At 53.6% G+C, this 230,686-nt stretch carries 205 protein-coding genes, 1 tRNA gene, 1 pseudogene and 1 riboswitch (2 of these 208 cut by a window edge); of the genes and pseudogenes, 108 read left to right on the forward strand and 99 right to left on the reverse strand.

Annotated features, from left to right (window positions below; translation table 11 throughout):
• A protein-coding gene (locus ABD931_RS01695) for a DUF1080 domain-containing protein (RefSeq protein WP_345263297.1) crosses the window boundary here: on the forward strand, positions 1-638 show its end. Its footprint begins 2,740 nt before the window's first position; only the last 638 of its 3,378 coding nucleotides appear in the window; its start codon lies beyond the left edge, outside the window; it ends in the stop codon at positions 636-638.
• A 104-nt stretch (positions 639-742) separates the two neighbouring features.
• Here ABD931_RS01695 and ABD931_RS01700 read toward each other — a convergent pair whose 3' ends face one another.
• The 3 genes from ABD931_RS01700 to ABD931_RS01710 all read right to left on the reverse strand — a co-directional run bounded on the left by ABD931_RS01700 (position 743) and on the right by ABD931_RS01710 (position 3,090).
• Positions 743-1,375, reverse strand: coding sequence for a toll/interleukin-1 receptor domain-containing protein (locus ABD931_RS01700; protein ID WP_345263299.1), 633 nt, complete (start codon positions 1,373-1,375; stop codon positions 743-745).
• An 11-nt stretch (positions 1,376-1,386) separates the two neighbouring features.
• Positions 1,387-2,358: a tetratricopeptide repeat protein gene (locus tag ABD931_RS01705; RefSeq protein ID WP_345263301.1), complete on the reverse strand. Its 972-nt coding sequence runs from the start codon at positions 2,356-2,358 to the stop codon at positions 1,387-1,389.
• A gap of 99 nt (positions 2,359-2,457) precedes the next feature.
• Positions 2,458-3,090: an AAA family ATPase gene (locus tag ABD931_RS01710; RefSeq protein ID WP_345263303.1), complete on the reverse strand. Its 633-nt coding sequence runs from the start codon at positions 3,088-3,090 to the stop codon at positions 2,458-2,460.
• Between the two features lie 438 nt (positions 3,091-3,528).
• Between ABD931_RS01710 and ABD931_RS01715 the strand changes: the two genes are divergently transcribed.
• Positions 3,529-3,996 carry a protein-tyrosine phosphatase family protein gene (locus ABD931_RS01715; RefSeq protein ID WP_345263305.1) on the forward strand — a complete coding sequence of 156 codons (468 nt, stop codon included), beginning with the start codon at positions 3,529-3,531 and terminating at the stop codon, positions 3,994-3,996.
• A 337-nt stretch (positions 3,997-4,333) separates the two neighbouring features.
• Here the strand turns inward: ABD931_RS01715 and ABD931_RS01720 are convergent, their stop codons facing one another.
• Both ABD931_RS01720 and ABD931_RS01725 read right to left on the reverse strand, forming a co-directional pair.
• Positions 4,334-5,953: a RagB/SusD family nutrient uptake outer membrane protein gene (locus tag ABD931_RS01720; protein WP_345263307.1), complete on the reverse strand. Its 1,620-nt coding sequence runs from the start codon at positions 5,951-5,953 to the stop codon at positions 4,334-4,336.
• A gap of 29 nt (positions 5,954-5,982) precedes the next feature.
• Positions 5,983-9,165, reverse strand: coding sequence for a SusC/RagA family TonB-linked outer membrane protein (locus tag ABD931_RS01725; protein ID WP_345263309.1), 3,183 nt, complete (start codon positions 9,163-9,165; stop codon positions 5,983-5,985).
• 149 nt (positions 9,166-9,314) lie between these two features.
• Between ABD931_RS01725 and ABD931_RS01730 the strand changes: the two genes are divergently transcribed.
• Positions 9,315-13,436, forward strand: coding sequence for a hybrid sensor histidine kinase/response regulator transcription factor (locus tag ABD931_RS01730; RefSeq protein ID WP_345263311.1), 4,122 nt, complete (start codon positions 9,315-9,317; stop codon positions 13,434-13,436).
• A 149-nt stretch (positions 13,437-13,585) separates the two neighbouring features.
• Here ABD931_RS01730 and ABD931_RS01735 read toward each other — a convergent pair whose 3' ends face one another.
• Positions 13,586-14,062: a DUF3592 domain-containing protein gene (locus ABD931_RS01735; RefSeq protein ID WP_345263313.1), complete on the reverse strand. Its 477-nt coding sequence runs from the start codon at positions 14,060-14,062 to the stop codon at positions 13,586-13,588.
• Between the two features lie 95 nt (positions 14,063-14,157).
• Between ABD931_RS01735 and ABD931_RS01740 the strand changes: the two genes are divergently transcribed.
• Positions 14,158-15,249, forward strand: coding sequence for an FAD-binding domain-containing protein (locus tag ABD931_RS01740; protein ID WP_345263315.1), 1,092 nt, complete (start codon positions 14,158-14,160; stop codon positions 15,247-15,249).
• Positions 15,250-15,323: 74 nt separating this feature from the next.
• Here the strand turns inward: ABD931_RS01740 and ABD931_RS01745 are convergent, their stop codons facing one another.
• The 3 genes from ABD931_RS01745 to ABD931_RS01755 form a co-directional block, all read right to left on the reverse strand.
• On the reverse strand, positions 15,324-16,853 hold the full coding sequence (locus tag ABD931_RS01745; protein WP_345263317.1) for a M28 family peptidase: 1,530 nt from the start codon (positions 16,851-16,853) through the stop codon (positions 15,324-15,326).
• Positions 16,854-16,923: 70 nt separating this feature from the next.
• The gene (locus ABD931_RS01750) at positions 16,924-17,658 is read right to left on the reverse strand and encodes a DUF72 domain-containing protein (protein WP_345263319.1); all 735 of its coding nucleotides are present in this window, start codon (positions 17,656-17,658) and stop codon (positions 16,924-16,926) included.
• 64 nt (positions 17,659-17,722) lie between these two features.
• A complete protein-coding gene (locus ABD931_RS01755) occupies positions 17,723-18,103 on the reverse strand; it encodes a hypothetical protein (RefSeq protein WP_345263321.1) in 381 nt (126 codons plus the stop codon).
• Between the two features lie 147 nt (positions 18,104-18,250).
• On the opposite strand from ABD931_RS01755, the gene ABD931_RS01760 reads away from it, so the two are divergent.
• On the forward strand, positions 18,251-19,285 hold the full coding sequence (locus tag ABD931_RS01760) for an alkaline phosphatase D family protein (protein WP_345263324.1): 1,035 nt from the start codon (positions 18,251-18,253) through the stop codon (positions 19,283-19,285).
• Positions 19,286-19,366: 81 nt separating this feature from the next.
• On the forward strand, positions 19,367-20,545 hold the full coding sequence (locus tag ABD931_RS01765) for a BamA/TamA family outer membrane protein (RefSeq protein WP_345263326.1): 1,179 nt from the start codon (positions 19,367-19,369) through the stop codon (positions 20,543-20,545).
• Between the two features lie 3 nt (positions 20,546-20,548).
• On the opposite strand, the gene ABD931_RS01770 is transcribed toward ABD931_RS01765, so the two are convergent.
• The 3 genes from ABD931_RS01770 to ABD931_RS01780 all read right to left on the reverse strand — a co-directional run bounded on the left by ABD931_RS01770 (position 20,549) and on the right by ABD931_RS01780 (position 23,847).
• Positions 20,549-20,776 carry a hypothetical protein gene (locus tag ABD931_RS01770; protein ID WP_345263328.1) on the reverse strand — a complete coding sequence of 76 codons (228 nt, stop codon included), beginning with the start codon at positions 20,774-20,776 and terminating at the stop codon, positions 20,549-20,551.
• 30 nt (positions 20,777-20,806) lie between these two features.
• Positions 20,807-21,046 carry a hypothetical protein gene (locus ABD931_RS01775; protein WP_345263330.1) on the reverse strand — a complete coding sequence of 80 codons (240 nt, stop codon included), beginning with the start codon at positions 21,044-21,046 and terminating at the stop codon, positions 20,807-20,809.
• A 554-nt stretch (positions 21,047-21,600) separates the two neighbouring features.
• A complete protein-coding gene (locus ABD931_RS01780) occupies positions 21,601-23,847 on the reverse strand; it encodes a sensor histidine kinase (protein WP_345263332.1) in 2,247 nt (748 codons plus the stop codon).
• 238 nt (positions 23,848-24,085) lie between these two features.
• Between ABD931_RS01780 and ABD931_RS01785 the strand changes: the two genes are divergently transcribed.
• The gene (locus ABD931_RS01785; protein WP_345263334.1) at positions 24,086-24,652 is read left to right on the forward strand and encodes a Pycsar system effector family protein; all 567 of its coding nucleotides are present in this window, start codon (positions 24,086-24,088) and stop codon (positions 24,650-24,652) included.
• 9 nt (positions 24,653-24,661) lie between these two features.
• Here the strand turns inward: ABD931_RS01785 and ABD931_RS01790 are convergent, their stop codons facing one another.
• The 3 genes from ABD931_RS01790 to ABD931_RS01800 all read right to left on the reverse strand — a co-directional run bounded on the left by ABD931_RS01790 (position 24,662) and on the right by ABD931_RS01800 (position 28,178).
• Positions 24,662-25,798: a hypothetical protein gene (locus ABD931_RS01790; protein ID WP_345263336.1), complete on the reverse strand. Its 1,137-nt coding sequence runs from the start codon at positions 25,796-25,798 to the stop codon at positions 24,662-24,664.
• Positions 25,799-25,884: 86 nt separating this feature from the next.
• Positions 25,885-27,231 carry a Gfo/Idh/MocA family protein gene (locus tag ABD931_RS01795; RefSeq protein WP_345263338.1) on the reverse strand — a complete coding sequence of 449 codons (1,347 nt, stop codon included), beginning with the start codon at positions 27,229-27,231 and terminating at the stop codon, positions 25,885-25,887.
• Positions 27,228-28,178 carry a sensor histidine kinase gene (locus tag ABD931_RS01800; RefSeq protein WP_345263340.1) on the reverse strand — a complete coding sequence of 317 codons (951 nt, stop codon included), beginning with the start codon at positions 28,176-28,178 and terminating at the stop codon, positions 27,228-27,230. The genes ABD931_RS01795 and ABD931_RS01800 overlap by 4 nt, the downstream gene beginning before the upstream one ends.
• 323 nt (positions 28,179-28,501) lie before the next feature.
• Between ABD931_RS01800 and ABD931_RS01805 the strand changes: the two genes are divergently transcribed.
• The 5 genes from ABD931_RS01805 (at position 28,502) to ABD931_RS01825 (ending at position 33,741) form a co-directional block, all read left to right on the forward strand.
• Positions 28,502-30,127, forward strand: coding sequence for an NADP-dependent glyceraldehyde-3-phosphate dehydrogenase (locus ABD931_RS01805; RefSeq protein WP_345263342.1), 1,626 nt, complete (start codon positions 28,502-28,504; stop codon positions 30,125-30,127).
• Between the two features lie 201 nt (positions 30,128-30,328).
• Positions 30,329-31,315, forward strand: coding sequence for an SPFH domain-containing protein (locus ABD931_RS01810; protein ID WP_345263344.1), 987 nt, complete (start codon positions 30,329-30,331; stop codon positions 31,313-31,315).
• A gap of 16 nt (positions 31,316-31,331) precedes the next feature.
• A complete protein-coding gene (locus tag ABD931_RS01815; RefSeq protein ID WP_345263346.1) occupies positions 31,332-32,426 on the forward strand; it encodes a TFIIB-type zinc ribbon-containing protein in 1,095 nt (364 codons plus the stop codon).
• A 50-nt stretch (positions 32,427-32,476) separates the two neighbouring features.
• Positions 32,477-33,463 (forward strand): ABC transporter ATP-binding protein, encoded by a 987-nt coding sequence (locus tag ABD931_RS01820; protein WP_345263348.1) that lies wholly within the window; start codon positions 32,477-32,479, stop codon positions 33,461-33,463.
• Between the two features lie 89 nt (positions 33,464-33,552).
• A complete protein-coding gene (locus ABD931_RS01825) occupies positions 33,553-33,741 on the forward strand; it encodes a hypothetical protein (protein ID WP_345263350.1) in 189 nt (62 codons plus the stop codon).
• A gap of 77 nt (positions 33,742-33,818) precedes the next feature.
• On the opposite strand, the gene ABD931_RS01830 is transcribed toward ABD931_RS01825, so the two are convergent.
• The 3 genes from ABD931_RS01830 to mscL form a co-directional block, all read right to left on the reverse strand.
• Positions 33,819-35,021 carry a DUF5686 family C-terminal domain-containing protein gene (locus ABD931_RS01830; RefSeq protein WP_345264452.1) on the reverse strand — a complete coding sequence of 401 codons (1,203 nt, stop codon included), beginning with the start codon at positions 35,019-35,021 and terminating at the stop codon, positions 33,819-33,821.
• A complete protein-coding gene (locus tag ABD931_RS01835) occupies positions 34,930-36,081 on the reverse strand; it encodes a DUF5686 and carboxypeptidase-like regulatory domain-containing protein (protein WP_345263352.1) in 1,152 nt (383 codons plus the stop codon). The genes ABD931_RS01830 and ABD931_RS01835 overlap by 92 nt, the downstream gene beginning before the upstream one ends.
• Positions 36,082-36,314: 233 nt before the next feature.
• Positions 36,315-36,650 carry a large-conductance mechanosensitive channel protein MscL gene (gene mscL, locus ABD931_RS01840; RefSeq protein ID WP_345263354.1) on the reverse strand — a complete coding sequence of 112 codons (336 nt, stop codon included), beginning with the start codon at positions 36,648-36,650 and terminating at the stop codon, positions 36,315-36,317.
• Between the two features lie 194 nt (positions 36,651-36,844).
• Between mscL and ABD931_RS01845 the strand changes: the two genes are divergently transcribed.
• Positions 36,845-37,744, forward strand: a complete 900-nt coding sequence (locus tag ABD931_RS01845; RefSeq protein ID WP_345263356.1) for a DnaJ C-terminal domain-containing protein — start codon at positions 36,845-36,847, stop codon at positions 37,742-37,744.
• Between the two features lie 13 nt (positions 37,745-37,757).
• Positions 37,758-38,051: a chaperone modulator CbpM gene (locus tag ABD931_RS01850; protein WP_345263358.1), complete on the forward strand. Its 294-nt coding sequence runs from the start codon at positions 37,758-37,760 to the stop codon at positions 38,049-38,051.
• Positions 38,052-38,115: 64 nt separating this feature from the next.
• On the opposite strand, the gene ABD931_RS01855 is transcribed toward ABD931_RS01850, so the two are convergent.
• Both ABD931_RS01855 and ABD931_RS01860 read right to left on the reverse strand, forming a co-directional pair.
• Entirely contained in the window at positions 38,116-38,865 is a 750-nt protein-coding gene (locus tag ABD931_RS01855; RefSeq protein ID WP_345263360.1) for an acyl-CoA desaturase, read from the reverse strand.
• 116 nt (positions 38,866-38,981) lie between these two features.
• On the reverse strand, positions 38,982-39,260 hold the full coding sequence (locus ABD931_RS01860) for a hypothetical protein (protein WP_345263362.1): 279 nt from the start codon (positions 39,258-39,260) through the stop codon (positions 38,982-38,984).
• Positions 39,261-39,456: 196 nt separating this feature from the next.
• On the opposite strand from ABD931_RS01860, the gene ABD931_RS01865 reads away from it, so the two are divergent.
• A complete protein-coding gene (locus ABD931_RS01865; RefSeq protein WP_345263364.1) occupies positions 39,457-39,858 on the forward strand; it encodes a hypothetical protein in 402 nt (133 codons plus the stop codon).
• 124 nt (positions 39,859-39,982) lie between these two features.
• Here ABD931_RS01865 and ABD931_RS01870 read toward each other — a convergent pair whose 3' ends face one another.
• Positions 39,983-40,648 (reverse strand): hypothetical protein, encoded by a 666-nt coding sequence (locus ABD931_RS01870; RefSeq protein ID WP_345263366.1) that lies wholly within the window; start codon positions 40,646-40,648, stop codon positions 39,983-39,985.
• Positions 40,649-40,981: 333 nt separating this feature from the next.
• On the opposite strand from ABD931_RS01870, the gene ABD931_RS01875 reads away from it, so the two are divergent.
• Positions 40,982-41,146 (forward strand): lmo0937 family membrane protein, encoded by a 165-nt coding sequence (locus tag ABD931_RS01875; protein ID WP_345249722.1) that lies wholly within the window; start codon positions 40,982-40,984, stop codon positions 41,144-41,146.
• Between the two features lie 92 nt (positions 41,147-41,238).
• Here the strand turns inward: ABD931_RS01875 and ABD931_RS01880 are convergent, their stop codons facing one another.
• From ABD931_RS01880 to ABD931_RS01890, 3 genes are all read right to left on the reverse strand, one after another.
• On the reverse strand, positions 41,239-42,132 hold the full coding sequence (locus ABD931_RS01880; RefSeq protein ID WP_345263369.1) for an NAD(P)-dependent oxidoreductase: 894 nt from the start codon (positions 42,130-42,132) through the stop codon (positions 41,239-41,241).
• A gap of 142 nt (positions 42,133-42,274) precedes the next feature.
• A complete protein-coding gene (locus ABD931_RS01885) occupies positions 42,275-43,672 on the reverse strand; it encodes a S8 family peptidase (protein WP_345263371.1) in 1,398 nt (465 codons plus the stop codon).
• Positions 43,673-43,838: 166 nt separating this feature from the next.
• Positions 43,839-45,329: a Gfo/Idh/MocA family protein gene (locus ABD931_RS01890; RefSeq protein ID WP_345263373.1), complete on the reverse strand. Its 1,491-nt coding sequence runs from the start codon at positions 45,327-45,329 to the stop codon at positions 43,839-43,841.
• Positions 45,330-45,494: 165 nt separating this feature from the next.
• Here ABD931_RS01890 and ABD931_RS01895 point away from each other — a divergent pair, with 165 nt between their 5' ends.
• Genes ABD931_RS01895 through ABD931_RS01910 form a run of 4 tightly spaced genes read left to right on the forward strand, consistent with a single transcriptional unit; the run spans position 45,495 to position 49,588 of the window.
• Complete coding sequence (locus tag ABD931_RS01895) at positions 45,495-46,622, forward strand: hypothetical protein (RefSeq protein WP_345263374.1); 1,128 nt, start codon at positions 45,495-45,497, stop codon at positions 46,620-46,622.
• A 36-nt stretch (positions 46,623-46,658) separates the two neighbouring features.
• Positions 46,659-46,934 carry a hypothetical protein gene (locus tag ABD931_RS01900; protein WP_345263376.1) on the forward strand — a complete coding sequence of 92 codons (276 nt, stop codon included), beginning with the start codon at positions 46,659-46,661 and terminating at the stop codon, positions 46,932-46,934.
• A complete protein-coding gene (locus ABD931_RS01905) occupies positions 46,900-47,367 on the forward strand; it encodes a (2Fe-2S)-binding protein (RefSeq protein ID WP_345263378.1) in 468 nt (155 codons plus the stop codon). The genes ABD931_RS01900 and ABD931_RS01905 overlap by 35 nt, the downstream gene beginning before the upstream one ends.
• 19 nt (positions 47,368-47,386) lie before the next feature.
• Complete coding sequence (locus tag ABD931_RS01910; RefSeq protein WP_345263380.1) at positions 47,387-49,588, forward strand: xanthine dehydrogenase family protein molybdopterin-binding subunit; 2,202 nt, start codon at positions 47,387-47,389, stop codon at positions 49,586-49,588.
• A gap of 65 nt (positions 49,589-49,653) precedes the next feature.
• Here the strand turns inward: ABD931_RS01910 and ABD931_RS01915 are convergent, their stop codons facing one another.
• Positions 49,654-50,394 (reverse strand): SDR family oxidoreductase, encoded by a 741-nt coding sequence (locus ABD931_RS01915; protein WP_345263382.1) that lies wholly within the window; start codon positions 50,392-50,394, stop codon positions 49,654-49,656.
• Between the two features lie 138 nt (positions 50,395-50,532).
• On the opposite strand from ABD931_RS01915, the gene ABD931_RS01920 reads away from it, so the two are divergent.
• The 13 genes from ABD931_RS01920 to ABD931_RS01980 all read left to right on the forward strand — a co-directional run bounded on the left by ABD931_RS01920 (position 50,533) and on the right by ABD931_RS01980 (position 67,672).
• On the forward strand, positions 50,533-50,697 hold the full coding sequence (locus ABD931_RS01920) for a hypothetical protein (protein ID WP_345263384.1): 165 nt from the start codon (positions 50,533-50,535) through the stop codon (positions 50,695-50,697).
• Entirely contained in the window at positions 50,697-51,074 is a 378-nt protein-coding gene (locus tag ABD931_RS01925; RefSeq protein ID WP_345263385.1) for a PIN domain-containing protein, read from the forward strand. Before ABD931_RS01920 ends, ABD931_RS01925 begins: the two co-directional genes overlap by 1 nt.
• 190 nt (positions 51,075-51,264) lie before the next feature.
• Positions 51,265-52,305 (forward strand): LacI family DNA-binding transcriptional regulator, encoded by a 1,041-nt coding sequence (locus tag ABD931_RS01930; RefSeq protein WP_345263387.1) that lies wholly within the window; start codon positions 51,265-51,267, stop codon positions 52,303-52,305.
• 125 nt (positions 52,306-52,430) lie between these two features.
• Positions 52,431-53,675 (forward strand): mandelate racemase/muconate lactonizing enzyme family protein, encoded by a 1,245-nt coding sequence (locus ABD931_RS01935; RefSeq protein ID WP_345263391.1) that lies wholly within the window; start codon positions 52,431-52,433, stop codon positions 53,673-53,675.
• Positions 53,676-53,746: 71 nt separating this feature from the next.
• Positions 53,747-56,881: a SusC/RagA family TonB-linked outer membrane protein gene (locus ABD931_RS01940; RefSeq protein ID WP_345263393.1), complete on the forward strand. Its 3,135-nt coding sequence runs from the start codon at positions 53,747-53,749 to the stop codon at positions 56,879-56,881.
• 98 nt (positions 56,882-56,979) lie between these two features.
• Positions 56,980-58,521 (forward strand): SusD/RagB family nutrient-binding outer membrane lipoprotein, encoded by a 1,542-nt coding sequence (locus tag ABD931_RS01945; RefSeq protein WP_345263395.1) that lies wholly within the window; start codon positions 56,980-56,982, stop codon positions 58,519-58,521.
• Between the two features lie 56 nt (positions 58,522-58,577).
• Entirely contained in the window at positions 58,578-59,930 is a 1,353-nt protein-coding gene (locus ABD931_RS01950; protein ID WP_345263397.1) for an enolase C-terminal domain-like protein, read from the forward strand.
• A gap of 115 nt (positions 59,931-60,045) precedes the next feature.
• The gene (gene dgoD, locus ABD931_RS01955) at positions 60,046-61,227 is read left to right on the forward strand and encodes a galactonate dehydratase (protein WP_370469306.1); all 1,182 of its coding nucleotides are present in this window, start codon (positions 60,046-60,048) and stop codon (positions 61,225-61,227) included.
• Positions 61,228-61,236: 9 nt separating this feature from the next.
• Positions 61,237-63,462 carry an outer membrane protein assembly factor BamB family protein gene (locus ABD931_RS01960; RefSeq protein ID WP_345263401.1) on the forward strand — a complete coding sequence of 742 codons (2,226 nt, stop codon included), beginning with the start codon at positions 61,237-61,239 and terminating at the stop codon, positions 63,460-63,462.
• Positions 63,463-63,510: 48 nt separating this feature from the next.
• Positions 63,511-64,527 carry a 2-dehydro-3-deoxygalactonokinase gene (locus ABD931_RS01965; RefSeq protein ID WP_345263403.1) on the forward strand — a complete coding sequence of 339 codons (1,017 nt, stop codon included), beginning with the start codon at positions 63,511-63,513 and terminating at the stop codon, positions 64,525-64,527.
• Positions 64,524-65,174: a bifunctional 4-hydroxy-2-oxoglutarate aldolase/2-dehydro-3-deoxy-phosphogluconate aldolase gene (locus ABD931_RS01970; RefSeq protein ID WP_345263405.1), complete on the forward strand. Its 651-nt coding sequence runs from the start codon at positions 64,524-64,526 to the stop codon at positions 65,172-65,174. Before ABD931_RS01965 ends, ABD931_RS01970 begins: the two co-directional genes overlap by 4 nt.
• Positions 65,175-65,200: 26 nt before the next feature.
• Positions 65,201-66,511, forward strand: coding sequence for an MFS transporter (locus tag ABD931_RS01975; RefSeq protein ID WP_345263407.1), 1,311 nt, complete (start codon positions 65,201-65,203; stop codon positions 66,509-66,511).
• A 72-nt stretch (positions 66,512-66,583) separates the two neighbouring features.
• The gene (locus ABD931_RS01980) at positions 66,584-67,672 is read left to right on the forward strand and encodes a hypothetical protein (protein WP_345263409.1); all 1,089 of its coding nucleotides are present in this window, start codon (positions 66,584-66,586) and stop codon (positions 67,670-67,672) included.
• A gap of 82 nt (positions 67,673-67,754) precedes the next feature.
• On the opposite strand, the gene ABD931_RS01985 is transcribed toward ABD931_RS01980, so the two are convergent.
• Positions 67,755-67,898 (reverse strand): DUF433 domain-containing protein, encoded by a 144-nt coding sequence (locus ABD931_RS01985; protein WP_345264454.1) that lies wholly within the window; start codon positions 67,896-67,898, stop codon positions 67,755-67,757.
• Between the two features lie 195 nt (positions 67,899-68,093).
• On the opposite strand from ABD931_RS01985, the gene ABD931_RS01990 reads away from it, so the two are divergent.
• A complete protein-coding gene (locus tag ABD931_RS01990; RefSeq protein WP_345263411.1) occupies positions 68,094-69,983 on the forward strand; it encodes an SWIM zinc finger family protein in 1,890 nt (629 codons plus the stop codon).
• A gap of 55 nt (positions 69,984-70,038) precedes the next feature.
• Here the strand turns inward: ABD931_RS01990 and clpB are convergent, their stop codons facing one another.
• The 3 genes from clpB to nudK form a co-directional block, all read right to left on the reverse strand.
• Positions 70,039-72,651, reverse strand: a complete 2,613-nt coding sequence (gene clpB, locus ABD931_RS01995; RefSeq protein ID WP_345263413.1) for an ATP-dependent chaperone ClpB — start codon at positions 72,649-72,651, stop codon at positions 70,039-70,041.
• A gap of 190 nt (positions 72,652-72,841) precedes the next feature.
• Positions 72,842-73,228 carry a DUF4406 domain-containing protein gene (locus ABD931_RS02000; RefSeq protein ID WP_345263415.1) on the reverse strand — a complete coding sequence of 129 codons (387 nt, stop codon included), beginning with the start codon at positions 73,226-73,228 and terminating at the stop codon, positions 72,842-72,844.
• The gene (gene nudK / locus ABD931_RS02005) at positions 73,225-73,803 is read right to left on the reverse strand and encodes a GDP-mannose pyrophosphatase NudK (RefSeq protein ID WP_345263417.1); all 579 of its coding nucleotides are present in this window, start codon (positions 73,801-73,803) and stop codon (positions 73,225-73,227) included. Before nudK ends, ABD931_RS02000 begins: the two co-directional genes overlap by 4 nt.
• A gap of 139 nt (positions 73,804-73,942) precedes the next feature.
• Between nudK and ABD931_RS02010 the strand changes: the two genes are divergently transcribed.
• Complete coding sequence (locus ABD931_RS02010; RefSeq protein WP_345263419.1) at positions 73,943-74,593, forward strand: SDR family NAD(P)-dependent oxidoreductase; 651 nt, start codon at positions 73,943-73,945, stop codon at positions 74,591-74,593.
• 70 nt (positions 74,594-74,663) lie between these two features.
• On the opposite strand, the gene ABD931_RS02015 is transcribed toward ABD931_RS02010, so the two are convergent.
• Positions 74,664-75,575, reverse strand: coding sequence for a TspO/MBR family protein (locus tag ABD931_RS02015; RefSeq protein WP_345263421.1), 912 nt, complete (start codon positions 75,573-75,575; stop codon positions 74,664-74,666).
• 135 nt (positions 75,576-75,710) lie between these two features.
• Here ABD931_RS02015 and ABD931_RS02020 point away from each other — a divergent pair, with 135 nt between their 5' ends.
• Both ABD931_RS02020 and ABD931_RS02025 read left to right on the forward strand, forming a co-directional pair.
• Positions 75,711-76,247, forward strand: coding sequence for a DUF4136 domain-containing protein (locus ABD931_RS02020; protein ID WP_345263423.1), 537 nt, complete (start codon positions 75,711-75,713; stop codon positions 76,245-76,247).
• Between the two features lie 122 nt (positions 76,248-76,369).
• Positions 76,370-79,033: a PAS domain-containing protein gene (locus ABD931_RS02025; RefSeq protein ID WP_345263425.1), complete on the forward strand. Its 2,664-nt coding sequence runs from the start codon at positions 76,370-76,372 to the stop codon at positions 79,031-79,033.
• A gap of 150 nt (positions 79,034-79,183) precedes the next feature.
• Here the strand turns inward: ABD931_RS02025 and ABD931_RS02030 are convergent, their stop codons facing one another.
• From ABD931_RS02030 to pheS, 7 genes and pseudogenes are all read right to left on the reverse strand, one after another.
• Positions 79,184-79,339 (reverse strand): DUF418 domain-containing protein, encoded by a 156-nt coding sequence (locus ABD931_RS02030; protein ID WP_345263427.1) that lies wholly within the window; start codon positions 79,337-79,339, stop codon positions 79,184-79,186.
• 58 nt (positions 79,340-79,397) lie between these two features.
• A pseudogene (locus ABD931_RS29215) lies at positions 79,398-79,466 on the reverse strand (hypothetical protein); the annotation flags it as partial.
• 145 nt (positions 79,467-79,611) lie between these two features.
• On the reverse strand, positions 79,612-80,595 hold the full coding sequence (locus ABD931_RS02035) for an SDR family NAD(P)-dependent oxidoreductase (protein WP_345263428.1): 984 nt from the start codon (positions 80,593-80,595) through the stop codon (positions 79,612-79,614).
• A gap of 193 nt (positions 80,596-80,788) precedes the next feature.
• Entirely contained in the window at positions 80,789-82,144 is a 1,356-nt protein-coding gene (locus tag ABD931_RS02040; RefSeq protein WP_345263430.1) for a DUF937 domain-containing protein, read from the reverse strand.
• A 165-nt stretch (positions 82,145-82,309) separates the two neighbouring features.
• The gene (xseB, locus tag ABD931_RS02045) at positions 82,310-82,501 is read right to left on the reverse strand and encodes an exodeoxyribonuclease VII small subunit (RefSeq protein ID WP_345263432.1); all 192 of its coding nucleotides are present in this window, start codon (positions 82,499-82,501) and stop codon (positions 82,310-82,312) included.
• Positions 82,498-83,706 (reverse strand): exodeoxyribonuclease VII large subunit, encoded by a 1,209-nt coding sequence (locus ABD931_RS02050; RefSeq protein WP_345263434.1) that lies wholly within the window; start codon positions 83,704-83,706, stop codon positions 82,498-82,500. The genes xseB and ABD931_RS02050 overlap by 4 nt, the downstream gene beginning before the upstream one ends.
• A gap of 94 nt (positions 83,707-83,800) precedes the next feature.
• Entirely contained in the window at positions 83,801-84,841 is a 1,041-nt protein-coding gene (gene pheS, locus ABD931_RS02055) for a phenylalanine--tRNA ligase subunit alpha (protein WP_345263436.1), read from the reverse strand.
• Positions 84,842-85,161: 320 nt separating this feature from the next.
• On the opposite strand from pheS, the gene ABD931_RS02060 reads away from it, so the two are divergent.
• Together ABD931_RS02060 and ABD931_RS02065 are read left to right on the forward strand one after the other, a co-directional pair.
• Positions 85,162-85,593 (forward strand): LytR/AlgR family response regulator transcription factor, encoded by a 432-nt coding sequence (locus tag ABD931_RS02060; protein ID WP_345263438.1) that lies wholly within the window; start codon positions 85,162-85,164, stop codon positions 85,591-85,593.
• Between the two features lie 253 nt (positions 85,594-85,846).
• Complete coding sequence (locus ABD931_RS02065; RefSeq protein WP_345263440.1) at positions 85,847-86,260, forward strand: LytR/AlgR family response regulator transcription factor; 414 nt, start codon at positions 85,847-85,849, stop codon at positions 86,258-86,260.
• Positions 86,261-86,407: 147 nt separating this feature from the next.
• Here ABD931_RS02065 and ABD931_RS02070 read toward each other — a convergent pair whose 3' ends face one another.
• A complete protein-coding gene (locus ABD931_RS02070; protein WP_345263442.1) occupies positions 86,408-87,109 on the reverse strand; it encodes a porin family protein in 702 nt (233 codons plus the stop codon).
• 231 nt (positions 87,110-87,340) lie between these two features.
• On the opposite strand from ABD931_RS02070, the gene radA reads away from it, so the two are divergent.
• On the forward strand, positions 87,341-88,714 hold the full coding sequence (gene radA / locus ABD931_RS02075; RefSeq protein WP_345263444.1) for a DNA repair protein RadA: 1,374 nt from the start codon (positions 87,341-87,343) through the stop codon (positions 88,712-88,714).
• Between the two features lie 45 nt (positions 88,715-88,759).
• On the opposite strand, the gene ABD931_RS02080 is transcribed toward radA, so the two are convergent.
• From ABD931_RS02080 to ABD931_RS02090, 3 genes are all read right to left on the reverse strand, one after another.
• Positions 88,760-89,632, reverse strand: coding sequence for an AraC family transcriptional regulator (locus ABD931_RS02080; RefSeq protein WP_345263446.1), 873 nt, complete (start codon positions 89,630-89,632; stop codon positions 88,760-88,762).
• Positions 89,633-90,120: 488 nt separating this feature from the next.
• Positions 90,121-90,747, reverse strand: a complete 627-nt coding sequence (locus ABD931_RS02085; protein ID WP_345263448.1) for a hypothetical protein — start codon at positions 90,745-90,747, stop codon at positions 90,121-90,123.
• Positions 90,701-91,243 carry an RNA methyltransferase gene (locus tag ABD931_RS02090; protein WP_345263450.1) on the reverse strand — a complete coding sequence of 181 codons (543 nt, stop codon included), beginning with the start codon at positions 91,241-91,243 and terminating at the stop codon, positions 90,701-90,703. The genes ABD931_RS02085 and ABD931_RS02090 overlap by 47 nt, the downstream gene beginning before the upstream one ends.
• A gap of 254 nt (positions 91,244-91,497) precedes the next feature.
• On the opposite strand from ABD931_RS02090, the gene ABD931_RS02095 reads away from it, so the two are divergent.
• Positions 91,498-91,941 carry a nucleotidyltransferase gene (locus tag ABD931_RS02095; protein ID WP_345263452.1) on the forward strand — a complete coding sequence of 148 codons (444 nt, stop codon included), beginning with the start codon at positions 91,498-91,500 and terminating at the stop codon, positions 91,939-91,941.
• Positions 91,942-92,001: 60 nt separating this feature from the next.
• On the opposite strand, the gene ABD931_RS02100 is transcribed toward ABD931_RS02095, so the two are convergent.
• A complete protein-coding gene (locus tag ABD931_RS02100) occupies positions 92,002-92,562 on the reverse strand; it encodes a PH domain-containing protein (protein ID WP_345263454.1) in 561 nt (186 codons plus the stop codon).
• A gap of 94 nt (positions 92,563-92,656) precedes the next feature.
• Here ABD931_RS02100 and mutS point away from each other — a divergent pair, with 94 nt between their 5' ends.
• The 7 genes from mutS (at position 92,657) to ABD931_RS02135 (ending at position 99,367) form a co-directional block, all read left to right on the forward strand.
• Positions 92,657-95,317, forward strand: a complete 2,661-nt coding sequence (gene mutS, locus ABD931_RS02105) for a DNA mismatch repair protein MutS (protein WP_345263456.1) — start codon at positions 92,657-92,659, stop codon at positions 95,315-95,317.
• A 14-nt stretch (positions 95,318-95,331) separates the two neighbouring features.
• Positions 95,332-96,609, forward strand: coding sequence for a nucleoside permease (locus tag ABD931_RS02110; RefSeq protein WP_345263458.1), 1,278 nt, complete (start codon positions 95,332-95,334; stop codon positions 96,607-96,609).
• Between the two features lie 98 nt (positions 96,610-96,707).
• A complete protein-coding gene (locus tag ABD931_RS02115) occupies positions 96,708-96,908 on the forward strand; it encodes a hypothetical protein (RefSeq protein WP_345263461.1) in 201 nt (66 codons plus the stop codon).
• Positions 96,899-97,294 (forward strand): hypothetical protein, encoded by a 396-nt coding sequence (locus ABD931_RS02120; protein ID WP_345263463.1) that lies wholly within the window; start codon positions 96,899-96,901, stop codon positions 97,292-97,294. Before ABD931_RS02115 ends, ABD931_RS02120 begins: the two co-directional genes overlap by 10 nt.
• Before the next feature lie 94 nt (positions 97,295-97,388).
• Positions 97,389-98,153 carry an exodeoxyribonuclease III gene (locus ABD931_RS02125; RefSeq protein ID WP_345263465.1) on the forward strand — a complete coding sequence of 255 codons (765 nt, stop codon included), beginning with the start codon at positions 97,389-97,391 and terminating at the stop codon, positions 98,151-98,153.
• A 36-nt stretch (positions 98,154-98,189) separates the two neighbouring features.
• Positions 98,190-98,774: a Uma2 family endonuclease gene (locus ABD931_RS02130; RefSeq protein ID WP_345263467.1), complete on the forward strand. Its 585-nt coding sequence runs from the start codon at positions 98,190-98,192 to the stop codon at positions 98,772-98,774.
• Complete coding sequence (locus ABD931_RS02135; protein WP_345263469.1) at positions 98,771-99,367, forward strand: pseudouridine synthase; 597 nt, start codon at positions 98,771-98,773, stop codon at positions 99,365-99,367. Before ABD931_RS02130 ends, ABD931_RS02135 begins: the two co-directional genes overlap by 4 nt.
• Positions 99,368-99,382: 15 nt before the next feature.
• Here the strand turns inward: ABD931_RS02135 and ABD931_RS02140 are convergent, their stop codons facing one another.
• The 8 genes from ABD931_RS02140 to ABD931_RS02175 form a co-directional block, all read right to left on the reverse strand.
• Complete coding sequence (locus ABD931_RS02140) at positions 99,383-100,186, reverse strand: hypothetical protein (RefSeq protein WP_345263471.1); 804 nt, start codon at positions 100,184-100,186, stop codon at positions 99,383-99,385.
• 43 nt (positions 100,187-100,229) lie between these two features.
• Positions 100,230-100,847, reverse strand: coding sequence for a 3'-5' exonuclease (locus ABD931_RS02145; protein ID WP_345263473.1), 618 nt, complete (start codon positions 100,845-100,847; stop codon positions 100,230-100,232).
• A 437-nt stretch (positions 100,848-101,284) separates the two neighbouring features.
• Positions 101,285-101,935, reverse strand: a complete 651-nt coding sequence (tenA, locus tag ABD931_RS02150; RefSeq protein WP_345263475.1) for a thiaminase II — start codon at positions 101,933-101,935, stop codon at positions 101,285-101,287.
• 12 nt (positions 101,936-101,947) lie between these two features.
• Positions 101,948-102,754 (reverse strand): bifunctional hydroxymethylpyrimidine kinase/phosphomethylpyrimidine kinase, encoded by an 807-nt coding sequence (gene thiD, locus ABD931_RS02155; protein ID WP_345263477.1) that lies wholly within the window; start codon positions 102,752-102,754, stop codon positions 101,948-101,950.
• A complete protein-coding gene (gene thiE / locus ABD931_RS02160) occupies positions 102,751-103,377 on the reverse strand; it encodes a thiamine phosphate synthase (protein ID WP_345263479.1) in 627 nt (208 codons plus the stop codon). Before thiE ends, thiD begins: the two co-directional genes overlap by 4 nt.
• A 4-nt stretch (positions 103,378-103,381) precedes the next feature.
• Complete coding sequence (gene thiM / locus ABD931_RS02165) at positions 103,382-104,188, reverse strand: hydroxyethylthiazole kinase (protein WP_345263481.1); 807 nt, start codon at positions 104,186-104,188, stop codon at positions 103,382-103,384.
• A gap of 68 nt (positions 104,189-104,256) precedes the next feature.
• Positions 104,257-104,355, reverse strand: a riboswitch (TPP riboswitch).
• Between the two features lie 66 nt (positions 104,356-104,421).
• Positions 104,422-104,865, reverse strand: coding sequence for an Xre family toxin-antitoxin system antitoxin (locus ABD931_RS02170; RefSeq protein WP_345263483.1), 444 nt, complete (start codon positions 104,863-104,865; stop codon positions 104,422-104,424).
• Positions 104,866-104,898: 33 nt separating this feature from the next.
• Positions 104,899-107,685, reverse strand: coding sequence for a COR domain-containing protein (locus ABD931_RS02175; RefSeq protein WP_345263485.1), 2,787 nt, complete (start codon positions 107,683-107,685; stop codon positions 104,899-104,901).
• Positions 107,686-107,960: 275 nt separating this feature from the next.
• On the opposite strand from ABD931_RS02175, the gene fumC reads away from it, so the two are divergent.
• Positions 107,961-109,364, forward strand: a complete 1,404-nt coding sequence (gene fumC, locus ABD931_RS02180; RefSeq protein WP_345263487.1) for a class II fumarate hydratase — start codon at positions 107,961-107,963, stop codon at positions 109,362-109,364.
• Here fumC and ABD931_RS02185 read toward each other — a convergent pair.
• Entirely contained in the window at positions 109,354-109,989 is a 636-nt protein-coding gene (locus ABD931_RS02185; protein WP_345263489.1) for a hypothetical protein, read from the reverse strand. The genes fumC and ABD931_RS02185 overlap by 11 nt on opposite strands.
• 139 nt (positions 109,990-110,128) lie before the next feature.
• Between ABD931_RS02185 and ABD931_RS02190 the strand changes: the two genes are divergently transcribed.
• The gene (locus tag ABD931_RS02190) at positions 110,129-110,392 is read left to right on the forward strand and encodes a LytR/AlgR family response regulator transcription factor (RefSeq protein WP_345263491.1); all 264 of its coding nucleotides are present in this window, start codon (positions 110,129-110,131) and stop codon (positions 110,390-110,392) included.
• Between the two features lie 8 nt (positions 110,393-110,400).
• Here ABD931_RS02190 and ABD931_RS02195 read toward each other — a convergent pair whose 3' ends face one another.
• From ABD931_RS02195 to ABD931_RS02210, 4 genes are all read right to left on the reverse strand, one after another.
• The gene (locus tag ABD931_RS02195) at positions 110,401-111,774 is read right to left on the reverse strand and encodes a M24 family metallopeptidase (protein ID WP_345263493.1); all 1,374 of its coding nucleotides are present in this window, start codon (positions 111,772-111,774) and stop codon (positions 110,401-110,403) included.
• A gap of 76 nt (positions 111,775-111,850) precedes the next feature.
• Positions 111,851-112,357, reverse strand: coding sequence for an HPP family protein (locus ABD931_RS02200; protein ID WP_345263495.1), 507 nt, complete (start codon positions 112,355-112,357; stop codon positions 111,851-111,853).
• A gap of 62 nt (positions 112,358-112,419) precedes the next feature.
• Positions 112,420-113,949 carry a malate:quinone oxidoreductase gene (locus tag ABD931_RS02205; protein ID WP_345263497.1) on the reverse strand — a complete coding sequence of 510 codons (1,530 nt, stop codon included), beginning with the start codon at positions 113,947-113,949 and terminating at the stop codon, positions 112,420-112,422.
• Positions 113,950-114,153: 204 nt separating this feature from the next.
• Positions 114,154-115,860, reverse strand: coding sequence for a DUF6909 family protein (locus ABD931_RS02210; protein ID WP_345263499.1), 1,707 nt, complete (start codon positions 115,858-115,860; stop codon positions 114,154-114,156).
• A gap of 87 nt (positions 115,861-115,947) precedes the next feature.
• On the opposite strand from ABD931_RS02210, the gene ABD931_RS02215 reads away from it, so the two are divergent.
• Positions 115,948-116,943: a DUF1028 domain-containing protein gene (locus ABD931_RS02215; protein WP_345263501.1), complete on the forward strand. Its 996-nt coding sequence runs from the start codon at positions 115,948-115,950 to the stop codon at positions 116,941-116,943.
• Positions 116,944-116,969: 26 nt separating this feature from the next.
• Here the strand turns inward: ABD931_RS02215 and ABD931_RS02220 are convergent, their stop codons facing one another.
• Complete coding sequence (locus ABD931_RS02220; RefSeq protein WP_345263503.1) at positions 116,970-117,956, reverse strand: aldo/keto reductase; 987 nt, start codon at positions 117,954-117,956, stop codon at positions 116,970-116,972.
• Between the two features lie 109 nt (positions 117,957-118,065).
• Between ABD931_RS02220 and ABD931_RS02225 the strand changes: the two genes are divergently transcribed.
• From ABD931_RS02225 to ABD931_RS02275, 11 genes are all read left to right on the forward strand, one after another.
• A complete protein-coding gene (locus ABD931_RS02225; protein ID WP_345263505.1) occupies positions 118,066-118,869 on the forward strand; it encodes a sulfite exporter TauE/SafE family protein in 804 nt (267 codons plus the stop codon).
• 84 nt (positions 118,870-118,953) lie between these two features.
• Positions 118,954-120,372, forward strand: a complete 1,419-nt coding sequence (locus ABD931_RS02230) for an MBL fold metallo-hydrolase (protein ID WP_345264456.1) — start codon at positions 118,954-118,956, stop codon at positions 120,370-120,372.
• A gap of 74 nt (positions 120,373-120,446) precedes the next feature.
• Complete coding sequence (locus tag ABD931_RS02235; protein ID WP_345263507.1) at positions 120,447-121,019, forward strand: YeeE/YedE family protein; 573 nt, start codon at positions 120,447-120,449, stop codon at positions 121,017-121,019.
• A 20-nt stretch (positions 121,020-121,039) separates the two neighbouring features.
• Positions 121,040-121,522, forward strand: coding sequence for a YeeE/YedE family protein (locus ABD931_RS02240; protein ID WP_345263509.1), 483 nt, complete (start codon positions 121,040-121,042; stop codon positions 121,520-121,522).
• Between the two features lie 93 nt (positions 121,523-121,615).
• Positions 121,616-122,548, forward strand: a complete 933-nt coding sequence (locus ABD931_RS02245; RefSeq protein WP_345263511.1) for a hypothetical protein — start codon at positions 121,616-121,618, stop codon at positions 122,546-122,548.
• A gap of 72 nt (positions 122,549-122,620) precedes the next feature.
• A complete protein-coding gene (locus ABD931_RS02250; RefSeq protein WP_345263513.1) occupies positions 122,621-123,559 on the forward strand; it encodes a DUF2279 domain-containing protein in 939 nt (312 codons plus the stop codon).
• Positions 123,560-123,666: 107 nt separating this feature from the next.
• Complete coding sequence (locus ABD931_RS02255) at positions 123,667-125,796, forward strand: M3 family metallopeptidase (protein ID WP_370469298.1); 2,130 nt, start codon at positions 123,667-123,669, stop codon at positions 125,794-125,796.
• Positions 125,797-125,954: 158 nt separating this feature from the next.
• Positions 125,955-127,157 (forward strand): ATP-binding protein, encoded by a 1,203-nt coding sequence (locus ABD931_RS02260; protein ID WP_345263515.1) that lies wholly within the window; start codon positions 125,955-125,957, stop codon positions 127,155-127,157.
• 141 nt (positions 127,158-127,298) lie between these two features.
• Positions 127,299-128,420, forward strand: a complete 1,122-nt coding sequence (locus ABD931_RS02265) for a hypothetical protein (RefSeq protein ID WP_345263517.1) — start codon at positions 127,299-127,301, stop codon at positions 128,418-128,420.
• Positions 128,421-128,452: 32 nt separating this feature from the next.
• Positions 128,453-129,028: an RNA polymerase sigma factor gene (locus tag ABD931_RS02270; RefSeq protein ID WP_345263519.1), complete on the forward strand. Its 576-nt coding sequence runs from the start codon at positions 128,453-128,455 to the stop codon at positions 129,026-129,028.
• Positions 129,009-130,226 carry a hypothetical protein gene (locus ABD931_RS02275; protein WP_345263521.1) on the forward strand — a complete coding sequence of 406 codons (1,218 nt, stop codon included), beginning with the start codon at positions 129,009-129,011 and terminating at the stop codon, positions 130,224-130,226. The genes ABD931_RS02270 and ABD931_RS02275 overlap by 20 nt, the downstream gene beginning before the upstream one ends.
• A gap of 108 nt (positions 130,227-130,334) precedes the next feature.
• On the opposite strand, the gene ABD931_RS02280 is transcribed toward ABD931_RS02275, so the two are convergent.
• The 3 genes from ABD931_RS02280 to ABD931_RS02290 all read right to left on the reverse strand — a co-directional run bounded on the left by ABD931_RS02280 (position 130,335) and on the right by ABD931_RS02290 (position 132,994).
• A complete protein-coding gene (locus tag ABD931_RS02280; RefSeq protein WP_345263523.1) occupies positions 130,335-131,108 on the reverse strand; it encodes a LytR/AlgR family response regulator transcription factor in 774 nt (257 codons plus the stop codon).
• A 97-nt stretch (positions 131,109-131,205) separates the two neighbouring features.
• Entirely contained in the window at positions 131,206-132,207 is a 1,002-nt protein-coding gene (locus ABD931_RS02285; protein WP_345263525.1) for a sensor histidine kinase, read from the reverse strand.
• Positions 132,208-132,223: 16 nt separating this feature from the next.
• On the reverse strand, positions 132,224-132,994 hold the full coding sequence (locus ABD931_RS02290; RefSeq protein WP_345263527.1) for a head GIN domain-containing protein: 771 nt from the start codon (positions 132,992-132,994) through the stop codon (positions 132,224-132,226).
• A gap of 256 nt (positions 132,995-133,250) precedes the next feature.
• Between ABD931_RS02290 and ABD931_RS02295 the strand changes: the two genes are divergently transcribed.
• Complete coding sequence (locus ABD931_RS02295) at positions 133,251-133,769, forward strand: DUF4494 domain-containing protein (protein ID WP_345263529.1); 519 nt, start codon at positions 133,251-133,253, stop codon at positions 133,767-133,769.
• A 46-nt stretch (positions 133,770-133,815) separates the two neighbouring features.
• Here ABD931_RS02295 and ABD931_RS02300 read toward each other — a convergent pair whose 3' ends face one another.
• Both ABD931_RS02300 and ABD931_RS02305 read right to left on the reverse strand, forming a co-directional pair.
• Positions 133,816-134,736, reverse strand: a complete 921-nt coding sequence (locus ABD931_RS02300; RefSeq protein ID WP_345263530.1) for a hypothetical protein — start codon at positions 134,734-134,736, stop codon at positions 133,816-133,818.
• 96 nt (positions 134,737-134,832) lie between these two features.
• Positions 134,833-135,636 carry a toxin-antitoxin system YwqK family antitoxin gene (locus ABD931_RS02305; RefSeq protein ID WP_345263532.1) on the reverse strand — a complete coding sequence of 268 codons (804 nt, stop codon included), beginning with the start codon at positions 135,634-135,636 and terminating at the stop codon, positions 134,833-134,835.
• 173 nt (positions 135,637-135,809) lie between these two features.
• Here ABD931_RS02305 and ABD931_RS02310 point away from each other — a divergent pair, with 173 nt between their 5' ends.
• The gene (locus tag ABD931_RS02310) at positions 135,810-137,039 is read left to right on the forward strand and encodes an acyltransferase family protein (RefSeq protein ID WP_370469299.1); all 1,230 of its coding nucleotides are present in this window, start codon (positions 135,810-135,812) and stop codon (positions 137,037-137,039) included.
• Between the two features lie 12 nt (positions 137,040-137,051).
• Here the strand turns inward: ABD931_RS02310 and ABD931_RS02315 are convergent, their stop codons facing one another.
• On the reverse strand, positions 137,052-138,593 hold the full coding sequence (locus tag ABD931_RS02315) for an FG-GAP repeat domain-containing protein (RefSeq protein WP_345263534.1): 1,542 nt from the start codon (positions 138,591-138,593) through the stop codon (positions 137,052-137,054).
• A gap of 23 nt (positions 138,594-138,616) precedes the next feature.
• Complete coding sequence (locus tag ABD931_RS02320; protein ID WP_345263536.1) at positions 138,617-142,300, reverse strand: CRTAC1 family protein; 3,684 nt, start codon at positions 142,298-142,300, stop codon at positions 138,617-138,619.
• A 425-nt stretch (positions 142,301-142,725) separates the two neighbouring features.
• Between ABD931_RS02320 and ABD931_RS02325 the strand changes: the two genes are divergently transcribed.
• The 4 genes from ABD931_RS02325 (at position 142,726) to ABD931_RS02340 (ending at position 153,221) form a co-directional block, all read left to right on the forward strand.
• Positions 142,726-145,968, forward strand: a complete 3,243-nt coding sequence (locus tag ABD931_RS02325) for a SusC/RagA family TonB-linked outer membrane protein (protein ID WP_345263538.1) — start codon at positions 142,726-142,728, stop codon at positions 145,966-145,968.
• 32 nt (positions 145,969-146,000) lie between these two features.
• A complete protein-coding gene (locus ABD931_RS02330; protein WP_345263540.1) occupies positions 146,001-147,749 on the forward strand; it encodes a RagB/SusD family nutrient uptake outer membrane protein in 1,749 nt (582 codons plus the stop codon).
• Between the two features lie 423 nt (positions 147,750-148,172).
• A complete protein-coding gene (locus tag ABD931_RS02335) occupies positions 148,173-151,433 on the forward strand; it encodes a SusC/RagA family TonB-linked outer membrane protein (protein WP_345263542.1) in 3,261 nt (1,086 codons plus the stop codon).
• A gap of 30 nt (positions 151,434-151,463) precedes the next feature.
• Positions 151,464-153,221: a RagB/SusD family nutrient uptake outer membrane protein gene (locus ABD931_RS02340; RefSeq protein ID WP_345263544.1), complete on the forward strand. Its 1,758-nt coding sequence runs from the start codon at positions 151,464-151,466 to the stop codon at positions 153,219-153,221.
• Positions 153,222-153,302: 81 nt separating this feature from the next.
• Here ABD931_RS02340 and pgeF read toward each other — a convergent pair whose 3' ends face one another.
• On the reverse strand, positions 153,303-154,073 hold the full coding sequence (gene pgeF, locus ABD931_RS02345) for a peptidoglycan editing factor PgeF (protein ID WP_345263546.1): 771 nt from the start codon (positions 154,071-154,073) through the stop codon (positions 153,303-153,305).
• Positions 154,074-154,351: 278 nt separating this feature from the next.
• Between pgeF and ABD931_RS02350 the strand changes: the two genes are divergently transcribed.
• A complete protein-coding gene (locus tag ABD931_RS02350; RefSeq protein ID WP_345263548.1) occupies positions 154,352-154,738 on the forward strand; it encodes a T9SS type A sorting domain-containing protein in 387 nt (128 codons plus the stop codon).
• A gap of 380 nt (positions 154,739-155,118) precedes the next feature.
• Positions 155,119-155,514: a T9SS type A sorting domain-containing protein gene (locus ABD931_RS02355; protein ID WP_345263550.1), complete on the forward strand. Its 396-nt coding sequence runs from the start codon at positions 155,119-155,121 to the stop codon at positions 155,512-155,514.
• 77 nt (positions 155,515-155,591) lie between these two features.
• Here ABD931_RS02355 and ABD931_RS02360 read toward each other — a convergent pair whose 3' ends face one another.
• Positions 155,592-156,557: a tryptophan 2,3-dioxygenase family protein gene (locus ABD931_RS02360; protein WP_345263552.1), complete on the reverse strand. Its 966-nt coding sequence runs from the start codon at positions 156,555-156,557 to the stop codon at positions 155,592-155,594.
• A 127-nt stretch (positions 156,558-156,684) separates the two neighbouring features.
• The gene (locus tag ABD931_RS02365) at positions 156,685-156,942 is read right to left on the reverse strand and encodes a GlsB/YeaQ/YmgE family stress response membrane protein (protein WP_345263554.1); all 258 of its coding nucleotides are present in this window, start codon (positions 156,940-156,942) and stop codon (positions 156,685-156,687) included.
• Between the two features lie 208 nt (positions 156,943-157,150).
• Between ABD931_RS02365 and ABD931_RS02370 the strand changes: the two genes are divergently transcribed.
• From ABD931_RS02370 to ABD931_RS02380, 3 genes are read left to right on the forward strand one after another with little or no spacing between them, the layout of a single operon-like run.
• On the forward strand, positions 157,151-157,681 hold the full coding sequence (locus ABD931_RS02370; RefSeq protein WP_345263556.1) for an ABC transporter permease: 531 nt from the start codon (positions 157,151-157,153) through the stop codon (positions 157,679-157,681).
• Positions 157,682-157,733: 52 nt separating this feature from the next.
• Positions 157,734-158,462, forward strand: coding sequence for a carbon-nitrogen hydrolase family protein (locus ABD931_RS02375; protein ID WP_345263558.1), 729 nt, complete (start codon positions 157,734-157,736; stop codon positions 158,460-158,462).
• Between the two features lie 2 nt (positions 158,463-158,464).
• Positions 158,465-158,938: a GNAT family N-acetyltransferase gene (locus ABD931_RS02380; protein WP_345263560.1), complete on the forward strand. Its 474-nt coding sequence runs from the start codon at positions 158,465-158,467 to the stop codon at positions 158,936-158,938.
• An 18-nt stretch (positions 158,939-158,956) separates the two neighbouring features.
• Here ABD931_RS02380 and ABD931_RS02385 read toward each other — a convergent pair whose 3' ends face one another.
• The 18 genes from ABD931_RS02385 to ABD931_RS02470 form a co-directional block, all read right to left on the reverse strand.
• Positions 158,957-160,276: a glycoside hydrolase family 183 protein gene (locus ABD931_RS02385; RefSeq protein WP_345263562.1), complete on the reverse strand. Its 1,320-nt coding sequence runs from the start codon at positions 160,274-160,276 to the stop codon at positions 158,957-158,959.
• Positions 160,277-160,321: 45 nt separating this feature from the next.
• Positions 160,322-161,443 (reverse strand): D-2-hydroxyacid dehydrogenase, encoded by a 1,122-nt coding sequence (locus ABD931_RS02390; protein ID WP_345263564.1) that lies wholly within the window; start codon positions 161,441-161,443, stop codon positions 160,322-160,324.
• A gap of 99 nt (positions 161,444-161,542) precedes the next feature.
• Complete coding sequence (locus ABD931_RS02395; protein ID WP_345263566.1) at positions 161,543-162,058, reverse strand: DUF1905 domain-containing protein; 516 nt, start codon at positions 162,056-162,058, stop codon at positions 161,543-161,545.
• Positions 162,059-162,294: 236 nt separating this feature from the next.
• Entirely contained in the window at positions 162,295-163,044 is a 750-nt protein-coding gene (locus tag ABD931_RS02400; protein WP_345263568.1) for a DUF8737 domain-containing protein, read from the reverse strand.
• A 112-nt stretch (positions 163,045-163,156) separates the two neighbouring features.
• Entirely contained in the window at positions 163,157-164,026 is an 870-nt protein-coding gene (locus ABD931_RS02405; protein ID WP_345263570.1) for a LytR/AlgR family response regulator transcription factor, read from the reverse strand.
• Between the two features lie 11 nt (positions 164,027-164,037).
• Entirely contained in the window at positions 164,038-164,967 is a 930-nt protein-coding gene (locus tag ABD931_RS02410; RefSeq protein ID WP_345263572.1) for a bifunctional riboflavin kinase/FAD synthetase, read from the reverse strand.
• Between the two features lie 84 nt (positions 164,968-165,051).
• Positions 165,052-165,732 (reverse strand): tRNA pseudouridine(55) synthase TruB, encoded by a 681-nt coding sequence (truB, locus tag ABD931_RS02415; RefSeq protein WP_345263574.1) that lies wholly within the window; start codon positions 165,730-165,732, stop codon positions 165,052-165,054.
• Between the two features lie 57 nt (positions 165,733-165,789).
• Positions 165,790-166,230, reverse strand: a complete 441-nt coding sequence (locus ABD931_RS02420; RefSeq protein WP_345263576.1) for a four helix bundle protein — start codon at positions 166,228-166,230, stop codon at positions 165,790-165,792.
• Between the two features lie 44 nt (positions 166,231-166,274).
• The gene (locus tag ABD931_RS02425) at positions 166,275-167,141 is read right to left on the reverse strand and encodes an undecaprenyl-diphosphate phosphatase (protein WP_345263578.1); all 867 of its coding nucleotides are present in this window, start codon (positions 167,139-167,141) and stop codon (positions 166,275-166,277) included.
• A gap of 19 nt (positions 167,142-167,160) precedes the next feature.
• Entirely contained in the window at positions 167,161-167,364 is a 204-nt protein-coding gene (locus ABD931_RS02430) for a DUF3098 domain-containing protein (protein WP_345263580.1), read from the reverse strand.
• Between the two features lie 88 nt (positions 167,365-167,452).
• Positions 167,453-168,331, reverse strand: coding sequence for a cell division protein FtsX (locus tag ABD931_RS02435; protein ID WP_345263582.1), 879 nt, complete (start codon positions 168,329-168,331; stop codon positions 167,453-167,455).
• A 121-nt stretch (positions 168,332-168,452) separates the two neighbouring features.
• Positions 168,453-169,745: a serine hydrolase domain-containing protein gene (locus ABD931_RS02440; RefSeq protein ID WP_345263584.1), complete on the reverse strand. Its 1,293-nt coding sequence runs from the start codon at positions 169,743-169,745 to the stop codon at positions 168,453-168,455.
• A 99-nt stretch (positions 169,746-169,844) separates the two neighbouring features.
• Complete coding sequence (locus ABD931_RS02445) at positions 169,845-171,242, reverse strand: DUF418 domain-containing protein (RefSeq protein ID WP_345263586.1); 1,398 nt, start codon at positions 171,240-171,242, stop codon at positions 169,845-169,847.
• Between the two features lie 38 nt (positions 171,243-171,280).
• Positions 171,281-172,654 carry a DUF418 domain-containing protein gene (locus ABD931_RS02450; RefSeq protein ID WP_345263588.1) on the reverse strand — a complete coding sequence of 458 codons (1,374 nt, stop codon included), beginning with the start codon at positions 172,652-172,654 and terminating at the stop codon, positions 171,281-171,283.
• Between the two features lie 205 nt (positions 172,655-172,859).
• Positions 172,860-173,321 carry a hypothetical protein gene (locus ABD931_RS02455; RefSeq protein ID WP_345263590.1) on the reverse strand — a complete coding sequence of 154 codons (462 nt, stop codon included), beginning with the start codon at positions 173,319-173,321 and terminating at the stop codon, positions 172,860-172,862.
• Positions 173,322-173,484: 163 nt separating this feature from the next.
• Positions 173,485-174,078: a bifunctional nuclease domain-containing protein gene (locus ABD931_RS02460; RefSeq protein WP_345263592.1), complete on the reverse strand. Its 594-nt coding sequence runs from the start codon at positions 174,076-174,078 to the stop codon at positions 173,485-173,487.
• Positions 174,079-174,219: 141 nt separating this feature from the next.
• Positions 174,220-175,182 carry an electron transfer flavoprotein subunit alpha/FixB family protein gene (locus ABD931_RS02465; protein WP_345263594.1) on the reverse strand — a complete coding sequence of 321 codons (963 nt, stop codon included), beginning with the start codon at positions 175,180-175,182 and terminating at the stop codon, positions 174,220-174,222.
• Between the two features lie 96 nt (positions 175,183-175,278).
• On the reverse strand, positions 175,279-176,016 hold the full coding sequence (locus tag ABD931_RS02470) for an electron transfer flavoprotein subunit beta/FixA family protein (RefSeq protein WP_345263596.1): 738 nt from the start codon (positions 176,014-176,016) through the stop codon (positions 175,279-175,281).
• Between the two features lie 82 nt (positions 176,017-176,098).
• Here ABD931_RS02470 and ABD931_RS02475 point away from each other — a divergent pair, with 82 nt between their 5' ends.
• Entirely contained in the window at positions 176,099-176,446 is a 348-nt protein-coding gene (locus ABD931_RS02475; RefSeq protein WP_345263598.1) for a tetratricopeptide repeat protein, read from the forward strand.
• Positions 176,447-176,533: 87 nt separating this feature from the next.
• On the opposite strand, the gene ABD931_RS02480 is transcribed toward ABD931_RS02475, so the two are convergent.
• Together ABD931_RS02480 and ABD931_RS02485 are read right to left on the reverse strand one after the other, a co-directional pair.
• Positions 176,534-177,349 carry a purine-nucleoside phosphorylase gene (locus tag ABD931_RS02480; RefSeq protein ID WP_345263600.1) on the reverse strand — a complete coding sequence of 272 codons (816 nt, stop codon included), beginning with the start codon at positions 177,347-177,349 and terminating at the stop codon, positions 176,534-176,536.
• Between the two features lie 131 nt (positions 177,350-177,480).
• Complete coding sequence (locus ABD931_RS02485; protein WP_345263602.1) at positions 177,481-178,701, reverse strand: BaiN/RdsA family NAD(P)/FAD-dependent oxidoreductase; 1,221 nt, start codon at positions 178,699-178,701, stop codon at positions 177,481-177,483.
• A 47-nt stretch (positions 178,702-178,748) separates the two neighbouring features.
• On the opposite strand from ABD931_RS02485, the gene ABD931_RS02490 reads away from it, so the two are divergent.
• From ABD931_RS02490 to ABD931_RS02510, 5 genes are all read left to right on the forward strand, one after another.
• Entirely contained in the window at positions 178,749-179,840 is a 1,092-nt protein-coding gene (locus ABD931_RS02490; protein ID WP_345263604.1) for a DNA/RNA non-specific endonuclease, read from the forward strand.
• A gap of 164 nt (positions 179,841-180,004) precedes the next feature.
• Positions 180,005-181,945, forward strand: coding sequence for a helix-turn-helix domain-containing protein (locus ABD931_RS02495; protein ID WP_345263606.1), 1,941 nt, complete (start codon positions 180,005-180,007; stop codon positions 181,943-181,945).
• Positions 181,946-182,040: 95 nt separating this feature from the next.
• Positions 182,041-182,559 carry a hypothetical protein gene (locus ABD931_RS02500; protein WP_345263608.1) on the forward strand — a complete coding sequence of 173 codons (519 nt, stop codon included), beginning with the start codon at positions 182,041-182,043 and terminating at the stop codon, positions 182,557-182,559.
• Positions 182,560-182,571: 12 nt separating this feature from the next.
• Complete coding sequence (locus ABD931_RS02505) at positions 182,572-185,079, forward strand: choice-of-anchor Q domain-containing protein (protein ID WP_345263610.1); 2,508 nt, start codon at positions 182,572-182,574, stop codon at positions 185,077-185,079.
• A 153-nt stretch (positions 185,080-185,232) separates the two neighbouring features.
• Positions 185,233-186,324, forward strand: a complete 1,092-nt coding sequence (locus ABD931_RS02510) for an acyloxyacyl hydrolase (protein ID WP_345263612.1) — start codon at positions 185,233-185,235, stop codon at positions 186,322-186,324.
• Positions 186,325-186,403: 79 nt separating this feature from the next.
• Here ABD931_RS02510 and ABD931_RS02515 read toward each other — a convergent pair whose 3' ends face one another.
• Positions 186,404-187,666 (reverse strand): asparagine synthetase B, encoded by a 1,263-nt coding sequence (locus ABD931_RS02515; RefSeq protein ID WP_345263614.1) that lies wholly within the window; start codon positions 187,664-187,666, stop codon positions 186,404-186,406.
• 117 nt (positions 187,667-187,783) lie between these two features.
• Here ABD931_RS02515 and ABD931_RS02520 point away from each other — a divergent pair, with 117 nt between their 5' ends.
• The 3 genes from ABD931_RS02520 (at position 187,784) to ABD931_RS02530 (ending at position 190,336) form a co-directional block, all read left to right on the forward strand.
• Positions 187,784-189,022: an ABC transporter permease gene (locus tag ABD931_RS02520; protein ID WP_345263616.1), complete on the forward strand. Its 1,239-nt coding sequence runs from the start codon at positions 187,784-187,786 to the stop codon at positions 189,020-189,022.
• A gap of 135 nt (positions 189,023-189,157) precedes the next feature.
• A tRNA-Leu gene (locus tag ABD931_RS02525) sits at positions 189,158-189,241 on the forward strand.
• Between the two features lie 222 nt (positions 189,242-189,463).
• On the forward strand, positions 189,464-190,336 hold the full coding sequence (locus ABD931_RS02530; RefSeq protein WP_345263618.1) for a DUF5602 domain-containing protein: 873 nt from the start codon (positions 189,464-189,466) through the stop codon (positions 190,334-190,336).
• Positions 190,337-190,490: 154 nt separating this feature from the next.
• Here ABD931_RS02530 and ald read toward each other — a convergent pair whose 3' ends face one another.
• On the reverse strand, positions 190,491-191,624 hold the full coding sequence (gene ald, locus ABD931_RS02535) for an alanine dehydrogenase (protein ID WP_345263620.1): 1,134 nt from the start codon (positions 191,622-191,624) through the stop codon (positions 190,491-190,493).
• A 172-nt stretch (positions 191,625-191,796) separates the two neighbouring features.
• Between ald and ABD931_RS02540 the strand changes: the two genes are divergently transcribed.
• On the forward strand, positions 191,797-192,258 hold the full coding sequence (locus ABD931_RS02540) for an Lrp/AsnC family transcriptional regulator (RefSeq protein ID WP_345263621.1): 462 nt from the start codon (positions 191,797-191,799) through the stop codon (positions 192,256-192,258).
• On the opposite strand, the gene ABD931_RS02545 is transcribed toward ABD931_RS02540, so the two are convergent.
• Complete coding sequence (locus ABD931_RS02545; protein WP_345263622.1) at positions 192,230-193,375, reverse strand: NAD(P)/FAD-dependent oxidoreductase; 1,146 nt, start codon at positions 193,373-193,375, stop codon at positions 192,230-192,232. The two genes, ABD931_RS02540 and ABD931_RS02545, sit on opposite strands and share 29 nt — an antisense overlap.
• A 118-nt stretch (positions 193,376-193,493) precedes the next feature.
• Between ABD931_RS02545 and ABD931_RS02550 the strand changes: the two genes are divergently transcribed.
• From ABD931_RS02550 to lepB, 7 genes are all read left to right on the forward strand, one after another.
• Positions 193,494-195,455: a hypothetical protein gene (locus ABD931_RS02550; RefSeq protein WP_345263624.1), complete on the forward strand. Its 1,962-nt coding sequence runs from the start codon at positions 193,494-193,496 to the stop codon at positions 195,453-195,455.
• A 20-nt stretch (positions 195,456-195,475) separates the two neighbouring features.
• On the forward strand, positions 195,476-196,498 hold the full coding sequence (locus tag ABD931_RS02555; protein WP_345263626.1) for an SPASM domain-containing protein: 1,023 nt from the start codon (positions 195,476-195,478) through the stop codon (positions 196,496-196,498).
• A gap of 222 nt (positions 196,499-196,720) precedes the next feature.
• On the forward strand, positions 196,721-197,509 hold the full coding sequence (locus ABD931_RS02560) for a ParA family protein (protein ID WP_345263628.1): 789 nt from the start codon (positions 196,721-196,723) through the stop codon (positions 197,507-197,509).
• A gap of 25 nt (positions 197,510-197,534) precedes the next feature.
• Positions 197,535-198,461, forward strand: a complete 927-nt coding sequence (locus ABD931_RS02565) for a ParB/RepB/Spo0J family partition protein (RefSeq protein WP_345263630.1) — start codon at positions 197,535-197,537, stop codon at positions 198,459-198,461.
• 4 nt (positions 198,462-198,465) lie between these two features.
• Positions 198,466-199,173, forward strand: coding sequence for a DUF5683 domain-containing protein (locus ABD931_RS02570; RefSeq protein ID WP_345263632.1), 708 nt, complete (start codon positions 198,466-198,468; stop codon positions 199,171-199,173).
• 18 nt (positions 199,174-199,191) lie between these two features.
• Positions 199,192-199,929, forward strand: a complete 738-nt coding sequence (gene dapB / locus ABD931_RS02575; protein ID WP_345263634.1) for a 4-hydroxy-tetrahydrodipicolinate reductase — start codon at positions 199,192-199,194, stop codon at positions 199,927-199,929.
• A 90-nt stretch (positions 199,930-200,019) separates the two neighbouring features.
• Positions 200,020-201,156: a signal peptidase I gene (gene lepB / locus ABD931_RS02580; protein WP_345263636.1), complete on the forward strand. Its 1,137-nt coding sequence runs from the start codon at positions 200,020-200,022 to the stop codon at positions 201,154-201,156.
• 81 nt (positions 201,157-201,237) lie between these two features.
• Here the strand turns inward: lepB and ung are convergent, their stop codons facing one another.
• The gene (ung, locus tag ABD931_RS02585) at positions 201,238-201,903 is read right to left on the reverse strand and encodes a uracil-DNA glycosylase (protein ID WP_345263638.1); all 666 of its coding nucleotides are present in this window, start codon (positions 201,901-201,903) and stop codon (positions 201,238-201,240) included.
• Between the two features lie 142 nt (positions 201,904-202,045).
• On the opposite strand from ung, the gene apaG reads away from it, so the two are divergent.
• From apaG to ABD931_RS02600, 3 genes are all read left to right on the forward strand, one after another.
• Positions 202,046-202,432 (forward strand): Co2+/Mg2+ efflux facilitator ApaG/CorD, encoded by a 387-nt coding sequence (gene apaG, locus ABD931_RS02590; protein ID WP_345263640.1) that lies wholly within the window; start codon positions 202,046-202,048, stop codon positions 202,430-202,432.
• Positions 202,433-202,526: 94 nt separating this feature from the next.
• On the forward strand, positions 202,527-203,309 hold the full coding sequence (locus ABD931_RS02595) for an O-methyltransferase (RefSeq protein ID WP_345263641.1): 783 nt from the start codon (positions 202,527-202,529) through the stop codon (positions 203,307-203,309).
• Between the two features lie 75 nt (positions 203,310-203,384).
• A complete protein-coding gene (locus ABD931_RS02600) occupies positions 203,385-204,755 on the forward strand; it encodes a monooxygenase (protein WP_370469300.1) in 1,371 nt (456 codons plus the stop codon).
• A 14-nt stretch (positions 204,756-204,769) separates the two neighbouring features.
• Here ABD931_RS02600 and ABD931_RS02605 read toward each other — a convergent pair whose 3' ends face one another.
• A complete protein-coding gene (locus ABD931_RS02605) occupies positions 204,770-205,450 on the reverse strand; it encodes a DUF429 domain-containing protein (RefSeq protein WP_345263643.1) in 681 nt (226 codons plus the stop codon).
• A gap of 99 nt (positions 205,451-205,549) precedes the next feature.
• Between ABD931_RS02605 and ABD931_RS02610 the strand changes: the two genes are divergently transcribed.
• Together ABD931_RS02610 and ABD931_RS02615 are read left to right on the forward strand one after the other, a co-directional pair.
• Positions 205,550-205,990 (forward strand): PPC domain-containing DNA-binding protein, encoded by a 441-nt coding sequence (locus ABD931_RS02610; RefSeq protein WP_345263645.1) that lies wholly within the window; start codon positions 205,550-205,552, stop codon positions 205,988-205,990.
• A gap of 235 nt (positions 205,991-206,225) precedes the next feature.
• Complete coding sequence (locus ABD931_RS02615) at positions 206,226-207,611, forward strand: glycine-rich domain-containing protein (protein ID WP_345263647.1); 1,386 nt, start codon at positions 206,226-206,228, stop codon at positions 207,609-207,611.
• Between the two features lie 14 nt (positions 207,612-207,625).
• On the opposite strand, the gene ABD931_RS02620 is transcribed toward ABD931_RS02615, so the two are convergent.
• On the reverse strand, positions 207,626-208,651 hold the full coding sequence (locus ABD931_RS02620; RefSeq protein WP_345263649.1) for a S66 peptidase family protein: 1,026 nt from the start codon (positions 208,649-208,651) through the stop codon (positions 207,626-207,628).
• A 64-nt stretch (positions 208,652-208,715) separates the two neighbouring features.
• Here ABD931_RS02620 and ABD931_RS02625 point away from each other — a divergent pair, with 64 nt between their 5' ends.
• A complete protein-coding gene (locus ABD931_RS02625; RefSeq protein WP_345263651.1) occupies positions 208,716-209,447 on the forward strand; it encodes an MBL fold metallo-hydrolase in 732 nt (243 codons plus the stop codon).
• 82 nt (positions 209,448-209,529) lie between these two features.
• On the opposite strand, the gene ABD931_RS02630 is transcribed toward ABD931_RS02625, so the two are convergent.
• The 3 genes from ABD931_RS02630 to ABD931_RS02640 form a co-directional block, all read right to left on the reverse strand.
• Entirely contained in the window at positions 209,530-210,375 is an 846-nt protein-coding gene (locus tag ABD931_RS02630) for a DUF6671 family protein (protein WP_345263653.1), read from the reverse strand.
• 33 nt (positions 210,376-210,408) lie between these two features.
• The gene (locus ABD931_RS02635) at positions 210,409-210,675 is read right to left on the reverse strand and encodes a hypothetical protein (RefSeq protein ID WP_345263655.1); all 267 of its coding nucleotides are present in this window, start codon (positions 210,673-210,675) and stop codon (positions 210,409-210,411) included.
• A gap of 83 nt (positions 210,676-210,758) precedes the next feature.
• The gene (locus ABD931_RS02640; protein ID WP_345263657.1) at positions 210,759-212,195 is read right to left on the reverse strand and encodes an NADP-dependent isocitrate dehydrogenase; all 1,437 of its coding nucleotides are present in this window, start codon (positions 212,193-212,195) and stop codon (positions 210,759-210,761) included.
• Between the two features lie 94 nt (positions 212,196-212,289).
• On the opposite strand from ABD931_RS02640, the gene ABD931_RS02645 reads away from it, so the two are divergent.
• From ABD931_RS02645 to ABD931_RS02655, 3 genes are all read left to right on the forward strand, one after another.
• A complete protein-coding gene (locus ABD931_RS02645) occupies positions 212,290-213,213 on the forward strand; it encodes a LysR family transcriptional regulator (RefSeq protein WP_345263659.1) in 924 nt (307 codons plus the stop codon).
• Positions 213,214-213,613: 400 nt separating this feature from the next.
• Complete coding sequence (locus ABD931_RS02650; protein WP_345263661.1) at positions 213,614-213,799, forward strand: hypothetical protein; 186 nt, start codon at positions 213,614-213,616, stop codon at positions 213,797-213,799.
• Positions 213,800-214,025: 226 nt separating this feature from the next.
• Positions 214,026-215,882 (forward strand): tetratricopeptide repeat-containing sensor histidine kinase, encoded by a 1,857-nt coding sequence (locus tag ABD931_RS02655; protein WP_345263663.1) that lies wholly within the window; start codon positions 214,026-214,028, stop codon positions 215,880-215,882.
• Here the strand turns inward: ABD931_RS02655 and ABD931_RS02660 are convergent.
• From ABD931_RS02660 to ABD931_RS02670, 3 genes are read right to left on the reverse strand one after another with little or no spacing between them, the layout of a single operon-like run.
• Positions 215,809-217,578, reverse strand: coding sequence for a T3SS effector HopA1 family protein (locus ABD931_RS02660; RefSeq protein WP_345263665.1), 1,770 nt, complete (start codon positions 217,576-217,578; stop codon positions 215,809-215,811). The two genes, ABD931_RS02655 and ABD931_RS02660, sit on opposite strands and share 74 nt — an antisense overlap.
• 1 nt (position 217,579) lies before the next feature.
• Positions 217,580-218,635, reverse strand: a complete 1,056-nt coding sequence (locus ABD931_RS02665; protein ID WP_345263667.1) for a hypothetical protein — start codon at positions 218,633-218,635, stop codon at positions 217,580-217,582.
• Positions 218,636-218,640: 5 nt separating this feature from the next.
• The gene (locus ABD931_RS02670; RefSeq protein WP_345263669.1) at positions 218,641-219,114 is read right to left on the reverse strand and encodes a hypothetical protein; all 474 of its coding nucleotides are present in this window, start codon (positions 219,112-219,114) and stop codon (positions 218,641-218,643) included.
• Positions 219,115-219,403: 289 nt separating this feature from the next.
• Between ABD931_RS02670 and ABD931_RS02675 the strand changes: the two genes are divergently transcribed.
• The 3 genes from ABD931_RS02675 to ABD931_RS02685 all read left to right on the forward strand — a co-directional run bounded on the left by ABD931_RS02675 (position 219,404) and on the right by ABD931_RS02685 (position 222,688).
• Positions 219,404-220,150, forward strand: a complete 747-nt coding sequence (locus tag ABD931_RS02675; RefSeq protein WP_345263671.1) for an OmpA family protein — start codon at positions 219,404-219,406, stop codon at positions 220,148-220,150.
• Positions 220,151-220,173: 23 nt separating this feature from the next.
• Positions 220,174-221,406 carry a lysoplasmalogenase gene (locus tag ABD931_RS02680; RefSeq protein WP_345263673.1) on the forward strand — a complete coding sequence of 411 codons (1,233 nt, stop codon included), beginning with the start codon at positions 220,174-220,176 and terminating at the stop codon, positions 221,404-221,406.
• Between the two features lie 145 nt (positions 221,407-221,551).
• A complete protein-coding gene (locus tag ABD931_RS02685) occupies positions 221,552-222,688 on the forward strand; it encodes a hypothetical protein (RefSeq protein WP_345263675.1) in 1,137 nt (378 codons plus the stop codon).
• Between the two features lie 38 nt (positions 222,689-222,726).
• Here ABD931_RS02685 and ABD931_RS02690 read toward each other — a convergent pair whose 3' ends face one another.
• The gene (locus ABD931_RS02690; RefSeq protein WP_345263677.1) at positions 222,727-224,250 is read right to left on the reverse strand and encodes a hypothetical protein; all 1,524 of its coding nucleotides are present in this window, start codon (positions 224,248-224,250) and stop codon (positions 222,727-222,729) included.
• 215 nt (positions 224,251-224,465) lie between these two features.
• On the opposite strand from ABD931_RS02690, the gene ABD931_RS02695 reads away from it, so the two are divergent.
• From ABD931_RS02695 to ABD931_RS02720, 6 genes are all read left to right on the forward strand, one after another.
• Positions 224,466-225,116, forward strand: a complete 651-nt coding sequence (locus ABD931_RS02695; protein ID WP_345263679.1) for an NAD(P)-dependent oxidoreductase — start codon at positions 224,466-224,468, stop codon at positions 225,114-225,116.
• Positions 225,117-225,201: 85 nt separating this feature from the next.
• Positions 225,202-226,845 (forward strand): M1 family metallopeptidase, encoded by a 1,644-nt coding sequence (locus ABD931_RS02700; protein WP_345263681.1) that lies wholly within the window; start codon positions 225,202-225,204, stop codon positions 226,843-226,845.
• 472 nt (positions 226,846-227,317) lie between these two features.
• Positions 227,318-227,746 (forward strand): hypothetical protein, encoded by a 429-nt coding sequence (locus ABD931_RS02705; protein ID WP_345263683.1) that lies wholly within the window; start codon positions 227,318-227,320, stop codon positions 227,744-227,746.
• Positions 227,747-228,001: 255 nt separating this feature from the next.
• Positions 228,002-229,396 (forward strand): DUF389 domain-containing protein, encoded by a 1,395-nt coding sequence (locus ABD931_RS02710; RefSeq protein WP_345263685.1) that lies wholly within the window; start codon positions 228,002-228,004, stop codon positions 229,394-229,396.
• A 34-nt stretch (positions 229,397-229,430) separates the two neighbouring features.
• On the forward strand, positions 229,431-230,117 hold the full coding sequence (locus tag ABD931_RS02715; RefSeq protein WP_345263687.1) for a response regulator transcription factor: 687 nt from the start codon (positions 229,431-229,433) through the stop codon (positions 230,115-230,117).
• Positions 230,118-230,120: 3 nt separating this feature from the next.
• Positions 230,121-230,686, forward strand: partial view of a sensor histidine kinase gene (locus ABD931_RS02720; protein ID WP_345263689.1) — the beginning only. The gene runs 808 nt beyond the window's last position; the window shows 566 of its 1,374 coding nt (coding positions 1-566); it begins with the start codon at positions 230,121-230,123; its stop codon lies beyond the right edge, outside the window.

Here is a 230,686-nt window from a genome sequence, read left to right on the forward strand (position 1 = left end):
ACATCCGCGAAATTCCGCGTCCGCAGCCGTTTACCCTGTCCGACGATGAGAAGAAGGAAGGCTTTAAAATGCTGTTCGACGGCACCAGCCTGCACGAGTGGACCGGCAACAAAACCGACTACGTGATTGAAGACGGTGCGCTGTCCGTAAACCCGAAGAACGGCGGCAGCGGCAATCTGTACACCCGCGATCAGTACAGCGACTTTATCTACCGATTTGAGTTTAAGCTCACGCCGGGGGCCAACAACGGTATCGGCATCCGCGCGCCCATGCAGGGCGATGCCGCCTATAACGGGATGGAGATTCAGGTGCTGGACAACGATGCCGAGATTTACAAAAAACTACAGGTGTACCAGTACCACGGCTCGGTATACGGGGTAATCCCGGCAAAGCGGGGCTACCTGAAGCCCGTGGGTGAGTGGAATGTGGAAGAGATACGAGCGGTAGGCAACCGCATCACGGTCACGCTCAACGGCACGGTCATCCTCGACGGCGATATTGCCGAAGCCTCAAAGAACGGCACGCTGGACCACCGGGAGCATCCGGGCCTGCTGAACAAATCGGGCCATATCGGTTTCTTGGGCCACGGCGACGTCCTCTACTTCCGCAACATTCGGGTAAAGGACTTAAGCAAATAAGTAGGATTTGGGATTGGGGATTGCGGATTTGCTCCGCTCCCCAGTCCTAACCGCCCAAACTCCTCACAAAACAAATGCCGAAATGCCGACCGCTCCAGTCTCGCTCAACTGCCGCGTTTGCGGCCCTGATTGATGTGGATGGCGCTGCTGTTGGTGCCCTGAATGGTAATGTTGTTATCGCCCTTGGTTTTTGCTTTGTTGCTGACGGTAGGCGGGGCGGGGTCCTCTCCGGTCGGCTTGTTGAATTCAATAAAGCCGTTGGCGGCCAGTTTATCCAACTGCTGCCCAAATTTGAGCAGCAGTTGGTCAATGTTTTCGTAGACGGTATAGAAATGGCCGAGTTGGTCCAGCTTCTCCTGAAAGGCCCACAGGCTCATCAGGTCTTTTTTGCTGGCGCTGCCGGTGTCGATCCGGGCGTCTTTGAAGTAGGTGAAAATAAACGGCTTGTTGGTGGCTTTGAACTGACCGAAAGCCGTTTCAAATTCCTCCTCCGTGTATTTGCCGACTTTGGTAAAAAAGAGCATCACGAAAATATCGCTGTTCTTTATCGCCCTGTTGTACTCATCCTGGAGCCGGGTTTGCGATACCGCATCCAGAAAATCCTCCCAGATAACTAAATCCAGAAACACCCCCTGATCGACCCACTGCCGGTTTTTGCGGCCGATAAACACCTCAAACTGCTGCCGGTCCTCTTTCAGTTCTGACGACGAGGCCAGAAATAGCTTTACCTTTTTCATGCTGGGTGCTTTTAACGTTTAGGTGATTTAGGAGACTGGGCTATATCGGCCAGAATGGCTTGATAAATTTCTGCTACCGTTTGGATGTAAGGATGCCCCGGCGGTAAAGCCTTTTTGAAAATCGCCAGTGCCTTGCCGGATAGCTCCAATGCCCTTTTATAGTCGCCTAAGGCTTGCAGCACTAAGGCTAAATTCGATGAGCTAACAGCGGTGGTGGGATGGTCGGGCCCAAAGTTTTTCTCATCCGATTGCAGGGCTTTCTCCAGCAGTTGGCGGGCGCCTTCATAGTCGCCTAAGGCTTGCAGCACCACAGCCAGATTGTTTTGCAGGGTTGATAATTCCCCGGAATCGTCATGAATAGCGCCTAATAAAGCATTGCCATATGGTATCCAGATAAACTTGTCGACCGGGTTATCTTTTGTTTGATCAATGCGGAGTCGTTGCGTAATGGCAGATAGCAGGTCTTCTACATCGGCTGGTCTGATCGGATGCTCCGTTCTGACCACTTCACCAATGATCGCGTGCATTTTGTAGCTGTCGGTATCGGCCTGTTGCAGCAGCCAGCCTTTGCGCGTTAGCTCCGCCAGTGTCTCCGCAAATACGTCCGCATACGGACTCTCCTCATTAATTAGTAAGGCCTTCAGTAAGTCATACGAGAGAAATTCAGCCGGCAGACAGGCAAACTGCTTCAGCAGCCAGATTTCGGTTTCGCTCAGCCGGCTCATGGAAAACACCGTACGCAGATACGTGCCTACCTTCTCTACCGTTGTCGATTGGCGGGAAACCTCCACATTGGCCCGCAGGTCGCGTTCAACGGCCTGCCGGAGGGTGGCGGCATCGTAGCGCTGCACCTGCGCGGTTTTGGCCAGCAGTTCAACGGTGAGCGTGTGGTAATCAACGGCCATAATCAGCTCGCGGATATCCTGCTCCTGTAGCTGCGGGCGGGTATAGTGCTTGCGGAACAGGGCAACAGCCTGCTCCATAGGCAGAAAATCGAGTCGCTTCTGGTAGAACCCCGTCAGTTCTTCGCGGGAGGTCAGCAGCAGGTGCCACTGCGGCTGGCCGGGCAGCCAATCGCGGTACTACTTCACGGATGCTTCGGCATTGTCGATAGTCAGCAGGTTGGGCGTATCAGGTACACCTTTCAGTTTACGAAAGATTTCGGCCATAATCGCATCGGGCTCAGCCTGGGCGGTGTCAATGCCGAGGTTTTCGAGCAGGCCGGCGGTGTTGAGGAATTCGGCCGCCAGATTATCGGAGCCCTGGGTAATCCAGGCGATATGGTGGTAGTCGTCGTAGTACTTGTGCAGGTAAGCCTGAGCCAGGGTAGTTTTGCCGATACCGCCCAGGCCGTTTACCACCACGACGCGCTTTTGGGTCTGGAGCAGCGTATGGAGTTCGTCGAGGTCGTTTTCGCGGCCGATGATGTCGTCGGGATGGGTTTTGGGTAGGGTAAGGGTAAGCTCTTTGGGCAGTCTGGTTTTGTGCTTTTTACTTGCTGTTTCTTTCAGGAGCCTTATAAAAAGACCGGATAGCTGTTCATTTTGCTGGTCAACCAGTTGCAACAGACTGCTGAGTTGGGTATCGTTCAACTCCTTTAATTTCTTCGTAATATCGTCAGGGTTATACGTATTTATGGTAATACTTCCTGCCGCTACGTCCTGAATGGTAATATTTCCGTCTCCGGCTACTTTGATGGTGTTTTGCGATGCCATTTGAGTATAGGTTCAATCTGGTCAGGAAGAGAAGAATTCTATAACTGTTTAACGCTATCGGTAGCCATCAGCTAACGTAAACGCATCGACGTCACTGATAGTACCTTCAACAATGGTTTTACGGGGCAGCCGTTTTCATAGTCGGTAAAGGGTTGGTTTAGCAGTAGGTTCAAAAGTTAGGCATTATCTGCACATGCCCGGCAAACGTTCCGGTAAGGCAATGCACTTTTGATTATTCGGTACCTGGAACACGATACCCCCCTGGCCAAATAACTCCCCAGGCGGCCGACAGGCACGGCCGGAGAAATCCAGGCGGGCATTCGTGCGAGGCAGACCGCTTACACACTTTTCCGGTACCTGTCTTCTTTATTTCTGTATACTTGCTTTCAGAATAACCCGTTCAGCAACAGGGGGTTATTCCGAAAAACTCCGCCCCATATGACTATTTACCAGATTGACGAAAAGGGATTGCTGTACATTTCGCCCGTCGTAGACGATTGGGTGACGCTCGACAAGTCTTCGATCTTCGCGGTATTCAACCTGGATAGCGACCTGGACCAGCATATTCCCAGCTATCTGAACAGAACGCTCTACATATTCTTCCCGTTTGAAGACCGGGATTTACCCGACCTCGGAAAGCTCCACGCGCTGGCGCAGTTTGGGGCAAGTCTGATCAACACGGGGTACCCGGTGCTGTCGCACTGCGGCATGGGACATAATCGGTCGGCTTTGCTGGCCGGGTTGATGCTGAATTACCTGGGTTTTCCCGGCGAAGAGGCTGTGCGGCTGATTCGGGAACGGCGTACCGGTGCCTTATACAACCAAACGTTTGCCTCGTACCTGGAAGCCCTGCCCGCGCAGCCAACACGCCTTATGTTCCAGCGACCAGATGTTTTGTTTCAATAGCCGCAGCCATGAGGTATGCCGGCGAGGGCAGTTGGCGACAATTTAGCCTGCCTCGGATTACCAGCCTCGATTTGCCAAGATTCCCCGTAGCGTAAACGCATTGCGTACGGCGTTGCCGCCCCCGTCATTGTTGAAGTACACGTGCATATCTTTGCACTTATGGTCATAGTCGCGGCTGAGGTCAGTTTACGTCCTCAGGCATTGGCATAAAAAACTCCTTTTCGGGGCTGGCGGTGAGGCCAAAACCTGAAAAGGAGTTTTTTATGAAGCCCGTTCTACTATCGGTAGGGCCTGTATGTCGGCTACTGCGTGTCCGGAGCTAGGCGTAGCCGATCCCTTACCAGCCTGGATTCTGCTTCAGGGACTGGTTCAGCGCGATTTCGTTGATGGGCAGCGGCCAGAGATAATCCTTCGCGGGGTTGAACTTCCGGAAGCTGGGAGCCTGCACCAGTATGTAGTTCTCGGGGGTCAGGTTCACGGCTGCGGCCGTGCCAAATTCCGTCTTGAAGTAGTAATTGCCCAACACGGGTTTGGGGAGTTCGATCTCGGCGGTTTTCCACCGGATCAAATCCCAGTACCGGAATCCTTCCTGCGCCAGTTCCACCCGGCGCTCCCGGCGGATTTCGTCGCGCATGCTCAGGTCATTGGCCGTTACCAGCGCATTGGTCAGTTTGGCAACTCCGCCCCGCGCCCGCGTCCGGTTGACGGTCAGGTCGAGGTCGGCGTCGCTGATGGAGCCGTTCAGTTCATACTTGGCTTCGGCCAGGGTGACCAGCACCTCGGCGTAGCGGATCAGCGGCCGGTCGATGGTTGAGGCCTGGGTGTTCCAGTCGTCGATATTGGCAAATTTGCGGAACATGAAGCCAGTCTTGTTGAACACCAGGTTGGCTACGTCAAAAATAGGCTTGGTGGTCATCATCGGGTCTCCGCGCTTCATAAACGTGTCGCTCATGCGGGTATCGCGGTCTTTAAACACCTCCAGCGTGGTAGTGGGCGTGGTGTACAGGGGCGATTTAGTAATGGGCAACCCGTCTTTCATCAGGTATGAATCGGCCAGGCTCTTCGTCGGGTTTTTATTGCCGTTTTCAAGCGAGCTGCGGTAGTAGGAGTGGGTTGATACCCGGTCGGAGGCCGACACGCCATACTGCCGCACCAGAATGTTCTCGCGGTTTTGCCGGCCTTCACCTGCCATCTGGAACAGGTTAAAGTAGTTGCCAAACAGATCGTGTTGCTTGCTATCGATAACGGCCTGAGCTGCGTTGACGGCGAGGGTCAGGTGTTTGTTGGGTTCACCGTAATTGTGGAATTTAGAGCGGGTTCCTTCAAACAGAGCGGCTCTTGCCTTAAAGGCTAACGCGGCCGTATTGGAAATTCGGCCATAGTCGGCATTGCCCAGGGCCGTCGGCGTCGGCAGTTTAGAAGCCGCAAAGTCCAGGTCCTGATAAAGCTGCTCGAAGATTTCGGCCCGCGAGCTGGCCGGAGCCTGCAGTTCGGGGGCATTGTCGGCCAGCGTCTTCAGAATCAGGGGTACACTGCCGTACTTCTGCACCAGCAAATAGTACCCCCAGGCCCGGAAAAAACGGGCTTCGGCCACATACCGGTCAATGACAGCCGTCCCTACGGCAGCCTGGGCGCGCGGAGCCTTTTCGATGATGTTGTTGGCTGCCCGGATCAACTGGTAGGGGGTGTTAAAATCACCGGCCGTAGCGGGAGCCTGCCGCGAACCATCGCTGATACCGTTGGAGGCTAGGCCAAAGGCATCGTCCGACCATACATCGTCGTTGTTGAAAGCCGGCAGGAAAGTGTACAGGTAATTGCAAGCCTGCTTGATGTCAGACTCAGAATTCCAGAACGTTTCGTCGCTGATGGCCGTCTCGGGTAGCCGGTCCACCTCGCAGGCCGGCAGCCCGGCGGTCAGGGCAATCGCAAAAAAGAGATATTTTAAATTTCGTTTCATATCGTATATCAGGCGTCGGTCAGTCGACATTAAAAAGAGATGTTCAGACCCATGGAAGCGGTAGCAAAGAAGGGGTAATCGTTTTCTACCCCATCGCGGGTTTCGGGGTCATAATAGCCCTGGAAAGCACCCAGTCCTGAAAGAGTGAATAAATCCTGGCCGGAGAAGAACACCCGCGCCCGCGATACATGAATCTTTTCGGTGAGGGTGGCGGGCAGGGTGTACCCTACCTGAATGTTTTTCAGCCGCACATAGCTGGCATCCATTACCCATTTGTCGGAAGCTACGTAGTTGTGTGTTGCCCCCACAAACGGACGAGGATACAGGGCGTTGGGGTTTTCGGGCGTCCAGTAATCGCGGTGGATAGCCAGCGCCTGTTTCCAGGTCACCAGCAGCGGAGCGATCGACTCCGTACCAGGCCGGTAATTTCGTTTGCCAACGCCCTGGAAGAAGGCCGAGAAATCGAAGCCTTTCCACTGGGCCCCCAGGGTAACGCCAAACAGGTAACGGGGCTGGGTAGTCCCCAGCAGAATCAGGTCGCCATGATTGGCTACGGTACCCTGACCTACGGTAAGCCGGTTGTCGCCGTCCTTGTCGATGTATTTTACATCGCCCGCGCCGGTCCGGTTATCCTGGAACGGCCAGCTTTTTACCTCGTCGGCGGTCTGGAAATACCCGGCGGTCTCGTAGCCCCAGATGGTGTTCAGCGGGTAGCCTTCAATCAGCCCGTTGGTGCCGGCGGCCACTACGGTCCGTCCTGAGAAGTTTAGCAGCTTATTCTGGTTATCAGACAGGTTGGCAGCAATCGAGTAGGTAAAGTCTTTCCCCACCCGGTCGCGGTACCGAAGCTCGGTTTCCCAGCCCCACGATTTCAGCTCGCCATTGTTCTTGCGCGGAGTGCTGATCCCGATGGTGGCGGGTAATTGCTGCGGGGTCAGCATGTTCCGGTTGTACTTGACGTAATAATCTCCGCTGAACTGCAACCGGTTCTGGAAAAAGCCCAGATCCAGACCGCCATTAGTAGTTTCGATGGTTTCCCATGAGAGGTTGGCGGAGGGGATAGAGCCCTGGAAGATGAACGAGGTACGGGTATCACCCAGCACCAGGTTATTGCCCCGGCTCAACTGGCTCAGGTAATCGTAGTTGCCCAGTGTAGTGCCGAGGGCACCGCCCAAACGGCCCCACGATCCGCGTAGTTTAAACTCGGAAATAAACGGAACATTAAAAAATGACTCACGATGCACGTTCCAGCCCACCGATGCCGCCGGGAAGATTTTGGTTCGCAGGCCGGGAGCCAGCTTCGAACTTTCGTCCTGCCGGATGGTGGCTTCAAACAGGTACTTGTCGGCAAAATTGTAGTTGAAGCGCCCGAAAATCGACTGGTAGGCGTTGGTGGCAATAGACTGGCTGTTCGATTTGGTCAGGTCGTTGCCCAGGTTGAGGGTTGGCAGATCGTTGCTGACCAGGTTGTTGGCCCCCGAGGTTACCGACTCAAACCGGAAGTCTTCCCACTGATACCCAGCAAAGAAGCCGAAAGAATGGTTAGCGCCGATTTTGAAGTCGTAGTTCGCCAGGAATTGCAGGTTGGTATTCTTGGTCAGTTCGTCGGTAATCTGGTAGGAGTTTACCTGGTTGAGGTAGCTCAATACCCGCGATTTACCCCAGAGCGGCACCGTTCGGTTAAAGATCTGCCGGTCGCCCAGGCGATACTGGGTACCCGCCACCGCCCGCAGTTGGAGGCCTTTCACCAGATTATTGAGCGACATAGTGAATACGCCGTCGAAGAAATTGCGCGTGTAATTGTTATAGCCGCCGGCTTCCAGTGCGCCATAGGCCGTAGCGGCCGAACCCGCCCCGTTGTAGCGTCCTTCGGGGGTGAAGAAAGGCGTACGGGTGCGCAGCCGGTAAATCTGGTAGATCAGACCGCCCCCGTTGGCATCCACCGACGAGCTTTTGGTCCGTTCATTCGTGTAAGCGATCCGGGAATCGAGCGATAAGTGTTTAGTCAGTTGAGACCCCAGGTTGATCCGCAGGTTGTACCGTTTAAAGTTATCCGGTCCTACCTTGAAAACCCCCTGCTTATTATAATACCCGCCCGAAATCAGGAAGTTCAGCTTGTCGGTACCCCCGCGTGCCGTGATGTTATGCGTTTGCATGGAGGTGTACTTGCGCAGAATCTGATTGGCCAGCGGTACCTGGTTGTAATACAGATAAGTACCCGTATCGGCGGGGTTCACCACATAGGGGATACCATCGCGGATGCGCTGCAGGTCTTCGTCGGTGTATTCGGGGGCGCTACCGGAATTTTTGCGGGCCAGGTTCGAGAATTCGGCTTCTTCCAGCAACGACATCCGGCCCGGTACGTTAATCGACCAGTCGACGCCCTGCTGACCCAGATAGTCAAACGTTACCTTACCCGACTTCCCTTTTTTAGTCGTAATCAGGATTACCCCACCGGCGGCCTGCGCCCCGTAGATAGCGGCTGCTGCGGCATCTTTCAACACGCTAATGCTCTCTACATCGTTCGGGTTCATGGTAGTGAGGGTATTGCTGGGCACACTGACCCCGTCCAGCACCACCAGCGGATCGACGTTACCGTTGGCCGAGGTCACCCCGCGAATCTGAATACCGAGGCTTTCGCGGCCCGGTTGGGCGGCCTGCCGGGTAATAACCAATCCCGGCGTTACCCCCTGTAGGGCACTGCCGAGGTTGTTGACCGGCCGGCCCTCGATGGCTTTGGAATCCACCGTCGAAACGGCTCCCGTCAGGTTTACCTTTTTCTGAACGCCATAACCTACAACCACCACTTCTTCGAGGCTCTTATCATCAACCTCCAGTTGCAGGTCGATGACCGACCGGTTGTTGACCGCAATTTCCTGGCGGGTATAACCCACAAAACTGACGATTAAAACGGCGTTACCGTTCGGGACGGTCAGCTTATATTGACCATTGTTGTCTGAGGTGGTGCCTCGGGTGCTGCCCTTGATCACGATACTTACGCCGGGAAGGGGAGCGCCTTTTTCATCGGTGATTTTTCCGGAAACCGGCTGTTCGGCAGCGAGTCGGCTGGTGCTTTTCTGACCGGTGAAGGTGGCCGGAATTCCAATAATGCCCGCTTGAGCCTGGTAGAGACAACCGGCCATGCATAGGGCGAATACGGGGAGTTTATCTCCTCCCCACCACCTTCTTTTACTGTGTAGATACTTGCCCATAGATCGATCTGTTTTAGGGTGTAATGCAGCAAATTTCGCTCCTTAGGCCAAAAGAATAGGGGTAAAATCGTACCGGAATAGGGTGAAAATTATATTTAATTTTACTTTAGAAGAATATAGGCCGCAGTTTCCCGGCTTAACCTTCCTTTATGTACTCTTTTACCAATACTGACCGTGTTGCCATTCAGATTCTGTTGATGATTGCCTCCTCGGTTGGCGTAGCCGCTCAGGGCCGGGCTCAGGTGCTTGCCTTTGAGCACTTGACCACCGAGAACGGACTGAGCCAGAACTCGGTGCTGGCCATCACCCAGGACAGCCGGAGTTTTATGTGGTACGGTACCCGGGTGGGTTTAAACCGCTACGATGGCCATACGCTGAAAACCTATATCCATGTGCCTTCCGATTCGGGGAGCCTGTCGACAAACTACGTAATGTCGCTGCTCACCGATTCGCACAAGACCCTCTGGGTAGGTACGACCAATGGTTTAAACCGGTACAATCCGGTAACGGACGCCTTCCAGCTCTTAACCCATCAGCCGCAACAGGCCGGCAGCCTGAGCAACAACACCATTAACTGCCTGATGGAAGATAAAAAAGGGAGGTTATGGGTCGGTACCAGCTACGGTCTGAATCTGTTGAGTGATCGGAAAAGACAGCGGTTTATAACCTACACCACACAAACGGAACCGGCTTTGGCCGGAGATAATATCCGGGCGATTTTTGAAGACTCCGCCGGCAATGTATGGGTGGGTACCACCGAAGGCTTAACCAGACTGACACCTACCCATACGGGGTATTCGGCTCAGGTTTTCAGACACCAGCCGGGTGTTTCGGGCACCCTCAGCGACAGTTATATCCGGGCCATCGCCGAAGATGAACACCACCGCGTCTGGATTGGTACTACCTGCGGTGGCCTGAACCGCTACAACCCGGCTACCCAGTCATTCACCGTCTTTATGCATGATCCCGAGCGGACCGGAAGTCTTGTGCATAATAGTATTCGGGCAATCATCCGCCGGAAAGACGGCAGGCTGTGGATTGGAACCCAGGAAGGTCTGAGTGTTTTTGATCCAGCCCGGCCGGCGTTCGAGTCCCATAAACACGATCCGGCCAACAAACGAAGCCTTTCGAAAAACTCGATCCATAGTATGTACGAAGACCGGCAGGGCTCTGTCTGGGTGGGCACTTATTATGGGGGGGTAAATGTCCATTACGCTCATCAGACTGAGTTTGTGGTTTATCAGAACAATACCCATAAGGCCAGCCTCAACGATGACGTAGTCAGTTCGATTATCGAGGATAAAGCCGACGGGAACCTGTGGATGGCCACGGAGGGCGGAGGGCTGAATTATTTCGACCGGGCCGCTGGTACGTTCAGGGCCTACAAACACGACCCGGAAAAACCCGGTTCGCTGGGTTCCAACCTGGTTAAAGTGGTGTATCAGGACCGGCAGGGGACTATTTGGGCGGGTACCCACGCGGGCGGTCTGAACCGACTTAACCCGGACCGGAAAACGTTTCAGCGCTTTCTGTTTACCGCCCGCGATGCCGGTTCGTTAACGTCCGAAGTGCTGGCTATTTTAGACGATAGCCGGGGCCGGTTCTGGGTGGGTACCCAAAGGGGACTTCGTTTGTTTGCCAGTGTCAAACCGCCCCTGGTACCGGTTCCGTTGCCGGCTATTGAGTCAACCATCGGGAGTGGTCCGGTGAAGGTGTTGCTGGAAGACCAGGATAAAAACGTGTGGGTTGGGACCAGTTACGGGCTGTTCAGGGTACGGGCCGGGGCCGATACGGCTGAGCGACTCGCATGGGCTGGGGTAGACAATTCCATCATCAACTGTTTACGGGAAGACCGGCAGGGAAATATCTGGATTGGTACTTACCAGCAGGGGGTGGTTGTTTTCCGGAAGCAAACCGGAAAGCTTGAGCACTATACCGTCAGGGACGGACTGGCCAGTAATGATGTGGCCGGTATTCTGGAAGACGACAAAGGGCTTTTCTGGATAAGTACCGCGAATGGATTGTCTCGTTTCGACCCTGTTTCCCGCAAGATTAACAACTACACAACCAGCGATGGCCTGGTCAGCAATGCCTTTAACTACAATGCTGCCCTGAAAAGTAAAACGGGTGAGCTGTTTCTGGGTGGGTATCAGGGGTTGGTTTCGTTCCTGCCTGACCAGATTGCGATTACGAGGGTAATTGCTCCCCTGGTTTTTACGAACCTGCGGTTGTTCAACAAACCCGTTCGTATTCAGGCGGACGATCAGCTGCTGGGTCAGGATATCAGCCTGACAAAGTCTCTGACCTTTCGGCATGATCATAATGTATTTAGCCTCGATTTCGCGCTGCTGAATTACATCAAGCCCAATAAGCACAAATACGCCTACCGGCTCGAAGGCTTTGATACCGAATGGATCAATACCGAAAACCCGTCGGTGACGTATACGAATTTGCCGGCGGGTAATTATACGTTCTGGGTGAAAGCCGCTAATAACGACGGCTACTGGAGCCCGCCGGCCCGACTGGCGATCTGCGTTTTACCGCCCTTTTGGCAAACCTGGTGGGCGTACACCTTCTATGCGCTGGTAGCAGGAGGTATTGTTTTCTTCATTTCCCGTTTCTTCCTGCTCCGGGCTTTGTTGAAAAGAGATCATGAACTGAACCAGATCAAGCTTAATTTCTTTACCAATATCTCCCACGAAATCCGTACCCATCTCACCCTGATTAGCGGCCCAATTGAGCGGCTGCTGTGGCAGCGCCGGGACGACGAGCTGGTGCGGCAGCAGCTAGGCTACGTGCAGGCCGATGCCGGCCGCCTGCTGAAGCTGGTGAATGAGCTGATGGACTTCCGGAAAGCTGAGACAAACAATCTGTCGCTGCGGGTGGCCGCTCACGATCTGGTTCCGTTTCTGAATGAGATAATGCTGTTTTTTAACGAGGTAGCCGCGTCTAAACAGATTACCACGGCATTTATCCGAAAGACAAATTCCGTGCTGGCGTATGTGGATAAAGATCAGCTCGAAAAGGTGGTGTTCAATCTGCTTTCTAACGCCATTAAATTCACCCCGGCGGGCGGACATATTGATCTGATCCTGGAGGCCAATAATGATCGTATTCTGATTAAAGTAGTGGATAACGGACGGGGCATTGCTCCGCAGCATCTCGATAAATTGTTCAACAATTTTTATCAGGTTGATGATCATGGTTTTCAGAATACCGGCTACGGCATTGGCCTGGCGCTGTCCAAAACCATTGTTGAACGCCACAAAGGCAGTCTGACGGTGGAGAGTTTCCTTGCTCCGGACCCCACCGACAACAAAACGAGTTTTACGATTAAGCTGCAAACGGGTAAAAAGCATCTGGAAGAATGGCTGGCAGATAATGTTGCTCCCCTACCGGATAGCCCGGCTACGGACGTGTCGCCGGAGTCGGATGATACGTCGGCGCTCATGCCCGAAGAGGTTGTGCTATCCAATACAAATGGTCTCCCCAACCCGCTGCGGGGATTAAAAGGTCGTTATTCTGTTCTGCTGGTAGAAGATAACCCGGCCTTACGGTCTTTTTTGCAGGAATCGCTGGCCGACAGTTTCCAGATTACTGAATGCGCCAATGGGGTAGAAGGCTGGCAGGCCGCCAGTAGTCAGATACCCGATCTGATTATCAGCGATGTGATGATGCCGGAAATGGACGGCTTTACCCTTTGCGAAAAAATCAAAACCGATGAACGAACCAGTCATATTCCGGTTATTCTGCTGACCGCCAAGAATGAAACCCACAGCCAGATTAATGGATTGACCCATGGAGCCGATTGTTACCTGACCAAGCCGTTTAGTTTGTATGTTCTGCGGCTGCACGTACGGAACCTGCTGGCCGCCCGCGAAAAAATGCGTCTTCGCTTCAGTCGACTGGTAACGATAGAGCCCCGGCCGGTTGAGGCTAATTCGGTGGATGAGCAATTTTTGAATAAAATCATGCTCATTGTCGAAAAGCATATGGATAATCCCAATTTTGACGTAGACACGCTGGCCGATGATATTGGAATAAGTCGGTCTGTGCTTTACAAAAAGCTGAAAGCCTTAACCAATATGTCGGTCAACGACTTTGTAAAGGCCATGCGACTGAAAAAGGCATCTCAGCTGTTGCAGCAGAAAAACCTGACGATTTACGAAGTAGCCTATGCGGTTGGTTTCACCGACCGAAAGTATTTCAGCAAGGAGTTCAAAAAGGAATTCGGCAAATCACCCACCGATTTTATTAGTCAGGAGTATTAGTGCCATTTAAGATTATTTGAGGGCTTGACTACCAGGTTTGCAGTTCTTGCCTGCCTAGGCCGGGCGAAGAATATCTACCAGGTCCAGAGTGATTTAAAGCGAATAAGCTAGCATTTCTAAGTAGTAGAGCGGTTTTGTTTATAGAGTAGCTACCCAGCAGCAAAAGCCCATTTCCAAAGCGAATCAATAGCACCGGGAACGCTCCAGATGGAGATTAAGAGGAAAACCGCACCGAAGCCACCCATGACATAGATCATCAGGTTGTCGCCGGCAATCTGGATGTCGTCCGGGTGGTCACGGTCGTAGTACAGGGTCACCTGCTGGCCGACGTAGTACTCGGGCGGGTTGGTGGCTACTGAGTGATAATAGACTTTCGGCTGGCCGCTGGCATCGGTGTACTGGATGGCGGGCGCTCGGGTGTACGATCGTCGCTTGGTCTGAATCAGATCAATTACGGTGCCCGTCGTGGCAACGCCGTTCTTCATCAGGCTTTGGTGGCTTAAGTACAGGTAGAGTGACGTACCGACAAACGCCAGGCCTATGGTGAAGAAGAGGAGAATGAGGAGGTCTGCCCTGACGCAGGCGGTCCGGTTTGAACAGCGGTAAACTTTTGCGGTAAACGGCAAGTTGTGGGTGGTCAGTAAGGTTCCACGCCATCGGCTGCCTTCCGAATTCCGGCGGGATGGATGCGTGCTGCCAATTGCTTCGGATTACGAAAAATATGAACACCTTTCCCACCGATTATTCATCTATTCTGAAACGAATTGAGGCCGTAGACCCCAGCCGATACGGCCGTACCCGGAACTTCATCGATGGTTCCGTTACCTACCTGTCGCCGTATGTATCGCGGGGGGTGATTACCCTGCCGCAGGTGCGCGATGCGGTGCTGGCTAAAGGCTATAGCGCTTCCGAAACAGAAAAGTTTGTGCAGGAACTGGCCTGGCGCGACTATTTTCAGCGGGTATGGCACCTGCGGGGCGACGCGCTCTTTACCGATCTGAAACAGTCCCAGGCTGATGTGCAGCACCGGCAGATACCTGCCGCGCTGGTAGATGCCCAAACGGGTATCGATGCGGTGGATGCGCAGATCCGAAACCTGTATGCCACGGGCTATATGCACAATCATGCCCGTATGTACGTGGCCTTCCTGGCCTGTAACCTGGCGCGGGCCCACTGGCGGGAACCCTCGCGCTGGCTGTACTTTCATTTGCTGGATGGTGACCTGGCCAGCAATACCTGTAGCTGGCAATGGGTGGCCGGCAGTTTCAGTTCCAAAAAATACCTGGCCAATCAGGAGAACATCAACAAATACCTGCACAGCAACCAGCGGGGCACGTATTTGGACAAGGACTACGAACAACTGCTGGACCAACCGGTGCCGGAACCACTGCGGACTAAACAGAACCCGTCGCTGAGCACCCGGCTACCCGATCCTCAGCCGCTGCTGCTCGATCCGGAAAAGCCCCTGCTCCTGTACAATTCCTACCAGTTGAATCCCCTCTGGCGCAGCGATCTGGATGCCAACCGCGTGCTGGTACTGGAGCCTTCACATTTTGCGCGATTTCCAGTCAGCGATAAGGTTATGTCGTTTGTATTGGCCCTGGCGCAGAATATTCCGGGCCTGCAGGTGTTTGTAGGCGAGGCCGGCAATTTGCCCAACCTAGGGGCGCATCCGGCTGTGTATTCGGTGGCGCATCCGCTCACCCGGCATTATCCCGGTGAAAAAGACCCTTACCCGTGGTTATTCCCGCAGGTGGCCGAGCCGGGTAACTCGTTCTTCGCTTTCTGGAAAAAGTGTGAGCGGTATCTGTAAAAGGGAATGGTTTGGCCCTCGCTCGTCCGCGTTACAAACGCGGACGAGCGAGAGACGAGCACAGGGACGCGTGACTAGTTTACATTATAAAGCCTTTTGTAAGCTGTATCGTATTTGGTAATCGTACTCCACCTGGGTTTACCGGGCCGGTTGGCTATGAGCCGGCCGGTGTAGGCGAAGGCTTTACAGAACTTGTGAACGTATGGATAGTCCAGTGAGCCGGGATCGTCCTCAACGGTATGGTAATACCGCAACACCTCTTCGTCGGTTTTGGTGATGCCGGCTGCATAGTTCTGGGCTGGAATACCTGCAATGGCAAACGGGGCATTGTCGGAACGGTTAAAGTAATCCTGCTCCGGTTCTTTGTCGTCCAGCCGTTTTAACCCCAGCGCCTGGGCCGCTGTGTTGATTTCGGGATCACAGTCTGTCCGCACCTGACCCAGAATGGAGATGCTGTTGGTGTCGTTGTAGCCAAACACATCGCAGTTCAGGTTATACACACTCTGCTTCAGGGGCACAAGCGGGTGGTTGACGTAGTAGGCGCTGCCCAACAGGCCCAGCTCTTCGCCCGTAAAGGCCAGAAACAGCACCGACCGTTTGGGCGGTTGGGCCGCATACGATCTGGCAGCATACAGCAGGGCGCTAATACCCATGGCGTTGTCATGGGCGCCGTTGCAGATTGAATCGGTACTGTTTGTCTGTACGCGGGCATATTGCTTCAAGCCGATATGGTCGAAGTGAGCCGAAAGAATGACGTACTCGTTCTTCAGCCGGGGATCGCTGCCTTCGATCACGCCCGCCACGTTGTACGACACAAACGGGGTTTCCGAGCGTTCCGACAAAGTCAGGCTCATTGTTTTCAAGGTGGTGGGCGAAAAGAAATCGCTTTTCTTCACCCACAGGTGCGGGATGGACGAGTGCGCTACACCGACAAAATTGCCGGCCAGGATCGGCATCCGGTTTTGCAGCAGAATGCGCTCTTTGCCGTACTGGTTCACCACCCGCTCAAACGGAACCGGATTGGGCAGGTCATACACTTCCAGCAGCGCCAGCGCCCCTTTTTCGGCGGCCAGCTGCACTTTTGCTTCTGATGCCATCTGGCGATCTTGCCGGTCTTTGGCCGTTGGCGTACCAATGCGGCAGACAATGACCTTGCCCCGCACGTCAACGCCTTTATACTCATCGTAACCGGTCTGGTCGGTCCAGCCGTAGGGGAGGAATACCACCGGCGCGTTGGTCAGCGTGGTTGCTTTACCCGACACCAGCACAAAATCTTCGTTGATGCGCAGGGAGGTCGATCCGGAGGTGATTAGCCCCTGGGCCGGGGGCAATATTTTCTTCATCGGCACCGGCTGGAGATACGATGCCTGACTTTCCGGCATCTTCAGGCCCAGCAGGCGAAACTGTTCGGTAATATAGCGGGCCGCCACCAGGTTGCCGGGTTCGCCGGTGCGTCGCCCCATCAGTTCGTCGGCGGCCAGAAAACGGATGTGCGTTTCCGGTTCATTGGCCGGTATAGAGAATTCAGGTAAATGAGCGGGCTTCTGGGCGTAGCCGGTCAGCGTGCCAGTCAGGAGAAGCAGTAAAAGCGTTTGTTTTTGCATGATGATAAAGCGCCATGAGCCTTTCAGGCGACTAAGATACTACATGAACGAGGTTTAGGCAATTGAGCCGTCAGCCCCGGTTTGCCAGTATCTCCCGTAGCGTAAACGCATTGCGCACGGCATTACCGCCCCCGTCGTTGTTGAAGTATACGTATACGTCTTTGCCCATCCGTTCCCATTCCCGGATGCGGTCGGCCCACCAGTGCAGGTCGGTATCGGCGTAGGAGCCGCCGTAGAGGTAGTGGGTATCAGGGCCGTGCAGCCGGACATATACAAACGGAGCCGTGCTTCGGAGAATACAGGGCAGGTAAGCACCACTCATGATGCAGTAGGCAGCCTGGTGCTGCTCCAGCAGGGAGAACGTGGCTTCCTGATGCCAGCTGGGGTGGCGGAACTCCACAGCTATTTGCATCCAGTGGGGTACCTGTTGCAGGAAGTACGCCAGCCGGTTGTAGTCGTAGGCGAGGTTAGGGGAGAGCTGCACCAGCAGAATGGCGCGTTTGTCGCCCAGCATATGCCAGCAGGCGTTGATACGCACCATCCAGGCTTCGGGGGCGTACAGCTTTTTGGCGTGGGTGAGGCCACGGGGGGCTTTTACGGTGAGTCGGAATCCGTCGGGCAGTCGTCGTCGCCAGCCGGCAAATGTCGCTTCTTTGGGCCAGCGGTAGAAACTGCTGTTCAACTCTACGGTCTGGAAGTGCTGGATGTAATAACCGAGCCGGTCCCATACGGGCGTGCCAGGCGGGTACAGCACTCCCTGCCAGTGATCGTAACTCCAGCCCGATGTGCCGATGTGAATGCTCATATTTATACGTTTTGGACATTGCTCCGCTGCTCGTCCTCGACTGTGTCGAGCGACGGGCGAACCTCTACTTCCGAAAAAAGATCACAACAACTACACTGCCCACGATCAGCACAAAGAACAGAAGAATCATGCCCATAATATAAACTGTGCCAATGCCGGGTCCCTGCTCACTATGGGCGCTCAGGGCTTTTTCCAGCGCCAGGTGTGCACCAGTCAGCGAAGCTACCCAGCACCGGAGCAGCAGCCAGCTTTTTTCCACGCCCGGCACCAGCCACAGCCCAAACATCAGCAGCGCCACCAGCGGAATATACCAGCCCATGCTTTCCATAAACGCTTCTACGGATTTCGAGGGCGGATTGTTGGCCTGTGCCAGTAGGGTAGCCGCCCCAAAAACAAGCAGCCACAGGAGTTCGGGGCCAATCAGGAGTTGCAGGGAGCGGGGCATAGCGGTCAGGGGCGCCGGTTGCGATGTGAAGAATTTGTGAAATTTACGGCAGCACCAAAAATACCATTGAATTCGGGAATCTGCTGCCGAATTTTGTTGCTGCAACCAGGCAAACCTACCTGGCCGTTTTTATCAATTTACCAAACCATGAGAACACTGATCGTTTCGTTAGTTGTTGGCTTCCTGCTTCTGGCCGGATGCCGCACGCCTAAAGGCCAAACCTCCGCTGCTCAGGCGCAAAAAAGCATCTCTACCATCGCCTTCGGTTCCTGCGATGACCATAAACGCCCGCAGGTGCTGTGGGACGATATTGCGGCCCAGAAACCCGATGTCTGGATCTGGCTGGGCGATAATGTCTATGGCGATACCGAAAACATGGATACCCTCCGGGCCAAATATAACAGCCAGAAAGCCAATCCAAACTACCAGCTACTGCGCCAAAGCGCCACCGTCATCGGCGTTTGGGACGATCATGATTTTGGTGTCAACGATGGCGGCAAGGAGTACCCGCGCAAAAAAGAAAGTCAGCAAATCCTGTTCGATTTTCTCGATGTACCGGCCATCAGTCCCCTACGGAAGCAGGAGGGGGCCTATTCCTCGCATGTGTTTGGTCCGAAAGGACAGCGTGTAAAGGTCATTCTGCTCGACGGCCGGTATTTCCGCGACCCGCTGAAGAAGGCCGCCAACGGTAAAGACAATGCACCTGATCCGTCGGGCGACATCCTGGGCGAAACCCAATGGCAGTGGCTGGAGAAAGAGCTGACCAATTCGGATGCCGATATTCACCTGATCGGCTGCGGTATTCAGTTCCTGGCCAACGACCATACTTACGAAAAATGGGGCAACTACCCGACGGCACGGCAGCGGTTCCTGGATTTGCTCGGCCGCACCAAACCGAAAGGCACAATCCTGATGAGTGGCGACCGGCACATTGCCGAAGTCTCTAAAGTGAGCGTACCCGGTCTGGGCTACGACCTGTACGACATCACCAGCAGCGGTATATCGCACACCACCACCAACCGGCGCGAAGAACTCAATCAGCTCCGGGTAGGTCATGTGGTGTTCGACCTGAATTACGCCCTGATCAGCATCGACTGGAACCGCAAACCGCTGACGGCTACCGTTCGTATTAACGGCGATGACCGTAAAACCTATCTGACCCAGGAGATTTCGTTCAACTGACCGGTTGTAACTTTTCGCCGGAACAGCAAGTTATAGGGTATCAGCTGAATAAACCACCATACTACGACCTGAACGGTAATCATGCAACCTGTTGTCCGGAAAGGCTACAGCCTGTCTCTGTTTTTGCTACTCGTACAGACAGCTCTGGCGCAGTCCCCCAATCCGCGTTCCTTCTGGCAACGCTTTAATCCCGATTCGCTGACCAGCCGGAACCTGCGCTTTGTGCCGGTGCCGGTGATTCAGTCGAGCCCCGAAACCGGCCTTAAAGTCGGCTTGGCACTGGATTACTTTTTTAACACGGCCCATAATGAACGTCTGGTGCAGCGCCGGATAGCCCGAGGCATGTCTGACTCTCTGCTGGCGGCTACCCGGGAGTCCTTCGCTTTTGTGCAGGCCGTCTACAGTGTTCGCCGGCAACTGACGCTGGAAGGTGTCTGGCAGATTTACAGCCCCGGCGAAACCTATATTCAGCGCGGTCGGGGCGGCTACCAGGATTTCTCGGAATATTACTGGGGAATTGGCAACCAGACCCAGGCCGAACGCGATTACAACGACATTTTTTACGAGCGCTGGTACGTACAGCACCGGATGTGGCGCCGGCTGACGGGCCGTTTCTTCGCCGGCCTGGGCTACCAGTACAGTGAAACCCAACGGATACGGACCGCCGAACCGCCCGCTCTATCCGAGGATATACCCGGTAGCCGCCGTAGTATTGTCTCTGGTCTGGGGCCGACCCTGCTGGCCGACTACCGTAATAATCCGTTCAGCCCTACGCAGGGCTGGTATGCCGAATGGGCGCTGACTGCCCACTTCTGCGACCTGGGTAGTCAGTACCAATATACCGAACAGACCGTTGATCTGCGCCGGTATGTACCGCTGCCCCGGAATCAGTTGGTAGCGTTTCAGATGATCGGGCATTTTACGGCCGGAACGATCCCGCTGCGCGAACTGCCCCGGCTGGGCGGATCGACTATGATGCGCGGCTTTATTTTGGGGCGTTACCGCGACCGGCAACTCTGGTCAGCGCAGACCGAATACCGGCGATCGCTGAACCGCTTTCTGGTCGGTGCTGTGTTTGTAGCGGCCGGGGGCGTAGCCGATCAGGTACGGAACTTCTCACCGAAGACTACCCGGTATTCGGGTGGAGCCGGTCTGCGGGTACTCATGAATCGCAAAAAGAACCTTTATGCCCGCTTCGACCTGGCGGTAAACTCCAATCGGACGGCCAACGTCTACTTCCGAATGATGGATGCGTTTTAATCATTATACCCACTGCTCGGTCTGATGTTCTTCGAGATCCCAGACCAGCCATTTATGTCGTTCGGCCGCTTCCTCGATCGTTTCAATCTCCTGCTGGGTATCTACCATACTGAAAGGACGCTCAATGCGAACGGTGCCGGTGTCAAAGAAGGTAAGCCGGTAATAAATATCGTCGGCGGAGTTGATACCACACAACACACGAACAATGGTTGGATCAGCAATAGCTTCCATGGTGTGATAAGGAATACGGTGAAACGGGAGCTATGACTGGTTATCTATTTGCTCGGTTGAGTTAGGTTCTCCGTCGGGCAGAACGAAGAGCAGCAACAGACAGGCCGTTGCCAGCATAGGAAGCATAACGGCTATATTGAGGTTGGTCAGACCCAGGCTGGCGATGAGGTGCTTATAGGCCGCCTGGCCTGAGAGCGTTACCTTTTGGACAAAAAGTAAGCTGACAGCAAACAAGACCATCAGCAGCGGGCGTATATATCGTTTAATCATTGTCATGGTTTTGAGCTGTCTTCAGAATATGCCTTTTTGGGCGGCTATTCTGTTGCAAACTGGTTGATACCGGTAGTCCTGCAAAATTGATGCTAGTTTTACAGGTGAGAGGGTCGAGGTGCGATAAATGTTTAATTTCGCCCGAAAAGAAGCCGGCCTTTATCTGAGAGAAAAAAAGAGATGAAAACCGCTCTGGCACAGAATTTGTTTGATTATTGGGTAAGAAAGTAGGAACCTAATCTGATAACGAATGTTTTAAAAAAAGAAATCAACTTAACAGTGGGTATAAAAAACCGGCCGGAGTGCCGGTTTTTTTGTTTTTTCGGTACTGCCGGCACCGGAAAGCAAGCCCCGCAGCAACAAGCTTTTCTTTTTATACTGCCAGAGGGCTCATAAATGCTTTGCCGGGGATTGAGTAGAAAATTCTACACCTTCTGCGGTGCCGTGTGGATGTGTGGAACGGGTTCAGCGGAGGGTCTAACACAAAGCCGGCTGGTCTGCTGGTAACAGCAGTATCAGGAGCTGGTGACACCACCGATTTTTCCGACTTATTTCTAAGTACTCACGGGCAGATAGACTCTGAAAGCGCTACCGGCACCGGGCTCGCTGGTAGCGGTAATAGTGCCGCCATGATTTTCGGCTACTTTCCGGCAGATGGCCAGTCCCATACCGGTACCTTCGTACTGGCTGCGGCCGTGCAGCCGCTGAAACATCTGGAAGATCTTTTCGGTATAAATCGGGTCGAAGCCGATGCCTTCATCGGCTACGGTAATTTCACTATAGAGCAGACCGCTGCTGAGCGGGTTGGGCAGTTCCGGACCCGTCACCTGCCGGTGGGTAATCTGTATCCGGGAGGGGGCATCAGGCTTACGAAACTTAATGGCGTTGGCAATCAGATTCTGCAGCAGTTGCCGGAGTTGCGTTTTGTTGGCGCTCACCACCGGCAGCGGGCTCATCGTTAACTGGGTCTGCGATTCGTTGACGGCCACTTCCAGGTCTTCCAGCACATCCTGAACCAGGGAGTCGAGCGGTATGGGCTGATAGGGCTCGTGCTGGGTAGATAGCCGGGAGTAGGTAAGCAGGTCGCGAATCAGCACCGACATCCGGGTAGCAGCGCCCTGCATACGCTGGATCAGGTCGGTACCGCCTTCGCCGAGAGCGGTGGCGTATTGGTTGACGAGTACATCGCCAAATGACTGGATTTTGCGCAGCGGCTCCTGCAGATCGTGCGAGGCAATGTAGGCAAACTGCTGAAGGTTTTCGTTGGACCGCTTCAACTCATCCAGCAGCTTCGACTGACGCTCTTCCAGCTGTTTGGTTTCCGTAATATCCGTAAACGACACCACGAGCATATTGTCGTTGATGCGACTGGAGACAAATTCGTACCAGCCATCCATGCGCTCGCACGACAACCGCAGTTGTTTCCGAATGATGGACCCGGTTGTGAGGGCATGAACGTTCTGCGGAAAGGAGCCCGACGTTTTTGAGCTGGGAAATAGCGTCAGCAGCGTATTGCCGATCAAGTGCTCCAGCGGGACGCCGTTGATTCTGGAGGCCCGTTCGTTGGCCAGCAGGTACCTGAAATCGGTCACCTCGCCGGTTTCGTCGCGCATAGCCTCCAGCAGAATCATACCGTGGGGCGACGACTCGAAAACACCCTGTAGTTGCTGGGCTTTACTTTCAAGCTCCTGCTGAATCTGCCGGCGGGGCGTAATGTCTTTGAATATAACCAGAAAGCCGTCCAGTAGCTTGCAGGCCGATACATCGTACCAGCTGGTGCCGCTGTCCGACTGAGCTTCACTTTCGTGGCGGAACGGAACGCCTGTCTCCACCAGCGCTGCGTACTGGTCAAAAGCCTCAGCCATTCTGGGGTGCAGCGCTTTAAATGTGGCCGACAGGCATTGCTCCCTGGTCAGGGGAGTATTCTGGAACAGCGTTTCGCTGAAGAGTTCACCTTTGAAATCAACAAGAGTACCTTGCTCATCGCGCAAGGCCTGGTAGACCATGATGTAGTCCTGCGTACTCTGGAGTATGGCGTTCAGCAAAGTTGCCTGGTGTTCAGCCTGCTTTTGGGCATTGTGCTTTTCGGTCGTCCGTTCGTAGGTCAGCAGCAAATTCCCCTGATAGCGCGACGCGGCAATATGATAGCTGTCGCCCAGGTGTTGATAGTAGCGCTCTTCCCGAATGGGCCGGCCGGTCTCAATCACGTCGACGTACCGGCTGAACAGGCCCGACTGTTTGGTGAGCGGGTTCCACTGGGAGAGTAACCTCCCGGGTTCCACAACACCATTGGGTTTGAAAGCGCCGTAGCGAGCATCCCGCAGGTCGAGCATCCAGAAGTCGGTAATCTGGCCGGTACTATCCCTGACGGGCTCAAATATAGCGAGGTTGAGGTGATTGGTTTCCAGTACATGCCGCCCAACGGCCTGTTGCAGGGCAATTTCAGCATCGGTTTCCCGGAGCCGGACTACCAGCCACGGATCAAAGGCGGTTACATCCAGCATCAGGGCTTTGGGCAGACCTTCCTTTGTGTGCCAGAAAAATAGTCCGGCCTCTCCGGCAGGTTTACCAAGACGCTCGTCGATGAATTCGCTGAGCGCCGGCCACTGATGGGTCTTCATCAACGACAAAGGCCCGTCTGTATCCAGGGATATGTCCAGGAGCGTTCCGGCGACCGGATTCAGGTATTCCAGCTGAAAACCGGATGGGCCATACTCGTTCTGCAGACTGCCGATCAGAACAGCGTCGGATGAACATTGGAAAAATTGTTCAATGGCCGAAAACGAACGTTGCGTCACCATGTCTGGTCCACTTTCCCGCTTATACGTTGAGTCTTACTATATTAAACTCTAAATGTAGCCTTTTGGTATAAAACCCGGTAAATGGGTTCTGTAAACCGGCTGATTTTTTAGCCAGTGGAACCCCAAACGCCATTACGTATACAGCGCATGGTATACTTTCGTTTAAAATCTAAGGTATCATTCACCGGTTTACAATATCTTTAGGCATGCATTTTTGTGCGCCCGACCGGCTCTGATTATGGAAAATGAAGCAGTAGGTAAGAAAAAGAAGAAGAAAAAGGGAAACAAAGGAGTTGAGACCCTATTTCGGACAACAATGGCCAGCCACCTGAAGCTGAGCGAGATGGCCGATAGTAAGGCAAATATCATGATCTCGATCAATACGATCATTGTATCTATCCTGATCACGGTATATGCTAAAGATTTCGACAATTCGGGCAGTTTGTTACTTCCTACCGGTATCCTGACGACGGTATGTCTGCTGACCATCACCATCAGCGTATTGTCTACCCGGCCACGCATCAAGGCAAAGCCGCCAGGGCAGGAGCAGGCAGGCCCGAACCATACGGACCTGTTGTTTTTTGGCGATTTCATGAGACTCTCCCGTGAGGAGTACCGGTCAAGCCTTATTACGGTGCTGGACGATGACGATGCCGTGCATACGATGATGATCGATAACCTGTATGCGCAGGGGCTTGTGCTAACCCGGAAGTACCGTCTGCTCAAACTGGCGTATACGATCTTCATGATCGGCTTTCCGGTAGCAGTGGTAAGCTACGCCATTACCTTACTGGTCATCCGTTAACCAAATCTGCTAATTCAATCCTTTGATAGTGATGTAGCTGTTCTGATTCTGCAATCCCTGGTTGATAAACTGCATTTTCACCAGCGAGGGCTTGTTGATGGTCTCATAAAACTGGTCCAGGTATTTCAGCGTACGCTTTACGTAAGCCGGGTCGAGCAGCGGGTTGTTTTCGTACAGGGCGTAGATTTTCGGCTTTGCCCGGTTAAACTCATCGAACGCTTCCTGAAAAGCCTCCGCCGAGTAGTGATAGCCCCGGTAGAGCCGCTGCCGCACCGAACTGAGCTGCAGCTCTTCGGCCGGCCGGGCATACGGCGCATCAACAATCCCGGCATGGTCAAAGTCATACGGTACCGGAACGGGCTGCTTGTGCGCCTGGTCGGTCAGCAGTTTGATGTTGTGCAGGTACGGCACCGACCAGTCGGTGTTACCGATCAGGTATTCAAACACAGCTACCCGCAGCATATTTTTCAGGTCGGCCCTCGCCATATTGATCTGCTTTTTCTCCAGCAGGCTGGCCCCGTTGCGCTTCGCCAGGTCCTGCTCATCCTCCAGCAGAATGCCATACTTTGTTTCGGGGGGCCGCTTACCGAGTGAGTCTTCGTAGGTTACCCTGGCCAGCCGGGCTTTGAAACTATAGTCGGTCAGTTGATTCAGCACCTTATAAACCATATACTCCCGTACCACATACTCGTCGTTCTGGCAGTGGGTAACCAGTTTTAGCTTGTCCTGCTTCTCGAATATATTGGTTTTGGCTACCTTTTTCGGGAAGTTGAGCAGCAGGGGCGGAAACCGGCAGTTGGCCGAGCTACGGCGAAAATTCCCCCGCACTTTAATCCTGATGGGAAATGTTACCGGTTGCTGCTGCGTATCCTGATAGGTCAGCGTAGCGGCATGGTAGGCGGGGGTCTGTCCGCGATCTTTGAGCGTGGCCGACAGGTTGGCCCGTAGCGTCAGTTGCACGATGTCTTCCGTGTCGAACAGGGGCGAGGGTTTCTTTTTCTTCAGCGAGTCGGCCGGGGCGTTGCGGGTCTGAACGGTGGCCGTTCCCGCCGGGCTGACTGGGGTAAAGGATGCCTGTTTTGGTGGATGCAGGCATAATCCCAGGCTAACCAGAAAAATGAGTAGGGTAGAGGAAAGGTAATTCATGACAGCAACGTAGTTGACAAAGAGGGTAGTCAGCCAGACCGTCCACTCCGGGAAGCAGACGACCTGGCTGATGAACGCGAAAAATTTCAGACCATAGGTAGTTTCCAGCCGTTGTGGTAGCTGGCTTTCATAATCGTATTGGCCTGCGGGTCGTTCTTGAAGTTGCCGGCGGCTGCATCCCAGTACACCTTGCGTCCGGTCTTATAGGCAATATTGCCCATGTGCGCGTTGATGGCCGCCACGCTGCCGGTTTCGATACCGCACTTCAGGATGGCCGGGTTGTTGTCTTTTATGGCCTGCACAAAATTTTTGGTATGCTCGTTCAGGTAGTCGCCGTTGCGGGCCTGATCGGGTATGTCCTCCACTTTGTACACCTTAATGCCGTTTCTGGTTTCGGTTTCGGGGTGCAGCGCCCAGCCGCCCCGGTCCAGCACCAGCGTGGCATTGTTGCCGATGAAGGCAATGCCTTCGGTGCGGCCGTAATTGCCGCCGTCGATACCGGTGGCGTGTTCCCAGAGCATATTAAAGCCGTCGTATTCGTAAACGGCCTGTAGCGTGTCGGGCGTTTCGGAGGCATCGTCCGGGTAGGCCAGCTTACCACCCGAGGCCATCACGGACTTGGGTGCTTTGGCCTTCATGGCATACAGGGCAATGTCGATTTCGTGAACGCCCCAGTCGGTCATCAGCCCCCCGGCATAGTCCCAGAACCAGCGGAAATTGAAGTGGAACCGGTTGGGGTTGAACGGCCGTTTGGGAGCCGGTCCCAGCCACATATCATAGTCGACACCCGCCGGCGGTGCCGAGTCGGGCTTGACGGGGACGGGCATCATCCAGCCCTGATACGCCCAGACCTTGACCAGCCGGATGTTGCCCAGTTTGCCGGAACGGACGTACTCAATGGCTTTTTCGTAGTGGGAGCCGCTGCGCTGCCACTGCCCGATCTGAATGATTTTGTTGTAGCGTTTGGCCGCCGACAGCATCAGGGTGCATTCTTCGATGCTGTTGGCCAGGGGTTTCTCGCAATACACATGCTTGCCCGCCGACAGCGAATCGATCAGCGCCATACAGTGCCAATGGTCCGGAGTACCGATAATCACCGCATCGAGTGCCTTATTCTCCAGCATTTTGCGGTAATCTTTGTACACCTGTGGTTTGGTGCCCTGCATTTTCTCCACATCCACCGCCCGTTTGTCCAGCACGCTCTGGTCCACATCGGCGAGGGCGACGCACTGCACATCGCTCTGGAGGAGGTGCGAGCGGAGGTCCGACCAGCCCATGCCGTTGCAGCCGATGACCCCAATCTGGAGTTTGGCATTGGGCGATACATACCGGCGCTGGGCGGCAATGGCTTCAATGGACGGTAACCCGACGAGTCCGGCCCCGGAAGCGGTCAGAGCGGAATTGCGGATAAATTGTCTGCGTGACGTTTTCATAAAGAATAAGGGTTATAGAGCAATGACTGAAGGGTAAATTTATGTAAAAGCAGGTATTCTTTGCTATTCTGATTGTGAGCCAATAACGATAGTCTCTGTTGTGTCGCTAACCTGCTACCGGCAAGGATATACTGAACGCTGATCCTTCGCCTTCGCGAAGGAACACTTTCGACACTTATTTCACCGCCATGCCCCTTCGTTACATTAGCATAACTCAGGCTTAAGCCCAGTCCGGTACCCTGACCGGTCGGCTTGGTGGTAAAGAACGGCTGATAAATTTTATCGAGAATATCGGCAGGAATGCATGTGCCGTTGTCTTTTATCCGTACCGCTACCTTGCCATTGTCACCATAGGTAGTCACTTCAATCTGGGGCATATACCCATTGTGCTCTTGCTTCTGCCTATCCTGTACAACATAAAAAGCATTGTTGTAGAGATTCAGTAGTCCCCTTCCTATCTCTTGGGGAGCAATATGTACCTTGCCCAAACCAGCGTCCAGGTTCAGCCGCAGGCCAGCGGTGAAGGTCTGGTCTTTGGCCCGCAGGTTCTGATAAGCCAGTCGCAGGTATTCATCGGTGAGCGCATTGAGGTCGGTGGGTTCTTTCTGGCCGCTGCTGGCACGGGAGTGCTGGAGCATACTTTTGACAATGATGTCGGCACATTTACCGTGGTGGTTAACTTTCTCCGGTGTTTCTCTTAAATCTCCAGTAATGTCCAGTGCATCTTCAGCATGACCAGCCCTGATTTCTTCTTCCAATTCATCAACCAACTCGGTACTGACCTCCGAGAGGTAAAAAAGAGCCAAATCCGCTAAAATCAGCACCCGACTGCTATCATGTTTCGCCAGTGCCAGTTCATGCTGTAAGCTATCGGTTGCCTGGTTTTGCGAAGAGGCTATAAGGGGGCTGCAAAGCAGCAGGATAGCTAGTACGCAGAATTTCATCATCGGGCGGGTTTAGCTTAGTCAATATAGCTATTTTCCAGGAAGCAAGTGGGGAGGTACTTATTTTTTGGTAAAGGGACAGTGACTGTAAATCAGAGGTCTATAACCAAGCGTAAATATTTTTCGGACTAAAGTCCGACGGTACGTATATTCTTGATAATTTTGTGTCACTTCAACACTTCATCACCGACCTGATAATGCACTGGGCCGGTTTTTTTATGCCTAAGCGGCCTATTTTTGCCGTCTTGCAGGAAAATATCCGGCTCGTCGCGGTAACTTTTCAGGTCACTATGTCTTTTTCCAAAACAACAACCCCAATTACCTGTATGATTGATTTCTTACCGCAGTTGCAGAACCTGTTTCCCGAAGAGAGCCAGATTCCGGAGGAGTTTCGCATTGAGCCCGTTCACCAGCGCGAGTTCCTGATCAATGGCGAGATGCGGGCCTGGAACGGTGCCACCGTCGATGTGCTGTCGCCGGTACACGTAAAGACCGCCAACGGCCTGGAGCGCAAACTCATCGGCAGCTATCCCGTTACGACCGAAGCTGAAGCCATGGAGGCCCTGGATGCGGCTGTTGCTGCGTACGACAACGGCCGGGGCGAATGGCCCACCATGTCCATCGGCGACCGCATCAGATGCATGGAAAACTTCATCGGGAAGATGCTGGAGCGGAAGAAACAGATTGTCGACCTGCTGATGTGGGAAATCGGTAAAACACTGGGGGACTCCACCAAGGAGTTCGACCGGACGGTGGAGTACATCTACGACACTATTGATGCGCTGAAAGAAATTGATAGGTCCTCATCGCGGTTTAAGATCGAGCAGGGAATTATTGGTCAGATCCGGCGGTCGCCCCTGGGGGTGGTCTTGTGTATGGGGCCGTTCAATTATCCGCTCAACGAAACCTATACCACGCTGATCCCGGCCATTCTGATGGGCAATACTATCCTGTTTAAGCCGCCCAAGCATGGTACGCTGCTGCACTACCCTATGCTGGAGGCTTTCCGTGAGTGCTTCCCCCAGGGTGTCGTGAATACCATTTACGGCCGGGGGGCCAATGTGGTGCCGGCGCTGATGCAGTCGGGTAAGATCAACGTCCTGACGCTGATCGGCTCCAGCCGCGTGGCCGACCAGTTGAAAAAAATGCACCCGAAAGTAAACCGCCTGCGGGCCGTGCTGGGGCTGGATGCCAAAAACGCCGGTATTATTCTGGAGAACGCCGACCTTGAACTGGCCGTTAAAGAATGTATTCTCGGTTCGTTGTCATTCAACGGGCAGCGGTGTACGGCCATCAAGATTATTTGGGTGCATCGGTCGGTGGCCGACCAGTTCCTGAGCCGTTTCTGCGAAGAGGTGAACAAACTGAAACCCGGTATGCCCTGGCAGAAAGGTGCCCAGATTACCCCGCTGCCGGAGCCGAACAAACCGGCGTATCTGACCGAGTGCATTCAGGATGCCGAAGCGCTGGGGGCCAGGGTGCTGAACGAGGGCGGAGGCACCGTAGAGGCTTCATACTTCTCTCCGGCGGTGGTGTACCCGGTTGCCAAAGGCATGAAACTCTACCGGGAGGAGCAGTTTGGACCGGTCATACCGGTGGTGCCATTCGACGATATTGAGGAACCCATCGAATACATTATCGAATCCGATCACGGGCAGCAGGTAAGCCTGTTCGGCACGGACACCGACCAACTCGCCCGCCTGATCGACCCGCTGGTGAATCAGGTGAGCCGGGTAAACATCAACGCCCAGTGCCAGCGCGGACCCGATACGTTCCCCTTCACCGGGCGCAAAGATTCGGCCGAAGGAACACTGTCGGTGGAAGATGCCCTGCGCTCCTTTTCAATCCGCACAGTGGTAGCTACCAAAGATACCGACGCCAACAAAGCCATTCTGAACGAGGTTGTCAGCGACCACAAATCGCAGTTCCTCTCAACGCGGTATATTTTCTGATGCGTTCGGCACCGGCGTACGTAACGCGGATTGTAAATCCGCAACTGACTTAGGCTTACGTTTCTTACGTTCGTCCGCGATTGTATCGCGGACGAGCAGAACAGAGTATGTAATTCAAAGCGAACCCTCACAGGTTCGCTTTTTTTGTGTAAGTTTCGTGCCGTAACCGAGTCCAACCCAATCTGTCAACAGACCTGCACCATGGGCCTTTTTGATTTTATCCGAAACGAATTCATCGAAGTCATCGACTGGGTCGATAACTCCACCGATACCGTCATCTGGAAGTTTCCCGACAACGGCAACAACATAAAGTACGGTGCCCAACTGACCGTTCGGGAGTCGCAGGTGGCCGTGTTCATGAACGAGGGGCAGATTGCCGATATTTACCCGCCGGGCCGCTACGAACTGACCACGCAGAACATGCCGATCATGACCACCCTGCGGTCGTGGAAATACGGCTTTGAATCGCCGTTTAAGGCAGACGTTTATTTCGTCTCCACCAAACAGTTTACCAACCTGAAATGGGGCACGCAAAACCCGATCATCGTACGCGATCCGGAGTTTAAGCAGGTGCGGGTGCGGGCCTTTGGGGTGTTCTCGCTGCGCGTGGCCAATGCCGGTACATTCCTGAAGGAGTTTGCGGGAACAACGCCCGTTGTTCGCATCAGCGATGTGGAGGGGCAGCTCCGGACGGCCATCGTCAGCACCTTCTCCGATACGGTAGCGGAGGCTAATGTTTCGGTACTCGATCTGGCGCGGAACTACCAGGAACTGGGCGAAAAGCTGCGGCCGATGCTGCAAAATGATTTTACCGCTTACGGCCTCGAACTGACCCGATTCTATATCGAAAACACCAGCCTGCCGCCGGAGGTAGAGTCGTTCCTGGACAAAACGACCCAGATGAATATGGTCGACGATATGGCCCGTTTTCAGCAATTTCAGGCGGGCGTAGCCATTGAGAAAGCGGCCGAAAGCGACGGTCCGGCCGGTACCGCCGTGCTGATGGGTGGCTTGGGCAGTTTCATGAACAGCACCAATGCGGGTAATCTGCCCCCGCAACCCGGCCAGATTCCCGACAAAGCCCAGATTCTGGCACTCATCAAAGAACTGGGCGAACTGAAAGCGGCCGGTATTCTGACCGAAGAAGAGTTTGCCGCCAAGAAAGCCGAATTACTGTCGAGGCTGTAGGAACTCTAGAAAAGTCATGCATTCTGAATTAACCGATGTCGTTCGGGTGCCCTGTAAGACCTGCGGCTCGCAGCTGAAATTCTCGGCCGATAAGCAGAAGCTCAGTTGCGATTACTGCGGCAATACCGAAGACCTGCCGTTTACCAAAACCCGGCTGATTGAAAACCCGCTGCCGTTCCGGCTGGAGAAAACCCAACTGACCCACGCGCCAACGGAAGAAAAACGCGTGTATGCCTGCCGGAACTGCGGGGCCAAAACTACCATCAATTTCGATACGCCCACGGTAACCTGCGCCTTTTGCGGCTCCAAAAACGTAAACCCCGAGGCTCAGAAGACGCGGCTTATCGAACCGGCCGGGGTGTTGCCGTTCCGCATTTCCAAAGAGGGGGCTTTGCAGCGCTTCAAGAGCTGGGTGGGCGACGATTGGTTTGCCCCCTCCGACCTCAAGGCCGGAGCCATGCTGGATAACCTCCACGGCATGTACATTCCCTACTGGACCTTCGACGCCAGGGCCTACTCCGACTACGAAGGCGAAGCCGGCTTTTACTATTACGTGCCGGTACAGGTCCGCGACGCCAACGGCCGGCTGGTTTCCCAGCAGCAGCAACGGGTACGCTGGGAGTACCGGTCGGGCAGCCACCAGGCTTTCTACGACGATGTGCTGCTGATGGCCTCTAAAAAACTATCGGCGCAGGAGAGGACTGTGCAGGAGGTCAGCCGCTACGACATGCAGGCTGTGGTCGATTACGACCCCTGTTTTCTACTGGGTTGGGAAGCGGAGGTGTACAGTATCGACCTGACCGAGAGCGTCCGCAAGGCCGAGGAGCAGATCCGCGACCGGGAGCGCAGTGCCTGCGCCGGTCAGATGGGAGGTGATACCCAGCGCGGGCTGCGGGTAAATACCCGGCTCACCGAGCAGACGTTCAAGCATATTCTGCTGCCGCTCTGGATTTGCGCCTACATCTACAACGGCAAGACGTACCGGTTCCTGGTCAATGGACAAACCGGGCAGGTGGCCGGCGAGCGACCAAAGTCGGTCTGGAAGATCGCGCTGGTAGTGGGGGCGTTTCTGCTGCTGGTGCTGTTGCTGTACAGCCTGGCAAAAAAGTAAAGCCAGTCTTTGTAGCTTTGCGCCGTTTGTTTCATTCAAAAACTCGTTTCGTGCTGATTGCAGACCGGCTCCAGAAAACCTTTGCCGATATACAGGCTGTCCGCTCTATTTCCCTGGCACTCCCGCCCGGCCGCATAGTGGGCCTGGTAGGGGCCAGCGGTTCCGGCAAAAGCACCTTGCTGAGCCTCCTGGCGGGCTTGCTCGATGCCGATAGTGGGGAGGTATCACTCAACGGGAAGCGGGTGCCAGGGCCGTCGGAGGTGCTGGTGGCCGGGCATACAGCTATCCGGCTGGTGCATCAGGAATATCAGCTTATGCCCAATGTGTCGCTGCGGGAAAACATTGCCTATGCGGTGCGTTTCTACGAAAAGGAATACCAGCGCTTCCGGGTCGATGAACTACTAAAGCTCTGCCGCCTGGAAGCCGTGCAGGGCCATTTACCCCGGCAGGCCTCCGGTGGCGAGAAACAGCGTACCGCCATTGCCCGCGCCATTGCCGAGAAACCGGCCGTGCTGCTGCTCGATGAACCCTTCAGCCACCTCGATCTGCCCAACCGCACCCTTATCCGAGACTTGCTCTTCGACCTCGTTCGCCAGGAGCAGACCGCCTGTCTGTTTGTTACTCACGACGCCACCGATGCCTTATCCATTGCCGATGAAGTAGGTATTCTGCAAACGGGGCACCTCATCCAGCTTGGCCCTCCGGTAGTTGTATACCGCAAGCCAATAACCGCGTATGCCGCCCGCATGACCGGCCCGGCCAATATCATCCGCGCCAGACACCTGCCCGCTCTGGGGCTGGCCGCTTCTTACCACCCCGATGCGTGTTTCTGCCTCCGCCCCGAACAGATTCATCTCAGCGTGGAAGGGATACCAGCTACCGTTCGGGCCGTGTTCTTTAAAGGCAGCCATTTTGAAGTGGAGGCCGAGGTAAACCGCTACGTCCGGCTCCGGCTGCTGACAACCCGAATGGATCTCGACATAGGCTCTGCCATACAGCTGCAAATCGCAGAAGATGCCGTCTGGTGGCTGAAATAGCCGGAGCAGGAGGGCAGAAGTAAAAACGTATACCCGAAACTTTAGCCCGTACGGTTGGTTACGTAGGCATTAACTCAACAACAAACGTTATGGACAAGAAACAGCACGAAGGATACAACGATCCTTTCAACGAAAACACCCAACCACCCAGCACCCTGGTGAGCATCAAAACCGAAGATGTAGACGTGGATGCCGACGAGGTAAACGATAATTCGATGGGCGAAGAGGGTTACGGCGAAGATTACCTGGAGCGCTCCAAACGCGAGCGGAGTAAGTAATGTCTCGCCCAGCAGGGATGCTGGGCTTTTTCTTGTAAGAACCCCAACGCACTCAGCAGCGATGGGGAGTCTGACTTTTATAAACTCAGCCAGAAAGAGGCTTTCACCGCAAAAGCCGTGACGCCGGGATTGTCGCGATAGGTAAGGCGGTGGATGGCATCGACACGCATAACTTTAAGGATGTTGTCGATGCCGTAGCCCACCTCCACATACGGTGCCCGGCCCAGCGGCTGAAAACCGGCCACGGGATTGCCCTGCTCGTCGGTAGCCGGAATGGCCGATAAATTATCCTGACTGACTCCCCCCACCAGGACTTTGGCGGTGGTCAGAAAACGCCATTTCAAACGCCGGATGGCCGGTATGCGGTTAAAGAATAATCCCTCAAAATTATGCTCAATCCGTAGCGCGGCATAGCGGTCGCAGACAAATTCAAAGAAGTTCATCAGGTTATACGCATTATCGACGTAGAACCAGGATTCGTTGCCCAGGGGTGTATGCAGCAGCGGGTAGGGCAGCGTAGACGGAATATAGCCTACCGTGGCGTTGTAGTAGGTCCGGCCCAGCGTGCCCATCCGGAACGAGTGCTTCAGCGTGAGCGAAAACCGATGGTAATTAAATGCTCCGTCCAGCACGTTTCGCATACCAATAACGTACCGGAAGGTGTAGACTGGTTTGCGGGTCGCACCCAGATTGAGCCGCTCGTTGTCGTTCTGGAGAATCACCTCATCGGGAGCCAGTCGGGTTTCCAGCATAAGCTCGGTGGTCCGGAAATTACGGTGCAGGGGCGAATCGGCTCCCTGCCCGGGCTTGGTTCGGTAGGCAAATGTATACAGAGGGTCAAACGTCTGGTTGCGGAAGGTAATGGTTTGCGTAAAGCCTTTCCCTAGTTCCCGGCGCAGATATACCTGATTGTCTTCCTGGTAATACGGTCGCCGGTAGCTGCCAAACCGGGCATAGGCAGAAAAGAAGGAGTTTCCGCCCAGGTTCTCGGGGGTAAACCCCAGACGTTCCAGATCGTAGCTGCGCTTGACACCCACAATAGTCCAGGGTTTGAGGGTAACGATATAATCGGCCCCCAGGCTGTACTTAAACTGCCGGTCGAGGGTACCATAGGCGGCATACCCCTTGAGCACCCACCGGCGGCTGAATCCCGGATTGGTGCGCAGCCCCACCCGAAAGCGGTGGCCCTCAATGGTATTGTTGGCGTAACTGTATAGCAGGGGGCCAACATCCAGGTGCAGTGGCCCGAGCGGTTGGTAGCCGTTGAACCCAAGCCGAATCGCGAACCGGTAGCCACGCGCCGGCCGGTGTTGGTTCCATCTCCTGCTCGATATGGACCTCGTCGATGAAATTGATATTCGCCCATTTGTCAATCTGGGCTTCCACCTGCACCAGCGCGTGGGTGGTGGTGTCGATCCAGATGGTGCCGGCAAAGGCCAGGTCAGATGTCCGCTTCGGCTGGTAATCGATCTGGTAGCAGACCGATTCTCCCACAGATACCGTATCGATCAGGCGATAGGTGTACACCCCCTGCCAGACATCGGCAATAGGCGAGGGAATATCCTTTTGCAGGACATTGAGGTAGTTGCGATAAAAATTATACTGCTGGAACGAGGTGCCGGTAAACTGCGAAATCAGGCCGCCGTCGGTCACGCCCACCGCTTTCACCTGTGTTTTCCGGACCAGCTCTTTGGCTTTTTCCGGGCTGCTGCGGTGGTAGTAACTGGAGAACTGTTCAGAAATAAAAATGGGTACGGCCGGTTTACCGTCATCGTCGGTTATTGTCGGTAACCGGGAAAGGAGTCGCCCAACCGGCCCTCTTCTGGGTTTGGTTATCCCCTTTCCGGTTGTAATATTCTGCTCGACATTATTGATATACGCTTCTATCTTGGTGTAGCTCTCGTATTCATACGCGGTCAGCAGGTCTGGGTTGTATTCATCCCGGTGCCGGATCACCTCCCGCATAATGCGGTAGGCCGGATCACCGCCCTTACCGTAAATTTTTACCTCTTCCAGGCGTTGGCTCGTGGGTACCAGCGTTACATGAATGGTCTGGTTCTGAAACGGCAGGATGGGGTACGTTCGGGACTGATAGCCTAAACAGGATACCAGCAGCGAGTCACCGGACTGTTTGGTGCTTAGCCGGTAGCGGCCCTGGTCGTCGGTGGTTGTACCGGCAGTTTTGCCTTTAATGGCTATGCCGGCAAAGGGCACCGGTGTTCCGGAGGGTTCGGTTACCCGGCCTGTTAGGGTATAGATTGTCTGTGCCTGGGCGATATTGATAAACAGAACCAATCCGTACACCAATACCCTGACAAGCCGGGGTAGCCCTTTACTCATTGGGTTGGATAATAGTTGAACGATGTATCTACACAAATATAGTCAACGAAGTTTACTAATTCGTCGGGGGATGGCCATTAAAAGATGAAGCGGCTGAAAAGCTTTCCAAACACCCTGATTTGTTGGATGAGCCATTCAATTGCCTGGTTTTTTGGGCTATTCTTTACCGGATACGACAAAAAAAGCCCCTGCGTTGCAGGGGCTCAGCAAAATAGGAAGATAGTACGGTTTTATCAGACGGGTTCGGCAATTAATGCCGGCTTTTTGCGCAGGCTATTGGCACCTTTAACAACCATGAAAATAACGAAAGCGACGATGATAAACTGAATGGTGATGTTGAGGAAGTTTCCGTAGCGGATGGCTACCTCCGGGGTTTCACCGACGGCTTCTTTAAGCACAATTTTCAGATTGCTCAGGTCGACTCCACCCAGGAACAAACCAATAATTGGGTTAAGAATGTCTTCTACCAGTGAGTTTACAATTTTACCGAAAGCCGCACCGATGATTACACCAACGGCCAGATCCAGCACGTTACCCTGAGCAATGAACGTTTTAAATTCCTTAAGCATAGTCGTGATTGTTTTAGAATTGGTTTTAAGTTAAGATTATGGGACAAAGTTGTACCGAAAACATCGTCTCGTCAATAGGCAACTTGCTAAGGTATAGGGAGTTAATAGCCTTTTAATGCTGTTTGTAAATATGAACGGATAATCGACCACAATTAATAAAAAGTTAATGATGTTTTCTTCAGATTTAGCTGGTTATGGACTTTATCGACTACTACGCCGTGTTAGGTGTGCCTAAAGATGCTTCAGACGAAGACATCAAAAAGGCTTACCGCAAACTGGCCCGGAAACACCATCCGGACCTGAATCCGAATAATCCGGAAGCCCACAAACAATTCCAGCAGATCAACGAGGCCAACGAGGTGCTGAGCGATCCGGAAAAACGTACGAAGTACGACCAGTACGGCAAAGACTGGCAACAGGCCGAGCAGTTCGAGCAGGCCCGCCGGCAACAACAGCAAGCCTACGGGCAGCCGCCGGGCGGAGGGTATTCGTTTACCGGCGATTTCGACGACAGTATGTTCTCCGATTTCTTTGCATCTATGTTCGGCGAGCAGGCCGGCCGGCAGCGGAGCCGGCGTCAGGCGCAGTTTCGGGGATCCGATTACCAGGCGGAGCTGCACCTGAGCCTCGTGGATGCGTATACTACGCATAAGCAAACGCTGACGGTGAACGGGCAGAACATCCGTATCACCATTCCGGCCGGGGTAGAGAATGGGCAAAAGATCAAACTGGCCGGTTACGGAGCACCCGGCGCGAGCGGTGGCCCCAACGGCGACCTGTACATTACGTTTGTGATTGGGGATGATCCCCGCTTCAAACGGAAAGGCAACGACCTCTACGTAACCGAAGAGCTGGACCTGTACACGGCCGTTTTGGGTGGCGAGAAGATCATCGACACTATGGGCGGAAAGGTCAAAGTTACGGTACCACCCGAAACCCAGAACGGGGCTACCGTCCGATTACGGGGGAAAGGTTTTCCCGTTTACAAGGACGAGGGTAAGTTTGGTGACCTGTACGTACAGTGGCAGGTAAAAATTCCGACAGATCTGACCGAAGAGCAGAAAGAGCTGTTCCGCAAACTGGCTACTTTATAAACCCACAAACGCTATGGCATCTCAGGATCTGATACTGATCAGCGAATTCTGTACGCATTACCGGATTGAAACGGAATTTGTGTACCTGCTCGAAGAGCGGGGGTTGATCGAAACCCTCACCATCAATCAGGCGGTTTATGTGCAGCCGGACCAGCTTATCCGGCTGGAGAAGTTAATCCGGCTCCATCAGGATCTGGCCATTCACCCCGACGACCTTGATGTGGTTGCTCGGTTGCTTGAGCGCATCGAATCATTGCAGGAGGAGGTAAGCCGGTTGCAGCAGCGACTGGGTTTTCAGGAGCGGTGAACCGACTGCCCCGTAGGCGGGTAACCGAAAAGCGCCGGCTCTGAGAGGGCCGGCGCTTTTCGGTTTACATGTAGTTGAGGTCGTTATGGTGTTTCAGGTGAATGATGCCCACGGCGTTCAGCAACCGGATCAGCGGGTAGGTAGGGTCGAATTCATGCCAGCGGAAACCGCCGAAATTGGCGCGGCCGCCGTATTTGTGGTGGTTGTTGTGGTACGATTCGCCCATCATCAGGAAGTCGAACGGCAAAAGGTTTCTGGCCGTATCGTCTATCTTAAAATTGACATAGCCGTAGCGGTGCGCGTACCAGTTGATAATAGCCCCATGTACCGGCCCCATAAAGTAGTGAAAAGGCAGCAGCAGAAACAGCCACCAGGCGGTGGCAAAGTGAATATAAAACAGGGTATAGGCTACGCCCCAGGCAATCCTAACCACCCAGCGGTCGCCGAGCCACTCCATAAACTTCCAGTTCGGCACGCCCTTTTTGAATTTCGGGTCAATATGATCTTTGTTCTTCAGAATGTCGTTGTAGAATGATTTGGTCTTCCACATCATATCGACCAGGTTGTCGGAGTACTCCGGCGAGTGAGGGTCTTTATCTGTGTCGGCATAGGCGTGGTGCAGCCGGTGCATGATGCCGTAGGCGCGGGGACTCAGGAACGACGACCCCTGGCTGATGAAGGTGAGCACGTAAAAGAATTTCTCCCAGAAGGGACTCATCGTAAACATTTGGTGGGCAGCGTAGCGGTGTAGAAAAAAGGTTTGCATCAGCACCGACAGGTACCAGTGCAGCAGAAAGAAACCAATTATGATCATGCGAATAGCGGACTAGTGTAAGCGATGCCGCAAAACTAGCGCCTGAAAGCAGGGGGGGAGATGACAAAAATCAGGAGTTGGCCGGTAACGTACTGACTTTTGTCAGGCAGGGCCACTTAGTTGGGGTTCAGGGAGGAGTTCCTGCGGCTGCGAAACTCCTTGTAGTCACCGACCAGCAGGGCCGCTTCGTGGAGCAGTTCGGTAACGTTGATTTCGTCGGTGAGCAGGTCAATTTCTGCTTCCAGCTTTTTCAGATCCACTTTGGATTTTCGATTCTTGCCGGCGGGGCTGTCCATTGAATCGAGCAGCATAATACGACCGATCAGGAGCAGGCCCAGGGAGGTCTGTAATTCCGGCAGGAGATAGCTGTATTTTGTAACTTTTACGGTACTCATTCCAAAACGACAGTTTGACAAAGATAACGAAAAGCCCCGCACCGGCCGATACGGGAACCTAAATTTATTTGCCGGACAAGCTTTGTATTCCTATATATTTTATAAGTAGTCTATAGATTAAGCATATTTTAACTTGTCTTTCGCGGCCTCTTCGTAATTTTATACTCGAACGACCACTTACAATCACCTTATTGTTATGAAGAGAGCTCAATTAAAAGAGTATTATGGCCATATTGCCATTGTGTCAATCCTGATTCTGACGCAGTTATACAGCGTCTTTATGGTTCTTACTACCGATTTGCAACTGACCGTTCCGCATTACCTGGGTTTTCTGGCTACGGCAGGTGTAGCCATGCTCCTTTTTATACGACCGGCTTATATGTTTTATGGTCTTGGAATTATCCTGATTTTGGGCGTAGAGAATATTATTGGCTTCACCCCTGAACTTCGGTTTACTAATACACGCTGGTATTCGGGTAGTCTGGCGCTGCCGGTGGCCTACCAGAATTATTCGTTGTTTTTGTTTCTGCTATGGTCCATGTTTTCGTACCAGCGTCTGGCGCAGCTCGGAAAAACGTTGTTGGCGAAAGCCAGTTAAGCAGCACAACCCCATAGCCGAACCCAAAAGCCCTTTCTGATTGAAAGGGCTTTTGGGTTCGGCTATGGGGTATTATACCAATTCGAGGGCCATATGTCGTATATCTTTTAAGCCCATCGCCTGATTATCGTGCAGTTGTATGATCCGCAATCCCAAATCCCAAATCCGAAAAGGTATCAGACAGGCCAAAACGGAGCAGGTTGGGTTCATCTACGTATAGCGCGAGCCGTTTTACCATCCGCTGGAAACCGTACATCCCCTCTACCAGTATGGGTGTATGTAGTTCGAGCAGTACGTTCGGAGCAGTGAGGAGCGGTTTTGCCAGATTCAGGGTCTGTTTGTCCGGTTCAAATGGCTGGTAAAGGGTGACGTTCCGGATGTTGGCCAGGGCAATCCGGGCGTGCCAGAGCATACCAACGCGCAGAATGATCTGTTGCCTGTCGATCAGCAGAGGCCGGTGCATGACGGCGTTCATGTGCGCCATCAGAAATAGCATCGTATAGAGAGTAAGGAGTGTAAGGCCTGTAGCCAGGGTGGGACTGTACCGCATGACCAGCAGGTGAACCAGCGTACCTTCCAGCAGGCAGACAAACAGCACCGCTACAACCAGCCCGGCAAAGCCTGTTTTGCGGTGCATCGAATAAATGAGTTGGTCGGAGTTGTACCCGGGCCGGAGCCGCCACGAAAACAGCGCGTAGCGCAGCATGACCAACTCACTTGACAGCGCTCTGAACAGGAAAGTGCCGCTCAGCGCCCGATTGAGTTTGGGTGAGAAAGGAGAAACGTTCATGGTGTGTGTGGTATAGAAAGATGCCCCAAAATTATAGGTTATTGCTGCCTGCGGCAATGGTTTTTGTGTAAACGGTTGTTCCGGCTGACCGTTGTCCCGGTTAAAGCCGGCCATCGGGTATGTAGTGGGATACTACTGCGTAGCATTGAGCAATATTTTCTACAGATTTCTACAGTACTACGAAGATATGACAGCACGATAAGCCTGCCATATGTCTGTATTTCAACGGCTCCGGGCCACACGCTAAGCTTGACGGGGAGTTTCGGGGAGTTGGCACAGATTTTTCACTTGTTTTGGCGAAACGTTAATGTCAACCACTTAATATACAACATCATGGGAAATCTTCTGTATACTGTAGCGGTGATTCTGATCATCCTATGGTTAGTTGGTCTGTTAGGCTTTAACAGCTTTGGATTAGGCAACATCATTCACGTACTGCTGGTTATTGCCATTATCGCTATTCTGCTGCGGGTTATCGGCGGTGGCCGAGCCGTCTGACAGGTCCGTTGGTAATACACAATCGGGTTTATGCTGAGAACGCACGGTGTAAGAGCCCTGTATCCTGTCTTTCCGACTGGCTACAGGGTTTTTCAGTTTGTAGTGCCGGCATCTTCGCCGGCACCGTAGGCCAGACCTGTCCAGTCCCAGTTTTCCCGGCCCTTGGCCATAGCCGATACCAGCCTGCCCTGTACCAGTTGCGCCAGCGGCATAGGTGCGTTCACTTCACCCGCCATTTGGAGGACCAGGTTCATATCTTTCAGGCCAAGTGGGAGCCGAAAACCAACGTTTTCATCGTAAACCTGCCGGGCAATCATGCTGCCGTAGTTCCTGTAAATGGGGCCGGCAAAGATCGTGGCCGCAAACATATCGATCAGCGCCTGCCGCGACACGCCGTTCTTTTCGGCTACCGTCATGGCCTCGGCCATCGCTTCCATGGCGGCTCCAATCATGAAGTTCCCCGCCAGTTTGACTACGTTGGCTGCCGATGGGTCATCCCCGAAATCATAAATCCCTTGCGCCACAATGTCCGACAGAATCGGCTTCACCAACTCCCTTGCTTTAGCCTCACCTGAGACACAGACCCAGGCTTGTTTGGCTGCTAACGCAGCCGGGCGACCGAATACCGGGGCCGCTACGTAACCGGCTCCAAAGCCGGCGTGGTGGTCGGCCAGTTGCCGGGCGGTCTGGGGAGCAATGGTGCTCATGGAGATATGGATGCCGCCGGCACCCACCTGTTGGGCGAACTCGTCCTGTAGCGTTACCGCTTTCAGGGCGACATCATCGCTGAGCAGGGTGATGACAAACCGACTGCCCTGGGCTACCTCAGCCGGGCTGGAGGCTATGGTAGCCCCTTTGTCGGCCAGGGGTTTTGCTTTGTCTGGAGTTCGGTTGTAAACGGTGAGGGGATACCCGGCAGCCAGTATGTTTTCGGCCAGAGGCATTCCTAAACTGCCTAAGCCAATGAGGCCAATGGACTCGTTCATACGTTTTAATTTAAGTTGTTAGATGATGAATAGCTCGTATTTCATAGAGGAAGACTCCTGAAAGTAGCGTTGCAATGGATAAAAAACAACAAGGACGGTAAAAGCCGTCCTTGTCATAAAAAGCAGAAAAAGTGCCGAAGAATTAGAAGCTACTAACGTTCAAACGGCCACCCGTGGCGCATTTCCCTGCCAGAGAAGGAGTAGCGGTTACGCTACCCAGGATAGCCTGCTTAATTTGGGAGGCTGTAGCACCCGTATTTATTGATTTGTAAAGGGCGGCCGCTCCGGTTACGTGGGGAGTCGCCATTGATGTGCCGTTGTAGGAGGCATAGCCGGATACAACTTTTCCTTTGCTGGAAACCGGTACTGTCGACCAGATACCGGAACCTGGAGCACCCAGATCAACCTTAGTAGCGGCATAATTTGAAAAGCTCGATATTGCGCCCGTACTCGTGATAGATGCCACCGCAATGATATTATCGTTCGGGTAGCCGGATGGGTAACTCGTGTTCGTTTCCCGATCAAGCCCATCGTTACCAGCGGCTGCAATAAACAGGATTCCGGCATCTCCGGACCGGGTTATGGCATCCTGCAAGGCTTGTGAGAAGCCCCCTCCGCCCCAGGAATTATTGGTAGCCACGATGTTCAGATTATGTCTTGTTTTCAGGTCGGTGATGTAATCAACGGCTTTGATGGCGTTGGCCGTTGTGCCACCGTTAGAACCGAGAAACTTGGCCGAAATCATTTTGACCGACCAGCATACACCGGCTACGCCTTTTCCGTTGCCGCCCACTCCACCGATAGTGCCGGCTACGTGGGTACCGTGATCGTCAGTTGCGCCGTCGAAGACAGTGTTGTTACCACCGGCAAAATCCCAGCCGTAGACATCGTCAACGTACCCGTTTCCGTCGTCGTCACGGTTATTGCCCGCTATTTCACCGGGGTTTACACCGGCGTTTGCTGCCAGATCTTCATGGGTGTACATGTATCCTTCGTCAATGATGCCTACGTACACAGTAGACGAGCCTGTCTTATTGGCTAGCCAGGCGGTTGCGGCCCGGCTGCCAAACTGGTTATCATTGGCCGACATGCCCCAAAGAGACCCATTCGTGAAATAAGGGTCATTGGAGGTTGCCTGATGACGATAAATAAAATTAGGCTCCGCATACTCAACATCGGCATCTGTTTGCAGGTCGGCAATGGCTTCCAGAACCGCTTTTTGCGTCTTGATTACATAAACCCCCTCTTTCTTGCCGGCTTTCTCCATTGCCTTGTTATAGATTTTTTCGGCAACCTGACCTTTTACCTTCTCCAGCGCTTTTGACTTTTTACCCTCATCAACACCTTCTTTAAACTTAACAAGTACTTCACCGGCCACGTATTCTTCACCGGCGGCCATTGTTCGCAGAGTAGCACCTGTTTTGGTTGCTGATGCGGCACTATCGAAGTCTTTCACCGGCTCGCAGCCTACCAGTGTCAATGTAGCAGCCAATGTTATCGCAGCCGCCCCCCTCATGTTTAGGTTAATCGCCTTTTTCATAAAATTATTTTGATGAATAAATGAAACTGGGTTCTAAGTTAATAAAGAATTTTCCAGAAATGCCATAAAAATTTTTATCCTTATTTTTCGGTAATGAGTAATTTTAAGTTAAAAAAATAAGGCAGATCCACTGATCTGCCTTTGATTAAGCGTATAAATACTTAGATTAAGCTAATTTCCAACCGTCCCGGTAATTACGCGAAACAAACTGATTTGCTTCGTCGAAATTAGTAATCTTCATGTTCTTGCCGTCCCACATGAGTTTCTTCCGGCCAGGGTAGGTAAACCCTCTGCCGTCGGCTCTGGGTGTTCGCAACGTGTAACTGCGGATGGCCAGGTTCCCCATCAGTACCGACTCGGTTAGCGGACCGGCAAAGTCGAAAGACGATGTCAGCGCTTTGTGTTCCTTGCTGTTGAAACCGGCTTTGCAGGCTTCGGTCCACAGTACCTGATGGCCGTTCTCCGGAATGCCTTTGCCATCGGCCCCTTTAGGCTTGGGAGCCGCTTCCAGTTTCTGGCCGCTCTTGGTGTACAGTTTGGGGTCGTCGCCGTACATACCGCAGGCAATCAGTCCTTTATCGCCAAGCAGGAACACGCCGTTCTCACCGTTTTCGGGGAAGGGTTCGCCTTCCGGCAGCATCTCGGGCCGGAACGGGCGCAGACCGCCATCCAGCCAGACCATCTTCACCGCCGACTTGTTCTTAGAGGACGCCGGAAACTTCAGCTCGACCTGCGAGGAGGGCGGGCAGCCTTCCGGAATGTATTCGGGTGTCCAGTCTTTCAGGAACACCTGTCCGATGCTGGTTTCCACTTCGGTCGGGTAGCCCAGGCCCAGCACCCGGAAGGGTACGTCCATAATGTGGCATCCGATGTCGCCCAGCGCTCCGGCACCGAAGTTCCACCAGCCGCGCCATTTGAAGGGGTGGTAGGCCGGAGTGTAGCCGACTTTCTGCGCTGGTCCGAGCCACAGGTCCCAATCCAGATCGGCGGGTTTTTCGGCGGCTGCCTGGGGTACCGGGATGCCCTGCGGCCAAACAGGCCGGTTGGTCCAGAGGTACACGGTATGCACGTTTCCAACAAGGCCTTTATCAAACCACTCCACCATCTGCTTCTGCTGGGGGTTCGATGACCCCTGATTCCCCATCTGCGTGACCACCTTGTATTTGCGGGCGGCTTCGGTCAGGGCACGCGCTTCATAGATGTTGTGCGTTAGCGGCTTCTGTACGTACACGTGCTTACCCCGCTGCATAGCGGCCATAGCCACAATGGCGTGCGTATGGTCGGCCGTAGACACGGTTACCGCATCAATCGTGTTGCCTTCCTTGTCGAGCATTTCGCGGAAATCCTTATAGCGCTTGGCTTTTGGGTGTTTCTCGAAATTCTCCTTCACGCGGGGCAGGCCCCAGTCTACGTCGCAAAGTGCCACCATGTTGTTGACACCGTTGTTAAAGGCGTTGTTGGTATCGCTGAAGCCTTTACCACCAATGCCCACTCCGGCGATGTTGAGCTTATCGCTGGGGGCAATAAAACCCCGGCCCAGTACGTGACGTGGTACAATGAAAAAGCTTCCGGCAGCTGCCAGCGCGCCGGCCTGCAGGAATTGACGGCGGGAGGACGTCGGATGAGATTCGTGCGCCGTGTTTTCTGACTCTTGCATCTGAATAGTTAGGAAAATAATACAGGATATACTACAAAAGGAATTGGCGGCTAAGTTATACCTCAAAAACGACAAGTTTTAGCCGGAATTATAATATCTTTCCGGTTTCCCGGCCATACCGGGCTGGTGAACCGGAGTGCCCTGTAATCCTTAACCTCTGATAGCATGTATCGCTTCTCTAGCCTATGGCTCTGTTTACTCGCTTTGGGATGTTCACTGCCCGCTCTGAGCGCTCAAAAGCCTCCAAAGCGTAAGACTACCGTCACCATTGTTGGTGAGCAATTCTACATCAATGGGCAGCCTACCTTCAAAGGCCGGACCTGGAACGGTCATAAACTAGAAGGACTGTTGCCTAACTCGCGTATGGTACAGGGCATCTTTGATGACTACAATCCCGAAACAAACGCTAAATGGGCCTACCCGGATACAAAACAATGGAGTGCCGACCGCAATACCGATGAGTTTATAGCAGCCATGCCCGTCTGGAAACAGCACGGTTTGCTGGCGTTCACCATCAATCTGCAGGGAGGTAGCCCGGAGGGGTATTCCAAAGACCAGCCCTGGGAAAATTCAGCCTTCAATGCCGATGGTAGCTGGCGACCAGACTTTATGAATCGGCTCAGGCGTATTCTAAACAGGGCCGATGAACTGGGCATGGTGGCCATTGTCGGCTATTTTTATTTCGGGCAGGACGAGCGGTTTACAAATGAAGCTGCCGTAATCCGGGCGGTCGATAACGCTACCGACTGGCTGCTGGATGGTGGTTACCGGAATGTGCTGGTCGAAATCAACAACGAGTGTAATGTCCGCTACGATCACGATATTCTGAAGCCGGAGCGGGTGCATGAGCTGATCCGGCGGGTGAAGAACAAAAAGAAAAACGGCTATCGCTTACTCGTCAGCACCAGCTACGGCGGAGGGACTATCCCGAAAGAGAACGTGGTGCGCGAGGCCGATTTTCTGTTGCTGCACGGCAATGGTGTGAAGGAACCCGAAAAGATTGCTGACATGGTGAAGCAGACGAGGCAGGTTGCGGGTTACCGGCCTATGCCCATTGTCTTTAATGAAGATGACCACTTCGATTTTGACCAGCCGGTCAACAACTTTCAGGCGGCTACCAGCGTCTATGCGTCCTGGGGATATTTTGATTACCGCATGAAAGACGAAGGATTTGACGAGGGCTACCAGTCGATACCGGTGAACTGGCAGATCAGTTCGGCGCGTAAAAAAGGTTTTTTTGATAAGCTTAAAGAGATAACCGGTGGTTTGCCGCTCGTAACGGAGAAACGGTGAACCCTGGAGAGGGCTGCCGGTGTTTTATGAGTACCTATGCATACGGAACAAACAACCCGCTACAGCCGGAGCTTACCCGAACTGCGCTTTTCGCTCAACCTGCTTTATGTTGGTCGGCTCCTGTTGGGTATGGCGGCTCAGGCCTCTGTCCACGACGAGCACCTGGAGGAGATCGACGAGCGCATTGAGGAGGTGACCGACGAACTGGTAGCAACCGAACTGCTGCACCAAGCGGCCGTGCTGGCCGGGGATGTGCTGCCCAACCCCTTTGACCGCTATGACAACAACCCTGACGCTACAGGTGAATGGTAAGCAGCACACCGTCACCGTCGATCCGGCTACGCCGTTGCTGTATGTGCTGCGGAACCAACTGCAACTGAATGGCCCGAAATACGGTTGTGCCCTGCACCAGTGTGGCTCCTGCATGGTCTTGTTTGATGGCAAGGCTAATCCAAGTTGCCGGATTCCGGTTGAAGCGGCTGCTGCGTTTTCCATTACGACGCTGGAAGGCCTGACGCAGAAAGACGGTAGCCTGCACCCGGTACAGCAGGCGTTTGTCGACCAGCAGGCGGCCCAGTGCGGGTACTGCCTCAACGGTATGGTGATTTCGGCGGTGTCGCTGTTGCGGGAAACTAAAAAGCCCGATGAGGCTGCTATTCGCGCGGGTATGCAGCGCGTATTGTGCCGGTGCGGATCGCAGGCCCGGGTGATGCGGGCCATCAAACAGGCTGCCGAACAATCGTAACCCCTAAACCCCAGGCGCTATGAAAAAATTCTCGTTAGCGGGTGCGGTATCGCGCCGGAAATTCCTGAAGGGAGCCGGCTGCCTGACGGTAGCTTTTTCGATGACCGACTCCTGGACAGCCGTGGGGGAGGTGGTAGCCAACGACCGGCTCCCCGACAGCCTGCGCCGTCACCCCAGGGTGAACGCCTGGCTGGAGGTAATCGCCGACGGGCGGGTGCGGGTGTTTACGGGCAAAACCGAACTGGGACAGGGTATTCGCACGGCCATTGCTCAGGTTGCCGCCGAAGAGCTTGATCTGCCGATGGAGCGCGTGGAGGTAGTGTTGGCCGATACCGCCCGCACCCCCGATGAACGCTATACCGCCGGCAGCGCTTCCATTGAGAGCAGCGCCATGTCGGTACGTTACGCGGCTGCGGCCGCCCGGCAGATGCTGCTCGAACGGGCTGCTCAGAAACTTGGACGGCCGGTCGACCAACTCCATATGGAAAACGGGGTAGTTAGTACCGCCGGCGGAAAAAAGCTGACACTGGCGGAAATTCTGGATGGGAAGCAGATTCAGGATGAGGTCCGGTTGCCGGTCAGGCTCAAACCGAAAAGCGAGTACCGTCTGGTCGGTAAGGCCGTACCCCGGTCAGAGATTGAGCGGATGGTGAGGGGTGAGCCGGTGCATATTCATGACCTGCGGTTGCCGGGAATGGTGCATGCCAGGGTAATAAGACCCGGTAGTTATCAGGCACAGTTGAAAAAGCTCGATGAGGCATCCCTTCGCCGGGCGGTGCCCGGTATCCTCAAAATAGTCGTAGACGGAAGCTTTGTCGGTATCATTGCCGACGATGAGTATACGGCTATTCAGGGTCAATCCTACCTCTACCAACATGCCGAGTGGTCGGGTTCTGAGACGTTGCCGGCGGGTAAGTCGCTGGTGTATCATATCAAAGGACTACCGGCTAAAACGGAACGGGTCGCCGAAAAAGGGACAATCCCATTAAATAGGGGTGAGACCCTAAAGGCGAGCTATTTCAAGCCATATCTGATGCACGGGTCCATTGGTCCGTCGTGTGCCATAGCCCTCTACGACGGAGGCAACCTGCAACTATGGTCGCACAGCCAGGGCGTGTTTCCGCTGCGGGATGCCTTACAGAAATGGCTGGCGTTATCGGCAGGGCAGATACACATAACGGCCGTGCCCGGTTCGGGATGCTACGGCCATAACGGGGCCGATGATGTGGCCGCCGATGCTGCCCTGCTGGCTATGGCGTATCCGGGCAGGCCGGTGCGGCTGCAATGGTCGCGGGAGGAAGAACACGCCTGGGAGCCTTACGGCAGCGCCATGCTGATGGAACTGGAAGCCGGGCTGGATAGCAGCGGTAAAATTTCGCACTGGAAACTGGATCTCTGGTCGGATACCCACAGCAACCGGCCCGGCGGTGACCCCTCGAAACTGCTGCCGGCCTGGCACCGCAAAGAGCCCCTGACGCTGAAAGCATCCGGGTTTAGCGGAGGAACCGCCCGCAATTCAGAACCATATTATACAATTCCCAACCTTCAGATAGATACCCATTCTTTCAACGGGCCGCTGCGGGTATCGGCGCTGCGTAGCCTGGGGGCTTACGGGAATGTTTTTGCCATTGAGTCGTTCATGGACGAGCTGGCGGAGCGGGCTAAAAAAGACCCGATGACTTTCCGGCTCATGCACCTTTCGGACCAGCGGGCCATTGCCGTTCTGACCAAACTTCAGCAACTGTTATCAACTCAGCGAGTGGGTTCAGGTGAGGGGATCGGTATCAGTTTTGCCCGATACAAAAATACCTCGGCATTCTGTGCGGTGGCCGCCAAAGTAGCGGTTAACACCAAAGACGGATCAGTACAGCTACAGCAGTTGTGGGCCGTGGTCGATGCCGGGGAGGTGATCAACCTGGATGGCATCAAAAACCAGATCGAAGGGGGTATGATCCAATCGGCGAGCTGGACGCTGAAAGAAGAGGTGCAGTTTGACGCCCGGCACGTGACCAGCCGCGATTGGGTATCGTACCCAATCTTCCGGTTCAGCGATGTGCCGGCCGTGGCGGTTGCCATCATCAACCGTCCGGCCGAACCGCCCCTGGGAGCCGGAGAAGCGGCTCAGGGGCCAACCGCAGCCGCCATCGCCAATGCGGTGTACCGGGCCTGCGGCAAACGGGTTCGGGAGTTGCCTGTCCGGCCGGATAAGGTGGTCGGTTGATTGGGTAATTGTAGCTGATTTAAGCTTGCGAAGCCCGGCCGGAAAAGTGGCCGGGCTTCTGTGTTTTAGAACCGGGCATTCATCTGCCGGAAAATCTCGTCGAGTTCGTCGCGCGACGCCCGCATGTTCCGGGCCGAATGGCCGTAGCCGATTTCCGGCTCTCCCTTTTCCAGTCCCTGCATCATGGCGTCAGCAAAATCGTCCAGCGGAGCGCCGAAAGTATGCAGACCCGGCCCGCCCAGATCAGTATTGACGGCGGGCGGTACCAGTTCAATGACGGCAATGCCGGTTTGGGAAAGCTGATGCCGCAGCGTCATCGTAAAGGAATGGATAAACGCTTTGGTGGCGCTATAGACCGGGGCAAACGAGCCGGGGGCAAAAGCCAGGCCCGAAGAGACGTTGATGATGGCGGATGACGGCTGCTGCCGCAGGTGCGGGATAAACAGCATCGACAGGTGAACCGGGGCTTCTACGTTAATGGCGATCTCGTGCTGGTGGGCGCTCCAGTCATCCTGATTATCGGTCAGGCGTATTCTGCGCTGGATACCGGCATTGTTGATGAGGACGTTCAGGTTGGGAAATTCGCGGGTGGCCCACTCATGGAGTGCCAGACGGTCGGCTTCGGCAGCTACGTCGCACACCCGCGTATGCAGTTGGGGGTGCTTTTGCCGGGCTTCGGCGAGTTTGTCTTCGCGCCGGCCGCAGATCAGCACCTCGCTACCCGCCTTCAGAAACCGTTCGGCCAGGGCAAAGCCAATGCCTGACGCACCACCCGTGATCAATACCGTATTTCCGGATAAATTCATGCTAATTGTGTGAAATGATGAACACTCGCTATATAACCAAAAATTGGTAGATATGGCCCAGCTAATTTGAGCGGAGAGACATCCCGGACAAAACTTCTCCAATTTTGTTATATTTACTCAGGTTAACAGCCTCTTATCATGACGATCATAATTCCGAAAAACGCTTCTGCTGCTGATGTAGAGAAGCAAATCAAGAAAGCCGGCAGAAAAAAAACGAAAGGGTTCGATGCCGTAAAGCATGCGGGAAAGGTAAGATGGGAACAGGATCCCTTGGCCTATCAGCAGGAGGTTCGGAGTGAATAATGGAACGAATTCCGGCTGATACCAACGCCTTGGGTTATCTACAACTCAACCATCCTACGGTTGTAGCGTTACTTGATGGTAAGCAGGTCTTTGTGTCTGAACTGACCGAAATAGAACTGCTCTGTAACCCTAATCTGTCAAAAACTGAACGCAAGCTAACCCAGGAACTTCTGGATGACTGCTACATCATTACGCTGAATGAGCAGATAAAGAGGATCGCCATTCAGATTCGGCTTTCTACCCGCATGAAATTAATCGACGCTATCGTGGCGGCTACAGGCGTGTGGCTTGATATACCGATTCTAACCCACGATAATGGCTTTGAGCGAGCAAAAAATGTAGCAACCATAATCCTTTTTGATAAGGAAGTGAAGTAAATGAACTCTTCGGCTGGCTCTATGATACTTCCTTACATCTTATTCGGATTTACCAAACATCTGCGCAGGCTTACTCATTAATCAATGAATAAAAATAAATTTTCTTGGATATTTGTTATTTAATCGATTAAGCTTACTTTTGACTCGTGACAAGAGCCGGGGTGTGAGGGGCTGCTAACCGTAACTGAGCATGGGTAAGAAAAATCTGTCTCTAAAGGACATTGCCGAGAAAGCGCAGGTGTCGACGGCCCTAGTCTCGTACGTCCTGAACGGCCGGGAAAAAGAAACCCGTGTGGGACAGGAGATTGCCGAAAAAATCCGGCAGATTGCCAAAGAGCTGAATTACCAGCCTAACTACCTGGCCAAGAGCTTACGCAGCGGAAAAACCTTTACGATCGGCTTAATTATTGCAGATATATCGAACCCCTTTTTTGCCAACATTGCCCGCATTGTTGAGGATGAAGCAAAAAAGAGCGGCTATACGGTCATCATCGGCAGCTCCGACGAGAATGCGGGCAAGTCGCGGGATCTGATCGATGTATTCATCAACCGACAGGTCGACGGTTTTATCATTGTCTCGTCCGAGGACACCGAAGATCAGGTGCAGAACCTGCTCGATAAAAATATACCGTTTGTGCTGCTGGACCGGCATTTTCCGGCATTACCCACGGATTTTGTGTCCCTGAACAACTATAAAGCGGCCTACGAGGCCGGCAATCACCTGATTGAGGGGGGGTATACCAATGTTGGCTTTATCGGGTATAAATCCCGGCTTTTTCACATGAAAGAGCGTATCCGGGGGTATCAGGAGGCCCTGCATAAACACCGGATCACGGCACCGCCGGCATGGCTGCTGGAGGTCGAATTCAATACCCTGGAAGAAATCAGGACGGGCATCGATAAAATGCTGGACGCCCGCCACCGGGTAAACGCCCTGATCTTTGCCACGTACCGCCTGGCCATCAGTGGCCTAAAGTACATCAATGAACTGGGGCTGAGGGTGCCCGATGATCTGGCAATCGTCAGCTTTGGGCAGGCCGAAGCCTTTGATCTTTATTATTGTCCGATTACCTACATCCATCAGCCGATGGATGATCTGGGCAAGACGGCGGTCGAGATCCTGGTGAGAAAGCTGCAAAAGCCTGAGCTTATCCGGACACAGGTCCTGATGGAAGCCCGAATTGTGGCCAGAGATTCATCGAGGTCAAGAATAACAGACGTTAGAAGTTAGACATTAGACATATACTGATGTTGGGAATTCTAACGTCCAATGTCTAATATCCATCGTCCAGAAAAGTATATGTTTTGCCGAATCGCTTAATCGATTAAGTCACCTGAACCTTTACCTTTTCGTGTATGCAACGTAGACGTTTTCTGCAATCGGCGGTGCTCGGTGCCGGTGCGGCTTTGGCCGGCTTTCCGGTTCCGGAGGCACAGGCTGCTCCGCCCAAACTGAAGATTACCAAAATCCGGTACTATAGCGCTCCCGGCTACAACAAACCTTTATTTAACCAGGCGCGGGGCATTGTCGAAATTGAAACCGACGGCGGCATCATCGGCATCGGTGAGGGCGGCTCCAAAGACATGATCGAGCAGTGTGCCCAGATGATGATCGGTGAAAACCCCTTCCGCATCGAGCATATCTGGCAAAATATTTACCGGGGTATGTTCTACCCGCCCGGTCGGGAGAAACTGCACGCGCTGGGGGCCCTGGAAATGGCACTTTGGGACATTAAAGGCAAAGCCCTGGATGTGCCCGTCTACGAACTGCTGGGCGGTGCCACCCGCGATTATGTGGAGTGCTACGCTACCGGCTTCCGGGCTTCCAAGGCCAAAACCGAAGAGGAGCGGGCCAGAGATTGCATCGAGGCCGGTCTGCGGGCGTACCGCATCGGCCCAACCGGCGGCAACGGTGAGCAACCGTTTGACTTCTACGACAACGCGAAGAAAACCATCGACCTCTGCAAGCGGATCGATGCGGCCGTAGGGGGCGGAGGCAAATGGGCCCTCGACCTGCACACCCGGTTTGATACCACCGAAGGAATCAAGATTTGCAAGGCGCTGGAGAACCTGGAGCCTTACTTTGTCGAGGATATTGTGCGCTCCGAGAACCCGGACGTCTATAAGACCGTCAGGCAAATGACTACCGTGCCTATTGCCGTTGGCGAGCAGTTCGGCGACCGCTGGGACAGTAACAATTTCATTGAGCAGCACCTGATCGATTACACCCGCTTTACGCTCCCCAATACCGGCGGCATCTCGGAGTTTAAGAAGCTGGCGTCTATGTGTGAGACGCATTACGTCGGGATGATCCCGCACTTTACCGGTCCGCTGGCCACCGCCACGCTGGTGCATGTGCTGGGTTCCAGCAGCCCCATGCGCTGCCTGATGGAGCTGGGGGGAGGGGAGCCCGAGCGCCCGCCCTACTTCAACGAAGATTTTATCAACTTCAAAAACGGCAAGCTGTACCTGAACCCCGCACCCGGTTTAGGGGTGAAGTTCGACCCGAAGAAAGCCACGTTTGTCATGGAGGTAACTGAAAACACGAAGTTTCCCCACCCGATCCTGAAAAGTCCCGACGGCTCTATCCACAACTGGTAAGGCCACCGGCGCTTTTGAGGTTTTCCTGCATTACCCTTTTACCTTCTTTTACAGTTAATCAACCCCTTATCATGAGAAAAAATCTATGGTTTGCAGCGTTTCTGCTGCTGCTTGGGCAAACGGTTGCGTTTGCGCAGGGCGGCAGAGTAACCGGTAAAGTGACCGGTGCCGATAACCAGGGGCTTCCTGGCGTAAATGTCGTTATTAACGGTAGCGCGGTCGGTACCGTTACCGATGCATCGGGTAACTACGCCATCAACGTGCCGGCGAATGCGTCGCTGGTGTTTTCGTACATCAGTTACGTGACACAGACGGTTCCGGTAAACGGCCGCTCGGTCATCAACGTGCAACTGGCCGAAGATACCAAAAGCCTGAACGAGGTGGTGGTAACGGCCCTCGGTATCGAGAAAGAAGCTAAAACGCTGGGCTATGCTACCGCCACGGTCAACGCCGACCAGATTTCGACCAACCGGACGCCGAACTTCATGAGTGGCTTGCAGGGCAAAATGGCCGGCGTAAACATTACCACCATGGGAACCGGCCCCGCCGGAACTGCCAAAATCCGGATTCGCGGTCAGTCGTCGTTCAGTGGTCAGAACAACCCGCTGATCGTGGTGAACGGGGTACCCATCGACAATTCCAATTACGCGCTGGGCGGTGATTTTGGTTCGCGGGCGGCCAACAGTTCCGATGGTGGGGATGGCCTGAGCAGTATCAACCCCGACGATATCGAAACCATGACCGTACTGAAAGGAGCTACGGCGGCCGCCCTCTACGGCTCACGGGCCAAAGACGGCGTAGTGATGATCACCACCAAGAACAAAGGATCGGGCAAAGGCTTCGGGGTTACCTACAACGCCAACTTCACTACTGATACGCCACTCGATTTCACCGATTTTCAGTACGAATACGGACAGGGCGAAGGCGGCAAGCGGCCAACCACGCCCAACCCGACCTCGGGTGTCTGGAGTTTCGGTGAAAAGTTTGAGCCGGGCATGACGCAAATCCTGTTTGCCAACCAAACCTGGCCGTATGAGCCGGTGTACAACCGCGTCCGGAAGTTCTACCGCGTAGGTACCAACTTCACTAATACCGTAACGGTATCGAACAACGGGCAGAACGGCGGTTTCAGCCTGTCGCTGGGCAACACCGACAATAAGGGTATTATGCAGAACAATACCTTTAACCGCAAGGTGATCAACCTGGGCTTTACGCAGAATATAACCAGCAAACTAACGGCTTCCGGCAACATTAACTATTCCAAAGAAAACAACGTAAACCCGCCCCAGTTGAACACCCAGGACTTCTCAGTGTCGACGGTGATATTCACGCTGGCGAACTCTATGCCCCTGGAGGCCCTGGAGCAGAACCAGACCCTGCCCAACGGCGATGAGTTTGTGTTCTCGCGCTTCCTGGTACGGAACAACCCGTACTATTCCATGAACAAGCACTTTGAGCATATCAACCGGGACCGGCTGTTTGGTAATATTGCCCTGAAGTACCAGTTTACCGACTGGCTGTATCTACAGGGCCGCATCGCTCAGGATTACTATGTGCGGAATCAGGACTACAACATTCCGAACGGTTACGCACCTATTCCGCGCGCCCCGGTCGGCTACGTAAACGGTTCCTATACCCAGGATGTACGGCAAAATCTGGAGCGTAACCTCGACTTTATTCTGGGGGCAAACAAGACCTTCGGAACGATTGGGCTGGATGTCACCCTCGGCGGTAACGCCCGTTACGCCCGCAACGATTACAACAGCGTGACGGTGCAGGATTTTGTGCAGCCCAATCTGTACACGGTAGCGAACGGCCGGATCAAAAACCCGATCTATGCGCTGTCGGAGAAGAAGATCAACTCCCTGTTCGGCGCGGCTACAATCTCCTATAAGGATTTCCTCTATTTAAACATGACAGCCCGCAACGACTGGTTCTCCACCCTGGCCGAGAACAACCGCAGCATTCTGTATCCGTCGGTAACAGGTAGCTTCATCTTCTCGCAGGCATTTGAGAACATGCCTACATGGCTCTCATTCGGCAAACTGCGGGCGGCCTACGCACAGGTAGGTTCGGATAACGTAGAGCCTTATTCCAACGCGCTGTATTTCCAGGTAGACAATAACCCGTTCCCGAATCCTTCAGGCCAACTGGTGCCGCTGGGGGGGATAAATGCGTCGGTTGTTCCGAACAAAAACCTCCGGCCGCTCCGCATCCAGGAAGCTGAGGTGGGCCTGGAACTAAAACTGTTTGCCAACCTAATCGGCCTTGACCTGACCTATTACCACAAAACAACGGATGACCAAATCCTGCGGGCACAGATTTCCGATGCCTCGTCGTACACCAGCAAGCTGATCAACGTAGGCCGGAGTCAGAACCAGGGGATTGAGATGGCGCTTAACTTCTCGCCGATCAATACCGGTGGTTTCCGCTGGGATGTCAACGCCAACGTGTCCTACAATACCTCGAAGGTGCTGCGGCTGGGTCTGTCGCCGAACGACACTATGATTACCGTCAGCTCCGGGGGCGGTCGTAACCTGCATCAGGTGGTGGGTAAGGAGATCGGTCAGTTGTACACGTTTACCTATCTGCGCGATGCCCAGGGCCGGCAGGTGTTCGATGCCAACAGCGGTATGCCGCTGCGTAACAATGTGCTGCAAAATGTAGGCAACGCGCTGCCCAGATACTTCGGCGGTATCACCAATACCTTCACCTACAAAGGCATTCAACTATCGGCACTGATCGACTTCAAGCTGGGTCACAAGATGATTGCCGGCCGCAATATCAACTACATGCGCCACGGTTTGTCGAAGCGAACACTGCCCGGCCGGGCCGAGGGGTTTGTGATTGGCAACGGAGTGAATCCGAACGGCGAGATCAACAAGACCAAAGCCGCCGTCCAGCCCTTCTACGAGTCCATCAATCCGCTGGGTATCAACGAAGATTTTGTGTTCAACGCCGGGTTCTGGAAGCTGCGGCAGGTAGCGCTGGGCTATGACTTTACCCGGCTGCTGCCCGAGCGCCTGTTCATCAAAGGGTTGCGCCTGAACGCTGTGGCCAACAACGTACTGGTGCTGAAGAAGTGGACGGAGAACATGGACCCTGAAGAAGCACTCAACTCGTCGGACAATGCCGTGGGTCTGGATTTCTGGCCCGGTCTGCCGCCCACCCGCAGCGTAGGCTTTAACCTCAACGTCAGGTTTTAAATTGGTTTGAGGTTTGAGGTTTGACGTTGGCTGACGCCTATAATGGCACCGGCCGCCCGGTTCAAGCTACAAACTACAGACTACAAACTCTAAAAGACATGAAAAAGAAACTAAACTATACCCTCGCCCTGCTGTTTTCGCTGAGCGTCTTCTCCGGCTGTGATCAGGGCTTTACCGATGTCAATACCAACAAGGTCGACCCTACCTCGCTGGCACCGTCGCTGGTGCTGAACAAGGCGATTGTCAGTACGACGTACCTCGACGGCTTTGGTACGCTGGGGATGCTAACCTACCATTTCGGCATTGTGCAGCAGATCATTACGCCCTATGGCAGCTCGCTGTCGGGTGCCAATTACGACCAGGTAAACAACAGTAACACCCCGCTGGTCTGGACTAATTTCTACCGTAACGTAGTGAAGCAACTGATTGCCGTAATTGACCAGACCAAGAGCGATCCGCTGCAGGTGAATACCTACAATGCCGCCCGCATCTGGAAAGCATACACGTTCATGATCCTGACCGATACCTACGGCGATATTCCGTATTTTGAAGCCGGTCAGGGATATACCAACGAGATTATCTCACCCAAGTATGATACGCAGCAGGCGATCTACAAGGATATTCTGAAAGAACTGGAAGAGGCCACGGCTGCGATGAAAACAACGGAGCCCCCGGTTACCACCGACATTCTGTACGGGGGCGACGTAACCAAGTGGAAGCGGCTGGGTTACTCCTTTATGCTACGGGCGGCCATGCGGATGACTAAAGTAGACCCGACTACCGCCGAAAGCTACGTGAAAAAAGCGGTTGCAGGGGGCGTGTTTCAGTCCAATGCCGATAACTCAGTGATCCGGCACACGGCCATTTACAATAACTACATTGCCAACCACCTGGCCGCCCGCGAAAAGACGAACTTCTACCTCGCGGCTCCGTTTGTCAATTACCTGAAAGACAATAACGACCCCCGGTTGCCGATCTTCGCCGTACGGTACGTCGGGGCCAAAGGGGGACAGGAGCAGACGGCCTCGCGGGCGTCGTCGGATCCCAAAGTACAGATCGGTATGCCGATGGGGTATAATGATGTATCAATTACGACGGTATTGCAACAGAACGGCGTGGCCAGTCTGTGGGACTTCTCGCAGGTGAACCTGAACACGGTGCTGAAACTGGACTCACCAGAGTTCCACATCACCTACTCGCAGGTGCAGTTGCTGCTGGCTGAAGCCGCCCTGCGCGGCTGGGTAAGCGGTACGGCGGCCGAGTATTTTACCCGAGGGGTACGCGCTAACCTGGAACAGATGGCTCAATACGGTTCAACGATCCCGGAAGCCGCGATCAAAACTTACCTGGATGCCAACCCGTTGAGCGAGACCCGTGAGAAGGCACTGGAGCAGATTAACACCCAATACTGGGTGTCGGCGTTCCTCGACGGCAACGAAGCGTTTGCCAACTTCCGGCGCAGCGGCTACCCGGCCCTCAAGAAGAACCCATACCCCGGTTCGGAGGTGAAGGGGAACTTCATCCGTCGCCTGCCGTACCCGGATAGTGAGATCGTGGTGAACTCCGCCAACATGAACGAAGCCATTAAGCGGCAGGGGCCAAATAACCTCGATACCCGCGTGTGGTGGGATAAGCAATGAGCATATTGTTGAATTGACTATATTAACCTCCTGAACCCTTACTTTTTTATTACATCATGCATAAACTGGATCAAAGCCGCCGGGAAACGCTCAAAATGCTGGGCCTGGGCTCGTCGGCAGGCCTGCTGGGCCTGTTTGGGGGTGCCTCCCGCGCCGAAGCCCGCGAACAGCCCAAACCCGGTTACGCCAACGGGATGCCTACCGTGAAGATCAAAAGTGTCAAAGCCATTGCCACAGCTCCCCAGGGATCTAACCTGATCGTTGTTAAAGTAGAGACCACCGAGCCGGGACTGTACGGACTCGGTTGTGCTACCTTTACGCAGCGGGCCGTCGCCGTGGTAACGGCTATTAACTCCTACCTGCCTGATCTGGTCGTTGGTAAGGATGTAGACAATATCGAGGACATCTGGCAGTCGGTGTATGTCAGTTCCTACTGGCGAAACGGACCGGTGCTCAATAACGCCCTGAGTGGTCTGGATCAGGCCCTGTGGGACATCAAAGGAAAACGGGCCAAAATGCCGGTGTACCAACTACTCGGCGGTAAAGTCCGCTTTGCCATTCCGTGCTACACCCACGCCAGCGGCCGGACGCCCGAAGAGGTAGCCGACAGCGCCCAGAGTATTATGGACCGGGGCTTTAAATATGTGCGCATTCAGCAGGGCGGCTACGGTGGGGTAGGCAGCATTAATCAGCAGCCGGATTATAAAGCGGCCGGCTTTGGGGGAGAAACCGACAACTACATGAACGAGCGACAGTACCTGAAAGCTGTGCCTAAGATGTTTGACGTCGTGCGGAAACGCTGCGGAGAAGAGGTTGAACTGCTGCACGACATTCATGAGCGGGTGCAGCCAATGGATGCCATCAACCTCATTAAACAGGTAGAGCAATACCAGCCGTTCTTTATCGAAGACCCGTTCTCGCCCGAGAACATGAAATGGTTTGCCCAACTGCGCCAGTCTACCACCGTGCCCATTGCTATGGGTGAGTTGTTCAACAACATCAACGAGTTTAAGGAGCCGATGATTAATCAGTGGTTCGATTACATCCGGATTCACGTTTCGCAGATTGGGGGTATAACTCCGGCCATGAAAGTAGCGCGGCTGGGCGAGTGGTTTAACGTACGCACCGCCTGGCACGGACCCGGCGACGTGTCGCCGGTGGGGCATGCCGCCCATGCCCACATCGACCTGGCTGTCTGGAACTTTGGTATCCAGGAGGCCGTCAGCTTCTCAGATAAGATGAAGGAAGTATTCTCCGGCTGCCCGACCATGAACAAAGGGTATATGTCGGTGAATGAGGTGCCGGGGCTGGGCGTCGACATTAATGAGAAAGAAGCCGCCAAGTACCCAATTTCCACCAAGTCGAACTGGCAGGTGCGCAAGATGGACGGAACGATTATCCGGCCGTGATGCTTTACCCCCAACCCCCTGAAGGGGGTTGGGGGTGATACTACACCCCTAAACCCCCACAACCGTGAAAAACAACAAATTCTCCCGCCGTTCCGCCATCCAGTCGGTGCTGGGAATGGCCGGAACGGGGCTGTTGCTGCCCCAATCCTCGTATGCATCCAATCCCGGTCCGTTCCGGGATTACAGCAACGTGAAAATCACGAAGCTGGAAACCTTTCTGGTCAAGCCCCGCTGGATCTTCCTGAAAATTCATACCGATGTTGGGGTGGTGGGCCTGGGCGAGCCCCTGCTCGAAGGCCGGGCGCTGACGATCCAGACCGCCATCAAGGAGGTGGAACCGTATCTGATCGGCAAAGATCCCCGGCAGGTCGTGCATCACTGGCAGGCTATTTACCGTCACGCTTTTTACCGGGGTGGCCCCATTCTGACCAGTGCGCTGAGTGGTATCGACCATGCCTTATGGGACATTAAAGGCAAACTGCTGAATGTGCCGGTGTATGAACTCTTCGGCGGACCCACGCGGGACCGGGTGCGGGTCTACGGCCGGGCCAGCAACGCAGAAGACATGAAAAAACGCAAGGCGGAGGGTTTTACGGTGATCAAAACGGGCGTGGCCAAAAAGAACCCGTCGGATTTTGTGGAGAACCCGAAGTTCATCAAATACGCCATTGATAACTTTGCCTCGCTGCGGGAAGCCGGGGGCGACGATATGGACATTGCCATCGATTTCCACGGCGCTATTCCCCCGCAAACGTCTAAACTCCTCATCAAAGAACTGGAGCCCTACAAACCCATGTTTGTGGAGGAGCCGGTGCAGGCGCAGAATGTAGACGTCCTGGTGGATATTGCGCGGGGCACGCACCTGCCCATTGCCACCGGCGAGCGTATCTTTACCAAATGGGGTTTTCGCGAGATTCTGGAAAAACGGGCGGCCAGCATCATTCAGCCGGATCTCTGCCATGCAGGCGGTATCACCGAAGGGCGCATCATTGCGGGTATGGCCGAGGCTTATTACGTTCCCGTAGCTCCGCACAACCCCATGGGGCCGATCTCGCTGGCCGTTGGGCTGCACCTGGCCGCCAGCGTGCCGAACTTCCTGGTGCAGGAGCAGGTGACGCTGGGCGAGGGCTATCTGAAACAACCCTTTAAATTGCAGAAAGATGGAACCGTGCTGATTCCGCGAGGTCCCGGCCTGGGCATCGAACTGGATGAAGCGCAGATGAAAGATAAAATTGGACACGACTGGAAAAATCCGGAGAGCTACAACGCCCTGGATGGCTCGGTCGTCGATTGGTAATCGCTATTTATGAAATCAACTGTACAGCCTTTCCTGCTGGCGCTGCTGGTGGCAGGAAGTTGCGTACCCACCGGTCCGGCCCGGAACACCACGACTCAACAGCTCCAGAAAGAAGACTGGCCCGTTTACGGCGGTAATAATGCGGGGAATCGGTACTCGTCCCTGACGCAGATTAACACCCAAAATGTAACGAATCTGCAACTGGCCTGGAGCTTCGATACCGGCGAGAACAATGTGCCGGGTGAACGCGGTATGGATATCCAGTGCCAGCCCATTGTGGTACACGGGGTGCTGTATGGCACTACGCCCAAAATGAAGCTCTTTGCCGTGGATGCCGCTACCGGCCGGCAACTCTGGCGGTTCGACCCATTTGCCAACCCGGACAAAAGACCCCGCTATCATCCGGTGCGCGGAGTGATGTATTGGGAAGACGGGGCCGACAAACGTATCCTTTACTCGGCAGGCGCTTCCCTCTACGCCATCCATGCGGCAACCGGTGAACTGGTGCAAAGCTTTGGCCAAAACGGTGAAGTTGATTTACACGAAGGCTTGGGCGACAAAGCAACACTGGGCCATGAGGTGACAAGTTTCTCGATCCGGTCTACGACACCGGGAGTCATTTACAAAGACTACGTCATTATGGGCTCCAGCGTCTCGGAAGGGGGCGACGCCCTGCCGGGTCACATCCGGGCGTTCAATGTGCGTACGGGCAAACTGGCCTGGGTGTTTCGGACGATTCCGCTGCCGGGGGAATACGGCTACGATACCTGGTCGGCAGACTCCTACCGGAAACTGGGCGGAGCCAACTGCTGGGCGGGGATGGTGCTCGATGAAAAACGGGGTGTCGTCTATCTGGGCACGGGCTCGCCTTCGGTCGATTTTTACGGCGGTGCGCGTAAAGGCCAGAATCTGTTTGCCAATTGCGTGATTGCGCTGAATGCCGAAACCGGTAAGCGTATCTGGCACTTTCAGACGGTACACCACGATCTGTGGGACCGCGACCTGCCTTGTCCGCCCAACCTGATCACTGTTACGCACAACGGTCGCCGGATCGAGGCCGTAGCGCAGGCAACCAAAGACGGCTACGTATTTGTGTTCGACCGCGATACCGGTAAACCCCTGTTTCCGGTGGAGGAAGTGCCGGTACCTACCTCGCCGGCGCTGCCGGGGGAGCATCCCTGGCCTACGCAGCCCGTACCGGCTAAACCGGCTCCGTTTGCTGTGCAGGAGATCACCGAAGCGACCATTACCGACCGGACACCCGAAGCAAGGGCCTATGTGCTGGAGCGCTTCCGCAACAGCCGGCAGGGCGGAAAATATGTGCTACCGAGCGAGGAAGGTTCGCTGATCTCGTTCATGGGTGGGGGTGCCGAGTGGGGTGGCACCGCAGCCGACCCTGACGGTGTCCTGTACGTAAACGCGAACAACATGCTCTGGTGGCTGAAGATGCGACCGAGCCAGGACCCTGCTAAAGGGGTAGCCATGACGCGTGGTGCCACGCTGTTCAATACCAATTGTGCGGCATGCCACGCCATTAAAACTACCCCTGGGGAGAAAAATAATGCGGCTCAGGCCTATCCCAATCTGGCAGACGTAGGGAAGCGCTTATCGCGTGAGCAGATTCAAACGCTGTTGGTCACGGGTCGGGGCCGGATGCCGGCTTTCCAGCATATCAGCAAAGAAGACCGCGACGCCATTATCGGCTTTCTGCTGAATACCGACGCGAAACCGGTGGCGGCTGCCTCCAATGACGTTCATCAGGCAGGTCCGGTCTCCGCCGATCCCGAAAACAATGAATTCCCGTATGTGCCGCCCTACCTGAACAACGGGAATACGCAATTTCGTGACCAGGAGAACTACCCGGCGGTGAAAGCACCCTATGGGACGCTGAACGCCATTGACCTGAACACCGGCGAATACCGCTGGCAGGTGCCACTGGGTGAATATCCGGAACTTACAAAGAAAGGTGTTTCGCCGACCGGTACCGAAAACCATGGCGGGCCGGTGGTTACGGCTGGGGGGCTGTTGTTCATTGCCGCCACCTACGACGAACACCTGCGGGCGTTTGACCGGAAAACCGGCACGGTGTTATGGCAGTATAAGCTGCCGGCCGGTGGGTTTGCGACGCCAATCACCTATATGGTCAACGGAAAACAGTATGTGGTAATTGCCGCCGGGGGTACGCGGTACGGGCTGAAGCCCGGGGGTACATATGTGGCGTTTGCCTTGCCGTAAAGGAAGTGAGCACGCCGGTTTTATTTATGAGGAGACCGACTTAATTTGATGGAAAATTACCTGCTGTGCTGTGATTGGGGAACGTCGTTTTTTCGATTGCAATTAGTTCACATTGCCGATTATACCATTCTGGATCAGGAAGTATCGCCGGACGGGATAGCGGCTACCTACAACGCCTGGAAGCTGGATGCAGCCGGTGAAGCGGTGCCGAGGTCGCAGTTCTTTCGGCGGCAGCTTCACGCCCAAATCACCCGCCTGGCCGGCAGGATCGGCATGTCGCTGGACCATGTTCCCGTGGTTATTTCCGGCATGGCGTCATCCTCCATCGGCATGGAAGATGTTCCCTATGCCACCCTGCCGTTTGCCCTGAACGGCAGCCGGGCCAGTGTCTGCTATTTCGATAGTCAGGTGGAATTTCCGCATGATGTGTACCTGGTTTCAGGGGTTCGGAGCGGGGAAGATGTCATGCGGGGCGAAGAAACCCAGCTGATCGGTGTGACTCCCCTGCTGGGCACCGTCGACAGGAAGCTGGACGACGCCATTTTTATCTGCCCCGGCACGCATTCCAAGCATATGTACGTCAGCCAGAGGCAACTGGTCGATTTTCATACCTACATGACCGGAGAGGTGTTCAATCTGCTGGCCACGCACAGCATTCTGAAAAACTCGGTAGAGGTCGAGCACCTGACCGCATCACTGGCCATTGATCCGGAAGCGTTTAAACTGGGTGTCAGAGAAGCCGACGCCTGCGCCATCCTCAACCGGCTGTTTACCATCCGGACCAATCAGCTTTTCGGAAAGCTGAGTAGCCAGGAAAACGCGCTGTACCTGAGTGGACTGCTGATCGGCACGGAATTGAAGCCCCTCCGGAAGCCGGAAAAACAGGAACTGGTGCTATGCTGCGGCAGTAGGTTGTCCCCGTTCTATACCCTCGCTATCGAGGAGCTGGGACTGGCGGAGCGTACCACTATTCTTTCGCCGGAACTGGTCGACAAAGCGGCCATTGTCGGGCAGGTAATGCTGTTTCAGAATCACCAAAAGCCCGAGAAGGAGGTGGTAAAATGAGCCAACACCCACACTTTTCGGACTTGTTTTCCCGGATGCCCATCATCGGTATCATCCGCAATCTGGCACCGGACGATGTGGCAGCGATTTTGCCGGTCTACCGCGATGCCGGGCTGACGACCGTGGAGATCACCATGAATACCGCCGGTGCTGAAGAGATCATCCGGTATGCCCGGTCCACCTTTGCCGGTGACCTGAATATCGGAGCCGGAACGGTATGCACGAAAAAGGACCTGGAACGGGCGCTGGATGCCGGTGCCCAGTTTATCGTAACGCCCATTCTGGAGAAGGCGGTCATTAAAGCCTGCCTGAAGCAGGAGATCCCTGTCTTCCCCGGCGCGTTGACCCCCACTGAAATTTATAAGGCCTGGTCGCTGGGTGCTGCCATGGTCAAGGTGTATCCGGTCGCCGTTATGGGACCGGGCTACATCAAAGACCTGAAAGCACCCCTTAATCAGATTAAGCTATTGCCAACGGGTGGCATTAGCCTACAGAATATGACGGCCTTTATGAAGGCCGGTGCCGACGGGCTCGGCATCGGCGGTGAGCTCTTCGACAAACAGCTTATTAAAGAAAAAAACTGGCCGGCCCTAAAAGCCCATTTCCAAATGTTTGTAGCCGAGCTGCTCACCCCAACAAACCAATGAACCACTCAACTAATCAACCAAACTCCATGCCTTCTCCCAAGACCGGAAACTACAGGTGGCTCATTGTCGTCCTGCTATTCACGGCTACCACCATCAACTACCTCGACCGGCAGATCATCGGCTTGCTGAAACCCATTCTGGAGGTGGAGTTTACCTGGACCGAAACCGATTTTGCCCGGATCGTCATTGCCTTTACGGCTGCCTATGCCGTGGGTCTGCTGGCGTTCGGCTGGTTTGTCGATAAGGTAGGCACCAAACTGGGGTACGCCATTACGGTTGTTTTCTGGAGCATTGCCGGGATGTTGCACGCCCTGGCCCGGAGCGCGTTTGGGTTTGGGATAGCCCGCATTGGTCTGGGATTGGGCGAAGCGGGTAACTATCCCGCTGCGGTGAAGACAGTAGCCGAGTGGTTTCCGCAAAAAGAGCGGGCACTGGCTACAGGCCTGTTCAACGCCGGTACCAGTGTGGGGGTGGTGGTGGCCCTGCTGCTGGTGCCCTGGATTCTGAGCCAATACGGCTGGCAGGAGGTATTCTGGATAACGGGTTCGCTGGGCTTTGTCTGGCTTATTTTCTGGTGGCTGCTCTATGATGTTCCCGCCCGGCAGAAACGGCTGAGCGCCGAAGAATATACGTATATCGCCAGTGGACAGGAAACTGATTCGGAGGATAAGCCGAAGGTGAGCTGGATTAAGCTGTTTACCCTGCCGCAAACCTGGGCTATTATCACCGGCAAAGGGCTAATCGACCCGATTTACTGGTTCTTTCTGTTTTGGCTGCCCTCTTATTTTTCGTCCACCTTCAACCTGGATCTCAAGAAGTTCAGCCTGGAGCTGGCCATCATCTACACGGCAACGACCGTCGGCAGTATCGGTGGCGGTTATTTGTCGTCGCGGCTCATTAAGCGGGGATGGCCCACGTTGAAAGCCCGGAAGTCGGTGCTGCTGGTGTTTGCCGTGGTGGAGCTTTCCGTGATTTCGCTCCAGTTTGTGACGGATGTATGGGTAGCGGTGGGCCTGATTAGTTTGGCCGTAGCCGTGCATCAGGCCTGGGCAACCAATGTCTTTACGCTGGGCTCAGACTTGTTTCCTAAAGAAGCGGTTAGCTCCGCCGTGGGCATCGGCGGTATGGCCGGCGCGGTAGGGGGGATGCTGTTCCCGATGCTGGTCGGCTCCCTGCTGGACAGCTATAAGGCCGTCGGGAACCTGACAGGCGGCTATAATGTGCTGTTTACCCTCTGCGGTTGCACCTACCTGGTGGCCTGGACCATCATTCACCTACTCACCCGCAAGCGCGACCGGCAGCCGACAACGCCCCGGATGAACCCGCAGGCTGCGTAAGAAGTTTTTACCTGATAGGTAACATAGAGCAAGTGGTTTACGTTAGGCAGAAAGAAACATGCCAAATTTCTCTTGCTGCATTCCTTCCGCTTCCTGGTAAAAACGCTGTTGTTGGTGGCTGTTGGTGCCTGCCTGAGCTACGGGCAAGTCGCTTCCCCCAAAGCCGATGTCAAACTGCTCAAGGCTGTTCCCGACCGCCTGAAGGTAGAACCGGCACTACTGACTGCCACCGACCTGTCGCGGATCAGCGACGATGAGCTGTTTTCCCGCTACCGCAAAACGGTGGTGATGGAGGGGCGGATCAACAACTTTATGGATCAGCCAACCGGGGATAAAGCGGTCCGGCGTTACCTGGTGGGGCAGAAACATGAACTGTCGAAACAGGCGATTCGCATAGGAGAGGAGTTGGCGCGTCGGAATGAGCAGAAGGTAAACGCTAAATGGTCGCACAACCGGGCGTTCTGGGCGCATGAGGTGCAGCGGATGAAACAGTTCTTTCTCGCCAATGTGGAGACTCGCCAGAAAACCGGCAAAAATCTGACCTGCGTGAATACATTCCGGCGCGGGGTCTCCTTTCTGTACGACCGCTCCGGTGATGTTCGGAAATCCAGGAATCCCCTGGTGCGGTACGGCTTGTCGGTGCCGCCGGACAACAGCATTGAGGCTCTGATGGCCAGGGCGCAGGTTTGCGGTATGGCAAGTCCGGCGCGGGTGGTGCAGTGCATCAGCCCCTGGGGCCGGAAAATTGAGGAAGGTAACTGGGACAAGCCCGTGAAGCTAAACGAGAACGTCTGGGATGTCCTGATGGGCATGGTCAACGATGACCCCCGGTACAGCGTCTTCTGCCTGAGCCTCGCCGATGGTTACCACGTGGCCACTTTAACGGTCGATAACCGCGACCGCAGCAATCCCAGACTCTACTGGGCCGACCAGACCAACAACCACAACGACGGCTGGGAGGAGTATCAGAAGAAGGACAGCGGCCACCCGACCAAATACAGCAAAAACTCCGTGCGGGGCCTGAATGAATACATTCTCTACGCCATTCAGGAGTTCTGGAAGCGCGACGACCCCCACAACCGCCCCACGCCCATTATCCGCATCTGGCGGCTGTACAACAATCCCTCGCGGAGCCATTTGTATACGGAATTGAAGGGGTAGAGATACTATCGAATAGAATTAGTTATTTGGCAACGCGAGCTTTTCACTTTCGGTTAGCGGCCTAAAGGAGGCAGGCTCGAATTTACACTTCGGTTAGTTCAGGAAAGTCTTCATTGATTTCCGGGATATTCATTCCCAATCCTAACCAGCCTAATACATCACACACACTGATTCGGGTGCCGGTAATACAAGGACGGCCGAAACGGATTTCAGGGTCAATGGATATATATTACTGGTAGTTCATAAACAGCAAGTATTATCTGCTCTCATTCAGCACTTCTACAACAAACGTTTGCATAGCGGTTAAGTTTCATTAAAATAACCCGATAATAGACAATGCGCAAAAAAGGCGCAGCCCGGCTTCTGAATGGTTACGGTTAATTTTGGTTATTTTACCAAAAAATTCCGCCACTCATTCCCTATGCCCCTTTCTCTCGCTAACTTCGATCAGCAACTGGCCGCTGCGCTGCTCAAAAAAGGTCAGGATTATTACAAGAAAGGAGCCGTTCGGGAACTGGAGCAGAATGACAAAGGTGTCTGGCAGGCGTTCGTCGACGGTACTGAATCCTACGAAGTAGAGGTTGAATTGAACGGCCAGACCATTACGGCTCACCGCTGCGACTGCCCGGTGGCCGATCCTGTTTGCAAGCATCAGGTGGCGGTGTTTTACGCGTTACGGGGCGAAGGTAGCAGTAGCGAAACCACCAGTGAAGCTCCGAAGAAGCGCGGCCGAAAGCCGACCAAGTCCCATACGCTAGCGGCTGAAAAAGCGCCCAAAAAGCCGAAAGATCCGTTTGAAGAAATCCTCAGCAAGCTCACCGATGCCGAGTTGCGGGAGTTTATTAGGCAGTATGCCCGGAAGAACAAGGACATAAAGGCGAACCTGACGCTCCGGTTTGCTGACCGGCTGGAGGGAACCGGTAAAGCGTATTACCAGAAACTACTCAAAGAAGCTGCCCGGATGCATAGCGACCGGCACGGCTTTATCGATTACCGGAATGCCCGCCAGTATGCCCGGCACGTAGATGCTCTGCTGGAGCGGGCTACCACCCTGCTCGGCGACCAGAATTACACAGGCGTGTATGAGATTGCGCAGGCTGTGCTGGAGGAAGTCGCGAAAGCGATCGGGCAGATGGACGATTCAGACGGCGGGGCCGGTGGGGCTTTGGAGCAGGCATTAATGCTTATCGAGCAGGTATACCGCCAGAGCGATTCGCAGGAACTGAAAAACCTGGTGTTCGACTACCTGATGAAGGAGTCGCAGGAGGATCGGTATGAAGGGCCTGGCTTTGGCGATGTGATACTCGACCGCCTGGCGGTACTTTGTGAGTACCCGGATCAGGAGGCAGCGTATGAACAGTTACTGAACAGTCTGCTGGCTAAGGCTCGAGTAAAACCGGAGTCGACGGCGCGTGGCATTCGGTTTTTCTATCCACCAACATCGTCGTTGTCGGACGAGTGGAACTGGAGTGAGCAAAAGCTGCTTCAGCGTAAAATCAAACTCTATCTGCACCGGGGCCGGACGGCCGAGGCCCGGCAGTTGCTGGAAAGCAACATCCATCTGCGTTCTTTTCGGGAGCAACTGCTGGACGAACTCATCAAAGAAAAAGAGTTTGCGCGAGCCAAAGCAATCGTCAACGAAAAACTAACGCCCGAACCGCACCCGGCGACCAAAGGAAAAGCTAACCGAAATCCCGGCATGAGCGAATGGGAGCGGCTTCGCCAGCAATCGCAGTGGTACGGCTGGCTGCTCAAAATTGCCGTGGCTGAACAGGATACGGCGGCTATCCGCGAATACGCGCTGTGGCTGTTCCGGGAGTCGGGCTACGCGCAGCTGGAGTATTACCGGCAATTTAAAAACTCGCACGCGGTAGCGGAGCGGGCCAGCGTGGCCGCCGACCTGATTTCCGAGTGCGAACAGAACAAAAACCCGGTCAAAGCCCCGTTTGCCGGATTGGGAACGGCCATATTCCCGCATAGCCTGGCCAGATTGTATGTGGAGGAGCAGCAATGGGAGAAGCTGATGGTATTGGTGGAGAAACAGGGCGGCTTGCAGGAAGTACTGGAGTTTGAAAAAATTCTGAAAAAGCACTTTCCCGAGCGGCTTCTTCAGGTGTACTCCAAAAAAGTAGACCGTTTCGCCGAAATCAATGTCGACGCCGGCTCGTACCAGCTCATTGCGGAGGTGCTGCAACAAATGACCCAACTGCCCGGCGGTGACGAACTGGTAGCGGAAAGGCTCACCGATTACCGGGCCCGCTACGCCCGGCGTAAGCGCATGATGGAGGAACTGGCTAAGGTGAAGGTGTAGACGCAAAAAAAGGCCCAGCCAGGCGGCCGGACCTTTTAAGTATCTATCCACACCATTAGAGTTCCAATTGCTGATCGCCTACGTTTTCGAAGACAATCTCGCCGTTGGTATCTAATTCCATCAAAACGACGGAATCTTTTTTGACCGTTCCGGCCAAAATTTCTTTAGACAAGGCGTTCAGAATACGCCGTTGCATGACTCGTTTCAGCGGACGGGCACCAAACTGCGGGTCGAATCCTTCGTCGCCCAGCTTTTCGAGTACCTCGTCGGTGGCATCCAGCGAAATACCGTTTTCGGCCAGTCGCTTCTGGATATGCCGGAACTGGATGTTTACGATCTGCCGGATGTTTTCTTTCGACAGCGGTTCGAACATCACAATCTCATCGACCCGGTTCAGAAACTCCGGCCGGACGGTTTGCTTCAGCAGCTCCATCACGGCATTTTTGGCTTCCTCCACAACCAGGTGGTGATTCCAGCCCTCGTCTTCGGCAAACTTCTCCTGAATCAGATGACCGCCGATGTTGGAGGTCATGATGATCAGGGTATTTTTGAAATTTGCTACCCGGCCTTTGTTGTCGGTCAGACGCCCTTCGTCCAGTACCTGCAGCAGGATATTCCAGACATCGGGGTGGGCTTTTTCAATTTCGTCGAGTAGAATGACTGAGTACGGTTTTCGGCGCACGGCTTCGGTCAACTGACCACCTTCGTCGTAGCCGATATAACCCGGAGGGGCACCAATCAGGCGGCTGACGGCGTGGCGCTCCTGATATTCCGACATATCGATACGAACCATCGCATTTTCGTCGTTAAACAGGTATTCGGCCAGCGTCCGGGCGACCTCCGTTTTACCAACCCCGGTGGTACCGAGGAAGATAAACGAACCAATCGGGCGCTTCGGGTCCTGCATACCGGCACGGCTCCGGCGGACGGCATCGGCCACCGCCTGAATAGCCTCTTCCTGCCCGGCAACGCGCTTGCTCAGCTCCTGCTCCAAATGTAGTAATTTTTCCCGTTCACTTTGCAACATCTTTGATACAGGAATTCCGGTCCATTTGGCAACAACTTCTGCAATATCTTCGGCGGTTACCTCTTCCTGCAAAAGATTATGGCTGTCGCCGTCTCTTTTGGTGAGATCATCCAGCCGTTTCTGGGCTTCCGGAATGCGGCCGTAGCGGATCTCTGCGACCTTGCCGTAATCACCGGACCGCTCGGCCTGTTCGGCTTCCAGGCGCAGATGATCCAGCTGCTCTTTCAGCGTTCGGATTTCGTTCACCGACTGCTTTTCAACTTCCCAGCGAGCCTTCAGGCTGTTGCGCTGCTCGTTCAGATCGGCGAGCTGCTTATTCAGCACGGTTTCTTTTTCCTTATCGTTTTCGCGCCGGATGGCTTCCCGCTCGATTTCGAGCTGCATGATACGCCGGTTCAGTTCGTCCAGTTCTTCGGGAACCGAGTCAATTTCCAGCCGCATTTTGGCGGCCGCTTCGTCTATCAGGTCAATGGCCTTGTCAGGCAGGAACCGGTCGCTGATGTAACGGTTCGACAGCTCGACGGCGGCAATCACGGCATCGTCTTTGATCCGAACACCGTGGTGTAACTCGTAACGATCCTTGATACCGCGCAGGATAGAGATGGCGTCCGGCACATCCGGCTCGTCGACCATCACGGCCTGAAACCGGCGCTCCAGCGCTTTATCTTTCTCAATGTATTTCTGATATTCCTTCAGGGTGGTGGCACCAATGGCGTGCAATTCGCCACGTGCCAGCGCCGGTTTCAGCAGGTTGGCGGCATCCATGGCGCCTTCGCCACCGCCGGCACCTGCACCGATCAGGGTGTGAATTTCGTCGATGAAGAGGATAATTTCGCCGCCGGAGTCAGTCACTTCTTTGATCACCGCCTTCAGTCGCTCCTCAAATTCACCTTTGTATTTGGCCCCGGCCACCAGCAAACCCATATCAAGCGACACAATGGTCTTCGACTTCAGGTTTTCGGGCACGTCGCCCTGCACAATGCGCTGGGCCAGTCCTTCCACAATGGCCGTTTTACCGACGCCCGGCTCACCGAGCAGAATCGGGTTGTTTTTGGTCCGGCGGCTCAGGATTTGCAGTACCCGCCGTATTTCTTCGTCGCGGCCGATAACCGGGTCAATTTTCCCGGCCTGGGCCATGTCATTCAGGTTCTTGCTGTACCGTTCCAGCGACCGGTACTTCGCTTCTGCATTCTGGTCCTTCACCGATTCGTTTCCTCGTAATTCTTTTATTGCCGCTTTTAATCCTTTCTCCGTAAAGCCGGTATCCTTCATCAGGATGGCTACGTTATCTTTTCCCGCCAGCAGCCCGAGCAACATCATCTCAACGCTGACGAATTCATCCCCAAATTCTTTCAGGTAGCTGGTTGCTTTTTGCAGCGCAGCCGCCAGATCATTGCCCAGATACGGCTGTCCTCCCGATACTTTGGGGTAGCCGTTTACAATGCTGTCCAACCGGCTGGTCAGCAGATTCCGGTTGACGTTCAGTTTCTTAATCAGGAAGTTGGCCGTATTCGGGTCTTCGTCCAGAATAGCCTTCAGCACGTGACCGGTTTCAACGACCTGCTGGCTGTTACCCTGGGCAATCATACTTGCCTGCTGAATCACCTCCTGCGCTTTAATGGTGTAGTTATTGAAGTTCATGGGGTAAGTTCTTCGTTTATTTCCGTTCCTAATTCAGGTTGCTAGTGTTCTCCCATAATAGTAACAAACTACGCACCAAAGGGTTGTTCAGGTCATTTTGGCTGAATGTTAGGTAGTTTTGCTTAAAATAAGTGACAGAAAGGCATAAAAAAGAGCCGAATATTCCCGGCTCCTTCTCATTTTATACGGGTTATATTTTCATGTCCAGCAGCGGCACTTCGTCCAGACTGCTGAAAATCAGTTTCCCCTGCGCACTGCCGATCCTCACCATTTCGTCGGCACCGCTGGAAACTCCGCCGACACGCAGCACCGCATCACAACGATTCAGAAGTTGAATGGCTACGGGGTGAAAAATCTGGGTAAAAATCTCGTCGCCGATGCCGGTTGAACCCGCTGTTTCAATCAGGGGTAAAGCAAACCACTCACCGAGTACGGGGAGGTGGCCTTTGCGGTAGACCTGGAGGGCAATTTCGTTCATCAGGTGTACATTGGCGGCAATTTTGGCCGGGTCATCGTTGGTGCCGGAGCGGTAGGGGCCGGCCACTAGGATCATCAGGGATGGGTTTGGCGGATTCATAGCAGGTTGTGGAGTTTGGCGTACTGGAGCAGCATAATGGTTTTGCCGTCTTTAATCTCGCCGGTTTTAATCATGGTAAGCGCCTGCTCAAACGGCAGTTCCAGCACGTCGATGTCTTCTTCCTCTTCCAGGCCACCACCGTCGTGTACCTGCATCTCCTTGGCGTATTCGGCCACAAAAAAGTAAAGCATTTCCGTGACGGAGCCTGGCGACATATAGGCTTCAAATACCTTGCGCACATCGGTAATCTTATACCCGGTTTCTTCTTCGGTTTCTTTCCGGATGCAGTCTTCCGGATTGTCTTTGTCGAGCAGGCCGGCGCAGGCTTCAATAAGCATCCCTGAGGTGTTGCCGTTTACGTAGGTCGGCATCCGGAACTGGCGCGTCAGGATCACGGTTTGGTGTTCTTTGTTGTAGAGGAGTATGGTGGCTCCGTTGCCCCGGTCGTAGGCTTCGCGGCTTTGGGTTTGCCAGACGCCGTTTTTCGTCTGGTAATCGAAGGTTACTTTGCGGAGGATGTACCAGTTGTCGGAGAGAATTTCGGTTTTTTGGATCTTAACGCGCTCGTTGGTCATTGTGCCAGTCGGAAAAAAGTGTGGTTCGGCACAATGTTAGTGAAATTCTCTTTGGCCGCTGTAAACCGGTTAGTATAAGGCAGGTAATCGACACCCTATACCGATGAATCTTTTTACCTTGCGCAAAAGTCACACAATCATGCAGATCACTATCATTGGGGCAGGGCCGGGCATTAGCCAGGCTGTTGCCAGACTATTTGGGCAAAAAGGCTATTCAGTAGCGCTGGTTGCCCGGAACGAGGATAAACTGAAGGAGCAGGTACAGGAACTGGAGGAGTTCGGTATCAAGGGCGTGTACGCCGTCGCTGATGTAGCAGACGAACCCTCCCTGACGACGGCACTGGGTCAGATTCAGGAGCAGTTAGGACCGGCTGATCTGGTGCTATACAATGCCGTAGCCGCCGGCAGACGGGATATACTGGACGAGGACTGGGAAAGCTTCCGGGCTGCGCTGGATGTGAACGTCGGCGGAGCCTTTACCCTGGTAAAGCAGATACTGCCAACCTATCTGAAAGAGAACAAAGGCAAGCTGTTTTTCACCGGTGGTGGACTGGCACTGTACCCGTCGCCCATGTTTACCGCTCTCAGCGTAGGCAAAGCCGGCCTTCGGGCTTTTGTACAGGCGCTGGCCCAACGGGTGAAGGGGACCAACGTGCATATCGCGACGGTTACCGTTTGTGGGATGGTTAACCCGCATGACCCCAAATACAACCCCGATGCCATTGCCAATCAGTTCTGGCAATTGTTTCAGCAGTCACCCGGTGAGTACCAGACGGAAATTGTTTACTGAAATAAAGAGCAAAAGAGCGAAAGAATGAAAAAGGCGAAGCCGCTCTTTCGCTCTTTCGCCTTTTAATCGATCACATCGCCGTTGCCGGTCCAACCTCCTTCATGCGCTCCCGCTTGATCTGCTGGGGTGTCGGATCGACCATCTCGAATTCGGCCCCTAAATCGTAGTTGTCGTCTTCTTCAATTACTCTTTTTCGCTTAAAGGTACCTTTGGGCAGGTATTTGACCAGAACGGCCAGCTTGGCGAGGGCTAATGCACCTGCTACGCCCGCCAGCAAATTATTTTTGCCGTATTGCTTCACCGCAATGCCGCTGAACCCGACCACAAAGGGTACCAGATACACCGGGTCGTTTAACCGGCGGGCGGCTACGTAACCCAGGCCGGCGGTAGCGGCCACCACGCCGGCGGCCAGTTCTTCATCCTGTTTTGGGCGTTTCCAGGTACCGGAGGCAATCAGCGTACCGGCACCGGCCACCATTGAAGCCACCGACAGCCAGCCCGCGTACAGGCTTACCGGAATGCGCAGATACTTCTCCGGCGGTGCTACGGGTGTTTTGCCGATTTCCAGCGCCTGGTGCAGCTTCAGAGCCGCCGGGAGCGTCAGGATGGTGACTACCTGCGAGCCAATCACGCTTTTCTGGTCCTGTCTGGAGAACAGATAGCCGAATGCCGCATTCAACCGGTAGCACAGCGCCAGCCACGGACGGGCCTTCACATATCGCTCATGGTTTCGGTTGGAAGGCAGTGCCTGGTGAACGGCCAGGCCGATGGAGCCGGCATAAATCGTCGGCCAGATGGTGTAAAATGCCCAGTCGGCCGGGGTGAGCAGGTTTTTGTCGACCAGCCGCCGGTATTTCGGCAAAATGTCCGAACGCATTTTGTTTTCTTTCCGCCGTTTATAGGCACCAAAGGCGTAGGTGGCCACAATACCGCCAATGACCGATGAGGCAGCACTAAACTGCCAGATAAGGTTCTTTTTCATACGCGAGTGATTTTTATGGGATAGTAGTATAACCAATTTGGCAGCATTTGGTCTGTGCGCGGGCGCTTTCTATCGAATTTTAACCCCGTTGCTTTCGTTATCCGGTTAAGAACAAAACAACAAATACCGATAAAAATGAGACAAACCGTTGTAATGCTATTGCTGCTGCTGGTCGGCTGTTCGCCGTTCCGGATCGTGCGGAATCAGGCAGACCCGGCCGCCCAATGGTCGGAGTACCGTACCTTTGCCTTTGTGGATACCAACCGCATCGCCGGCGCACCGGGCGCAACCTATCAGATTGCCGTCGATATGATTAAACAGGCCGTAGCTTCCGAAATGCGGGAGCGGGGTTTTCAACCGTCGACCAACAACCCTGATTTACTGGTTAACCTGGGCGTAGTCGTACAGGAAAAGACCCAAACCCGGCAGACGACCATTCAGGAGGCTCCGCTGTACATTGGACAGCGCCGGTATCACTGGCAGAGCCGGGAGGTGCCGGTAGGGACCTATGAGGAGGGAACCATCAACATACATGTAGTTGACGCCCAGCGGAATGCTCTGCTCTGGGATGCCGCCGTGGCCAGTGTGATCAACCGGCGCAGCGCCGACCCGGCCCGGATTGGCGAGGCTGTAGACCGCCTGTTTCAGAAGTTTCCGGCACCCCGGCCGTAACCTGGCCGGCAGTTCAGTGGGGCGATTCGGTAAATATTCAGTTGATTTCATTCGGTAAGCCGCTTTTACTACTACATTCGGGAAAAAGTCAGACAGGTATGGATACCGTCACTCATTCACCAATGTATGTACAGCATATTCTGGATAGTACCCTCAACGGCATTACTGTTTATGAAGCTGTGCGTGATCGGGACGGAACTATTGTCGATTACCGGATTGCGCTCATAAACCAGGCGGCTGCCAATGTGAGCGGCCGGTCTGTAGAGGAGTTGACAGGGCAACGGCTTTTTAACGAATACCCGCGCCTGCGGGGAACACGGGTACCCCAACGGTATGAAGAGGTAATTACAACAGGTATCCCGCAGCGCTTTGAATTTGAATACCGGCTCTCGCATCTGCCCGAACCGAGTTGGTTTGATATGTCGGTTGTCAGGCAGGACGATGGGGTGGTGGTGAGTTTTGTTGATATTACAGCCACAAAGAAAGCGGTTGCTTATGTGGAGCAGCAGGCTACTCTCCTGGATAAAGTATTTGCCAATTCCGCCAACGGCATTATCGTGTACGATGCCGTGCGGAATGAACAAGGCCAGATCGTTGATTTCCGGGTTCGTTTGTGCAATCAGTTTGCGCAGCGGATTAACGGGTATAGCCTGCCGCTGGAGCCGGGTCGCTTACTCACCGAGTTGTATCCGCAGACCCGGGAGGAGGGGCTTTTTGGCCGGTATATTCACCTGGTAGAAACAGGAGAGCCGTTTACCACCGAATTCTTTTATGCGCATTCCGGGCATTGGCTGCATTATTCAGCCGTAAAGCTGGACGATGGCCTGCTGCTGTCTTTCTCCCTGATTACCGAGCAGAAGCGGCTGGAGCAGCAGGTGCGGCAGGAGGCTCAGTTTTCGCAGGGATTGCTGGATGGCTCTATGGCCTGTATCACCTCGCTGGTGCCCTTGTACGACGATCACGGCGTCATTCTTGATTTTGTGTATACGGCCGTAAACCAGGCCGCCATGGTGCTGGAGGGCTTGCCGGCCGAGCAGATGATTGGCCGGCGTATTACGCAGTTGTTTCCCGGCGTGGTAACGTCCGGCTTGTTTGCCCATTACAAACAGGTATACGAAACCGGCGAAACCCAGCGGTTTGAAAGCTACTACGACGCCGACGGCTACACGGGCTGGCTGGATATGTCGGTGATCCGGAAAGAAAACAGCCTGATTCTGACGTATCTGGATATTACGGCAACTAAAGAAACGCAGGAAGCTCTGCTGGAAACTGCCGAATCGCTGAAAGGTGTGCTGGACGGGGCCCCCAGCGCCATGCTGCTGCTGGATACCATTCGGGATGAGCAGGACACCATCACCGATTTTCGGATACAGACTCTTAATCAGGCCGGGGCTGATATGTGTGCCATGCCTATCGATGCCGTTAAAGGAAGGCCTCTTTCTCAGGTATTTGCCAAATACCGGGAGAAAGGCTTGTTCGACCGCTTGTTTCAGGTTACGGAAACGGGCCGGCCGCAACGGTTCGAAAGTTATTACGATACAGATAGGGGACGTTTCTGGCTGGATGTGTCGGCGGTGAAGCGGGGCGATGGCGTGGTGATGAGCCTGCTGGATATTTCGCACCTGAAACAGGCCCAGATGCAGGTAGAACGGCAGGCTAAACTGCTCCGCTCGGTACTCGATAGTTCCCCCAATCTCATTATTGGCTTTGATGCCGTGCGGGATAGTGCCGGTAACATAGCCGATTTTCGGTACATTGTTCAAAACGAGCAGGCCCGGCGCTCGGTACCCCGCACCGAGGATGAAGTTATTGGCCACACCATGCTTGACTATTTCCCGTCCGTAAAGCATAACGGCCTTTTTGATATGTACGTGCGGGTAGTGGAGACCGGCCAGCCCGAAAAACTGGAACTCTACCACGATACTGACGGCCTGACCGGCTGGTTTGAAGTGTCGGCCGTTAAGCGCGACGATGGTATTGTGCTGACCCTGCTTGACAAAACCGAAGCCTATCAGGCCGAACAGCAGCGGAAAGAGCTGGTGGCGGCTCTTCAGCGCTCCAACCAGAGCCTGGAGCAATTTGCCTATGTGGCGTCGCACGACCTGCAGGAGCCGCTGCGCAAAATAGAATCGTTCGGGGATGTGCTGACCGCCCAGTATCAGGAGCGGCTGGACGAAAACGGTACGGATCTGGTCCGGCGGATGCAGCAGGCCGCCCGGCGAATGTCGGCGCTGATTCGGGATTTACTCACTTACTCCCGGCTGACCACCCAGCGGCAGGATTTTCAGGCCGTAGCCCTTAACTTTCTGCTGGAAGACGTACTAACCGACCTGGAAGTAACCGTGCAGGAAAAGCAGGCTCTGGTGGAGTTCGACACTCTGCCGACGGTATGGGGCAATCCCAGCCAGCTCAGGCAACTGCTGCAGAACCTGTTAAGCAACGCCCTGAAATTTACCAGGCCGCAGGTGCAGCCGCGCATTCGGGTAGAAGGAAAACTGGCCAGAGGAGCAGAAGCCCGGGATCTTACCGGATTACTACCCGGTCAGCAGTACGGTATCATTCAGGTAAGGGATAATGGTATTGGCTTCGACGAAAAATACAAAGAGCGGATTTTTGGGCCTTTCCAGCGTCTGCACGGCCGCAGCCAGTATCCGGGCACCGGCATCGGACTGGCTATCGTTCAGAAGGTAATCGATAACCATAAGGGAATCATTGACGTGTATAGTCAGGTAGGTGAGGGAACTACGTTTGTGGTGGCCTTGCCGGCGGATACCAGTCCGGAATAAAACAAAAAGCGGAGCCAGAAACTCCGCCTTTTAGGCCACTTCGAAACCCAATTTAACCTGTTATCGATATCTCCTTTTCCAGATGCTGTAAAGATGGCCGGTTTTGGAACCGGTTTCTATGATGAGGCTTACCTGCCGGATTGATTTTAATCAGTTCGGCAGCGATATGAATCGCCGGTAAGCGTGCCCCACGGCCGGTTGCCGCGTCATCGGCTGTAGTTTGCCGTACGTGGCCGAGCGCCAGAGCCACTCCAGCGGCCCGTAGCGGAAGTCCGACAGCCACCATTGGCTGATATAAACCTGCAACCAGAAAAACAGGGAATGTAATCAACGCTCCCATCCAGGCATCTGCCTTGCCCAGCAACCTCAGCCCGTAGCTCATAAATCGCAGCGCGCCTATACCAGTCTGCAACACATAACTGGTGAGGGCCATTTTTCCGACTTAGGCCAGCGACGCTACTGCCCATTGCCAGAAGCGTCGCTGAAACAGCAGACACGAGTGTTAATAGTTGATTTTCAGAATAAACGGGAAGAGGAGAAAGGCATAAAAAAACCGCCCGACGGCGGTTTCAGGTAAGTTAGTTCAGGGAGGGCGTCAGCGCATTGGTCAGTGACTTTAGCTTTTCCTTGTAACGTCGCTTTTCGTACCAATTGGCATTAGTATAGGAAGCCGTCAGGAAGATGCCGGCGGCCAGCACTACCGTAGCAAGACCGAGACCTATAGCGAGAGGGGTTAGAGATTCATGCTCTTCATCCGCTTCCTCCTCATAGCCTTTCTCATTCATCATGTTGCGCATAGCCTCCGATACAACCGTATCCGGTAAAACGTGGCTCATAGCCACCTGCATTTTATTCTTGAAGCCCGATACCACCTTGTCTTTGCCCTGCATCAGCGCATCGTAGCCGTCTTTGGCAACCTTGGCCGGATCGGCCAGATCTGAATCGGTAACTTTGGCGTTCTGCGCCCCGGCTTTGTTGAAAAAATCGGTAGCGGTAGCACCGGGCATCAGGGCCGTCACCGTAATTTGTGTATCCTTGAGTTCGTTGCGGAGGGCTTCGGCAAAGGAGTAGATAAAGGACTTAGTGGCCCCGTATACGGCCATCAGCGGATTTGGAATAGCCGATACAACCGACGCCAGCATCAGAATTTTTCCTTCGTTCCGGGTTACCATCTCCTTCAGATATAATTTGGTCAGGTGAACCAGGGAGGTGGCATTGAGCTGAATAATGCCCAGTTCCTTCTGTAAATCCGTTTCGGTCGCAAACTTGCCGTATTCGCCCATCCCGGCATTGTTAACCAACACATCTACGGTAATGCCCTGCTGTCTGGTTTGCTGGTAAATCTCTTCGGGGGCATTCGTCTCCATCAGGTCTTTGGCAATAGTTGTCGCCCTGATGTTATATTGCTGCTCAAAATCCGTGGCTACTCTCCGCAGACTGTCTTCCTGACGGGCCACCAGCACCAGGTTGTATCCGTCCTGCGCAAAAAGCCTCGCGAGTTCAAGGCCAATACCGCTGGTTGCCCCGGTAATCAGGGCCGTTTTTCCGGTCTGTGATTCCATAACGTTCTTGTTAAAGTCGCTTGTTAAAAGTCGCTTTTGCCGGGGGTGTGTTTCACCACTGGCTCTTTCTCCAACAGTAAAGCACAGATAGTACAAAAATGTTTTCGGGCAGGATAGCCAGGGCCTGCGTTCTTTTAACAGCAAAAGCCCACGCTGACCAGCGTGGGCTTTTGCTGTTAAAAGAACATGAGGGTTATTTCAAAACCACCCGCAGGTCGATCTTGCGCATCGTTGGCCGGCGTACGGCGGTAGAATCGCCAGGGGTTACTACAACGCCGGTACCTTTACCAACTGCATCGACCCGGTTATTATCGATGCCTGCATTCAGTAACAGTTGCTTAATGGCATACGCCCGCTTCCGGGACAAATCCATGTTAGTCAGGCCGGCACTCCCCGCTGATGCATCATTGGCATACCCCACCAGTTGAATCTGGGCGTTTGGATAGGCTCGCATGATTGTGACTAGTTCCGTAACGACTCCCTGCGACGCGGGCGTCAGGTCGACTGTACCTGGCTGGAACGCTACGGCCGGAATGGTAAATACCCGTCCTTTGGGAGCCTCCGGATTGCCCAGATACGGTGTCAGCTGAGCCGACAATGGACCTCTGGCGGCTGTTGTGCTGACTGCCGGTGTTACGCCCGCACCGGCACGGACCGGCGTGGTACCCGGGGCGGGCGGCACGGCCAGCGACCGGGCTACCGTATCGGCTTTGATGGTATCGCTGGAGAGGGTAGAGGTACCACTGACCTCTTCACTGCCGTCGGAATACCGTTCCGTATTTTGCCAGATATAGTATCCACCACCCGCCACAACCAGCAGCAGCAGAATACCGACGCCCCACTTTGCCAGTGAGCCGCCATTATCACCCGACTCCGTCTCCGGCTCAAAAGTAACCGCCGTTGGAATTGTCCGGGTTGTGGCCGTTGATCGGGTTGTGGCGGTACGCGCGGTAGCAGCCACCTGATTGACGCGTTTGGCGGGCGCTGCGGCTCCGGCCATAATCTGATGCAGGCTGAGTTTCTCAATCAGTTGGGGCAGCAGTTCTTCCGGAATGGCGTTGACAAACGAATCCCGCTGATCGAACAGGTAAGCCGCCAGCCCGTCGGCGTCCAGATTTTTCTCTTTTACGTGACGCCCCAATACATCCAGCACAATAGCGGTAACCAGGCCAAGCAGAGAGATTGCAGAGGAGTTGCGGATATTAGCGTATCGCGACACCATGTTGCCAATCGAACTTTTCATGGCCGGCAACAGGTGGCTGATGTCGTCGTTACCCGTTGTGATAATGGCGTGAGTTTGAGCCGCGTCTTTCAGGGTCGTGTTCAGATTGGCAACCAGCGTACCGTCGTAATGACCGCGTTTGATCTTATTGTAGAGCTGATCTACACCAATTTCCGTGGTGGTTCGTTTCAACAGACCGCCGAAGACCACATACACCTGGGCTTCGGTGGCTTTGTGGGCTTTTTCGTTCGGCTCGTCAACGTATAAAGCGATTCTTGACGCTATTTCCGGACTGAGTACGTCGTTTATTGTGTTAAAGAAATTCATTGTAAGTAGGGAATCATCAATGTTCGGTACAACACTCGCTCACGAAACCGTTTCCGCATCTGTTGCGCCTGACAATACGCTGGGGCTTTTGTCTATGTCTTACGGGTAGTGACGCTATAAAATTAGGCAGGATTACCACATCCGGCAAAACAAATGAATTATAATTTATCGCTTCGGCATTTTTTCCATGATCTCCTGGTACTCGCCTTCTACAGCCCGTAATCGCTCCTGGCAGAAGGTGACAAGTTCCGTAGCCCGGCGGATTTTGGCCGGTAGTTCGTCTAGTGGTACTTCTTCGTTTTCTATCTCTTCAACGAGAATCAGTAACTGATCGTATGCTTCCTGATAGGTTATCATGCGTTTGTTTCAATATCGGTTACGGTGGCGGTAATCAGACCATCAACTAGTTGAATCGCTACGGGGTCGCCGGCTGTCAGTGCAGACGCTTTGGTTTGCACCCGGCCATGGCGGAGCAGCAGGGCATACCCGCGCCGAAGAACATTAGACGGATCGAGGTGGCGGATGGTCACAGCTTTCTCCGTTAGTTCGGTATGCCGGTTGCGCAGGTAGTTATGGCCGACAAACCGCAGCCGCTCGGTGGCTATATCCAGATGCTCACGGGCCGATAGCAGGGCGTCGCGGGCGGCCGCAGCCAGCCGGTCACGCAGGCGCAGGCAGGATTCCTCGAAACTGCGGTTATGGTCAATGAGCCAGGCAGCGGCCTTGGTGGGTGTTTTTACGCTCCGGTGGCAGAGCATATCGGTGATGCTGACGTTACGTTCGTGACCGATACCGGTTATGATGGGTACGTTATACCCGGCAACAGCCTGGCCGAGCAGGTAGGTATCAAACGAGCCGAAATCGAGCTGGGAGCCGCCACCCCGCACCATCACTACGGCATCGTAGTGTACTCCGCTGCCGCTGATTTTCTCCAACTGCCCCACAATGGCCCGCTCAGCTCCCTGACCCTGCACCTGACACAGGTATTCATCGACGGTGAAGCGGTAGCCAAAGATAGTATGCTGCAGTTCGTGGCGAAAATCACGCAAACCATCGGAACCGGGCGCGGCAATCAGGGCTACCCGCTGAATAACGGGCGGGCAGGGGAGTACCTGATTGGCGGTGATGTATTCGCCGTTTTCCAGCCAGACCCGGTCCGGGTGGTCACGTACGAGGGCATCCAGCGTAGCCTGCCGCTCCTGTTCCAGATTGCCCCGCGTATACGAGTGGTCAATTCGCAGAATCTCCAGCCGTAGTCCATATACGGGGTTGAAGGCGACGGAAACGAGCAGCAGCAGCTTGATATTCCGGGCAAAGGCAACCTGGGTGGCCGCTTCAAACTGTTCGATAATATGGTAGTTTTTCCGCCAGATACAGGCTTCCAGCTTCGCCAGCGTATCACGGCCGCTGCGCTCCACCAGCGTCAGAAAACAGTAACCCCGGTCGGGATAGTTCTTAATGTCGCTGGTTTCGGCAAAGACCCAAAACGCCTTCTGCCCAAAGGCATCCTCCATCAGGGCTTGTATGGTAAACGCAAGATCGGAAAGGCGGATGGGGGACATGAGGAATTGAGTGATAGAGTGATTGAATGATTGAGTGGTGATTTGCCGGTCAGTATTTCATTCAATCATTCAACCACTCAATCACTCATTAATTTTAAAGTCCTTCAAACTGGCGCAGGAAACGAACGTCGTTTTCGGTGAAGAGCCGGAGGTCACGGACCTGGTATTTCAGCATCGTAATGCGCTCGATACCCATTCCGAAGGCGAAGCCGGTAAACTCGTCCGGATCGATGCCGCAGTTGGCAAGCACCTGGGGATCTACCATGCCGGAGCCGGCAATTTCGACCCAGCCCGTTTGTTTGCAGACGTTGCAGCCTTCGCCTTTACAGATCAGGCAGGAAATGTCAATCTCGGCGCTTGGCTCCGTAAACGGGAAATACGACGGGCGGAAGCGGATTTTGGTGTCCTTCCCGAACATCTCTTTCACAAAGTAATACAGCGTATCTTTCAAATCTTTAAAACCCACGTTCCGATCCACGTATAGCCCTTCAACCTGGTGGAACAGGCAGTGCGCCCGGGCCGATATAGCTTCGTTGCGGTATACGCGGCCGGGCATTATGGAACGCAGGGGAGGTTTTTGCCGCTCCATCAGCCGAATCTGCACGTTGGAGGTATGCGTACGCAGGAGTATGTCTATCTCGGATCCTTCACTCTTTTTTTCAATAAAGAACGTATCCTGCATCTCCCGCGCCGGGTGATTGTCGGGGAAGTTCAGCGCCCCGAAATTATACCAGTCCGTTTCTATTTCCGGACCATCGGCTACATTGAACCCCATTCGTTCAAAGATCCGAATAATGCGCTGGCGGGTAATGCTTAGCGGATGCTGGGTACCCGTCAGATTAGGTGTTGATGGCAGGGTCAGATCAACAGCAGGGCCGGCTGCGGAGGCCGACGCCTGTTCTTCCAGCAGCTGGGTATAAGACTGGAAGCGTTCGAGGGCAAAGTTCTTGAGGCCGTTCAGTTCCTGCCCCACAGCCCGGCGGTCTTCCTGGGGTATGGCCTTAAGGCTTTCAAACAATTCGGTGATGATGCCCTTGCGGCTGACAAACCGCAGCCGGAATTGTTCAAGCTGGTCTTTGGTATCAACCGTATAGTGTTCAATCTCCCGATACAATTCTTTTACTTTCTCCAGCATATACGCCAATAAAAACGTGTCACTACTGTGGGCAAAGATACGGAAAAGTTTTTTGCCGCATTGGACGGATTACTGCGCAAATTGACCAGGGCTGCTTCAGGAAATCAGGTAAAAATAGTATCTGTCCTTTCCGCCACATCAGGAAGCAGTTATAAAGTATTGTAAAAACATATTTTGTATTAGGGTGATAAAGGTCTGATTGTTGCTGTTAAGAATTGTAGAAAAGCTGCCACACACACTACAAAACTAGTCGGCGTGGCTTACGCAAGTTATTGATAGTCACATTAAATCGTTCAAACACTAACCTCGCTCAATTTGCTATGAAAACGACGACCAGTGAATCCATTTTCGACCACATGTCTATGCCATTCCACAAAAGTGTGGAAAAAGATTCCAGTTCCTCATGTCTCCAGAAGCTCTTGATTCCGTTTTATGATCGTAAACGCACCGTGGCAGTAGACGAAATTGTTCGGTTGGAAGGATCTGGTAATTACACTAACTTCTTCCTGAAAGATGGAACAAAAATGCTGGTGTCTCGTACCTTAAAAGAGTATGAAACCCTGCTCGACGGTCAGGCTTTTGTTCGGGTCCATAAGTCGTGCATTGTGAATCTTGGCTATGTGCGGAAGTTCTACGTCAAGAAAGAGGGTGAACTGGAACTGATGGACGGCCAGCAGGTGAAAATATCCCGTCGGCGGGCACAGACGTTCATCGATCGTATTCGGGAGTTCCAGCCGGCAGCCCTGAGTTGATTTTTGGGAAATCTCCCGTAAAATCAGACGTAGGAAGCCGCAAGATTGCACTACGTAGTTTTACGTATTCCAACGGGTAGATTCACCTGAAGTATAGTACAGGATTTTTAGATAACGGCCTGATTTACAATCGAAAGGTTAGTTAACCGATGATTGTGGATCAGGCCGTGATTTTACGCGGGCAACCGGAATACAGTAGATTTGTAGTGTTTCTGTCACACCAAAACGTCACACTCAAACACTACTCATACTCATGGAAGCCAACCTCCTCACCCCGGCTACGCCAATTGTTCCTGCCTTTCCGGCTACGTATCAGCGTGGCCTTCAACGAATCGCCCTGCCTTACCTGAACCGGACCATTATGGTTGCGGTTGATGAAATTATGTGCCTGGAAGGTGAAGGTAATTATACCTTTATCTTTACCCGCGACCGCAAACGGTTTCTGGTATCAAAAACGCTGAAAGAATTTGAAAAGCTGTTAGACGATCTGCTGTTTGTCCGGATTCACAAATCATACATGGTAAATCTGGCGTATGTGGAGTTTGGCGCATCAACAAAAGACCGGATTATCCGGCTGACCGATGGACGGGAAGTTACTATTTCGCGCCGGCGAATGAAAGACATTGCCTCGCTGCTGAACGGCTATATGCAACGTACAATAAACTGACGAAGCGGATGCTGACCTGCGAATATACGCAGGCGACAAAGTCTCCCGAAACACCTTCCTCGAAACTATTTAGTGGGTTAATTGAACGGACAACCGTTGCCACTCATCCGTCGGGTAGTTGGCAACGGTTTGTTTTTACGCCCTTACCTAGAACAGCCGGTACGCCAGCGTAACCTGCCACGACTTCAGCTTCTGGTTAAACTGGGTTGAATTACCGGTCGTTCCCAGATTAACGGCGGCAACGTCGGAAATACTGCCTTCCCGCCGGACATCTACCCCTAGTTTCCCTAGATCCAGACCTACTCCCAGTTGATACCCATAATAGGCTTTGGCCCATGCGTTGTTCAGGGTGCCGGTGGTGTAATCACGCAGTGCATCCTGCAGCCGCCGGTTATCATCAATCCGGAACGAAACAATAGGGCCGGCAACTACGCGCAGAGGACCACCTTTTAGCCCTAGTAGTATCGGCACATCAAAACTCGATACGCTGACGTTTATGGTAGACGGTTGCCCCTCCCGGATGATGTCGAAGGTACCGCTTTTGCGGGAATACAGCAGTTCGGGCTGCAGGTACAGATTACGGCCGAACCGGGTATAAACGCCGAAAACGCTCCCGGTACGGCTGTCGAAGCTCTCGCGGAGATTATCCCGGATTTCCTGACCATTTACACTCAGGGCTGGTGAACCATTGGCGTTCAGCCGGGTTGTAACAAACTCCCCAAACGTTAGCCGCGACAGGTTGACTCCTCCTTTGATGCCGATACTAAATCCAGACTGCGCCTTTGAGACCGAAGGCAGGAAAGCTAGCGCTGCGGCCGCCAGCGCAAACGAAACAATAGTCTTTTTCATGTTTGGTTGACATTGAAATGGATATTGATTTACTAACGAACAGCGTGCCTGAACGATACATATAAGCCAACTTTTTTAGAGAAAGTAGCGTTTGTACATTAGGGTCGTTTGGCTCCTCTACCTATTAAAATGGCTTATTAAAATGGCTTAGCTGCTGCTGTTTGGATGCTTCGACCGCTAAGACAGCTCAGCGTTTAATTACCCCCATCGGATTTTCGAAATTTCTTTTTAATGGCTAAAATCAAAACCACCTATTTCTGCCAGAACTGTGGCTATCACGCCCCAAAATGGTTGGGCCGTTGCCCCTCTTGTGGGGAGTGGAATACCTTTGTTGAAGAAGTGATTCAAAAAGAGGAGCCGGATCGCGGTAGCTGGCGGAGCAGTACCGTTACCAAAACGGCTCCCAAGCCTAAGGCCATTCACGCCATCAATTTTGAAGAACAGGCCCGGCTGCGCACGCCCGACGATGAGCTGAACCGCGTTCTCGGCGGAGGCATTGTACCGGGGTCTCTCGTGCTGATCGGGGGTGAACCGGGCATTGGTAAATCAACACTGATGCTACAGATTGCGCTGGGGTTGCCGGGGCAGCGGGTATTGTACGTTTCCGGGGAGGAAAGTGAGCAGCAGATCAAGATGCGGGCCGAGCGCCTGCCGGTACCCACCAGCGACTGCTTCGTACTGACGGAGACCTCCACGCAGAATATCTTCCGCACCATTGAGCATTTTGAACCCGAAGTGCTCATCATCGATTCTATCCAGACCATGCAGTCGTCGATGGTTGAATCGGGTGCGGGCAGTGTGTCGCAGGTACGCGAGTGTACGGCCGAGCTGATGAAGTTTGCCAAAGAAAGCGGCACGCCGGTGTTTATGATCGGGCATATCACCAAAGAAGGCTCCCTGGCCGGCCCGAAGGTGCTGGAGCATATGGTGGATACGGTGGTGACCTTTGAAGGTGACCGACACAACACCTACCGGATATTACGCACTACCAAAAATCGCTTCGGCAGCACCTCCGAACTGGGCATTTACGAAATGTTGGGTACTGGGCTGCGGCAGGTAACCAATCCGTCGGAGATCCTGATCTCGCAGCGGGAGGAGACCCTGAGCGGCATCGCCATTGGCTCTATGCTGGAGGGAAACCGGCCATTGATGATCGAGATTCAGTCGCTGGTGAGTATTGCAAACTACGGTACACCCCAGCGGAGCAGTACCGGCTACGACAACAAGCGACTACAGATGCTACTTGCCGTGCTGGAAAAACGCGGTGGCTTCCGGCTGGGGCAGCAGGATGTTTTTCTGAATGTAGCCGGCGGCCTGAAGGTCGAAGATCCGGCCATTGACCTGGCGGTTTGCGCGGCTATTGTGTCGTCGTACGAGGACATTTCCATTTCTCCCTCAATAGCCTTTGCGGCTGAGGTGGGGCTGGGTGGTGAAGTGCGGGCCGTCAACCGCATCGACTCCCGCATTTCAGAGGCCGAAAAGCTGGGCTTTAAACAAATCTACATCTCCAAATACAACACCAAAGGTTTGGACCTGAACGGCTACCGAATCGGCATCAAACCCGTTGCGAAGCTGGACGAGGTGTTTCAGGGAGTTTTAATTTAGTTTAAAATGGTGGTAATGTGGCGGAGCAACCTTAATCCTCAAACTTCAAACCCCCCGGTAGGAGCGCACGTACTGGGAAGGCGTTTGGCCGGTAATGTCTTTAAACTGCCGGTTGAAGTTGGATAAGGTTCGGTAGCCGCTCTCGTAGCTGACCTGCGTTACGCTGAGTTTGCCGTCCATCAGCAGTTTGCAGGCATGACCAATGCGAACTTCCGTAACAAACTCTGAGAAGGTTTTATTGGCGCGGGTCTTGAAATAGCGGCAGAAGGCCGAGGGAGTCATATCGGCCAGATCGGCTACCGTGTTCAGGCTGATCTCGTCCTGAAAATGCCCCAGCACATAATCGTGCACCATCTGAATCCGGTCGGTTTCGGAGGGTTTCACGGTATTGGTATATCCCAGGCTGGTGATGAACCGGTAGTCGTGCGTTTGCGACAGATGGTCCAGCAGGCTTAGTAATGTCATGACCCGCTGAAAACCGACGGGTTGTTCGGCCAGCCGGTGCAGGTAACTGGCCGCACTGGAGCGGGTGGAATTCCGCCATTCAAGGCCCCGGCGCGTATGCTCCAGGAGCTGCCGCATGGGTGTCATCTCCTGGCGGAGGAAAAATTCATTGCCTAAAAAATCTTCCGTAAAATACACCACAATGCCCCGTGCCTGCAAGCCAGACTGCCGTTCAAAATAAGCCTGATCGCTTCGCCACAGGTGCGGCAGGTTAGGGCCTAAAAAGACCAGATCGCCTTCCGTAAACGGCCGGATAGAATCGCCGATGAAGCGGGTTCCCGTACCCTCCACTACCAGAAATAACTGGAAGTGCGGATGAAAGTGCCAGTTTGGATCGAAATACGGGTCGCAGAGTTCTTTGACAATGAAGGAGGACCCAACTGGTTCAAGGTCTTTTCGCAGGGCATTACGCATATACTTACCAGCTTTTGGGGCTGTTTGGCTTAATTATAAGTAAAATTGTCAAAATAAAATAATGATTAGTTAAAAAAAGCTTAGAACCTTCAAAACTTACTATTTATCTTCGTATAATAAATTTGAGATTTTTTAAAAGAATTTCCTTTTTTGGCAGGTGACTATTTGTCTTCTGATTATCCTAAACCCTCTACGGGCCACTGTTTATGGCAGTGGCCTTGTTTTTAGCCGTTGCGATAGGCAGATTTGTGAGTACATTAGCCGCTATTGATCAACGTATTCCTGTTCTTATGCGTGCTGATCAACTCCTAACGCTATGATATATCGTTTACTTGTTTGTCTGGGACTGATGGTGTTACTGGTTAATTGCCGGAGACAGCCGGCTAGTACACCGAGGGATTTTGAAGGCCGCCCCCGGATTTCTTCGGCAGATATAAAAAAGCCCGTTCAAAACGGGCTTTTCAGGGTTGCGTAGCCGTTTATCCGGATTAGTCGGCGGTTGTCGTTTCCGATTTGGTAGGAGTGCCGTTACCGTTTGCTGATGATTTGTCGGCCGAAGACGTATTCTGCGGCCTGGCGGCTGTTTTGGACGTGCTGCGTCGGTTTGTTGCTGAAGTAGTTGATTTGGCAGCCCGGTTACCGGATGACTGTTTAGGGGCCGATGTTTCTGTTTTGGCAGCAGCCGCTGGTTTGGTTTCCTGTTCGATGGTTGCTTTTTCTTTAGCCGCCGACTTTGTGCTTTTATCCGCTTTAATTTGATTGTTCTCTTGTTTTTTAGCGGCTTTTTGGGTCTTCTTTTCCACCTTTTTCTCGGCTTTTGCCGACTGCTTTTTCTTCTTCTTTTCTTCTTTGCCGAAAATACTCAGAATTTCATCGGCCAGGCGGCTCGCCGATTTAGTAATTGCTTTTTTTACCTTTTTAGACTGTTCACCCGCTTCGCTTAACTTTGCTTCAATCGTACCGGCAATTTCGGCAGTAAGCGACTTTTTTTTGGCCTTCATAATCGTGTTGGTTTGAGAGAAAAAAAATCTACAAAGGAATACAAAAAAAGAAGGAGAATCAAAAAGCCTATGGTAAGCTTTTGTTACGTTTTGCCAGATAATCCCAGCAAACAATACCGGCGCTGACGGCGATGTTCAGGGAGTGTTTTGTCCCGAACTGGGGGATTTCCAGCACCACATCGGCTTGTTCAACAAGGGTCTGATTAACTCCGGTTACCTCGTTGCCGAACACAAACGCATAGCGGCAATGCGGATCAGGCTGAAAGGTATCGAGGCTCACACTCCCTTCGGCCTGCTCCACGGCGGCAATGATCCAGCCAGTCTGCTTCAATTCTTGTGCCAGGGTTTCCACATTGGGGGCATATGCCCAGCTTACCGATTCCGTGGCTCCGAGGGCGGTTTTGGTAATATCACGGTGGGGGGGCGTGCCGGTAATTCCGCAAAGATAAACCTTTTCGGCCCGGAAGGCATCGGCGGTGCGAAACACCGAGCCCACGTTGTTGAGACTCCGAACATTGTCCAAAATCAGGCAAAACGGGTATTTGGGGGCTTCTTTAAACTGATCGACCGACAGGCGGTTTAATTCCTCAAGACTTACTTTTCTTGGCATTTCTGAATAACTTGGTCCATAGGGTAATTTTCCGCCCAAAACTGCGTAAAATATCGGTACCTATGGTGCCGGTAAGTTATTTTAACAGGCGATGAGCTATATCCGCAAATCAGCTACACCATCCGATATTCATCAGTATGATAAAGAATACTGGTGGTCAAAAACACCTCAGGAGCGGCTCGACGCAGCCTTAGAATTAATTCTTTATGCTAAGGCCCTGTACAGGGCTAATCCGAACAATCCCCCGCTGACTGATGGAAATCGAATACTTAAACTTCGTTCGCCTGCTGAACGAGGAAGGCGTTAGGTATGTTGTTTTGGGCGGCCATGCCGTTATTGCGCATGGCTACCTGCGGACGACGGGCGACGTTGACATTTTTATTGCTGCCGACCAGGAGAATGCCAGACGATTGTTGCGGGTCATGGAGCGATATGGGTATACCAATGGTGAATTTGAAGAGTCTGACTTCACCCGTATACCAAGTTATCTATCATTCAGCCGTTATGATGGTTATATTGATCTGATGAATTTTACGCCTGGAATTACGTTCGATGATTGTTTCCGCAACCATCTTGAATTAACGCTTCAGGGTGTTGCGGTGAAATTCATCAGCTTACCTGATCTTATCCGAAATAAGAAGGCAGTCGGGCGCCCACAGGATTTGCGGGACATCGAGAATCTTCCTGAAGTCGATTAAGGAGGAAAGTTTGTTCTGCCATACAACCTAACCTATCCGCAGATGACCAAATCCCTGGTGTTACAACGGTTTACCCTGCTCGATAGTCTGAGCCAGTAGTCGTTCAATAGCGCGTAGGGAATCCCGAATTTCAGAAAGTAAAGCCTGCTCGGTGACATTAGTTGCCTGCGTTTGCCCATACCGGGTCGACATTAGCCTCTGCCGCTGTTCGATGATGCGGTTCCGGAAAGTCTGGGCATCCATAATCCCGATGAGCTGCATATCATGTGCTTGTCCCTGACTTTGGCCCGCCGTTTCGAACTTCAGAATACAGAGATCAAAGTATTTCAGCAGCGGCCCTTCCACAAATGTAACATCCTGAATGTTTTCGAGCGGAATGGTCTTCTCCGTCTGCACAATAATGCCTTTTTTGAAACGGAGCGACCGCTCCGATAGCTCACACTCCAGCAACTGGAAATAGTGGCGGCTCCACCATTGACCTACTCCTAGCAGCCAGATCGGCAGTAGCACAATCCCGACCACTGAGATAAGCATGAAGAAGGCCACGTACAGCAGCAGATACGATCGGATGAGGGGGTTAAATGACGCTTTCAGCAGAACGGAATTGGAGGACGTTTCCACAGGTTTGTAAATGGATTTAGGGCTTAACGACGGGAAAAATAAGGCAAATCGCCTGAAAAACGATATATTTGTTAAAATATACCTGCTTCTTTTTGTGAATACGTCCACTAAAGAAAAGCCTTTGAAGAAGGGTGCCGAAACGCCCCTGAACCGGCAATATAACCAGATTAAAGCAAAATATCCCGGCGCCATGCTGCTGTTCCGGGTGGGTGACTTCTATGAAACCTTCGGCGAGGATGCCGTGAAAGCCAGTAAGATACTGGGCATTGTGCTTACCAAACGCAACAATGGCGGCACCGGCGAAACGGAACTGGCCGGCTTCCCGCACCACTCTCTGGATACCTACCTGCCCAAGCTCGTCCGCGCCGGCGAACGGGTAGCTATATGCGACCAACTGGAAGACCCGGCTATGGCCAAGGGAATCGTGCGCCGGGGCGTAACCGAACTGGTGACACCGGGGGTTTCCTTTAACGATAATGTTCTGGATACCCGGCGTAACAATTACCTGGCCGCCATTCATTTTGCCAAAGACGATCAGTTTGGCGTAGCCTTCCTGGATGTTTCAACGGGTGAATTTCTGACGGCGCAGGGCAATGCGGCTTATGTCGATAAACTGCTGCAGAGCTTCAACCCGTCGGAGGTGCTGTATTGCAAGCGCAACCGGCAGGAGTTTACGGCCCTGTTCGGAAGCTCCGCGTCCGGCGATAAATTTCATACCTACTCGCTCGAAGACTGGGCGTTTACCTATGATTTTGGCTACAACTTCCTGAAACAGCATTTCCAGACTACTTCGCTGAAAGGCTTCGGCATTGAAGGGATGCCCGAGGGCATCATCGCGGCCGGCGTTATTCTGCACTACCTCAACGAAACTGAGCATAAAGACCTCCAGCATATTTCGCGCATCACGCGGCTGGAAGAGGACCGCTACGTCTGGCTCGACCGCTTCACCATCCGGAACCTCGAACTGGTGGCGTCGTCGCAGGAGGGGGGCGTACCGCTGATCCAGATCCTGGACCAATCGGTAACGCCGATGGGGGCCCGGCTGATGCGTAAGTGGCTGATGCTGCCGCTCAAGGAAAAATCGCTGATTGAGGAGCGGCTGAATATGGTGGATCTGCTGAAAGATGATGCGGATATGCTGGATACGCTGGTGCAGCACCTGAAGCAGATCGGCGACCTCGAACGCCTGATCTCCAAGGTAGCCGTCCGCCGGATCAGTCCCCGTGAAATGGTTCAGCTCAAGAAATCGCTGCAGCACATTCTGCCCGTGAAGGAAATGCTGCTGACAGCCCTTAGCCAGAAACCCGACTCGCCCTCGCTGCGTAAGTACGCCGATCAGTTGAACCCTGTTACCTTTCTGCTCGACCGCATCGAGAGCGAACTGCGCGACGATCCGCCGGCCCTGTCAAACCAGGGGGGCATGATCAAGAGCGGAATTAATACCGAGCTGGACGAACTGCACGCCATTGCGTATACGGGCAAGGATTATCTGGTGCAGCTCCAGAACCGGGAAATTCAGCAAACAGGTATTTCGTCGCTGAAGGTGGCCTACAACAAAGTGTTCGGCTACTACCTCGAAGTGACCAACGCCCATAAAGACCGCGTGCCGGCCGACTGGATCCGGAAGCAGACGCTGGTAAATGCCGAGCGCTACGTGACGCCGGAACTGAAGGAGTACGAAGAAAAGATCCTGAACGCCGAAGAGCAGATTTTCAGCATCGAAGCCCGGATGTTCAATGAGCTGGTGCTGGCGGCCGGTGAGTATGTGGGGGCCATTCAGCAGAACGCCCGCGTGGTGTCGATTCTGGATGTGCTGTCGTCCTTTGCGCGGATTGCTATCAAAAACAAATATGTGCGGCCGGACATTACCGACAGCAAAGTGCTGAACATAAAGGATGGACGGCATCCGGTCATAGAGCAGCAACTGCCGCCCGGGGAGCCGTATATACCCAACGATATTCACCTGGACGATGAGACGCAGCAGATCATCATCATCACCGGGCCTAACATGGCCGGAAAGTCGGCGCTGCTGCGGCAAACGGCCCTGATCGTGCTGATGGCGCAGTCGGGCAGTTTTGTGCCGGCTTCGTCGGCGGAGATCGGGCTGATCGACAAAATTTTTACGCGGGTCGGGGCTTCCGACAATCTCTCGCGGGGCGAGTCGACGTTCATGGTCGAAATGACCGAGACGGCCAGCATCCTGAACAACCTCAGCGACCGGAGTCTGGTACTGATGGACGAAATTGGCCGGGGGACCAGCACCTACGATGGGGTATCCATTGCCTGGTCTATTGCCGAGTTTTTGCACGAACATCCGCAGGCGCGGGCCAAAACGCTGTTTGCTACCCATTACCACGAACTAAATGACCTGGCCAATGATTTTCCGCGCATCAAGAACTACAATGTGGCGGTAAAGGAGGTCGGCAATAAGGTGATCTTCGTCCGTAAGCTTAAAGAGGGCGGCAGCGAGCACAGCTTTGGTATCCACGTTGCTCAGATGGCCGGTATGCCGCCCGGTATCGTGAGTCGGGCCAGCGAGATCATGCACAAACTGGAGTCGTCGTCGATTCGCGAGACCAATAAAGAGAAGATCCGCGAGGCACCCCGCCAGAGCGAACTGGCCCTGAAAATCCTGGAAGTTGGAGATCCAAGAGCAGAAGCGATTAAAGAAAAATTGCGAAATATCGACGTAAACCGGCTAACCCCGATTGAAGCATTGCTCAAGTTGAATGAATTAATGAAATTGGCGGAATAAACCCTAAATCCAAAATGAACCTGACCACCCGCGTACAGTTGTCAATGATGATGTTCCTCCAGTTCTTCGTATGGGGAGCCTGGTATGGGCAGATGAGTAAATACATGTTTACCCAGTTGGGGGCCACCGGCGATCAGGTGGGAAATGCCTATACGGCCTTTTCCCTCGCCATGATCGTGGCTCCCTTTTTTGTGGGTATGATTGCGGATCGATACTTTGCCGCTCAGAAAGTCCTGGGTATCCTGAATTTGCTGGGAGCTGGCGTACTGTATTTTCTGATTCAGGAGAAAGACCCGGATACGTTCTTCTGGCTGATTCTGGCGTACTGCATCACCTTTGCTCCAACGCTGGCCCTGACGGCCTCCATTGCGCTGCAGCAGATGACCAGCCCCGAAAAGGAGTTCCCGGGTATTAGGGTGCTGGGTACCATCTCGTGGATTGTAGTGACCAACATTGTCGGTTTCATGAATGTTGGCGATAAGGTGACTGTTTTCCAGATTGCGATGTTCTCGGCCCTGGCCCTGGGTGTGTTCTCGTTCTTCCTGCCCAACACCCCGCCAAAACAAACCGGCGGGGCAACCTTTTCGCAGATTCTGGGGCTGGATGCGTTCAAGCTGTTCAAAGACAGGTCGTTTGCCATTTTCTTTCTGTCGTCGGTGCTGATCTGTATTCCCCTGTCATTCTACTACGCTATGGCTAATCCGTCGTTGACGGATTCAGGCATGACAAATGTAGAAAACAAGATGTCGCTGGGTCAGGCCTCTGAGGTTATTTTTATGCTGCTGATTCCATTGGCGTATGTACGGCTTGGGGTTAAGAAGATGCTCATTGTCGGGTTGATTGCCTGGATTGTCCGGTTTGTCCTGTTTGGGTTCGGTGATGCCAGTACCAGCGAATGGATGCTGTACATTGCCATCATCCTTCATGGCGTCTGCTACGACTTCTTTTTCGTAACCGGCCAGATCTATACGGACAATAAAGCCGGCGAAAAGATTAAATCGTCGGCCCAAGGGCTGATTACGCTGGCTACCTATGGGATCGGAATGGGTATTGGTTCCAAAATGTCGGGTTTGGTAGCTGATATGTACACCGGTGCCGACGGCAAGATCGACTGGACCTCGGTCTGGATGGTGCCGGCCGGTATTGCCGGGGTGGTGCTGCTGCTGTTCATCTTCATGTTCACCGACAGGCAGCGGCCTGGAGCGATCGATCATACCAGGGTTGATGTCGCCTTCGAAGATGTGAAGTACGAAGAACACTCCGGACGGGCCGATCGGAAGGCGAATCCTTAACACACAATATGCCTATAAACAGGGAATGGGCGCGGACAATCTGCGCCCATTTTGCGTTTTAGAATTATATTTCGCAGGCTTAACCATAGGTTTCAGTTATGGAAAAGAAAAAACGAATTGTATTCTACGATGATCTGAATGGTCCACATGAAGCACAGGTCCGGGAGAATGCCGCTTTAACGCCCGAACAGTGCTGGAAGGCTCTGCTGAGGATGAAGAAAATGCATAACCAAATCTTCAAAAAGCAGCCGGCGAAACGAGCAGCAAGAATAGTTATAGAAACGCCGTCATGGATGTAGATGAATTCATAAGGTTTGTGGAAGCAGCGGCCAGGCACCAGGTAAGCTACATCCTGATTGGCGGGTTAGCGCTTATTTTAAATGGCGGAATTCGCTACACTCAGGTCGCTGATGTCTGGATGGAGCCAACTAATGAAAACAGAGATAGACTGATCAAAACCCTGCTGGAAATCGATTTTGACGAAGATGACTTAATCGGTTTAGCTAATGCAGATTTTACTCAGCCTCAAATAATTAGGCTCGACTGCCAAATAGATATTCTCACAAGTGTACATCGGCGGTTGAATTATTATGGTTGTCGACAAAGAGCCAACGCTTTTACAATGGCAGGAGGACAACAGGTCTATTTTCTCTATACAATGATCTTCGGGAAACCAAGATTTTAGCCCGACGTAATAAGGATCTGAGCGATCTTATTATGATTGATGAGATTATTGCTGCCCGGAATAAAGATCAGGATAAACCAGAAAGTTAAGCAAATTGCGTATCCTCACCTATAACGTCAACGGCATCCGTTCGGCGATCAGCAAAGGCCTGCTGGAGTGGCTGGCCGAAAACCCCACCGATATTCTGTGCTTCCAGGAAGTAAAAGCCACCGAAGATGTGGTCAGCCTGACCGCTTTTGAGGAACTCGGCTACCATTACCACTGGCACTCGGCCGTCAAGAAGGGCTACAGCGGAGTGGCTACCTTCTCCAAAATCAAACCCGATAAGGTTGTGCTGGGTTGCGGCATTCAGGAATACGACTGCGAAGGCCGTATCCTCCGCACCGACTTCGGCGACTGGACCCTGCTGAACTGCTATTTTCCGTCGGGCACGACCGGCGAAGTCAGGCAGGCGGTGAAGATGCGGTTTCTGGACGATTTCACCCGCTTTATCGACGACCTGCGCCAATCCCGGCCGAAGCTGATCGTCGTCGGTGATTACAACATTGCCCATACCGAGCGGGACATTCATGACCCGGTACGAAACAAAAACACCACTGGTTTCCTGCCCGAAGAGCGGGCCTGGATGACGCAGTGGTTCAGCAACGGCTTTGTCGATGCCTTCCGGTACAAACACCCCACTGAGGTGGAGTACAGCTGGTGGAGTTACCGGGCTGGTATGCGCAGTAGCAACCGGGGCTGGCGCATCGATTATGTGTCGGTGACGGAAAACCTGAAAAACGCTGTTGCCGATGCCGGCCACCACCGCTTCGCCGTTCACTCCGATCATTGCCCCGTCTGGGTAGAACTGAATGTCTAGCGTAAACTGTTATCTTTACAAAAAGCACAGCCAGCTATGTTACTCGACTTTCCGTTGGTTCTGAAGAAACTTGATTCAATGACCGATGACGAATTCTTTGCGTTCTGTCGGGCCAACGATCCTATGGAGTTCGAACGGGATAAAAACGGCAATATCATCATTGTGGCACCCACCGGATCAAAAACAGGACTTCGTAACATCACCCTGAGCGGTGAATTGTACGCATGGAATAAATATCATGGCTTAGGCTATGCCTTCGACTCATCAACGGGTTTTAACCTGCCTAACGGCGCTACCCGTTCACCGGATGCCGCCTGGATTGCTAAAGAACGGTGGGAGGCCATACCCGACGAACAGCAGGAGAAGTTTGCCCCCATTTGCCCGGACTTTGTGATTGAACTGCGCTCGGCCAGTGATGATCTGAAATACCTGCAGGAGAAAATGGCCGAGTACCGCGAAAATGGCTGCCGGCTGGGCTGGCTCATCGACCGGAAGGAACAGAAAGTCTATATTTACCGGCAGGGCCAGTCGGTAGAAATCCGCGAATCATTTGAAACCACGTTATCCGGCGAAGAGGTGCTGCCGGGCTTTACGTTTGACCTTCGTTTGCTGAATCGTTGAAATCGTCTCCGTACTGCTACTTCCTGATCTATAAGCCCTACCTGACGCTTTCGCAGTTTTCAAAGGAGGGTGACAAACCAACGCTGGCTGATTTGGACTTCCCCTTTGAGAAAGACATTTACCCCGTCGGCCGGCTCGACAGCGACAGCGAGGGCCTGCTGCTGCTGACCAATGACAAACAGCTTAACCACCGACTCCTGAACCCGAAGTTCCGGCACCAGCGCACCTATTACGTGCAGGTCGACGGTCAGATAACCGACGAAGCCATCCGGCAATTAAGCCAGGGAGTGACCATTACCGTCGACGGAAAGCCGTATACGACCTTACCGGCCCAGGTCAGGGTTATACCGGAGCCGGGGCTGCCGGAGCGAAATCCACCCATCCGTTACCGGGCCAACATTCCCACCACCTGGGTATCCATTACGTTACAGGAAGGCAAAAACCGGCAGGTACGCAAAATGACGGCGGCCGTGGGTTTCCCCACGCTCCGGCTGGTGCGATGGGCCATTGAGAAGCTAACAGCTGCTGGTATGCAGCCCGGCGAGGTCCGGGAACTGGACTGGCCGGCGGTGAAGCAGGGGCTGCGGCTGTAGGCAGCGGGAGCCGATTTAACGACAGCTTTCTCGCTTTTCTTTCGAAAACACCACCGGCACCATGTATCGGTTTGGCGCATACCGGCCCCGGCGGTAGACGGCAGTCCAGATAGGAATCAGTTTAATCAGGCGCAGCGCTTCGCTGGTAAACAGGTCGCCGTCAGCTTTCAGTACCTCAATATGAGCCGGCCGACCCAGGCTATAGGGATCAACCGCGATAACCACTTTTCGGACTTCACCGCTTTTCAGAGCTGCCCCGAGCGTTTGCCAATTGGTTTGCCGGCAGAGAAAGTGGCTCAATTCCCTGGCATTCTCAAGAAGCGGTGAAACAATTGTCCGGCGGTTGTCATACCGCGTCAGATTTAGCAGCCGGCCGGCATTGACGGTAAAGCTCAACTCCTGTTCATACACCGACAGGTAGTCCTCATGAACATAATACAACAGCTTACCGATCGGGCAGAGCAGCGTGTTCGTTACCCAATCTCCTAAAACGCGGTGGCTTACCACTTGTCTGCCAAACAAGGCGTTTAAGTCAGCTTTCCGGTGGTCCCCTGAGGAACAGCAGCTACGAATTTCGATCAGATAAAGGTGGTCGTTCTCCAGTAGCCAAACTGCCTGATAGCCGCGCCAGCAGGCCGTTGACCAACAGGCTTTCCATTGAGCCGGTAATTGTCGGTGTATTTGCTCTCTATCCGGATGACTTTCCAGCGGATTAGCGAATAGCAACAACGTATCACCCTGAAAGACCAGCAAATCAGGAGCCTGCGCAGTTGCCAGCGCAACATGGCAGCTTACAACAAAGATAAAAAGCGGCCACACGACCGCTTTACAAATTGTTTGGACGACGGGATGCATAGCGGTACTAGCTGAGTACCTTAAATTGATGCGCCAGTTTGAAAATTTCCTTAAAACAGTGGGCTGTCAGCACCGCATCTTCCAGGGCGTTATGAAAGTCGTCTTCGCGCTCCAGGCCAAAATAGCCGGCAATGTCTTTCAGGCTTAGGCCACGTGGAACGGGTTTGCCGTTCTGCTTCAGAATGCGGAAAACAAAATAGCCCAGTGTGTGCGTATCCAGCAGCGTACGGGAGTAGGGCCATTTCTGTTTCTCCAGACGGTAGGCTTCGCGCAGGAAGTTGATGTCGTTGATGACACTCTGCCCGCAGATAATCACATTTTTCAGGTAAGGCGTTTTATCGGACTGTCCCGCCGGTACGCGGATGTTCAGCTTTTCCAGAATCCAGTCTTCCAACTCCGGCAGCACATCGTAGATCATGGGAGCATCCTCCAGCTCTTTGAGAGAGAGGTTGTGTACTTTTTCCGAATAAAGGGAGAAGGCTTCTTCGTTTTCGGGATAAACGTTGGTCAGGTAGCGACCCTTCTCGCTCCAGTCATCATCGAATAAAACGCCACCAATCTGAATAATTTCGTTCCAGTCCGGTTCCGGACCGGTCATCTCCAAATCAAGTACAAGAAACGGCATGAACGTATAAGCTCGGTTGAGGGTGTAAAACTACGGGGAAAGCGAGAACTCCGAAGACCAGAAAGCAATAAAAAATTGTAAAAAATACCCTTGCCTTTTTTCATCATGCACAATAAAACATAATGTATTCCGTTATAGGAGTAATTCTGTCGTGCCAGCGCCCCGGTCAATCTCCGCCGGGGCTTTTTTATTGGAACAGCCGGCAGAGTTGGATTTTCCTGATTTTGCCTGACTCTGCGTTTCTGATCCGGAATTTGCCCAAAAAGTTAGAAAAATCCTGATTTTCCGGAAAAATGCTGACTTTAGGCAAGTATTTTGAAAAATTATACACTTATTTTTCGAAACAGGAACACTGTACCTGCTGCTGCTGTTTTATAAGTGTTGTTTTATTCGAAGCCCCGGCAGATGCACTGCCGGGGCTTTTTTCTGGCTAGGGCCTACACCTGCCAACGGTGCAGGATATAGGCGTCGTTCCAGAAATACCACTCCAGCCGGCTCGATTGCCGGAACGCTTCCGCCATTTTTTCTTTTTCCTTAGTACTTGCCCCATCCGCTAATTGGTCGGTCAGGTTCAGCATCTGGCTGACGACCTGATCGAAGGCGTCGCCCGCGTAGGTGTCGATCCACGACTGATACGGATTGGGGCTGGCTGCTTTCGCGTAAATAAACTTCCCGACTTCCCGGTAAATCCAGAAACAGGGCAATACCGCAGCCGCCCCCACCGCCGGCGACTCATGAGCCGTAGCCGTCAGCAGAAAATTCGTGTAGGCGAAACAGGCGGGCATTTTTTGCGCCCCGGCGCTGATGCCGAAGCCGGCAAAGTAACTTTCGTGCAGAATGCGCTCCACCCGGATCGCGTTGGCGGCAAACTCTGTCAAGGCCAGGATGTCGTCCGGCTGGTGCGATTTACTGGCTAATTGCGCCAGGGCCCTGCTGAAGTCGGTGAGGTAAAGAGCATCCTGCTGGATATAGTATTGAAACTTCTCCGCTGGCAGGCTGCCCGTTGTTAATTCCCTGACAAAACCGTGGGCGAGAATGGCCTCATAGATGGGCGTAATCTGTTGCCAGAGTTGTTCGGTAAAACGCATAGCTGTGGTGGGTTACTGCCAATATTGATAAAAATGGTGAACCGGACCGTGCCCGTGCCCCAGCGTATACACCGCCCCCGTCTGCAACGCACTGGTCAGGTACATTTTGGCCGCCGAAACAGCCTCTACCACCGGCAGACCTTTGGCTAAACCGGCCGCAATTGCCGCCGACAGGGTGCAGCCTGTCCCGTGCGAATTGCCAGTCTGAATGCGCTCTGTCCGGAACTGATGCTGTTCGGTGGGGGAGATATACAGCAGGTCGGTGCTATCGGCGGTAGCCAGGTGGCCCCCTTTGATCAGGATGGCACCGGGGCAAAGCTGCGCCAGATCGGCGGCTGCTTGTGGCATGTCCGCGGCTGTTTCTACGGCCCGGCCCAGCAACACGCTCGTTTCCGGCAGATTGGGCGTAATCACGGTAGCCATAGGCAACAGGTATGTTTTCAGAGCGGCCACGGCTTCGTCCTGCAGCAGCTTATCGCCACTCTTGGCTACCATGACCGGGTCGAGGACGATAGTTTGGACACCAAAGTCGTTTAAAGTCCGGGCCACGGCCATGATTATGTCGGGGGCGTGCAACATGCCGATTTTAACGGCGTCGGTACCGATGTCGCTCAGTACCGCGTTCAACTGCTCCACCACAAAATCTGCTGGAACGGCATGAATGGCCGTAACAGTGCGGGTATTTTGCGCGGTTAGGGCGGTCAGCACCGACATGCCGTAGCAGCCGAGGGCCGCAAAGGTCTTAAGATCTGCCTGAATACCGGCACCTCCTCCGCTGTCGGAGCCGGCAATGGTTAAGGCTCTGGCGTATGTTTTCATAAGGCTTCTTCAATTAGGTCAATCAACCGGCGGCTAGCGTCGTAGGGGGAGGGATGGCCGCAAATGGCCGACACCACCGCCACACCCGTTGCCCCGGCCCGAATCACATCCTGTACATTGCCGGCGCTGATGCCGCCGATGGCAAACGTTGGCCGGTTGGTCCGGCCGCAGATCACGCCCAGCGTTTCTATACCCAGCAAACTGGCGGTATCCTGCTTGGTGCCGGTTGGGAATACCGTAGCCACGCCCAGGTAATCAACATTGAGATCGCAGGCCGTCTGTAGTTCAGTCAGGTTGTTGACGGACAACCCGATTATTTTTTCGTTGCCTACCAGCGAGCGCACCACTTCATACGGCATATCGTCCTGCCCGATATGAACCCCATCGGTATCCAGGGCCATAGCCACGTCGACGCGGTCGTTGATAATCAGCCTGGCTCCGTATGCCTGCGTAATGCGTTTAACGGCCGCGCCTGTTTCCAGAAACTGCCGGGTCGACAGGTTTTTTTCCCGCAACTGCACCCAGCGCACCCCCGCCCGGCAGGCTTCTTCTACCACGTAGGGCAGGGTATGGCCGGCCTGCCGGCAGATGTCGGCGTCGGTTACCAGGTAGAGTCGGTTCATTGGTTCACTGGTTCGTAAGTTTAACGGTTTTCTGGATTTGGTCGGCGGTGAGCTGGTAGAGGGTATCCAGGAAAGAAACCTGGAGGCTACCCGGTGACGGCGTTTTCCGGGCGGCCAGTTCACCGGCTATACCCATGACGCACATGCCGTGCACTGCCGCCTGAAAGGCATCGGGATTAACGGCGACAAATGCCCCGATAAGCGCCGTGGCGGTGCAGCCCATGCCGGTTACCTTTGTCATCAGCGGATGGCCATTGCCGATGACCGCGACGCGGTCCTGGTAAACCACGTAATCGTCGGCCCCGCTGATAACCACCACACCGCCGAAATGCCGGCTCAGTTGGCGGGCGCTGTCCAGTGCCGCTTCGGAACCATGCGTGCTGTCGACTCCTTTGGTTTGCGCGTTCAGCCCGGCCAGCGCCATAATTTCGGAGGCATTGCCCCGGATAATGGTGGGAGCGGCCAGGTCCAGCAGCGCCCGGCTCACCTGGTTCCGGTAGGGGGTAGCCCCTACGCCAACCGGGTCGAATACTATGGGCTTTTTCAGCAGCTTAGCCCGTTTCATCGCCAGCCGCATACCGGTCACAAAATTGGGGTCCAGCGTACCGATGTTGACGACCAGGGCACTGGCAATGGCAATGAAATCTTCAACCTCGTCGGGCGCGTGAACCATGGCAGGCGAAGCGCCCAGCGCCAGGAGCGCGTTGGCGGTGTTGTTCATGACCACGAAGTTGGTAATGTTTTGTATTAAAGGAGCCTGGGAGCGGATTTGCTCCACATCCTTCCAGATCGACTGAGCTGATGGCGACATGTTGCTGTTGGGCGGTTAGGTAAAACGAACAGCAACCTTAGGGGAGAAAAGAGGGCATCTAAAGCAGGCCGATCCGGCTAACTTTTTCCTACGGCAGTACAAACTGCATCAGGTTCTGAGGGTCTAATCTCAGTCAGGCCACGGCACTGACACCCCTAAAGTTGTGGCGCAAAGGTAGGGTATTTTGGGGAAAGGTGCCGGAGAAACTGCCTGATTGGGCATTTTTCAACTCCTTACGAGAAGATGCCGTGCTGGATTCGGCCCAGAATGTCCAGAACGAATGATCGGCCTATTGTAGAGTCAAGCAGCATGATGGGTTTTCGGCCGCCCAGGGCGGGTATACTGGCCAAGAGCCAAAACCGAAAATCCTCTTCAGATTCATACACGGCCATACCTCTTACGTAGACTTCCGCTAAGGCAATAACTTTCTCAGACTCCTTCGGTGTCAACCGCCCGTTTGCCTGTATCCGACGCTGAAAGGTACTTTCTGAAATACCCAGCATCCGGCTCATAGTCCGGTTGGTAAAGCCAAAACGCTTCTGAAGAAAAATTGCCGATGCCGTGGGCAGTCCATCTCTATTTACCGCTAACAAATCGAAATCATGCCTGATCGGCCTTCCTATCCGTTGTTCTCCTCCTAATATATCTACGAGTTGCTCTAATCTTACGTGCCGCATATGGGTTGAGGTTTTCGGGTACGGTTAACAGGATTAGGTCAGCGACTGCATACGCTCATCAATAGCCTTTTTGATTTCGGCAAAGTCATTTTCGGAGAGCAACTGCATGGTAAGTGCATTAATATCATTCAAAATCTCAAACAAGTCACCTAGGTTGGCAGCTATTGATTTTATCCGTTCATGCTCTGCTTTTTCTTTGGCTGAAATATCTTCGGCGTAATTACGAACGTATTCATCCCACTCTGCCTTCTGCTGTTTCCAATGTTCGCGATATTGGGTTCGGCCTTTAGGAGAAAAGTCTAGCCTTTCTACCTGAATTGGATATATACGTTCTACAAATGCTGCTTTTTCAAGCCTGGAATTGCGAAAGGCTTCATAGAGATCAAACATACAATAAGAGGACTTAAGATACTTGTCGCTGAGTGCTACCACAATAATATCGCCTTTACCAATGCGGTCCATAAATTCCGAAATAAGACCTTTGTACCCTAAATCCATCTTATCTCGCTTGACCTTGTAGCCGTTAGACTTTAAGCTCTCGTACAGCGCATCTACTATCTTCTCCCGGCTTTCGCCGGTTTCGCGGTCGTCGCCCCAGGCGTAGGAGAAGAATATTTCGGGCTTCTTTTTTTCAGGTTCAGGCATAACAATGGGAGGTGTTTCAAGGGCAGGTATGTCTTTGTCAAACAAAAAGCTGAAATCGCTGACCGATAGCCAACTGCCTTGTTTTGACTTGATTTTAGGGACGTGCCCCAGGCTATCCTGTAACGCCCCAATCTCAACAAACCCGGTTCCATTGACTGAAACTTCAATTTCCGGTTTCTGATCGCTCAGCTGCCAGAGTGCATCAAACAGTTCGCGGGCGAGTCGTCTGGCCGCTGGTTTGTTCTCCAGCGTGACGCTGATCCGGCGGGATGTAAAGTGGCACTCCGCTACGATGCGTACGCCCTGTTTGTCCAGTACCAAACCGTATTTCCAGTACACATCCTGGGCCAGATTGCCGTACCGCACCATAAACCGCAGAAAAACGCTTTTGGGCATAAAGCGCGGATAGTGCAGCGTAAATCCGATACTTTCTTCCGGCTTTGGCGTTAACATTCGAAGCCCATTGGCATCCGGGTAGTTGGCCGGCAGGTACTGCGGGGCTATATAGGTATCAGGCGTATTGGGTTTCTCAAAGATCAGCTCAAACCGGTGGGCTTTCATTAGCTCCAGAAAGGTATCCGTCAGCGCGGCCATGCCTTTTTCGGTCAGCACCTGCTCAACGTGGGTGCGGGTAAACTCGCCTTTATTCGTTTCCTGAATGTCGTAACTCAGAATAGCATAAACCGTATCGCTGACCCACTGCGGGTTCAGGAAAACTTTATCGGCTAATAATGGACTATTGTTGACATACAGAATGGTGCTGGCGGCTCCTCCCAGATAAGTTAGCAGGCCGGCCATTTCGATTGTAGGGTCGATATGACGGCAGAAGTTTTCAAAATCTGAATAGCTCATCCAGCGATTAGCAGACGGAAGTTTACGGACTTCGTCGCGTATCTCAACCCATTTAGCCCCCAGGGCATACCTGGCCGCATCGTGCTGAAGCGTTTCGATGAGCCTGGCCTGAAAGGTTCTGTAGGCAAGCCAGGGCGCTTTGTTGTAATTTTCTATACACTCGATGGCCTGCTTTACGCTTAGCCCATACGCGGGCGATAGCACGTTGTAAGGTGGCTTAAAATATACATCCGGCACCGGCAGGGGCGTATGCTTATCGGTCTTGGTCTGTACGAGCAGCACGGTACTGTCGGGGGCGTAGTAGCGGATGCTCTCCAGCCAGTAGCTATAGGGGAAGTGATCCAGCATGAGCCGGTACGGTTGCCCGGCCAGGTAAATATCGGTTTCTATCTCGGCCTGTTCGTTGGTTTCGGCTTCCCAGACCACCAGGTACACGGCATGATCGTCCAGAAACAGGCGGTGGGTGGCGTGGTAGTATTCCTGACCGCCAAAATCCCAGATATTGACCCGCAGGACCGGGTCGGTCTCCGAAACCGGCCAGCGTTTCAGCGATATGCCGTGGGTAGAGTTTTGGGCCGGTTCGTAGCTGCCTTCCTGTAAAAATTGAGTGAGGGAGGTTTTGCCGGCGGTGGTATTGCCCAGTACAATCAGTTTCACCTCATCGTTCCGGACGGCTCCTTTCCTGAGCGAGGCAAAATAATCCCGGACGTCCTGTAATACATTTTCATAGGGTTTATCAAAAATTTCCTTAGGAATATTCCGGATTGGATTGCCGTGCAGGTACAATTCACCAAGCCTGGACAGACCTGTGACAAATTGCTCAGAAATTTCGCTGATTTGATTGTAGCTCAGGTATAAGGCCTGGAGTTGGGTCAGGGGCTCCAGAAGGCGGATATCGCTGATTTGACTGTCGCGCAGGTATAAGCGTTGGAGTTGGGTCAAGGGTTCTAGAAAACAGATATCATTGATTTGATTGTAGCTCAGATCTAAAGACTGGAGTTGGGTGAGAGGCTCCAGAAAGCTGTAATCGCTGATTTGCCAGCTATCTGCATACTCTCCTCCGATTCTCAACTCCTTAAGGTTTTTTAACGATGAAATGGCCGATGAGATACTGGTGAGGCTGTTTCGCCTTCCTTTATTCTGACTGTCAATCCAGGTGCGTTCAGACGGATCCCAATAACTGTTGCTTACTATCAGGGTTTCGAGCCAGGTACAGTCAAACAGGTCATCGGGCAGGGTGGTGAGGCCGCAGTTGCCGAGGTCCAGAAAAGGGGAGCGGGTCTGTTTGTTTTCCTTAATCAGGCGGATTGCCAGGTCACTCATACAGGCATACGGGCTTTGTAACCCCAAATACGGATTTTCGTCGCTGGAAATCAAATCTGACCATGTGTAGATTCGTTAACGGCCGGGCATTCGCTTCCGCCTGGGGTGCAAACACCGCTCCACAGAAACAAACCGGCTTTCGGCATGGGAAAAAACAAGGCGTGTCCTACCTTTGCGGCCAATTCCAACTTTGTGTTCAAAATGAGGATGGCCGGTCATATACGACCATTGCAGTGGAATACCACCTACCCTCAAACGTTAAACCTCAAACCACAATGGATTACCGCATAGAAAAAGACACGATGGGCCAGGTGCAGGTGCCGGCCCACGTTTACTGGGGTGCGCAGACCCAGCGCTCCATCGAGAACTTTAAAATTGCCCAGGACATCAATAAAATGCCCCGCGAAATTATCCGGGCGTTTGCCTACCTCAAAAAAGCAGCCGCGCTCACCAACCTCGACGCGGGCGTACTGTCGCAGGAAAAAGCCGACCTCATCGGCCGGGTGTGCGACGAAATTCTGGACGGCAAACTGGACGATCAGTTTCCGCTGGTGGTCTGGCAGACCGGTTCGGGTACGCAGTCGAACATGAACGTCAACGAAGTGGTGGCGTATCGCGGCCACGTGTTGCAGGGTGGGCAGCTTACCGACGAGAAGAAGTTTCTGCACCCGAACGATGATGTAAACAAGTCGCAGTCGAGCAACGATACCTTCCCCACGGCCATGCACATTGCGGCTTACCAGATTCTGACGGAGGTAACCATGCCGGGCATCGAGAAGCTGCGCCATACGCTGGACCAGAAGGCGAAGGAGTTTGCCCATGTGGTAAAGATCGGCCGGACGCACTTCATGGACGCTACCCCGCTCACGGTAGGGCAGGAGTTTTCGGGCTACGTGTCGCAGCTCGATCACGGCCTGCGGGCCATCCGCAACACCCTGGCGCACCTGTCGGAGCTGGCGCTGGGCGGTACAGCCGTCGGAACCGGCATCAACACCCCTCCAGGTTATTCAGAGAATGTCGCAAAGCACATTGCCGACCTGACCGGCCTGCCCTTTGTTACGGCCGAGAACAAGTTTGAAGCCCTGGCCGCCCACGACGCGATTGTGGAAGCCCACGGTGCCCTGAAAACGGTAGCGGCCAGCCTGATGAAGATCGGCAATGATATCCGGATGCTGGCGTCGGGGCCGCGGGCGGGTATCGGCGAACTGTTTATTCCGGACAACGAGCCGGGCTCGTCCATCATGCCCGGTAAGGTAAACCCGACGCAGTGCGAAGCCATGACCATGGTAGCCGCGCAGGTATTCGGCAACGACGTCGCCATCAACGTCGGAGGGGCAATGGGCCACTTCGAGCTGAACGTGTTCAAGCCGGTGATGATTTACAACTTCCTGCACTCGGCCCGCCTGATCGGCGATGTCTGCGTATCCTTCAACGACAAATGCGCCGAAGGTATCCGCCCGATTGAGGAAAACATCACGAAGCACGTCAACAACTCGCTGATGCTGGTAACGGCGCTGAACACCAAAATCGGCTACTACAAAGCCGCCGAAATTGCTCAGACCGCCCATCGTGAAGGCTCAACGCTGAAAGAGACCGCCGTGAAACTCGGCTACCTGACGCCCGAGCAGTTCGACGAGTGGGTAAAGCCGGAGGATATGGTAGGGGAGATTAAGGTGTAAGCCGTACTGCCCGTTTCCGGATAAAGTAGGCGATCACCAACAAACACAAAACAGTGGGCAGTATCTGGCTGTAAGGTTTAAACTGGGGAAGCACCGTACCCGTAAAGGCCGAGACAATGGCATTGTAGGCCGAACACAGCTTGTAGATATGCTCGTACAGCCACCAGGTCTTTAGCCGGTCAAATAGCCAGATATGCTTAACGAGATCATAACCGGTGATCAGTACCAGCGCCGATAGCGTGGGGTAAACAACGGCCGGTGACCAGTTGCTGTCCGCTTGCTGCACATAAGCCAGATACAGTAAGCCCGTCAGTAGCGCACCAACGGCAATCACGATGTCATAAGGCGTCGCCGGGCGCTCCCGACGCCGTACGGTGCGGTAACCGGAGTAACCGCCGTATCCGCTCAGAAGCGTCAGCATAAGCAGGAAGGGCGTAGACCGGAAAAAGAAAGTGCCCAGGAAAGCGGTGCCGACCACCACGCTCAGGAGGTACAGAAAATACCGGCCAAAGCGGATGTGCCGGCGCGGACGGTTCTGGTTCACTAAGGCAATCAAGCCAATTAAGAGGGCAATGGTACCAAAGAGTACGTGTACAATGATGTTCAGTTTATGCAGTAAGGCCATATAAACCGGCTGCCGGATTCTGTGGCTCTCTGGAAATGGTCCGGGTCTGTTGCCCGGCAGCCTTATTCAAAATTGGTGGAGAATCGGGGGGACTGCAACTGATTCGTGACCGGGAAACTTGGTCTGTGACAAACGCCTTTTGTCACGTAATTGCTGTGCAATCGAAAGTCTGGAAAACTACCTCAGGATTTTCACGAAGACGAAAACCTACATTACCCGGCTGACCTTGAAAGAAGCCAAGGCCCGGTTGCCCAGGCGGCTGTTTGTCCGGATCAGCCGGTCGCATATTGTCAACATCGCCCATGCCGTACGGGTAGACCAGGATCTGGTGCGCGTGGGCGGGAAGGAACTCCGGATCGGTAAGGTATACAAACGGCATGTATTGGAACAGTTACCGGGCTAACCGGTCACCTACTTTACATATCCCAACTTTCTTGGAATGGTGTAGATCTCCGTCTGCCGGCCGTCGATATAGCGGAACTGCCTGCCGTCGAAATAGCCGTCTTCTTCCAGCATGATGCGGACGGTCTTTTTCCATTCCGGTATCTCCACGGCTGCGTTCAGTTCGATGGAGTAGGCGGTGTTGGCAAACAAGGGGTAATCGCCGGGGCCGGGTACGCCCTGCTGCTGATCCCACATGCCAATGGTCGGGCCGGCTGCGTGGCCGTGTACGCCAATGGGGTGGGTGTAAATAGTGCCCAGAATCCCTTCTTTCCTGGCCTGGTCCAATGCTTCTTTCAGGATTTGATTACCTGATTTGCCGGCCTGAAAGCGTTCAGTCAGGATGTCCTGTAGCCGGTTGCCCTGCTGGAAGGCTTTCCGGATGGATTCCGGCACGTCTGTTTCACCCGGTCGGAGAACATAGGCGTGCTGCTGCTGGTCGGTGTTCAGGCGGAGGTAGGTGATGCCGAAGTCGACGTGGAGCAGGTCGCCGGGCATAATCACTTCACCGGATGGTCGCTTGGCAAAGGTGCGCAGGTGGTCGAAGCGGGCGGCATCGGCCCGCTGAATATCGACGGTGGGGTGGAACCAGGTATCCAGGCCCAGGTAGGTGATGCGCTGCCGGAACCACCAGACCACGTCGTCGGTCGTCGTAACACCGGGCTGGATGACCTGCTCCGAAAAGCCTTCCTGTATAATCTGGTGCGACAGCCGGCAGATGAGCGGGTAAATCGCCATCTCCTTTTCGGTGCGGGTCTCCAGCCAGGCTACGGCCAGCCGTTCGGCCGAGACAATGCGTTTCTGGTAGTCGGCCGGCAGTTTTTCCATGAATTCACGCTGTTCGGTAAAGGAGAGGCCGTCGGCATGGGCGTAGTTGGTCGAGAAGTTCAGACCGATCTTTTTCGGCTTACGCTCCCGAATCATATCCACCAGCGCTTCCCACTGATTGGGCTTTGTGTTGATGTCCCAGGCTCCTTTCAGCAGATTACCCACATCGTACCGGGCAATGGCCAGTTTTTCCACTCCCTTATCGGCATCGTCGGTACCGGCTCCTTTATCATAAAAGACCATGATGGTTCGTCGGCGGGCCGACAGCCAGGTAGACGGCAGCATGGTTTTCAGCACCGGGTCTTCGTTGTATTCGCGGGAGATGATCACCCACATATCAATGCCTTCCCGGCGCATCAGTTGCGGCAGCAGGTTGGTGAAGCGGTCTTCCAGAATCTCATCGATCACGCGGGCACGTTCGCGTTCGTTCAGAATGGCGGTGGGGGATTGGCCGAACGTCAGCTGGCCGGCTATCAGGCAGAGAAGTGTAAAGAGAAGTGGTAAACGGCAGGTCATACGAAGTCTATTTGGACCTGAATATAGCAAATAGACACATATCCCCGTATCCTGGAATGTAATTCCGGTTTTACACTCACTTCCGGCGCAGCCGTGTCAGCAGCCACAGGAGAAACCGCTGCAACAGAACCAGTACAAGGATAATACCCAGCGCCAGAGCGAACAGGATGAGGTTGTTTTCGTTACCGGCCTTAAAGGCAAAGCTCAGCGAGGTGGCAACGGCCGGCGGATGCACCACATCGGCAACGATCATTAGTACAATCGTCAGAATCATGGCTAAGCCTCCTGCCAGATAGCTGGGGCCGAGAAAGACAAAGGTGACCAGCCCAATAATGGCGGCTGTCATCTGCGAAATAAGCAGTGTCCGAACGGTGTTGGTGCCGTGTCCGGGGTCGAGATAGATCAGGAAGGCGCTGGATGCCAGCGACGCAAACAGCAGCCGTTGCCGGCTGAGAATTTCAACAAACGCAAAGACTACCAGGACAACAGCCGTTGGGGCAAAGGCCAGCATCAACTCATCTTTTAGCTCTAGCCGCCGTCGGCTCTGTCGGTTGGCACCTTTTATTGGTTTTAAGCTTTTCATGTTTGTTGACCGGAGTTGTACTCCGGGTCTCCGCAAAAACCGGAATACAACTCCGGTCTACATCACCTTGTCACTTCAGGAATAGGTTCGATATTCGGCAAGTCTAGTACCCGGCTGGTATACTCCCGAACCTGCTGCGTCAGTTGGGCGTCTTTCGCCAGGGATTTGCCGAACGACAGAATCATCTCCTTCAGCTTCCGCTGCCAGGGTTCCGACTGCATCTGTTCGGGAAAACAGCGCTTCAGCAGGTCCAGCATAATAGACACCGCCGTGGACGCACCGGGCGACGCGCCCAGTAGGGCGGCAATGCTCCCATCGGCGGCACTGACTACCTCCGTGCCGAATTCGAGAACACCCCCTTCTTCTTCGTCTTTCTTGATGACCTGCACACGCTGGCCGGCTACTTCCAGCTCCCAATCCTCCATGCTGGCGTTGGGGAAATAGTCACGCAGCGCCGATAGCCGGTCGTCGGGCGACTGAAACACCTGCTGAATCAGATAGCGGGTGAGCGGTACGTTGTGCAGACCGGCCATCAGCATCGGGGCAATGTTGGTCATCTGGATCGACTTCGGCAGGTCCATGTACGAGCCATGCTTCAGGAACTTGGTCGAGAAGCCGGCGTACGGGCCAAACAGCAGTTCTTTCTTGCCGTTGATCATGCGTGTATCGAGGTGGGGTACCGACATCGGAGGAGACCCTACGGCCGCTTTTCCGTATACCTTGGCCTGATGCCGTTCGATGATGTCGCGGTTGAGGCATTTCAGCCATTGACCGCTGACGGGGAAACCACCGTAGCCCCGGCTCTCAGGAATATCCGATTTCTCGAGCAGCCGCAGCGAACCGCCACCGGCCCCGATGAAGAGAAACCCGGCCCGTACATCGCGTACATCTCCGGTTGTCACGTTCTCCACCCGGATTTTCCAGCCCCCCTGACTTTTGGAACGCCACAGATCCCGCACCTCGTGGGCAAAGTACAGGTTGATGCCCTCCATGCGCTGCAACTGGTAGAACATGGCGCGGGTGAGGGCGCCAAAGTTTACGTCTGTGCCGATGTCCATCCGGGTAGCGGCTACGCGCTGGCTGGGCTCGCGGCCTTCCATCACCAGCGGCACCCAGTTGGCGACCTGGTCGGGGTCTTCGGTGTACTTCATGCCGTGGAAGAGGTGCGACTGCATCAGCGCTTCGAACCGCTTCCGGAGGTACTCGACGTTGGCGTCGCCCCACACAAAACTCATGTGCGGAATCGGCCGGATGAAGTTGGCGTCGCTGAGGAATCCCTGTTCCACCAGAAACGCCCAGAATTGCTTCGAAATCTCAAAGGATTCGGCAATCTTGACGGCTTTGGCGGTTTCGATGGAGCCGTCGGGGTGTTCGGGGGTATAGTTGAGTTCGCAGAACGCGGAGTGGCCGGTGCCGGCATTGTTCCAGGCATCGGAACTTTCGGCGGCTGCCACATCGAGTCGTTCGTAAATATCAATGGTTATATCGGGTTGCAGTTCCTTGAGCAGGACACCGAGCGTTGCGCTCATGATGCCGGCACCGATCAGAATGACATCCGGACCTGCGTTTGAGGAGGTTTTACGTTTAGCCATGCGGGTAGGTTCGTACTTGCTGTTAATGGTAGTTACCAATTCCGGGGACCTGTTGTTCTGAAATTTTATTGCCCAAGCGTAGGTCTCCTGGTCAGGTGAAGAAAGTTCCTGTTTTTGTGAAGCTCCGCCCGCCCCGCTCGTCCCTGTGCTCGTCCGCGATGCAATTGCGGACGAGCAACGTCTCGCATTTAAAGGTGGACGAGCTTAGCCCTCCTTAAAAATCTTCTCCAGGCACTTGACCGTAATCAGATACGTCGGTTTGACACCCAGCGTGCCGAGGCTGCCGGAGGCCAGGGTGGCACCGGTGAGCAGCGGGTTGTCTGATGCGTAATAGGCATAACGGACCTTGACGTTGGCGGGTACGCTGCCGCGTATCTTCGACTGCGCCTGAATGGCTTTCTGGTAATGGGCACCCTCCATTTCCAGCCCGACGGCATTCCAGGAGGAATTCCGAAAGTAGCTTAGGATCTCTTTGTTCTGGAGTGAGGTACCCAGCACCGTAATCATCGCGCCCTCGTACACGCCGATGCCGTGGCCGTCAAAGTCGGCGCTGGTAAAGTCATTATCCAGCGGGTAGTTATCGGCGGTGCCTTCAAAAATGTGGGCGGTCGGGATCATCAGATCGCCTTTGTCGCCGGTCAGGATGCCGGCTTTGCCCATGATGGAGATGGAAGCGACGTTCAGCAGATAGCACTCACTTCCGGGCTCATAGGGTTTTAGTAACTCGTCCATCGTCTCAAACGCCTGTTCCCCGAAGGCGTAGTCCATCACCAGCAGCAGCGGCTGTGTTTTTTTGATGTAGGCCCGGTCGTGGGCAATCTCGGGGGAGAGCGTTTTCAGATCCAGTTTGGCGGTATCGATAAGCTGCACCAGCAGGTTGGTGCCGCCGGTATCGACCAGTTCGTGTAGCCCGTGCGCGAAGGCGTACTCGCGGACCTGGTGGCGGAGTGCCCGCTGGTCAGACTGGCTTAGTTTTAGGGCCAGATCGTACAGGTTTTCCCAGGAGGTAGTACCGGAAAGGGCATGGGGCGCATACAGGCAGTTGATGACGCTGTGCGGATTGGCGCTGATAATGTGAATCGGACGATCCTGCAGGTTGTTCGCCCAGACAAATTCCTTGATGCGGTTGGCCCACCGTTCGCCGTAGAGGTGCTGCCCGATGCGTTCCCGCAGCATAGGGGTGAAGTTGACTTCCCGATCGGCGTTCTCCTGGCGGATTTCCTGCACCGAGACGCTACCTAAGCCATACACAATCTGAAACAGACCGGTATTGGTCCCAGCCGTTTCGGCAAAGCGGAAGTAAGCCCGCTGGGTTTCCTCGAACGTACGGCCCAGTATGGAACTCAGGTAGGTCAGCGCCAGTTCGCGTTCTTCTTCTTCGACGGTGCCGCCCGATTTTACTATGGCCTCCAGTTTTTCCCACTCGCGGGTTTTGCCACCTCGATCCAGAAACACATTGCGCCGGATTTTGTCGGCTTCCATGAACATAAACGTCAGGTGCGTCAGAATGTCGTAAATTTCGCTGCGGCCGTTGGTTACCTCAATCACCATCTGCTCCTGGTCGATGCGGTAGCAGTTGCGACGCCGTTTGGCGGGGATCAGCACCGGAAACTGCGACTGCTCGAAGCCCTCCCGCGATACCAGCGTAATGATCCGGCAGGATTCGATGCCCTTGGGCAGCCGGTCCATGACGTACACCAGGCCGTCCAGTTCCACCCGGTGCGGGTCATTGACGGAGCCGTAGATTTCGGGCCGGAGCGTCAGCAGGGCCTCGCGGATTTCTTCGCCCGACACGCCCGACGGTTTATAAAACCCCCGGTTGAACAGGTGACGCATGGTAATATAAAGCCGCTCGATGGCCACGCGTGATTCCTGGGCGCGGTTGAGCGGGGGCGATTGCGTTAAATTCATAGGTAGCGATGACTGTAAAATTTGGCCGCAAATTACAGCATCTACGGAACACAACCGTAGATTTGGGTTTAACTCTCCATTTCATCAATGCGCAAACTTATTTATCTACTGCTTTTTAGCCCAATCTGTTTACAGGCCCAGCATACCCGAATGGGCCAGAGCCGCCAACCTGAGCCGTTCGCCCATACCTTCTCGATTGTGGCCCGCGACGAGCGCACCGGCGACATGGCCGTAGGGGTGCAAAGTCACTGGTTCTCGGTCGGCACTACTGTCTCCTGGGCTGAGGCCGGGGTTGGGGCCGTGGCCACGCAGTCGTTCGTCAATAAATCATTCGGCATCCGCGGCCTGCAACTGCTGAAGCAGGGCAAAACCGCCCAGCAGGCGCTCGACGCGCTCCTGAAGGACGATGCAGGGCGGGAGGTCCGTCAGGTAGCCATTGTCGATGCCAAAGGCAATGTAGCCGTGCATACCGGTAAAAAGTGCATCGACTATGCCGGTCACCGGAAAGGGAAAAACTACTCCGTACAGGCGAATATGATGCTGACCAGCAAAGTGCCGGATGCCATGGCTACCGCCTTTGAAAAGAATGCTTCGCTACCGTTACAGGAGCGGGTGCTGAAGGCTCTGGAAGCCGCGCAGGGAGCCGGTGGCGACATCCGGGGCAAACAATCGGCGGTGCTGCTGGTGGTACGGGGGAAGTCTACGGGTGCCCCCTGGGATGATAACCACCTGGTCGACCTGCGGGTGGATGACAGCCCGCAACCGCTGCAGGAACTGGCCCGGTTGCTGCGGGTACACCTGGCCTACGAGCACATGAACAACGGCGATCTGGCCATTGAAAAGAACGACATGAAAAGGGCCATGACCGAATACGGAGCTGCCATGAAGCTATTTCCCGACAACCTGGAAATGAAATACTGGACCGCCATCGGGCTTGCCAATTCCAGACAGGTCGCCAAAGCCGCCGACATGCTCCGGTCGATCTACGCCAAAGACCCCAATTGGCGCGAACTCACCCGGCGACTGCCGAAAGTAGGGTTATTGACGGTGTCGGAGAAGGATCTCAAAGAGTTGGTTTGGTAAAGCATACCCCGGCATGTAACTCCGGGCTATTTCTCCCGCATCATCTCCACCACCGGCCGGAAAGCCGTTTCGTATTGCTCCATCACAAAGGCTTTGTCTTCGGGCTTCAAAGTAACTAACCCCTGCGTATTTTTATCCGCCTGATCCGGGGTACGAATGCCGGGAATGATGGTGGAGATTTCCGGAAAGCTGAGAATATAGCTCAGGCTGAATTCGGCCGGGCTGACGTTGTACTGCCGGGCAAGCGCCCAAACCGGTTGCAGCGCATCATTTGACGCCTGAATGATCTCGGGCGTGAGCCGGAAGCTGCGGTGGTCGCTGTCGCTAAAGGTGGTGCTGGTATCGAATTTCCCGGCCAGCAGGCCAAACTGGAGCGGCATCCGGGCGATGATGCCGTAGCCCTGGGCATGCATTTTGGGCAGGTAGGGAAGGATATGCTGGTTCAGTACGTTGAATACCACCTGAAAGCCGTGGCCGATCTGGTGCTTCAGGAAAAAGTCGGCTTCGGGCTCGGGCGCAAACGTGTTGAGGGAAATGCCCCAATAGCGGATTTTGCCCGCCTGCTGCAACTGCTGCATGGCTTCAATGCACTCACCCTGCTCCAGGTGCGCTACTCGGGCGATGTGCAGTTGGTGGTAGTCGATGGTGTCGCGCCGGAGCCGGCGGAGGCTGTCTTCGCAGGCCTGCAGGATGTATTTTTTCGAATAATCGATCTCTACTTTGTTGTCGCCCAGCTTCTGCCCCACTTTAGTTGCAATAAGCACATCGGGGCGGTTACCGAATACCTTGCCAATAAGCGCTTCGGAATGGCCGAGGCCGTAGAAGTCGGCGGTGTCGTAGAAATTGATACCCCGGTCGAGGGCGCGGAGCAGGGCTTTTTCAGACATAGCATCGTCGGTCTCGCCCCAGCCGATGGGCATGGTGCCGGCAAAGGCGGGGCCGCCGATGGCCCAGGCTCCGAAGCCTATTTCGCTCACCTGCAAATCGGTGTTGCCAAAAGAACGGTAGTTCATGGTTGTGGAGTAAAATGGTTTTATCGGTGAAGCAACTAGACTGCTGTGTGACAAATATCACGGAAAAGCCTTTGGCCATCGACTTGTTTTGCTGAAAAAATCAGCAAGTATGAGTACACTCGAAATTATCGGCTTTTCCTCGTCTATCCTTATTGGTATAAGTCTGGGCCTTATGGGTGGGGGCGGTAGTATTCTGACATTGCCGGTTCTGGTTTACATGATGGGCATTAATCCGGTGTTGTCAACCTCTTATTCCCTGTTTGTGGTGGGAACTACCTCGCTGGTGGGTTCGGTCAGCTACATGCGGCACCACCAGGTCAACTATAAAGCCGCCTTTGTCTTCGCGGTACCGTCGTTTCTGGCCGTATACCTTACCCGAAAATACCTGATGCCGGCCATACCTGATCCGATTATCGCCACTGCAGCGTTCTCATTGAGCAAAGACGTGGCCGTTATGATCTTTTTTGCGCTCATCATGCTGGTAGCGGCTACCCGGATGATCAGAGACAAACAGCGGTCGCCGATCGGTCTGGCCGGAGCGAATCCGTTCAATCTGCCCCGGCTTGCCCTGGATGGGGTTCTGGTGGGTATACTGGCCGGTATCGTGGGTGCAGGAGGAGGGTTTCTGATTATTCCGGCGCTGGTGCTGCTGGCCCGTCTGCCCATGAAAATGGCCGTAGGAACTTCTCTGCTGATTATTGCCGTTAATTCGCTGATCGGCTTTTTAAGTGATCTGTCGAACCGTTTGGTCGACTGGCCATTCCTGCTGGAATTTACGGCGCTGTCGGTTGTTGGGATTTTTGCAGGCTCGTATCTGGCTCGCTTTGTACCTGGTCAAAAATTAAAGAAGGCCTTTGGCTACTTTGTGCTCGTAATGGGTGTTTATATTCTGGCCAAAGAAACCCTGTTCTGATAGCCGGCTCCTGTGACAAATGTTACAGACCGGCCTCTCAATATACATTACCTTTGTGTCATTCAATAAACACTGTGAACCGTGATGAAAATAGAACAGATATATACCGGCTGCCTGGCGCAGGGAGCCTATTACATTGAAAGTGAAGGTGAAGTTGCGATTATTGACCCTTTACGCGAGGTAAAACCCTACATCGACCGCGCCGGGCGGGCGGGGGCTACCATCAGATATGTGCTGGAAACGCATTTCCACGCCGACTTTGTATCGGGGCACCTGGACCTGGCCAGAAAGACCGGTGCGGCCATTGTGTACGGCCCCAATGCGCAGACGGGTTTTGAGGCTTATATCGCTCAGGATGGCGAGGAACTGCCGCTGGGTAAGGTAAAAATCCGGGTGTTGCATACACCGGGCCATACCATGGAGTCGACCTGCTACCTGCTGATTGACGAAAACGGCAGGGAAACGGCCCTGTTCAGTGGCGATACCCTGTTTATCGGCGATGTGGGCCGACCCGATCTGGCGCAGAAATCAGACCTGACGATGGAGGATCTGGCCGGTTACCTCTTCGATTCGCTGCGGAATAAAATCATGACCCTGCCCGACGATGTTATCGTTTACCCGGCGCACGGAGCGGGTTCGGCCTGCGGCAAGAATATGAGCAAGGAAACCACCGATACCCTGGGTAATCAGAAGCAGTTCAACTATGCGCTTCGGGCTGATATGACCCGCGAAGAATTTATCAAAGAAGTAACCGATGGTCTGCTGGCTCCGCCGAAGTATTTCCCGCAAAACGTCATGCTGAACAAACAGGGCTACGAAAGCATCGATACCGTGTTGAAACGGGGAGCTCATCCGCTGGCACCCGACGCCTTTGAAGCAGCCGCTAACGAAACCGGGGCGCTGATCATTGATGTGCGGCAGGCGCAGGACTTCAGCAAAGGGTTCATTCCCAATTCCATTAACATCGGCCTGGGTGGTCAGTTTGCGCCCTGGGTAGGTGCGTTGGTGCCTGATGTCCGGCAGGAACTGCTGCTGGTTTGTGAACCGGGGCAGGAGCAGGAAACCCTGACGCGACTGGCGCGGGTCGGCTATGATCAGGTGCTGGGATACCTGGCGGGCGGATTTGACGCCTGGAAAGCAGCCGGTAAAGAAGTGGATACCATCACGTCGCTTTCGGCCGACGAACTGGCCGATCAACTAGCCAAAGAACCGGTGACGGTAATCGACGTACGCCGGCCGGGTGAATTCGACGGCGAGCATATGGAAGGTGCCAAAAACCTGCCGCTCGACTACATCAGCGAGCATATGGCGGAGTTTCCGAAAGATGAGACGTTCTACGTTCACTGCGCGGGCGGTTACCGGTCCATGATGGCCGCGTCGATCCTGAAGGCGAGGGGCTACGACAATGTCATCGACATAGCGGGTGGATTCGCAGCTATGCAGAAAACCGGCCGAATTAAAACCACTGATTACGTTTGCCCGACTACGTTAAAGAATAATTAATTAGTGGGCTGGGTCAGTAGAGGTTGCCACGGCTATTCATCAGGCAACTATTGAACCACTCAACCACTCAGTTTATGGAAATACTTGAATTTATCAAAAGGCCCTGGCCATGGTACGTGGCGGGGCCGCTCATCGGCCTTACGGTGCCGGTATTGTTGTTGATCGGCAACAAATCGTTCGGCATATCATCATCGCTTCGCCATATCTGCGCGGCCTGTTTACCGGCCAAAATCCCGTTCTTTCAGTACAACTGGAGGAGAGAGGTCTGGAACCTGTTCTTTGTGGCAGGCGTATTGGTCGGTGGTTTTCTGGCTGCGCAATTCCTGGCTAACCCCGCAGCCATTCAACTGTCAGCCGCTACGATTGCTGATCTGCAGGCCCTGGGAATTCAGAATTTCTCCGGGCTGATGCCTTCCGATTTGTTTGATGTTGCCAATCTGTTTACCCTTAAAGGCCTGGTGTTTTTTGTGGCAGGAGGGTTCCTGGTAGGTTTTGGTACGCGCTGGGCGGGCGGCTGTACATCCGGACACGCCATCATGGGACTGTCGAACCTCCAATGGCCATCACTGGTGGCAACCTGTTGTTTTATGGCTGGAGGTTTTGCGATGACGCATCTGATTCTGCCCCATCTAATGAAATTGTTCTAATCAAGTACGGAAAAAGACTCATGCAAAAAGTAGAGATTCCTGAGGCACTGGTGGACGACGCGCCCAACGATATGCAGAAAAAGGAGGGTTGGACCGCTAACCTCAAATACATGATCGTTGGCATTATGTTCGGTATCGTGTTTGTAAAGGCCGAGATCATTTCGTGGTTCCGCATTCAGGAGATGTTTCGCCTGCAAAGCTTCCACATGTACGGCGTCATTGGTTCGGCCATTGTTGTAGGCATGATTTCCGTGTGGCTTATTAAGCGATACAACATTAAAACCATATCCGGTGAAACGGTGGTGTTTCACCCCAAGACGTTTAACCGGGGGCAGATCTTCGGTGGATTGCTGTTTGGACTGGGCTGGGCTATTACAGGTGCCTGTCCGGGACCGTTGTTTGCCCAGATCGGCAGCGGGTATGTGGTAGTGCTGGTAACGTTGCTGAGTGCTATTGCCGGTACCTGGACGTACGGTTATCTGCGCGATCGATTGCCGCATTAAACCAAGGTTATAATCAGCAGTAAAGCGGTAGCGGGAAAAGCTGTTACCGCTTTTTTACTTACTTTTCGGGGCATGACCCTAAATCGTTCGTATATGACGTCACTTCTCCGCCTTTCGCTTCTGTTTTTCATGGCTTTGTTCAGCCAGTGCCAGACCCGTTTTACTCCTGACGTACCCGATGCTGTTACGCCATCGGCCGCCCGCAAAAATACCGTGCAGGAGGCTGTTACGCCGGCGGTATACAAGGGGGTGTACATTGATGGCTTTGCAACTATCCTGGGTAATGCTACCAAAGAAAATACGCTGCTGGACTGGTGCGTCAAACACGGGTTCAACGCTATCAGCGTATATGATCTGAACACCATTATGGCCAATGGACGGTATGCGCAACTGGCTAAATTCAACAAGAAGGCCCATGCTACCTACGGCATTGCGCAGATAGCCGCCGTGCGGGGTACCGCTGCCAACTTCACCCAGAATGCGCAGTACGACGCCGGCCGGACAGACCTGCAGGAGCGGTTCGATGTCTATAACCTCGAAAACGAATGGTGGAACAACGGCCCTGCCTGCGACTTTGGCTGCTACACGGGTATCCTGCAGTCGTTAAAATCAACAGCCAAGGCGGCTAACCCGCCCATGATCTCAGAGGCTTACATCGGGTGGTTTCTGAACCCGACCGGTCAGGACCTGTACCAGGCCAGTACGCTGGTGAGCAATCTGGACCGGATTCTGGTGCACGATTACCGCAAAGCACCGGATTTTGGGTACATGCAGGAGCGCCTGTCGTACCTGGGCCGGGCTGCCCAGAGCCAGAACCGGGTTATGGACGTGATCGTGCTGTTTAGTGCCGAGTCGGCCTTTATGTTCAATTATTACAGCACCAAAGGGCAGAACAAAACCTTTGGCGATGCGTACGCTGCTATTGTTACCCAGTTCAACGCAGCCAATTTCGACGGTAAGGCCAACATCCGGCTTATTGGCTATCAGGTGTTTGCCTACTCGTTCGCCAAAAGCGCCCGGCCGTAAAGCCGGTCAGATGCATACCAGAGAGGCACAGGTGGGCGCTTGTGCCTCATTTTTTTGTGGTTACTTTGCCCTATGAATAGTCGCGTTGTGAAGCTACTTCTGCTGTGGACGGCACTGCTGGTGCTGACGCAGCCGTCTTTTGCCCAGCCGGTGGTTGCTAACGGGCAGCCGACTCAGGACGGCATCCGGCCGGGCCGGTTTATCGGAGTTGTTGCGGGTACGGCCTTGTTTTATGGCGTAACGCTGGTGATGCTGAAAAAAGCCTGGTACAAGAAAAAAGTTCGCTTTCACGTCTTCAACGACAACCGTGAATGGCTGCAAATGGACAAGGTCGGCCATGCAGCTACGGCCTACTGCATGAGCCGGGGCGGCTACGAACTGATGCGCTGGAGCGGAGTCAGCGAACGGGCCTCTATCCTGACCGGCGGTTTGCTGGCCCTGCTGTTTCAGTCGACCATTGAAGTATACGACGGCTATTCCGAAGGATGGGGATTCTCCAAAGGCGATATGGCGGCCAATGTGGCCGGCACGCTATTGTTTGTGGGGCAGCAGTATGGGTATGGCGAGCAGAAAGTGGCGATTAAATACGGTTTCCAGAAAAGTATTTACCCACCTTACCGCCCTGAATTGCTTGGTCGCAAAACGGGTGTGCAGATGCTGAAAGATTATAACGCCCAGCAGTACTGGCTGTCGCTGAATCTGGCGTCGGTGCTGCCGGTGGGTCCCAGCTTTCCGCGCTGGCTGAATCTGAGCGTTGGCTACAGCGGCAGCGGCATGATTGGCGGGCACGAAAACCCGGTCGTTTACGATAAAGACGGCCGGGAGGTGAAATTTGAACGGTACCGGCAGTTTTATATCTCGCCCGATGCCGACCTGTCACGACTGCCGGTGAATCCCTCGTTGCAGCGGTTTATCGGTACGGCACAATTCTTTAAGATTCCGGCTCCCTCTGTCGAGTTCAACCGGATACATAAGGTGCGGTTCCATCCCCTGTTCCTGCGGCAGGACTAAGCGCCTGCCGTTCAACCCGTGAGGGAACCTTTTATCTACTCGCTGCTTTTAGAGAAGTAGGTTTGCCGGTAAATTTCCGGTTTGGCAAACTGCTTCAACAAACCAGTATGTTATCTCTACAAAAACTAACCAGTATCGGGCTGGTCGTGGCGGCACTGAGCCCCGCCGTTCAGGCCCAGCCCGCTCCCGACAAAACCAAGATGAGTGAGAACCCGTTTTTGCAATCGTACCGCACTCCGCACGAAACGGTACCGTTCGACAAAATCAAGAACGAACACTACCTGCCGGCCTTGAAAATCGCCATTGAGCAGGGTAAGAAAGAGGTGGATGCCATTGCCGAAAACCCGGCTAAGCCAACCTTTGAGAACACCATCGTCGCCCTGGAACGGGCCGGTGAGCAGGTCAGTAAGGTGTCCTCGGTGATGTTCAACCTGAACAGCTCTGAAACCTCGCCCGAACTACAGGCCATTGTACGGGAAGCGTCGCCCTTGCTGACCGAGTACGGCAACGACATCTCGCTGAACGAAAAGCTTTTTGCGCGGGTAAAGGCTGTGTATGAGCAGCGCGACAAACTGAAGCTGGACCCGGAGAGCAAAATGCTGCTGGAGAAATCGTACAAAGGCTTTGCCCGCAACGGGGCCAACCTGAGCCCGGCGGATAAGGAGAAGTACCGGGAAATCAGCAAGGAACTGTCACAGTTGTCGCTCAAGTTCGGCGAGAACGTCCTGAACGAGACCAACGAGTACACACTGGAGATCACCGACGAAAAAGACCTTGCCGGCCTGCCCGATTTCGCCCGCGAAGCAGCTAAACAAACGGCAAAACAGAAGGGCAAAGAGGGCTGGGTGTTCACCCTCCAGGCTCCGAGTTACCTGCCGTTTATGCAGTATGCCGAAAACCGCGACCTGCGTAAAAAACTGTTCCTGGCCTACAACTCACGCGGTTTCCAGAGCAACAAGAACAACAACGAGCAGACCATTCAGCGGCTGGTACAACTTCGCTATGAGCGGGCCAAACTGCTGGGCTATAACACCCACGCCGATTATATGCTCGAAGACCGCATGGCCAATTCCAACAAGCGCGTGCAGGAGTTCCTCGACGAAATGCTGGGCTACTCCAAGCCCGTTGCCGAGAAGCAACTGGCTGAACTGACCGCTTATGCCAAATCGAAAGGCTTCACCGGTGATCAGATCGAAAACTGGGATTACAGCTTCTACGCCGAGAAGCTGAAAAAGGAGCGCTACGACCTGGACGATGAAATGCTGAAGCCTTACTTTAAGCTGGAGAACGTGCTGAACGGAGCCTTCACCGTCGCCAACAAACTGTACGGCATTACCTTCAAGGAGAACAAAGACATTCCGGTGTACAACCCGGAGGTGAAAGCCTACGAGGTGTACGACGAAAACGGCAAATTTCTGGCCGTGTTTTACGGTGACTTTCACCCCCGCCCCGGCAAACGCGCCGGTGCCTGGATGAACGGCATCCGGGGTCAGGAGATCGTGAATGGTGTAAACATCCGTCCGCATGTGTTGAACGTTTGTAATTTCACCCGGCCGACAGAGACTAGACCTTCCTTGCTGACCTTCAACGAAGTAACCACGCTGTTCCATGAGTTTGGGCATGGCTTGCACGGTATGCTGGCCAACGGTAAATACAAGAGCCTGTCGGGTACGAGCGTCGCCTGGGATTTTGTGGAACTGCCCTCGCAGGTGATGGAGAACTGGTGCTACGAACCCGAAGCCTTGCGCCTGTTTGCGAAGCACTACCAGACCGGCGAAGTGATTCCGCAGGAACTGATCGATAAGATTCGCGCCAGCCAGAACTTCCTGGCCGGCATCGCCAACCTGCGTCAGGTACGGCTGGGTATGGTGGATATGTACTGGCACAGCCAGAAACCGACGGGCGAATCGGTATCTGACGTGGAGAAGAAAGTAGACGAAAAAACGAAATTGTTTCCGACGGCTCCGGGTGTGGCCATCAGTACGGCGTTCTCACACATCTTCGCCGGTGGGTATTCGTCAGGTTATTACAGTTATAAGTGGTCGGAAGTGCTGGATGCCGATGCGTTTGAAGCCTTCAAGGAGAAAGGCATTTTCAACCGCGAGGTAGCCACCAAATTCCGCAAGAACGTGCTGGAGAAAGGCGGCACTGAGAAGCCGATGGAACTCTACAAGAAGTTCCGGGGCCGCGAACCCTCACCGCAGGCGATGCTGCGCCGGAGTGGCCTGGTATTGTAGTCTTGAACCTGGATCTTAACAGGATTTAACGGATTAACAGGATGCTGTTGATCAGGAGGGAAGTCGGTGATGAGCCGGCTTCTTTTTTTGTGATGCTATGAAATCTGAAAATTATCCGATATTTTTAACGAAAATCTGAAAAATATCGGATAATTTTCATGATACGGCGAAAAAGGTACGATGATTTGAGATCTCATCTCCGTAAGCGGGAACATACTATTCTTATTGGGGCCAGACAAACCGGAAAGTCTACGTTGTTGGCTCAGGTTGCTGAAACCCTGGCGGCAGAGGGCGAAACCGTTGTTTCGCTTAATCTGGAGCGGAAGGAAATTTTGCTTGATCTCAATCAGAGTCCTGATAATCTGTTCCGTTACATTCCTCAAAATCGACCGCAGAGGGTTTATGTCCTAATTGACGAAATCCAGTATCTTAGCGATCCAACGAATTTTCTGAAGCTGCTCTACGATGAATATGCCGATTGGCTCAAAGTAGTTGCTACCGGCAGCAGTGCTTTTTACATTGACCGTCAGTTTCGGGATTCTCTGGCGGGCCGTAAGCGGATTTTTGACTTACAAACTCTTGACTTTGAAGAGTTTTTGCTGTTCAAAAATCAGGAAAATTTAGCCGGTGAACTTCGATTGCTCCGGGCCGGCGATTTGCAGAAATCAGTGCTGGAAGTACAGCTTTGGACGGCGCTGGAAGAGTATATGACCTATGGCGGCTACCCCGCCGTGGTGCTTGAACCGAACGAAGCCGACAAACAGGAGCGATTGCGGGAACTGCGGGATTCGTTCGTGAACCGGGATATCCTGGAAGCGGGGATCACCGATGAAACTAAGTTTTACCGGCTGCTGATTCTGCTGGCCTCCCAAACCGGTAACCTGCTTAATACGAACGAACTGGCTACTACGCTGCGACTAACCCACGCCACTACTGACGAGTATTTGTATGTTCTCCAGAAATGTTTTCACATCAGCCTGGTGCGTCCTTTTTTTCAGAATCTGCGCAAAGAACTTATCAAAATGCCGAAGGTTTACCTTAATGATCTGGGGCTTCGTAACGTACTTATCAACTACTTCGCCCCGCTCGAACAAAGGGCCGACAAAGGGGCCTTGCTCGAAAATTATGTCTACCGTCGGCTAACGGAGCAATATCCCAATGACCAGGTCAAATTCTGGCGTACCGCCGACGGCAACGAAGTGGATTTTGTCGTAGAAGAAACCGGACTGGGAGGCAAAGCCATTGAAGTAAAATTTAGTGCAACTGAAGCCAGCCCTACTAAATACCGAAAATTCACGGAAACCTATCCTGCTTTTCCCCTTCAGTTTTATACCTGGCGCGATATGAATCTACTGCTTTGATAAGGATAGTGGTAACGGACATGCCAAAGCTAAAAATCGGAGCATCGGCGGCATCGGTTTGACATAAAATGGTGACGGGTGCCAGCGTTTGCGGCAGAATTATCGTCTGGGGTTGAAGAGGAAACCTTAGACACACTTCTTATGAAAACGGTAGTTCACGTTAATTACCGCCTGGCGGTGGCCCTGACCCTACACGGGCTGATAATCGGGTGCGGACAAAAGCAGACCGAGGTGAGCAAGGCAGAGACCGATTGCCGGCTACAGCAGGTAATAGTAACCCGCAAACCCGGCAACTCCACCACCGCAAGTACGGAGCAGACCAGCTATGTATATGACGCTCAGGGCCGCGTGACCGGCACCACCTTTACCAACGCCGATGCATCTGGCAGTGGCGTCAGGTCGTCGGTGACGTATGCGTATAATGCCGACGGCTTTCTGGACCGGTCGGAGTACCAGTGGAGTTCTCAGGCGCGGCTGGGTTCGGGTGGGGTACAGAATTATACCAAAACGGCTACCACCCGCTACAGCTACACCAACAGACGGCTGACCGGCTATACCGTCGAAAGTAGCGGTACCATTGTGCCTACCATGACGCTGAAAGCGGCTTATACCTACACCGCATCCGGTGAACTGATGACCGAAAGCCTGACAACCACCTACCAGTATGACCCGGCCGTGAAGGAAATTCCCTCAGTACCCAGCGGATTTCAGCAAAGCTGGACGTATTCGGGCGGAAAGCTGACCGATTATGTGGAGAAATCCGGCTCGGTCGAGACGCACCCGTACACGATTCAGAATGGCCTGGTTACGAGGTATGCGTTTCAGGGCGGATACAGTACCTATCAGTACGACAGCGGGCAGCGCCTGACAAAATTCGAGTCTTTCTCGGGCAACACGCTGAACCACTATTACACCTTTGAGTACAGTGAAGGTAAGCCCGCCCTGGCAGCCAGACCCGGCTTTACCGGTGTTCCCGATGCCGCTATGGCGCTGCCGGCGGATATACTGGCGTTGACCGGACGCATTCCGGCGGGGCGGGGGCCGTTTGGGCAGCCGGGGGTGGTGAAGCGGTACCGGTTTTACGCCAATTATACCGGTGGGGAGGTCATCCCGCTGACCGATATGGTGTATGCCAGTCAACTTAATAGTCAGGGATTTGTCGGCAGCCAGACCATTGACATGCGGGACTTAACACCGGGCATGCCCGCGTCGATGGCAACAACGGCCATTACGGAGACCTATACCTATTCAAATTGCCGCTAACTTTAGCGCAGCCGTTACACCCACTTCATCCGTTGACCGACCAATCGCTCGTTGACCTGGTCGCCGGTTGCCGCCGGAAGCAGCAATCGGCCATGAAGGCGTTCTACGAACGTTTTTACGGCTACGCCCTGTCCGTTTGTCTGGCCTATGCCGATAACCCGGATGATGCCCGTGAACTGGTCAACGACGGTTTTCTTAAAGTGTTCAGCCGGCTCGATGAACTCCGGAGCCTGGATGGATTGACGCCCTGGCTCCGGCGAATCATGGTCAACACGGCCATTGACCATTACCGCAAACAGCTAAAGCGACCCACGGCAGTTTCAGCCGAAGCCGTGTCGCACCGGCTGGAGGAGCCTTACCTGAACGATGAAGCTATTTTTGCCCAACTGTCGGCGGAGCATATCCTGGCGGTGTTGCATCAGTTGGCCGTACCGTACCGGCTGGTGTTTAGCCTGTACGTGCTGGAAGGCTACAGCCACCGGGAGATTGGCGAGCGCCTGACCATTACCGAAAGTACATCGAGGTCGCATTTGACGGAAGCCAACCGGCTGTTACGAAAGTTGTTGGCTACCCAGGTTAACCAAAGCCATGAGCGAGCAAAACGATAACGAACTCCACAACTGGGTGCGCCGGACGCTGCACGAGTACCGGCCCGATCCGGACCCGCAGGGCTGGGCGCAGATGCAGCGTAAACTGCAACGGCGTCGCTGGTGGCGATGGTCTGCCGTAGGCGGTCTGCTGCTGGTGTTGGTTGGCATCGGCTGGTGGTTCCGGCAGGACATGCCGGAACCGAACGCCCGGCCGCTTTCCGGAGCCGTTCTGCCGCAACGCCCCGGTCCGGCTCCAACTTCAGGACCCCTTGAAGAAAGTGCGCTAGTGGCCAATGCCGGTGAACAGCATGAAGCAGACACCAGGCCGTTACCTGTCGCGAAAAAGGTTTCGATAGCTGGAAAAAAAGTGGAGTTAGATGATATGAAACCAGCCGCGCCAACGCTGACACTCCAACCGATGCTGCCCCGCTTGCCGGGACCGCGAAGCCGGCCACTGAGACTGCCGGAGGTATTGTTCGATGCTACCTACGAAACTATAAAACAGCAGGTGCTGACTGGTACTATTGGCGCAGATTCGACCACCTATAACGTGCTGAGCCGGAACGCAGCCCGCTGGCCCGATGCCGTGCTGGTGTGCGATTTTACTACCAGTATGTATCCCTACAGCACGCAGTTGTTTGCCTGGTTTCGGCAAAATGCCCGCAACCGCTCCATCAACGGGATGGTGTTCTTCACCGACTGTGATAGTTTGGGGCAGGAGACTCGCCCGAATGGACCGGCCGGTCAGATGTTTGTGAACAGGGAGCGCGACCCGGCAAAAGCCTTGCCTGTTCTGCTGGATGCCGCCCGGAATACCATCAATAATGTCGACGAGAACGAGAACGATATAGCAGCGCTGCTGTTTGCGCAACAAACTTTCCCAAATGCTAAGCACCTGATTCTGCTGGGCGATAACGCCAGCGGGGTCAAAGATATGGCGCTGCTGAACAGGGTTACCAAACCGGTGCATGTGGTATTGTGCGGCAGTACTGGGGATTCGGCGCTGGCATTCCAGCCGGATTACTACACCATTGCCCGCCAGACGGGCGGTACCTTACACGCCATTGCCGACGACCTTGATCCGAGACAAATCGCCCCCGATACCTGGTTGCAGATCGGCCATCGCTATTACCGCTACCATGCCCGCCGGAACCAGTTCGTACTGACCCGGTTCCGGCTGCGCCCTATCCTGGTTCTGGGCCTTTTCTGGTTATAAGAAAAAAACGTTTGTCCTCGCCCGTCTCGCGTTACAAACGCGGACGAGCGTAGCTTACATCCTGTAAATCCTTCTAATCCTGTATAAATCCTGATTCCCTGGTTCAGACTACCTATCCAGCCACTCCTTAAACCCCTCCGCTTTCTCCCGGCTCACGAAGATCTCCTCCTCGGCGGGGCGGTTGTGCAGCCAGAGCCGCAGCCGGCCGTTGAAGTGGGGCTCGATGCGCTCGATGGCCGAGATCTGACTGATGTACTTGCGGTTGATGCGGTGGAAGAATTTCGGGTCCAGCTTGCCTTCCAGTTCGTCCAGCGTTTCGTCGACAATGTATTTGCGATTTTCGCCCGTGACCAGAAACACTACTTTCTCGTCGGCGTAGATGTACAGAATGTTGCGGGTATCGACCACCTCGAAACGGCCGCCCTGTTTCAGCAGAAAGCGGCTCTTGTAGGCTACGGGTTTTACGCCGTAGGCTTCCAGCACCTTTGTCAGGTTTTCGGGGGTAGAGGTATGCAGATTTCGCTTGAATTTGCCGATGGCCAGTTCCAGTTCATCTTTTTCAATGGGTTTCAGCAGGTAATCCACGCTGTTGACCTTAAATGCTTTGAGGGCATATTCATCGTAGGCGGTGGTAAAGATAACCGGCGTGGTAATATCCACCTGCTGGAAGGCCTCAAAGCTAAGGCCGTCGGCGAGCTGAATATCCATCAGCAGCAAATCCGGCGAGGGGCGACCCGTGGCCCGATTGTTCTGCCACCACCGCACAAAGGCCCGTACGCTTTCCAGCCGGTCTACAACCTCCGCGTCCGGCTCTACCTCCTGCACCAGCGATTCCAGCCGTTTGGCCGCCAGCGGTTCGTCTTCTACGATTAATATTTTCATTTTTTTTAGTCGATGGTCGATAGTCAATAGGGGGCACTTGGCGGGCGTCAGTAAATCGTGCGTCAGCACTAATGACCAACGACTATTGACTATCGACTCATAATAGCGGTAACCTGACAATAAACTCTTTCTCCGTCTGCTGAATCTCGACCTGCCGACCGGCGAGCTGGGCGTAGCGGCTTTGCAGGTTGCGCAGTCCGATGCCGGTGGAAACGGTATTCAGCCGGCTTTTCAACTGTAGGCTGTTGCCCACAATCAGGTGCTGTCCGTCGGCGGTAATACCCACCGTCAGCGGATTTTCCTGCGAACATTCGTTATGCTTCACCACGTTTTCGAGCAGGGTCAGCAGGCCCTGAGTTACGATTTGTTTTTGTTTATCGGCCTCCGAAAGCTCAATTGCGTACCGGAAATTATCGCCGAAGCGCATGTGCTGAATGAACAGGTACGATTCGGCAATGCGCAGCTCCGTGGCCACTTCCACCGTATTCTGGTCGGAATGCTGGAGGTTATACCGGAACATCTTCGACAGCCGCTCTACAAACTGCACCGCCTTGCGGGAATCTTCCGGAATCAGGGCGGTCAGAATATTGAGCGAGTTGAACAGAAAGTGCGGGTTGATCTGGTTCTTCAGCGATTCAAATTCAGCCTTCAGCACGGCCTGTTTCAACCCCTCTTCCATCAGTAATAAGCCTTTCCAGCGCTCCACAAACGACTTCAGCGAGTACACGGCGGTGATGGCCGAGGTAATTACCCCAAACATCCCGCAGGTAAAGAAGTAATCCTCTGCCCCGAACGGTACCCGCCACATAACCTCGATCATATTGAGGAGTACAAAACCGGTCATGGCGGCTACAATGCCGCTGGATGTAAGGGTAACGGCAACGAATTTCTGCGGAGACAGTTGTTCGGCGGTGCGGTTGATCAGGTAGGGGACTACCCAGGCCAGCAGCGTATAAATGGCAAAGCCAGACGCAATCACCAGCCCAATAAGCTGAATTCTGATGGCCTTGGGTATAGCTGTATCGAGCGTCAGCAGAAAATACCCCAGCACCAGGGCCAGCAAAAGTATACCGATAAACCGGCCAATTCGATGTTTCATGAGCAGTAATAGGCGGTCAGACTCGTCCGATGGAGCTTGCTCCCGAGCTTTTGAACTGGATGCGGGGGTCTCCGCGATACTGGATCTTGCTGGCTCCGGTGGCTTCGGCCCATAGCTGGCGCAGCACGTGCAGCCGGGCAGAACAGGCTCCGGTTACGTCGATGTTCGCTTCCTCCACCTGGTAGTCGAACGCCTGGAGCTGCGATGCGCCCGTAATGTCGGCCGACAGCCGCGCGCCGTGGCCGACCAGCGTCAGCCGCGAGGCTCCGGATACATCAGCCGTCAGTTGTTCGGCATCGCCTTCGTAGTTGATGTTGCAGGCTCCGCTGATATTGAGGTCCATCGTTTGTTGTTTCGTAAAGCCATTGAGTTGCACGGTACAGGCACCCGAGACGTCGAGTTCCTTCAGTTCCGGCGTGGTGATGGTCAGGAACAGATCACGTTGCCGGCGCCAGAAGCCGAAGCGGGAGCCGAGTTTCAGCATCTTGCCGTATTGGCGTACCCGCAGGCAGTTGATGGCCCGGCGGGTGCCGCGCAGGGTCATAGTCGAATTGTGGCCGGGCGTTACCAGCACATTCAACGCTCCCCAGATTTCCAGGGAATCAAATTGGCTGAGATCACGGTTCTCGGTAACATCTTCGTAGGATTCTTTGCCCACCTGCCACCAAACGGTGCTGATAAGGGCCAGCAGCCCGACCGACAGCAGGATCAGGTGGAGGTAATGATTGACAGCATCAGGCGCTAACAGGTCCATACCCAGTAAATTAACAGGCAGTAAAGTACTCATTTTCTGGTTAGGTGTGGATAGAAGGATGCCTCAAAGTTGGCAGAAGCCGGTGCCGAACGCAATTGAAGTTCGATGAATCACCAAAATGAGCGGATGATTGCCGACGCTAAAAAGATGAGCTGTTCCGCTTCCTTCATTCCCATAAAGGCTTATTTTTGCTCCCCGCTTTAAAACCATGTGCCCGAAATTTAAACTGTAAAACGACTCTGGTTAATAACCTCAAACTTCAACCCTCGAACTTCAAACGAAAAAAGATATGCCCAGCTGGTTTTTAGGAAAAATACGTTACCAACAAACCGACGATTCGCTGACCGATACCCGACAGGACGGCTCCGGCGAACTGCCCCGGCTCAAGACCATCAACGAAGCCTACCTGCTCGATGCCGTCTCGTACACCGACGCCGAAGCGCGGCTGTACCGGCTGGTCGCCGACAACACGCCTGAGTTCAACATCACCGCCATCCGGCCCATGCGCCTGAGCGATGTGTTTCACTTTGAAGGGGGAGAAAAATGGTATAAATGCAAGGTCATTTACATGACCGAAGACGAACGCAGCGGCAAAGAGAAGAAGGTCATTAACATGATGCTGGTGAACGCCGAAACCGTGAAAGAAGCCCACGCCCGCATTGAAGAAAGCCTGCGGACCATGCTGGTGCCCTTCGAGATCACCGATATTAACCTGACACCCATTCTGGAGGTATGGCCGTATGAGCCGGAAGAAGAGAAGATTCCGGCCAACCTGCGGCCCCTGAGCGAAGTGAACGGTCAGGCGTAATCAGAAGCAAAAATCCCCGGCCACCTGACCGGGGATTTTTGCTGTATTAAAGGCGCATGGGTCGGCTGGGCCGCTGAAATCTGGTGGACACCAGCCGGATGCCGGCACTTACCCAGTAGGGCAGAATCACCTGCCCGCCAATGCCCTTCCCCATGGTCATGTCGATCTGAAAGAGGTCGCTGAAGAAATGCCGGAAACCGACCTGATAGGCCGTGCCTGTGCCCGGCACATAGGGGTCGCCGGAGAACAATTCGCCTACCAGGTGAAAACCGCCCAGGGTTCTCACCTGCGTGCCAAAACCCCAGGTGCCTACCACATTGTTGCTCCGATCAATATACAGGTAATTAGCCCCCATATTGCCGTGCAGCAGCAGATCTTCGCGTTGCCCGAAAACCTGCGAAATGGTCAGAAAGCCGAAGGAGCCGTAGCCGGAGGGCCTGAACGAGCCAATACCGTTAGGCAGAAAGGTGCCCACCACCATCCCGATGCCCGGCCATTCGCCCGGTCGGTATTCGCGAAACAGAAACTTCCCCTGTATCAGCGGCAGGGCGTACGAAAACTGCCTCCGGTCGCCGTCGGGGTGCTCTTCGACACCGAATACCCCACCTACCGAAATCTCGATCTTCGCCGTAGGCCCGTAGGCAACTATCAGCCATTGCTGAAAATTTTCCTTCTCTACCCGCGCCCAGGCTTCCAGTTGGGCCAGCCGGTAGCCGATAACTCGGGAATCGTCGGTAATAAACGGCCGCACCTCCGGCTTAGCAGTGGCTGTGGCCGGTTGCAGCCACAACCGACTAAACGATTGATACGGCAGGTCGGGGGAATCAGCGGATGACCCAGTGTTTTCCGGCTGCGCAGGCCGAAGCATAACCAGACTGTCTGTATAAACAGATGCGCTCCCGGTTGCTGCGTTGCCGCAGACCGAAAGCAATAACCAGGACAAAATAGATATAAAGCGCTGCTGCATGGTATGCTTCCGTTGAGTGAGGTTGAGAACATATACTCACCCGATAGAATCGGCGCCGGCGAAAAAAGTTATTAGGATCTAATTAGACTTACCTGGCTACCGGCTCACATGGTCCGGGCTTTTCCGGATAGACAGTACACCCTTTCGGTACCGGACCGATAGCGAAACGGTGGAGCGAATCGGGATGCTATCAAACGTAGCCGGCTTCCATTTCGGCATATCGTCAAAGGCATCCATCAGAAAAGCAGGTTCCTCCTCGTCGACTATCCCGAGCGGTTTGCTGGTATGGGTCTTTCCTTGCTGGGTTGGGAGAATAAAAAACAGGTTTTCGACTGAGCCGTCGGCCGCTACGTCAAAATGTACCAGCAATCGGGAGGCCCGTAACGGGTGAATACCCTGGTCGATGTAGTGTTGAACATACCGGACCAACGCTTCCGGCCCGTTGGTAAACTGCGCTTCCTGTAAAAATTCCGCGCAGGCGACTACCTCACCCGATGAACTATAACAGGTCGCTTTTTTGCGTACACCATGTTTATAATACTCTCTGCGCTTAAGGCTGCCGTCTTCATTGTATACCAGAAAAGAACCATGTTTCTTGTTGTATCTGAAATCACTGGTCCAGTAAAGCTTACCGCCTGGATACCAGTATCTGGTAAAGCCACTCCTGATACGCTTTTTGTAATCGCTGAATTGCTCTTCCATCTGTAACACCCCGTCTGTGGTATACGTTCGTACGGTAGCCAGCAGGTTGTATGAGTCGTGGTAAATAACCTCTTCAATCCGGTTGCCGAAGTCATGCCGTTCTTTCCGCCCATAGGTTCGGTCATCGGGAGTGGCAGCGAGCAAGGTGACCAGTAGCAGGCCCGGTAAGGACAGCAGAAGCGGACGTGGCGTTGCCATGGGTTTTGGGGCTTAAGGTGTGGTAATTCAGACTTTGCCCAAAGACGACCGAAATACCTGAACGTTGCAGCCACACAGGTTAAAATCTATTAAAGCGCTACCAGTAGCATAAATAAGGCAAAGTGTATAATTTACGGCCGCCTTTATAAACCGAACCCTGAATCTTCTCTGTTATGCTTACCCTGCAAAATTCGGAGTCGCAGACCGATGCCGCTGGTTTAACCACCCAGTTCCGGGCGGGCCGGCTCATGTCGATGGATGCGTATCGTGGCTTTGTGATGTTTCTGATGATGGCCGAGATTATCAATCTGGGCCGGGTGTCCCGGCTAAATCCCGAAAGTTCGTTCTGGCGTTTTCTGGCCTTTAACCAGGATCATGTGCCCTGGTTTGGTTGTTCGCTGCACGACCTGATTCAGCCCTCGTTTTCGTTTCTGGTTGGCGTGGCTCTGCCGTATTCCATGGCCAGCCGGGCGGCCACGGGCCGTTCGTTCGGGAGTCAGTTCGGTCATGCCGTCCGCCGGTCGCTGATCCTGATTTTGCTGGGTATCTTTCTGCGGTCGGTACACCGGGAGCAGACTAATTTTACGTTTGAGGACACACTGACGCAGATTGGCCTTGGCTATCCGTTCCTGTTTTTGCTGGGCTACCGGCCCAACCGGCAGGTCTGGCTGGCGCTGGCGGCTATCCTGTTCGGGTACTGGCTGGCGTTTGTGCTGTACCCGCTGCCAGGCCCGGGTTTCGACTATACCGCCGTGGGGGTACCCGCCGACTGGCCTTACCACCGCACCGGCCTTGCGGGGCATTTCAACAAGAACAGCAACCTGGCCTGGGCGTTTGATACCTGGTTTCTGAACCTCTTTCCCCGCCCAAAACCGTTTTTGTTCAACGGGGGTGGGTATGCGACTTTGAGTTTTATTCCCACGCTGGGAACGATGGTCTTAGGGCTGATTGCCGGTCGGTGGCTGCGCTCGGGCCTGCTCCCAACCGAACTGCTGAAGCGGTTTCTGATTGCCGGCGTTCTGGGTTTGGTGGGGGGCTGGCTGCTGACGATAACCGGCATCAGCCCGTCGATCAAACGCATCTGGTCGCCGGGCTGGGTGTTGTTCAGCGGGGGCTGGTGTTTTCTGCTGCTGGCCGCTTTTTACTACCTGATCGATGTTCGGACATGGCGCGGCTGGGCCTTTCCGCTGGTGGTCATCGGCATGAACTCCATTGCCATCTACGTTCTGTCGCACCTGATCGACGGTTTTATAATCGATACGCTCAAAATTCACCTTGGCCAGCAGGTGTTCTCCGTCCTGGGCGATTCGTACAAAACCCTGCTGAGCGGAACGGCGGTGCTGCTGATTTTCTGGCTGATGCTGTACTGGATGTATAAACGGAAACTGTTTATTCGGGTGTAACCCTACAGCGCTTCATAAAGTTACCCGTTGCTTTGTCTGATTTTCGAGCAGCCAAAGGCCCTTGTCTGTATTAACCTGGCCGGAGCGTTTCCGGAGCATGAACGAGCCCAGGAGCAGGTCCAGATCGCCGTCGTGGTCGTAATCGGCTTTCTCCAGCAGCATCCACTGACCTACTCCATTATCGGAAAAGGTCTGTGGAGTAAAACGCAGCTTGCCGGTATTGGTAAAGTAAATAAACTGTTCGGCTGGTCTTGCCTGGGCGTCCGGGAACATGGAGATGGCCGCAATGTCCAGATCGCCGTCCTGGTCAAAATCATGGGCAATGGCTTTGGCCGCTCCGTGCATGGGGTAAAACCAGGCTTGTCTGAAGTGGTTCCGGCCATCGTTCAGAAAGATCCGGACGCCGTGGTAGGGTTTCAGAATCTTGGAGTAATCGGCATTGTCGCCGTTGGTGTACAGAATATCCGGATGGCCATCACCGTTAAAATCGGCCAGTTCGGCATAACTGGAGCCGTACACGGGCGGAAAGCGCAGCACTACCTGCTTCTCAAACAGGTTAAAACCCCGGTTCCAGTAAATAGCCACCGACTCGTCGCCCTGCGTCAGCAACGCCATAATGTCGGGCTTGCCGTCGTGGTTAAAGTCGTGGACCTGCACCGTTCGGGTACCGGGGGCGTAGTCTAGAATGCGCTCCTGGTACGTGCCATTCGGCTGCTGTTCAAAAAGCGTCAGTTTACCCACCGTATTGCCGAACTGCGCAACCAGGATGTCGTTCCGCCCATCCTGGTTAAAATCGGCCGTGAGTTGCTGTACCGGTCGGTGCAGGTGGTTGACCAGGGGTGTAATCTGGGTGGTTGAGGAGGTCTGACCGGGTTTTACCGTAACCAGTTGGCCTTTCCGGCTATCGTTGGGGTCCATAACACCCATCAGCAGCACCTGCGCCAGTCCGTTCGGCAGCATGGTCAGGTCGGAGGGGGTGCTGGGCAGGTAATTGGTGTCCAGTGTCCGGAATTGGTTGTCGGTCTGGTACAGGTTGCCGTTTCGCAGGCCGATCCAGAGTTGCTGCCGGGTGGAGTCATGGTGAATCAGCGTTACCAGCGGAGGAACCGGAATGGGCGCCGGTTTGGCGTGAAATAGCGATAGGGTAGGCTGAACCGGCTGCCGGGTGGGCTGAGCGGGCAGGCTGTCGGGTGCCAGGGTGGTGTAATAGGCTACGATTTTCTGCCAGTCGGCCGGATGCATCTGCGGAGTGCCGGGGTAGATGCCTACCTGCATTAGGGTATCGGCATCGGCCGACGGCAGGTTGCTGATGACGTTGATAATGTCGTCGCTCATGCCCAGCCGCAGGGCCATCTGGGGTAGCACACCATTGCGCCAGGCATCTTTAGTGAGCAAATCGGGAGCCGGCAGCATATGACAACTGCCGCAGTGCCGGGTGGCCAGTTCGGCACCCGACAAATCGGAGGGCTGCTGGGTATCTGATTTGGCAAAGAAACAACTCTGAGCAAGAATAGCCACTATACTGGCCAGTATAATAAAACGCATAAGGTTCATGATAGGGCAGCGGTTTGGGGTGGTTAGTTGGTAGAAACCAGGGTGGTTCCAACCGTAACCGGACGACGTTGCCCTTTTGAGTCAATAAGTTCTACGGCTTTTACGCCCGGTGGCAGCGGTAACTCCCGCGCACATTGCGAGAGAAACGACTGTCCGTAGCAGAATTCCGCTTTTTCACGCCGGCCATCGCTGTGGGTAATCACCGCAGCAATGTCGGTAGGTTTGAGTTTGACTACCTGAGCGGGTCGGCCACTGCGGAAGGCTTTCAGCGGCCCTCGGTTTTGGGTGGCCACAAGTAAGCGGTGGCCGCCGGCATCGGTCAGGCTGGTCAGGCCTTTGGCGTTGCCGGGTACGTAAAAACCACTGGCCGCCGGAGGCACCGCAGTGAAGTTGCCTTTACCGTCGCCGGTCAGCAACAGCCCGTTCAGGGCATCGAGCCGCCCAACAAATACCTCGTTGCTGTAGTCATTGCCCACCAGCAGCACATCCGAATGGCCATCCTGGTTAAAATCGCCTGCTATCATGCCGAAAACCGGGGCTAACTGAGCCTGAACGGGCAGTTCCCGTAGTTGGAACCGGCCATTGCCCAGATTCTCGACATAGGCCGATTTCATGTAATTGGCCCGCAGCACAATGGCGTCTTTCAGCTCTTCCTCCTTCAGCAGTTTGTCGATGGATGCCTCCGCAAAATCTTTGTAGAGCGGAAAACGCGCACGCATAGAGATCATCTGTTTAATGAGATCTTCGCGGCCGTGATAGGTAAACTCCTTCCGCTTGCCGTTCTGGTTGGGGAAGTAAGTAGTCAGAATGGCATCGTAAAAACCGTTGTTGTCGAAGTCTTTGGCGTAAACCGATATGGGTTCCTTTACACTCGCCTGGGTGAGGGTATTGGTGCCCAGATTACCGGCTACATAATCCATATCACCGTCGTGGTCGATATCTACGGCCAGCAGGCTGTTCCACCAGCCGATAGCATCGGTTTCCCCGTCGGGGAGCTTTATGGTTTGCCGGTTGGTGAGTTTGCCGTTCACGTTCTCCAGAAAGGTCAGCGGCATCCATTCGCCGGCCAGCATCAGGTCCATCCATCCGTCATTGTTATAATCGGTCCAGAGGGCATCGCAGACCAGCCCCAGGTTGAGCAGGTCGCCGGCTACCGAGGCTGTGACATCCGTAAATTTGGGCTCACCCGGTTTGGAGTCATTGCGCAGAATGAAACTGGACACCGGCTTCGGATACTGGCCGGGCTCCACGCGACCACCCACAAACAAGTCCAGATCGCCGTCGCGATCAAAATCGGCGGCTTTCACGCAGGATTTACTAATCAGACTCTTCGGCAGGGCCTGCGTGGCTACGCTGAAATTTCCCGTTCCGTCGTTGATAAACAGCCGGTCCTGGTAGGCCGGGTTGTTCGGTTCGGCTTCAAAACTACCGCTGGCAATGTACAGGTCGAGGTCACCGTCGCCGTCGGCGTCAAACAGCAGCGTGCCCATGTCTTCTTCCTGCTTGGGGCTGGTCGGACGGCCATAACTCACCGCCCCTACCGGGGGCGGAGGAATGTTGGCCGGCCCCGGCAGCAGGTCCTGCCGGACAAAGGTGCCCTGCGCCGTTTGCAGGTAAAAAGTCCCTTTCTGCGATTTGGAGCCGCCGATAAACAGGTCATCCAGACCATCACCGTTCACGTCGCCGGCCGACACTGCCGGGGCAAACTGCGAGAGCTTATGCGGTAGCAGTTTCTGAAGGTTAAAATCAATGAATTCCGGCTCCTGATGCACAAAATTCAGCCTGAGCGAATCCGTAACATCCCGGAAAATGGGGCGCGACGGACTGGTGGGGGGCAGATGCGCCGGCTCCGACGCATTCCGGATGTCGACCGTCAGCACCTGATTCGCTTTCACCTGATGGAGAGTCTGGGCTTTGGCCGGCCGGCCTTCGTAGGCGGGCCAGGTAATTTTTACTTCAGCGACGGTGGAAACAGGACCCAGGCCGAAATGGGCCGTGGGTTCTACAGTCGACAGGTAGCCGCGGTAGGGCGAGTGCTCATACACTTGTTTTTTACCATTGTCGTAGGTAATTTCCACAAAGGCACCCAGGCCCATTCGGTTTTGAGCACTGCCGTTGAACCGAATCCGCAGGTAGTTGGCTTCGCTGGGTTTGGTTTCCATCAGATTGTTGCGGTAGACAAACGCCGAGTCGTTGATGTTGTTGACCACAAAATCCAGGTCACCGTCGTTGTCCAGATCGCCATATGCGGCACCGTCGGAGAACGACGGCTGGTTTAGCCCCCAGTCCTTTGTAACGTCTTTAAATGTCAGGTCCCCTTTGTTGCGAAAGGCATAATTACTGATTTTGACCACCGGGATCTGGCTGAGGGTGTAACTTTTGCTGGCCACCGACGAGCTGTTGGCCCGGAACTGCATAAAATCGCGGTCGGTAATGTCTTTGGGAAAGCCGTTGGTGATGATAATATCCCGATAGCCATCATGGTCAAAATCGACCACCATGGGGGTCCAGCTCCAGTCAGTCTCGGCTATCTGTGCCATTAGACTGATATCGCTGAAGACCGGCCGGCGTTTATTCAGCGAATCGGCCGGGCCGGCTGAGGTGTCCGCCGGTATGAATCCCTGGTTTAACTGTAAGGTATTGCGGGTGTATTGATAATTGAACCCGTATTCGTCATTATTGAGGTAAGTCTGATAATTATTGGGGCTCAGGAACACCTTTTTGCGGAGGTTATCCTGCGGGAGCATATCTACGGCGATGACATCCATCAAACCATCGTTGTTAATATCCGTCACATCATTACCCATGGCCGTGCTGCTGGTGTGCTTGAATACCTGGCCTGCCTGATCGGTGAAGGTGCCGTCGTGGTTATTTATATACAGAAGGTCGTCGCTCAGGTAATCATTCGTGACATAAATATCTTTCCAGCCGTCGCGGTTGATGTCGCAGATATTCAGGCCCAGACCATACCCTTCAATCTGAATACCGGCTTCTTTCGACACGTTGGTAAAGACCGGGTGGCCCAATTGCTCATTCCAGTCGTTGCGGTACAGGCGGTCGGTGGTGGGGGAGGAGCCGTCCGTTACTTTGGCATGATAGGCGTTCGGGTAAACTTCAATAGTATTAGTGAGTACATACAGGTCCAGGTCGCCATCGTTGTCATAATCGAAAAAGGCGGCATTGGTGGTGTGCCCATTGTCGGCAATGCCGTATTCCTTAGCCATTTCTGTAAACACCGGAATGTCTCCGGGCTTCGTTACGCCCTGGTTTACGAAGAGTAGGTTCTCGCGCCGGGTGGCCAGGTTACTAACGGTAGCGCCCACGTAGATATCCAGCCAGCCATCGTTGTTAATATCCACCAGGGCTACCCCCGAACACCATTTTCCGTCACCGTCTACGCCGGCTTTAGTAGTAATATCATCAAATTTGAAATCGCCTTTGTTCAGATAAAGCTTGTTGGCAACCTGATTGCCCGAGAAGAAAATATCCTGTAGGCCGTCGTTGTTAAAATCGCCGATGGCGGTTCCGCCCCCGTTGTAGATGTATTCAAAATCGAGGATGTTCATGGTATCGTTCTCGCTGATTCGGTTCGAGAACGTAATGCCCGACTCTTCGGCCGTAATCTGGGTAAAGAGCGGCTTCTCGCACGAACAGAACAGCACGGCGAACGATGATAAGGTAATAAACAGAACGAAAGATTGCTTCACAGATTAAATAGGGTTCAATTTCAAACAGCTAATTTACTAAAGGAACGTGTAAAACTACCAGGCTTATATTTGGTAAGCGGAAGAAAAAGCACCAGCCCGAAGCCTGACAACGCCGATAAGGGGTGTGGGGGGGGATCTATATCTGCCAGATTATGTAACTATCGGTTGCAAAAGGCTTTGTTGCATCAATCCACTAATAATCATTAACCGTGTACTTTTTTCAGGTAACCCGTAAAGTCGAATTTTTGCAAAAATTATTATAATTCAAAAAACAATATTTAATACGCATCGTTACCCATTTTCGCCTTAGAATAATTATATAAATACATTCTTACATAAAATTCATAAATCCGATTAGATTTTGAAATGTGAAGTATCTGATATAAAATTGAAACGTTTTCAAAATTTTTAACATCCCTAACCATATGATGCCAAACTTTTATCAGTCGTTAAAAACTGGTTTAGTGTTTGCACTTGTGCTGCTGCTTAGCATGAGTGTTTCAGCCCAGGACCGTCGAGTCACGGGACGAGTGACAAGTACAGACGGGCCAGTGCCTGGTGCGAACGTTGTCCTCAAAGGAACTACCACCGGTACCTCAACGGATGCCAACGGTAATTTCGCGATTAATGTGCGGGGAGCCAACCCTGTATTAGTTATCTCTGGTATCGGCTACAGATCGCAGGAGCTCGCCATCGGTAACCAGTCGAATGTTACTATTAATCTACAGGAAGATGTAACGGCGCTGAACGAAGTAATCGTGACGGGTTACTCAACCACCAACAAGCGTGATGCAACGGGTGCCGTAGCTACGGTGAAGGCCAAAGACCTGGCGATAGTTCCGACATCGAACGTTGAGCAAAACCTGCAGGGTCGTGTGGCCGGTGTAACGGTTGTGGCCCTGGGTCAGCCAGGTTCAACCAGCCAGATCCGGGTACGGGGTTTTGGTAGCTTTGGCGGTAACCAGCCGCTGTATGTAGTGGATGGGGTACCAACCAATGACATCAGCTTCCTGGCACCTGACGACATCGAGACGACCACCGTCCTGAAAGATGCCGCTTCCGCTTCTATTTACGGTGCGCGGGCCGCCAACGGGGTGATCGTGTACACCACCAAAAAAGGCTCACGTAACGCTCGTAAGCTGAACATTACGTATGATGGTCTGTACGGGGCGACCGACCCCGGCAAAGGCCAGAGAATGATGAATCCGCAGGATTTTGCGGATTGGACCAACCGGGCTTACGCCAACTCCAACCAAACGTATGCTCACCCTCAGTTTGGTTCTCTGGGACCCAACAGAACGGGTACTATCCAACTCCCGGACTACATCAATGTCGGTGGCCGTTCGGGTGTTACGGGTACTGTTGATCTAACTGCGGAGAGAGCCAAGTACAATGTTGACCCGACCGCCGGATCTATTTATCAGGTAGTACGGGCTAATAAAGAAGGTACCGACTGGTATAAGGCCATTACCCGGGTTGCTCCCCTACAGCGTCATGCGCTGGGCTTTTCCGGTGGTGGCGAAAACAACCGCTTCTACATCGGCCTGACCGCTCAGGAGCAGGCTGGCATTCTGATTAACAATCAGTTCCGCCGGTATACATTCCGGGCCAATACGGAGTTCGATATTTCTAAGAAAGTGCGCATCGGTCAGAACCTGCAGGCGACGTATCGTTCTCAGTTGGGCGGTATCGGTGATAACGGCGGTTTTGGGGTCAGTGACGATGAAAGCGTTATTCTGTCGGCCTTCCGGATGCCTTCGATCATCCCGGTATATGATGAGTTTGGAGGCTATGCCGGTACGGCTGCCAAAGGCTTCAACAACCCGCGTAACCCGGTAGCGGAGCGCGCAGGTGTGAAAAACAACCGCGGCTTCAACGCTGATCTGTTCGGTAACGTATACCTGGAGATTGATCCGATTCCGGGCTTAACCCTGCGCAGTAGCCTGGGTGGCGGTTTGGGTAACAACTATTTCTGGAACTACAGCCGTCTACAGTACGAAAACTCCGAAAACAACTCGGCCTTCGGCTACGGCGAAGGGGGCGGTTTCGGCTTCAACTGGGTACTAACCAATCAGGCAACGTATGCCAAGAAGTTCGGTCTTCACAATGTACGCGCCATAGTTGGTCAGGAAGCCCTGAACACCGGTCGTGGTAAAAACATTAGCGGTAACGGTTTGAACCCCTTCTCGACCGACCCGGATTATATCACGCTGAACACTGTATCGGCAACCGGTCGGGTGGTTGGTTCTAACTACTTTAAAGGCGTTAACTTCTATTCGTTGTTCGGTCAGTTAGAGTATAACTTCAACGAGAAGTACTATGTAACGGGAGTAGTTCGTCGGGATGGTTCATCCCGCTTCGGTGCCAACAGCCGGTACGGGGTATTCCCGGCATTCTCGGCGGCCTGGCGTGTTACATCGGAGGAGTTTATGCGGAATGCACCCTGGATTACCGACCTGAAAATTCGTGGCGGATATGGTTTGATGGGTAACTCCAACAACGTAGATCCTAACAACCAGTATAGTCTGTATGCGGCTAGTCTCGGTGCATCGGCGTATGACATCAACGGAACCAACTCCAGCGTAGCGGAAGGTTATTTCCGGACGCGGATTGGTAACCCGGATGCGCGTTGGGAAACGGCTATTACCAAAAACGTTGGTCTTGATCTCTCTATCCTGAACAATAGCTGGGAAATGAGCCTTGACCTCTGGCAGAAAGATACCCGCGACCTGTTGTTCCAGGTGCCTGTAACGCAGACAGCCGGTCCGCGGGCAGCCGTACCGTCGGTGAACGTGGCCAAGATGCTGAACCGTGGTGTTGACCTGTTGATCACCAACCGCGGCCGGATTTCGGGCGACCTGAGCTACGAGGCTACGCTGACCGGTACACTCCTGGAGAACAAGATCGTATCGCTGGCCAATGATCTGCAGTATATCAACTACATCAACCCTGGCTATCGCGGCCTGCAGCCGATCCGGAACCAGTTGGGCTACTCCATCTCGGCATTCTACGGCTATCAGGTAGCGGGCATCTTCCAGACTCAGGAAGAAGTGAATTCGGCACCACCTCAGGATGGTAAAGGCGTTGGTCGTTTCCGGTATGTGGATGTGAACGGCGACGGCCGGATCACGCCTGATGACCGGACTTATCTGGGTAGCCCGGTACCGAAGTTTACGGGTGGTTTCAACTTCACAATCCGCTATAAAGGGTTTGATCTGAACGCCTACACCTACGCGTCGGTGGGTAACAAGATCTTCAATGCCTCTAAATGGTTTACCGACTTCTACCCGTCGTTTGCCGGTGCGGCAATCAGCGAGCGCGTGAAGAACTCATGGACTCCGCAGAATCCGGGTGCAACTATCCCTATCTTCGAGACGGCGTCTAACTTCAGCACCAACCAGGTGGCCAACTCATTCTATGTTGAGAATGGTTCGTACCTGCGCTTCCAGAACCTGTCGATTGGTTATAACCTGCCGGCCAACATTCTGGAACGCCTGAGAGCTACCCGTTTGCGGATTTCTGCTTCGGTGAACAACCTGGCAACCGTCACAAAATACCAGGGCTTAGACCCGGCCGTGGGTGGTAACGCCGACACGCAGTTCGGGGTGGATGTAGGAAACTACCCGCTGACTCGCAGCTGGAACATCGGTATCAACCTTGGTTTCTAATCAATTGACCTAACCGTTTAGTATTGAATTATATGAAAATCACAATCAGTAAAAAAGTGGTGGTGACCACCTTTGCGCTCACTTCCATTGCTTTTGCCTGTAAGGATAGTTTTCTGGAAGTATTGCCAACGGGTCAGATCAGTGCGGCTCAGTTGACGTCAAAAAAGGGTATTGAAGGCGCCTTAATTGCTGCTTACAGCCACCTCAATGGTCGTGAATGGCGGATGGCTTCGGCTTCCAACTGGGTTTGGGGAAGTATCCGGGGTGGTGATGCCAATAAAGGCACCGACCCTGGTGACTTCAGTGACATCAACCCGATTCAGCGTTTTGAATACCTGTCGACGCAGGGGGTGATCTCCGAAAACTGGCGGGGTAATTATGAGGGTATTGCCCGTGCCAATAATGTGCTGCGCCTGCTGCCTCAGGCATCGGCCGATGTGTCGGCAACCGACAAGACCCGGATCACGGCTGAAGCTCGTTTTCTGCGCGGCCATTACTACTTCCAACTGAAGCGTAACTTTAATAATACCCCGTATGTGGACGAGACCGTCGACTACGGTACGGGTATTGAAAAAGTAACCAACGCTGCGGATCTGTGGCCAAAAATTGAGGCAGATCTGAAATTTGCTTACGATAACCTGCCTGAAACGCAATCAGCTGCCGGCCGGGCCAACAAATGGGCTGCTGCCGCCTATCTGGCTAAAGCATATATGTATCAGAAGAAGTTTACTGAAGCTAAAGCGCTGTATGACCTGATTATAGCCAATGGTAGAACCACTAATGGCAAAAAGTACGGTCTGGTGCCCCGCTATGGCGACATCTTTAAAGCATCGAACGACAACAACGAAGAGTCTATCTTTGCTATCCAGAATGCCGCTAATACGGGCTCAGTTAACAACGCGTTCCCTGACTTCGACCTGAACTATCCGTACAACACCGGTCCGAACGGTCCGGGTAACTGTTGCGGATTCTTCCAGCCGAGCTTTGAATTGGGTAACTCCTTCCGGACCAATGCCAACGGTCTGCCGCTGCTGGACAAATCGTACAATAGCGCAGCCAACGCACTGAAAACCGATTTCGGTATTGACTCCAAGACGGCTTTCACGCCGGATGCCGGCCGGCTTGACCCGCGTCTTGACTGGTCAGTTGGTCGCCGGGGAATTCCGTATCTCGACTGGCAGGATCACCCGGGTGCCGACTGGATTCGGAACCAGCCGAATGGTGGCCCGTACTCGCCGAAGAAGTTTACCTATTATAAATCTGATGTAGGGTCGCTGCAGGACAACAGTAGCTGGACACCGGGTTACACGGCCCTCAACTTCCCGATCATTCGGTTCGCCGATGTGCTGTTGATGGCGGCTGAGGCTGAGATTGAAGTAGGTAGTCTGGAGAAAGCGCGTGAGTACACCAACCTTGTTCGTAAGCGGGCGGCCAACCCGGCCGGCTTTGTAACCAAAGCGGGTGCACCGGCGGCTAACTATGTGATCAGCGAGTACCCGGCTTCGGCTTTTGCTACCAAAGAAGCTGCCAGAGATGCCGTTCGGTTTGAGCGCAAGCTTGAACTGTCGGGCGAAGGTCACCGCTTCTATGACTTGGTACGCTGGGGCATTGCCGATAAGGAAATCAATGATTACCTGACTTACGATGGCAGATTCCTGACCGGTGCCGCTGCATTGGGCGGTGCTAAGTTTACCCCGAACAAAAACGAGCTGCTGCCGCTTCCGCAGGATCAGATCGACTTGTTAGGTAAGGATGTGCTGAAGCAGAATCCCGGTTATTAGTAAAACGGAATTCCATTCCGTCAAAAAAGGTGGCCCATCCCGGCCACCTTTTTTTATACCCTTAGAATAATCTGAAGGCAGTGTTAATGTAGGCCTCCTTAAAGCTGGGGGCCGTTCAATAAGTGTTTTGTCTCAAAATGGTACAATAAAAGGCAATGATATAAATAAAAAAATGAGACGAAATGGACACAAAATTGACCTGAATGTATGTAACCTGCCATGTACACTTCTGAGCAAGTATTTCATTGTCAGCTTTGTAGATTGGATATTAAAATGGCATTAAATTGGACAAAACCAATAAAAACATATGCTAATGGTAGAATAAATGGTATTTTGCCGTTTTGTGTTTAAATAAAACCACTATAAACTTGGGCTGTTTTTGTGCGTTTTTTAATGGTTTTTAATTTAAACAGCCTGACTTTTATGAAATGTAGACTCTACCAGTTGTTCCATGCTGGTTGGTTATGTGCATTTCTGCTACTGGTAGCAGTGAATGTGTACGCCCAGGATCGTCGGATCACTGGGACCGTCACCAGCCCTGATGGGCCGGTGCCCGGTGCGAATGTTGTCATCAAAGGAACCAGTACCGGTACCTCAACGGATGCAAACGGTACGTTTAATTTGACGGTACGAGGAGGTGAGGTAAGCACAGTACTGGTGGTTTCAGCCATTGGGTATCGGTCTCAGGAAGTAGCCGTCGGCAATCAATCAGCTGTTACGATAACGCTTGCCGAAGACGTTACGGCCCTGAACGAAGTAGTGGTTACCGGTTATACCACCGACAGCCGACGGGAGACAACCGGTTCAGTATCAACCGTAAAATCGCAGGATTTGCGTGTAATTCCATCGGCAAACGTAGAGACGCAGTTGCAGGGCCGTGTGGCTGGGGTTACGGTTATTGCCAGCGGGCAGCCGGGTGCCAACAACACCGTTCGCGTACGGGGTTTTGGTGCCTTTGGGGGTAACCAGCCGCTGTACGTAGTGGATGGCGTGCCCATCGGGAACACCAACTTCCTGAATCCCGACGATATTGAGTCGACAACCATTCTGAAGGATGCGGCAGCGGCTTCTATCTACGGAGCACGGGCCGCCAACGGGGTTATTGTCATTACGACCCGGAAAGGGCAGCGCCGGGCGCAGAAACTGAACATCACCTATGATGGTCTTTACGGCTTTACTACGCCCGGTACAGCACCGGAGATCCTGAGCCCGCAGGAACAGGCCGACTGGACCTGGGCGGCCATTCGTAACCGGCAAACGGCATTGGGTCAGCCGGTTAGCTATACCGGAATTGCTTCGGGTCAGTATGGTTCCGGTGCTACACCGGTGCTGCCGGATTACATCAACGTTGGTGGACGGACGGGTGTTACCAGCACGGTAAACCTGGAAGCCGAGCGGGCCAATTACAATATTGATCCGAACCGTGGACCAATTTATCAGGTAGTGCGGGCCAATAAAGCGGGCACCAACTGGTATGGAGCGATTACCCGCAATGCTCCTATTATGCGGCAAACGCTGGGCTTCTCGGGCGGTACCGAAAGCAGCCGCTACTACGTCAGTTTAGGGCAGCAGAACCAGGCTGGTATCCTGCTGTACAACAGCTTCCAGCGGTACGATCTGCGTGCCAACACCGAATTCGACATTCTGAAGAATCTGCGGTTTGGCGAGAACCTGCAATTGACTTACCTGAATACCTCAGGTCAGGTTGGTGGCAGCGGTGGGCAAGCCCTTCCGCAGGAGGAAAGCGTAATCCTGTCGGCGTTCCGGATGGCCCCTGTCATCCCGGTTTATGATGAATTTGGTGGGTTTGCCGGTACGGCGGCACGTGGTTTCAACAACCCGCGAAACCCGGTTGCCGAGCGGGAAGGGGTGCGCAACAACCGCAACTTTAACACCAACGCTTTCGGCAATATCTACCTGGAGTTTGATCCAATTCCGGCCCTGACGCTGCGCTCCAGCCTGGGTGGCCAGTATGTCAATTACTTTAACCGGAACTTTACGCGACGCCAGTACGAGAACTCCGAAAACAACGGTGCCTTTGCGCTGAACGAGGGCTCCGGATTTTCGCTCGCCTGGGTATTTACCAACACGGCCCAGTATAAGGAGCGGTTTGGTATCCACAGTGTCGATGTGCTGATCGGACAGGAAGCGCTGAATACAGGTTTTGGCCGAAACCTCAGCGGTACCGGTCTGAACCCCTTCACCACCGATCCGAACTACGTCAGCATCAACACCACAGCGGCCAGCGGCCGAACGCTGAGTGGCGATCAGTTTGCGGGGGTTAACTTTTACTCGCTCTTTGGTCGGGTTAATTACATTCTGGCCGATAAGTACATCCTTACCGGGGTACTCCGTCGGGATGGCTCGTCGCGGTTCGGGGCCGCCAACCGGTACGGTACCTTCCCGGCCTTGTCGGCCGCCTGGCGGATTACCGGCGAGGAGTTCATGCGTGATGTTAGCTGGGTCACCGATCTGAAGATTCGGGGTGGCTGGGGGCAGATGGGTAACTCCAACAACGTAGACCCTAACAACCAGTACAGCCTATACCAGTCCAACATTGCCAACTCCTACGATATTGGCCTCACCAACAGCGCGGTTGTGCCGGGTTTCTTCCGAAGCCGCATCGGTAATCCGGTGGCTCGCTGGGAAACTAGTGAAACAACCAATATCGGTATCGACGGTACGTTCCTGAACGGAAAACTCGATATCATCTTCGACATCTGGCGGAAAGATACTAAAGACCTGCTGTTCCAGGTGCCCATACCGGGTGTAGTCGGACAGCGTGCCACGGCTCCGTCCGTCAACGTAGCCCGGATGCGTAATCAGGGTATCGATCTGGCCGTTACCACCCGCGGTAAAATCGCCGGCGACGTTGGCTACGAAGTAAACGTCAACGGGAGCTTGCTCGATAATAAAATTCTGCAGCTGGCCCCCGGCATCCCGTACTTCGACGTAGGTCTGCCCACCAACCGCATCGGTGGTCTTCCCACCCGGAACCAGCCCGGCCAGCCGCTGGCTTCATTCTTCGGCTATCAGGTTATAGGCCTGTTTCAGAGCGCCGAAGAGGTACGGAGTGCGCCCACGCAGACAGGTGCCGCTCCGGGACGGTTCCGCTACGCCGACATCAACAATGATGGCCGTATCGACGAAAACGACCGGACATTTATCGGCAGCCCCATCCCGAAATTTACCGGTGGTCTGAACATGCGCTTCGATTACAAAGGATTCGACCTGGTGACGTACTTCTATTCGTCGGTGGGGAACCAGATCTTCAACTACTCGAAGTGGTTTACCGACTTCTACCCTTCGTACCCTGGAGCAGCCATCAGCGCACGGGTGCGGGATTCCTGGACGCCACAGAACACCGGCACAAATCAGCCGATTTTCGAAGACGTATCCAACTTCAGCACCAATACGCAGATCAACTCCTGGTATGTAGAAGACGGCTCGTTTCTGCGGATGCAGAATATCACGCTTGGCTACACGCTGCCGGCTACGCTGCTGCAGCGGCTTAAGCTGAGCCGGGTTCGGATGTCGGTATCGGCCAACAATGTGTTCACCCTGACCAAATACTCGGGTCTTGATCCGGGTGTGGGTGGTGCGGCCGACCAGAACCTGGGTATAGATGTTGGGAACTATCCCATCACCCGAAGCTACAACGCCGGGCTTAGCTTCGCTTTCTAATTTGGATCTACCTATTATTTAGAATCACGTATGAAAAAGATAATCGCACGAGGAGCGATATTATCCGTACTACTCACCGGAATCGGTATATCCTGTAAAGACCAGTTTCTGGATGTAGCACCGACCGGTCAGTTGACGGTATCGAACCTGAATTCACTGAATGGCCTGGAGGGCCTGCTGATTGGGGCCTACGCCCAGCTCAACGGAAGGGGCTACAGCCAGACGGCCAGTTCGACCAACTGGGTGTACGGCAGTATTCGCGGGGGGGAAGCCAACAAAGGCTCAAACCCTGGTGACTTCAACGCCATTACGCCGTTTCAGCGGTATGAGGTGCTGCCGAACAATGGCGAACTGAACGCCCGCTGGAACAATATGTACGAGGGTATCAGCCGGGCCAATGCCGTACTGCGGGCAATTGCCAACGCCAGTTCCGATGTAACGGCTGCGGCAAAGCAGCGGATTTCGGGCGAAGCCCGTTTTCTGCGGGGGCACTACTACTTTGAACTGAAGCGCACCTTTAATATGGTGCCCTACGTCGATGAAACGGTCGACTACGGCACCGGCATCGAAAAAGTGCCGAACAACGTAGACATCTGGCCGAAAATCGAAGCTGACTTCCGATACGCCTTTGATAACCTGCCCGAAGTCCAGACGGCTGTTGGCCGGGTAAACAAATGGGCAGCAGGTGCTTATCTGGGCAAAGTGTTTCTGTACCAGCAGAAGTTTACTGAAGCAAAGAACATCTTTGATCAGGTTATTGCGAATGGTAAAACGTCGAACGGTACCAAATATGCCCTGGTAACGAACTACGCATCGTTGTTTACCGGCGAGAATGAAGTGAACTCCGAAATTGTGTTTGTGACCTCGAACGTAGCCAACGCGGGTAGTTCCGATGCGGCTTCGGGTGACCTGAACCTGAACTGGCCCTACAATACCGGTCCGGCCGGTCCGGTTGGCTGCTGTGGGTTCTTCCAGCCCAGCTTCGACTTTGCCAACTCGTTCCGGACCAATGCCAACGGTTTGCCCATCGACCAGGCTCAGGCTAATGGTGCCTACGACCGCCCGGAGAATGAATTAAAAACGGATATGGGGCTTGCTTCAAGTGAGCCCTTCACGCCGGATACGCGTCCGGTCGATCCGCGCCTTGACCATACGGTGGGTCGTCGCGGCATTCCGTACCTGGACTGGGTTATCTTCCCCGGTCAGGACTGGATCCGGGATCAGCCGTTTGGCGGGCCGTATCAGAACAAGAAGTATGTGTATACCAAGGCGGGCGAAAGCCGGCTGGCCGACGTATCGAACTGGACGAAAGGGTGGACCGGTATCAACGTCAACCTGATCCGCTACGCAGATGTGCTCCTGATGGCAGCCGAAACTGAAATAGAAGCCGGTAGCCTCACCAAAGCACTGGAATATGTGAATATGGTGCGGGCACGGGCTGCTAATCCGATCAACTTCGTAAAACTACCCAATGGGCAGAACGCGGCCAACTATGTTATTAACCCGTATCCGGCCTCGGCGTTTGCCACCAAAGAAGCTGCCCGCGAAGCCGTTCGGTTTGAGCGGAAACTGGAGCTGGGTACCGAAGGGCACCGCTACTTTGACCTGTTGCGCTGGGGCCTTGCCGCGCCGGTGCTGAACGCTTATCTGGCTTACGAAAGCAAGAAGTTACCCGGTGGGTTCGCCGGAGCTCAGTTTTCCCCGAATCAGGATGAGTATCTGCCGATTCCGCAGACACAAATCGACATTCAGGGTGCCAATGTGCTGAAGCAGAACCCTGGTTATTAATAAAACAGAATTTCATTCCGTTAAAAAAGGTGGCCTGGTTGGGCCACCTTTTTTAGTACTCCCCGTATTACCGGAAGCAACCTACCGGGGCTGAATACCAATGATAGCCAGCATCCGGCCGGTTTGACCGTTCTCGTGTCGGTGCGAGAAATAATCTTTATTATCCAGCACCGTCGAGAAGGTAGATATACCGATATGCGCGGCCGGAATACCAAAATCGGTGAGTTGTCGGGTATTGGCGGATTTCAGATTGATGAACGCCTTACCCGAAAACGAGTCGATGCGTTTGTGATTAGGCCCAAACTGTTCGGCCACTTCCGGCCCGACTTCATAGGAGGTTTCGTCGATACAGGTGCCAACGTACGCGTAGCAGTCGCCAGGGTGGGTGTCAAACTGCGCCTGCATAGCCTGAAGCGTCAGCGAGACAATACCACCCACGGTACCCCGCCAGCCCGCGTGAATGGCAGCCACAGCCTGATGCCGTCGATCGTACACCAGAATCGGTACGCAGTCGGCCGTGCTGACGGCCAGGTATATATCCGGCTGATTGGTCAGTAACGCGTCGTAACCGTCGAAGCGGCCCGGTTCGGTAGCCCGTAAAATGGCTACACCATGAATCTGATGGGAAGAAGCCACCCGATCGGCGCTGATACCGAGGGTCGCAAAAAAGCGACGCCGGTTTTCGGTCACGTTTTCCGGGTCATCGGGCGTGTTCAGGCCCAGGTTCAGCGATGCGTATGGCTCCGGACTGACACCACCGTGGCGGGTGCTTTCAGCCGCTACCAATTCGTCAAACGAAGAAAAGAGGGTAGGCCGGCGATAGAGTTCTTTGGCCTTTTCGGAAGATTGCATAATTAGATTACAAAGTAAGTGGATTTTGCCAAATTTTACATTGATTTTGTGTAAGTAATTGATAGTCAATAAAAAAAACTCCGAATCCGGACAGTGAAAACAGGGTAAATTCTGCCGTTTACTCAGTCGTCCCGGCTTTTTACCATTCATCCGAATGAAATAACCGCTGAAATAATCGGCCCGGTCCATACGCATTTCGCCTGCTATCTTTGAGTCATCAAACAGGCGAAAAACCTGACTAACAAAAAAATCAACCAATACTGTCCACACAAAAAAGCATGAAAACGTTCGTAAAAACATTCGCCCTGGCTCTGTCACTGAGCGCTGTATCTCTGGTAGCTTCCGCTAATGGCGGTAAAGAAAACGCGTCTCCGACGTCTTACAAATCAGCCGTATTTGCATCGGCCACGACGCTGAACGTGATGGTAGAAAAGGAAATGGGCGGCCGGGTTGAGATTCGGCTGAAAGATGCCGGGGGCCGCGTGCTGCACACCAATTACCTGCAAAAGAAAGACGGTAAGTTCTGGAGCAAATTTGACCTGAGCAACCTCGCCGACGGCACCTACCGGGTAGAGATAACCAACGGCGCAGAATCGACGGTTAAAGACATCACGCTGTCGACGCAGTCACCAGTCAACGTGAACCGGACCATCGCCATGTACTAACAAAGGCCTGTTGGGCCGCTACCGGCCTGACCAGCTCTTTCGATCTTCGCCAACAGCCGCTATCATAACCAATAGCGGCTGTTGGCTTCTTGAATACGAGGTGGAACTCAATATACCATAACCGTCGGGCGCCACTCTGTCCTTAGTTTACTGGTTAAGCCTTTGATCGTCTGATTATAGTGTCCGATAGTGGACAAATTGACTTTCGGCTATCAGGTTCCAGAATCAGTTATACAACGCTACTGCCACTCATATAAAAAAGTTGCCGTCGGCGTAAGTGCCATGCAACGCAGCGGGGTGTCAGGCTATCTTTAAGGCATCAATCACACCAGGGTTGATCACACCAGTAAAAACAGTTTAACAATCTATCCACACAAATCATGAAAACGCTATTTGTAACCTTCGCTCTGGCGCTGACTGTCAGCGCCACTTCACTGACGGCTTCGGCTGAGAGCCACCGACTGGCCGGCCCGAAAGCACCGACTGCTTACCGGGTGGCCGTATTTCCGTCGGCATCGGCGCTGAAGCTGAACGTAATTGTTGAAAAAGCAATGGGTAGCCGGGTTGAGGTCCGCCTGAGAGACGCCAAAGGTCATCTGCTTCACACCAGCTATCTGCAAAAGAAAGATGGCAAGTTCTGGAGCAAGTTTGACCTGAGCGAGCTGGAAGATGGTATCTACCGCATTGAGGTTACCAACGGGGCCGAAACCACGGTGAAAGAAGTGACGCTGTCGACAAAGCCGGCGGCTGCTAACCGGCTCGTATCAATTGGCTAAGCCATTATTCACACCATTCTTGTTTTCCGAAGCCCCGGCCCATTGGCTGGGGCTTCGGTTTGTAAACCGGTACTGCCTCAGGCTTCAGGCTTGCCGAACCGGGCGTTACCCCAGTTCTGTTTCTCGGCATCGGACCAGAGACCCGGAAAAAAGATCCGATTTTGCTGCATGGGGGGCAGATACGTTTGCCAGTTGGTGCCGCCGGTGGCTTTAATGTCCTCCGGCTCTTTGTGCAGGTATTTAACCGCCGACCGCAGATGCGAGAGTTTCCACTGCACATTGACGCGCCGGTCAAACGCCCGGAGTTCCTGAATCAGGTCGTTGGAAGCGGTGCCGGTGGCCTGTAAACGCCGGAAGCAGCGCCAAAGATTTCGCTCTTTAAACTCAACGGCCAGTTTCACGAGCTGTGGGCCATACTGCTTCTCAAATTGCCGGAGAGTAAGCGTTTTCTGCTGGGTGGCCAGTTCGGTTGCGCCCTGCTTCCAGTACAGGTATTCATACAGCGCTTCAATAGGGGCATCGTCGGCTGTGCCTTCCGGGGCCACTACCAGATTCCGGAAATCGGTAGACGTAATTTCAATTTGCCGGAACTGCACCGACTGAAAACCGCTGGAGGGGAGCAGCGCCATCCGGAATTTCAGAAACTGGTCACGGTCCATGCCCTCTACCATCACCCCGAACGAGTGCTGGAGAATATCGAAATAGCGGTTGATGCGCTGCATCCGTTCGGTGAAAAAAACGGCTGTCAGGGCCTCATGTCCGGCAATCTGGTGAATTTCGTGGAGGATGAGTTTAAAATATAGCTCTACCGTTTGGTGGTAGGTAATGAAGATCAGCTCGTCGGGGTAGGCCGTGCGCGGATTCTGGAGCGACAGCAGGGTTTCGAGATGAATATAATCCCAGTAGGTCAGGTAATCGGCCTGCAGCAACCCCTCCAGGTACGAGGCCATATCCTGACCCATGGCGGCATATTTCTGTTCGAGTTGCCGGAGTTTATCGGCCAGGTCGGGCCGGAACGTATCGGGTGCGGTGTCGTGAATCATGCCGTCAAGTTATTATTTTTCCGGAAAGACTGGTCGCTTGCCGCAGGAAACTGAGCGTATCCCTGCCTGCAACGAAGAAAGGCCGGCGATATGCCGGCCTTTCCGAAACATGTATGATCGCCTGCCGTTAGACCGTTCGTCTTGACCCTTTGATGAGGGCGGCAATACCCAGTACAATGCAGGCACCGACAAAAGCGGTCAGGATACGATCCAGAATGCCACCGGCACCCGTATCAAAGGCATTACCGAAAATCCAGCCGCCAACAAAGGCACCAACAATACCTAAAATAATCTCCATGAACAGAGACAGCGAAAAGCGCTTAAACACAAGGTCAGCCAGCCAACCGGCAATGGCACCAACCAAAATAGTTACTAAGATTTCCATAACGTTTTTCAAAAGTTGAGTAATTGCATACATAACCAGCACCGACTGGTTTTGTTTAACCTGATCTGATGAAACACTCATTTTTTATTATTAAATAAACGCCCATTGGCAAAACACGCAGAAGCATTACCGTTTACGAACTGCCGTTTCCGATGCGGAAAATTATATGCCAATTTTGGGCGGGATACACATAAACCTTTTTGTTCGCATGATGAAATATGTACTTACTACCCTGTTGATCTTTGGCGTAAGCCTGCTGGCTCTGGCCCAGGCATCTTTTGATGTTGACGAAAACAAACCGGTTGTGCTGAATGGGATTGAATACGGTTTCGCCATCCGGAACGAAAGCAAGAAAGATGTTGGCGGTAAAGGTTCCTTTGGTCGATATGAAGTAACCGTATATGCCACCAACAAAAGTGGCTGTACCAAACTGTTGCTCCCAAAACAAACCTTATTTGGGCAGCAGGATCAGGACCTGCTGGCTCAGTTTGACTGTGTGAACGCTACGGGTATGCGGCTGACCTCCAAGAGCGGGAACGTTCGGGCACCGGAGTTCTATGTACCGTACTCTACTTCCACCAAAAACGCTGAGGGCAAAACCGTAACCAATACCATTCAGGTAAAGGCCGGTAATATTCTGCACAGCGGAGAAACGGTCTCTACTAATTTTATCGTGATTGTGCCGGAAAATGAAATGCCCCGCATGAAAGTCCGTGTTCGTGAGTTTCTGGAGCAGTAGGCGGTACAGAGGCTTTTCTTACATTCACAACGCTATTAACCCGGACGGTGACATGAAACTCTGCGTGGCCCAGACTCGCCCTGTAAAAGGCGACATTCAGCGCAACACAGCCAACCATAAAAAACTGATTGATCTGGCCGTTGCCGACGGTGCCGACATCATTATTTTCCCGGAACTATCTATAAGCGGCTACGAACCGGAACTGGCCAACGAGGTAGCCACGACATTGGAGGATAGCCGGTTTGACATTTTTCAGGCCATCAGCAACAGGCACCGGATCACCATTGGCGTGGGCGTACCCATCCGCACGGTGCGGGGTATCTGGATTAGCCTGCTCATCTTCCAGCCGGAGCAGCCCCGGCAGCTGTATGCAAAGCAGTACCTGCACCCGGACGAAGAACCGTATTTTGTCAGCGGGCAGCCCACAACCGGCCTGATAGGAGACAAGACCAGAATCGCCCTTGCGATCTGCTACGAAATCTCGGTACCCGAACACGCGGAAAGGGCTCATGAACTGGAGGCCGGCATCTATTTAGCGAGTGTGGCTAAATCGGTAGCCGGGGTGGAAAAAGCTACTGAGACCTTAGCCGGTGTGGCGCAGACGTACGCTATGCCGGTGCTGATGGCCAACTGCATTGGTCATTGCGATAATTTCGACTGTGGCGGCAAATCGTCGGTCTGGAACGCTAAAGGTGAACTACTTGGCCAACTCGATGATGCCCATGAGGGTCTCCTGCTGTTCGATACGGAAACCCAGGCGGTAAGTGCTATAACAGCCTGAGCATGACAATCAGATCTTATACCGATGCGGACCGGGACGCTGTGCTTGCCTTACTACGCCTGAACACCCCCGCTTATTTTGCCGAAAGCGAGGAAGCGGATCTGGTAGACTACCTGCATCATCATAGCCAACATTATTTTGTGGTGGAACTGGATAACGAAATCGTTGGCTGCGGGGGCTTTAACCTGTTCGACGAAGAAAAACTGGCCCGCATCAGTTGGGACATTATCCATCCCTACCACCAGGGCAAAGGACTGGGGCGCCAACTGACGCAGTACCGCATAGACCGGATCAAAGAATACCCGCATATCCACACTATCGTGGTCCGAACCTCGCAGCTTGTCTACACATTTTACGAGAAGTTCGGTTTTGTCCTCCGCAAGATCGTCAACAACTATTGGGCGGAAGGGTACGACCTCTACTACATGGAATACCCGGCGTGGAATACCCAAAAAGCTGAGACAGCCGCACCCTAAGCGGCCGCCCATGCCGTTCTATTTCCGGAACTCTACGATATACTCCGACACGTATTCGCTGGTGTCTTTCCGGATGTCTTTGAAAAATAACCGGGCCTTCTGGCCCAGTTTCAGGCAGGTGTGCTTGTTGGCAATATCCTCGGGCGTGTTCATCGGCTGGAGAGACGGATACCAGAGAATATGACCCGGCCGGTCGACAAGCTTCACCGGCGTTGACCATTGCTGGGAGTTGTTGCCCTTACCCAGATCCTTGTTCGGGTTAAACGAAATATAGAGGCTGCTGCCTTCCCAGGAGGGGCCGGTTACTTTGCCCATCAGCATCACCCACGACTGCAGGTAGGTGTTCCAGCTAACAGATGGCCCCCAGTGAAAACCGCCGGTAGGTGAAGAGGCCGGTCCGCCCCCCGCTGTTTTTGCAATCTGCAGGGAGGCAACGGGTGCGCCAACGCCGTCGGGCGGGGCGTTGAACCCCTTGCCGTCCCAGCGCCGGGCCTTATCGGCCGGGTTGTCCAGATCGCTCAGCCGGATGCGGGCTACGCTGATGCACTGCCCATTCCGTTCTGTTTCCGGATTATAGCCGGCCGGGTCATACTCGCCGGGGTAGCCGTATTCGCCGTAGAACAGGTACAGGTAGTCGCCACTGGCTACGGCCGACGGATCGCCCACGCCCCCGGCAAAGGTGTTGGAGGTGTTGTGCGGCTTCAGAATGAGCCTGGGTTGCAGGTCTTCCAGAAATAGTCCTTTGTCGGCCCAGTTCCGGCCCCCGTCGGTCGATTTCATGATGCCGATCCGGCAAACGGCTGCGGGTGATGTTGGCCCTTTCAGGCCCTGCGGCCAGTTGTTGTCTTTGTAGCCGGTGCCGGTCTCGGGATCATAGGGGAGGGTAGCGGGGTAGTTTTCGTTGTGGTAAACGGCATACAGCGTGCGGCCAGACTTATCAGTAGCGTCCTGGTACACCGTTTCAAACCACACGGCACCATGCAGGCCCGGCTGACCAACGGGAGCGTTTTCGGGTATGCCGGGTTCGGTAAACTCGCCGGCTTTCCGCAGAAACGCTTCGTCGGCGTTGGCACCGTCGGCAAACTTCAGGTCATTGGCGTAACCCCAGAGCGGATCTTCGCCGTGCTTGCCCGGAAAAATGCGGAAGGTATCGCCGATCCAGGCTTCGGCCATGTTGCAGTCGACAAAGTTGTTGAAGTAAAATTTTTTGGCCGGAATCAGCACGGCTTTGGGCGTGTCGGTGGTGCCTGCTTCGTTCTGGTTGCAGGAAACCAAAACAAAAGCAGGGATCAGGCTGAAAAGAAGGCTCGTTACGGCGGTGAGGAGACGTCTAGTCATAGGTTATCAGTACGATTTACGGATTAATGGGTACAGTGCTGACCGCTAATAGCCTTTGGCCTTGTCCACTACATTCAGCAAAGGCAGTCCCGACGAATACCGGCGGACGTTTTCGGTAACCAGGGCAATCAGTCGTTTCTGGCGAATGGGTGCGTTGCCGGAGTTGTGGGGGGTGATGACCAGATTAGGGCAGGTCCAGAGGGGATGATCGGCCGGTAGCGGCTCCGGCGTGGTTACGTCAAGCCCGGCACCCCGGATGCGTCCTTCTTTCAGGGCTTTTACCAGCGCATTCTGATCAACCAGACCGCCACGCGACACATTTATGAAGTAGGCGCTCGATTTTATCCGGCCAAAAACTGCCTCGTTGAACAGCAGCCGGGTTTCTTTCGTCAGCGGAGCGGCACTCATCAGCACGTCGACCTGCGGCACCATTTCCGGCAGCCAGGTAGGGTCGTGCAGTTCGGCCACAAACTCAGGTTTGGGTAAGGGCTTTGCATCGGTCGCCAGCACCCGCATATTGAAGCCGTAATGCAAACGACGCGCCGTTTCTGAGCCGATACCCCCCATGCCCACGATGCCGATGGTTTTGCCGTACAGATCATCCAGCACTACAGAACCAGGCGGGTGTACCCACTTCCGCTCCCCAAAAGCGGGGATGGAGGTTTGGGCAAGGCCACGGGTCAGGCTGAGCAGGAGCGCAATCGCCGATTCGGCAATGACGGGCGCAAATACCCGTTGCATATTGGTAAGCTGGCAGGCATGCTCCATCAGTTCGCTGGGGGTCCGATCTACGCCGGCCGCCCAGGTTTGCACCCATTTCAGCTTAGGCGCGGCCTGCAACATCTGGGCGTCCGGAACACCCAGAATTACTTCGGCGTTGGCGAGGAGCTTTGCCGGATCGCTTGTTTCACCTAATAGATGCAATTGTATGTTCTTTCCGGCCGCCCGGATCTGTTCCGCTTCCGCAGCCGACAGGCGTTCGGTACACACGATCTGAATGGGCGCACCGGCGGCCCGGACCGTGGCAGATGAATCATTGGCGCGGGCTGCGGCCAGCCCATCGGGATAAGCCTGTACGCCATCCGGCAGGCTCATGGCCGCTCCGGATACGGCCAGCGTAGAGAGAAAATTGCGTCGGGTAACCGCATCTTCTGTCAGCTTTTTCATTTGGTAAAAAGTCTAAGGCTATAGGAAACAGGCAGATAAGGTGAGAAGATTTGCCCGCAAAAGCAACTTTTTTTTCAGGACTCCCGGGTAGCATCCGACTTACTTGTCCTGCTTCTGCTTTTTAAAATACCGGTACATTTCGCTAAAGCTCATACCCATCGAAAGCCCCCTTACCGCCTTGGCGATGCGGCTGGCCTTGGTCTCCATCGTTTTGGCCTCTTCAATCCAGTCGGAGAAATATTTCTGATGGCCTTTGCTAAGCTGGTTGAAAAAAGCCTGCGCCTGAGGGTCATCCTGCAGACATTCCAGCAGATCGGCCGACAAGGGGATAGGGGCCTCATCGACGTCAATGGCTACCCGAACGGTTGCTCCTTCGGCTTTCCGGAGCTTCCTGCGCATCCCCGCATTGACCGGCAGGATAAAATCACCCTCACCCATTGGCAGCAGGGCCACGGCCTGAATTGCCAGATTGTCGAGCTGCCCTTTCACCCGAAACGACTGTTTGGTGCCGGGTTTTAGCTCCGCAGCCAGATAGGCCGGTATCTCAATGTAAATCCAGCCCGTTTTCTCTCCCTTGCTGCCGAATTTCTGGAGTTGAGTTGTGAAGACAAGCATAATTACCGGTGTGGAATGGGGGTGTTGGAGTCATCAGGCACTTTGAAAGTTGACCCCTTGAAATGTAGAACAAAATCTTGGTCTTTACCAAGAATAGTGATGGGTAATAACGCTTCTGCTGTCGCGCTGATTCTTTTTTCAGCCTTCGCCATTCTCTTTGTTTGCCTACAGTTCCATCCGGGGCGTGTACGGTGGGGTAGGGCTGACCCTTACGGCAACGCTGATCTACCTGGCTTTTACGGATGCGGGAGAAGGCCTGGTGTTCCTGTGGTTGTTTGGCTGCTGATTAACCGCCGAATGGCAACAACATGGCAGAAAAATACCAGCGGTACAATAAAGGCCGGCAGCCAGATAAACGGAAACTTCAACACGGCTACATTGGGCTGCTCAAAGCCAAACTGCTGGAAAGGTACCGGCGAAGCTAAGATAGCGTTGAGGACAATATTAAGCAGGAAGCCGAGCGACACCACGTTCCAGATTAGTAGCCCCCGGCTCGATAGCCATTGCCGGTTAAAAGCCAGATAGGCTACAATGGGGGCCGTTAGGCCGGGGAGGATATCCGGGTTGCGGCCCTCAAATGTCATCAGCTCCGGTACCTGCTGGTAAACGTAAAACGTGTAAATAGCCAGCTCCACCGGTATCCGGATGGTATGGATCAGCGTCAGCGTACGGAGCGGCAGCCGGTCCGTGAATGTCCGGCCGCTGCGGGTGCTGAGCAGCCCAATGACAAACCCGATGGTGGGTATGATTACCAGGGTAAACCGGGATGGGGTAGCGTTTATGTTAAAGTAGAAGTCAGTAGCGGCCAATACGCCGGTCAGGGTTAGCCAGGCTACGAGTCCGGCTATTGCCCGTCGGGCTGTCCGGGGTTCTGCTTTCCGGAGGGCGCTGTACAGTCCGGCCAGCCCTGCCAGCGTTGTTGCTGTAAAGAAAAGGCCCAGCCAGAGGGGCAGCGGTTCGTGGAGGTGTGATAGATTCGCTTGCATCGTCGTGTATGTTTTGGTTGACAGACGATGCAAAGAAAAAGGGCGTTTTTCGCTTGAAAAGCAACAAAGCAACTCCGTATCAACGAATGGTATCGGATTTTGCAACGAATGGTCAGGCCGTAGCCACCTGCCGGAACCACTTTTTGAACTCGGCGCTGCGGTAGCGGCTTACGGTAACCATTTCGTGCGAATCGCTCTTGTGCAGCGCCGGGGTGAGCCGCACAATCAGCTTCCGGTTCTGGTCATCTTCCACCGCCCGAACAGCAGGTAGCCCCACAATAAACTGACGACTGAGCTGAAAGAAGACATCGGCGGGCAGCCGCTCTTCGAGTTTGGCAAAGGAGTTATAGCTGGTCGTGATCTGCTGCCCGTTGGTCTTCACCAGCAGCACTACGCCCCCGGAGGAGTAGAAGTAAGCGATCTCATCGAAGGCGAGTTGTAACTGCCGCGTACCGGTATCTACCAGTAAGGTGTTGGTTCGGGTGGAAAGAGCCGGACGCGGGTTGAGTTGCTGCGTTAGCTCTTCAGCAGGTTGCTGTTTTCCCAGATAGATGGTCTGGAGCAGGTAAAGGCCCACATAGGTGCCGTTGCCGATGGTGGCAATGGTAGCGCAGACGAACACACCCGTCACAAACAGGTCGGGCGTGGGCCACTGCCCGGTATACAGCCGGATGGCGCACGGAAACACCAGGGCAAACGTGAGCATGGTGAGGGTGCCGCCGTACAGGATTTGCCGGAGTATGCGCCGAATCGGGTTTTTATGAAACGGCAGTTGCTGGTCGAGGTAGCGGAATACCGCAAGGTTGACCTCCCAGCAACTGAGCATGACCGTAGCCACCGTGAGAAAATAAGGCCAGGGAAACTGATAGGCTGCCTGCCAGGGAAACCGCCGGTAGAACACCACGTGCGAGGCTACCAGCGCAGCCACCGGCACCGCAATGAGCCGGGCGATGAGGTTCTGACGAGGGGTAAGCGGGTTCATATGGCTAAACGCTATTCGGCCAGCACGTGCCGGGCCTGCTGCTCGTCGCGTTTGAGCTGCTCTACCAGTTCGGGCAGGCCACCGAATTTCTTCTCCGGCCGCAGAAATTCCCGGAAACGCACCGTTAGGTGTTCACCGTAAATATCGGCGCTGAAATCGAAGATGTATACCTCAATTGTTTGGTTGAGGCCATCTACGGTTGGGCGAACGCCGATGTTGAGCATACCGCCGTAGGTACGGTCGCTGTGCAGTACATCTACCGCATACACGCCATTGCTCGGTATCAGCTTGTTGGGGTCGTCGACCTGAATATTCGCCGTGGGGTAGCCAATGGTGCGCCCTAGTTGGCGGCCCTTGACGATAGTGCCGGTGAGGCTATACGGTCGCCCCAGAAACTTAGTCGCAATCTGGACATTTCCTTCGGCAAGTGCCGCCCTGATTTTGGAAGAACTGACCCCCACGGCTTCCACATCCTGCCGGGGTATTTCTTCCACCTCAAACCCGTATTCGTCGGCATGCTGCCGGATGTACTCGAAGCTGCCTTCGCGGTTGCGGCCAAACCGGTGATCGTAGCCGATGACCAGCGTTCTGGTGCCAATTCTGTCGATCAGAATGGTCTGGATAAATTCTTCGGACGTCAGCTCGGAGAAGGAGCGGGTAAACGGAATTACCACCAGATGATCGACACCGGCCTGTTCCAGCAAGGCAATTTTTTCGTCCAGCGACGACAGCAGCTTCAGGTTCTGGCTATCGTTGGAGACAACCGTGCGGGGGTGCGGCCAGAACGTTAGCACAACAGTCTGCCCGGTATGTCCCTGGGCAATTTCGGTTAGCCGGCTCAGAATTTTCTGGTGACCCAGGTGAACACCGTCGAACGTGCCGCTGGTTACAACGGCATATTCAATCGGTTCAAACGTATCAACTCCGTGGTGGACGAGCATAATTTTGTTTCATGTTCAAAGTTTCAAGGTCTCAAGTTTGTCTTATCTGCCAATAACATGAAACTTTAAACTTGAAACATGAAACTATTGTAATTTGTATCGATCAATAAAACTCTCAATCGTATCGGCGTCTTCAATGCGGAAGTTGCCGATGCGGGTTCGGCGCAGCGATTGCATATAGGCTCCATTGTTGAGCAGCAGGCCCAGGTCGCGTACCAGACTGCGAATATACGTGCCTTTTGAACACACAATACGAAAGTCTACTTCAGGGAACCGGTTGGTGCCGACCTCAAAGGCGGAGACGGTAACGGTGCGGGATTTGATCTCAGCCGTTTCGCCCCGCCGGGCTTTTTCGTACAGCCGCTCACCGTTGACGCGCACAGCGGAGTAAATCGGTGGAATCTGCTCGATGGTACCAGTCAGCTGTTCGGCAGCTTTCTGAATTTGGTCCGGGGTAATGTCAGACACATCAAACTCCGCATCGAATTCGGTTTCCAGATCGACGGAAGGCGTGGTTTTGCCCAGCACCAGCGTACCGGTATATTCTTTCTCCTGAGCCTGGTAGCTGTCGATCTCTTTAGTTTTTTTTCCGGTGCAGAGAATCAGCAGGCCCGTTGCCAGCGGATCGAGGGTGCCGGCATGGCCAATCTTTTTGAATTTACACGCCCAGCGGAGTTTCTTCACCACATCGAACGAGGTCCACTCCAGCGGCTTGTCGATGAGGATGACGAGGGCAGGGTCTGTTTTAGTTGTTTCAGGTTTCAAGTTTCAGGTTTCAAGTTTCAGGTTTGGGCGTCGTGGATACCTGGATGGGTAGTTCAGTTATAAATTAGATTCAAGGTCACTTATGAAATAGTCGGCGGGCGGTTCGCCGACTTTGTATTTGGTGCCTTTGTAATCCGAAGCTTTTAAATAAGCCATGAAACGTTGAAGGAGGCTACTGATTTCCAGGCATAATCCATGAACATCGTCAAACTCAGCCTGACTAATGTTACACCGATCTAAGGCTCGATAAGCTTGTGATCTTACCTCTCCGAGAGAGCCTTTGCTAATGCTTAAGAAGTTTATAAATTCTTTATTTCCATCTCTTTCGAACCCTTCTGCGATGTTATCCATTACCGAGCCACTTGCCCTGCGCCATTGATCAATCAAGCTGAAATCATTGACTAAAGGTTGCTTACGCGTCAACTGAAAAACTTTATTATCTAACAATCTGGACTTCTGCCAGCACAACAGATCCTCAAAGCGCCTTATCGTAGCCATTAACCTGAAACCTGAAACATGGAACTTGAAACTGAAACCTGAAGCTATACAACATCCAGTTTAACCCCCGCAGCAATCAGCCCCAGCAGCAGCAGCCCTAAGGCAATGCGGTAATAGCCGAACACTTTAAAGCCATACCGGGTCAGGAAGCCGACGAAGCCCCGGATGGCCAGCAGCCCTACCACAAAGGCAATACCATTGCCGATGAGTAGCAATTGGATGTCGCCCGGTTGCAGCAGTTTGTAGGTTTTCAGCAGTTTATAGCCTGAGGCTGCGGCCATGGTCGGTACGGCCAGAAAAAACGAGAACTCGGCAGCCTGCTGGCGACTCAGGCCCTGAAACATCCCGCCGATGATGGTAGCCGCCGAGCGCGACACACCCGGTATCATGGCAATACACTGAAAGAAACCAATCCGCAGCGCTTCCGGGAAAGTGACGTCATAGTCACGCTCTATTGCTTTCATCAGCCGGTCGATGTATACCAGCACAATGCCGCCCAGCAGCAGTGAAATGGCCACAACGGTTACGTTTTCCAGCAAGGCATCGATGAGGTCGTTCAGCAGAAAACCGATAACGGCCGCCGGCAGAAACGCAATCAGAATCTTCAGGTAAAAATCGAGCAGGCCGGCATGGTGACGCAACGGCCGCTGCAGGGATACGGGTAAGCGCCGGAACCAGAAGGTAGACTCTCCGTCGGAGGTGCGGGTATCGACCAGGAAGCGACGGCGGTACAGCACCAGCACCGATAGAATACAGCCAAATTGGATATTAACGGTAAACAGTTTGGTAAACTCGTCACCGCTGATCCTGACCAGGGACGAATAGATAATCATGTGGCCTGTGGAGGAAACCGGCAGAAACTCGGTCAGCCCCTCAATGATGGCCAGCATAATGGCGTGAAAAACATTCATGAAGGCTATTTCAAGGGGGTCACGCCTGGCCGGGCTTCGCCAGGATGGCAAAGAATTCAATGATAAAACCGGCAAATACCAGTAAGGGACCAATGGTGAGGCCCAGGGCACCAAAGCCAAACGGTTCGGTGTCGAGACTCATGACCAGAAAGCCCGCCAGAATAATCACCACGCCGATGACCATCAGCCGGTAGTTCTTTTTCCCAAATGGAAGCTTATTCATAGTTTGAAGTTTGAGGTTTGAGGTTTGAGGTTTAAAGTTTAAAATTTGAAGTTGGCGTCAGCCTTTTTAACTTCAAACCTCCAACTAATTAATACATTTCATCCAGCGACATGCCGAGGTACCGGTTTACGGCCTGGAACGTGCTGATCAGGCCAATCAGAATACCCAACACCACCAGACCGGCCAGCAGCATAGCCATTTTTTCGGGCTCCTGAAGCACGGCCAGTTCCGGCAGGTTATACAGCGCCACCTGTAGGAGCAGCACCAGCAGCGAGGCCGCCACCAGGCCACTGATTAAGCCCTGAAGCATCCCCCGGCGCAGAAACGGACGGGTAATAAAGCCGTTGGTAGCCCCCACCAGTTGCATACTCCGGATCAGCAGACGCTGGGAGTGCAGGGCCAGCCGGATAGTGTTGTTCATCAGCACCACAATAATCAGCAGCAGCACCAGCGCAAAACCCGACATAATCAGGTATACCTTGGTAATATTGCGGTTGATAACATCGACGAGGTTCTCCTGGTAAACCACCTCAAAAACGCCGTTTATCCCTTCCAGATCCGCTTTAATGCTTTTGAGTTTAGCTTCTTCAAAGTAGTCTTCGCGTAGCTTGACCCGGTAGCTGTCGCGCAGGGGGTTTTCGCCCAGCAGTTGCCGGAAATCTTCTTTGGTTTCGGCAATGAACTGCTTAGCCGCCGAGTCTTTGGTTACAAAGGTAATCTGTGGGTTGTTGTTCTGGTACAGCACATACGGGCGGGATACCAGCGTCCGGTACAGCGCATTTACCTTTTGGGCGTCAAGATCCTTGTCCAGAAACACCCGGACTTCATTATTCTCGCGGATATAGGTAACCAACCGTTTCGACTGAATAGCCAGCATGCCACAAAGTCCAATGAGAAACAGGGCCAGCGTCAGGCTGAACATAATCATGCCGCTGGGGTACGAGCCTACTTTCTTCTTTCGAGCCATTCAGGAGCCTAAGCGGAATTAATACTACCTGCAAAAATAGATTATTTTGGCAAGAACCGGCCGTTTTGGCCGGTTCTTGTCGGTAGATTTAGGAAAATTTAAGAAACACCCGTCGTACACTTTACTTACCCGACAGCATAGGCTCCTGCGAGTTAGTGATGGCCTGATATACCAGCACCCGGTATTTGTCACTGAGGTCACCGTGGCTGTTGGGTACCTGCTGGGTCATAATCAGTGCAATGATGCCCTCTTTGGGGTCTGCCCAGTAGGTGGTGCCGAAATAGCCACCCCAGGAAAAGCTGCCCTCGGATATAGGTATTCTGGCGGCTTCGCGCTCGTCGGCGATGCCAAAGCCTAAACCAAACTTATTGGTGCCGTTGTACATCAGGCCGACCTGGTTAGTAGTCATCATCCGGACGGTGGCCGGGCTGAGCAGCCGTTTACCGTTGTATTCACCGCCGTTCAGCATCATCTGCAGAAAGATGGCGTAATCGTAAGCGGTCGACGATAAGCCGGCCCCACCGGAGTAGTAAGTTCCCGGCTGGTTGGGGTAATCCGGACTGGAGCTTCCCTGTGCCTGCATTTTACTGACCTTGCCATCCTTCTCGGCGTACAATACGGCCAGCCGGTTGTGCTTATCGGTGGGCAGGTAGAAATACGTGTCTTTCATGCCCAGCGGCTCAAAAATCCGGGTCCGGAAAAACTGATCCAGCGATTGGCCCGATACCACTTCGACCAGATAACCCAAAACATCCGTGTTTAACCCATAGGTCCACTTTTCGCCCGGCTGGTGCATGAGGGGCAGCTTACCCAGCGCCGGAATTTTATCGGATAGTTTGTCGTTGGGCGTGCCGATGCCGCTTGGAATTTTGTATTTGGCGTAAATGGCATTGGCCTCTTTGGTGCCGATGCTGGCGTAACTGATGCCGGAGGTATGGGTAAGCAGATGCCGGATGGTTACCTCCCGTTTGGCCGGAACGGCAGTGAATGTGGTATCTTTTTCGTTGAATTTATCCAGCACCTGCGGGTTCTTAAATTCCGGAATGTATTTGGAGATAGGTTCATCCAGCAAAAAGCGGCCTTCTTCAAACAGCATCATCACGGCTACGCTGGTAATAGCCTTGGTCTGCGAGGCAATGCGGTAAATAGCGTCTTTAGACATCGGCGATTTTGTATCGATGTCGTTCTGACCAAAGGCTTTGTGGTACACAATCTTACCGTTGCGGGAAATAAAGGCCGATGCGCCCGTCAGCCAGCCTTTGCTGATATAGTCCTGCACCACGCGGTCAATGCGCTGCAGGCGCTCACTGCTCATGCCGGAGGCTTCCGGGGAGCCGGGGGTTAATACAGGTTTCTGCGCGTAGGTATAAACAAAGCAAAGCGCAAGAAGAAGGGAGGCCAGGGTTTTTCGCATGATCGTAACTGATTGTGCGGTGAATATACAGCCAAATGGCGTTATTCACCGCACACCACCAGCATGAAAATAGCAGGTAGAGCCGAACCGGCCCTGTTGTTACGCAGCGGCTTCCGGTAAGCTTGTCTGGGCCGGCCGGAGCCGCATAGGCTGCCGTTTCCAGTAAGTGAGCGAGCGCCAGAGCCACTCAAACGGCCCAAAGCGGAAGTACTGTAGCCAGACAGCACTGAAGAGAATCTGAAAGAGCCACACCCCCGCCACTACGTAAAAGAGTTGATGATACGCCAGCCGGCCGTAATACCCCAGGCCGTAGCCGTAGAAGATCAGCGTACAGATAATGGACTGCATCAGGTAGTTGGTAAAGGCCATCTGCCCTACATTGGCCAGAGCTTTCATCAGCCAGGGCACCACGCCCGAACGGTACACCAGCAGCAACAAACTCGCGTGGCCCACGGCGGTGAGCGCCCGCCGAATCTGGTACAGGGCCTGGAACGAAAAGGAACCGCTGTCGACCACCTTGCCCGGATTCTGGTGCCAGGCTACCGCGTCCAGAAAGGCCAGGTAGCCCAGCGTCAGGCCTAGTCCATAGCCGGCCAGCAGCGTCAGGGCGTAGGTGCGGGTGGAAAACTGGTTGGAGAAAAAGCCAAGTTTAAACAAAGCCATACCCAGGAACATCATAGCCAGCGCATCCCAAAACAGCGATTGGTAGAACTCCGTCGATTCAAACTTAACGTTAAACGGCTGAAGCGTCAGGAAAATCGTGCCGTAATCGCTGCGCATCTTTTTGATAAACTCGTCTTCCTGCTTTTTATCCGGTTTTGTTCGTTTCTCGGTGGCCTGCCAGGCTTCTTTGGCTTGTTTCTGCTCGTCGGTCAGGGTTTTCTTTTGCTTTTCGAGTTGCACTGCCTTGAGGTATCCCTCGCGGTTAGCCTTTGTTTCCAGTGCTTTCATCACATCTTTGCCAAACAGGACAGCGATACAAACAAAGGCGGCTATCACCAGACCCGTGGGTCGTAGCTGTCGAAAAGGGAACAGAAACAGGCCACATAAGCCATAGGCGTACAGAATATCTCCCGGCCAAAGTAGAATAAAAGCGTTAAACAGACCAAATACAACCAGCCACAGTACCCGGCGGTAGTAGAAGTCGGCTACAGTATAGGGGCTGTCGGGTACTTCCTTCTTGGCCAGGAATAGTAAAACACCCGCTCCGAAGAGCATAGAAAACAACGCCCGCATGGTACCCTCAAAAATGGTAGAGACTACCATATTCGTCCTGAAGTCGGTCGATTCGGGGGGGAGCGTCAACAAGGTAGCCTGGTACATATACGGCAAGCCAAAGAAAAAGATATTCATCAGCAAAATACCGAGCAGGGCAAATCCCCGGATCAGGTCGATGGTCTGCACCCGTTCGGTGCGGGTAACGGGCTGGGGCAGGGTAGTCGGCATGGCAGTATTTTCGGTGCCGGAGGGGTCAGTGGCAGACAGAGTAGTTTCCACAGGAGACTAGTTTGTTGGGTTTTAAAAGTGACTTTTTATCAGAAAAGCGCCGTTTGCGGTGCTGCCGGTACTGGTTCCGATTGCAGCCGCATGGGCTGGCGTTTCCAGTAGGTGAGCGAGCGCCAGAGCCACTCAAACGGCCCAAAGCGGAAGTACCGCAGCCAGACAGCACTGAAGAGGATCTGAAACACCCACACGCCGGCTACCACGTAGTACAGTTGGTGAAAGGCCAGCTTGCCATAATACCCAAAGCCGTAGCCGTAAAAGATCAACGTACAGATAATGGACTGCATCAGGTAGTTGGTAAAGGCCATCTGCCCTACATTGGCCAGGGCTTTCATCAGCCAGGGCACTACGCCCGAGCGGTACACCAGCAGCAGCAGACTCGCGTGGCCAATGGCGGTAGCCCCCCGCCGAAGGTCATACAGATCAAATACCGAGAAGAAGTGGGTATCGACATAGGCTCCCGGATCAAGAATGTAGGCGACCTGATCGTAAAACTGAATATTGCCCAGCAACAAGCCTATGCTATACCCTAGCCCCAGGGTGAGCCAATAGGTAGAGGTGGGTAATTTGTTGGTAAAAAATCCCAGTTTCAGCAGCGCCATGCCCAGAAACATCATGCCCAGCATGTCCCAGAAGCCATAATACATGCCCCTCGACTCAATATTGCTGTTACGGGGCATCAGCTTGGCAAACACCTGCCCGTAGCCCAACTGCATTTTCCTGACAATCTCCGCATCCTTCTTCGTATCAAATTTGGTCCATTTCAACTGGTTCTCCCATTCTTCTTTGGCTTTCTTCTGCTCATCGGTCAGCTTTTTTTTCTGTTCTTCGGCTTTAACTGCTTCCCAATACGTGGTTCGCTTTTGTTTCGTTTCTACCGTGTTCTGAATGTTGCGCAAGACCGGCAGAATCATGCACAGCATCATCCCAATCAGCAGGTAAGCCGGCCTGAGCTTCCGGAACGGATACAGCAGCAAACCGCACAGGCCGTAAGCGTATAAAATATCTCCCGGCCAGAGCAGCACATAGGCGTTAATAACCCCAAAGAGAACCAGCCACAGCAGTCGGCGGTAATAGAAGTCGACTACGGAATGACCACTGGCCAGATCTTCTTTTTTGGCCATAAACAGCAGCATGCCAGCCCCAAAAAGCATGGAAAACAGCGCCCGCATGGTTCCGGAAAAAGCGGTATCAATGCCCATGGCGGTGTAAAAATCTGTAGAGCCGGGTGTTCCGTAAATAAGAGGGAACCGGGTGTAGGGAAAGCCAAAACCCGGAATGTTCATCATCAGAATACCGAGCAGGGCAAAACCCCGGATCAGGTCGATGGTCTGCACCCGTTCGGTGCGGGTAACGGGCTGGGGTACGTGTTCAGTAAGGGCGGTCGGTTGAAGCGTAGAGTTCATGGAATGGAAGGTGCTAAGCGGGTTATAGGTCGGGACCTGTACAAGATCCCGCCTAACAAAAAACAAGTTGAGGATAAATACCCTGATAGTCAATAGATAATGCCTGAGAAAGAATAGTTGTTCGTGAACGGTCAGGCTGGTTGTGCAGAAAACAGAAAGGCCACGCCCATGGGCGTGGCCTGATATGCAGTTACGAGGAAACAGACTACTTACGGGTTCCGGAAATGGAGCCGCTTTTTACGTACTGAACTCCACCCCGGACAGCGCCGGCCTGCGTTTGAATAACAATTTCGTTGGCGTTGACAAATTTACCGGTGGCCGAGTACTGCCCTTCAATCACAGTATTGTTGATGGAAAACCGATCCTGCTTTTTGTCGATAATAGTGAAATCAGCCCCGTTTACCTCAGCCGTTAGTCGTTCGGTCACCTGGCCCATTACCAGGTCAAGCGCAATTTCTTTAGGATTGGCCCCTTTGGCAACCGTAATGGTTGCATTTCCCGACTCCGGGTCCAGCTCACTGCTACCAATCCGGATAACGGCCTGGTAGCCGCCGGCAAAAGTGCCTACGTATTGCTCGCGCGGGTCTACATCTTCTCTACCATTTTTCAGTTTACAAGCCGATACGGCCAACAGAAGCACAAAGAAGAGAGTAAGGCTGCGTTTCATGGACATAATAGGTATAAAGGAAATAAGGAGTTTACGGCTGTTAGTAGTATCACCTAACGTTGCTCAGGAAACGTTTAGGTTGATGGATTAGTATGTCTTTCTGTTTATATGCGCCATAAAGCCACAAAAAAGCCCTGTTTCCAGGGCCAATGGTACAAAATTGTTAATTTCTGCGACTTAACTCGTCCCTGATTTTTGCCGCCCGCTCGTATTCTTCTTTCGAGAGGGCTTCTTCCAGCATCCGATGCAGCTCGTCGACGGTCATATCTTTCAACTGATCCGATAGGGCGCGGGGTGTCCGGCCTGATTTCTGGACCAGTTCTTCCTGCTCCTCATCTTCGTCGGATACGCTGGCGGTTATGCCGGCTTCCGACAGAATAGATTCGTAGGTGTAGATCGGCACGTTGAACCGGATACCGATGGCAATGGCATCCGACGGACGGGCATCCACCACCGATTCCCGAACGCCGTCGCTGCACACGATACGGGCGAAGAAGATGCCCTCGCGGAGGTCGGAGATGACGATCTCGCGTACCGTGAAGTTAAAGTTCTTCGCGAACTGCTTAAACAGATCGTGGGTCATGGGCCGGTTCGGCACGATTTTTTCAATTTCAATCGCAATAGCCTGGGCTTCAAACATCCCGATGATGATCGGAAGCCGGCGATTGCCGTATTCTTCTCCCAGCACCAGCGCAAACGACCCCGACTGCGACTGGCTGGGCGACAGGCCTAATATTTCTAACTTGATCTTCTCCACAGCGCAAATTTAATAGTTTGACTGTTTGGTTGTTGAAAGTTTGACGGTTCTCTGCCGCGTTTGTTCATAATTTTATTATACAACAATCTGCGCCACAAAAGTTGGTCATGCAACCGGAACCAAACAGTCAAACAACCCAAATCACAACGCCTGTGCCGCTTTGGTCAGCCTCGGCAGAATGTCGAACACATCGCCGACAATGCCGTAATCGGCCGATTTGAAGAACGGTGCCTCAGGATCCTTGTTAATAACAACAATTACCTTCGAGGAGTTTACGCCGGCCAGGTGCTGAATCGCTCCTGATATTCCGGCAGCAATATACAAATTCGGGCTGATTTTGATGCCGGTTTGCCCAACGTGCTCATGGTGAGGCCGCCAGTCCAGGTCTGAAACCGGTTTGGAGCAGGCGGTTGCTGCCCCCAGTGCCTTGGCCAGATCTTCGACAATTCCCCAGTTTTCGGGCCCTTTCAGTCCGCGACCGGCCGAAACGACCAGGTCGGCATCAGGTAGCAGCACCTCGCCGGTGGCTTTTTCGGTGTTTGTTACCTTTAGCACAAAGTCGCTGTCGTTCAGCGTCGGCTGGAAAGGTTCTACCGTTGCCGTTGCCTCGGTCTCCTGCGGCTCAATGGTATTTTTTTTGATGGCCAGTATCTTCGTGCCGGCTTTCAGCTCGGTAAAGGCAAAGGCCTTGCTGGTGTAGATGCTGCGCTTAACCCGGAAGCCGTTCGACAGCTCCGGCAGGTCAACCACGTTGGCAGCCAGTCCGGCTTTCAGCTTACCGGCCAGCCGGGCGGCCATCGCATCGCCCAGGGCTGATTTAGCCAGCACAATGACCTCAGCACCTTCCCGGTTGGCAGCTTCGGCTACTACGGTGGCATAGGCCATACCGTTAGCTTCGTTCAGCCGGGCGTTGTTGGCATGCAAGACCTTTTTAGCCCCGAAGCGACCGGCCGTGGCCAGTTCACTCTCGTCGGCTTCCCCCAGCACAATGACCGTGGCCGAGGTATCCATCATATCGGCGACTTTGGCACCGTAATAAATTGCCTCCTGCGAGGACTTTCTCAGCTTGCCTTCATCAAGCTCGGCGAATATCAGAACAGACATGTGTTTAGTCGTTAGGAGTTAGTGGATAGTCGTTAGTAGGTTTGCCGCTAGCCGAATGTTTTTGTCCTATCGACTAACGACTATTGACTTACAACTCTAAATTACTTTCGCTTCCGTGCGGAGGAGTTGGATCAGCGTTTCGGCCTGGTCGGCAGGAATCATTTTGCAGGCACCCCGTGGAGCCGGCATTTCGTAGGCGGCTACCTGGGTCAGCGTTTCCTGGCTCACGGGTTGCACCACCTTCAGCGGCTTGGTACGGGCGGTCATGATGCCGCGCATGTTAGGAATCTTCCATTCGGCAATCGGCTCCTGGCAGCCCAATACCAGCGGCAGGCTGGCTTCCAGATCTTCGTGACCGCCTTCAATTTCGCGGACGATCTTCGCCGTATTGCCATTAATATCCAGCCGCATCACCGGCGAAATCGACGGAATGCCCAGCATCTCACCCACTATGCCGTGTACCTGACCGCCGTTGTAGTCGATCGATTCGCGGCCCATCATGATCAGATCATAATTGTTTTCGTTGGCGATGGCGGCAATGTTCTCCGCTACAAAATACGCGTCCGCCGGCTCGGCGTTGACCCGGATGGCATCGTCGGCTCCAATAGCCAGGCACTTCCGGATTACCGGTTCGGCATCTGCTTCGCCTACGTTCAGGACGGTGATGGTAGCACCCAGTTGTTCCTTTAGCTCGACGGCTCGCGCCAGGGCGTAGTCGTCGTAGGGGCCGGTAATGTACTGTACCCCCGCTTTGTTGAGTTTGGTATTGTTGTCGGTGAAGGTGATTTTGGTCGTCGTGTCGGGCACGCTGGTCACGCACACTAAAATTTTCATACTTTTTCGGGAATTGAAGGATGAAAAATTGTTTGGATCTATGTGGCGGCTAAATTAACACGTCAATTTAAAAAATGTATGCATGCATACTATTTTTTCTCCTGAAATGAACAACGACCGCATCCAGCAATTACTTCGTTTTGTACAGGAACAACCCGGAGATCCGTTTAATGTTTACGCCCTGGCGATGGAATACCGGACCGAAGACCCCGGTCAGGCGCTGCATTACATCGAAAAGTTATTAACTGAACATCCCGATTACCTGCCTACGTACTATCCGGCCGCCGAACTCTATGAGGAAATGGATAATCGATCCAAGGCCGGTATGCTTTACCAGCGGGGCCTTGAACTGGCCCGCGACCAGCAAAATCAGAAAACCTTCGATGAACTGAACCGGGCATACCGGCGGTTTTTAGACGAGGAGGACTAGTTTGAGGTTAAAAGGATAACGCAAACGTAAATCCTCAATATTATGGTGTGTACAGTCAAAAGGATTAACCCGGCATTGCCAACCAACTTATAATCGTTTGACCATCTCTCTGGTCAGCGTCGCCAGTTTGGGTTCAGCGGCTCCGGCGGCTGCCAGGATCTTTTGAATATCGGCTTTTTCGAGCGTCTCCGGAATACCCATATCCGTAATTACCGATACGCCGAATACCTCCATGCCCATCTGGTGCGCGACCATCACTTCGGGTACCGTCGACATACCCACCGCGTCGGCCCCCCACTGGCGCAGCATCCGGTATTCGGCTTTGGTCTCCAGTTGCGGGCCGGTTACGCTTATGTATACCCCTTTTTGCAGTGAAATGCCCGTTTCGTTGGCAATGGCAAAGGCCAAATCGATCAGCTTGGGGCTGTAGGGCTCGCTCATGTCGGGAAATCGATCGCCCAATTCGGGCGGTTGGTGGCCGATGAGGGGGTTCGACGGCAGCAGCAGGCTGATGTGGTCTTCGATCACCATCAGGTCGCTCAACTGAAAGGCCGGGTTCATACCCCCGGCTGCGTTGGAAACCAGCAGCGTCCGGATACCCAGCGCGTGCATGACCCGCACCGGAAATGTGATCTGCTGCATGGAGTACCCCTCGTAATAGTGAAAGCGCCCCTGCATCACCACCACCGACTTACCCGCCAGCGTGCCTAAAATTAGCTTGCCGTTGTGAAACTCAACGGTAGAGGTCATAAAATGGGGAATCATGGAGTAGGGCAGCGCAATCTCTACATCCACTTCCTGCGCCAGTGCGCCCAAACCCGTACCCAGAATGATTCCGATGGTTGGTTGTGACGGCATGGAGCGTTGAATAAACTCGGCGGCTTCCTGTATCTGTTCGAGCATAGGATTGACATACCCCGGAATGCGATTCCGGCTTTTAATGAAAATACCCCGGAAAGCAGTTCCGGTTTTAGCTGGCAATATTAATCACCAGGCATTTACAAGACAAAGCCGGAATTGCATTCCGGGATATTTTACAGCCCAATATGCTTCCCGGCCAGGTAACCGGTGGTCCAGGCATTCTGGAAGTTAAAGCCACCGGTGATGCCGTCGACGTCCAGCACTTCGCCGGCGAAGAACAGCCCTTTGTGCCGGCGGCTTTCGAGGGTCTGCGGGTTCAGGCTGCCCAGGGCAATGCCGCCACAGGTCACAAACTCCTCCTTAAAGGTGCTTTTGCCGGTTACCGTAAACGTGCTGTTGGTGATCCGCTCAATCAGCCGGTTGACGTTTTTGGCCGGCAGGTCGGCCCAGCGCTGACTTTCCGGTATGTCTGAAAGGCTGGCCAGGGCTTTCCAGAGCCGGGCGGGCAGGCCAAAGGCGGCCTGCGAAGAGACCTGCTTTTTGGCGTGCTGCTGCCGGAATGCCTGTAAGGTGTCGCGGACCTGGTTTTCGTTGTATGTCGGAACCCAGTGTATGCGCAGCGTGAATTGGTAGTTGACATTTGCCAGGTCGCGGGCGGCCCAGGCCGATAGCTTCAGCACGGCGGGCCCGCTGAACCCCCAGTGCGTAAGCAGGAGCGGTCCGCGCTGTTCCTGTTTGGTACCGGCAATCTGCACCCGCGCATCCGGCACGGCTACCCCCGCCAGCGGCAGCAGCGGGCTATCGGGTACATTGAACGTAAACAGCGATGGTACCGGGTCAATCAGCGACTCCGACTGCTCCGGCAACCATTGGTAGGAATGCAATTGTGGGTATCCGCCCGTAGCGACCAGGACGCGGTCGGCGTACAGCGTGTCGCCATTGCTCAATCTTAATCTGTAGCGTTGTCCTTCCGGCAAAAGCTGAGCAACTCCACAACTGGTCCGGATATCAATGTGCAGTCGGTGGGCCGTTCGCATCAGGCAGTCGATAATGGTTTCGGAGGAGTTGGTAGTAGGAAACATCCGGCCGTCGGCTTCGGTCTTCAGCGGAACGCCCCGGCTTTCGAACCAGCGCACCGTGGCAGCCGCATCAAACTGGTTAAGCAATGGTCGCAGCCAGCGCTCCCCGCGTGGATAATGTTTAACCAGCAGCCGGTTGTCAAAACAGGCGTGCGTGACGTTACAGCGTCCGCCACCTGAGATGCGTACTTTATTGAGAACCGTACGATTTTTTTCCAGCACAACGACGTTCGCGTCGGGGAACGTCTCGGCGGCCGTGATGGCCCCGAAAAAACCGGCGGCCCCACCGCCAATCACCGCAATATCTAAGGACATACCCCTTCAACAGCGAAAAATCATGCATTAGTTCGTAGTTTTACCGCATGTTTTTTCGCCCTTTTAACCGATCTTCCCGTTGCTATTACCAGCGGGGTTTCCGGCTGCGCGGCAATACGCTGGTGCTGCTGTTCGTCTTTTTCCTGATTGGCCTGTTCCTGCACTACGGGGGCCGTACCGAGCCCGTAGTCGATTTCTGGAATGACTTAAAAGGCCTGGTCGGCATCCGGTCGTCGAAACCCGGGCGGGCGGAAAACAACCCCTACCAAGCCCCCGAACCTACTGAAGATGTAGCTACGGATGAGGCTACCGACGACCGCTCGGTACCGGAGAAGCGTAAGAGCCGGACGCGACGCTCCCGTCGATCCGCAGATAAAACGGCATCGGACGGTGCTTCACCAGGTTCGGCCAACACGTCGATGCCGGGTACCCGGTTTGCGTTTGAAAAAGAAGTTGATTTTATTCTGCCGGCCTTTAAAGGATCGGACCAGATCATCCGGCACGACGGGTATACCCTACGCTATCAGGAAAAATACGAGCAGGCCGATTGGGTGGCGTATCCGCTGCTGGCGTACGAAGTATCGGGCGATGCCGAGCGGGGTAATGATTTCATGCCCGACCCGGAAGTGGCAACAGGTTCAGCTACGCCTTCTGACTACAGCCGCTCGGGATACGACCGGGGCCACCTGGCACCGGCCGGCGATTTTAAGTTCTCCCAGCGAATGATGCGTGAGTCGTTTTATATGAGCAATATGAGTCCGCAGGCCCCGGCCTTCAACCGGGGCATCTGGAAAGAACTGGAAGAGCAGGTACGCAACTGGGCTGTGCGCGACAAGGGCTTGTACGTGGTGACGGGTCCGGTACTGAAACCAGGTCTGCCAACGATCGGCAAACAGAACCGGATTGCCGTGCCGGAATATTATTATAAGGTGTTGCTCTACGCCAATAATCCCAGCATCCGGATAATTGGGTTTCTGCTGCCCAACGAAGGCTCTGACCGGCCGCTGCAGGACTTTGTGGTGCCCGTAAGCGAAATCGAGCGCCGGACGGGTATAACCTTCTTTCCCAAACTGCCGCCCGATCTGGCTCAAAAGCTGAAAAACCAGAAACCCTCTCAGATGATCCAGGACTGGTTCTGACGCTTGGCAGGGATAGCAGGGGGGCGAGGGGAATCCCGAAGGGATGGCATGATAATTATGCCATCCCGGCTATTCCCTGCCCCAGTACGCTTTCAGAATAAATCTATTGTTAATCCGGCTTAATTTGTGCTATTTTCAGGGTGTAACGCAGTAAGGCCCGCCCCATGAATACCGTTGATGCATCGCTCCTGGAGCGGCTCAATCAGATTATTGATCAGCATATCGACCAGTCGGACTATTCGATTGATGATCTGTGCGCTGAACTGGGGTTGAGCCGTTCCGGATTGTTCCGGCTCATTAAACAACAGACCGGCTTTTCGCCCACGCTTTATATCCGGCACCGGCGCCTGCTCAAGGCCCGGCACCTGCTCGAAACTACCGCCCTGCGCGTGGCCGAAATAGCCGACCAGTCCGGCTTCAGTACCTCTCAGGACCTCAGCCGCTATTTTGCCGAAACGTTTGGCTGCTCGCCCAGCGAGTACCGCAAGCAGTCGGCGGAGTCCAGTGCACAGCTAAGCCGTGTTGCCGAACCGGTCGCTGAGCCCGTGCCGCCGTTGGGCGGCTCAGCCGAACCGGCTCCGTTGCCCCCGGCTGAGCCCTCCGCAGTCCCTACTCCCCGCCGGCGAATGACCGCTATGCAGATAGCGGGCGCGTCTGGATTGCTCCTGGTGCTGCTGGCGCTGATTGGCTGGTACGTGAGCCGGCACGTTGGCACAGACCAGCCAGCCCAGCCCGTAGCCCTGGCCGTGCTGCCGTTTCAGAACACCGGCGATGCCCAAAGTCAGTACTTCAGTGAGGGGGTGATGGAGCAGACGCACCAGTTGCTGACGCTGGTCGAGGGGCTGAAGGTTATTTCGCGGACGTCGACCGTCCAGTACGCCCAAACCCGCAGATCACCGGCGCAGATTGCCGGCGAACTTGGTGTGACCTACCTGCTCACCGGGCAGGTGCGGCAGTGGAATAACCGGGTCCGGCTGTCGGTGGAGCTGGTGCTGGCGGCCGAAAATCAGACCCTGTGGAGCCACACTTACGAAGGGCCGGAGAAAGACATCTTCAGCTTTATAAGCGGAACCGCCCGCGCCGTAGCCGACGCGCTGAACCGGCAACTCAGCCAGACTACCGCGCAGCGCCTGACGCAACCCCCCACCCACAACCATGATGCCTATAACGAATACCTGAAAGGGCAGTACCTGCTGCTGCCCCGGACCGAAGCCGGCTTAACGGGTAGTCTGGTCAACTTCGACCGGGCCATTGCGCTCGACAGCACCTTTGCCGACGCGTATGCCGCCAAAGCACTCACTCACTTTCTGTTCATGACCGAAGGCTACGGCCCATCGGACCCCCACCAGAAACCGGCCGAAACTAACGCGCTGACGGCCATCCGGCTCAATCCCCGCAACGGCATGGCCTACGCTGTGCTGGCTAATCTGTACCGGGTGCAGAATAAATGGGAACAGGCCGTTACTTCCTACCAGATTGCCCTGCGCTATGCGCCTAACGATGCGCAGATCAATTACTGGTACAGCATTACGCTCCGGTCGCTGGGGCAGGTCGATGAAGCCGTGCGCTACAGCACCCAAGCCCTCGGGCTGGACCCCCTCCATCCGGTTATTCTCATCGGCCACATTGGTAACCTGACCTACGCGAACCGCTTCGCCGAAGCCCGGCAGGCCATTGCCGAAGGCAGCCGCCTGCACAGCCAGGTGGCCGCCTGGTACTGGGCTACCGGCTACTATTACCTCCACCGGCAGCAATACGCCAAAGCCCGAGCCGAGTTTGCCAAATGCCGACAGCTCAACCCCGCTACCACGGTCTACCCGGTCATGATGGCGTACTGCAGCGCCCGGCTGGGCCGGCCCCAGGAAGCCAGGGCCCTGCTCGACAGCCTGCCCCCTATGCCCGACCAGTATGCGCACCGGGCCATGGTGTACGCCGGGCTGGGCAACGCCGACAGTTGCCTGACCTATCTCGAACGCGGAGCCGAAACCGGCCGGCTGCCCAACTACCTCAAGGTGTCTATCCTGTTCCGGTTCCTGCACCGGCAGCCCCGGTTTCAGGCCGTGCTGCGGCAGGCGGGCCTGGAAACCGATAAGTTGACCAAATAATACACGGCCTGCACCAATACTACACCTTTTTGCCCCAATATACCACGGCTTTTGGGCGCTGACCGGCGAGTTTTGACCAGCTAAACTACCTGGTCATGAAAACCCTTTTTCTAAGCTGCTGGCTGAGCCTGCTGGGCTGCCGCGAGCCGCCTACCTCCACCGCCGATCTGAGCATTGCGCCCACCGAATACCTGGTACTGGCCCAGAAGGCCCTCACCTGCCAGGCCGACTTCGATACGCTGACCTGGGCCGGTCTGCTGGCCGACCGCGTCGAGTACCAACTGGCCGGGCAGCCTGCCGGCTGGCGGGGTAAAGCCGCCGTGCTGGTCGGCTGGAAACACTGGCAGCACCGGGCCGGTATCCAGACCATCCGGCTCAGCGGCCTCACCCACCTGCCCGTGCAGACCCTGCACCCCCTGCCGCTGATGGGCCGCGCCGGGGTGTATGTGGTCTCCTACTGCCAGGCCCATGTGCGCTATGCCGACGGGCACCAGACCAGCCGGCCCATTCACCTGTGCTACCATTTCGACGCCGATAAACGCATCGATGCCGGCTGGCTGTTTATGCCCGACCCGGCGCAGGATACCCTCTTACTACCCATAAACAACCCTTAATCACCGATGCATATGAAAACCAGTTTTTACCTTTCTTTATGGCTGATGCTGTTTAGCGTCGGCGCGTCTTTTGCCCAGACCACCCGTTACGTCAAAGCCGGGGGCACCGGCGACGGCAGCAGTTGGGCCACTGCCAGTGGCGATTTGCAGGCCATGATTACCGCCAGCAGCGCCGGCGACCAGGTGTGGGTAGCGGCCGGCGTGTACAAGCCTACCACCAGCACCACCGACCGCACCGCCAGTTTCCGGATGAAAAACGGCGTACAAATTCTGGGGGGCTTTCCCGACACGGGTGACCCTACGCTGGCCGACCGCCCGGCCATAAACCCGGTAGCCGGCAACCCGAGCAGCACCACACTGAGTGGAGATATTGACAACGACGGCACCCTGGCCGGTAACAGCTACCACCTCTTCTACCATCCTACCGGGACCAATCTGAACAACACGGCCGTGCTGAATGGCTTTGTGCTCACCGGCGGCAACGCCAATGGGGGGGGCAACCAATACGGTGGGGCCATCATCAACCTGGGCAGTAGCCCCACCCTGACCAACTGTAGTCTGGTGGGCAATTCGGCTACTCAGGGCGGGGCCGTCTATAACGTTAGCTGCAGCCCCGTGCTGGCCAACTGTAGTCTGGTAGGCAATTCGGCTACTGGTCAATACGGACAGGGCGGGGCCATCTACAACATTGACAGCAGCCCCACCTTGGCAAACTGTAGGCTACAAGGCAATTCGGCTACTTACCAGGGCGGGGCCATCTACAACCATATCAATAGCAGCCCCGTGTTAACCAACTGTAGTCTGGTGGGCAATTCGGCTACTTACCAGGGCGGGGCTGTCTACAACAATACCTTTAACAGCTCCGTGTTAACCAACTGTAGGCTGCAAGGCAATTTGGCTTCCCTTGGCGGGGCCGTCTACAACCATACCAATAGCAGCCCCGCGCTCACCAACTGTAGTCTGGTGGGCAATTCGGCTACCATTGGCGGGGCCTTCTTTAACTCTTCCAGCACTCCCGTGCTGACCAACTGTAGTCTGGTGGGTAATTCGGCTACCCAAAATGGCGGGGCCTTCTATAACTTATCCAGCAGCCCCGTCTTGACCAACTGTAGTCTGGTGGGCAATTCGGCTACCAATACGGGTGGGGCTTTCTACAACTGGGACTATTTGAACGTAACCCTTGTTAACTGTGTGCTGTGGAACAATGGCGGAAATAATACGTTTTACAACCTCAGCGGTGCCACTATAACCGCTCGCTACAGCCTGCTGGACAACACCACCGGCGTAGACATCAGCGGGCCGGGCAATCTTACCACGGCCACCTCGCCCTTTGCCGCTGCCGGTAGTGTAGAACTGGCCGCCGGGTCGCCGGCCATCAACACCGGCGATGTAGCCGGCTATACGGCCGTGGGTGGCCCGGCTACCGATCTGGCCAGTAATCCCCGTATCGTGAGCGACCGCATTGATATGGGTGCCGTCGAGTACCAGGGACCCACCTGTACCAGCCCGGTGCTGACAGCCGTTCAAACGCCGGTGGACCCGGTGGCCATCTCTACGCCGGTTACGCTGACTATCAGTTATGCCGCGACCAACGTCACCTCCGCTACCATCACCTGGGGCGATGCCACGGTGAACCAGATCGTGAGTAATCCGTCGACTCCCCAGTCACATACCTATACCGGGCCGGGCGTCTATACCATCAGTGTGCGCATCGGCAATGACTGTGGGCTGAGCAGTGCGACCGTGATGGCCCCGCAGTATGTGGTGGTGTATGACCCGTCGGCCGGCTTTGTCACCGGCGGGGGCTGGATTGATTCGCCGGTGGTCAGCAGTCTCCCCTTCATGCAGGTGGGCGGCAAAGCCAACTTCGGCTTTGAGGCTAAGTACCAGAAGGGGCAGAGCATACCCTCGGGCAACACTGAGTTTAAGTTCAAGGCCGGTGGGCTGGACTTCCGCAGTACCGCTTATGAATGGCTGGTGGTAGCCGGCAGCAAGGCCCAGTATAAGGGCACCGGCAGCGTAAACGGCCAGAACGGCTACGGCTTCATGCTGACAGCCACCGACGGTGACCTCAACAAAATCAAAGGCCCCGACCGCTTCCGCATCAAAATCTGGCAGGTCAGCAGCGGCCAGACCGTTTACGACAACCAGCACGGCGCCGGTGACACCGCCGACCCGACGACGACCATCGGCGGAGGGTCCATTGTCATCCACGACCCTAGCGGCAAGAATGCCCGCGAGGCCTATAGTCTGCCGGTCAGTGCCGAAGCGGTGCAGGTGGTGGTAGCGCCCAATCCGGTGGAGCAGGTGCTGTCGGTTGAGGTGCGGGGCCTGAGCAGTCGGGCACAGGTACATCTGGTGGATGTGCAGGGCCGTCGGCGAGGAAGCTGGTCAGTGGAGCCGGTAGACGGTACAGGGCATCTGCGGACAGAAGCCGGCCACCTGCCCACGGGCGTATACCTGTTGCAAGTAGAGACCACGGGCGGTGTGCTTAACCGCCAGCGGGTGCTGAAGCGATAGAGGCAGGGGTAGCAGGGATGGCGGGGGTGGTGGGGATGGCGGGGGGACATATCCTCCTGCCATATGCTACTTACGGCAATTGCAGATGAAAAATTGAGGAATTGATACTTGTCACTATGGTTGTCAATAATTTTATTTTGGTAACTTAGTGGCATGAGAGGATTTCTACTGCTTTCCCTGTTTTTGGTGTATATCGCTCATTTTGCTGTGGGACAGTCCGACTCCGGCGCTACGTATCGTCAGTGGGGAATATTGGTACATTCCGGACTCGCCAGACCGGTGGCGGAAGATCCGGGTTCCCGGAATAAGCCAACGGGCCTGGAACTTACCTACAGCCTGGCCAATATGCAACGCCGTTCATGGGAGCACTGCGGCTGTTTTTTCCGCGTGGGCGCTTACGCCAATTACCTCTCGTTCGGGAATCCCGCGCTGCTGGGCCGGACCGCCGGAGCCGGGTTGTTCTTTGAGCCTATTATCGCTCACCGCCCCGCCGTTTCGCTTTCGGTACGCACCACGGCTGGACTGACTTACCTGACCCGGGTCTATCATCCGGAGACGAACCCCAGGAATATCTATTTCAGCATGCCGCTGAGTGCGCTCATCGGGGCCAGTCTCAACGGCCGTATTCGCTTGTCGGATCATACGCAGTTGCTGGTGACCGGAACCTACTACCATATTTCCAACGCAGGCACCCGCCAGCCGAACCAGGGGTTGAACGTACCCGCGCTTTCCGTGGGTGTCGAATACCAGCCGAAACCCTTCCGGTATCCGGACAGTCGCTATTGGCACACCCGTATGTCGGCCCGAAAATGGATGTTGCGGGCCACGCTGCTGGCTTCGGTCCGGGTACTGCCGGAAACAACCCGGTACCCGGAAATGGCCTTACCGATGTACGGGGTCAATTTGGTAGGGGGCTACCGGTTTGCGGGTTCCCATGTGATCTCGGCAGGCATTGAGGGCGTAGACGACCTGTATTTTAAAGAGCAGCTTAAGCGCTGGCACTACAAAGACCAGCGGTATCGGCAGGGCACTGTGCTGGCCGGCTACGAATTCTGGCACGGGCATTACGTTTTTGCCGCGCATATGGGCTGGAATGTGATCCGGCCCATGCCTTATAAACCCGCATCTTACCAGAAGTATAGTCTGCTGTACCGGTTCGACAACGGGATCACGGCCGGTATGAGCGTTAAAGCGTATCTGGACAGCACGAAGGGTTTTCAACTGGTTGCCGGCTATACCTGGTAAGTAAAGAAGTCGGAAAGGCTTCATCGCTTTTCCGGCTTCTTTCTCCGCTGAATAATCAGGGGTTTACATAGTTTCATGGCTACGTTTTCTGCTTCTTTTTTTTTGCGGCCGGAAACAGAATGTTATTCAGGATGAGCCGGTACCCGGCCGAACTTGGGTGGAGGTTCAGATCCGTCGGATCTTCACCGATTTCGTGGCGGTAGTCTTCCGGATCGTGGCCACCATAGAAGGTGAAGAAGCCTTTGCCGTAGGGGCTGTGAATGTAACGGGCTTCGTTGGCCGCCCGGTTCTCGGCCATCACCACAACCTCTGGTTTGATGTAGACTTTTTTGAACGCTGTGGTCTGGCCCATAAACCCTTTGATCACGTTCATGTGGTTCTGAGTCAGCATGGTTGGGATCGGGTCCCATTTGGCCGAAAACTGAAAGAGCGTGAAGTAATCGTTATGTTCACTCAGGCCCCGCTCTTCGGGCTGGTTGTCGACGTTGGAGAATTCGATCAGGTACGGATTCGTATAAACCTGGAAGTTCCGGAAGGCAAAGGTTTGGCTGTAGTCCAGCTTCTGGTTGGCATTCGGGTCGAAGGGGTCACCGTCGTAGAACGAATCCACCATATCTGTATTCTGGGCCGCCAGGGCAATGTCGAAGGTATCGGTCGCGTTGCACATAGCAAACATATAACCACCACCCAGGCAGAAATCCCGGATTTTCTTCACTACAGCCAGCTTCAGCTGGGGTACTTTTGTAAAGCCGAACTTTCTGGCGATATCTTCGGCTTCGCGCTTCTGGGCAATGTACCAGGGCTGGTCGCGGAAATGAAAGAATTTACCGTACTGGCCTGTAAAGTCTTCGTGGTGCAGGTGCAGCCAGTCGTACTCCGGCAGCTTCCCGTTCATCACTTCTTCGTCGAAAATAATATCATACGGAATTTCGGCGTAGGTCATCACCAGCGTCACGGCATCGTCCCACGGCTGCTTGGTTTTGGGCGAATACACCGCAATTTTGGGGGCTTTCTGAAGCTTTACGGCGTCCATATTGGCATCAGGAGCGGCAATCAGGTTCAGTATCTGCGCGGCCTGTGCCTCAGAGATTACCTCGAAGCTCACGCCCCGGATGGTCATTTCACTGGCAAACTTCTGCGTATGCGGCAACATAAAACTGCCTCCCCGGTAGTTGAGGAGCCAGTCGATATCAGTCTCATACTGTTTGAGCACCCAATAAGCGATACCGTAGGCTTTCAGGTGATTTTTCTGGGACTCATCCATTGGAATCAGAATCCGCGATGCCTGGGCCGGAATAACCAGCCCCAGGAAAAGGATGAGCGGTAAAAGCAACCGTTTCATTGGTTTGTAGATAAACAGCGTTTTTGGGTAACTTGCCGATTAAACGCAAGTACCGGTTGGTAACGCTAGTAAAGATATACCAAAAAACGGTTTTCCCATCGAAAAGTTGTCAGACGCATGAATTTGCTGGAGAATATTCGTGAAGGGTTACGCTCCATTGCCGGCAACCGGCTGCGGACGGTGCTGACCTCGCTCATCATCGCCATCGGCATTACCTCACTGGTAGGTATCCTGACGGCTATCGACGGCATTCAGAACTCCGTCGACAGCAGCTTTGCCGGGCTGGGGGCCAATACCTTCAATATTTCGGTCCGCCAGGAATTCGGCCGGTTTGGTGGCCGGGCAACCAACGTAAACAAGCCCATTGACTACCGGCAGGCGATCAGCTTTAAACGACGTTTTCCTTACGGGGCTACCATCTCCATTGCCACCACGGTATCCGGTACAGCTCAGGTAAAGTATGGCTCGAAAAAAACCAACCCCAACATCCGGGTCATTGGTATTGATGATACCTACCTCACCGTGAAAGGCTATAAGCTGCAAAGCGGACGTAATTTTTCGACCAACGACCTCAACAAATCGCTGAATGTGGCTATAATCGGCAATGAGTTGGTGAGCACGCTTTTTCCGAAGAATACCAACCCCCTGAACCGGGAAATCCGGGTGTTGGGGTCGCAGTACAAGATTATTGGTACCCTGGATAAAAAAGGCAGCCTCACCGGCGCGGGCGACGATCGCATTCTGCTGGTACCCCTCGACAATGGCCGGGCTTTGGCGGGTGCCCGGACCCTTTCGTTCGAGATTACGGCCTCCGCCACGGATCTTGCCAATCAGGAAATTGCGATGGAAGAAGCCCGTGGCGTGATGCGGCTCATCCGGCGCGACCCGCTGGGCAAGCCCGACTCCTTTGAGATCGAGCGGGCCGATGCGCTGGCCAAAAATGTCGGCCAGATTACGGGATATTTACGCATTGGTGGGTTCGGTATCGGCTTTATCACGCTGCTGGGTGCCGCCATCGCGCTGATGAACATCATGCTGGTGTCGGTTACCGAGCGGACACGGGAAATTGGCATCCGAAAGTCGCTGGGTGCTACGCCGAAGCGCATCCGCGAGCAGTTCCTGATCGAAGCTATCGTCATCTGCATCATGGGCGGTATCGGCGGCATTGTGCTGGGGCTGGGCATCGGCAACATCATTGCCCTGGTGATAAGTCAGGGTAGGGGCGGTTTTGTGGTGCCCTGGGCCTGGATGGGGCTGGGCATCATTGTCTGCGTAGGCGTGGGCCTTTTCTCCGGCATCTATCCGGCGTATAAGGCCTCCCGGCTCGACCCGATCGAAGCCCTTCGGTATGAGTAGTTTAGCATGAATAATGAATACTGGATAATGAACAGGGGTTTGGGTAGCACAAAAAATCTTCATTATCCATTATCCATTATTCATTCCCCTTTCTATCTTTGCACTCCCATCGCCGTTCCGACGGCCGATTTACCTGCCGGGATGGCGGAATCGGTAGACGCGTTGGTCTCAAACACCAATGTCTGCAAGGACATGCCGGTTCGAGTCCGGCTCCCGGTACAATAAACCTCTACAAAGTGCTGTATTTCAGTAATTTGTAGAGGTTTTTGATTTTCTACCGAAACAATTCTGCCACTAGCCCTACATCCAACCGGAAATTTAAATATGCAGAGGTGGATTGTCCCACCAAAAACCGTTCACTCACTGGTCTGACCGTTCATTTACCAGTCTATTGGTTAAATAGAGAAGAGTGGTAGCTTTCGAAAAAAATAAGAAGGTACTATGTCTCTTTTTACACCACACCAATCAGTTGCTCAGCGCGTTGGCACCCTGGCCATCGGCGCTGCACTTCTTTTTTCGCAAAGCGGGCCGGTAGTGGCCCAGATGAACCACGGCGGACACAACAGCGTGTCGGCTTCGGCACCGGCATCGGGCACCGACAAAACGATCCTGGGCGAGGTAATTCCCTTCGGCAACGGCACGGCCCGGTCGTGGGTCAGCGTGAATCAGCAGGGCCACCCAACTGCCATTGGCGTTACCCTCACCGAAGCGGCTTTGCAGGGCCTGGCGGCCGATGTTACACCCGGACTGGTCTGGATGGCCGAATACATCCTGGCACTGCCCGAAGAAGCTAAAATGCTGCCGTTTAATCATATTGCCGTTAACTGGAATCCCAGGGGGCATGACCCCTCCGGCGTGTACAACGTTCCGCATTTTGACTTCCATTTTTACCTGATCAGCCGCGAGGAGCGCATGAAGATTACCGCCCGCGGTGAGGACCTGGTCAAGATCCGGAAGCCGCTCGGAACCGGTGCCATACCGGAGGGCTATATTTTTGCCCCAGACTCAGAAGAGCCGGGTATGGGCGGACACTGGGCTGACCCTGGTTCGCACGAGTTCCACGGCAAGGAGTTTACCAGTACGTTTATTTTCGGCTCCTACGATGGTAAGGTGATCTTCTGGGAACCGATGATTACCAAAAGCTATATCGAATCGAAACAAAATGTAACCATTCCCCTGAAGCTACCGACGCAGTATGCACAGGAAGCCTATTACCCAACCAGCTACAGCATCCGGTACGATGCCCGGCGGAAGGAGTATACCATTGCTCTGGACGGCATGAAACTGCGCCACCAGGCCGTAGCGGCTAAATAAGCAAACCCGTCGCCAATGCATCAGCCCCGCCCGTTGCTCAATCCGGCGCATGGGTGGGGCTGATGCACCGACGACGGCAGGCAGCCGGCAAACAAAAAAGCGCAGAAGCAAAAGCTTCCGCGCTTATCGTTTGTTGCATGAAGTCGGAGAAAAATCAGGCGATCAGTTCTTCCTGCCGCAGTACGTCCCGAACGTCGGTCAGCGGCAGGCCAAACGTTTCAGCCACGCCTTTGTACACAACTTTGCCGTTTACCACGTTGAGGCCCAGCAGCAGCTCGTTGTTGTCGCGGCAGGCCTGCCGCCAGCCTTTGTTGGCCAACTGAATGGCATATGGCAGCGTAGCATTCGTCAGTGCCAGGGTAGAGGTATAGGGTACCGCACCCGGCATGTTGGCTACGCAGTAGTGGACCACATCGTCAATGACATAGGTCGGATTCTCGTGCGTAGTTGGGGTACAGGTTTCAATGCAGCCACCCTGGTCAACGGCTACGTCGACCAGCACCGTACCCGGCCGCATAGTCTTCAGCATATCGCGGGTAATCAGGTGGGGCGCTTTGGCACCCGGAATCAATACGGCTCCTACGATCAGGTCGGCCGTTTTTACGGCTTCGCGGATGTTGTATTCGTTAGACATTACCGTTACCACGTTCGACGGCATGATGTCTGACAGGTACCGCAGTCGGGGCAGGCTAACGTCCATGATGGTGACGTGTGCGCCCAGACCGGCGGCCATTTTAGCCGCCTGCGTACCCACAATACCACCGCCCAGAATCAGCACATTGGCCGGTTTTACACCCGGCACACCACCCAGCAGAATACCCCTGCCTTTCATCGGTTTCTCCAGGTATTTGGCACCCTGCTGAACCGCCATCCGGCCGGCTACTTCCGACATCGGCACGAGCAGCGGCAGGCTGCGGTCGGCCTTTTCTACCGTCTCATACGCCAGACATACCGCCCCCCGCTCAATCATGGCGCGGGTCAGCTCCTCCGACGACGCAAAGTGGAAGTAGGTAAACAGCAGTTGATTGTCTTTGATCAGGGGGTACTCCTGCGCAATCGGCTCTTTCACCTTGACGATCATCTCGGCGGTGCTGTACACCTCCTCAATAGTCGGCAGCAGGCCGGCACCCGCCTGGGTGTATTCCTGATCCGTAAAACCGCTGCCTTCGCCGGCACTCGCCTGTACGTACACCGTGTGTCCGGATTTACGCAGTTCGGCTACACCGGCTGGTGTCAGCGCTACACGGTTCTCATTATTTTTTATCTCTTTGGGAACACCAATAATCATTGGATTTGCAAGGGTTGATGTTTAACGATTTGTAGAACAAAGGTACAGTTGTAGAAAGAAATAACTGGGGCTATCTATAAAATCAGGAAATTTGGATAGATTCGGACCAGGTTGCAGGATACCTTTCTGAATCAGTAAAGCTGGGTTTGCCTCAGCAGAAAAAAATTCGTTTATGGATAGTCTGGATAAGATAGACCGGGCAATTCTGGCCCTGTTGCAGGAAAATGCCCACCTGACGATTCAGGAAATCGGGCAGCGGATCAACCTCTCCAAAACGCCCGTGCATGAGCGCATTAAGCGGCTGGAGCGGGAAGGAATTATTGAGAAATACGTGACGCTGCTCAATAAGAAAAAGCTGGGCAACCTGCTGATCGTTTACTGCAACGTTACTCTCGATAAGCAGACCCGCGATACCTTTGTAGAGTTTGACAAAGCCATAGCCCAACTGCCGGAGGTGATGGAGTGCAACCTGGTATCGGGCACGTTCGACTACATGCTGAAGATTGTGGTACGGGATATGGAAAGTTACAACCGCTTTTACCAGGACAAACTGTCGGTCATTCCCGGCATATACCACATCAGCAGCTTTTTTGTTATGGATGAAATCAAGAACTCAACGGTGATACCGGTGTAGCGGCAATTACCTCGCCGTGGGTTTGCCGCATCACTTCCCGCAGCAGCGGCCGGAAGGTGCCAAACAGCGTAACGGCCCACTCCGACAGCCACGCATCACCGAACAGCCGCTGCACGTTGCGCCCCACCCAGAGCCGCCGGGCAAACAACCGTGACCACTCCGCCTGGTATTGCTTTTCCAGTTGAGGCCGGTTTACTTGCCCGTTCAGGTACAGGTTAGCTACATCACTCACCAGCCGGGCACCGTGAATAGCCATCGCCATGCCGTTGCCGCAGAGCGGGGTAATCAGCCCGGCCGAATCGCCGGCCATCAGGATGTGGTCTTCTACCGCTTTTTTGGGCGCAAAGGAGATTTCGTTGATGACCTCCGGCTTATTATACAGAAATTCGGCCGTTTCGTAGATCTGTTTCAGGTGCGGATTCTGGTAGAGAATCGTCCGCTCCATATCAGGAATATTGCCAAATTGTTTCAGGTTTCGGCGCGTGGTCAGGTAGCACAGGCAGTACTTGCCGTCTTCAACGGCCGACATACCGCAGTAACCATCCGGAAAATTGTGCAGGGCAATGACATCCTCCGGAAAAGTATCGGTCCGGATGTGGTATTTGACACCGATATACGGCGATGGTTGTTGCATAAACGCCCGCTCCAACTGCTTATCCAGTTTCGACCGTTTGCCAAATGCACCGATTACCAGCCGGCCCTGCAGTGTCTCCGTATCGTTCAGCGTAACACGGAAGCTATCTTCCTGAAATGTGGCCGACTCAACCTGTTTGCCCAGCAGAAACGTTACCCCGGCCTCCAGCGCCAACTGATACAGGGCATAATCGAGCGTGAAGCGGCTAATGCCGAAGCCGCCCAGATCCAGCGGAGCCTCCAGCAACCGGCCTGATGGCGATGAGAATTGAAACCGGTTTATCGCCTTTGCACCTAAACCGGCCAGATCTACACCCAGCGCTTCCATGTACGGTCTTACCTCGTTGGAGACATACTCCCCACACACTTTATGAAAAGGATACGTTTTTCGCTCCACCAGAACCACCGACCAGCCGACCCGGCTCAGTTCCAGCGCACTGACCAGCCCAGCCAGGCCCCCGCCCATTATGATTACGTCATACATACCCGTACAACAGTTTTGTAAACCGTTCGGTTTGTACAACGGTTTTGTAAACCGTTTCTCCCGTACAACGGTTTTGCAAAACCGTTGTACAAGCTATCAACCATTTTATCTTTGCTCCATGCCAACCACCTATACCGACAGTAACGCCGACTGGCAACAAAATTTTTCATCCTACATTAACGCTTACCAGACCGGCCGGCAGTCGTTCATTCCGAATCTGCTGCCCGAAACGGCCGTTCGGTTTTCGGTGCACCAGACGCTGGATATGCTGCATAAGCGGCTGGGTAGTGCGCTGCTCCGCCGGGCGCTGGACCCCGCCGAAACTATTGAAAGTCCGGTGGGGAAGGAGCCCGATGCAGCCTGGCTGAAGCGGAGCAATATGGTGGGGGTGAATGTCCGGACCATCGGCTCGTTCTGGAATGTAGTCAATTACACGCTGACGCTGCCGGCCAGTCACGACAGCATCCACCTGCTGCCGATCTGGGAGCCGGGCGTGGTGGGTAGTCTGTACGGCATGGTAAGCTGGCAAATAAACCCGGAATTCTTCAGTCCCGAACTCGCGCAATTTATTCCGATGCTCGATACGGTCGAAAAGCAGTTGAAGGTGGTGGTGAATCTGCTGCACGCCATGGGTCGGACGGTAGGCATGGATGTGATTCCGCATACCGATCGCTTTTCGGAGATGGTGCTGGCATACCCCTCATTCTTTGAGTGGGTCCGGCGCGAAGGACCCTGGCTGGTCGATCATACCGATCAGGTGTATTTGCTGGTCGAAGATGCCATCTGGGAGTTTATCCTGACGCAGGGACCCGCCGACAACAGCCCGGTGCTCTACACCAAAGAGATGTTTTTTTCGCCCGCCATTCCGTTTGTGTCCGACGAGCAGCGGCACCGGGTGCTCTTTGGCGAACCGGGCGATTATGGCGGTCGGTTGCAGCGCCGGATCAAACTTATTCAGCACCTGGTCAACTATGGACTGGAGACACTGCCGATGACAATGGCCCCGCCGTACCGGGGTATCCACAGCAACCCCGACGAGTTTGTGGTAGATGAATACGGGCAGATCTGGTACCAGTATGAGTTCGACAAACCGCAGGCCATGTCGCGGGTATTTGGTCCGTTGGCCCGGTACCGGTTCTATTTCTCCCACGACAGCAACCGCCAGTGGGAGCTGAACTTCAACCAGCCGAACGTATCGGCCTGGGAGTACTTCAGCAAAAAGTACTGCGAGTGCCAGCAGCAGTATTGCTTTGATTTTATGCGGGGTGATATGGCCCACGTGCAGATGCGGCCCGAAGGCGTTCCCGACGAGCCGGATGACTATTACGATCCGTTGCGGGCGGTAAAAGCCTACGTACAGGAGCGGGGCGTGGCGTACTTCGGCTTCTTTGCGGAGACATTTCTGGCTCCGCCCGATACGATGGGCTATGGCGATGAACTGGACCACCTGGAAGCTATTGAGGCAGATTCAACCCTGGGCGATTTGCAATCGACGGTGGTGGGGTCTCCGCAGTTTGTACAGCGGTTTCGGGATTATTATCAATGGCTGAAAACCCGGCAGTTTGCGCCCAACTTTACGGTCATGACGGCCGATAAGGACGATCCGCGCTTTGATGAATTCTACCGCACCGGCAACCTCTTCCGGTACTTTGTAGCCCTGTTTCTGACCGATATGCCCAGCTACATAAGTTTGGGGTTTGAGGTACGAAACCTGCACGAACAACGAGCCGCCAACGAAGAGTACTCAAAACTGTACGTCTTTCAGGTAATAGATGAAGAGGAGAAAGACAAGGTAACCCACGGGCCCTTCCGCTGGGGGCAGAATGCCGGACAGTTTGCGGCTATTACCCGCATCCGGCAGTTTGCCGAACAGATATGGCCCGCCATTGCCGGTCAGGCCACCGACTGGCTGGTACCGCCTTCCCTCCAAACATCCTTTATAGCCTGGACCCAGGCCGACAACCCGCGGTACGCCTTTGCAGCTGCCATGACCGGTGACCTGCCGGAGCAGCTTGCCGAAATACCGGCCGGAGCCGTGGTGTTTGAGGAGGGCGGCTGCCGGGTGTACCGGTTGTCGTAAACAATTGTATTTTTGCAGGCATGAACCGGAACCTCAACGATGGGTTAAACTTTTTTTCCAAACTGACGCCGAAACGGGCCGCCAACGCCCTGAAGGTATTAACCAGCTACTACGAAGCCAGATGGACCGGCAAACCTGTTCACCGGGGCTTGCCGATGGCCATTTCTTTCGAGCCGACCACCTCCTGCAACCTGCGCTGCCCGGAGTGTCCCAGCGGTCTGCGCTCGTTTACCCGTCCGACCGGTATGCTGGGCGAAGACCTCTTCAAGCGCACCATCGACGAACTACACCAAACTCTGCTCTACCTGATCTTCTACTTCCAGGGCGAGCCGTATCTGCACCCGCAGTTTCTGGAGCTGGTCCGCTATGCCGCCGACCGCCATATCTACACCGCCACCTCCACCAATGCCCATTACCTCACCGATGCCAACGCCCGCAAAACGGTGGAGTCGGGGCTGGACCGGCTCATTATTTCCATCGACGGCACCACGCAGCAGGTGTATCAGCAGTACCGGGTGGGCGGTAAACTGCATAAGGTTATCGAAGGCACTAAAAACATCATCCGCTGGAAAAAAGAACTGCGTTCGCGCACTCCGCATATCGTGTTTCAGTTCCTGGTTGTTAAACCCAATGAGCATCAGATCAGTGATGTAAAACAACTGGCCAGAGAACTCGGCGTAGATGAGGTAGGCCTGAAGACCGCTCAGATTTATGACTACGAACACGGTTCCGACCTCATGCCCACCCTCGACCCCTACAGCCGCTACGCACCGAACGGCGACGGTACCTACCGCATCAAAAACGCGCTCGGCAACAGTTGCTGGAAAATGTGGCACTCCTGCGTCATCACCTGGGATGGGCTGGTTGTACCCTGCTGCTTCGACAAAGACGCCCACCATCGGCTGGGCGATTTACAGGGCCAATCGTTCCGGGAAGTCTGGCGCAGCCCCGCCTACCAGGATTTCCGGCAAACCCTAATCCGCTCCCGCTCCGAGATTGAGATGTGCCGGAACTGTACGGAGGGCACGCAGGTGTGGGCGTGATTGGTGGACTGGTTCATTGGTTAACGGGTTCATTGGTTGACTAGCTGTTAATTAGCTAAGAGGGGGGATGGGCTCATCGGTTCCGGTTACCAGTCAACCAATTAACCAATAAACCAGTGAACTAATCAACCAAACCCCTGTGAAACATTTCAGAAATCCGTGAAACGTTTCTTGCTTTATTAAAAACCAACCGGCATATTTGAATCTGCAACGTACAGACCCATGGGTAAAGTCATTGCCATTGCCAACCAAAAGGGGGGCGTCGGAAAAACCACCACTACAATAAACCTGGCCGCCAGTCTGGCCGCTCTTGAATTTCGAACGCTGATTGTCGATGCCGATCCACAGGCCAACTCGACATCGGGTTTAGGATACAATCCGAAAGAAATTGAGAACAGTATCTACGAGTGTATGGTCGAGGGTGTTCGCCCCCGCGATGCCATCATTCAGACTGATTTTCCCAATCTCGATCTGCTGCCGTCGCACATCGACCTGGTCGGGGCCGAGATTGAAATGATCAACCTGCGCAGCCGGGAAGAAAAGATGAAGGAAGCGCTGGAAGACGTGCGGTTCGATTATGATTTTATTATCATCGACTGCTCGCCCTCGCTCGGCCTGATTACCATAAACAGCCTCACCGCTGCCGACTCGGTCATTATTCCGGTGCAGTGCGAGTATTTTGCCCTCGAAGGACTGGGCAAGCTGCTGAACACGATTAAGATTATTCAGTCCCGGCTGAATACCGGACTGGCGATAGAGGGCATTCTGCTGACGATGTACGACCTGCGGGTGCGCTTGTCGAACCAGGTCGTAGGCGAAGTGACCGCCCATTTTCAGCAGATGGTCTTTAATACGATCATCCCGCGAAACATACGATTGAGCGAATCGCCCAGCTTTGGGGTACCGGCCCTGGCTCAGGACGCCGACAGCAAGGGGGCGATCAGCTATCTGAATCTGGCACGCGAGATACTGGCGAAGAATGGCATGATGCCGCACGATCAGACAGTTTAACACTTTAAGCGACTTCCATTGGCTCATGGATACAACAAACACCACCAAAGTGCCTAACAATAAGAAGATGATTGGTTTGGGTCGGGGTTTAGGTGCCCTGCTGCAGGACAGCGATTCGGTGAACCGTTCCCAGGGGAAACCGTCGCCCTATGAGTCCATCAGCACGATGACCGAAATCAACGTCAACTTCATTGAAACGAATCCCTTTCAGCCACGGACTCGTTTCGATGAGGAGGCCTTGCAGGAACTGGCTGACTCTATTCGAGCGCAGGGAATTATCCAGCCCATTACCGTGCGGCAGATTGGCAAAGATCAGTACCAGCTCATCTCGGGCGAACGGCGGTTGCAGGCGTCAAAGCTGATCGGTATGACTCAGATTCCAGCCTTTGTGCGGACCGCCAACGATCAGCAGATGCTGGAAATGGCCCTGATCGAGAACATTCAGCGCGAAAATCTCAACTCCATAGAAATTGCCCTGAGCTACCAGCGGCTTATTCACGAGTGTAACCTGAAGCAGGAAGAACTCGGCGAACGTGTCGGTAAGAACCGGACTACGGTCAATAACTATATTCGTCTGCTGAAACTGCCCCCCGTTATCCAGGCCGCCCTGCGGGACAACAAAATTTCGATGGGGCACGCCCGGGCGCTGATTACCATTGAGGACCATGAGGTGCAGATTAAAATCTTCAGGCGGATTGTGGACGAAGACTGGTCGGTGCGCAAGGTAGAAGAAGCTGTTCGTAACCTCGGTACCGAATCTGACGCCCAGGTGCTGCGTAAGACCACGCTGCCCAAGCAGGAAATCCGTAGCCTCCAGTTCAAGCTGTCTTCCATGTTCGGCACCAAAGTGTCGATAAAAGCCGACGAAAAACACAAGGGTGAAATCAAAATTCCGTTTACTTCTCAGGAGGAGCTGAACAAAATTCTGGAGGTGCTGAATTACACGGCTTAATGCGTTGAAACGGAGCGTTTGGATAACTATCATTGGCATTAGCATAGGGTGGCAGGCGTTCGGGCAGGTGCCGGGACAGACGCAGCCCGATTCTACCCGCAGCCGGAACCCGGTCCGGCCGGCCGCTACCGTCGAGCGGGATACCATTCCGGTTGGCGGCTCCCAATTGATTTCGCTGGGAGATTCGATTGCCCCTGGTCTGATTGATACTACCCGGCTTACTACGCGCCAGAGAGCCAGGATTGAGAAAATTGTCCCCAGAAAAGCGACCCTGCTCTCACTGGCACTGCCCGGACTGGGGCAGGCCTACAACCGCCAATACTGGAAAATACCCATCATATACGGCGGTTTTGCCGTCTTCGGGTACAATATCGTAAACTTCAACCAGCGATATACAGAGTTCGAAACCGGATACCGTACCGCTTACAATATTCCGGGTACCGGTACAAAAACGGCTTTTGTGCGTGGACGCGAATACAGTATCCAGCAGCTCAAACTTGGGTATGATACGTACCGGCGCTGGCGGGACCTTAACATCATTTTGTCCGCGTTTTTCTGGGCCATCAATGCCGTAGAAGCCAATGTGGCCGCTCATCTCCGTACATTCGATTTATCCGACGATCTGTCGCTGCGGGTGCAGCCGGGTATGCAGGCCCTGCCGGGCACCGGGGTTGTACCGGGTGTGCAACTCACGTTTCATTTAAAGAAATAACCCCCGTATCTTTAGTGCATGAATATAGTATTGTTAGGCTACGGCAAAATGGGAAAAGCTATCGAGCAGATTGCGCAGGAGCGTGGTCACCACATTGCCGGCCGTATTGATATCAGTAACCGCGCCGACCTCGACCACCTGGCCGACGATGCCGTGGATGTGGTAATTGAGTTCAGTTCGCCCGAAGCGGCCGTCGACAATATCCGCTACAGCCTGGAGCGGGGCTGGCCGGTGGTATCGGGTACTACCGGTTGGCTGAACCACCGGGCCGACATTGAAGCGCTCTGCCATGAGAAGAACGGTGCCTTCTTCTATGCCTCCAACTACAGCATCGGCGTCAATCTGTTCTTTCAACTGAACAAAGTGCTGGCGTCGTTTATGCGGAAATACCCTTCGTACCGCGTGTCGATGACCGAGATTCACCATACCGAAAAAAAGGATGCGCCCAGCGGTACGGCCATTACCCTGGCCGAAGGCATTATGGAACATCTGCCCCAGAAAACGCGTTGGGTAACTGATACGCCGGCAACTGATAATGAGGTAGCTATCGAATCGCTGCGGGAGGGAACCGTACCCGGCACTCATACCGTGCGGTACGACTCTGACGTTGACCGGATCGAGATTACCCACACTGCCCACAGTCGTCAGGGATTTGCTTTGGGGGCAGTAATTGCCGCCGAATGGCTACCCGGCCGCCAGGGCCTTTTTGGCATGAACGATTTATTAAGTAGTAATGAACCCGTGAACAACGAATAATGAAATGAGGGTGATGAGTGCCTAAATAAGTGCTCATTATTCATTACGGTCCGCCGTAGCGGTTCATTATTCATGACTAATTCCCCTAAAATGGCAGTTACAAATCAGGAAACCGAAACCAGAGCTAATTCGGTCAAACAGAAAAAATCAGCGGTGCGCGAGTGGTTCGATTCCGTTATTTTTGCGGTAGTGGCGGCTACGCTTATCCGTTGGCTGTTTATGGAGGCCTTTACTATTCCAACGCCCTCCATGGAAAAAAGCCTGCTGGTGGGCGACTTTTTGTTTGTCAGTAAACTCCACTACGGCACCCGAACGCCCAAGACACCCCTGCAGGTACCCCTTACCCATCAGAAAATTTGGGGCACCGATATACCGTCGTACAGCGATGCCATCCAACTACCGCAGTACCGCCTGCCGGGTTTCACATCCGTTAAAAACGGCGATGTCGTGGTATTCAACTACCCGCCCGAAGACCAGTATCCGGTCGACCTCCGTACCAATTATATCAAGCGGGCCATTGGTACCCCCGGCGATGTGGTCGAGGTGCGTGATCTGCAGGTATACATCAACGGCAAACCCATGCAGAACCCGCCGAAGATGCAAAACGAATATTTTCTGAAGACCAATGAGGTGGTGAACGAGCGGACTTTCCGGCGGTACGACATCACCGATTTTGAGAACTATACCGAGTCGTACAACGATACCATTCCCGGCAACGATGTACAGGGTTACCTGATTAAAACTACGCCCGAAACAGCCGCTGTGCTGAAGCAGCAGGCGTTTGTCCAGGATTTGCAGTTGATTAAGAGTCTGAAGGGACAGAAAGAGCCGTTTCTGTACCCGCAAACCCAACTGGTGCAGTGGAACCGCGACAACTACGGCCCGGTAACCGTTCCGAAGGAAGGCGTAACCATTCCCCTGAACGAGCTGAATATTGCGCTATACGGACCCGTTATTCAAAAGTACGAAGGCAACGAACGGGTAGAACTGACCGACAAGACCGTTAAAATCAACGGGCAACCCATTACGTCATATACTTTCAAACAAAACTATTATTTCATGATGGGTGACAACCGCCATAACTCCGCCGACTCCCGGTACTGGGGCTTCGTACCCGAAGATCATATCGTCGGCAAGGCTGTGTTCATCTGGATGTCTATCGACCCCAACCCCGACGGCTTCTTCAATAAGATCCGCTGGAACCGGCTGTTTAGGGTGATTGAGTGAAGAGTTATGAGTTAAGAGTTATCGGTGCGTTAGCCAGTTCTTAACTCATAACTCTTAATTCTTAACTCTTAACTAATAGGCCTACCAGTCAATCCCCTCCAGCCCCTTGCTTTCCAGAAAAGCGTTGGTCTGGCTGAAGTGTTTGTTGCCGAACCAACCGCCGTAGGAGGCCGCCATGGGAGAGGGGTGTTTGGCTTTTAAGATCAGGTGTTTGTGGGGGTCGATGACGGCCCCTTTTTTTTGGGCGTAAGCGCCCCAGAGCAGAAAGACCAGGTTTTCTTTTTCGTCGGAGATCAGCTTGATAACTGCATCGGTGAAGGTTTCCCAGCCTTTGCCCTGGTGCGAGCCAGGCTGACCCGCCCGGACGGTGAGGGTGGCATTGAGGAGCAGCACGCCCTGCACGGCCCAGCGTTCCAGGTTGCCCGAGCGGGGAATGGGTTTGCCGAGGTCCTCCTGAATTTCTTTGAAGATGTTGACGAGTGAAGGCGGTTTAGTGATGCCGTCGTTGACCGAAAACGCCAGCCCGTTGGCCTGTCCCTCGCCATGGTAGGGGTCCTGGCCGAGAATAACTACCTTTGTATCGTCAAAACTGCATTGATTGAAGGCGTTGAAGATAAGCTTACCGGGCGGGTACACGCGCTGAGTAGTGTATTCCTGCCGGACAAATTCGGCTAATTGCTGGAAGTACGGTTTATCGAATTCGGGTTGCAGCCGCTGCTGCCAGGAATCGGCGATAACAACTTTCATGGCATGTAAAGGGAAAAAGACATGGCAATAAACAAGGCCATGTGGTTGTGCCGGTACGTTAAATTTTTTACAGACGAGGCTTGCGAAAGTAAACTAATCAACCTAATTTTCGTTCTAAGGTTGTCAACAACGGCAAAAATTTATGGTTACCGCAGTTACGGAGGGCATAAAAGTGAGTGTTAAAACCGAATACCAGGCTGAGTATTCGAGTCCGTTGCAGGCACATTATGTGTTTACGTACCGGATTACCATTCAAAATAACAGTGAGCATACTATTCAACTGCTCCGGCGGCATTGGCTGATTTACGATTCCAACGGTTCAGTGCGTGAAGTAGAAGGCGAAGGCGTGGTGGGGCAGCAGCCGGTACTGGAACCGGGTGAGGTTCACGAGTACGTCTCCGGCTGTAACCTGCGGTCGAGCATGGGTAAAATGGTGGGTACCTACCTTATTGAGCGGGTTATGGATGGCAGGCGGCTGCGCGTAGCCATTCCGGAGTTTATGATGGTGGTGCCGTACAAGCTGAATTAAGTATCCGGGTATTTTCCGTCGGTTTTCTTCCTTACCCTGTATATTCGCTGACAAGTAGCGGGCGTTTCACATCCTTCGTCCGTCTCGTATTCCATTGGTTCGCGCTATTCTCCGGTACATGGCTAAGGCTCGTGACGAGCACTCGCTGCATTCTCCCTTTGTTTTTGGCCTGTATACCCAGATTATTCGTGCCCCAAAGGCTGATTTATCCCAGTTTTCCGATATTCAGGCGCTGCGCCGGTTGTTGCGCCGGAGCCGGCAGGTGATTGAAATTACCGACTTTGGTGCCGGGTCACAGGTCAATGCCTCGCGTTGCCGGGCCGTTGGCAATATTGTGCGGCATTCGGAAAAGCCGGCCCGGTTTGGGCGACTACTGTACCGGCTGGTGCGTCGGTTTGAGGCTCAAACCCTGTTTGATCTGGGTACCTCATTCGGCCTGACTACCGCCTATCTGGCAAAAGCAGCGGGCGAAACCGGCGGCAGGGTGATTACGTTTGAGGGTTGCCCGCAAACAGCCGCCGTAGCCGTTGAGAATTTTGGACGGCTGGGAATCGGTAATGTTGAGGTGATTGTTGGTAATCTGGACGAGACGTTAGAGCAGCAGGTAGCGGCTGTAGCGCAACTTGATCTGGTGTTCTTTGACGCCAACCACCGCTACGAGCCTACCCTCCGGTATTTTACGGCCTGCCTGGCTAATAGCCATAATAATTCAGTCTTTATTTTTGATGATATTCACTGGTCGGCAGAGATGGAACAGGCCTGGGAGGAGATCAAAGCACATCCGGCTGTAACGGTCACCATCGACTTGTTTTACATCGGCCTGGTTTTCTTCCGGCGCGAGCAGCCAAAACAACATTTTACCCTGAAATTTTTGTAGATTTACCAACATCCCGCCCGGTGTAGGTACATACCGCAGGCCCCGCTTTTTCGTTATTAGCAATACGTTGACCCTATGATTCAGATGAATGCAACTTTACAAACATGGATACTGAGCGGAGCCGTCCTGGCCGTGGCTTTTGCTTCCTGCCAGAAACCGGCGGTCGATGGGGTAACGGATCCCAAAGACCGGTCGAGTTTTCAACTGCTTCAGCAACGTATTCTGACGCCGTCCTGCGCCACAGCCGGCTGCCATGCGTCGCAGCAGGACAATATGTTTACGCAGCATGGCCTGGTGCTGGCCGAGGGCGTAGCGTACAATAACCTGGTAAATGTAGCTGCCAAAAACACCAGTGCCAAAGAAGATGGGCTGCTGCGGGTAAAGCCGTTTAATTCGCTGCAAAGCCTGCTGTACCATAAATTGATTGTCGACAACAGCCACCATAGCGGCAAATCGTACGGCAGTCCGATGCCGCTGGGCCGCGATCTGCTGTCGGTGGGGCAGATTGAGTTTGTCCGGCGCTGGATTGAAGCCGGGGCACCCCGTGAGGGTAGTGTGGTCGACGAAAAGCTGCTGGATGATAAAACACCCAGTGTTTCGGCTGATTTTGAGCCACTGCCGGCACCGGCATCCGGGCAGGGTTTTCAGATGAACGTATCACTCTTCGATGTTGCCCCCAATTTTGAGCGGGAAATCTTTGTGCGGAAGGCAGTAGGCAACACGCAGGAGATCTACGTGAACCGCTTTCAGGTAAAGATGCGCAACAGCAGTCACCACTTTGTGGCGTATAACTTCCGGAATAATGTGCTGTTGCCGGCCATGAACGAAATCCGGGACCTGCGGAATCCGGATAATTCCGTTAACCTGGCCACGGTACTTTCTATGCAGAACCACGTGTATTTTGCAGGGAGCCAAACGCCCACGGCTGACTTCATCTTTCCGGAAGGAATGGCCCTGCGCGTGCCGGCCAACGCCACTATTGATCTGAACTCCCACTACGTCAACAAAACCAATGCCCCTATAAAAGGAGAGGTCTATTTCAACCTGTTCACCATCGATAAATCTAAAGTACAGCGGGTAGTGCAGACGCTGGACTGGGGAAACACCAGCCTGACTATTCCGGCGAAGACCCGGCTCACGCTGTCTAAACTCTTTTCCGTGGATAAACCGGTGAAGATCCTGGTACTTACCTCGCATACCCACAAACTGGGCGAGAAGTTTATTATCCGCATCAAGGGCGGCCCCCGCGACAACGAGGTGGTGTATGAATCGACCAACTGGGAACACCCGGAAACGGTTATTTTCAAAACCCCCATTTCGCTCAACAAAGGCGAAGGGCTTATGTCGGAGATTACCTACAACAATACCACCAGCCAGACCGTCCGCTTCGGCCTCACCAGCGAAGATGAAATGGGGATCATTTTTGGGTACTACTATGAGGAGTAACCCAGCGAACGGGCTTACCGACCGTAGGTGATGGTGGGCGTATCGGAGCCGTCCGTCCGTTCAGGAAGGACAATCAGCCGGTTGCGTTTGGCGATAATGGCCAGTACGGCTGCGTCCAGAATATCATCCGGTTTGGCGGCTGATTTCCGGATGGCATGCATGGCCTGACCGATGGTGCTGCGGTACTGCGGTTCTTTCGACGCGATAATGCCAAGCCGTTCCGAAATGCCCGGTTGCGTGTTTTTGGGGTGTCGGCAGGCCTGCCCGGACAAGCCATAAAAGCACAGCTCCGGATGCGATTCGGCCAGCGGGATGCCGGGGTTTGCGGCTATGTAGCGGTCAACTTCAATTATTTTCCCGCATATATGCCAGGTTTGTACAGAAATGGCTGTTCCGGTGCGCAGTCTGTTGATCCGGCAGGCTTCGGCATAGGAGGAGGCAAACACGGCATCCCGGTGGGGCGTAAAAAACACCGAGGAGTGTCGGAAGGGTCGTAACAGGTCCCGGGCTGCTATATCGCACAACCGGTATTGCTGATCGGCAAACCCAACAGGCATATCAATCAGAATCTGGCCGGCCTCGTTAAGCTGCGGCAAATCGGTAAGCTGGGCAAGCAGAGAAAACGATAGATTGTCGTTGTCGGAAATACAGGCGGCAATCCAGCCGTACCGGCAACCATCCAGACCAATAACCATTTGTTACGTACGTTTGCCGGAAAATCCAGCCGGGCTTTTTGCCTGATAACACAGATGCGCCGACTTTTATTACTCGTCTTCTTGAGCAATTTTTGGGGTATGACGCACGGACAACCGCAGCCTGTTTCGTCGGTTATGGAGGCTTACTCGTTCCGCCTGAAACCTGGGCAGGACCTGAAACAGGAGCTGGATAACCTGGTAAGCCGGCAGCGCATGGCGGCCGGGGCCATCCTCACCTGCGTCGGTAGCCTGACGGATGTGGTCCTTCGCCTGGCTAACCAGGAGGGAGGTACTTCGTACAAAGGCCATTTTGAAATTGTTTCGCTGGTGGGCACTCTTTCTGTCAATGGTAGCCATATTCACCTGTCTGTTTCCGATTCTACCGGCCACACCATCGGAGGCCACCTGCTCGAAGGCTGCAAAATCTACACCACCGCCGAACTGGTCATCGCGGTCCTGCCCGATGTGACCTACACCCGCGAACCCGACCCCACCTATGGCTATCAGGAACTGGTGGTGCGCAAAAAACAGCGGAAGTAGCATTACTTCAGGTAAGGCGGAGTATGCCGTCATCATCAGGCACCCACAATCAGCTACTGGCGCAGAAGGTTTGTACCAGACCATGTGGCGGCAGCAGGTAAGCAAATGCCGGGAAATAACAAGCCGGGTACCAGCGCAGTCGACTACTTGACAAGTAGCTGATAATTAGGTAGATTAAGGTTGCTTTTGGGGCCGATAGGTATCGGCTTTTCCCGGCCCCGGCTATCTGGCACACATGAAAACAGCCTTTACTCCCACGCTGCAACTCAATACCGACCTCTGGACCAGAATCGTTGCCTTTGATCTGGACCAGCCCCTGAGCGAATACGGCTTCTCGACCCGGCTGGCGCACGAGAATTGCTGGACCCAGGCGTTCACCGCGACCGCTATTCTGGAGTATAAAAAGTTTATGTACCTGGCCGCCACGACCGATTTCATGGTGTCGCCCTCAGAAATCGTGGATACGGTCTGGCACCAGCACCTGATCTTTACGCAGTCGTACACGGAGTTTTGCGGCCTGCTGGGCAGAACAATTCAGCATATACCGTCGACGCATAACCGCGACGATTACGAGCGGTTCCGGCAGGCAAAAGAGCGGACGGCCGAACTGTATGCCCGAACATTCGGCGAGCAGCCCAAAGCGATCTGGGACTATGCCGGTATGTTTGAAGGGCTGGCCCTGCCCAAAGCGTCGCGCAACATCAGAACGTTCGTGATTGCCGGTATTCTGGCCTTTCTGGTCCTGACGCTCCCGGCTTATTTTCTGTTGAGGCCGCTGTACGTCCGCATCGGCAATCCAACCTTTATCCTGAGCTATCTCGCCCTGATTGCCCTGACCTTTACCGGTCTGGAAATATACAACCGGAGGTACCTCAACCGGCTAGTGAAGGGTTTCAACAGCTTTGCCTTTGTGTATCACTTGCGGCCGCTGGAACTGGTTTACCTCAAAACGCAATCGGTGGCGAACGTCGTACATGGCATTATGCACCAGCTGCTGACGACTAATCAGCTTGTCATTAATCCGGATAATACCCTCGAAGAAAAAAGCATTGATCCGCCCCGTACCGTTGAGGAGTTCACCGTGCTGGAAACAATGCGGCAGTTGGGCGCTACACCTTACCCGGTCCTGCTAAATCAACTGGTGCAAAAACCGGTGTTTAGCAATGTGGCCAATAGCCTGGATGCGTTCAAAAAATACCTCATTAAATCGGAGCGGTTCGGCCGGCTTTTCTATCTGAACTTCGGGGTATTGTCGCTGCTGCTGATGCTGAGCGTCATTCGGATGGCGACCGGCCTGCTGCGGGATAAGCCGGTTACCCAGATCTTTCTGCTGTTGTTGGTGGTGGTCGTGATGATGACTGTGTTTTTGTCGCGGCTGACCAAATTGCTGTGTACGCATACGATACCGGCCCGCTACACGAGCGAACTATTGCCAAAACAGCAAAACGCCGATGCGTGGGAGTGGCGGTACTTCTCAGACGGAACGGCTGTTTTAACCCCTTCACTCATCCCCCTTGTCAGTAACCCCAACAAGAGTGGCGACACCTCAGACTCCAGCAGTTCGTCCGGTGATTCGGGCTGCGGCTCCGGCGGCAGTTGTGGCGGCTGCGGAGGTGATTAAGCCGCCAGGTACCGCTATTGCACGGCACCCTCCAGCAGGCGGATGGTTCCCCGGCCGGCATCCATCTCGGCGGCAATGCCCACCGGCACGGTAAACTTGTCTTTGATGTGCCCGATCATGGCACCAGTAAAGGCCGGCTTGCGGAGGGGCGCAATATGGTCGGCAAACACATCCTCCAGCGTCAGGGAGCCGTAGCTACCACTGCCGGCATCGCAGCGGGTGCATTTGCCGAACACAAACCCGCTGAGCTGATCCAGAATACCGGCCAGTTTCAGGTGGGTGAGCATCCGGTCCATGCGGTAAACGTCTTCGCCCACATCTTCTACAAACAGAATGCTGTTCTGCCAGTCGGGCAGGTACGGTGAGCCGATCAGGTGGCTCAGCACGGTGAGGTTGCCCCCCAGCAGCCGGCCCCGCGCGGTACCGGGCGTGAGCGTGCTGATGCGGTCCTGCACCTGCACCAGGTTATCGCCCTTGTCGGCAGGGTTTTGCAGGGTTACGGCTTCGGCGTTCATAAGCACGCGCCGGAACCAGTCTACAGTATAGGCATTCCAGGTGGCGGCCCCTTCCGGACCGTGGAAGGTGATCAGGCCGGTTTTGGCGTGGATGCCTAGCAGCAGGGCCGTAATGTCGCTGTAGCCGAGCAGCGGTTTGGGATTCCGGCGAATAAGGCCATAATCCAGTAGCGGCAGCAGGCGGGCGCAGCCCCAGCCCCCGTGCATGGCAATGACACCGTTGACGGTCGGGTCGGCAAAAAAGGCGTTGAGGTCGGCGGCCCGGTCGGCATCGCGGCCGGCGAGGTAGCCGTAGCGGTCGTAAAAATGTGGCCCCATCTTGGTTTTGAAACCCAGCGCCTGCAGCGATTCTACGGCAATGGTCACCTGTTCGCGGCTGTAAGCGGGGGCGGCCGGGCAGAACAGCCCGATGGTATCACCGGGGTTCAGCCGCCTGGGTTTGAGGGTAGCCGGCGGCACGGGGGCGGAAAAACCGGCGACCGGAAACAAACCGGCAAATTTGAGAAACGAACGGCGGGTCGACATGGAGCGGGGTTACATTTACCAACAGCGTATATTTACGGCTCTTAAAAGTAAGGATTGACGAGCTATGCAGCTACACGTACTTGACGTAAAATTTAACGTTAACGGCAACCAAGACATCCTGCATCCGGTTATTCTTCGTGGTTACGGAGACACCCTCCTGGTCGATTGCGGCTATGCCGGTTTTATGTCGCTGCTGGAAGAAGCGGCTGGTCAACAGGGCCTTTCGCTGGCTGATCTGACCGGCGTTATCATCTCGCACCACGATATCGACCATGTTGGCGGTCTGCCTGAGCTCAAAGAGAAATACCCGGCGATAAGGGTGTATGCCCCGGAAGCAGATGAGCCATATATCGCAGGCAGGATGAAGTCGGTCCGGTTACAGCAGGCAGAGGCTATGTTCCCTTCACTGCCGGAGGAGCACAAACCGGGGGCGTTATACTTTCAGGAACTGCTGAAGACGGTACAGCCGGTGGCCGTAGACGTTACCTTCACCGAAGACGAAGCCCCCGCTTACTGGCCCGGCGTACAGATTATCAATACGCCCGGTCATATGCCTGGGCATATTTCCCTGTACCTGAAAGAAAGCCGGACGCTCATTGCCTGTGACGCTGTGGTGGTCGAAAACGGGGAGTTTGAAATTGCCAACCCGCCGTTTACCCTGGATTTGGATCAGGCAGTTGCTTCCGTCAAAAAACTGCAGACGCTGAACGTAGCCAGGGTAGTCTGCTACCACGGTGGCGTAGTGGAGCAGCATATTCCGCAGAAGCTTGGTAAGCTAATCGCTCGGTATAGCTAAACCTGAAAGGCATTCTTGAAAATCGCGAAGCCCTTTGGCCGGACATATTGTTAAGGGGTGCTGACTCGGAGCGGTATCCGGTCTACGGATTGCAGTAGTCACAGTACAGCGGATTCTCAACCTGCTGCCCACGGGGAAAAGGCTTTTCTTCGCTGTAGTGGCACTTCAGACAGGTATATACGTCGGCCAGTGCCGACTGTGTGGGCAGGCCACACCAGCTACAGGGCAGGCCGGGTCTGATGTCGGTTTTGCCGAAGCCGGGCGTACTACAGTCCGGGCAGGCGGTTTGCGCCCGGCAGATGAGTTTACGCGTAGCCGCTTCGATTACCTTCATCCGGGTGGGGTTGTACATGGCCCGCATGTCGGTTTCTACGTAAGCCGAGCCATACTGGTCGCTTAACGCCCGAAAAGCAGGCAATAACTGATTGCAGGCCATAATGCCTTTTATCAGGTGGGTGGTTTCACCGGCGGCATTTCGCAGGATCAGGGCGTGCGACGGAAAGCGGGCTTTGGCGGCAAAGCTCAGCAGTTCATCTTCGGTATGAACGGTAGCCCCGGCAAAATTGGTTTGGGTGCTGACCTCCCGCACGGCAATCTCCAAATCATGTTTCTGATCGATCAGCAGCAGGATTTCGTCGTCGGCGGGGGTGAAGAACAGCGACGGATGCGGTCCAAATGAACCTTCGCTGGCAATGGCCAGGTCCCAGCCGGTGAGGGCTAGCGCCAGACGGCATTTTTGGCGGGCCGTAGCCAGCGGGTCCAGCGACCGCTCGATTTCGCCGGTGAAGGTGCCCAGCAAATCGGTGTCCAGCCCGGGCGGGGGCAGGCACTGAACACCCAGTGCCTGCCCTACCAGCGGAGCTATTACCGTTTCTTTCTGATGTTTGGTCGCCACCACCAGCAGACGACCGGCAAACCAGGACTGCATGCCCTGCTGGTTTAGAGATTAACCTATTACAGCTCAGGCAACTACCTCAGCCGGTACAGACAGCGAAACGTCGGCGTGGAGACCAATACCATCCGGTTTGTGTTTCTCAATGTACTGCCGCGCTTCGTACAACTCCCGCTGTAGATCTTTGATGCGTCGTTCGCGGGTTTTAATGTCTTCTTCGTTGTCGGACAGGGTAATTTTGTTTTCGTGAAACTGAATCTTCACATATACCATTTGGGTCAGGATATCGAGGGCCTCCTGGGGGCCGAAATGACCGTTTATCAGTTGAATCTGCATGATCGTATGGTTTACCGGATGTATTAATTTCAGAAGTGAAAAGGTAAGGGAATAGGAATCTCCCGAATCGTTTAAGGAGATCGTTATTGGCCCTGACCCATCGAGAAAGCCGGCTTGCCATCGAAGGCATACAGGTTCTCGGTCTTGATAGTGTCAATATCCTGCTCAATAGCCTTCGCCAGCACATCAACAATATGTTGCTTGGAAATGGCGTGGCCGTTGGCAGGCAGGAAGCGGCAGCGCCAGTGGTCGGTGCAGAAGGTTTCTTCGAAGCCCTCCGGCCATACCTTGATACCCCGGTTGGTGATCATGCTCAGTCGCAGATCATTGGTATTCACAGGGGCCATCAGTTGCGCGAGTTCGTCGGCGCTGCTGCCTTGCCAGTGAACAAACACATCGACACCCAACAGCTCTTTACTGGCCACCGATCTGCGCTTGTACTTCGGCAGTTTCAACGTTGTTTCTTTAGCGTACGATACCGCTTTCAGGGTGGTAGGCTGCCCACCAAGGTTGGCAATCACGGCCTGGGCAAATTCTTTGGTGCCCACCTTCTGTTTGCTGACCCCTTCCTTGTAGATGTCGTAGGTATGAATACCATCCTCAATGGTTTTGAGCCAGGCGTTCTGCACACGTTCGGCTACCTCGGTTTGCCCGATGTGGTTGAGCATCATGATAGCGCCCTGCAGTAGTCCTGAGGGGTTGGCCAGATTCTGCCCGGCCCGGCGCGGAGCCGATCCGTGAATGGCCTCGAACATAGCGCACTCCTCACCGATATTGGCCGAGCCTGCCAGACCTACCGAACCGGCAATCTGAGCCGCTACGTCAGACAGTACGTCGCCGTACAGGTTCGGCATCACAATCACGTCGAACGTTTCCGGCGTATCAGCCATTTTGGCTGCGCCGATGTCGATGATCCAGTGTTCGTTCTCAATCTCCGGGTATTCTTTGGCTATTTCGTCGAATACCTGGTGAAACAGGCCGTCGGTCTGCTTCATAATGTTATCTTTAGTGAAGCAAGTCACTTTTTTGCGGCCGTATTGCTTGGCGTACTCGAAGGCGTAGCGCACAATCTTTTCGCAGCCGGGACGGCTGATGAGCTTCAGGCACTGCACCACTTCGTCGGTCTGCTGGTGCTCGATACCGGCGTACAGATCTTCTTCGTTTTCGCGGATAATTACCACATCCATGATCGGATGCTTGGTTTTTACGAAGGGGTAGAGGCTGGTGCAGGGGCGCACGTTAGCATACAGGCCCAGCATTTTACGGGTAGTTACGTTTAGGCTCTTGTAGCCACCACCCTGCGGGGTTGTGATGGGGGCTTTCAGAAACACCTTGTTGCGCCGTAGACTATTCCAGGACTCTTTAGAAATACCCGAGGTATTGCCGGAGAGGTACACTTTTTCGCCAACTTCAATTTCGTCTATTTCGAGCTGAGCGCCGGCGGCCAGAATAATGTCCAGGGTGGCATCCATAATTTCGGGGCCGATACCATCTCCTTTTGCTACGGTAATACGTGTCATGTGGTAGAATAATTTATTTTGTTCGCTGCAAAGCTCCGCAACTTGTCATATAAATAAAAATTTATACTTTTGATGGTATATATAAACTATTCTTATGAATTATACCTTACACCAGCTACAGGTTTTCTTAAAGATTTCGCAAACCCGGAGCATTACCAAAGCCGCCGAAGAACTCCACCTGACCCAGCCGGCGGTGTCGATTCAGTTGCGGAACTTTCAGGATCAGTTTGATATACCGCTGACGGAGATTGTCAGCCGCCGGGTGTATCTGACCGATTTTGGCCGGGAAATAGCTGAAGCGGCCGAAAAGATCCTGAACGAGGTATACGCCATCAATTACCGGACGATGGCCCACAAAGGGCTGCTCAACGGCAAGCTGAAAATCTCGGTGGTATCGACCGGCAAGTACGTGATGCCTTACTTTTTGTCGGGCTTTATCCGGCAGCACGAAGGTATTGATCTGATGATGGACGTTACCAACAAGCTGAAAGTATTGGAGAGTCTGGAGAACAACGAAGTTGATTTTGCCCTGGTATCGATCCTGCCCGATCACTTGAAGATCAACCATGTCGGGCTGATGCCGAACAAACTCTACCTGGTTGGCTGCGGCTTCGATGCCGAACCCGGTAAGGTATACGAGCCGGCGCTGCTGAAAGAATTGCCCCTGATTTACCGGGAAGAGGGCTCCGGCACACGATATATGATGGAGCAGTTTATCGACAAGAACCAGATTACCGTACGCAAGAAAATGGAGCTTACCTCCAACGAGGCCGTCAAACAGTCTCTGCTGGCCCGGTTGGGCTACTCCATCATGCCCCTGATCGGATTACGCAACGAGATGGTCAACAACGATTTGCAGATCATTCCCATGACTGGTCTGCCCATGATTACGACCTGGAACCTGATCTGGCTCAAAAACAAGCAGTTTTCGCCCGTGGCGCAGGCGTATCTGACGTATCTCAATAAAGAAAAAGACAACATCATTCAGGAGCGCTTCGGCTGGTACGAGCGGTATTAAACAAGAGGTATGGTTTCGATAGCGGACGTTTTGGTATCTGAACAGGACCGGCAAAGTTTATTTTGGCTTGTCAAAACTAAAGTATACTATTGGGTATGCATTCCGGGGGCGCAAAACGGAACTCGGATCCTGCTTGACGCAGGCTCTGAACAGGCACAGGGCATTGTGCCAGATATACAGCCCGACCGATCCGTGCAGGATCTGATCGACCAGCGTGACGTAGATATGGAGGCAACCCACAAGCTTATACAGAATGCCCGAACGGCAGATAGCCAAACCAAAAGCGATAAATTACGGTAGAGTATACTCAATACCAAAAGCTATAAGATAGAACCGCGATGACACAAACTATTCTGGGCTCAGGGGGCGCCATAGGTACCAGGTTTTACCGGGCTGGGGTATGCGGGCCCTTGGTGTTTTTGTACCCATCACGAGGGAGTTTTACGAAATGCGCTACCAGTATGATCGCGACTATTTCTTCGATAGCGCAAAGTTTAACGCGCACTTCAACTATAGGCCAACTCCAAACGCCGAAGCGGTAAAATCAACCGTAGCTACCCTTGCGAAAAAAGCGGTTGCCGTGTAAGGAATTTGGCTGGCTGGTTTATCTGTTTTACCAGATAAACGTATGAATTATTCCCAGTTAACCAGGCATATTCGAATCTGGCTAAGTAATCAGGGATAACCGTTTTAAACCGTTAATCCTGGTAGTGTTTCATCTAACTGAAAACTTTCAGATGCGTATCGGTATACTTTTATTCGGAATACTGGTTACCTTAACCCTGCACGCCCAATCTGTAACTGATAGTCTGATGCGTGAGCTGGCACGCACCGAAAAACGTAGGCCTATATTTGTTCGTGATTCGACCCGGTTCCGGCTTTTAGTTGGTTTGGGAGAACAGGTTGAAAATTGGGAACAGGCTAGAAATTATTGGCAAATGGCTATTAATCTGGCTGAAAAGTACAACTGGATAGCTGGCCGTTTAGAAGCTTATCAGGGAATGGGTATGCACTATCGCCGGAAAGGATCCTTTCTGGAAGCGGTTTATTATTTTCAACGTGGACTTCATCTTGCAGAACAGTTCAATGACCAGCGTTACCAGGTGAAGTGTTACCAAACCCTGGGCGTGGCATATAGCGATGCAGGTGATGTGGCCCAAAGCTTGAAAGCCCATTTAACCGCAGCTAAACTTGCCCGCACACTCGACCGCCATCTGTATTTGTCAGCTCTGAATGATATAGGAAACTTATATTTTCACGATAAAAAATATGCCAAAGCGTTGCGGTATTATCAGCAGTGTATCTGGCAAAATCAACCTGTCGATTCTATTCAACAAGTCTGGTTTTTAGTGAATAAAGCAACCACTTTGCAGGAGCTGAATCAACCGGATTCTTCCATCGCCACGTTTCTGCATCTGTTTCGGTTCAGCCGGTATTTTACCAGAGAAGACAGCGTAGAGGCCTATGCCCGACTGGGCCTGCTCTATGTTAAAATAGGTAAAACAGAACAAGGATTAAAATACGGGCTAAAAGCGGAAAGCTTAGCATTAAAAGTTCATAACTACTATCCTCGGTCTCTGGCGAGTCAAGCATTAGTAGAAGCCTATGCAGCGAAGAAGCAATGGGAGAGCGCTTTTTTTTACGGACGCCAGGTGCATATATATCGAGATAGTATACTCTCTCAGGAACAGCGACAACGGTTAGAAGCAGCAAAAGAGGGGTACAAAAGCGAAAAACGTCGTACAGAAAATGAGTACCTCAACGCGAAAATGAGAATTCAACAGCGTGTAAATAAACTATTATGGACCGGGCTGGGACTAATCAGCGTTTTGGGCGGAAGTTTAATTTATGTTAATATTCTGCTTAGAAAACGAGGAAAGGAAATAGAAAATCAGAAAAATGAAATCTCCCGAATGAATAGTTCTTTAGAGCGACGGGTGGAAGTACGGACTGCTGAGCTGCTGCTTGCCAATAAGGAGCTGAAACGTAAAAATAAGGAAATAGAAGAGGCTCTCCTTAAAGGCCAAACGCTGGAACGTAAACGAGTGGCGTCAGAACTACATGACAATTTGGGGGGCACACTCGCTGCCATTCAGTGGTATATAAATTCGCTACTGATTACCGAAGGCGCAAACAGCCAAAATAATTTCAATGACTTATACCATATGGTAGCTCGTGCCTATGGAGAAGTCCGGTTGCTGGCACACCATATGATGCCCGAAGTGCTGGAAAAAGAAGGATTAGAGAACGCACTCCACGAGCTTGCCATTCCAATTAACAAATCAAAACGTCTGCAACTAACGGTCGAAACTGAACCTGTGAGCGCCCACCTGACTACCAGGCAAAAATTTGAATTATACAGCATTGCCCTTGAATTGTGTACAAACATCCTCAAGCATGCACGCGCTACAGAAGCTTATCTACGGCTGAATCGAAATGCTGATGAAGTAATTATGGAAGTGAATGATAACGGCATTGGCATAGACGAGGACATTATAAAGCAAGGTATGGGCCTGAAGAACATTCAAAACCGATTAGATGCAGTCGGTGGACGGTATTCGTTACGCTCTCTAATGGGAGAAGGTACGATGGTTCTTATTTCAATTCCTTATCTAAATTCCCAATCGGGACCGGTGGAAGTAGTGGATCATGAGCCAGAAGAAAGCTGAAGCCCACCAAAGCCAAACCATTCATACCAGGCATTAGATCCTGCCATCCGCGCTCATTTATCTCAAATACATTTTTCTTTTCCTGAATCTGTTTAAGTGTTTGATATAATTTTTTGGGTCGCCAGCGAGGTCTTCTAACCGTTTCTGTCATAATTAAACAAAGACAGCGATATACGTACATTCCGTCTCCGGGCGGAAGGCCATTAATGTGCAATGCTGCCTCTACATGCTCAGGTGCAATACATGGCATCTTCTTATTTCTGATAAGATTCAATAGATACAAAATATATCGATGAAGCATGGATAAAATCGGGTGTTTGTTAGGATAGTTATAAACAGCTAATAACTGAGTACAAAGTAGAGGTTCTGTATCTGATAAAGTTGCCTTTAGGTTTGGAGCTGTGCGTTCTATTATATAGTGGTAAAACGGATTATCTATGTATTTGTTCAACACAAAAAGGAACAGGGCTGGACCAATAAAACCACGCTCCCAATCTTTTTTTAACTGTTCGTATTCTGGTATATCCTGATTATTTGGTTTGGCACCAATCCAAACACTCTTTTGTGCCGTCAGGACAGCAACCTCCCGGCACAAAAAATCAGCTACTTCAATGGCTCCCTGCAACCAGAATGATGTAAAAGCTGATTTTGGTCTTACTAAATCATTACCGCTAAAAAGATTGAAGTCATATTGATAAAAAGAGCCAGGAGTTAAATGAATTGTTTCAAGATCATTAATTTTTTGAGCTTTTTTTAATGCGTCGATCAGTAAGTCGGCAGGAGGTATTCCCGTCGTACCTGAGGGTAGGGTAAGCGCCCAGGCGATTATTACCTCGGCTAGCCAACTACAACGCATTTCCCCAAAACTTTCATCAACAACGGGGTCTTCTGCAAAGCCGATACCCGATAAAATCTTTTTAGTAAAAAGCGGTAATCGATCAATCAAATGATCTCGGATGAAGGGGTATATCTGGAGAATTGTCCAGCTCCCTGTCACAAATTGTCGTTGAGGAAGATACAAAATAATTCGATCACATCTATTTGGATCTTTATTTGAAGGTAGGTATTTAATTAAAAAATGAACATTAACAGCATCTAAATGAGTTATTAATAGATTTGTGACTGATTCTGCCAAATCAGGATATGGATGAAAATAAAACCGGATAAACTGATTTTCAAATGCAAAGCCCGGTTGAATACTATCCGAAAACACGTAGTGGTCCTCTGGAATATTGGTGCGAGGTATATGATTAAATAAAAGAATAGTTTTGTCTTTACTGAGTTTGTTATCTAAGTAACTGCCCGGAGCTACCGTAAACCGGTCAGTGTTTTGTTCAACAAGTGCTTCACCTGTAGTTAACTTTTCCGGGTTTTTCAGATAGGCTACCTTATTCTGCTCTGGACGCTTTTTAAGTGAATAGGTGCGTAGTGGCGGGCCTGGGGATGAGGGCTGGTCAGCAACCGGCGTAAGATCTGACCGGCCTAATACATAGAAAGTCTGATAAAAATATTCCTTAAGTTTATTTATATCCTCAACGGTATCCCCTGACTCCAGGCGAAACAGGGAAAACTCTGAATTGGCAGAACACCAGGATGATAAACTTATCCATTGATTTGGCGCAATAGCTACTTCTAATTCTCCGTCTCTTACTCGTACAAATGTGAGTAATTCACGAATGATCTTTTCAATATACATTTCAAAATGATCTCAAAAGATTTGAATTTAGCAAAACACGAGTCAAAAGAAACTCTACACGCTCGCTAAGTTTATTATTCACTTCTTTGATGGTTCTAGCCTGTGCTGCATCACCTAACAACCGTTCTAAAAGACCTACAGCCGATAGCTTTATGACTTTACAAAACCACTCCTCGAACATCAGGTCAGGTGGTTTCGAGCATACATTTGTATAAGCCCTATAATAGTCCTGGCTGGCCGCCAAGACTATAGCATGGTTAACATTCATTTTCATGTAAGCGTCTAGTATACTCTGGAAAAAACAGGCTGCATCCCAATCGGCATCTCCCCATCCTGCAAATTCCCAATCACATAATTTTACGTTCTGTATGTTGCCTTCTTTGCTTTGAACCAGGAGATTTGTGAAAACTGCATCACCGTGAATCAGTCGGTCTGACTTCCAGGCATAATTTAAATTTTGGAGTACATCACTCAGACCTGATTCTAAAGTTAATGACAGCAACCAGTTTCGTTTTACTGGGGACAATAATTCATGGTTAAAAAAACAAGATAGAAAAGCAATATTATCAGCCAGAAAAGGAGGTTTAAAGAAATAAAAAGGAAGTGTGCTTTTTGTGTTTTTTACAATACAGGTTGCCTGTTGGTGGAAAATAGCTAGAGTCTCTGCAACTTTCCGGGTTAAATTTCCATCTAATAATAATTTTGACAGGGATATGCTATTTTGATTGGATAAACTGATATGTTCTGAAAAAAAATCAGTTATTAAGATTTTATGAATAGGATCGTAGAAAATATATTGTGGGGAAGAATTTTGTAATAAAGCTACTTCTCTAATTATTTTTAGCGTATGAGCTTCATTTGCGATTGTAAATCTTTGGCTGTCAGTAAGTTGGAAAGGTTGTTTGACAAACCAGGATTTCCCATCAGGCCATTCTGCTTTAAATATCCGACGTTGTGTATTAAAATTTATACTTTGAATGGCTTTGGGAACAATACCTACACCATTCCTGCCTATTAGGTAATGGAACAGCCGGTAATTATTAAGCAGATAAGCCATTTTCCTTATGGGAACAGAAATAATCGTTGAGTTTGGTGACCCGTTCTTGGTGAAGATGAGTCTGCAAAGAAACTGGTATCTCTTACGTTTATAAGATCAGCAAATGTTTTGTCATTTTTTATTTCGCTACTGCCTCGCCGTTTATAATATAAACGAGCTGCACTTTTAATACGCAATTGAGTCTGTAGCCTGATATCGCCGTGATCACTTCTGTTATAAATAAAAAAGACACATGGTCCAATCGCTGTCAGGTTCCCGGCAGAGTTCCGTACTACTTTCCCTTTAAGATAGAGTCCAATAACTTCGTTAAAATCAGGATCTAAATCTCCTGCTAACTTGAAAATTGCCGTTTTGTTTTCAATTGCTGCTTTTGTCATACGGCAGTTATTGATGACCAGGAATTCACCGTCGTTATCTATGTAGGCTTCAAAAGAACCGTCTTCGGCGAATTGGGATAAGTCTTGGTCTTGTTCTAACATGGTAAGTGCGTTTTATGGATTTTTTATAGAAAGTGGAGGCTACGAAATTGTATTGCGTATTAGAAGATTACCAGCCCTTGCTTCTATGCAACGGCCTTTCAGAAAATACATACTAAAACTACAAGCTTTTGTGACGAATATTATATGTAAATTTTCTTATATGCAAACTTTTCCGTTATTTTCTGTAGTTATTAGGTGTTCTGCTATTTGTTTAAGCACGTATATGCAAAGTAAAATCTCACCTGCCCTGTTTTCGTTATATTTGGGTAATTCTATTAGAACCTCATCTATGCGTATCTGGCTTGTGTGTTGCCTATGCTGGAGCCTGAAAATAAATCAGGGTTGGGCGCAGACGCGTAGAATCACGCCTGTTGCTGTAAAGCCTGTGCCCACACCGCCGAAGAGCACTACCTTTACCATTGGTGCCAAAGACGAATCGACGCAGACGGACCTGGCCGCAACCTACAGCATTCAGGCGGTGCTGGCTAAAAAATATTACAAAGGCACCAGTAAACCCGGAAAACCCTACTCGTTTGCGCTCGAACGCAGCGATACCCTGGTGGTGACCACGCGGGTGCCGGGCTACGACACTATCGAAGAGGTGATGGTGGTGTCCTGCGATACCTGCGGCATGTACGAACATATCGCCCTGATGGAAAAAGAATCGGCGGTGTTTACCGACCTGCGGGCCAACCAGACCATCCGGCTCGACAATGTGTATTTCGATCAGGGCAGTTATGTTTTGCGTAAGGACTCCCATTTGCAGCTCGATAAACTGCTGAACACGCTGCGAGCCAATCCGAACCTGAAAATTGAGATTGGCGGCCATACTGATAATGTGGGCGACCGGCGGCTGAACCTGCTTTTGTCGGAACACCGGGCGAAGGTAATCGCCAACTACCTTATCAGCAAAGGTATAGCCGAGAGCAGGCTGCGGTACGTGGGCTACGGCGATGCCCGGCCTATTGCCCCCAATGACGTGGAAGCGAATAAGGAAAAGAACCGGCGCGTCGAGTTTCTGGTGCTGGAAAACTGATTCACGAAACCTGATTTACCCCAATGTCCGGATCGGCTACTCTTCGGTTTGCGGGCGTATACGCGCTCCTGACCAGCCTGGAAATTGTTGGCGAGACCCTGCCCGTCAAACTGCTGCATTACGGCTGCAAGCCCCTGCTGATGCTTTCCCTGCTTGTCTATCTGTACACAAGCCGGCCGAAAGAGGGCATGACCCGCTCCCTGCGCTGGATAGTCGCCGGGCTGTTTTTTGCCCTGGCCGGCGATGTATTTCTGATGATTCGGGAGGTAGATCTGTTTGCCCCCGGACTGGCCTCGTTTCTGCTGATGCAGTTGTGTTACATCGCAGCGTTTCGTATATCAATTCGGGAGGGAGGCAAGGTGCTCTCCCTGCGGCAGGTTGTCAGTAAGGCGTTGCCGTTTGTGATTTATCTCGCTGTTTTTCTGTATTTCCTATATACTCCGTTGATGCGAAACCCGGCTACGGCTTCTTTGTGGGTACCGGTGGTGGTGTATGTCCTGTGCATAAGCAGCATGGGTATACTGGCAACCTTACGCCGGGGTTCGGTTCCGGCAGCCAGTTACCGCCGGGTTTTAGCAGGAGCTCTGCTTTTCATGCTGTCCGACTCGCTCATAGCTATCAACAAATTCATGGTGCCGGTGCCGGCCGGTGCCCTGCTGGTCATGAGCACCTACGCGGCTGCCCAGTACGGTATCGTGACGGGAATGCTTGTTTCCGCTTTCGCCGGGTGGCAAAAGAAATCCTCTGGTTTGCAACACTTTTTTCTGAATATGAAGCCTATACGAAATCGACTTCCCGGCTTCAAAGCTACCTGCATCCTGGTTGGTGTTCTTAATATAATTTTCGCGGGCAGCATGTTCGCTCAGGGCGTCATAAAAAGCATGGCGCAGTTCAAGGTGCCATCTGTTGTGCTGGCATCACCGCATTATGAAGATGCTATGTTCTTTGTTTTTCTGCACATGTTCATGATCGGGGCGCTTGTCATTATGATCGGTATACTGGCCGAAGACCCGCTTAAAAAAGTATGGGTCGCCAGGGCGCTTGTGCTCATGCACCTCGTTTATGCTTACTTCGACATCCGGAGTTCCGATACCTATTTCGGTAATGCCTTGTACCAGGGGCCTTCGTCTGTCGTTCCCGTTTACATCGACCTGTTTTATGTGGTGCTGTTCCTCCGGCTCAGCTTTGCTCGGGAGCAGCAGGAAGTTGTGCCGGTGACTGGCAGGCGCAAACAGAAGCTGACTCGTCTTTCGTGAATAGCACTCGGTACCGCACGAAATCTGCTACCAAAGATATGGGTTAAGGCTGATAATGATGAGGCCGGGCACATCGTTGGCCTGCCGCTGCCGAACAATAAGGTTACTTACGTGTTTTGGGATAACGATCAGTAACCTATCCCATATGCAGCGGAGAAAGAGGCCCTTTTACATCATTACACACCGGTCAAATACAATCAAAGACACACAGGACGCCTTACGTCTGGGTGCCAACGCCATCGAGCTCGACATCTGTCACCATGAAGGACACTATTATGTATCCCACTCTGCCCCCCTTACCTACGAGGGTACTCCTACAGTTGCGGAGTATCTGGACGGGCTTAGCGAACTCCTTCGGACCCATAGGTATAACCTGGCACTCGCCATTTTTGATTTAAAACACAATGATTTTGACATTGATGATCTGGTATCGGTTATCCGGCAGCACCTTACCGGAGACATTGGCGAAGGCGTGACGATTCTGCTGACGCATGCCGACGATGAGAATTTTATAAAGAGCTATTCGGGGCAATACCCGAATGTGGGTGTGGGCGTCGACGAATCAAACCTGACCCCGGCCGAGCTGGAACAAATTTTCCTACAGGCCGGTCAGCAGAACTTTTCCTATGCCGACGGAATTACCACCTTTCTGGATAAACCCGACGTGTTTGCCAATGTCACAGCCGCACAGGATTGTGCATTCCGGAACGAACCGAACAGCTTTGCCCTTATTTACACCTGGGTGCTGATGCTGGAAGACTCTATGCGTAAATACCTCGACGCCTATGTTGACGGTATCTTTGTTGACCCGCCATACATCGAAAAGCTCCGGAATCTCGTCACCGCAGCCCCGTACGATGCCGTGTATGAACTGGCTCAAAATGGACACAATCCGTACACTGCTACCCGCCTGCCCAAATACAAATTGCGGATAAAAACAAGTGATACCCTGCTGGCCGGCTCCGATGCCTTTTATGTGTTTACGCTTACCGGCACGGCCGGAACGTTGTGTAGCCTGCCGTTTAACAGTAACCTGGGTGGGCGGCTGAACCGCGATACCGAAACCTGCATCCGGCTGGAAGGCCTGGATATCGGCGAAATCCGGAGTCTGACTATTGAACCGCTCACCAGCGACTTTTCGTCCGACTGGCTACCCGAAGCCATTGTTGTCGAAAGCAAGTGGCTCGACCAACCGGTAACCTTCGTATATAACACCGACGGCTCGTCTGAACAATGGATTACAAAGGAGGATGGTGCCGTAACCCGGTTGCCGCTGGTATAGTCCAGACGCATCACCGCAGCCCGTTGGCTTATCCGCCTTTAATTAGACCGGGCCGGCCGGATTTGCAGCGGGGTCGCCAGGGAGCCCGGACCCCTGATGCGGTATGCATTGCGGTGAATGACCGTACGTATGGGCCGGCGCTGCTGGAGCAGTGCTATGCCGGTTATCGTATCTGTTCTGGATTGGGTATAGAAACCAAACGAGTTATCGATAACGGTTAGGTCGTTGCCCACGCCCTCGCCAACTACCCCGTAGCGCAGGCTGAAGTCGGAGCGGTTACCCCTGATCTGGACATACCCCTTTTTGGCCATTAGCGGATCAATATAGAACATCTGGTAAGGGTAGCCGGTTGGCGCCGACGCTGCCTGACCGGCTACCGTTCTGGAAGCCGGCCCTGCGGTGTAGACATTGTTTTCCCAGCTATGGTTGTAGCCGCCATAGGACCAGAACGGCGTCCAGCAGCGGCCCTGTACCCGGTTGCCTGCCACCCGCATGTGCCTTCCCCGGAGCTGAATACCCACGTAGCAATCAACAATGGTATTGTCTTCGATCAGGATATGCTCCGAGCCACCGTGCGAGCCGATGCCCATGTTCTGTCCCTGAGCAAACAGGTTCTGGCCCCGCTCGTCCAGGCCCGAACCAACGACCCTATTCTGGTGTACCCAACCGTAGCGGGCCGGCCCCGACCCGCTGCCCCAGGCGCTGAAGTCGGCGAGTTTTCGGTTGTTGCGGGAATGAACCTGATAAATATTGGTGTACATACCCCCGTATACTACGATGCCGTAGCCTTCACCGCCCAGGTTAGAACCTGATACGGCTCCGTGGTGGATTTTGGTATTGTAGCAGGCATAGAGCAGAATACCGGCCTTCTGTCCGTTCCCGATCCGGAAGCGCTGAATCTCCGCGTTGACGTAATGCCATACCGACAGGTTGATGTTCCGGTTACCACCGCCCTGCCGGCGAATAGCCACATCGGTCAAGCGGAAGGCAACGGGCCGGTAGGCCGATACGGTCACGGTTTCGGCGGGTACGTCGTAGCTATCCTGCAACGTATCTTTCAGCGTAACCGACGTACCCTGAACAGCCCGGATCAGGTGAACCTCCCCGGCATTGTTGCCACCCAGCTCCCAGATTCGGGAGCTGGTCAGGGTAAGGAGCATACCCGCAACCAGTCCACCGGTGTTGGTAAGCGTTATGGTTCGGGCACCGATGCGGGCACTGCGGGCAAGCCGGCTTTGGTGCGCCGTAGCCGGATTCTCTGCCCTGACCGCTTCTTCGTCGGGCCGACCAGCCGGAAACAGCAGCGTAGCCGTTTTGCCCGGCTGCGTAGACGCAAACTGCACAGAACCGGTCAGGCTGAGGGGTTGGCTGATGAAGTAAGTTCGGGGCTCCAGCCGTACGGCTTTACCGGCCGTCTGGCAGCGGTGAATGTAATGCACCAGCGCGGTATAATCGTCCGTCACGCCATCACCCCGCATGCCCTCGTAACCTCCAGGATTTCTTGGGGGGAGCATCGCCACCAGATTCCCAAGCAGGAGCCATGTCCAGATCAGTTGCGTCATTTACAGAATACATGAGTACGAATGTACAGGTTACCTGATTGAACAGGTGTACTTTTTCGTTACTTTTATCGCATTAAACGCTGCTAATATACCACCCCGTCCGTTCCGGCCTTCCAGAAGGTCTGGATGTTTAGTGTCCAAAGCGTGAACGGCTCCACCGAATTACCGCAGGCAGGTAGTCGGTCTTCACTTCCATTTTCAATTCTGTTAGCAGCATGACAATCCATACAGATTCTATAATTGCCATTTTGGGTGGTTCGGGTAAAGCCGGGCGACCCCTGGTTACCGAAACCCTGGCAGCGGGCTACCGGGTGCGCCTGCTGTTGCGCCAGCCGCAGGCGTTTAACCTAACGCATGAGCGGCTGGACGTTATCCAGGGTGACGTCCGCGATCCTGATTCGCTGTTTTCGTTACTTCAGGGAAGTACTGCCTTGTTAAGTACACTGGGCCATACCAGGGGAGAAGTTACCCCCACGATAGCTATTGCCACCAGCAACTATGTAGCGGCAATGGAGCAGCTTGGCGTGAGCCGGTGCGTGGTGGTAACGAGTCTGTTTGCTACGGGCCATGAGCAAGTGGACGAAAAGACGCAGCAGGCCGCTGAGTATATGCAGCAGCACTACCCCTTGTTCATGGACGATCGGCGGCTTGAGTTCAGGTTGCTTTCCGAAAGCAGGCTGGACTGGACGTATGTACGGGTGCCGCTCATTGTCCAGCAGCCGGCAGTGGGCGGTGTGGTGGTTAATCTGAACCACCTGCCGGGGCAACAGATTACGGCCGTTGACTTGGCCCGGTTTCTGATCAGCCAGCTTACCGACACGCGTTACATCCGACAAGCGCCGTTTATCGCCAGTAGACCGGAGTGAACAGGTAGTTTATAATGAGAAGAGGAAGGCCGGTATTATGCTGGCCTTCCCTATATTCGTGTACATCCATTCCTGCTACTGCCCCATGAAACACATTCGTCTCTTCCTGCTGTTGTTGGGGCTGTTTGCGCCGGCGACAAGTTGGCCCCAACCGGCCTACACCCAGCCGGAGGTTGATGTCCTGCACTACCAGTTTTCGCTGACCCTATCCGACAGCAGTAATCAGATACAGGGTGAGGTCACCATTCGGTTTAACCGGCAGCCGCAGCGGGATTCTGTCTGGTTCGATCTGGTAGGGAGGAGCGCCGATACGTCCCGCTACGGTATGCGCGTTAAAGCGGTACGACTGGGTGAGAACCAGTCTGTGCCCTTTACCCACCGCAGCAATCGGGTGTTCGTAAGCCTGCCAAAAACCAATTCCGGCCAGCAGGAGATCACCATTTCCTACGAAGGCGTTCCGGCTAAGGGGCTAATCATCAGCCGGAACAAGTTTGGGGAGCGCACCTTTTTTGGGGATAACTGGCCCAACAACGCCCGCTACTGGCTTGCCGTGGTTGATCATCCGTCCGATAAGGCCACCTGTGCGTTTCGGGTGACCGCTCCGGCCCATTACCGGGTGATTGCCAACGGTAAATTAGTTGCCCAGCAGGACCTGCCCGATAACCGGCGGCTGACGCACTGGCACGAGTCGGTACCCATCCCCACCAAGGTAATGGTGATTGGGGCGGCTCGTTTTGCGGTTGAGCCGGTGGGGCAGGTCGACGGCATACCTGTCGAAAGCTGGCTCTTTCCGAACGACAGCAGCCGGGGCGTTGTCGACTACCGGCCGGCAAAGGATATTCTTGCCTATTTTGTCGAATACATTGGTCCGTTTCCGTATGAGAAACTGGCCAATGTCCAGTCGAAGACCAGCTTCGGCGGCATGGAAAACGCCAGTTGTATTTTCTACAACGAAAAAATGATTGCGGGCCGGCAGAACCTGCCGATCGAGCGGGTGGTAGCGCACGAAATTGCGCACCAGTGGTTTGGCGATTCGGCCACCGAAGCCGACTGGTCTCAGATCTGGCTCAGCGAAGGCTTTGCCACCTACTGTTCGCTGCTATACCTCGAACATGCTTATGGCCGCGACACCCTAAACCGCTACCTGAATGAAGACAAAGGCCAGATTTTCAGGTTTGTTGCGCAGCGGCCGGGTAGTACGGTCGTGCAGACCAGCACGCGGGACCTGACGGCCCTGCTCAATCCGAATTCGTACCAGAAAGGGGGCTGGGTGTTGCACATGCTGCGCTACGAACTCGGCGACGATGCGTTCCGGCGGGGTATCCGGGCCTATTACCAGCGCTTCCGCGACGGCAACGCCCGCACCAGCGACTTCCAGGCCATCATGGAGCAGGTGGCCGGCCGCTCGCTGAACCAGTTCTTTCGGCAGTGGCTCTATGAGCCCGCTTATCCGGTGGTGACCTGGACCTGGCAGTATAACCCCGCTAAAAAAGCGGTGGTCATTACCGCGCAGCAGAAACCGGCTGTTCAGGGTGCAACGGCCCGGAAGCCGTTTGCGTTGCCGCTGGTATTTAGCTTTCTGGATGCAGCGGGCCGGGAGGTGTTCCGGTCGGGCCGGCTGCGGTTTAGCCGGTCAACCCAGCAATTTACCATTCCGGTACGCCAGAAACCGGCAACCATCGTGCCTGATCCCGATAATGGGGTGTTAATGAAGATCAGTAGATTGTAACCTGGCGCATTCGACCGAGGGCTGACGTATAATTGCTACCGGACTATCGGCTTTCTGAAACCGTACAAGAAACAGACGTACAACCAAGCTGATCAGCTATCGACGCAAATGGCCCGCATCATGAAGGCGATGCTGGTCAAGCAGACAAATAGTAGTGTCTATGTCTTTTTGCTGAAAAAATGAGTTCAGGTTGCAGGGATTTCTATACCACTATCTCAGAAAGAAATTACCTACGAGAAATACGCCCTCTGAATCGGAGGAAGTTATTTCTTTGAAAATGGCTTCAGGCTCTTTTAGTTTAATTATCATTCTATTAACTTGGTCAGCAGGAAGGTGAATGCGCTTGCCTACATAAAAAATTCCCGTAAACGAATAGGAGAGCCATAATTATGATTTATAAAGCTACTCCTGTTCTTCCGGATTCAGCCGTTTCGCGTCCTTAGCTACATCTACATATTATTCTACCTATCTCATGAAATTAAATCACTTCACCGTTATTCTTCTGCTGATAACTTTACTACTAAGCGCATGTTCAACAACCAGGATGAATTTTGTCAATTCGTCTATCGTACCTGCCGCTGGGGGCAAAGCGACTGTAAAAAAGGATAAGAATAAAAACTTCGTAATCGAGGTCGACATTTTTAATTTGGCAGAACCTCAAAAACTTACTCCGTCTAAAGGGGCATACCTGGTTTGGATGGAATCGACGGGAAATTCAGTTAAGAAACTGGGGCAAATCGTTTCCGCTTCCGGTACTTTTTCCAAAGCATTAAAGGGGAGTTTGAGAGCAACTACGATTGCTGAACCGCTCCGTATCTTTATTACGGCCGAAGATGATGTTACTATTCAATATCCGGTTGGACAAACGGTTCTGACGACGCAAAGCCGTAATTATGAATAGCCCAACTGAAGGGGGAGCATAAACAAGCCTGGGGTATCCCATCTCTGATCACTAAGTAGATAGATTCAGCCAGCACCGTATTCAGTCCAGAACACGGTCTGAGTCGTAGCCCCTATTTTACCATCCCATTTTTTTAAGCTCTCCTGATTTGCGTAATTACCTGCATGCTGAGCGAGTAAAATCGTACAAGAATACCTTACCTTTCAACTAAAATCACTGGATTTTAAGTCTTAATTTCCTTAAACGTCTGCGGCTATGCTGGTCAATAATCCCAAAATTCCGAGAACCAACCGTACGGATTCGCTCACCCGATTCAGTCTGATGATCCGGGACCGTTTCAGCCTGGAAGAAGATAAAGCCGACGAAGCGGGTATCATTCAGTCTATTAGCCGAGGCATTGAGTTCCGGGGCGTTAACCTGTGGACACTTATTTTTGCCATCTTCATTGCTTCCATAGGCCTCAATGTCAATTCTACGGCGGTCATTATCGGGGCCATGCTGATTTCCCCGTTAATGGGGCCGATCATGGGAGTTGGTTTAGGCATTGGTATCAATGATTTAGCGTTGATTCAGCGGGCCCTGAAAAACCTGAGCATCGCTGTTTTTATTAGTCTGTTGACATCAACTCTTTACTTTTTTATCAGTCCGCTGCACATTGCCCAGTCTGAGTTACTGGCTCGTACCTCACCTACCGTCTGGGATGCGTTTATCGCTTTTTTTGGCGGTCTGGCGGGTATTGTCGCGGGATCGCGCCGGGAAAAAGTAACCAACGTGATTCCTGGCGTGGCTATTGCTACAGCACTCATGCCTCCGCTCTGCACGGCCGGTTATGGCCTGTCGATTGGGAATCTGTATTATTTTGCCGGCGCGTTTTACCTGTTTCTCATTAATAGTGTCTGTATCAGCTTATCTACCTTTCTGATTGTTCGGTTTTTAAACTTTCAGCAGAAAGAGTACCCTTCTCCTGATGTGGAACACCGGGTTCGGAATACCATCTGGGTTGCTGTCCTGATTGTAGTCGTACCCAGTAGTTATCTGGGGTATCAGATTGTCCGCAAAACAATTTTTGAGCAGTCAGCTAAACGCTTTGTAACGGCCGAATGTAATTTTAAGTATCGGCAGGTGATCATTTATAACGCCCGCTTTAACCGCCAGCAAAGTACCTTAGAACTCTCGCTGATCGGAGAACCCCTTCCAACCGATTCAATCAATCTGTTACGGGCCAAAATGCCTGCTTATGGCCTGGATAAGACCAACCTGGTGGTGAAACAGGGTAATCTCAAAGATACAGAAATTGATGTAGATGCGCTGAAAACGACATTGGCCAATCAGGTCATTCAATACAGCCAGTTCACCATTGCCCAAAAAGACCGCACCATCGACTCCTTGCGGAGGTACATTAATTTAACCCAAACCTCGCACTTACCCGTATCGGATCTTAGAAACGAACTGAAAACTCTCATGCCTGATGTGCAGACGTTTAGCGCTGCCCGGTCCCTGGTGATGAACGCCAGCAGTAACAAACCCGATACGGTCATGCTGGTTTACGCTAAATTTTTCCGCAAGCATAAAGTGGGGGAAAAACGACGGATTGAGCGGTGGCTGCAAACCCGTACCCAAAGCAAGCGCATTAAATTGGTAATAGAATGAGCAAGCGCTGTAAGCGTATCTGTGGACTGTAGACATGACGGCCAGACTACTATATATTGAAGATGACAAACGCATTGTCGAGGCCACCCGGAAAGGCTTAACAAAGGAAGGGTTCGAGGTTGAGATAGCATATGATGGCGTAGCAGGCAGCCGGCTGGCCAGTACGTACCCGTATGACCTTATTCTGCTGGACATTAACTTACCGCTAATGAACGGATTTGAGGTATGTGACGCCATTCGGCAACGCGGCATCGCTACGCCCATCCTGATGCTTACCGCTTTAGGCGATATTGATGACCGGGTCAAGGGACTTAATCAGGGTGCCGACGGGTATCTGGTCAAGCCGTTTAACTTTCGTGAACTTCTAGCCCGCATCCACGCCCTCCTGCGTCGCTCCAAGATGGCGTATGAGCAGAACGCCGAACTGCTGCGCGAAGCGGACCTGGAAATGAATTTGATTGCCAAGACTGTTTCGCGAAACGGCCAGGTAATAAAACTAACCGCCCGTGAATACGAGATGCTTGAATACATGCTTCGGAACAAAGGGCGGGTGCTATCCAAAATAGATATAGCCGAGAGCATCTGGGACATGAATGCCGACACCAATCCCAACGTCATCGAGGTGTTCATCAACTATCTGCGCAAAAAAATTGATCACGATTTTGAGCCTAAACTGATTCATACAAAACGCGGCTTAGGGTACGTACTCCACGCGGAATAAGCCATGAAGATCCGGCACAAAATAGCGGTACAATTTACGGTACTGGTTGCCGTCATCTTATTGGTATTCTGTGTCGTGTTACATTGGACGGCCGAAACCCAGCGTCAGCAGAATATCTACTCGCTGCTTCAGCGCCGGGCCGCCACCACCGCCCGACTGCTGGTAGACGTTCGCGAGTTTGATGCGAATCTGTTGCGTCTGCTGGATAAAAACTCGGCGGCCAAATTGCCCAACGAAGAAACGTTTGTGTTTGATTATAAAGACCGGCTCATTTTCGCAACCGCCAATCGAAGGCCTGCCTACCTCACTAAACACCTGGCCGACGACATCCGGATCAATCGCACCGTAACCTTCCAGGATGGTGGCCAGGAAGTGGTCGGGATTATCTTCACGGGTCAGTATGACCGGTTTGTGGTGGTGGCAGCCGCCACGGACACCGCCGGCCGGCTACAGGTACGTAAACTCGCTCGTACACTCACCATCGGCTTCTGGATAGGCATTCTGCTGACCGTCGGTTTGTCCGTCCTGTTTGCCCGGCAGTCGCTGCGGCCTTTCCAGCGGATTAATCA

Origin of the sequence: Nibrella viscosa, assembly GCF_039541875.1 — a bacterium.
GTDB lineage: Bacteria > Bacteroidota > Bacteroidia > Cytophagales > Spirosomataceae > Nibrella > Nibrella viscosa.

Bases quoted from the DNA above. Each gene is read 5' to 3' on its own strand.
- thiE (WP_345263479.1), bottom strand. From the start codon at position 103,377: ATGAACCGACTCTACCTGGTAACCGACGCCGACATCTGCCGGCAGGCC.
- ABD931_RS01910 (WP_345263380.1), top strand. From the start codon at position 47,387: ATGAAAAAATTCTCGTTAGCGGGTGCGGTATCGCGCCGGAAATTCCTG.
- ABD931_RS02295 (WP_345263529.1), top strand. From the start codon at position 133,251: ATGCCCAGCTGGTTTTTAGGAAAAATACGTTACCAACAAACCGACGAT.
- ABD931_RS02625 (WP_345263651.1), top strand. From the start codon at position 208,716: ATGCAGCTACACGTACTTGACGTAAAATTTAACGTTAACGGCAACCAA.
- ABD931_RS02665 (WP_345263667.1), bottom strand. From the start codon at position 218,635: ATGGCTTATCTGCTTAATAATTACCGGCTGTTCCATTACCTAATAGGC.
- radA (WP_345263444.1), top strand. From the start codon at position 87,341: ATGGCTAAAATCAAAACCACCTATTTCTGCCAGAACTGTGGCTATCAC.
- ABD931_RS02035 (WP_345263428.1), bottom strand. From the start codon at position 80,595: ATGGAATCACAGACCGGAAAAACGGCCCTGATTACCGGGGCAACCAGC.
- apaG (WP_345263640.1), top strand. From the start codon at position 202,046: ATGGTTACCGCAGTTACGGAGGGCATAAAAGTGAGTGTTAAAACCGAA.
- ABD931_RS02630 (WP_345263653.1), bottom strand. From the start codon at position 210,375: ATGCAGTCCTGGTTTGCCGGTCGTCTGCTGGTGGTGGCGACCAAACAT.
- ABD931_RS02175 (WP_345263485.1), bottom strand. From the start codon at position 107,685: ATGAGTGACCTGGCAATCCGCCTGATTAAGGAAAACAAACAGACCCGC.
- ABD931_RS01870 (WP_345263366.1), bottom strand. From the start codon at position 40,648: ATGAACGTTTCTCCTTTCTCACCCAAACTCAATCGGGCGCTGAGCGGC.
- ABD931_RS01715 (WP_345263305.1), top strand. From the start codon at position 3,529: ATGACTATTTACCAGATTGACGAAAAGGGATTGCTGTACATTTCGCCC.
- ABD931_RS02360 (WP_345263552.1), bottom strand. From the start codon at position 156,557: ATGATTCACGACACCGCACCCGATACGTTCCGGCCCGACCTGGCCGAT.
- ABD931_RS01950 (WP_345263397.1), top strand. From the start codon at position 58,578: ATGCATAAACTGGATCAAAGCCGCCGGGAAACGCTCAAAATGCTGGGC.
- ABD931_RS02390 (WP_345263564.1), bottom strand. From the start codon at position 161,443: ATGAAAAAGCTGACAGAAGATGCGGTTACCCGACGCAATTTTCTCTCT.
- ABD931_RS01775 (WP_345263330.1), bottom strand. From the start codon at position 21,046: ATGATTAAACGATATATACGCCCGCTGCTGATGGTCTTGTTTGCTGTC.
- ABD931_RS02375 (WP_345263558.1), top strand. From the start codon at position 157,734: ATGAAACTCTGCGTGGCCCAGACTCGCCCTGTAAAAGGCGACATTCAG.
- xseB (WP_345263432.1), bottom strand. From the start codon at position 82,501: ATGATAACCTATCAGGAAGCATACGATCAGTTACTGATTCTCGTTGAA.
- ABD931_RS01850 (WP_345263358.1), top strand. From the start codon at position 37,758: ATGGCATCTCAGGATCTGATACTGATCAGCGAATTCTGTACGCATTAC.
- ABD931_RS02505 (WP_345263610.1), top strand. From the start codon at position 182,572: ATGAAAACCAGTTTTTACCTTTCTTTATGGCTGATGCTGTTTAGCGTC.
- pgeF (WP_345263546.1), bottom strand. From the start codon at position 154,073: ATGCAATCTTCCGAAAAGGCCAAAGAACTCTATCGCCGGCCTACCCTC.
- ABD931_RS01930 (WP_345263387.1), top strand. From the start codon at position 51,265: ATGGGTAAGAAAAATCTGTCTCTAAAGGACATTGCCGAGAAAGCGCAG.
- tenA (WP_345263475.1), bottom strand. From the start codon at position 101,935: ATGCGTTTTACCGAACAACTCTGGCAACAGATTACGCCCATCTATGAG.
- ABD931_RS02690 (WP_345263677.1), bottom strand. From the start codon at position 224,250: ATGACGCAACTGATCTGGACATGGCTCCTGCTTGGGAATCTGGTGGCG.
- ABD931_RS02385 (WP_345263562.1), bottom strand. From the start codon at position 160,276: ATGACTAGACGTCTCCTCACCGCCGTAACGAGCCTTCTTTTCAGCCTG.
- ABD931_RS02205 (WP_345263497.1), bottom strand. From the start codon at position 113,949: ATGGCTAAACGTAAAACCTCCTCAAACGCAGGTCCGGATGTCATTCTG.
- ABD931_RS01935 (WP_345263391.1), top strand. From the start codon at position 52,431: ATGCAACGTAGACGTTTTCTGCAATCGGCGGTGCTCGGTGCCGGTGCG.
- pheS (WP_345263436.1), bottom strand. From the start codon at position 84,841: ATGCTGGAGAAAGTAAAAGAATTGTATCGGGAGATTGAACACTATACG.
- ABD931_RS02370 (WP_345263556.1), top strand. From the start codon at position 157,151: ATGATGAAATATGTACTTACTACCCTGTTGATCTTTGGCGTAAGCCTG.
- ABD931_RS01805 (WP_345263342.1), top strand. From the start codon at position 28,502: ATGATTGATTTCTTACCGCAGTTGCAGAACCTGTTTCCCGAAGAGAGC.
- ABD931_RS02620 (WP_345263649.1), bottom strand. From the start codon at position 208,651: ATGTCGACCCGCCGTTCGTTTCTCAAATTTGCCGGTTTGTTTCCGGTC.
- ABD931_RS02480 (WP_345263600.1), bottom strand. From the start codon at position 177,349: ATGCTCGAACAGATACAGGAAGCCGCCGAGTTTATTCAACGCTCCATG.
- ABD931_RS02610 (WP_345263645.1), top strand. From the start codon at position 205,550: ATGACGCACGGACAACCGCAGCCTGTTTCGTCGGTTATGGAGGCTTAC.
- ABD931_RS02120 (WP_345263463.1), top strand. From the start codon at position 96,899: ATGGATGTAGATGAATTCATAAGGTTTGTGGAAGCAGCGGCCAGGCAC.
- ABD931_RS02130 (WP_345263467.1), top strand. From the start codon at position 98,190: ATGTTACTCGACTTTCCGTTGGTTCTGAAGAAACTTGATTCAATGACC.
- ABD931_RS02640 (WP_345263657.1), bottom strand. From the start codon at position 212,195: ATGACACGTATTACCGTAGCAAAAGGAGATGGTATCGGCCCCGAAATT.
- ABD931_RS01990 (WP_345263411.1), top strand. From the start codon at position 68,094: ATGCCCCTTTCTCTCGCTAACTTCGATCAGCAACTGGCCGCTGCGCTG.
- ABD931_RS02405 (WP_345263570.1), bottom strand. From the start codon at position 164,026: ATGAACCCGCTTACCCCTCGTCAGAACCTCATCGCCCGGCTCATTGCG.
- ABD931_RS02440 (WP_345263584.1), bottom strand. From the start codon at position 169,745: ATGCGAAAAACCCTGGCCTCCCTTCTTCTTGCGCTTTGCTTTGTTTAT.
- ABD931_RS02070 (WP_345263442.1), bottom strand. From the start codon at position 87,109: ATGAAAAAGACTATTGTTTCGTTTGCGCTGGCGGCCGCAGCGCTAGCT.
- ABD931_RS01845 (WP_345263356.1), top strand. From the start codon at position 36,845: ATGGACTTTATCGACTACTACGCCGTGTTAGGTGTGCCTAAAGATGCT.
- ABD931_RS02500 (WP_345263608.1), top strand. From the start codon at position 182,041: ATGAAAACCCTTTTTCTAAGCTGCTGGCTGAGCCTGCTGGGCTGCCGC.
- nudK (WP_345263417.1), bottom strand. From the start codon at position 73,803: ATGACCAACGAGCGCGTTAAGATCCAAAAAACCGAAATTCTCTCCGAC.
- ABD931_RS01885 (WP_345263371.1), bottom strand. From the start codon at position 43,672: ATGAAAAAGGCGATTAACCTAAACATGAGGGGGGCGGCTGCGATAACA.
- ABD931_RS02145 (WP_345263473.1), bottom strand. From the start codon at position 100,847: ATGCCGTTTCTTGTACTTGATTTGGAGATGACCGGTCCGGAACCGGAC.
- fumC (WP_345263487.1), top strand. From the start codon at position 107,961: ATGGATTACCGCATAGAAAAAGACACGATGGGCCAGGTGCAGGTGCCG.
- ABD931_RS02365 (WP_345263554.1), bottom strand. From the start codon at position 156,942: ATGGAAATCTTAGTAACTATTTTGGTTGGTGCCATTGCCGGTTGGCTG.
- ABD931_RS02520 (WP_345263616.1), top strand. From the start codon at position 187,784: ATGAATTTGCTGGAGAATATTCGTGAAGGGTTACGCTCCATTGCCGGC.
- ABD931_RS02170 (WP_345263483.1), bottom strand. From the start codon at position 104,865: ATGCGGCACGTAAGATTAGAGCAACTCGTAGATATATTAGGAGGAGAA.
- ABD931_RS02465 (WP_345263594.1), bottom strand. From the start codon at position 175,182: ATGTCTGTTCTGATATTCGCCGAGCTTGATGAAGGCAAGCTGAGAAAG.
- ABD931_RS01945 (WP_345263395.1), top strand. From the start codon at position 56,980: ATGAAAAAGAAACTAAACTATACCCTCGCCCTGCTGTTTTCGCTGAGC.
- ABD931_RS02220 (WP_345263503.1), bottom strand. From the start codon at position 117,956: ATGAACTACCGTTCTTTTGGCAACACCGATTTGCAGGTGAGCGAAATA.
- ABD931_RS02435 (WP_345263582.1), bottom strand. From the start codon at position 168,331: ATGGCTCGAAAGAAGAAAGTAGGCTCGTACCCCAGCGGCATGATTATG.
- thiD (WP_345263477.1), bottom strand. From the start codon at position 102,754: ATGAAAACATACGCCAGAGCCTTAACCATTGCCGGCTCCGACAGCGGA.
- ABD931_RS02475 (WP_345263598.1), top strand. From the start codon at position 176,099: ATGCATACTATTTTTTCTCCTGAAATGAACAACGACCGCATCCAGCAA.
- ABD931_RS02340 (WP_345263544.1), top strand. From the start codon at position 151,464: ATGAAAAAGATAATCGCACGAGGAGCGATATTATCCGTACTACTCACC.
- ABD931_RS02020 (WP_345263423.1), top strand. From the start codon at position 75,711: ATGAGACAAACCGTTGTAATGCTATTGCTGCTGCTGGTCGGCTGTTCG.
- ABD931_RS02685 (WP_345263675.1), top strand. From the start codon at position 221,552: ATGCAGCGGAGAAAGAGGCCCTTTTACATCATTACACACCGGTCAAAT.
- ABD931_RS02400 (WP_345263568.1), bottom strand. From the start codon at position 163,044: ATGCAAGCGAATCTATCACACCTCCACGAACCGCTGCCCCTCTGGCTG.
- ABD931_RS02060 (WP_345263438.1), top strand. From the start codon at position 85,162: ATGAAAACGACGACCAGTGAATCCATTTTCGACCACATGTCTATGCCA.
- ung (WP_345263638.1), bottom strand. From the start codon at position 201,903: ATGAAAGTTGTTATCGCCGATTCCTGGCAGCAGCGGCTGCAACCCGAA.
- lepB (WP_345263636.1), top strand. From the start codon at position 200,020: ATGGCAGTTACAAATCAGGAAACCGAAACCAGAGCTAATTCGGTCAAA.
- ABD931_RS02095 (WP_345263452.1), top strand. From the start codon at position 91,498: ATGGAAATCGAATACTTAAACTTCGTTCGCCTGCTGAACGAGGAAGGC.
- ABD931_RS01730 (WP_345263311.1), top strand. From the start codon at position 9,315: ATGTACTCTTTTACCAATACTGACCGTGTTGCCATTCAGATTCTGTTG.
- ABD931_RS01770 (WP_345263328.1), bottom strand. From the start codon at position 20,776: ATGGAAGCTATTGCTGATCCAACCATTGTTCGTGTGTTGTGTGGTATC.
- ABD931_RS02510 (WP_345263612.1), top strand. From the start codon at position 185,233: ATGAGAGGATTTCTACTGCTTTCCCTGTTTTTGGTGTATATCGCTCAT.
- ABD931_RS02395 (WP_345263566.1), bottom strand. From the start codon at position 162,058: ATGCTTGTCTTCACAACTCAACTCCAGAAATTCGGCAGCAAGGGAGAG.
- ABD931_RS02010 (WP_345263419.1), top strand. From the start codon at position 73,943: ATGCAGATCACTATCATTGGGGCAGGGCCGGGCATTAGCCAGGCTGTT.
- ABD931_RS02065 (WP_345263440.1), top strand. From the start codon at position 85,847: ATGGAAGCCAACCTCCTCACCCCGGCTACGCCAATTGTTCCTGCCTTT.
- ABD931_RS02455 (WP_345263590.1), bottom strand. From the start codon at position 173,321: ATGAAACGCAGCCTTACTCTCTTCTTTGTGCTTCTGTTGGCCGTATCG.
- ABD931_RS02015 (WP_345263421.1), bottom strand. From the start codon at position 75,575: ATGAAAAAGAACCTTATCTGGCAGTTTAGTGCTGCCTCATCGGTCATT.
- ABD931_RS01920 (WP_345263384.1), top strand. From the start codon at position 50,533: ATGACGATCATAATTCCGAAAAACGCTTCTGCTGCTGATGTAGAGAAG.
- ABD931_RS01970 (WP_345263405.1), top strand. From the start codon at position 64,524: ATGAGCCAACACCCACACTTTTCGGACTTGTTTTCCCGGATGCCCATC.
- ABD931_RS02000 (WP_345263415.1), bottom strand. From the start codon at position 73,228: ATGAATCCGCCAAACCCATCCCTGATGATCCTAGTGGCCGGCCCCTAC.
- ABD931_RS02560 (WP_345263628.1), top strand. From the start codon at position 196,721: ATGGGTAAAGTCATTGCCATTGCCAACCAAAAGGGGGGCGTCGGAAAA.
- ABD931_RS01880 (WP_345263369.1), bottom strand. From the start codon at position 42,132: ATGAACGAGTCCATTGGCCTCATTGGCTTAGGCAGTTTAGGAATGCCT.
- ABD931_RS02680 (WP_345263673.1), top strand. From the start codon at position 220,174: ATGTCCGGATCGGCTACTCTTCGGTTTGCGGGCGTATACGCGCTCCTG.
- ABD931_RS02185 (WP_345263489.1), bottom strand. From the start codon at position 109,989: ATGGCCTTACTGCATAAACTGAACATCATTGTACACGTACTCTTTGGT.
- ABD931_RS02695 (WP_345263679.1), top strand. From the start codon at position 224,466: ATGACAATCCATACAGATTCTATAATTGCCATTTTGGGTGGTTCGGGT.
- ABD931_RS02050 (WP_345263434.1), bottom strand. From the start codon at position 83,706: ATGTCCCCCATCCGCCTTTCCGATCTTGCGTTTACCATACAAGCCCTG.
- ABD931_RS01965 (WP_345263403.1), top strand. From the start codon at position 63,511: ATGGAAAATTACCTGCTGTGCTGTGATTGGGGAACGTCGTTTTTTCGA.
- ABD931_RS02280 (WP_345263523.1), bottom strand. From the start codon at position 131,108: ATGAAAATATTAATCGTAGAAGACGAACCGCTGGCGGCCAAACGGCTG.
- ABD931_RS02230 (WP_345264456.1), top strand. From the start codon at position 118,954: ATGAAAATAGAACAGATATATACCGGCTGCCTGGCGCAGGGAGCCTAT.
- ABD931_RS01960 (WP_345263401.1), top strand. From the start codon at position 61,237: ATGAAATCAACTGTACAGCCTTTCCTGCTGGCGCTGCTGGTGGCAGGA.
- ABD931_RS02040 (WP_345263430.1), bottom strand. From the start codon at position 82,144: ATGAATTTCTTTAACACAATAAACGACGTACTCAGTCCGGAAATAGCG.
- ABD931_RS02715 (WP_345263687.1), top strand. From the start codon at position 229,431: ATGACGGCCAGACTACTATATATTGAAGATGACAAACGCATTGTCGAG.
- ABD931_RS02210 (WP_345263499.1), bottom strand. From the start codon at position 115,860: ATGAATTTAACGCAATCGCCCCCGCTCAACCGCGCCCAGGAATCACGC.
- ABD931_RS02260 (WP_345263515.1), top strand. From the start codon at position 125,955: ATGATACGGCGAAAAAGGTACGATGATTTGAGATCTCATCTCCGTAAG.
- ABD931_RS01890 (WP_345263373.1), bottom strand. From the start codon at position 45,329: ATGCAAGAGTCAGAAAACACGGCGCACGAATCTCATCCGACGTCCTCC.
- ABD931_RS01720 (WP_345263307.1), bottom strand. From the start codon at position 5,953: ATGAAACGAAATTTAAAATATCTCTTTTTTGCGATTGCCCTGACCGCC.
- ABD931_RS02410 (WP_345263572.1), bottom strand. From the start codon at position 164,967: ATGCTCGTCCACCACGGAGTTGATACGTTTGAACCGATTGAATATGCC.
- ABD931_RS01825 (WP_345263350.1), top strand. From the start codon at position 33,553: ATGGACAAGAAACAGCACGAAGGATACAACGATCCTTTCAACGAAAAC.
- ABD931_RS01710 (WP_345263303.1), bottom strand. From the start codon at position 3,090: ATGGCATCGCAAAACACCATCAAAGTAGCCGGAGACGGAAATATTACC.
- ABD931_RS02450 (WP_345263588.1), bottom strand. From the start codon at position 172,654: ATGAACTCTACGCTTCAACCGACCGCCCTTACTGAACACGTACCCCAG.
- ABD931_RS02550 (WP_345263624.1), top strand. From the start codon at position 193,494: ATGCCAACCACCTATACCGACAGTAACGCCGACTGGCAACAAAATTTT.
- ald (WP_345263620.1), bottom strand. From the start codon at position 191,624: ATGATTATTGGTGTTCCCAAAGAGATAAAAAATAATGAGAACCGTGTA.
- ABD931_RS02265 (WP_345263517.1), top strand. From the start codon at position 127,299: ATGAAAACGGTAGTTCACGTTAATTACCGCCTGGCGGTGGCCCTGACC.
- ABD931_RS01815 (WP_345263346.1), top strand. From the start codon at position 31,332: ATGCATTCTGAATTAACCGATGTCGTTCGGGTGCCCTGTAAGACCTGC.
- ABD931_RS02110 (WP_345263458.1), top strand. From the start codon at position 95,332: ATGAACCTGACCACCCGCGTACAGTTGTCAATGATGATGTTCCTCCAG.
- ABD931_RS02540 (WP_345263621.1), top strand. From the start codon at position 191,797: ATGGATAGTCTGGATAAGATAGACCGGGCAATTCTGGCCCTGTTGCAG.
- ABD931_RS02325 (WP_345263538.1), top strand. From the start codon at position 142,726: ATGATGCCAAACTTTTATCAGTCGTTAAAAACTGGTTTAGTGTTTGCA.
- ABD931_RS02650 (WP_345263661.1), top strand. From the start codon at position 213,614: ATGCGGGCCCTTGGTGTTTTTGTACCCATCACGAGGGAGTTTTACGAA.
- ABD931_RS02705 (WP_345263683.1), top strand. From the start codon at position 227,318: ATGAAATTAAATCACTTCACCGTTATTCTTCTGCTGATAACTTTACTA.
- ABD931_RS02470 (WP_345263596.1), bottom strand. From the start codon at position 176,016: ATGAAAATTTTAGTGTGCGTGACCAGCGTGCCCGACACGACGACCAAA.
- ABD931_RS02565 (WP_345263630.1), top strand. From the start codon at position 197,535: ATGGATACAACAAACACCACCAAAGTGCCTAACAATAAGAAGATGATT.
- ABD931_RS02330 (WP_345263540.1), top strand. From the start codon at position 146,001: ATGAAAATCACAATCAGTAAAAAAGTGGTGGTGACCACCTTTGCGCTC.
- ABD931_RS01895 (WP_345263374.1), top strand. From the start codon at position 45,495: ATGTATCGCTTCTCTAGCCTATGGCTCTGTTTACTCGCTTTGGGATGT.
- ABD931_RS02355 (WP_345263550.1), top strand. From the start codon at position 155,119: ATGAAAACGCTATTTGTAACCTTCGCTCTGGCGCTGACTGTCAGCGCC.
- dgoD (WP_370469306.1), top strand. From the start codon at position 60,046: ATGGCCGGAACGGGGCTGTTGCTGCCCCAATCCTCGTATGCATCCAAT.
- ABD931_RS01760 (WP_345263324.1), top strand. From the start codon at position 18,251: ATGAGAACACTGATCGTTTCGTTAGTTGTTGGCTTCCTGCTTCTGGCC.
- ABD931_RS02530 (WP_345263618.1), top strand. From the start codon at position 189,464: ATGTCTCTTTTTACACCACACCAATCAGTTGCTCAGCGCGTTGGCACC.
- ABD931_RS02245 (WP_345263511.1), top strand. From the start codon at position 121,616: ATGACGTCACTTCTCCGCCTTTCGCTTCTGTTTTTCATGGCTTTGTTC.
- ABD931_RS01780 (WP_345263332.1), bottom strand. From the start codon at position 23,847: ATGGTGACGCAACGTTCGTTTTCGGCCATTGAACAATTTTTCCAATGT.
- ABD931_RS01905 (WP_345263378.1), top strand. From the start codon at position 46,900: ATGACAACAACCCTGACGCTACAGGTGAATGGTAAGCAGCACACCGTC.
- ABD931_RS01855 (WP_345263360.1), bottom strand. From the start codon at position 38,865: ATGATCATAATTGGTTTCTTTCTGCTGCACTGGTACCTGTCGGTGCTG.
- ABD931_RS01800 (WP_345263340.1), bottom strand. From the start codon at position 28,178: ATGATGAAATTCTGCGTACTAGCTATCCTGCTGCTTTGCAGCCCCCTT.
- ABD931_RS02555 (WP_345263626.1), top strand. From the start codon at position 195,476: ATGAACCGGAACCTCAACGATGGGTTAAACTTTTTTTCCAAACTGACG.
- ABD931_RS01790 (WP_345263336.1), bottom strand. From the start codon at position 25,798: ATGAATTACCTTTCCTCTACCCTACTCATTTTTCTGGTTAGCCTGGGA.
- ABD931_RS02025 (WP_345263425.1), top strand. From the start codon at position 76,370: ATGTATGTACAGCATATTCTGGATAGTACCCTCAACGGCATTACTGTT.
- ABD931_RS02645 (WP_345263659.1), top strand. From the start codon at position 212,290: ATGAATTATACCTTACACCAGCTACAGGTTTTCTTAAAGATTTCGCAA.
- ABD931_RS02275 (WP_345263521.1), top strand. From the start codon at position 129,009: ATGAGCGAGCAAAACGATAACGAACTCCACAACTGGGTGCGCCGGACG.
- ABD931_RS02215 (WP_345263501.1), top strand. From the start codon at position 115,948: ATGCGCAAACTTATTTATCTACTGCTTTTTAGCCCAATCTGTTTACAG.
- ABD931_RS01740 (WP_345263315.1), top strand. From the start codon at position 14,158: ATGAACACCTTTCCCACCGATTATTCATCTATTCTGAAACGAATTGAG.
- ABD931_RS01875 (WP_345249722.1), top strand. From the start codon at position 40,982: ATGGGAAATCTTCTGTATACTGTAGCGGTGATTCTGATCATCCTATGG.
- ABD931_RS02225 (WP_345263505.1), top strand. From the start codon at position 118,066: ATGAGTACACTCGAAATTATCGGCTTTTCCTCGTCTATCCTTATTGGT.
- ABD931_RS02315 (WP_345263534.1), bottom strand. From the start codon at position 138,593: ATGAACCTTATGCGTTTTATTATACTGGCCAGTATAGTGGCTATTCTT.
- ABD931_RS02380 (WP_345263560.1), top strand. From the start codon at position 158,465: ATGACAATCAGATCTTATACCGATGCGGACCGGGACGCTGTGCTTGCC.
- clpB (WP_345263413.1), bottom strand. From the start codon at position 72,651: ATGAACTTCAATAACTACACCATTAAAGCGCAGGAGGTGATTCAGCAG.
- ABD931_RS01755 (WP_345263321.1), bottom strand. From the start codon at position 18,103: ATGCCCCGCTCCCTGCAACTCCTGATTGGCCCCGAACTCCTGTGGCTG.
- ABD931_RS02660 (WP_345263665.1), bottom strand. From the start codon at position 217,578: ATGTATATTGAAAAGATCATTCGTGAATTACTCACATTTGTACGAGTA.
- ABD931_RS02420 (WP_345263576.1), bottom strand. From the start codon at position 166,230: ATGGCTACGATAAGGCGCTTTGAGGATCTGTTGTGCTGGCAGAAGTCC.
- ABD931_RS01940 (WP_345263393.1), top strand. From the start codon at position 53,747: ATGAGAAAAAATCTATGGTTTGCAGCGTTTCTGCTGCTGCTTGGGCAA.
- ABD931_RS02515 (WP_345263614.1), bottom strand. From the start codon at position 187,666: ATGAAACGGTTGCTTTTACCGCTCATCCTTTTCCTGGGGCTGGTTATT.
- ABD931_RS02490 (WP_345263604.1), top strand. From the start codon at position 178,749: ATGTTTTTTCGCCCTTTTAACCGATCTTCCCGTTGCTATTACCAGCGG.
- ABD931_RS02080 (WP_345263446.1), bottom strand. From the start codon at position 89,632: ATGCGTAATGCCCTGCGAAAAGACCTTGAACCAGTTGGGTCCTCCTTC.
- ABD931_RS01785 (WP_345263334.1), top strand. From the start codon at position 24,086: ATGGAAAATGAAGCAGTAGGTAAGAAAAAGAAGAAGAAAAAGGGAAAC.
- ABD931_RS02425 (WP_345263578.1), bottom strand. From the start codon at position 167,141: ATGAATGTTTTTCACGCCATTATGCTGGCCATCATTGAGGGGCTGACC.
- ABD931_RS01835 (WP_345263352.1), bottom strand. From the start codon at position 36,081: ATGAGTAAAGGGCTACCCCGGCTTGTCAGGGTATTGGTGTACGGATTG.
- ABD931_RS01725 (WP_345263309.1), bottom strand. From the start codon at position 9,165: ATGGGCAAGTATCTACACAGTAAAAGAAGGTGGTGGGGAGGAGATAAA.
- ABD931_RS02335 (WP_345263542.1), top strand. From the start codon at position 148,173: ATGAAATGTAGACTCTACCAGTTGTTCCATGCTGGTTGGTTATGTGCA.
- ABD931_RS02675 (WP_345263671.1), top strand. From the start codon at position 219,404: ATGCGTATCTGGCTTGTGTGTTGCCTATGCTGGAGCCTGAAAATAAAT.
- ABD931_RS01860 (WP_345263362.1), bottom strand. From the start codon at position 39,260: ATGAGTACCGTAAAAGTTACAAAATACAGCTATCTCCTGCCGGAATTA.
- ABD931_RS01900 (WP_345263376.1), top strand. From the start codon at position 46,659: ATGCATACGGAACAAACAACCCGCTACAGCCGGAGCTTACCCGAACTG.
- ABD931_RS01705 (WP_345263301.1), bottom strand. From the start codon at position 2,358: ATGGAGCAGGCTGTTGCCCTGTTCCGCAAGCACTATACCCGCCCGCAG.
- thiM (WP_345263481.1), bottom strand. From the start codon at position 104,188: ATGTCGCCATCAGCTCAGTCGATCTGGAAGGATGTGGAGCAAATCCGC.
- mscL (WP_345263354.1), bottom strand. From the start codon at position 36,650: ATGCTTAAGGAATTTAAAACGTTCATTGCTCAGGGTAACGTGCTGGAT.
- ABD931_RS01925 (WP_345263385.1), top strand. From the start codon at position 50,697: ATGGAACGAATTCCGGCTGATACCAACGCCTTGGGTTATCTACAACTC.
- ABD931_RS02635 (WP_345263655.1), bottom strand. From the start codon at position 210,675: ATGCAGATTCAACTGATAAACGGTCATTTCGGCCCCCAGGAGGCCCTC.
- ABD931_RS02615 (WP_345263647.1), top strand. From the start codon at position 206,226: ATGAAAACAGCCTTTACTCCCACGCTGCAACTCAATACCGACCTCTGG.
- ABD931_RS02655 (WP_345263663.1), top strand. From the start codon at position 214,026: ATGCGTGAGCTGGCACGCACCGAAAAACGTAGGCCTATATTTGTTCGT.
- ABD931_RS02090 (WP_345263450.1), bottom strand. From the start codon at position 91,243: ATGCCAAGAAAAGTAAGTCTTGAGGAATTAAACCGCCTGTCGGTCGAT.
- ABD931_RS02350 (WP_345263548.1), top strand. From the start codon at position 154,352: ATGAAAACGTTCGTAAAAACATTCGCCCTGGCTCTGTCACTGAGCGCT.
- ABD931_RS01750 (WP_345263319.1), bottom strand. From the start codon at position 17,658: ATGAGCATTCACATCGGCACATCGGGCTGGAGTTACGATCACTGGCAG.
- ABD931_RS01795 (WP_345263338.1), bottom strand. From the start codon at position 27,231: ATGAAAACGTCACGCAGACAATTTATCCGCAATTCCGCTCTGACCGCT.
- ABD931_RS02305 (WP_345263532.1), bottom strand. From the start codon at position 135,636: ATGGCAACGCCACGTCCGCTTCTGCTGTCCTTACCGGGCCTGCTACTG.
- ABD931_RS02115 (WP_345263461.1), top strand. From the start codon at position 96,708: ATGGAAAAGAAAAAACGAATTGTATTCTACGATGATCTGAATGGTCCA.
- ABD931_RS02300 (WP_345263530.1), bottom strand. From the start codon at position 134,736: ATGCAGCAGCGCTTTATATCTATTTTGTCCTGGTTATTGCTTTCGGTC.
- ABD931_RS02485 (WP_345263602.1), bottom strand. From the start codon at position 178,701: ATGTCCTTAGATATTGCGGTGATTGGCGGTGGGGCCGCCGGTTTTTTC.
- ABD931_RS02285 (WP_345263525.1), bottom strand. From the start codon at position 132,207: ATGAAACATCGAATTGGCCGGTTTATCGGTATACTTTTGCTGGCCCTG.
- ABD931_RS01745 (WP_345263317.1), bottom strand. From the start codon at position 16,853: ATGCAAAAACAAACGCTTTTACTGCTTCTCCTGACTGGCACGCTGACC.
- ABD931_RS01765 (WP_345263326.1), top strand. From the start codon at position 19,367: ATGCAACCTGTTGTCCGGAAAGGCTACAGCCTGTCTCTGTTTTTGCTA.
- ABD931_RS01700 (WP_345263299.1), bottom strand. From the start codon at position 1,375: ATGAAAAAGGTAAAGCTATTTCTGGCCTCGTCGTCAGAACTGAAAGAG.
- ABD931_RS02290 (WP_345263527.1), bottom strand. From the start codon at position 132,994: ATGAGTACTTTACTGCCTGTTAATTTACTGGGTATGGACCTGTTAGCG.
- ABD931_RS02495 (WP_345263606.1), top strand. From the start codon at position 180,005: ATGAATACCGTTGATGCATCGCTCCTGGAGCGGCTCAATCAGATTATT.
- ABD931_RS02670 (WP_345263669.1), bottom strand. From the start codon at position 219,114: ATGTTAGAACAAGACCAAGACTTATCCCAATTCGCCGAAGACGGTTCT.
- ABD931_RS01865 (WP_345263364.1), top strand. From the start codon at position 39,457: ATGAAGAGAGCTCAATTAAAAGAGTATTATGGCCATATTGCCATTGTG.
- ABD931_RS01810 (WP_345263344.1), top strand. From the start codon at position 30,329: ATGGGCCTTTTTGATTTTATCCGAAACGAATTCATCGAAGTCATCGAC.
- dapB (WP_345263634.1), top strand. From the start codon at position 199,192: ATGAATATAGTATTGTTAGGCTACGGCAAAATGGGAAAAGCTATCGAG.
- ABD931_RS02545 (WP_345263622.1), bottom strand. From the start codon at position 193,375: ATGTATGACGTAATCATAATGGGCGGGGGCCTGGCTGGGCTGGTCAGT.
- ABD931_RS02235 (WP_345263507.1), top strand. From the start codon at position 120,447: ATGGAAATACTTGAATTTATCAAAAGGCCCTGGCCATGGTACGTGGCG.
- ABD931_RS02240 (WP_345263509.1), top strand. From the start codon at position 121,040: ATGCAAAAAGTAGAGATTCCTGAGGCACTGGTGGACGACGCGCCCAAC.
- ABD931_RS02710 (WP_345263685.1), top strand. From the start codon at position 228,002: ATGCTGGTCAATAATCCCAAAATTCCGAGAACCAACCGTACGGATTCG.
- ABD931_RS02430 (WP_345263580.1), bottom strand. From the start codon at position 167,364: ATGAATAAGCTTCCATTTGGGAAAAAGAACTACCGGCTGATGGTCATC.
- ABD931_RS02255 (WP_370469298.1), top strand. From the start codon at position 123,667: ATGTTATCTCTACAAAAACTAACCAGTATCGGGCTGGTCGTGGCGGCA.
- ABD931_RS02605 (WP_345263643.1), bottom strand. From the start codon at position 205,450: ATGGTTATTGGTCTGGATGGTTGCCGGTACGGCTGGATTGCCGCCTGT.
- ABD931_RS02200 (WP_345263495.1), bottom strand. From the start codon at position 112,357: ATGAAAAGCTTAAAACCAATAAAAGGTGCCAACCGACAGAGCCGACGG.
- ABD931_RS02310 (WP_370469299.1), top strand. From the start codon at position 135,810: ATGCTTACCCTGCAAAATTCGGAGTCGCAGACCGATGCCGCTGGTTTA.
- ABD931_RS02195 (WP_345263493.1), bottom strand. From the start codon at position 111,774: ATGACCTGCCGTTTACCACTTCTCTTTACACTTCTCTGCCTGATAGCC.
- ABD931_RS02700 (WP_345263681.1), top strand. From the start codon at position 225,202: ATGAAACACATTCGTCTCTTCCTGCTGTTGTTGGGGCTGTTTGCGCCG.
- ABD931_RS02600 (WP_370469300.1), top strand. From the start codon at position 203,385: ATGATTCAGATGAATGCAACTTTACAAACATGGATACTGAGCGGAGCC.
- ABD931_RS01915 (WP_345263382.1), bottom strand. From the start codon at position 50,394: ATGAATTTATCCGGAAATACGGTATTGATCACGGGTGGTGCGTCAGGC.
- ABD931_RS02250 (WP_345263513.1), top strand. From the start codon at position 122,621: ATGAATAGTCGCGTTGTGAAGCTACTTCTGCTGTGGACGGCACTGCTG.
- ABD931_RS01975 (WP_345263407.1), top strand. From the start codon at position 65,201: ATGCCTTCTCCCAAGACCGGAAACTACAGGTGGCTCATTGTCGTCCTG.